Raw genomic sequence first — 217,106 nt, forward strand, 5'->3', positions numbered from 1 at the left:
CGTTGGCGCGGGTCGTCTGGCCCTTTGCCTCGTACAGCACGTGATCCGTCGCGTCGTACAGGTCGGGGGTGAGCGCGCCGGGCTCGCCCTTGATGGTGATCTGGAAGCTGTGGGTCTCGTGGCCAGCCGTGGACAGGTGGGCCACGAACGCGGTGACCAGTTCGCCCTCGCGGCGCAGGACCTTGCGCTGCCCGGCGGGAATGTCCGCGATCGTTTCGGCGGTGCCGTGCTGCTCGGTCTTCTTAGCCTTGGCTCCGCTCTGCTGCGGCAATACGACGGGCGCAGGGGTACCCGCGGCCTGTCCCGGTTCGGTGATCTCCACGTCCGTCTTGAGCGCATCCGGCAGGCGATCTTCCTCAGTCCATGCCGGCGTCGTCCCCGGGGCCGGCCGGAAACGGAACACCAGCACATTCCGCATGACCTTGTCCTTGCCCGGTGCGCGCCGCACCTCGTAGGGCTTGACCAGGTCGACCACCATCTGGCCGACGTAGCGCTGCTGCTTCGCGCCGCTGCCGGGCACCTTGCCGTTCTCGACGAACAGGTGGATCTCACGGTTCTTCTCGGCCGCGGTCAGCAGTGACCCGTTGCGGTCGGACGGCTTCTGATCTCCCTTGGTGCCGGCGCCGGTGTACAGGTACAGCGGCCCGTACTCGTCGTCTTCGGCGCGGCCATCGAAGGTGTAGCCGTACTCCTCACCCGCGGACGGGTCGGAGTACACGAACACCTTGCCCGCATCGTCGGCCGGCTCGATGCCCTGGTACTTCCCACACCCGTAGGCCGCGGCAATGGCCTCACGCGTCGTCACCATGCCCGGCACAAGATCAACGGTCGTCGTCATGCCGCGACCTTAACTACGCCCACTGACAACCTGCCGCCCCATTTACCGGGGCACAGCACAGGGCGGCCCCCACCTTCCGCCAAGAACGCGGGGCCGCCCTTGCCAACCAGAACCCATCAAAGGAACTGGAGATACCCCAGCATGACGCAACCCACGCCCTATCCGCAGCACACGGCGCTGAGTCTCGCGGCGTCCGGCGTGCCGGTGCTGCCCCTGCGCCGGGGAAAGGTCCCGTTCGGCAACTGCACGGCGTGTGCGGACAACGCGTGCGGCGGCCGGCCGAACATGAAGACCCCGGGCCCGTGCCGGTGCCCTGGCGTTTGCCACGCCTGGGCCGCCGCCACCACCGACCCGGCCGTCATCGTCTCGCCTCTGTGGGCGGCGGCGTGGCGGCGGGCGGTGTGCGTCGGCTACCACCCCGGCGGCGCCGGCCTGACCGTGGTCGACCTGGACGACGCGGACGCCATCGCATGGGCCCGTACCGCCCTGCCTCCCACGCGGACCGTGCCGACGACGCGTGGCGAGCACTGGATCTACCGGGGCGCCATGCGCTCCGTGAACGGCGTCCGCCCCGGCGTGGACATCAAGTCGACCATGGCCTACGCCCGCTACCTCGGCCCCGGAACCGGCACCATGGCCGACCTGCTGGACACCGTCCGTGGCCTTGCGTTGAAGGAGCCGCCCACGGTCCGCTCAGCGGCCGTCGGCGTGCCCGCGGGGGCTGAGGGCGGGGAGTGCCCGCACCGTACGCCCGCCTATCTGGGCCGTGGCATCGCCATGGCGGAGCAGCGCATCAGCGAAGCGTCCAGCGAGGTGCACGCGACCGTGTACCGGACGTTCCTGGCCGTGCTGTCCACGCACGGCCGGTGCGGCTGCCTCACCGACACCCACGTCGCCCGCCTGTTCACCGCAGCGCAGGCCAAGGGCGAGACAGCCCGGCACTGCACGGACGCGTGGACCAACGCCCGCACCACGTTGGGACTGTGACCATGGCCGACGACGACAAGAACCCCGCCCGCCAGATCATCACCGACTACGCGCAGGCGAACTTCCGGTACTTCCGCACCGCCGACGGCACCGTGTACGCGCAGAAGAACGGCCACCCCGTGGCCCGTCCGATCCGCTCCCAGGGCACCACGGGCAGCCACCGGCAGGAACTCATGGTCGGACTGTTCAAGGACGGCATCGGCGTGTTCAACGGCACCGCCATGAAGGAGGCACTCGACCTGATCGAAGCGTTGGCGCTGACCGAGGACGTGCAGCCCGTGCACATCCGCGTCGCCCCCGGATACGACGGGGCCACGTGGCTGGACCTGGGACGGGCCGACGGGCAGTCCGTGCGCATCCACCCCACCGGATGGGACATCCGCACCCCCGACCCGCGGGAAGTCTGCTGGCGTCGCACCCAGCTCACGGGGGAGCTGCCATTGCCGGTCAAGGACACCGACGGCAAGGGCATCGACCTGCTGATGCGGCTGTGCAACTTCGCCACAGCTGAAACGGAGTGCCTGGCCATCGCCTGGCTCATCGGCTGCCTGGGTCCGAACGTCCCCGTGCCCGCGCCGTTCCTTACCGGACCGCAGGGCGCGGGCAAGTCCACCGGTGGGCGGATGCTCGTGCGGATCATCGAGGGCATGACCGGGGACCTGCGCCGGGCCCCGAAGGACGAGGAGAACCTGATCACAGCGGTGGCGGCCGGCTGGGTCACCGCCCTGGACAACCTCTCCCACATGACCCCGGAACTGTCCGACGCGATGTGCTGCATCGTCACCGGGGCCGAGAACGTCAAGCGCGCCCTGTTCACCGACGGGGACGTCTTCCGCATCGGCTACCGCCGCCCCCTGCTCCTGACCGGCATCGACGTCGGCATCATCCGGCCCGACCTCGCCGAACGACTCCTGCCGCTCCGCCTCGAACGCCCCCGCGTCCGGCGCACCGAGGCGGAACTGTGGTCCGACTTCGCCCAGGTGCTGCCCGTCATCCTCGGCTCGCTCCTGGACCTGACCGTGCAGGTGCGTGCGGCGCAGGCGGACATCCCGACCGACCTGCGCATGGCCGACTTCGCGCACCTGTGCGCGCAGCTCGACACGGCCACCGGTCTGGGAGCTCTCGCCGCCTACCGGGCCAGCCTGGACGACCTCAACGACGACGTCATCGAGGGCGACCTCTTGGCGCAGACCGTGCTCAAGCACGCCGCCACCGTTGAGCCGGGCATCGAGCAGCGAATGACGTCTGCAGAGTGGCTGCACTGCCTCACCGGCCTCTACGGGGGCGAGGACTTCCGTCCCCTGCCTAAAGGGTGGCCGACCACCGGCAAGGTGCTCTCAGACCGCCTCAAGCGCCTTCAGCCCACCCTCGCGGCCCGAGGCGTCCTCATTGACTGGGGACGCACCAACACATCCCGGTACATCGAGATCGCGCGGCCGGCCACCGCGCCGCCTCCGTCCGAGCAGGAAGCGGCCTTCTGACCGCGCGGCACCACGACCGCCCGCACAAGCAAGAGGAGCACCCGGCCCCGGCGTGCTCCTCTTGCTGTTCGGCGGCGGCGCCGCCCTGCGAAGGTCGCGCCGCGAAGCGGCTCCTTCTTCGCGCTTGAGCCGCGCACCACAACAAACACCACCCCCTCTTTGTCCGAAGTAGAGAGACGCTGCGTCACCTACGTCACCGGCACCCGGAAAACGGCGGCTGACCTGCCGGAAGAGGGGTGACGCAGACCGCCGATTCCTGCGTCACCTCGCGTCACCTGCGTCACCCGATGACGAAGGCCCGCGTCACCGGTGACGCACCCCCACCATGCTGCGTCACCGCAAAGCGGCAGGTCAGCGCCGCGAATGACGCAGATGACGCAGGTGACGCAGAAGTCTGCACCTCGGACAGAGACGAACTCCCGCTACAGACACCGCCGCCCCCGACGGAGAGTCCCAAAGGAGCTTCCCATGAGCGTCGCCACCGTGGGCATCGTCCCGCTCGCCGAGGCCGGCGACCCGGCCCCCGTTCTCCTGACCGTCGAAGAGGCCGCCCGCTGCCTCCGCATCGGCCGAACCACCTGCTATGCCCTCATCCGCACCGGAGAACTCGAGTCCCTGACCATCGGCGGACTCCGACGCGTACCTGCCGACGCCCCGGCCGCCTACCTCGCCCGCCGCCGCGCCGAGCGGCGCGCCGCCTGATCACCGCAAACCGGGACGCCACCCCACTGGGTGGCGTCCCGGCCGTTTCATCCACCCCAACCCGAAGGAGTCCGCCCGTGGCGGAAGACAAGAAGCGCACCCGGCAGCCCAACGGCCGCTCCTCCATCTACCTAGGCAAAGACGGCAAGTGGCACGGCCGCGTCACCGTCGGGATACGCGACGACGGCAAGCCTGACAGGCGCCATGTCGAGCGGAAGACCCGAGCCGAGGTGACGGCCGCCGTCCGTGAGCTGGAGCGGCAGCGCGACGCCAAGACGGTGCGCAAACCCGGCAAGGCGTGGACGGTCAAGGCGTGGCTCACGCACTGGGTCGAGAACGTGGCACCCCTCGTGGTCAACGACAACACGATGGTCGGCTACGGCGTCGCCGTGCGGAAGCACCTCATTCCCGGATTGGGCGCCCACCGGCTCGACAGGCTCAAGCCTGAGCATATAGAGGCGCTGTACGCCAAGATGCAGGCCAACGGCAGTAAGCCCGCGACCGCCCACCAGGTGCACCGCACCTTTCGCGTCGCCCTCAACGAGGCCGTGCGGCGCGGGCATCTCGGAAAGAACCCGGTCCAGTTGGCCAAGGCGCCGAAGACGGGGGAGTACGAGGTGGAGCCCTACACCGTCGAAGAGGTGCAGCGTCTACTCAAGACCGCCAACCAGCACCGCAACTCCGCGCGCTGGGCGGTCGCCCTCGCCCTCGGACTGCGCCAAGGGGAAGTGCTTGCGCTGAAGTGGGAGGACGTTGACCTTGACGGTGGATTCCTCGTGGTCCGTCGTAGCCGTCACCGGCCGCAGTACGCGCACGGATGCACGGCGGCGCGGCCCTGCGGGCGCAGGGCCGCTGGGTATTGCCCGCGGCGACGACGCACCAACCCGGAGATGGCCACGACCAAGTCGCGCGCCGGCCGCCGTGCGGTCGGACTTCCCGAACAACTCGTTGACCTACTTCGCGCCCACGTCAAGGGGCAGGAAACGGAGAAACAGGCGGCCGGGGAGCGCTGGGAAGAGAACGGCTTAGTCTTCCCCGACGAGCACGGGCGTAGCCCGTCCCACCGTCGGGACTGGTTCGAGTGGAAGGCACTCCTGGCAGAGGCGAAGGTGAGGGACGGGCGCCTACACGACGCGCGCCACACCGCCGCGACGGTTCTGCTCATCCTCGGAGTCCCCGAGCGGGCCGTCATGGGCCTCATGGGGTGGTCGACCACTGCCATGGCCGCCCGCTATCAGCACATGGTGGACGCCGTACGGACGGACATCGCGAGGCAGGTGGACGGTCTGATCTGGCAGTCCGACGCGCTTCGGTCGACGGACGACGGCGGTGAGGGCTTGCCCTGACAAGTGAAATCCGCGTCTAGATAGGGGAGTTGCCCGATACTCTGATCCTCAGTCGCCGTCTCCCGCATTCGGGAGCTGACGTGTGTCGCCGTCGCCCCCACTGGGGCGCTGACACAAAAAGTCGCCGTCGCCCCCACTGGGGCGCTGACATAGAAGGAGAAGCCTTGCCCAGCAAGGACTACAGCTACGACATCCCGGACCACCCGATCGAGTACAAGAAGGTGGACCCGAGAACCATCAAGTTCGACCCTCGCGCGCAGCGCAACCTCAACAAGGCCCGTGCTCGGACCATCGCTGAGAAGTTGGTTCCCACCGCTCTTGGGACGCCGATCATTTCGGCGCGTGAGGACGGGCTGTACGCGGTGGACGGGATGCATCGCGTCTATGCCTGCCAGCTCATTTTGGCTGGCGAGGTCTCGGTTGCGAAGCAGGTCCGCGAGGCTGTTCGGACTATCACCTGTGAGGTCCACTCCGACCTCTCGATGGCCAATGAAGCCTCGCTGTTCATCATCAAGAACAAGGAGTCCTCGAAGGTCGGCCCGAACGATGAGTTCAGGATCGGTTTGTTGGCAGGGCACCCGCTCTTCCAGGACACCAACGACGTCTTGGACAAGCACCGGCTCAAGGTTGGCAGCAGCTCTGTCAACGGCGTGCGCGGCATCAAGGGAATCCTCAGCATCGTCGTGGACCACGGTCCCGAGATCCTGGACCAGTCGCTCACCATCGCCGAGGGCGCCTGGGGGCGTACCCCCGACACCTGGCACGCCGTCACCATCGGAGGCATCGCCACGGTGATCTCCAAGCACCCTGAGGTGAAGCGCACGGAGCTGGCGGACAAGCTCAAGCGTCAGGGTGACCCCACCTCCTTCAAGGCCAAGATTCAGACCATCGCCACCAACAACAACACCCGCGCCGATGGCACCAAGGGCCGTCTTAAGGCCGCTCACCTGGCTGTTGCCTCCGCGTGGAACGCTAAACGCCGTGTCAACCGCATCCCGCTCCCGAACATCTTCGAGTAGGGCAACGTGTACTCCTCGCTCGTCTCCGTCAATTGAGACGGGAACTGAGACGGAAGACCAGTAGGGCGGTACCCCATGTGGGGTACCGCCCTTTCGTTGTGCCTGGTCAGGCAGTCAGAGGCCGTGACGGGATTCGAACCCGTGTAACTCGCTTTGCAGGCGAGCCCCTCAACCACTCGGGCACACGGCCATGTCTTCGACTTCGTGACTCGACGGTAGGCGGAGCGGCGGGAGGGGCTCAAGGAATCCGGCGAGGCCGCAACACGACTGCCATACGCCGTTCATGAAGCGGGGGAGGTCGTACGACCAAGGTCCCGGTCCCGGCCCGCCTCTCGACAGGGGCCAAGGCGGGTCGTGGCCCTTACCCTGGCGACCATGACCGTCCCTGAGCCCCGCGACACCGATGTCGCGGCCCCCGCCGAGCCCTCCGTCGCCACCGCCACCGCCACCGCCACCGTCCCCGCCGAGACCGTGCTGAGCCGCGCCTACCGGGCGCTGAGCATCGGCATCGTCTCCGTCATCGTGCTGATCGCCTTCGAGGCGACGGCGGTCGGCACGGCGATGCCGGTGGCGGCGCGGGAGCTGGACGGGGTGTCGCTGTACGCGTTCGCGTTCTCGGGGTACTTCACGACCAGCCTGTTCGGGATGGTGCTCTCCGGTCAGTGGTCGGACCGGCGCGGGCCGCTGGCGCCGTTGACGACCGGCATCGCCGCCTTCGCGGCCGGGCTCGTGCTGTCCGGCACGGCCGGTGCGATGTGGCTGTTCATCCTCGGGCGGGCCGTGCAGGGGCTCGGCGGCGGGCTGGTCATCGTCGCGCTGTACGTCGTCGTGGGGCGGGCCTACCCGGAGCGGCTGCGGCCCGCGATCATGGCGGCGTTCGCGGCGGGCTGGGTGGTCCCCTCCGTCGTCGGCCCGCTGGCCTCCGGCGCGGTGACCGAGCACCTCGGCTGGCGGTGGGTGTTCCTCGGCATCCCGGTCCTGGTCGTCGTCCCGCTCGCCCTCGCGCTGCCGCAGATACGCAGCCGCGCGTCCGGCGCCGTCGGGGGAGGGGAGGCGCCGGCCTCCTTCGACCGCCGCCGGATCCGCCTCGCCCTGGCCATCTCGCTGGGCGCGGGCCTGCTCCAGTACGCCGCCCAGGACCTGCGCCCGCTGTCCCTGCTGCCCGGCGCGGTGGGCGTGGCGCTGCTCGTCCCGGCCGTCCTCGGACTGCTGCCGCGCGGCACCTACCGGGCGGTGCGCGGCCTGCCCTCCGTGGTCCTGCTGCGCGGGGTCGCCGCGGGGTCCTTCATCGCCGCCGAGTCCTTCGTCCCGCTGATGCTGGTCACGCAGCGGGGGCTCAGCCCGACCATGGCCGGACTCTCCCTGGCGGCGGGCGGCGCGACCTGGGCCGCCGGGTCCTGGCTCCAGTCCCGGCCACGCCTGGAGCCGCACCGGGAGCGTCTGATGGCCCTCGGCATGCTCCTGGTCGCGGCGGCCATCAGCACGGCGCCCAGCGTCCTGATCGAGGCCGTTCCCGCCTGGACGGTGGCCGTCGCCTGGGCCTTCGGCTGCTTCGGCATGGGCCTGGTGATCTCCTCCACCAGCGTGCTCCTGCTCAAGCTCTCCGCCCCCGAGGAGGCCGGCAGCAACTCCGCCGCCCTCCAGATCTCCGACGGCCTCTCCAACGTCGTCCTGCTGTCGGTCGGCGGCGCCGCCTTCGCGGCCCTCGGCGGCGGCACGGTCAGCCACGCGGCCACCGAGGCCTCCGGCTCCCACCCGGCGGCCTTCGCGGCGGTGTTCCTGCCCATGGCGGCGGTGGCGCTGGTGGGGGCGTGGGTGGCGACGCGGGTGCGGGAGCGGTGAGTGCCGTGCGGCGGGCGGGGCGGTTGTGACGTCCGTCCCACCCGGGGGTGACCCGCCCCCGGGCGCGCGGGGATCCCGGCGGGCCGCCGGTAGGGTGGCCCGGTTGTCATACGTGGCCGAGCCGCTCTACCCCCTTCGGAGACCGTGACTACCACCGCCAGCTCCAGCACCTCGCACCACCTGTCCCCGGCCTTCCCCGGCCGTGCCCCCTGGGGCACCGCCGGCAAGCTGCGGGCCTGGCAGCAGGGGGCGATGGAGAAGTACCTCCAGGACCAGCCCCGGGACTTCCTGGCCGTCGCCACCCCCGGTGCCGGAAAGACGACCTTCGCGCTGACGCTGGCGTCCTGGCTGCTGCACCACCACGTCGTGCAGCAGGTGACCGTCGTCGCGCCGACCGAGCACCTGAAGAAGCAGTGGGCCGAGGCCGCGGCGCGGATAGGGATCAAGCTGGACCCCGAGTACAGCGCGGGCCCGCTCAGCCGCGAGTACCAGGGCATCGCCATCACCTACGCGGGCGTCGGCGTACGCCCCATGCTGCACCGCAACCGCGTCGAGCAGCGCAAGACCCTCGTCATTCTCGACGAGATCCACCACGCCGGTGACTCCAAGTCCTGGGGCGAGGCCTGCCTGGAGGCCTTCGAGCCGGCCACCCGCCGCCTCGCGCTCACCGGCACGCCCTTCCGCTCGGACACCAACCCGATCCCCTTCGTGGCGTACGAGGAGGGCAACGACGGCATCCGCCGCTCCGCCGCCGACTACACCTACGGCTACGGCTCCGCCCTCGCCGACGGCGTCGTGCGCCCCGTCATCTTCATGAGCTACAGCGGCAACATGCGCTGGCGCACCAAGGCCGGCGACGAGATCGCCGCCCGGCTCGGCGAACCGATGACCAAGGACGCCGTCAGCCAGGCCTGGCGCACCGCGCTCGACCCGCGCGGCGAGTGGATGCCGGCCGTGCTGCGCGCCGCCGACCGGCGGCTCACCGAGGTCAGGAAGGCCATCCCGGACGCCGGGGCGCTCGTCATCGCCGCCGACCAGGACGCCGCCCGCGCCTACGCCAAGCTGATCCGGGAGATCACCGGCGACAAGGCCACCGTCGTGCTGTCCGACGACGCGGGCGCCTCGAAGAACATCGACACCTTCAGCCAGAGCACCGACCGCTGGATGGTCGCCGTCCGCATGGTGTCCGAGGGCGTCGACGTCCCCCGCCTCGCGGTCGGCGTCTACGCCACCACCATCTCCACCCCCCTCTTCTTCGCCCAGGCCGTCGGCCGCTTCGTACGGTCCCGCCGCCGAGGGGAGACCGCCTCCGTCTTCCTCCCCACCGTGCCGGACCTGCTCACCTTCGCCAACGAGATGGAGCGCGAGCGCGACCACGTCCTCGACAAGCCCAAGAAGGAGGGCGAGGAGGACCCCTACGCCGAGTCCGAGAAGGAGATGGACGAGGCGAACCGGGAGCAGGACGAGGACACCGGAGAGCAGGAGCAGTTCGCCTTCGAGGCGCTGGAGTCCGAGGCCACCTTCGACCGGGTCATGTACAACGGCGCCGAGTTCGGCATGCAGGCCCACCCGGGCAGCGAGGAGGAGCAGGACTACCTCGGCATCCCGGGCCTGCTGGAGCCCGACCAGGTGCAGTTGCTGCTCCAGAAGCGGCAGGCCCGGCAGATCGCGCACAGCCGCAAGAAGCCGGACGAGGAGGCCGATCTGCTCGAACTGCCCGCCGAGCGGCGCCCGGTGGTCTCCCACAAGGAGCTGATGGAGCTGCGCAAGCAGCTCAACACCATGGTCGGCGCCTACGTCCACCAGAGCGGCAAACCGCACGGCGTGATCCACACCGAACTGCGCCGCGTCTGCGGCGGCCCGCCCAGCGCCGAGGCGACCGGCGGACAGCTGCGCCAGCGCATCGCCAAGGTGCAGGAGTGGGCGACGCGGATGAAGTAGCGACACGGGGCGATACGGCACCGGAGGCGTGCGCAGTACGTACCGGGACAAACACCGGCAGTCGATAACGGTTGGCGCCCGGATTCTGGACTGAGCCTTCCGCTGAGCGGACCTGGTAGTTACTGTCCCGCTACGCACACGCCCCGTGGCAGCGCCGCCGCGGAGCGCAGCCGTGAAGCGACTGGGCCCGGGACAAGGCCGGGCCGTCAGCCGATCGGCGGCCTCTGAAGCGCGTCACTGACGGGACTCGGTGACGCATACGCCGCGAGGAGGGCCGCCGACCTCACCACTAAGGAGTGGGCGTCGTGACCGCGGAGACCTCTCAGACGCTCGACAGGGGCCTGCGGGTCCTCAAGCTGCTGGCCGATACGGACCACGGGCTGACCGTCACCGAGCTGTCCCACAAACTGGGCGTCAACCGGACCGTCGTGTACCGGTTGCTGGCCACGCTGGAGCAGCACGCACTCGTACGCCGCGACCTGGGCGGCCGCGCCCGCGTCGGCCTCGGCGTCCTGGGCCTCGGCCGCCAGGTGCACCCCCTGGTCCGCGAGGCCGCGATGCCGGCCCTGCGCGCGCTCGCCGAGGACATCGGGGCGACGGCCCACCTGACCCTCGTGGACGGCGCCGAAGCCCTGGCGGTGGCCGTCGTGGAGCCGACCTGGACGGACTACCACGTCGCCTACCGCGCGGGCTTCCGCCACCCCCTGGAACGGGGCGCCGCCGGCAAGGCCATCCTCGCCGCCCGCCGCCCGCCCCAGCCCCCCGGCGAGGACGCGGAGGCCCCCGGCTACACCCTCACCCACGGCGAGCTGGAGGCCGGCGCCTGCGGCGCGGCGGCCCCCCTGCTCGGCGTCACGGGAGTGGAGGGCAGCGTTGGCGTCGTCATGCTCGCCGACGTCGTCCCCGAACGAGTCGGCGAACGCGTGATGCACGCGGCCCGAGAGGTGGCGGAGGCGCTGCGCTGAGACGGGGTCGTGCCCGGGCGTCGGAGCCACGGGAAGCGCGCCACGTTAGATTGACCCCGTGCTCTCTCGTCTCACGCGTCCCCAGTTCCTCGCTGTCTGCGGTCTGCCCGTCGTGGCGCTGCTCGCGACCGCCGCGTTCGCGCCGTTGCCGTTCTCCGTGGCGCAGCCGGGGCTGACGGCCGATGTGCTGGGCGAGAACCAGGGGGCCGAGGTGATCACGATCAGCGGCGCGCCGACGCACGAGACCAGCGGGCAGCTGCGGATGACGACGATCGAGGCGACCGGGCCGGACGCGAGTGTCCGCCTCGGGGACGTGCTCGGCAGCTGGTTCGACACCGACCGGGCCGTGATGCCGCGCGACGCCGTCTACCCGAGCGGCGACGACGTGGGCGAGATCGAGCGGTACAACCAGGAGCAGATGAAGGAGTCGCAGGACTCCGCCACCACGGCCGCGCTCCGGTACCTCCGGCTGGACAAGGACGACGTCGACGTCGAACTCCGGCTGGAGGACGTCGGCGGGCCCAGCGCCGGGCTGCTGTTCTCGCTCGGCATCGTCGACAAGCTCGGCGCCGGCGACCTCACCGGCGGCAAGGTCGTCGCCGGGACGGGGACCATCACCGACGGCGGCGAGGTCGGCGCCGTCGGCGGGGTGCCGCTCAAGACGCAGGCCGCCCGGCGGGACGGGGCCACCGTGTTCCTCGTACCGAAGGCGGAGTGCTCGGACGCGCGGGCCGAGCTGCCGAAGGGGCTCCGGCTGATCCCGGTGACGACCCTCAAGGGCGCGGTCGACTCGCTCAAGGCGCTGGAGAGCGGGAAGGGCAGCGTCCCCGCCTGCTGAACACCGCGCACCGCACTACCCCTCCTTCACGAAGCCCTTCTCCTTCATCCAGTCCAGCGCCACCTGGTGCGGGTCCTCGCCGTCCACGTCGACCTTCGCGTTCAGGGTCCGGGCCACGTCGTTGGTCAGCGCTTCGGTGACCGGGTCCAGGACGGACGCGATCGCCGGCCACTTCTTCAGGGTCGCCGTGCGGACCATGGGGGCCGCGTTGTAGTTCGGGAAGAACTTCTTGTCGTCCTCCATCACCACCAGGTTCATGGACTTGATCCGCCCGTCGGTGGTGTACACCTCGCCGTAGGTGCAGGCGCCCTTCGCGGTCTGGGTGTAGATGATGCCGGTGTCCATCTGGGTGAGGTTCCCGGCGGGCAGCGACATGCCGTACGCCTTCTCCAGGCCCGGCAGGCCGTCCGCCCGGTTGGCGAACTCGCCCTCCACGCACAGCGTCACCGCGCCCGGGTCCGACTTCGACAGGGCGGTGACCTCAGAGAGAGTCCTGGTCTTGTACTTCTTGTAGTTGGCCTGGTTCATCGCCAGCGCGTACGTGTTGTTCAGGCGGGCCGGCTCCAGCCACGTCAGGCCCTTCTTCGCGTCGGCCTCCTTCACCGCCTTCCACTGCTGCTCCGGGTCGGGGATCGGCTTGCTGTTGCCCAGGTACGTGATCCAGGCGGTGCCCGTGTACTCGTACGTGGCGTCGGCGTCGCCGTTCTCGACCGCCGCGCGGGTGCCGACCGAGCCCTGGATACCGGTGCGGTCGAGCACCTGCGCGCCCGCCGCCTCGAAGGCGATGCCCATGATCGCGCCGAGGACCAGTTGCTCGGTGAACTCCTTAGAGGTGACCGTCAGATCGGCGCCCTCCAAGGGCTTCCCCTGCCCGATGGTGCCCGGCTCCACGTCGTCGACCATCGGGGAGCCGCTGGTCAGACCGCACCCGGCGGGCGCCGCCAGAAGGGCCGCGGCCAGCAGCGAGCACGCACGCCGTCTCAGCGGCCTCATGTGCCCACCTCCAGCCCCCGCGGCCGCAGCAGCAGTTCGGCCAGCGAGGCCAGCCAGTCCACCAGCAGGGCCAGGGCGACGGTGAGGACCGAGCCCAGCACCAGCACCGGCATCCGCTGGCTGGTGATGCCCGTGGTGATCAGCACGCCCAGGCCACCGCCGCCGCCGAAGGTCGCCAGCGTCGCCGTACCCACGTTCAGGACCAGGGCCGTGCGCACGCCGGCCAGGATGAGCGGGACGGCCAGGGGGAGTTCCACCCGGGTGAGCACGCCCAGCGGGGACATCCCGATGCCGCGGGCCGCCTCCAGGAGCGTCGGGTCGTTCGCCTTCAGGCCGGCGATGGTGTTGGACAGCACGGGCAGGACGGCGTAGACGATGATGCCGATCAGCGCGGCCCTGCGGCCGATGCCCAGCCAGATCACCAGCAGCGCCAGCAGACCGATCGCCGGGGTCGCCTGGCCCATGTTGGCGAACGCCATCGCGAACGGGGTGGCCTTCCGGAACGCCCCGCGGGTGAGCAGGATGCCCAGCGGGATGGCGATGATCAGCACGAAGAAGGTGGAGATCACCGTCAGCTGGACGTGCTGCCACAGCGCCTTGGTGACCTGGCCGTTGCCGAGGGCGTTCCGGCTGAGCGCGTCCAGGTCGGCCTGCCGGAACCACAGCCAGGTCGCCAGCAGCACGGCGATCAGCACGACGGGCAGGAAGGTCAGCTTGCGCCAGCCGACCCGGGAGCCCGCCGCCACCGGGGAGGGCGGCGGAGCCTGGCCCTCCTCCTCGTCCGCGCCCTCATCGCGGAAGGCGAGCCCCTTGACCTCGTGCTCGCCCGCGGGGCGGCGGCCGGGTGAGGGGCGCGAGGAGCCGCTCACGCGCGGCCTCCGACCTCGCCGAAGCCCTCCTGCTCGCTGTGCGTCTGCGTGGCCCGGGTCTCCTCCAGGTCGTGCTGGTGCTCCAGCGCGTCCAGCCGGTCGGCCTCCAGCAGTTCGTGCACGGAGTTCATCAGCGTCTCCATGTCGACGACGCCCTCGTACGCGCCGTGCCGCCCGGTGACCGCGACCCGCCCCGCGTTGTCCGTGAGCACCGCCTCCAGCGCGTCCCGCAGCGTCGCGTCCCGCGTCACCGTGTCGTGGACCAGCGTCCCGGCCCGCGCCAGCGAGCCCCTGGCCCGCATCAGGTCGCCGCGCCGCAGCCACTTGTAGGGGCGTCCGCGCCGGTCCAGGAGCAGGATCTCGTTGGTGCCCGACTCCCGCAGCCGGTCGAAGATGTCCTGGAGCGGGTCCTCCACGGTCACCGTCGGGTAGTCCGTGATGCCCACGTCCCGCACCCTGGTCAGGTTCAGGCGCTTGAGGGCGGCGCCCGCGCCCACGAAGCCGGAGACGAAGTCGTCCGCCGGGTTGGTGAGGATCGCCTCCGGGGTGTCGAACTGGGCGATGTGGGAGCGTTCGCGCAGCACGGCGATCCGGTCGCCCAGCTTGATCGCCTCGTCGAAGTCGTGGGTGACGAAGACGATCGTCTTGTGCAGTTCGTGCTGGAGGCGGATCAGCTCGTCCTGGAGGTGGTCCCGGGTGATCGGGTCGACGGCGCCGAACGGCTCGTCCATCAGCAGCACGGGCGGATCGGCCGCCAGCGCCCGCGCCACGCCCACCCGCTGCTGCTGGCCGCCGGAGAGCTGGCGGGGATAGCGGCCGTGGAACTCCCCGGCGTCCAGGCCGACCAGGTCCAGCATCTCCTCCACCCGCGAGCGGATGCGGGCCTTGGACCAGCCGATCATCTTCGGTACGAGCGCGATGTTCTGGGCGACGGTCATGTGCGGGAAGAGACCGGAGGACTGGATCGCGTAGCCGACCTTGCGGCGCAGTTTCACCGGGTCGATGTCGGTGACGTCCTCGCCGTTGATGCGGATGCGTCCGCCGCTGGGCTCGATCAGCCGGTTGATCATCTTCAGGGTGGTGGACTTCCCGCAGCCCGAGGGGCCCACGAAGATGACCGTCTCCCCGGCCTTGATCTCCATCGAGACGTTCTCGACGGCGGGCTGCGGGCTGCCCGGGTAGCGCTTGGTGAGGGAGTCCAGCTCGATGGTCGCCCCGGTGGTGCCGGTCGCCGACTCGCTGTGACCGTTCTCAGACACGGATCCCCCTCGGAATGGTCAGCCGTCCCAGCAGCACGTACGCCGCGTCGAACAGCAGGGCCAGGACGATGATCCCGAGCGTGCCGGCGAGGACCTGGTTGAGCGCGTTCTTGCTGCCCAGCGAGGCGATTCCGCGGAAGATCTCGTTGCCGAGGCCCGGCCCCGAGGCGTAGGCGGCGATCGCCGCGATGCCCATCAGCATCTGCGTGGAGACCCGGATGCCGGTCAGGATCGGCGGCCACGCCAGCGGCAGCTCCACCCGCAGCAGCCGCGCCGGTCGCGACATCCCGATGCCCGTGGCGGCGTCCACCAGCGCCGGGTCCACCCCGCGCAGGCCCACGATCGAGTTCCGCACGATCGGCAGCAGCCCGTACAGGGTCAGCGCGGTCACCGTCGGCGGCACGCCGAGGCCGACGATCGGGATGAGCAGACCGATCATGGCCAGCGACGGGATGGTGAGGATGGTCGATGTGGACAGAGTCGCCAGGTTTCCCGCCCAGTCGCTGCGGTAGGTGAGGACGCCGATCAGCACCCCGAGCAGGGTCGCCACGACCATGCACTGGAAGACCGCGCTGGCGTGCTGGTAGGCGTCGGCGAGCAGCTGCTGGTGGCGGCTGCTCAGGAAGTCCCAGAAGTTCACGTCCGCTCACCTCCGGGATCAGGCCCGCCTCAGTCGTGTCCGCCGCTGTCCGCGGCCGCCTGCTCCACCAGCGGGATGATCCGCAGCGGAACGGGGTTCTCCATGACGATCGCCGTGGCGGCCCGGACGATGCCATCAAAACCGACAACCCGGTCGATCACCCGCTGGAGATCGGCGTTCGACCGGGCCACGAGACGGCACAGCATGTCCCCGGTGCCGGTCGTGGTGTGAAGCTCCAGGACCTCCGGCACCGTCGCCAAGTGCGCCCGTACGTCGGCTCCTTGACCCTGCCGGATCTCCAGCGTGGCGAACGCCGTGACCGGGTAGCCGAGGGCCGCCGGGTCCACCTCGGGACCGAATCCGCGGATGACTCCGTTCGACTGAAGCCGGTCGAGCCGCGCCTGCGCGGTGCCGCGCGCCACCCCGAGCCGCCGGGACATCTCCAGCACCCCGATCCGCGGCTCCCGCGCCAGCAGACCGATGATCCGGCCGTCCAGCCGGTCTATTCCCGTACCCGCCATGCCCGCACCCTCCCGGCTGGTCATCCTGTACAGATCGCCTGCCCCGACCGGCGTATCACTGGTCAGGCTGCCCAGTGAAAACGCAAACTATTGCGCACCTTGCGGACACGGGAGAACCTGCGGCTATGACGCAGACCACACACCACACTCCCGACACCGCCCGGCAGGCCGATCCCTTCCCGGTCAAGGGAATGGACGCGGTCGTCTTCGCCGTGGGCAACGCCAAGCAGGCCGCGCACTACTACTCCACCGCCTTCGGCATGAAGCTGGTCGCGTACTCCGGACCGGAGAACGGCAGCCGGGAGACCGCGAGCTACGTCCTGGAGAGCGGCTCCGCCCGCTTCGTGTTCACCTCGGTGATCAAGCCGTCGACCGACTGGGGCACCTTCCTCGCCCAGCACGTCGCCGAGCACGGCGACGGCGTCGTCGACCTCGCCATCGAGGTCCCGGACGCCCGCGCCGCCCACGCCTACGCCGTCGAGCACGGCGCCCGCTCGCTCGCCGAGCCGCACGAGGTCAAGGACGAGCACGGCACCGTGGTCCTCGCCGCCATCGCCACCTACGGCGAGACCCGGCACACCCTCGTCGAGCGCACCGGCTACGACGGCCCCTACCTGCCCGGGTACGTCGCCGCCAAGCCGATGGTCGCCCCGCCCGAGCAGCGCGTCTTCCAGGCCGTGGACCACTGCGTCGGCAATGTCGAACTCGGCCGCATGAACGAGTGGGTCGGCTTCTACAACAAGGTCATGGGCTTCACGAACATGAAGGAGTTCGTGGGCGACGACATCGCCACCGAGTACAGCGCGCTGATGTCGAAGGTCGTGGCCGACGGCACCCTCAAGGTCAAGTTCCCGATCAACGAGCCCGCCGTCGCCAAGAAGAAGTCCCAGATCGACGAGTACCTGGAGTTCTACGGCGGCGCCGGCGTCCAGCACATCGCGCTGAACACCAACGACATCGTGGCGACCGTCCGCGCGATGAAGGCGGCCGGCGTCGAGTTCCTGGACACCCCCGACTCGTACTACGACACGCTCGGCGAGTGGGCCGGCGAGACCCGGGTGCCCGTCGACATCCTGCGCGAGCTGAAGATCCTGGTCGACCGCGACGAGGACGGCTACCTGCTGCAGATCTTCACCAAGCCGGTCCAGGACCGTCCGACCGTCTTCTTCGAGATGATCGAACGCCACGGCTCGATGGGCTTCGGCAAGGGCAACTTCAAGGCCCTCTTCGAGGCGATCGAGCGCGAGCAGGAGAAGCGCGGCAACCTCTGACCCGCGGAAGGCACCAGCCGGGCGGGTGCTAGTCGGGCGGGCCCTCCACCGGGGGCTCGCCCAGCTCCGCCAGCGCCCGCTTCGCCTGCGGCACCCGCAGCGGCGAGAAGTACGGGTTGATCGTCAGCGCCTCCCCGAGGTGCCGGCGCGCCGGCGCGACGTGCCCCAGCTCCTTCTCGATCACACCCCGGTGGAAGACGTACAGCGCGTCGCGCACCCCGCCGCCCTTGTCGCCGTCGGTCGCGATCACCGCGAACTCCAGCGCCTCCTCGTCCGCACCCGTGCGGTGCAGCGCCCAGCCCAGCGCGTCGGCGACCGCGGTCCCCGGCTGCCGTCCCCACTCGGTCCGCAGCCGCTCCACCGCCGCCGCCGGATCCCCGTGGTCGGCGTCGAGCCGCCCCAGCACCAGCTGCTCGTCGGACCCGGCCGCCTCGGCGTCCCGAGCCCGCTCCCGCAGCAGGTCGTACTCCACCCGCGCCGCCTGGCCGAGGCCCAGCGACTCGTACAGCTCGCCCAGCTCCAGCGCGTACTCGGGGCTGGGCCGCTTGGCCAGCGCGGCCTGGTACGCCGACAGCGCCTCCGTCGTCCGGCCCAGCGCCGCCAGCGCCCGGCCCTGTCCGGCCTGCGCGGCCCGCTGGTCGGGGTCGGTGCGCAGCGCCTCCTGGAAGAACCGCAGCGCCTCCTCCCGCTCCCCGCGCTCGAACGCCAGCCGCCCGGCCTGCTCCAGGTACGCCGCCCGCTCCGCCGGTGCCTCCGCGGCCGCCGCGGCGTCCGAGATCCGGGCCGCCGCGTCCTCCCGCCAGCCCCGGTCCCGGTAGACGCCCGCCGCCAGCGCCCCCACCGCCGGAGCGCCGGGGCGCAGCTCCATCACCTTGTCCAGGGCCCGGCCCACGCCCTTGTGGTCGCCGAGCCCGGTGTACGCGCCGATCAGCACCGCGTGCGCCGTCCACCGCTCCGGCGCCGCCCGCACCGCGCTCTCGCCCCACTTCTTCGCCGCCGGGAAGTCCCGGCGCGCCACCGCCAGCGCCGCGAGCCCCTCCAGGGCCTGCGGATTGCGCTCGGGCCCCGTCCTCAGCGAGGTGCGCAGCGCCTTCTCGGCCTTCGGCCAGTTCGCGCCGTCCGCCGTACGGCGCCCCTGCTCCACGTAGGCCGCGCCGAGCACCGCCCACGACGCCCCGTCCAGCGGATGTGCCCGCAGGTGGCTCTCCCGGTCGCCGATCAGCGCCGCCAGGTCCGGCAGCGCGGCCGGCACACCCGTGGTGACCGCCCCGCGTGCCAGCGCCGCGGGCCCCGGTGCGGGCGGGGGAGCGTCCCCGGTCGCCCGGGGGAGCAGCATCAGGACCCCGCCGAGTACGGCGGCCCCGGCTACGGAGGCGATCAGCACCCGTCGCCCGCGGCGCGAACGCCGTCCGGGTGCCGGTGCCTCGCCCTGTTCCCGCCCGGTCCGCCTCTCCATGACCTCCATGGCGCTCACTGTGCGCCCATACGACGATCACACCGGGCAGGTGGCGGGTGCCGCCCGCGGGGTTCACACCGATGGCCGTGGATGCGAGCCTGTGATCATGAGCCGTATCGAAGCGCCTCGCGACGAAGACGACGCAGCCGCGACGGCCGACCGCGCCCCCGGCGGCCGGAGCGCCCTCGTCGACCGGCTGCTGGCCGGTCTTCCCGCCGGGTCCGTCCTCACCGACCCCGACGTCACGGCCTCCTACGCCCACGACATGGCGAGCTTCTGCCCGGCCGGCGCCCCCGCGGTGGTCGTCCTGCCGCGCACCGTGGAGGACGTCCAGCACGTCATGCGCACCGCCACCGAGCTGCGCGTCCCGGTGGTCCCGCAGGGCGCCCGCACCGGCCTGTCCGGCGCGGCCAACGCCACCGACGGCTGCGTGGTCCTCTCCCTGACGAAGATGGACCGCATCCTGGAGATCAACCCGGTCGACCGCGTCGCCGTCGTCGAACCGGGCGTCGTCAACGCCACGCTCTCCCGCGCGGTGAACGAGCACGGCCTCTACTACCCGCCGGACCCCTCCAGCTGGGAGATGTGCACCATCGGCGGCAACATCGGCACCGCCTCCGGCGGCCTGTGCTGCGTCAAGTACGGGGTGACCGCCGAGTACGTCCTCGGTCTCGACGTCGTCCTCGCCGACGGCCGCCTGATGACCACCGGCCGCCGCACCGCCAAGGGCGTCGCCGGGTACGACCTCACCCGGCTCTTCGTCGGCTCCGAGGGCTCCCTCGGCATCGTCGTGAAGGCGGTCCTCGGGCTGCGCCCCAAGCCGCCCGAGCAGCTGGTGCTGGCCGCCGAGTTCGCCTCCGCGTCCGCCGCGTGCGACGCGATCTGCCGGATCATGGAGGGCGGACACGTGCCGTCCCTCCTCGAACTGATGGACCGTACGACCGTCAAGGCGGTCAACGACCTCGCCCACATGGGTCTGCCGGAGACCACCGAGGCGCTCCTGCTCGCCGCCTTCGACACCACCGACCCGGACGCCGACCTCACCGCGGTCGGCGCGCTGTGCCAGGCCGCGGGCGCCACGCAGGTGGTCCCGGCCGAGGACGCGGCCGAGTCCGAACTCCTCCTCCAGGCCAGGCGCCTGGCCCTCACCGCCCTCGAAGCCGTCAAGGGCACCACGATGATCGACGACGTCTGCGTGCCGCGCTCCCGGCTCGGCGACATGCTGGCGGGCATCGAGCGCGTCGCCGCCGAGTACGGCCTCACCATCGGGGTCTGCGCCCACGCGGGCGACGGCAACACCCACCCCACCGTCTGCTTCGACGCGTCCGACCCCGACGAGTCACGGCGGGCCCGCGAGTCCTTCGACGAGATCATGGCGCTCGGCCTGGAACTCGGCGGCACCATCACCGGCGAGCACGGTGTGGGCGTGCTGAAGAAGGAGTGGCTGGCGCGGGAGATCGGCCCGGTGGGCCTGGAGATGCAGCGGGCCGTCAAACAGGTCTTCGACCCGCTGGGCCTCCTCAACCCCGGCAAGCTCTTCTGATCCCGGCCGCGCCTCACCGGGCGAGCAGCTCGGCCAGCCCGTCGTCGATCCCCAGCTGCGCGCCCTCGGTCCCCGGCGGCACCGCGCGCAGGGTCCGCTCCAGCCAGGCCGACACCTGGGGCGTGGGCGCCTCCAGGAGGGCGTCGCCGTCCGGGCTGCTGAGCGCGATCAGCACGACGCTGCGGCCCTCCGCCTTCGAAGGCCACACCCGTACGTCCCCGTGCCCGGACGGCCGGAAGACGCCCTCCACCAGGAGATCGCGGGCGAACGTCCAGTGCACCGGGTGGCCGGAGTCGATGTGGAAGGTGATGTGGACGGCGTAGGGATCGTCGCTGTGGTAGCCGAGCCTGGCCGGCACCGGGATGCTGTGCTCGGGCGACAGGACGAGCCTCAGCTCCAGCTCGCGTTCCACGACGGTGGGGCCGGTGGGGTTGGGGTGCATGGCGGGTTCCTCTCCCGGGTCTCGTGCGGTCCTTGCCCGGGGAGACCGGCCGGGGGCCGGAGCATTACGCGAGTCCGGGGAACTTTTTTCCGCACCCCGGACCGGGGACCGGTCCGGATGTGAAGGTCCCGGCACGAGGTTGCCCGGAAAGGGGCGGGTACGGCGGGACCGGCGGTGCGGATTGCGCCCGTCTGATAGATGTTGAGGCCCCCCTATCAACCCCCGAGCAGATACGGGACGACGGACATGAGCGCCCCAACCCCGGCCCCCGGCGATGACAGGCCCCGCGAAGGGTATTACCCGGACCCGTCCATTCCCGGATACGTCCGCTACTGGAACGGCGCCTCCTGGGTGGCGGGCACGAGCCGCCCCGCCCCCAAGGACGGCGAGCCGCTCGCGCCGCCGCCCGGCGTGCGGCCCTCCGTCGAGGAGACCGGGCCGCACTTCTTCGACGAGGACCCGGTCGAGGACCCGCCGCCCGCCGCCGCGTCCCAGCACGGCAGCCGTCCGGAGTCCGCCACCGCCTGGGGCGCCGACCGTTCCGGCCCGTCCGGCGGGCCCGCCGAGGCCCCGGAACCGCGCGTCGCCTGGCCGGGCACGGCGCGGGGCGCCGACCCGAGGGTCCCGCACGCCCGCCAGTCGGCACCGCCCGCCGACGGCGGCGCCGACGCCGGTCAGCACGGCGGTGCCGCCTCCGCCCCCGCCGCGGCCGCCGCCTCTTCCCCCGCCCCTGCCCCCGCCCCCGCTTCCGGTGAGGCGGAGGCCTCGGCCACCGAGGAGGAGCAGGCCGGCAACACCTTCGTCTTCCGGCGCCCGGCGGCGGGCCGGCAGAGTGCCCCCGCCGCGGAGGACGAGGGCACCATGACCTTCCGCGCGGTCACCCCGCGCACGGGCCCGCAGCCCGGCGGCCCCGGCTCCGCTCCCGTTCCCGGTCCCGTTCCCGGCTCCGGACCCGGCTTCGGTGCGGGCAAGGCGGCCGCCGACCGGGCCGCCGCCGCGCAGGCACCCCCGACGCCCGCCGCCCCCGTTGTGCCCCACCAGGCACCCCCGCACCAGCACCCCGCCGCCCCCGCGCCGGTCGCCGCCGGCGGTCCGGGCGGCGGCCAGACCTCCTGGGCGCAGCAGGTGCACCGGCTGGCCGGGGCGGGCGGGGACGAGCAGCCCGTCGCACCGTGGAAGCCACCGGTCGAGGACGTGTTCCAGGCCGCCGCCCGGCGCCAGGCATCGGCCCGGCCCGCCGGGCTCGGCAAGCGGCTGGCGGCCCGGCTGATCGACACGGTCGTCCTCGCGGGCGTCACCGCCGTGGCCGCCGTGCCGCTGGGCGCCAAGGCGGTCGACCACGTCAACGACAAGATCGACGAGGCCAAGCTGTCCGGTGAGACCGTCACGGTCTGGCTGCTGGACGGCACCACGTCCACGTACCTGGGCATCGTGCTCGCCGTCCTGCTGCTCTTCGGCGTCGTCTACGAGGCGCTGCCCACCGCCAAGTGGGGCCGCACCCTGGGCAAGAAGCTGCTCGGCCTGGAGGTGCGGGACATCGAGGCCCACGAGCCGCCGTCCTTCGGCGGTGCCCTGCGCCGCTGGCTGGTCTACAGCGTCCCGGGCCTCCTGGCCGTCGGCGTGGTCGGCATCGCGTGGTGCCTGTTCGACCGCCCGTGGCACCAGTGCTGGCACGACAAGGCCGCCGGCACGTTTGTCGCGGGCTAGCTTGGCGGGTCGGGGGAGCGCGGATCTCGTCGGGTGCGGGTGCGTCGTGGTTGCCCGCGCGGTTCCCCGTGCTCCTTGAGGGACGTGCACTGGACGCCCCTGAAAGGGGCGCGGGGAACTGCGCGACCAGCCCCCACGCACCCGCGGCCGCAGGCGAACCCCCCGCCCGCCCCCTCATGGCGTCGGACCACGCACCCGCACTACTCCGGACTACTCCGGACGGCCGCTCGCCGGATGCGAGGAGAGAGAGTCCGAGTTCGACTCGGGACATGAGCAGCGAACCGCCCCCCGGCCCCGGCGGGCAGCAGCCGCCGGACGACGACCCGCTGAGGAAGAACCCCTACGGCGACCCGCCCCCGCCCCCCGGCGGAGGGGGCCCTTACGGCGGACCTCCGCCCCCCGGCGGCGGAGGTCCCTACGGTGGGCCCCCTCCCGGCGGCGGCCCCTACGGCGGTGCCCCGTACGGCGGTGGCGGTTACCCCACCGATCCGCTGGCCGGGATGCCCCCGCTCGCCGACAGCGGGCGGCGCACGCTCGCGCGGATCGTCGACATGATCCTCGTCGGCATCGTGGTCTGGCTGCTCAGCTGGGCCTTCAACGTCCAGGAGTACACGGTGGACGGCGACGACGTCTCCGTCGGCAAGTCCTTCGGGCAGTCAGTGATCGCCGCCGTGCTCTACATCGCGTACGACACCTACATGACCACGAGGACGGGGCAGACCCTCGGCAAGAAGTGGCTCGGGATGCGGGTGGCCAACCTGGACGACGGGGCGACGCCCTCCGTACAGACGTCGCTGATCCGCGCCCTGGTGCTGTGGATCCCGTTCGCCTTCTGCTGCGCCTGCGTGTGGACGATCATCGCGGGCGGCTGGAGCTTCTTCGACAAGCCCTACAAGCAGGGCCTGCACGACAAGGCGGCCAAGACGGTCGTGGTCAGCACCCGTTGACGGACTCGGACGCTCAGGCGGCCCGCCCGCGCGACGCCTCGCCCGCGCCCGCGGAGACCCGGGCCCCCGCGGGCACCTGCACCCGCTCCCGGTCCGCGGTGAACCGGTGGGCCGGCACGGCGGCCACCGCGCGCGTCCTGGGCTGGGGGACCGTCATGGCGACCAGCAGCCCGAGGGCGAGGGCCGCGACGGCGATGAGGGCGACTCCGGGACCCGAACTCGTCTGCGACAGCAGCAGCATGGCGAGCGTCGAGAAGATCACGGTGCACGAACCGTAGGCGAACTGGGCGGCAGTCGGACGGGGCATGGCCATCGTGTCCTCGGAAGACAATCATGGGTGAGAAGGGCTGCGGGCCTGGCTTTCCGCCGGCTTCCTGGCGTTCCGCCAAGCGACTCTAACCCGCTGTGTGCCCTGGTGGCACCAGCGGTAAGCACGACCTAACCGGCACGGCCGATGCACGGGGGGCGCACGGATTCATGACGTCCGGGAAGTGGACGGTCCCGCGCGCCCGTCGGACCCGGGCCTGGGTCCGCGGGACCGGGCGAAGGTCACGATCCGGTGTCCGCAAAGCGAACGGCGACTCCGCATAGTGCACTTGTTCTGCTCAAGTCAAGGTCTGTCTTTTCCGCCGAACCTCTAGTCAAATGTCGTCACTTGACTACACGCGTTGATCACGTGTGCGCGGGCTTCGCTCTGTCCTTGTCCCCCATCCGCGCGCGTGGACGCGGGGGAGGAACTCAAGTGACCAGCAGATCCTGGACGTTCAGAACGGCGGCGACCACCGTCGCACTCGCCGCCGCCACCGCCACGCTCTCGGCGGCCGGCGTGGCGCAGGCGGACTCGCCGTCCCGGCCGGAGGCCGTGAACCGCCACGACCCCGGCCCGGACAAGACCACCCGCTCCCACGACCTCAAGGGCCCCCTGAGCGACACTCAGGCCGCCCAGCGCGAGGAAGCCCTCAAGCAGGTCATATCCGGCGACGCCTCGGTGAAGAAGAAGGACGGCTCCAACGTCGTCCAGCTGAAGAGCAAGAAGGGCGACGCCAAGTACGTCGAGCTGGGCCGGGAGAAGACCGACAAGATCTTCACCATCCTGGTCGAGTTCGGCGACAAGGTCGACAGCCGCTACGGCGGCACCCCCGGCCCGCTGCACAACCAGATAGCCAAGCCGAACCGCAAGACGGACAACTCCACGGCCTGGCAGGAGGACTACGACCAGGAGCACTTCCAGGACCTGTACTTCGGTTCCGGCAAGGGCGTCAACTCGGTCAAGACCTACTACGAGAAGCAGTCCTCCGGCCGCTACTCGGTCGACGGCGAGGTCTCCGACTGGGTCAAGGTCCCGTACAACGAGGCCCGCTACGGCTCCAACAAGTGCGACCCCGACAACTGCGCCTGGTACGCGGTGCAGGACGGCGTCACCGCCTGGGTCGCGGACCAGAAGGCGGCCGGCCGCACCGACGCCCAGATCAAGTCCCAGCTGGCCCAGTACGACCAGTGGGACCGCTACGACTTCGACGGCGACGGCGACTTCAACGAGCCCGACGGCTACATCGACCACTTCCAGATCGTGCACGCCGGCGAGGACGAGTCCGCGGGCGGCGGCGCGCAGGGCGAGGACGCGATCTGGGCCCACCGCTGGTACGCCTTCGGCACCGACGCCGGCGCCACCGGCCCCGCCGACAACAAGCTCGGCGGCACCCAGATCGGCGACACCGGCGTCTGGGTCGGCGACTACACCATCCAGCCGGAGAACGGCGGACTCGGCGTCTACGCGCACGAGTACGGCCACGACCTCGGCCTGCCGGACCACTACGACACCGCCGGCGGCGACAACTCCACCGGCTTCTGGACGCTGATGTCGTCCGGCTCGTGGCTGGGCACCGGCCGCAACGAGATCGGCGACCTGCCCGGCGACATGAACGCCTGGGACAAGCTCCAGCTGGGCTGGCTGAACTACGACACCGCCAAGGCGGGCGTCAACTCCTGGCACAAGCTGGGCCTGGCCGAGTACAACACCAAGCACAAGCAGGGCCTGGTCGTCGAGCTGCCGAAGGAGGAGGTCACCACCGAGATCGTGCCTCCGGCCGAGGGCAAGACCCAGTGGTGGAGCGGCAGCGGCAACGACCTCAAGAACACCCTGAGCCGCAGCGTCGACCTCACCGGCAAGTCGTCCGCCTCCCTCACCCTGGACGGCTGGTACGACATCGAGGCCGACTACGACTTCCTCTACACCGAGGTGTCCACCGACGGCGGCGCCAACTGGACCGCGGTCGACGGCACCTTCGACGGCCGGCCGATCCCGCGCGACGGCAGCGACAAGCCCGCCCTGAGCGGCACCGTCGACGCCCACGGCAAGCTGGTCTACCCGCTGGACGCCTACGCGGGCAAGAAGATCGACCTGCGCTTCCGCTACCAGACCGACGGCGGCCTGGCGATGAAGGGCTTCACCGCCGACGAGATCACGGTGACGGCCGACGGAGCGACGCTCTTCTCCGACAACGCGGAGACCGAGGACGCCGCGTGGACGGCGAACGGCTTCACCCGCAAGGGCGCCTCCTTCACCCAGGAGTACGCGCAGTACTACATCGCCGAGAACCGGCAGTACGTGTCGTACGACAAGACGCTGCAGACCGGCCCGTACAACTTCGGCTTCTCGGAGCGCCCGAACTGGGTCGAGCACTACGCGTACCAGAACGGCCTGCTGATCTGGAAGTGGGACACCTCCCAGGCGGACAACAACACCAGCCAGCACCCGGGCAAGGGCCTGGTCCTGCCGGTCGACTCGCACCCGACCGCGCTGAAGTGGAAGGACGGGACGCTCATGCGCAACCGCTTCCAGGCGTACGACTCGCCGTTCAGCCTCTACCGCACGGACGGCATGACGCTGCACAAGGCGGACGTCGCGAAGTACGTCCCGGGCTCGAAGGGCGTCTCGGTCTTCAACGACCGCAAGAACGACTACTACGACCCGGCGAACCCGACCGGCGGTGTCAAGATCACTGACACCAACACGAAGATCAAGATCCTGAAGGAGGCCAAGAACGGCTCGACGATCGAGCTGGAGGTTGGCCCCGCGGGCAGGTAAATAGCATCTGCCCAGGTCAGAGCATGATCGGCGGTGACCCCCTGGCGGGTCGCCGCCGATCCGTGTTTAGGTGCGTCCTGTGGTTCTCTTATTGACACCGGGCCGGGAGCCCGGACCGACCCAGGCTGACTCGGGGGTATGACCGCATGGCCGCAGGAGGCTTCTGCAAGCTGCCGAACGGCACGGTGGTGGTGGCACTGAACCTGCCCAGCCCCGCCCCGGCGAGCGCCGGCAGCGTGCGTTTTCTCGTCCACGCCCAGAACCGGGCGCGCGCCCTGACCAGGCTGCGCAACCTGGGGCTGCGCAGCGTCTACCTGCGGGGCAACGCGGCCCCGCCGACCCCGGACGAGGTCACCGCGGTACTGCACCACCCGGACGGCCTGATATGGCGCACGGCACCGGTGGCGGGGGCCGTGGGCGGCCCGGACCTGGTCCAGGAGCTGTGGCACCCGATCCGCGCCCTGCTCAGACGCCCGGCCGCCCAGGCCTGAGGCGGGCCCCGGGGGCGCTACTGCACGACCGGCTTGCCGGACAGCTCCACGCCCGCCTCCCGCAGCTCCTCCAGTGCCCGCTCGGTGGTCTCCGCGGCCACCCCGGCGGTCAGGTCGAGTAGCACCTGCGTACGGAAGCCCTCGCGGGCGGCGTCCAGGGCGGTGGCCCGGACGCAGTGGTCGGTGGCGATGCCCACGACGTCCACTTCGTCGATCTCGCGGGAGCGCAGCCACTCGGCGAGGCCGGTGCCGTTCTCGTCGGCGCCCTCGAAGCCGCTGTAGGCGGCGGCGTAGGCCCCCTTGTCGAAGACGGCGTCTATCGCGCCGGAGGCGACGGCGGGGGCGAAGTTCGGGTGGAAGCCGACCCCCTCGGTGCCGGCGACGCAGTGCGCGGGCCAGGAGTGGACGTAGTCCGGGTTGTCGGCGAAGTGGCCTCCCGGGGCGACGTGGTGGTCGCGGGTGGCCACCACGTGGCGGTAGCCGGCGGGCGCCTGCCCGATCAGCTCGGTGATGGCGGCGGCCACGTCCGCACCGCCGGACACGGCGAGACTGCCCCCCTCGCAGAAGTCGTTCTGCACGTCTACGACGATCAAGGCGCGGCGCATGGTCGGTGTCCTTCGACTGGGTCGACTGTGGGTCGGGAGCGGGGAGCGGGGAGCGGGGGCCAGAGGAACGGGGCTGATACGGGCCTTGCGGGGCCGCACCAGCTTTAGCTACCCGAGCCCCCGTGCGCGTACTCCGTCGGAATGACGGGTTCCCCTCGGGAGAGCTGGGTGGCGGACAGCGGGAGGTTGGCGCGGGCGGCTGCGTGCCGGTCCCGGGCGGCGTCCAGCGGCTCGCGGGCGACGACCTCGCCGCCCTTGACCAGCTCGACCAGGAGCTGCCGGTCGGCCAGCGCGTCCGGCACCGGCCCGGTGCCGACCACCTCGGCCTCGGCGTACCCGTCCGCGTCCAGGCGCCGCGCGGCCCACTTGCGGCCGCCGATCGACGTCTTGCCGCCGCTGGACTTCTTGGCCACCGGCACCAGCGGCGCCCCCTCCTCGCCGGACTCGGCGCGGGCGACCAGCTTGTAGACCATCGAGGCCGTCGGGTGCCCGGAGCCGGTCACCAGCTGGGTGCCGACGCCGTACGCGTCCACGGGCGCCGCCGCCAGCGAGGCGATGGCGTACTCGTCCAGGTCCGAGGTGACCACGATCTTCGTCTCGGTGGCCCCCAGCTCGTCGAGCTGCTGGCGCACCCGGTGGGCGACCAGCAGCAGGTCGCCGGAGTCGATGCGCACCGCGCCCAGCTCGGGCCCGGCGACCTCGACGGCCGTACGGACGGCCTCGGCGACGTCGTAGGTGTCGACCAGCAGCGTGGTGTCCCGGCCCAGGGCGTCCACCTGGGCGCGGAAGGCGTCGCGCTCGTGGTCGTGCAGCAGGGTGAAGGCGTGGGCGGAGGTGCCGACGGTGGGGATGTTGTAGCGGAAGCCGGCGGCCAGGTCGGAGGTGGTCGCGAAGCCGCCCACGTAGGCCGAGCGGGCGGCGGCGACGGCGGCCAGCTCGTGGGTGCGGCGGGCGCCCATCTCGATCAGCGGCCGGTCGCCGGCGGCCGAGGACATGCGGGAGGCGGCGGCCGCGATCGCCGAGTCGTGGTTGAGGATGGACAGGATCACCGTCTCCAGCAGCACGCACTCGCCGAAGGTGCCCTCCACCCGCATGATCGGCGAGCCCGGGAAGTACACCTCGCCCTCGGGATAGCCCCAGATGTCCCCGCGGAAGCGGTACTCGGCGAGCCAGTCCAGGGTCTCCTCGTCGACGATGCCCCGTTCGCGCAGGAAGCGCAGGACGCCCGCGTCGAAGCGGAAGTTCTCCACCGCGTCCAGCACCCGGCCGGTGCCCGCCACGACGCCGTACCGGCGGCCGTCGGGCAGGCGCCGGGTGAAGACCTCGAACACGCTCCGCCGCCCGGCCGTACCGGCCTTCAGCGCGGCTCGGAGCATGGTCAGCTCGTACTGGTCCGTGAAGAGCGCCGTCGAGGGGACGTCCACCGGCAGCCCAAGGTCCGCTGTGTTCATACGACGGATCGTACCCCCATTTCGTCAGTCTGACGATTTCGATGCCCGTCCGGTTCGCGTGGCGCCCGCCACAGGCCCGTTTGTGCGGGTGCCCCCCTGTGGTGGCAGCATGGGCAGTGTGACGGCAGCCGCACCCATGGAGATCGAGAAGACCGAGTCGGCGGAGGAGGTCTTCGCCGTACCCGAGCCCGACGTGCCCTGGGTGACGATCGTCCACAACGATCCCGTCAACCTCATGAGCTACGTGACGTACGTCTTCCAGACGTACTTCGGCTACTCCAAGGACAAGGCCACCAAGCTCATGATGGACGTCCATCACAAGGGCCGGGCGGTCGTGTCCAGCGGCAGCCGGGAGGAGATGGAACGGGACGTACAGGCCATGCACGGCTACGGTCTGTGGGCCACCCTCCAGCAGGACCGGAAATGACCCACGCCCGCCCGCAGGACGGAAGCAGCTGAATCGCCTTCATGCCCGGACAATTCGAACCGCTCCCCGGCGGCGGCGCGGCCGTCGCGCTCGACGACGTCGAGATCTCCATCATCCGCTCCCTGGCCGTGCAGCTCCTGGAGCTGATCGGCCCGGGACCCGCCGAGGACGCCTCCGACGACCCGCTCGCCGAGCTGTTCGCCGAGGGCCCGAGCGAGCCGCCCTCCGACCCGGTGCTGCGCCGGCTGTTCCCGGACGCGTACGGTGACCCCGAGGGCGCCCCGCAGGCGCGGGAGGCCGAGGAGCAGCGGGCGCACTCCGCGGAGTTCCGCCGTTACACCGAGAACGACCTGCGGGCCGGCAAGCGGGACAACGCGCTGGCGGTGGTCCGCACCCTGGACGCCCTCTCCTCGGCGTCGGCGGGCGAGGAGGGCGCGGTGCTGAAACTGTCGCCCGAGGAGTCCCAACAGTGGCTGCGCGCCCTGAACGACCTGCGCCTGGCGATCGGCTCCCGCCTGGAGATCGCCGACGAGGACGACACCGACCTGCTCTACCGGCTGCCCGACGAGGACCCGCGCAAGCCGATGGTGATGGCCTACCTGTGGCTCGGGGGGCTCCAGGAGTCGCTGGTCGCCACCCTTATGCCCTGAACAAGACGGTTTCGTCACTCTCCGTGTCCGCTCAGCGGAGTCTCAAATCCGGATAACGATCCCGTCAAAGCCGCGCCTCTTTTGACCCGCGGATGCGGCTTTTGTCCGCCTCTCCCCGTGGGACACGTCACAGTCGGCCCCTGTGATCAGCGCCGCCGTCGTGGTAAATCTTCACGACCGCCCGGCGAACACCACCCGAATGTTCGGCCGGGTGCGCCACCGAGCCGGCAGACCGCCGGCCAGGCACCGAGCGGGATGTGAGGCCCGCTCAGCTCCATCATCCGGGGGGATCGAGACCCGATCCGAGGCCGACGAAGGTCCGGATCGGCATGGAGAAAGGCGCACCACACATGACCTCTGCGCAGGTCGACACGGACAAGGCCCCCGAAGAGGGCTACGAGCGCGGTCTCAACAGCCGCCAGGTCCAGATGATCGCGATCGGCGGCGCCATCGGCGTCGGCCTCTTCCTGGGCGCCGGGGCCAACATCGCCAAGGCCGGCCCCAGCATCATCCTCATGTACGCCCTCGCGGGTGTGATCATCTTCTTCATCATGCGGGCGCTCGGCGAGCTGCTCCTCTACCGACCCGTCTCCGGCTCCTTCGCCGAGTACTCGCGCGAGTTCCTCGGTCCCTTCTTCGGTTACTTCACCGGCTGGACGTACTGGCTGATGTGGGTGGTCACCGGCATGGCGGAACTCACCGCCGCCGCCATCTACATCCACTACTGGTTCCCGGACATCCCGCAATGGGTCTCGGCCCTGGTCTTCCTGGTCCTGCTGTTCGTGGCCAACCTGATCTCGGTGAAGCTGTTCGGCGAGATCGAGTTCTGGTTCTCGATGGTCAAGGTCACCGCCATCATCGGCATGATCGTGATCGGCATCGGCGTCCTCACCTTCGGCTTCAGCCAGGCCGGCGACACCGCCGCCGTCTCCAACCTGTGGGAGTTCGACGGCTTCTTCCCCAAGGGCATCGGCTCGTCCCTGATGACCCTCCAGGGCGTCATGTTCGCCTACCTCGCCGTCGAGCTGGTCGGCGTCACCGCGGGTGAGTCCGAGAACCCGGAGAAGACCCTCCCCAAGGCGATCAACACCCTGCCCTGGCGCATCGCCCTCTTCTACGTCGGCGCCCTCACCGTCATCCTGGCGGTGGTCAAGTGGACCGAGTTCGCCGAGGGCGTCAGCCCCTTCGTGGAGGCCTTCGCGGTCATCGGCATCCCGGCCGGCGCCGGCATCGTCAACTTCGTCGTGCTCACCGCCGCCCTGTCGTCCTGCAACTCCGGCATGTACTCCACGGGCCGCATGCTGCGCACCCTCGCGGACAACGGCGAGGCCCCCAGGGTCTTCAACAAGCTGTCCTCGACGAAGACCCCGGCCATCGGCATCGCCGTCTCGGTGGTCTTCATGGCCATCGGCGTGGTCCTGAACTACCTCGTCCCGGAGAAGGCCTTCGGCTACGTCACCTCCGTCGCCACCGCCGCCGGCATCTGGACCTGGCTGATGATCCTGATCAGCCACGTGCTCTACCGCCGCAAGGTCGTCGCGGGCCGGCTGCCCGCCTCGTCCTTCCCGGCGCCCGGCGGCTCGGTGTGCTCCTACATCGCCATCGCCTTCCTGCTCTTCGTCACCTGCCTCATCGCCTACGACGCCGACGCCCGCGTCTGCCTGTACGTGATGGCCGGCTGGGCGGTCGCCCTCTGCATCGGCTGGGCGGTGCTCAAGAGCCGCAACCCGCAGATCACCGAGCGGCCCGGCGAGCCGGAGTTCGAGAAGATCGGCTGACGGACCCACCGAAACGCCGCTGACCTGCGCCTTCGCGCGCACCCCAGGACGTCCGGCCACCGGGAACGCTCGTGGCGTCCCCACGGCCACCGCTCAGGATGTCCGGTATACGGGCTCCTCCGTACCACCCACCGGTACGGGGGAGCCCGTCTGCTTATCCTGGCCGCATGCTGACCATCACCCAGGCCCTGTACGACCAGATCGTCGCCCACGCGCGCGAGGACCACCCCGACGAGGCGTGCGGCGTGGTGGCCGGTCCCGTCGGCGAGGGCCGCCCCGAGCGGTTCATCCCGATGCTCAACGCCGCCCGCTCGCCCACCTTCTACGAGTTCGACTCGCAGGACCTCCTCAAGCTCTACCGCGAGATGGACGACCGCGACGAGGAGCCGGTGGTCATCTACCACTCCCACACCGCCACCGAGGCCCACCCCTCCCGCACCGACATCTCCTACGCCAACGAGCCCGGCGCCCACTACGTCCTCGTCTCCACCGCGGACACCGACGGTGCCGGTGAATTCCAGTTCCGCTCGTTCCGCATCGTGGAGGGCGAGGTCACGGAGGAGGAGGTCAAGGTCGTGGAGGCGTACTGATCTCGCACTTCGGACGAAAAGAGTCCGTCAGGTGAGATCACACTCCGGATGCCGGACCGGGAATCGATACGATGAGCCCATGGTTCTTCTCGACGTGAGCGAAAAGGCGCCGGGCACGCTGCTCGTGGCGCGGCTGCACGTCGACCTGTGCAGGCTGAAAAGCGCCATCTGTTGATCTTCGTTGCCGCCGTACGGCCGTGAGCCGCGGCGTGCTGACGTGTGCCGCCGCGCGCCCTACGAACCCACGACAAACTTCCGACAGGAGCACTCAGCCATGGCCATCGAGGTCCGCATCCCGACCATCCTCCGCCAGTACACCGACGGCCAGAAGGCGGTGGAGGGCACCGGGGACACGCTCGCCGAGCTCTTCGCCGACCTCGAGACCCGGCACACGGGCATCCAGGCCCGCATCGTCGAGGGTGAGCAGCTCCGCCGCTTCGTCAACGTCTACCTGAACGACGAGGACGTCCGCTTCCTCGACGGCATCAACACCAAGCTCGGCGACGGCGACAGCATCACGATCCTGCCGGCGGTGGCCGGCGGCATGGCCTGATCGGCGATGCGCTACGACTCCCCGCTGGCCGCGGTGGGCAACACCCCCCTGGTGCGCCTGCCGCGGCTCTCGCCGTCCCACGACGTCCGGATCTGGGCCAAGCTGGAGGACCGCAACCCGACCGGCTCGATCAAGGACCGCCCCGCGCTCCACATGATCGAGCAGGCGGAGAAGGACGGCCGCCTCACCAAGGGCTGCACGATCCTGGAGCCGACCAGCGGCAACACCGGCATCTCCCTGGCCATGGCCGCCAGACTCAAGGGCTACCGCATCGTCTGCGTGATGCCCGAGAACACCTCCCAGGAACGCCGGGACCTGCTCACCATGTGGGGCGCGGAGATCATCTCCTCCCCGGCCGCGGGCGGCTCCAACACCGCCGTACGGGTCGCCAAGGAACTCTCCGCCGAGCACCCGGACTGGGTGATGCTCTACCAGTACGGCAACCCGGACAACGCCGGCGCCCACTACGCCGGCACCGGCCCGGAGATCCTCGCCGACCTGCCCTCCGTGACGCACTTCGTCGCGGGCCTGGGGACGACCGGGACGCTCATGGGCGTCGGCCGCTACCTGCGTGAACACAAGCCGGACGTGAAGATCGTCGCCGCCGAACCGCGCTACGACGACCTGGTCTACGGCCTGCGCAACCTCGACGAGGGCTTCGTACCCGAGCTGTACGACGCCTCCGTGCTCACCACTCGCTTCTCGGTGGGCTCCGCCGACGCGGTCACCCGCACCCGTGAGCTGCTCCAGCAGGAGGGCATCTTCGCGGGCGTCTCCACCGGCGCCGCCCTGCACGCCGCGATCGGCGTCGGGAAGAAGGCGGTGAAGGCCGGCGAGAGCGCCGACATCGTGTTCGTCGTCGCCGACGGCGGCTGGAAGTACCTCTCCACCGGCGTCTACACCGCGGCCACCACCGAAGAGGCCATCGAGACCCTCCAGGGACAGCTCTGGGCCTGAGGCGGCCCTACTCGGCGAGGTGACGGACCCGGTCCCACAGGGCCGGGTCCACCACCCGCACCCGGCGCCGGAAGTCACCCACCGGCACCTCGCGCAGCTCGCCGGTCTCCAGGTAGCTCGTCCGCCCCCGCGCGTCGCCGACCGAGCCCGGCGGCAGCGTGATCACCCCGGCCGGCCCGTCCCGGTGACGCGTGGTGATCTTCGCGACCAGCACCCGCCGCCCGCGCACCGAGAGCACCAGACACGGCCGGTCCTTCGCGCCGCCGGAGTCCTCGTACGGCACGTTCGCCCACCAGATCTCCGCGGGCCGCGGCCGGACCGTCCGCCCTCCCGGCTCCCGGGGACGCCCCGGCGGCCGCCGTACGCCGCCTTGCCGGGGAGGCCGCCGGCCGCGGCCCCAGCCGTCGACGACCGTGGCGACGAGCGCGAGCAGCACCACCGCCGCGAAGACGAGCCACCAGGACGTGTGCATAACGACGACGGTACCGGCGCGCGCCACAACCGCGCGCCCCTTCCAGGGCCCCGCACTCCCCGCTTCCAGCCGAACCGGTGATCCCGCAGGTGAGTTCGCCCACAACGGCCCCTGGCGGAGGAGCGACCGCAGGTTTTGCGCCTTACGCTCGACGGACCGCACGACCCCCGTCTCTCCACACGCGCCAGCGGAGGTTTCTGCTTCATGAAGCTCACCGTCGTCGGCTGCTCGGGGTCGTTCCCGTCCGCGGAATCGGCCTGCTCGAGCTACCTCGTCGAGGCCGACGGCTTCCGGCTGCTCCTCGACATGGGCAATGGTGCCCTCGGCGAGTTGCAGCGCCACTGCGGTCTCTACGACCTCGACGCGATCTTCCTCAGCCATCTGCACGCCGACCACTGCATCGACATGTGCGCCTACTTCGTGGCGCGCTACTACCGGCACGACGGCGGCCGCTGCGCCCCGCTCCCGGTCTACGGACCCGAGGGCACCGAGCACCGGCTGACCACCGCCTACGCCGACACCCCCTCGGCGTCCTCCATGAGCGAGGTGTTCGACTTCCACACGGTCAAGCCCTCCACCTTCGAGGTCGGCCCGTTCACCGTGCACACCGAGCGCGTCGCCCACCCCGTGGAGGCCTACGCGGTCCGCGTCGAGCACGGCGGCCGTTCACTGACGTACTCCGGCGACACGGGTGTCACCCCCGTGCTGGACGAACTCGCCCGCGACACCGACCTGTTCCTGTGCGAGGCCGCCTTCACGCACGGCAAGGAGAACATCCCCGACCTGCACCTCAACGGACGCGAGGCCGGCGAGAGCGCCGCCCGGGCCGGTGCCCGGCGCCTGGTGCTCACCCACATCCCCCCGTGGACCGACCCCGCGGTCAACCTGGCCGACGCGCGCGAGGCGTACGCCGGGGCGGTGGAGGTCGCCACCACGGGCGCGGTCTACGAGATCTGAGCCCGCGACAGCCGCGACACGGCAGGAAGGCCCCGGAACCTCCGCGGTTCCGGGGCCTTCGTCACGCCGTACGGCCGGGGCTCACGCCTTGGTGAGGTCCTCGATCTCCTCCTCGGGCTCGCGGCCCGGGGTCTTCAGGTTGAACTTGACGATCGCGAAGCGGAACGTCACGTAGTAGATCGCCGCGAACACCAGACCGATCGGGATGATCAGCCATGGCTTGGTGGCGAGGTGCCAGTTCAGGGCGTAGTCGATGGCACCGGCCGAGAAGTTGAAGCCGGCGTGCACACCCAGACCCCACGTCACCGCCATCGACACGGCGGTCAGCACCGCGTGCAGCACGTACAGGACCGGCGCGATGAACATGAACGAGAACTCGATCGGCTCGGTCACACCGGTGACGAACGAGGTCGCGGCCAGCGAGAGCATCATGCCGAGGACGGCCTTGCGGCGTTCCGGGCGGGCGGTGTGCGCCATGGCCAGGGCGGCGGCGGGCAGACCGAACATCATGATCGGGAAGAAGCCCGACTGGAAGATGCCGGCGGAGGGGTCACCGGCCAGGAAGCGGGTGATGTCACCGTGCACCACGTCACCGGCGGAGTTGGTGAAGTCGCCGAGCTGGAACCAGGCCACGGTGTTCACGAACTGGTGCATGCCGACCGGGATCAGCGCACGGTTCACGCCACCGAACAGAGCCGCGCCGCCGGAGCCGAGGCCGGTCATCCACTCGCCGAAGTTCGAGATGCCGTCGCCGATGGGCTCCCAGACCAGACCGAAGAAGACACCCACGACTATGCCGACGAAGGCCATGATGATCGGCACCAGCCGGCGCCCGTTGAAGAAGCCGAGCCAGTCCACCAGCTTCTTGCGGTGGTACCGCTGCCACAGCACGGCGGCGAGCAGACCCATGATGATGCCGCCGAGCACACCCGGGTCGTTGTAGGTCGCGGCGACGTCCGGGCCGTCCTTGACCACCGCCTCGGTGACCGGGAAGGCCTCGAGCACCTTGCTGTAGACGAGGAAGCCGACCACCGCGGCCAGCGCGGTCGAGCCATCGGCCTTCTTCGCGAAGCCGATGGCCACACCTATGCAGAACAGGATCGGCAGCGAACCGGTGAGGGCACCGCCCGCGTTGTTGAAGACGGCGGCGACCTTGTCCCAGCCGAGGCCGTCCGCGCCGAAGATGTCCGGCTGGCCGAGGCGGACCATGATGCCCGCCGCCGGCAGCACGGCGATCGGGAGCTGGAGGCTGCGTCCTACCTTCTGCAGCCCCTGGAAAAGACCGGATCCCCGCTTCTTTGCGGGGGCCGCCGTGTCGGTGGCGGTGCTCATGCTTCCTCCATCGGGTGGTGGTCTACACCACTCAGTGGTGTAGACCTGTTGTAGCACGATGAAGGCGGCATAAGGAACCCACGATTCCGCGACCGGACCGCTACGCGCAGTACCCGGTCAAGTCCCCTGCTCGCAAGCGTGCGAGGGCGCGTCGAAGGCCCCCGGACCGAGGGTCCGGGGGCCTTCGCGAGACCACCCTCAAAGGGTACGTGAGGACAGAACTGGTCTACACCTTGGTGACGTCCTCCACCTCGTCCTCGGGCTCCCGCCCCGGCGTCTTCAGGTCGAACTTCGTGATCGCGAACCGGAAGACCACGTAGTACACCACCGCGAAACCCAGCCCGATCGGGATGATCAGCCACGGCTTGGTCGCCAGGTTCCAGTTGATGACGTAGTCGATCAGCCCCGCCGAGAAGCTGAACCCGTCCTTCACCCCCAGCGCCCACGTCACCGCCATCGACACACCCGTCAGCACCGCGTGCGCCGCGTACAGCAGCGGGGCGATGAACAGGAACGAGTACTCCAGCGGCTCCGTGATCCCGGTCACGAACGACGTCAGCCCCACCGACAGCATCAGGCCGCCGACCTCCTTGCGCCGGTGCGGCTTCGCGCAGTGCGTGATCGCCAGCGCCGCCGCCGGCAGCGCGAACATCATGATCGGGAAGAAGCCCGTCGTGAACTGACCCGCGTTCGGATCGCCGGCCAGGAACATGTTGATGTCACCGTGCACCACCGTGCCGTCCGGCTTCGTGTACGAACCGAACTGGAACCACATCGGCACGTTCAGGAACTGGTGCAGACCGATCACCAGCAACGCCCGGTTCGCCAGACCGAACACGCCCGAGCCCCACGCGCCGATCCCGTTCAGCCAGTCACTGAAACTCTCCAGCGCGTCACCGATCGGCGGCCACACCCACAGACACAGCGCCGCGAACACGATCGCCACGAACGCCATGATGATCGGCACCAGCCGGCGCCCGTTGAAGAAGCCCAGCCAGTCCACCAGCTTCGTCCGGTGGAAGCGCTGCCAGAAGTACGCCGTCAGCAGCCCCATCACGATGCCGCCGAACACCCCCGGATTCTGGAAGACGAACGAGGTCACCTCGCCCGAACCGTCGGTCACCTGGCAGCCGATCTGCGGGACCGTCTTCGACCCCTCGGGGCAGTCCTCCGGGAACTGCCGCAGCACGTTGAAGTAGACGAGGAACCCCGCCACCGCCGCCAGCGCCGTCGAACCGTCCGCCTTCTTCGCCATCCCGATGGCCACGCCCACGCAGAACAGCAGCGGCAGCCCCAGCGACCCGTCGAGCAGCGCACCGCCCGCGCCCGTCATCACCTTCGAGACGTTCGTCCAGCCCAGACCGTCGTCCCCGAACACGTCCGGCTGCCCCAGCCGGTTGAGGATGCCGGCGGCGGGCAGGACCGCGATGGGCAACTGAAGGGAGCGACCCATCTTCTGCAACCCTTGGAACGCCCTGTTCCAGTGGGCGCGAGCGGGACTGACCGCGCTGTCGGCACTCATCCGGTCTCCCTCCGGTCGCCGGTACACTGGTGTAGACCAGTTGACAGACGGCACCGCCGTCGTGACGCCATCATTCGGTACGCACCGGACGACCGCTCGCGAAGATGGGCCAACTGTGGGTTACTGCGACAAAGCGGCTCGGATCAGGGAGAAGGAACATGGCCAGCAAGGCTGAGAAGATCGTCGCCGGCCTCGGCGGCATCGACAACATCGACGAGATCGAAGGCTGCATCACCCGACTCCGCACCGAGGTCAACGACCCCGCGCTGGTCAACGAAGCCGCCCTCAAGGCCGCCGGCGCCCACGGCGTCGTCAAGATGGGCACCGCCATCCAGGTCGTCATCGGCACCGACGCCGACCCGATCGCGGCGGAGATCGAAGACATGATGTGAGCCACCGGCTCACCGCAGCACCGCTCAACGCTGCACCGGCAAGGGGCCTCCTCCACCGCGGGGAAGGCCCCTTCCCCATGGGCCGCTAGGCTCACCCGCATGTCACGAATCGACGGCCGCACCCCCCAGCAGCTCCGCCCCGTCACCATCGAACGCGGCTGGAGCAAGCACGCCGAAGGCTCCGTCCTCGTCTCCTTCGGCGACACCAAGGTCCTCTGCAACGCCTCGGTCACCGAAGGCGTCCCGCGCTGGCGCAAGGGCAGCGGCGAAGGCTGGGTCACCGCCGAATACGCCATGCTCCCGCGCGCCACCAACACCCGCGGCGACCGGGAGTCCGTCAAGGGCCGCATCGGCGGCCGCACCCACGAGATCAGCCGCCTCATCGGCCGGTCCCTGCGCGCCGTCATCGACTACAAGGCACTCGGCGAGAACACCGTCGTCCTGGACTGCGACGTCCTCCAGGCCGACGGCGGCACCCGCACCGCCGCCATCACCGGCGCCTACGTCGCCCTCGCCGACGCCATCGGCTGGGCCCAGGGCAGGAAACTGATCAAGGCCAACCGCAAGCCGCTCACCGGCACCGTCTCCGCCGTCTCCGTCGGCATCGTCGACGGCACCCCGCTCCTCGACCTCCGCTACGAGGAAGACGTCCGCGCCGACACCGACATGAACGTCGTCTGCACCGGCGACGGCCGCTTCGTCGAGGTCCAGGGCACCGCCGAGGCCGAGCCCTTCGCCCGCGACGAACTCAACGCCCTGCTCGACCTCGCCGCCGCGGGCTGCACGGAACTGGCCGAACTCCAGCGCACGGCACTCGAAGCGGTCCTCGAACGCTGAAGACCCGCGTGAGGTAAAGAGAACACCAAAGACGCCTCAAGGAAAGGCGGCCGCCCACGCAACTCGGCCGCCCACCGGCGCGTCCCTAGCAGTACAGCACCACGGGCGTACGGCAGACCTTGCCGTACGCCCGACGCCGCACCGCACACGGGCCGCCCGGCCCTGTTCCAGGGGAGGACCGAGACCCATGGCCGCGAGCCGCCACCGCAGCCTTCGCCGCACCGCCACCGCCGTCGCCACCGCGGCGGCCATCGCCCTGACGGCCGGCCTCACTACCGGATGCGACGCCGTCGACAAGGCACTCGACTGCGTGCGCACGGCCGACGCGATAGCCGACAGCGTCACCGAACTCCAGCAGGCGGTGGAGAACACGGACGACCCCACGCAGTGGGAGGAATCCCTGAACTCCATCGACAAGAACCTCGACAAGATCGGCGACCAGACCGACAACACGGACGTCAACAAGGCCGTCGACGACCTCGGCAAGGCCGTGGACAACGTCCGCACCTCGGTGAAGAACGGCGACGAGACCCCCGACCTCAGCCCCGTCACCGACGCGGCGGGCGAACTGACGAAGGTCTGCACGCCGTAGGGAGGCGCGCCCGGGCCGGGCGGGGGGTCCGGAATACTGGACCCCATGACCCGCCTGATCCTCGCCACCCGCAACGCCGGAAAGATCACCGAACTGAGGGCCATCCTCGCCGACGCGGGCCTGCCCCACGACCTCGTCGGCGCGGACGCCTACCCGCACATCCCCGACGTCAAGGAAACCGGCGTCACCTTCGCCGAGAACGCCCTGCTCAAGGCCCACGCCCTCGCCCGGGCCACCGGCCTGCCCGCCGTCGCCGACGACTCCGGCCTCTGCGTCGACGTCCTGAACGGCGCCCCGGGCATCTTCTCCGCCCGCTGGGCCGGCCGCCACGGCGACGACAAGGCCAACCTCGACCTGCTCCTCGCCCAGATCGGCGACATCGCCGACGAGCACCGAGGCGCGTACTTCGCCTGCGCGGCGGCCCTGGCACTGCCCGACGGCACGGAGCGGGTGGTCGAGGGCCAACTCCACGGCACCCTCCGCCACGAGCCCGCCGGCACGGGCGGCTTCGGCTACGACCCGATCCTCCAGCCGGAGGGCGAGACCCGCACCTGCGCGGAACTGACGGCGGCCGAGAAGAACGCGATCAGCCACCGCGGCAAGGCGTTCCGGGCGCTGGTACCGGTGGTGCGGGAGCTGCTCGGATGAATGACCTCGGAGGGGCCACTCGTTGAGCGGCCCCTCCGGACACGTGTGCGGCCGGTGGGACTCGAACCCACACGGGTGTGAACCCACTGGGACCTAAACCCAGCATGACTGCCAAATTCCATCACGGCCGCTCAAAAACGGTCATCATGCTCGACCAGCGGCATTCAGTGTACGGGGAGAACGGGTCACCCTGCGAGGGCCGCTCTGCCTTTCCGTCGGCACCAGGTCTCCGTCAGGGCGTGGCAGTTGGGGCAGAGGTACCGCAGGTTCTCCCGACGGTTGTCCCGCCAGTTCCCATTGACGTGGTCGATCTGAAGGGTGATGGGCCGGCCGAGCCATTCGCCGGCGTTGCCGCAGGTCTCGCAGGAGTACGGCATGCCGATCTCGCCCAGAGCTCTGTGCAGTTGGGCCCTGTTGGTTCGACCGGCGTGAGATGGGAGAACGATCAGCACTCGGTCAGCGACAGGATCTGGGGCCGGCGGCTCTGCCCGCCCCCAGGACCTGCGCTCGAAATGACTGGTGTCGATGCGGAGACGCCCGACCGCGCGTCTGACTCGGCGATGATTGACGTCACTGGCCTCCAGACCGAGGCTGCGCATGACGTCGGCGTAGCTCGTGCAGCGAGGAACAAGATCCCGGAGCTGATCTTCGGGAATGTGCAGTCGCCGGTGAGAGAAGTGACTCGTGTCGATGCCCTGGGCGCTCATCATGCGACGCAGTGCGGCGCGCGAGCGACTGTCGTCCGGTACGCCCAGCTCACGTGCGACGGCCCGCACGCTGGTCACCGCTGCCGCTGCGGTACGGAGTTCTTCGGTAGTGAAGGGCAGGTCCACATCTTCCTGATTGAGGCCGGGGAAGTGGTCTACGTCGATTCCTGCCGCGCTGATACGGCGCCGGATGTGGGACAGGGTGCCGGTGGCCGGGGTCGCACCGAGCTTCAGCGCCACCTCCCGTAGAGAGGAGGACGAGGCGGCGGCCTCAGCGATGGCCGCGTCGGGATATGTGCACCAAGGGCTGCGTTTGACGAAGTGGCTCGTGTCCAGACCGTAACCGTTGACCCTTTCCTGGAGCACCCTTCGTTGACCGCCGCTCACCTTGAGGTCGAGTCGCCGCACCAGATCTGTCCAGTTTCGAGCTGCGGCAACGGCCTCCGCCAGCCGCTCCCGGCTGTACGCGCTCGCCCCCATCACACCCCTCCGCTCCCGGCCACGCGTTCGTGGCCTCGTACGGAGTAACGAACCGGTTATCGGACAGTCACGCACGGCATGCGGAAGGGCCCGTACCGGAAAGCTTCGGTACGGGCCCCGCCGAAAGGGGACTCAGATGCCCAGGTCCTTGATGATCTTGGCCACGTGGCCCGTCGCGCGGACGTTGTACAGGGCGCGTTCGACCTTGCCCTCCTCGTCGACGACGATCGTGGAGCGGATGACGCCCATGTAGGTGCGGCCGTAGTTCTTCTTCTCGCCGAAGGCACCGTAGGCGTCGAGGACCTTCTTGTCCGGGTCGGCGAGGAGGGTGACCTTCAGGGACTCCGCCTCGCGGAACTTGGCCAGCTTCTCCGGCTTGTCGGGGGAGATGCCGAGCACGTCGTACCCGGCGCCGGCCAGCAGCTCCAGGTTGTCGGTGAAGTCGCAGGCCTGCTTCGTGCAGCCGGGGGTAAGCGCGGCGGGGTAGAAGTAGACGATGACCTTGCGGCCCTTGTGGTCGGACAGGGACACCTCGTTGCCGTCGGCGTCCGGGAGGGTGAAGGCGGGGGCCGTGTCCCCGGGCTGGAGTCGCTCGCTCATCGATCCAGCGTAACGGGGGGTCCTGACAGTGCGGAGAGGCGCGGAGCTGACAGACTGTCCGGGACAGTGTCGGAAGACTTCGGAGGCGTACGGTGGCGGACACGTCGGACATCAGAACCCCGGCGCAGATCGAGGCGGACATCAAGCGCCGCCGCGAGGTGCTGGCCGAGACGCTCGACGAGCTCGGGATGCGGGTGCACCCGAAGACGATCGTCGACGATGCGAAGGCCAAGGTCGCCTCCAGTGTCGATCACACGCTGGGCCGGGCCTACGTCCAGGTCAATCGCGTGGTGAGCGATGTGAAGGCGCAGTTCGTGGACGAGGAGGGCGCCCCGCGGATGGAGCGGGTCGTGCCCGTCGCGCTGGTGGTGGTCGGGGTCGTGGGGCTGCTCGCCCTGGGCGGCACCCGGCGGCGCCGGCGCTGAGCGGAGGCAGGTAGGTTCAGGGCGTGAGCGCCAAGAGAAACGAGCACGGTCCCCAGGACGACAAGCTGCCCATCCGGATGCTGCACGACCGCGTGCTCGTGCGGCAGGACACCGGAGAGGGCGAGCGGCGTTCCGGGGGCGGCATCCTGATCCCCGCGACGGCGGCCGTCGGCAAGCGGCTGGCCTGGGCCGAGGTGGTCGCGGTCGGGCAGAACGTACGGACCGTGGAGCCGGGCGACCGGGTGCTGTACGACCCGGAGGACCGTGCCGAGGTCGAGGTGCGGGGCGTGGGCTACGTGCTCATGCGTGAGCGTGATCTGCACGCCGTGGCCGCGGACCGGTTCGAGGGGTCGGAGGACTCCACCGGGCTGTATCTGTAGGGCAGTAAGCAGTAAGGCAGTAGAGCGGCAGGGGCTGGTGACCAGTGTCACCGGCCCCTTTCTGCTGTCTTTGCTACCTTGGAAGCACCCCGACGAGACGCGCCGTACCGGGCTGAAGGAAAAGACGACGCACCACCGTTCAGTTCGCTTCACGGAGGTGCCTGTCATGGCGTGGGTCTTGTTGTTCGTCGCCGGTCTGCTCGAGGTCGGCTGGTCGATCGGGATGAAGTACACCGACGGTTTCACCCGGCTGTGGCCGAGTGTGTTCACCGGTGCCGGGATCGTCGCGAGCATGATGCTGCTGTCGTACGCGGCCCGGACGCTGCCCATCGGTACCGCCTACGGCGTGTGGGTGGGCATCGGCGCGGCCGGGGCGGCGGTGCTCGGCATGGTGGTGCTGGGGGAGCCGGCGACCGCCGCCCGGATCTTCTTCATCTGTCTGCTGCTGGTCGCCGTGGTGGGTCTGAAGGCGACCTCCGGTCACTGACGCCGGGGTGTGACGGGGATGCCGGCGACCGCGCCGGCGTTGGTGCCCGCGCCGTCGCCGTCCCCGCCGCCCGCGCCGTCGGTGTCCCCGCCGCCGGGCCCTGTGCCGCCGTTCGAGGAGTCGTCGCCGCCCCCTCCGTCGCCGCCGCCCGTGGGGCCCGGCTCGGTGCTGGGGCCCCCCGTGGTGGGGGTGCCGCCGCCGGTCGACGGGGGGTCGCTCTCGGTGCCGCCGGAGTCGCCGGGCGGGGTGCTGCTGCCGGAGTCGCCCGGGGTCTCGGTGCCGGAGCCGTCCTGGTCGCCGGTGGAGTTCTCGTCGCTCTCGTCGCCGGGGCTCTCCTCGCCGTCGCCCGGTTCGTCCGAGGCGTCGCCGGACGGGGGCGCGGTGACGTCGGCGCCGTCCTGGAGCTGGAGGTCGAAGTCGGCGACCGGTTCGCCCTTGAGGGCGTTGCGGGTGTACTGGCCCCAGATCTCGGCGGGGGCGCCGCCGCCGTTGATCCGCTCCAGGCCCATGGCACCGTACAAGGGCTTGTGGGCGGCGGTCTTGGGGTCCTGGCCCATGACGGCGACGACGGTGGCGAGGTCGGGGGTGTAGCCGGCGAACCAGGCGGCCGTGTCCTCCTCGGCGGTGCCGGTCTTGCCCGCGGCGGGGCGGCCGGCGGCCTGGGCGGCGACGGCGGTGCCGTTCTGGACGACGCTGCGCAGCACTGACGTGGTGGTGTCGGCGGACTCGCGGCTGACGGCCTGGTGCTCGCGCCGCTCGGGCAGCTCGACCTCCTGCTTGCCGTCCTTCGTGACCTTCTCGACCAGCGTGTACGTGCCGTGCCTGCCGTGGTTGGCGAGGGTGGCGTAGGCCTCGGCCATGTCGAGGGGACTGGCGGTGGCGACGCCGAGGGCGATCGAGGGGGAGGGGGTCAGTTCGGGGGTGTCCGGGGAGAGTCCTAGGTCGATCGCGGTCTGCTTGACCTTGTCGGAGCCGACGTCGACGGCCATCTGGGCGTACACGGCGTTGATGGACTTGTCGGTGGCCTCGCGGACGGTGACGTGGCCGTAGTCGCGGTGGTCCTCGTTCTCGGGGGCGTAGCGGCCGCCGCTCCAGCCCTGGACGGGGCGTTCGCTGGTGCCGTCGTAGCGGGTGTTGGGGTTGATCGTCTGGCCGCTCTGCGTCTCGGAGTGGTTCTCGACGGCGGAGGTGAACACGAAGGGCTTGAAGGTGGAGCCGACCTGGAAGTCGCGGCGGACGGCGTTGGGTGTGTACTGCTTGACGTAGTCGATGCCGTTGTACATCGCGACGACCTTGCCGGTCTTCGGGTCGACGGAGGCGCCGCCGGCCCGGACGTAGGTGTCGACCTTGCGTTCCTTCTTGTCCAGCTGGGACATCAGCTTGTCGTCGACGGCCTTGACGAAGGCGTCCTGCTTGTCCTTCTGGAGGGTGGTGGTGATGCGGTAGCCGCCGCGGCCGAGTTCCTCCTCGTCGACGATGTCGTTCTCGATCAGGTACTTCTTGACGATGTTGACGACGTAGCCGCGCTGTCCGGACATGCCGGTGGAGATGGTGGACTGCTTGGGCTTGGGGAACTTCGCGGCGGCGCGGTCGGCGGGGGTGAGCCAGCCCTTGTCGACCATGCCGTTCATGACGTAGTCCCAGCGGGCCTCGGCGGCGGGCCTGTTCTCCGGGTGGGCGACGACGTCGTACTGGCTGGGGGCGTTGAGCAGGGAGGCGAGGTAGGCGCCCTGGGCGGCGGTGAGGTCCTTGGCGTCGACGCCGAAGTAGGCCTGGGCGGCGGCCTGGATGCCGTAGGCGCCGCGGCCGAAGAAGCTGGTGTTGAGGTAGCCCTCGAGGATCTCGCTCTTGCTCTTCTCCCGGTCGAGCTTGATCGAGATGAAGAACTCCTTCACCTTGCGGGTGACGGTCTGCTCCTGGCCCAGGTAGTAGTTCTTGACGTACTGCTGGGTGATCGTGGAGCCGGACTGCTTGCCCTTGCCGGTGGCGGTGTTCCAGCCGGCCCGGACCATCGCCCCGGGATCGATGGCGGACTCGGTGTAGAAGTCGCGGTCCTCGGCGGCGAGGACGGCGTGCTGGGCGTCCTTGGAGATGCGGGCGAGGCCGACGCTCTCGCGGTTGACCTCGCCGTCGCGGGCGAGGACGCTGCCGTCGGCGTAGAGGTAGACGTTGGACTGCTTGGTGGCGAGCGCGTTGGCGGCGGGGATCTGGACGAGGTGGTAGCCGAGGAAGAAGCCGCCGACGATCAGCAGGAGTCCGACGACGACGGTGCTCAGTGCGATGCGCCAGGTCGGGATCAGGCGGCGCCATCCGGTGCGCTTGGGCCGCCTGGGCTTCTTCGCCTTCGCGGACGCGCCCGGCGTTCCCGCTGCTCCCGGTGTGCCCGGCTCCCCCGTCTGCCCCTTGCCGGCCGCCTGGGGATCTCTCGGGGCCCAGCCCGGCTGCTGCGGCTGCGGCTCGTCGCTCATCTCGTGCACGGACTCCTGTTTCGCTTCTGCTTCGCTTCGTACGGTTTTCGCATCGTACGGTTTTCGGGTCGTACAGTCTGGTCGGTCTGGTCTCGTACGGCCTTGTGCGTCTGTGCGCCCTCTGGCGCGTTCCCACGTCTTTGACGCCTCTGAAGAAGACTCTCGCACCGGGCGTTCCGTTCCCACTCGACGGCACACCCGTGAAATTCCGTGGCCGGGGGCCCCGCCGTCGCACTAGGCTCCTGCGCTTTGGTGCCGATCGGAGGGGGAGGGCAGTGGGCGCGGGCTCGGGGCGGTTGTACGCGGCCGTCGCGGCGGGCGGATTCCGACGGTACGCGACGTACCGGGCGGCCACCGCGGCCGGAGTGTTCACCAACACCGTCTTCGGGCTGATCCTGGTGTACACCTATCTGGCTCTGTGGGACGAGAAACCGCAGCTCGGCGGGTACGACCAGGCGCAGGCCGTGACCTTCGTGTGGCTGGGGCAGGCGCTGCTGGCGGCGCTGGCGATCGGGGGCGGCGGGTTCGAGGACGAGTTGATGGAGCGCATCCGTACGGGTGATGTCGCCGTCGATCTGTACCGTCCGGTGGACCTCCAGCTGTGGTGGCTGGCGGCGGACGTGGGGCGGGCGCTGTTCCAGTTGCTGGGCCGCGGTGTGGTGCCGTTCGTGTTCGGGTCGCTGTTCTTCCCGGTGGCGCTGCCGCGGGAGGTGTCCGTGTGGGCGGCGTTCCTGGTGACGCTGCTGCTGGCGATGCTGGTGGGTTTCGCGCTGCGCTATCTGGTGGCGCTCTCGGCGTTCTGGCTGCTCGACGGCACCGGGGTGACCCAGATGGCGTGGCTGGCGGGGCTGTTCTGCTCGGGGATGCTGCTGCCGCTGAACGTGTTCCCGGGGGTGCTCGGCGAGGTGGTGCGGGCGCTGCCCTGGTCGTCGCTGCTCCAGGCGCCGGCGGACGTGCTGCTGGGGGAGGCGGATCCGCTGCGGACGTATCTCTTCCAGGCGTCCTGGGCGGTGGCGCTGCTGGCGCTGGGCCGGCTGGTGCAATCGGCGGCGACGCGACGGGTGGTGGTCCAGGGTGGCTGAGGCGGTCGAGGCGGTCGAGGCGGTCGAGTCGGTCGAGTCGGTCGAGGCGGCCGGGACGGGGGTGCCGCGCGGGCGGGTCGTCGAGGGGGTGCGCGCGTACGGGCTGATCGCGGGGATGTGGATCAGGTCGACGATGGCGTACCGGACGTCCTTCGCGCTGACCACGCTCGGGAACTTCGCGATGACCGCGCTGGACTTCGTGGCGATCCTGCTGATGTTCTCCCGGGTCGACGCGCTGGGCGGCTACACGCTGGCCGAGGTGGCGTTCCTGTACGGGCTGTCCGGGGTCTCCTTCGGTCTCGCCGACCTCTCGATCGGCTCCATGGAGCGGCTGGGGCGCCGGGTGCGCGACGGCACGCTGGACACCTTGCTGGTGCGTCCGGCGCCGGTGCTGGCGCAGGTGGCGGCGGACCGGTTCGCGCTGCGCCGTCTCGGCCGGGTGACGCAGGGGCTGCTGGTGCTGGGGTACGCGCTGGTGGTCGTCGACATCGACTGGACGGCGGGGAAGCTGCTGCTGATGCCGGTGATGCTGCTCAGCGGGGCGGCGATCTTCGGCGCGGTGTTCGTGGCGGCGGCGGCGTTCCAGTTCGTGGCGCAGGACGCCTCGGAGGTGTCCAACGCCTTCACCTACGGCGGTACGACGATGTTGCAGTACCCGCCGACCGTGTTCGCGCTCGACCTGGTGCGCGGGGCGACCTTCGTGGTGCCGCTTGCGTTCGTGAACTGGCTGCCGGCGAGCTATGTGCTGGGGCGGCCCTATCCGCTGGACCTGCCCGGGTGGGTGGCGTTCACGCCGCCGCTGGTGGCCGTGGCCTGCTGTGCAGCGGCGGGGCTGGCCTGGCGGGCGGGACTGCGTGCGTACCGGAGTACGGGGAGCTGACGGAGATGGCGGAGAGGACGGAGACGGCGGGCATGGCGGACACGGCGGGGTCCGGGACGGAGACGGCGGGCATGGCGGACACGGCGGGGTCCGGGACGGAGACGGCGGGCATGGCGGACACGGCGGAGTCCGGGACGGAGACGGAGCGGGCGGCGGAGGCGGAGCGGGCGGCGGAGTCCTCGGCGGCGGTGGGCGCGGCGGCGCCGCACGCGGCGGCCTTCATCGAGCTGGACGGCGTCGAGAAGGTCTTCGACGTGCGCAAGAAGACCGGCTTCCTGAAGCGGGAGCGGCGGCAGGTGCGGGCCGTGGACGGGCTGTCGTTCACGGTGTCGCGCGGCGAGATGGTCGGCTACATCGGCCCGAACGGCGCCGGGAAGTCGACGACGATCAAGATGCTCACCGGCATCCTGACGCCCAGCGGCGGGCGGCTGCGGGTGGCCGGCATCGACCCGTCCCGGGAGCGGACCCGGCTGGCGCACCGCATGGGGGTGGTCTTCGGGCAGCGGACGACGCTGTGGTGGGACCTGCCGCTGATCGACTCCTACCGGCTGACGCACCGCATGTACCGCATCCCGGACGCCCGTTACCGGGAGAACTTGGACCGCTGCGTCGAACTCCTCCAGCTCGGTGAGCTGCTGGACGTGCCGGTGCGCCAACTGTCGCTGGGCCAGCGGATGCGCGGCGACATCGCGGCGGCGCTGCTGCACGATCCGGAGGTGCTGTACCTGGACGAGCCGACGATCGGCCTGGACGTGGTCTCCAAGGCCAAGGTGCGGGGGTTCCTGCGGGACTTGAACGCCGAGCGCGGCACGACCGTGCTGCTGACCACGCACGACCTCCAGGACATCGAGCAGCTCTGCTCGCGCGTGATGGTCATCGACCACGGGCGGCTGATGTACGACGGCCCCCTGGACGGCCTGCACGAGGCGGGGGAGAGTGAACGCACCCTGGTGGTGGACCTGGAGCGGGAGCTGCCGCCGATCGAGGCGCCGGAGCCCGCGCGGGTGGTGCGGGTGGAGGGGCCCCGGCAGTGGCTGGCGTTCCCGGCGTCGGCGTCGGCGGCCGGGCTGGTGGCGGCGGTCGCGGCCCGGTATCCGCTGGTGGACCTGTCGGTGCGGGAGCCGGACATCGAGTCGGTCATCGCGAAGATGTACGCGGAACGCGCGGGCGCGTAGTGCCGGGCGCGGTGACCTCGTAGGCTGCTGTACATGACCGACGACGCCCCGGAACTCCGCGCCTCCGACGCCGACCGTGAACGAGTCGCCGAGGTCCTGCGCGACGCCCTCGCCGAGGGGCGCCTGGACATGACCGAGTTCGAGGAGCGGCTGGACGCCACGTACAAGGCGCGTACGTACGGGGAACTGGCGCCGATCACCCGCGACCTGCCGGTCGGCGCGGTGGCCGAGGCGCCGCGGGTCTCGATGACGAAGGAGCCCGAGCGGGCCGGCGGCTGGTCGGGCCGGATCACCGGCGGCGAGGCTTCGTCGACCTGGGCGGTCGCCGTGATGTCCGGTTTCCAGCGCAAGGGGCGCTGGACGGCGCCGAGGCGGTTCAACTGCTTCGCGTTCTGGGGCGGCGGGGAGATCGACCTGCGCGAGGCGGACTTCGCGGCCGGCGAGATCGTGATCAACTGCGTGGCGATCATGGGCGGGATGAACGTGGTCGTGCCGCCGGGCGTCGAGGTGGTCGTGCGCGGCCTCGGCATCATGGGCGGCTTCGACCACAGCGAGGAGGGCGTCCCGGGCGACCCGGGCGCCCCGCGCGTGATCGTGACGGGCTTCGCCTTCTGGGGCGGCGTCGGCGTCGAGCGCAAGGTGACGCGGGCGCAGCGGCAGCGGCTGAAGGAGGAGCGCCGGCAGGAGAAGCTGGAGCGCAAGGCCGCGCTGCGGGAGCTGCACGACTCCGTCCGGGAGAGCGTGGAGGGGCCCCACCGCAGGATGCTGGAGGGCCACCGGGACATGCTGCGCGAGCAGCGTGACGAACGCCGCGAGCAGCGCGAGCTGCGCCGCGAGGACCGCGACCGCCGCCGGCGGGGCGAGAACTGAGCGGGACGGGGGCCGCGCCCCCTGGCACCCCGGGTGGGTCCCGCTACGCCGCGACCGGCGTCGCACCCTTGAGCGCGTCGAGGTCGAGGATCCGGCCCATGCGCGCGTACCCCTTGTCGCTGGGGTGCAGGTGGTCGCCGCTGTCGTAGTCGGAGCGCAGGCTGCGCGGGTCGTAGGGGTCGCGCAGCGCCTTGTCGAAGTCGACGACCGCGTCGAAGACCCGGCCGGCGCGGATCTCCTCGTTGATCTCCTGCCGCATCGTCTCGCGGGCCTTCGTGTACCCGCGGTGGCCGCCGAACGGCATGATCGTCGCGCCCACCACCCGCAGCCCCCGGGCGTGCGCCTGGTCGACGAGGGTGCGCAGGCCGGTGAGGATGCCGTCGCGGTCGGCCAGCTCCGGGCTGTTCAGGATGTCGTTGACGCCGAGGGCGATGACGACGGCCTTGGCGTTGGTGCGCTCCAGTACGTCGCGTTCGAAGCGGCTCAGCCCGCTCGGGTTGTCGGCCGGGCGGCCGGCCCTGCTGGTCAGGATCCGGTTGCCGCTGATGCCCTCGTTCACGACGCTGTAGCGGGGCGTGTTCCGGCCGGTGGCGGCCGCCTCGTGCAGGCGCGCGGCGAGGATGTCGGTCCAGCGGTGGTTGGCGTCGGCCTCGGCGCCGAGGCCGTCGGTGATCGAGTCGCCGAACGCCACCAGCGTGCCGTCGGCCTCGTGGCTCAGCACGTCCAGCGCGGTCAGGTAGCGCCAGTACGGCGTGGGGGTGGTGTACGCGACGGCGGTGACGTCGGCCGTGCGGTCGCCCTCGGCGAGGTAACTGGTCTGCCGGGCCTGCGGATGGTAGGTCACCGGCCCGGACGGGATCGGGGAGTACGTGCTGACCAGGACGTCCGTGCCGTAGGGGATCGCGATGCGGGCGATGTCGCTCATCACCTGGCCGCCCGCCGGGATGATCACCCGGGTGCTGCCTCCGAAGGTCAGCACGCGCAGGGTGCCGGTGGCCGCGGCGGGCGTGCCGGGCCCCGCGGCCAGGGCGATCGAGGCGTGTGTGACGGTCAGCGGCGACTGGCCGTACAGGTTGGACAGGGTGATCCGCGCGCTGGTGCCGCCGACCGAGGTGTGCACGAGGTTGCGCACGGAGCGGCCCGCCATGCCGGTCGTCTCGGTGCCCGGCTCGGCCGCGGCCGGTGCGGTGGCCCAGGCGCCCACCCAGGCGCCCGTGGAGGCGGGGGCGGCGTCACCCCGCGGGAGACGGCCTCCGGCCTGCAATGCGTGGTCCCTGGTGCCGTCGTCCGCGGACGCTCCGGCGTATATGGCCGCGGAGATCGCCACTATCAGGGTGACGATCGCCGCGAGCAGGGCACGGTGCTTGGTGGGAGGCGCCCCCGCACCCCCGTCACGACCCCGGGTCATGCTGTTCTGTTCTCCTCGGGCGAGGGGAGCCCCGAGGCTCCGGTCCGATGAACCCATGATGCGTCACGGGCGGAGGAAAGGCCGCAGGAGCCCCGGGCGTTCCCCCTCCCGGGACAGACGCCGGGAACTTGTGTTCCGTTCCAGGAGTCGGTCAGGAAGGGACAATGTGTGAGGTACGTATCAGCGAACGGTGGAGCGGATGGAACGCACGAGGGCGGAACTTCCTGAGGGCGCGGGAGGTACAGGTGGTTCCGGGGGTGCCGGGGAGGGCGGTGCGGGGGCGGACCTCGGCGGTGCGGGCGCCGGTGCGGTCCGCGACCGCGCGATGACGTCCTTCAGCCCGGCGGACGAGGAGAAGCGCCGCGGGGTGCGCCGGATGAAGCTCACCGCCACCGGCCTGCTGCTCTTCGTCGCCGTGGTCTACGTCCTGGCCGAGTGGGCCTCCCACCGGGGCGCGGGCGCCTGGGCGGGCTACGTGTCGGCCGCCGCCGAGGCCGGCATGGTCGGCGCGCTCGCCGACTGGTTCGCGGTCACCGCGCTCTTCCGCCACCCCCTGGGCATCCCCATCCCGCACACCGCGATCATCCCGAAGAAGAAGGACCAGCTCGGCGTCTCGCTGGGCGAGTTCGTCGGGGAGAACTTCCTCTCCGAGGCCGTCGTGCGCCAGCGGCTGCGCGCCGTCGGCATCGGCAGCCGCCTCGGTGCCTGGCTCGCCGTGCCCGAACACGCCGACCGGGTGACGGCCGAGCTGTCCGCCGCCCTGCGCGGCGCCCTCACCGTGCTGCGCGACTCCGACGTCCAGGCGGTGGTCGGCGAGGCGATCACGCGCCGTGCCGACGCCCAGGAGATCGCCCCCGGCATCGGCAAGATGCTGGACCGGGTCGTCTCCGACGGCGGTCACAAGCGCGCCGTCGACCTGATCGTCTCCCGCGCCCACGACTGGCTGATCCTGCACGGCGACTCGGTGATGGACGCCGTACAGGGCGGGGCACCCGGATGGACCCCCCGGTTCGTCGACCGGAAGATCGGCGACCGGGTCTACAAGGAGCTGCTGCGCTTCGTCACCGAGATGCGCGACATGCCCGCCCACCCCGCGCGCGGCGCCCTCGACCGCTTCCTCACCGACTTCGCCGCCGACCTCCAGTCCGACACGGAGACCCGCGCGCGCGTGGAGCGGCTGAAGACCGAGGTACTGGGCCGCGGCGAGGTCCAGGACCTGATCGCGTCCGCCTGGACGGCCGTACGATCCATGATCGTCTCGGCGGCGGAGGACGAGCGCAGCGAGCTGCGGCTGCGGGTGCGCGCCTCCCTGCTGTCCCTGGGCTCCCGGATGGCCTCCGACCCCAAGGTGCAGGGCAAGGTCGACCGCTGGGTGGAGAGCGCCGCGGTGTACGTCGTCACCACCTACCGCAAGGAGATCACCTCCCTGATCACCGACACGGTGGCCGGCTGGGACGCCGAGCACACCACGAAGAAGATCGAGGCGAACATCGGCCGCGACCTCCAGTTCATCCGCATCAACGGCACCGTGGTCGGCTCCCTGGCCGGGCTGCTGATCTACACGGTCTCCCGCATCCTGGGGGCGTAGCTCCCGGCGCGGCGGGCGTGTTCCCTCCCGCGTTGGGCACACGTGAGGCGTTCGCTCGACGGAGAGGGAGCCATGACAGCACAAGCGTCGTCGTCGGGTCCGGTGCCCGCCTCCACCGGGACGGTCACCACGGCCGTCCCCGCCCGCCTGGACCGGCTGCCCTGGTCGCGCTGGCACTGGATGATCGTGATCGGTCTGGGCACCGTCTGGATCCTGGACGGCCTGGAAGTCACGATCGTCGGCAACGTCGCCGGACGCATCGCCGAGGACGGCAGCGGCCTGGACATCAGCTCCGCGCAGATCACCGGCCTCGCCGCCGCCCTGTACGTGGCGGGTGCGTGCTCGGGCGCCCTGTTCTTCGGCTGGCTGACCGACCGGCACGGCCGCAAGAAGCTGTTCATGATTACGCTGGTGGTCTACCTGGCGGCCACCGCGCTGACCGCGGTCTCCTTCGAGTCCTGGTGGTTCTTCCTCTTCCGCTTCCTCACCGGTTTCGGTATCGGCGGCGAGTACGCGGCGATCAACTCCGCGATCGACGAGCTGATCCCGTCCCACTACCGGGGCCGGGTCGACCTCATCATCAACGGCAGCTACTGGCTGGGCGCGATCGGCGGCGCCCTGCTGTCGATCGTGATGCTGGACACCGACATCTTCGCCAAGGACCTCGGCTGGCGGCTCAGCTTCGCCCTCGGCGTGATCCTGGGCCTGGTGGTGCTGCTGGTGCGGCGGCACGTCCCGGAGAGCCCACGCTGGCAGTTCATCCACGGCCAGGGCGAGAAGGCGGACGCCCTCGTCTCCTCCGTCGAACGGGAGATCGAGGAGGAGAAAGGCAAGGAACTGCCGCCGCCGGCCGGTGAGATCACCATCCACCAGCGCAAGTCCATCGGCTTCGGCCTGATCGCCAAGACCGTCTTCGGCCGCTACCCGCGCCGCGCGATCCTCGGCCTGTCCCTCTTCATCGGCCAGGCCTTCCTCTACAACGCGATCACCTTCGGCTTCGGCACCATCCTCATCACCTTCTTCGACGTGCCGACCGGCAGCACCGGCTACTACTTCGCCGTCATCGCCGCCGGCAACTTCTGCGGTCCGCTGGTGCTCGGCCCGCTCTTCGACACCGTCGGCCGCCGGATCATGATCTCCGGCACCTATCTGCTCTCCGGCATCCTGCTCTTCGGCACGGCCTGGCTCTTCGACCGGGGCTCGCTCACGGCGACGACCATGACGGCCTGCTGGTGCGTGGTGCTGTTCTTCGCCTCGGCGGGCGCCTCCAGCGCGTACCTGACCGTCTCCGAGATCTTCCCGATGGAGACCCGCGCCATGGCCATCGCCTTCTTCTACGCCCTCGGCACCGCCGCCGGCGGTATCAGCGGCCCGCTGCTCTTCGCCGACCTGACCGAGTCCGGCGTGGTCGGCGACACGGTCATGGCCTTCCAGATCGGCGCCGGCCTGATGTGCGCGGCCGGTCTGGTCGCGGCGTTCCTCGCGGTCAAGGCGGAACGCCGCTCGCTGGAGGACATCGCCGAACCGCTGTCGACGGCGGCTCCGGACTCGCCCGGAACGGCCGGCTCCGCGGCGAGGACCGCGTAGCGTCCCAGACGCCGACCCGACCCGGCACAGACGTCGAGGAGCCTCCGATGACCATCCGCAGGATCGTCCCCAACATCCACGTCGAGACCGAGGGGCAGTGGAACACGAGCCGCGAGTTCTACGGCCTGCTCGGCTTCGAGGAGGTCATGGACATGGGCTGGGTGACGACCCTGGCCTCCCCGTCCAACCCCACGGCCCAGATCAGCCTCTTCACCGAGGAGCGCACGGCGCCCGTCGTCCCCGACCTGAGCGTCGAGGTCGAGGACGTCGACGCGGTCTACGCCCAGGTGACCGCGTCGGGCGCCGAGATCGTACGGGAGCCGCGGGACGAGGAGTGGGGCGTGCGGCGCTTCTTCGTACGGGATCCCAACGGCCGGGTGATCAACGTGCTCACCCACCGCCCCTGACCGGCGCCGCGGGCGTTCAGGCGCGCCGGTCGGCGACCGCCCACGAGGCCAGGGCCACGGCGCCCGCCGCACCGAACACGGCGGGCCAGGCGCCCACCTTCTTGGCCAGCGGGTGCGAGGCGGCGAAGCCGGCGACGTACGCGGCCGTCAGCGCGCCCGCGGCCCTCCCGCCGGCCCGCGCCCGCCACTGCTGCGCGGCGGCGGCCCCGGCGACGGCGAGCACGGCCCCGCCGAGCTGCCGCTTCCTGGTCCAGCGGGCCACGCCGTACCCGCCGACGAGACCGCCCGCGGCCACCACCGCGCTGGGAACCTTCGCCATCTGTGCCTCCTGCTCCGACGCCGGCCGGACCCGCTCCGGCCGTACCGACTTGTCGGGACCGAGGCTAATCCCCGCCCCTTTCGGCCGAACACCGAGCCCTGATCGTGACACTTGCGGGTATCCGCTCCGTTGGGGGAGATGAGCACCCTAAGGAGACCGATGACCACGCAGCGTCCCGGCACGTACGATCCGCCCCGCCCCCGGACGATCACGCTGGACGGCGCCCGCGTCGCCTGCTGGGAGTCGGGACCGCCGGACGCCGAGCCCGTACTGCTCCTGCACGGCTACCCCGCCGACCACCGGAGCTGGCGCCACCAGGTCCCGGCCCTGTCCGCCCGCCACCGGGTCATCACGCCGGACCTCCTCGGCTGGGGCGCCTCCGAGCGCCCCCTGCACCTGCCCTTCGACTACGGCACGGAGGTCGCCCGGCTCGGCCCGCTCCTCGACGCGCTGGAGCTGGACTCGGTGAACCTGGTCGGCCACGACTACGGCGGCTTCCTCGCCCTCGGCTTCACCGAGGACCACCCCGGCCGGGTGCGCAGGCTGGCGCTCCTCAACAGCCGCGCGCACGCCACCTTCACCCGCCGCTGGTACGCCGTGTTCAGCCTGCTGGGCCTCCTCGGACGCAGCCCCGTGCTCCGCCGCCCGGCGCGGCACCTGCCGTACGCCGCCCTGCACCGCCGCTCCTTCGCGCCGCTCGTGCGCGCCGGCCACCTCGACGCCCGCGTCCTGGACGGCTACGTCGGCTGGATGGCCACGCCCGAGGGCCGCCGCTGGCTGCTCCACTACTTCGCCGAGTACCGCACCCCGGTCCGCCCCGAACTGCGCCGGCGGCTGCGCGGCATCACCTGCCCGACGGCGGTCGTCTGGGGCCGCGCGGACCCGTACCTGAGCCCGGCGATCGCCACCGAGCTGGCCGGGTCCGTGCCCCGCGCCGAGCTGACCATGCTGGAGGACGCCGGTCACTGGGTGATGGACGAGCGCCCGGCCGTCGTGACCGACGCGCTGAGCCGACTGCTGGAACGTACGATCCCCAACGGGTGAGACGCAGGTCACAGGCGGGTCGCGCCGCCACCTGTCACATCGCGCCGCCGGCATCCGTCGTAGCTGTGTACGGCCCGGAAGCCGGACACCAGACATGCGACGACGGAGGAATCCACCATGGAAGCGCGCCTCAACCTGTTCGCCAACCCGCTCGCCGGCAAGCTGCTGCGGCACATCAACTCCGCGGGCAAGGCCGTGAGCGACTCGACGCTGCCGGCCGCGACCCAGGAACTGGTCAAGATCCGCGCCAGCCAGATCAACGGCTGCGGTTTCTGCCTCGACATGCACACCAAGGACGCGGCGAAGGCGGGGGAGACCTCGCTGCGCCTCAACCTGATCGCCGCCTGGCGGGAGGCCAAGGTGTTCACCGACGCGGAGCGCGCCGCCCTGGAGCTGACCGAGCAGGGCACCCGCATCGCGGACGCCTCCGGCGGCGTCACCGACGAGGCCTGGGCGGAAGCGGCGAAGCACTACGACGAGGAGCAGCTCACCGCCCTCGTCGGACTGATCGCCGTCATCAACACCTACAACCGGCTGAACGTCATCACCCAGCAGCCGGCCGGCGACTACGAGCCGGGGATGTTCGGCTGAACCCCCCGGCTCCGGCCGTCGACCCCCGGCTTCCCGACCCCTGGTCCCGCGGCGTGCCGCTCAGCCGGCGTGCAGCAGGACCGGGAGCCGCTGGTGGCCGTTGCTGATCAGCGAGGGCACCGGCGGCAGCTCCTCGGCCGGATCGGCGAGGCGGATGTCCGGGAAGCGGCCGAAGAGGCTCTCCAGCGCGAGGGTCACCTCCATGCGGGCCAGCGGCGCGCCCAGGCAGAAGTGGACGCCGTGGCCGAAGGCGAGGTGCTCCTTGAGGGTGCGGGTGGCGTCGAAGGTGTCGGCGTCCTCGTGCCAGTCCGGGTGTCGGTTGGCGGCGGCGTAGGAGGCGAGGATCGCCTCCCCGCGGGCGATGGTCCGCCCGTCCGGCAGCGGGATGTCCGTGACCGCGTACCGCAGCGGCAGGTGCTTGACCGCCGGTTCGTGGCGCAGCGTCTCCTCCACCACGTCCCCCCAGGTGACCTCGCCCTTGCGGACCAGTTCGAGCTGGTCGGGGCGGGTCAGCAGGGAGTACACGGCCTGGTCGATGACGTTGACGGTGGTCTCGTAACCGGCGCTGATCATCAGCAGCAGGGTGTCGCGCAGCTCCTCGGGGGAGAGGCGGTCGCCGTCGCCCTCGTCGTCCCGCGCGGCGATGAGCAGGGACGTCATGTCGTCGCCCGGGGTGGCGCGCTTGGCCGCGATGAGCTGGTCAAGGACCTCGTACAGGCGCGCGGTGTTGGCCTGCGCCTCGGCCTGGTCCAGGGTGGTGTCGAAGACGCCGTCCACGAGGGCGCGGAAGCCGTCGCGCCGGTCCTCGGGCACGCCCATGAGGTGACCGATCACCGCGATGGGCAGCGGGTAGGCCAGCTCCTGCCGCAGGTCCACCGGCTCACCGGCGGGAAGCTCCGCGAGCCGGTCGACGAGCCCGGTCACCATCGACTCGACGGCCGGCCGCATCGCGTCGACGCGACGGGAGCTGAAGGCGGGCGCCACCAGACGGCGCAGCTTGCGGTGGCCCGGCCCGTAGGCGGTGAACATGTTCTCCACCGCCACCCACAGGGCGAGCGGCCAGGTGCCGACCACCTCGCCGAAGGCGGGCCAGTGCGCCCGGGCGTCCTTGGAGACGTCGGGGCTGGTCAGCAGCTTTTTGAGGAGGACGGGGTCGCTGACCGACCAGGCCTGGACCCCGAGGACGTCCACCCGGGTGGCCGGGCCCCCCTCCCGCAGGGTGCGGTGCTCGGCGTGGTGACCGGCGCCGGTGGGGTCGAGGACGAGGACGGGCTGCTGGGTCGCCATGGCCTGGCTCCTTAGTGTGCGGCGGATTGCGCGGCGGGGAAGGTGACGGGCAGGGATTCGAGGGCGCGGTGGAACGGGCCGGGGCGCCACGTCAGTTCGGCGGCGGGACGGGCGAGGTCCGTCTCGGGCAGCGCGTCCAGGAGGTGGGTGACCGCGGTCTCGGCGATGAGGTAGGCGTGCGAGCGGGCCGGGCAGGTGTGCGGGCCGGTGCTCCACGCCAGGTGGGCGCGGTTGCCGCCGTGCTGTCCCGCGGGCACGCCCTCGGTGAGGGCCGGGTCGTTGTTCGCGGCCGCCATCGAGATCACCACCGGCTGGTCGGCCGGCAGCAGCACGCCCTCGACGTCGACGGGGTACGGGGGATAGGAGATGCAGTAGTTCGCCATCGGCGGGTCGGTGTAGAGGACGGCGTCGAGCGCGTCGCGCACCGTGGACAGCCCGGCGTGCAGGTCCGCGGAGAACTCCTCGTCGGTGAGGATCTTCAGGATCGTGTTGCTGATCAGGTTGGTCATGGGTTCGATCCCGGCGCCGTAGAGCGTGACGAGCTGATGGCTCATCTCCTCGTCGCTCAGCCCGACGGGATGGAGGGTCAGCCGGGAGGTGATGTCGTCGCCCGGGTGGGTCCGGCGCAGGGTCACGAGGTCGGACACGGCCTGCGCGAGGATCACGTTGCCCTGGTCGGCGTTGGTGGTGTCGAAGATCTTCGCCATGCCGTCGGCGATGCGCTGCCCGATCTCGTCCGGGCAGCCGAGCAGCGCGCTGAGCACGCGGAAGGCGATGGGAAAGGAGTACTGGGTGAGCAGGTCCGCCGAACCGGCGGCGCGGAACGCGTCGATGGCGCCGTCGGCGACCTGCTCGACGAGGGCGCGCAGCCCGTGCTGGTCGACCTGGTCGATGGCGTGGGTGTTGGCCGCCCGGTAGCGGGCGTGCTCGGCGCCGCCCGAGCGCAGCGCGTTGGGCCGCCACTCCATCATCGGCCGCACCGGGCAGGTCGCCGGGATCAGCTTCTCCCAGGCGCGGGGGTCGGCCGGGAAGTGCAGCGGGTCGTTCAGGATGCGGCGGGCCTGGTAGTAGCCGATCACCAGGGTCGCGGGGACGCCGGGCGCCAGGTCCACCGGGACGAGCGGACCGTGGGTGCGGCGCATGCGCCGGTAGGCGGCGTGCGGGTCGGCGGCGAACTCCGGGGCGTACAGGGCGAACCGGCCCGGCTCACTCGTCGGCGCGGTCTCGGTGGAGGGCAACGTCATCGGCGGGACTCCAGGAGGGCGGCTGAACGGTGCTCGGAGAGGTACTCCGTGAGCGTGATCAGGGCGTGCAGGGAGGAGGTGCGGTCGCGGGCGTCGCAGTACGTCAGCGGCGTGGCCGGTTCCAGGGCCAGCGCCTCGCGAAGCTCGGCCTCGGGGTAAGCCGGCGCGCCGGGGAAGGTGTTGATGGCGACGGCGTACGGGATGCCCGCGCCGTCCAGCAGCCCGAGGGCGTCGTGGGAGGCGTCGAGGTCGCGGGTGTCGGCCAGGACCAGGCAGCCGAGGGCGCCCTCGGCCAGGTCCTCCCACAGCGGCTGGAAGCGGGACTGGCCCGGCAGCCCGAACAGGTACAGCGCGATCCGGCCGCCGGCCATGTGGATGCGGCCGAAGTCCATCGCCACGGTGGTCGTCGTCTTGTGCGGGGTGCCGCGCAGGTCGTCCACACCGGCGCTGGCCTGCGTGATCGGCTCCTCCATCCGCAGCGGACGTACCTCCGAGACGCTGCCGATCAGCGTCGTCTTGCCGACGCCGAAGCCGCCCGCGACCACGATCTTGGCCGACCGGGTCACCGTGGCGGGGACGTAGGTGACGGACCGGTCGGTGCCTTCGGCCCCGGTGGACTCGTCGGTCCGGCCGGTCCGGCCGGTCCGGTCGGCCCGGTCAGACAAGGGAGCGAAGTCCACGGAGTACCTCCTGCAGCAGGTCGAAGTCGGGCTGGTCGTCGATCGCGGCGACCGGGCTGGAGAGGTGGCCGGAGTCCATCAGCGAGGAGACGAGGATGCGCACCGTGGAGGGCGGCAGCTCCAGCGCGGCCGCGATGTCGGCGACGGCCAGGCCGCCGTCCGCACCCGCGAAGAGCCGCATCACCCGGCGGGCGTCCGGGCCGAGGGTGTCCGTGGGACCGGTCGCGGCGATGACCACGCTCTCCAGGCGCACGTCCTCGCGCGCGCGGATCCGGCCCCCGGTGCGGACGTAGGGCCGGACCATGTCGGGATCGCGCCGCGGCCCGCTCATACCGGTGAGCCGCCGTCCGCGACCGGTACGCGCTCCTCCGTGGCCAGCTCGTGTCCCACCCGGGTGGCCAGCCGCACCATGTGGTGCGAGATCAGCCCGACGTCGGCGTCGGGGCCGGTCGTGCACACCGACAGCATGGTGTTCCTCGCGGCGGTCGTCGTCAGGCCGATGCAGCCGACCGACTCGATCAGCAGCTGCCGCATCCCCGCCCCGCCGGTGAACTCGTCCCAGGCCTTGCCCGCCGCGCGCAGCGCCGCCGTCAGCGCGGCGAACTTCTCCCCGTCGTCCTGGCCGATCGTCCGGGTGCGGGCCTTCAGCAGCCCGTCGCTGCTCATCAGCACGGCGTACCGGACGCCCTCGACGCTGCCGAGTTCCTGGTCCAGCAGCCAGCCCAGGCTGTTGGTGTGTGTGTCTTGCACGATCAGAGTCCTTCGTCGTCAGCGGCGTCGTGGGGGGTGGTGCGGGCGGCGGTGGGGGTGACGGTGCGGGTGGTGTCGGCGGAGGCCGGGGAAGGCTGCTCCCCCTCCCGGCCGCGGCGGGTGCCGGCCGCCCAGGCGGCGGCGACGGCGGGACGACCGGGCCCGGTGTCGTCGGGGGCGGTGGTGCGGCGCGCCGGGGTGGGCGCGGTGGAGCGCCGGCGGACGGTCAGGCCGCTGGCGGTGGTGCTCGCGGGGGCGGGGGCCGAGGGGGCGGCGGGGCCGGCCTGGGACGCGGCCGGTTCGGCGATCGGCACCGGCTCGGGGGCGGCGGGCGTGACGGAAGGCGCGGTCGCGGTGTGCTCCGCGGCCTGCTCCCCGGTCTGGTCCGTGGTGTGGTCCCCGGCCGGATCCGCCGCCCGCGCGACGGCCTTCGGCGGCGCCGTGCGGGACGCCGCGTGCGGCACCGGCTGGGCCGCCCCCGGGTCGACGATCAGGTTCTTCGGCAGGACGACCATGGCCCGGGTCCCCTGGTAGATGTTGGGCGCGGTCAGCTCGACGCGGAAGCCGTAGTTCTCCGCCAGCAGGGACGCGACACGCAGCCCGGTCTGGGGGTGGGCGCCCAGGCGCGTGATGTCGTCGCGCTGTTCGCCGGACATCACGTCGCTGGCCCACAGCAGCCGCTCGTCGTCCATGCGCAGTCCGGCGTCGTCCACGATCAGGAAGCAGGCGTGGTGCCCCTGCTCCAGCGAGACGTGGACACTGGCGGCGGGCGGCGAGTAGCGCAGCGCGTTGTCCAGCAGTACGGCCAGCGCGTGCACGACCGCCTCCACGGCGCGGCCCTCGACCACCACGGACCCCATCTCGGGGTGCTTGATCCGCTCGTACCCCTCGATCCGGCCCATGGCCGCGCGCACGATGTCGGTCAACGTGGTGGCGGGCCAGCGCCGGGACAGCTTGTCCCCGGCGAGCACGGAGTACCCCGACGCCGTGAGCAGCATCTGCTGCGCGAGGTGGTCGATCTCCACGAGCGTCGCGTACGCCTCGTCCGAGATGTGCCGCCGTACGCCCTGGCTGACGGCCCGGCCCAGCCGCGCCGAGCGGGCCACGATGTTGTTGGCGAAGCCGCGCACCGCGGCCCGGGCCACGCCGACGGACTCGCGCCGCACCTGTGCGATCTGCCGCTCGGCGTCCTGCCGCACCTGGTCGGCGGCGTGGGCCGCGGTCCGTTCGGCGGCCGCCCGCTCCCGCGCCCGTACGTCCGCCACCGCCGAGGCCACCGCGCCGGGTACGGCACGCAGCCGCTCGGCGAGCGGTGTCCCGTCGAGCTGCGCCGGTACGAGCAGCCCGCCCGCAGGGCCCGAGTCGCCCTGGCCGCCCTTCGCCGCCGCCGGGATCACGGTGGCCGCGAGCTGCCCCACGCACTGCTCGGCGGCGACGAGTTGCAGGGTGAGCAGGTCGGCGTGCTCGCGCAGCTGCTCGGCCCGGCGCCGGGCCTGCTCGCCCTTGCGCCGGAAGTACCACGCGGCCCCGACTCCGGCCACCGCCAGCACGGCGGTGGCGGTCACTATCAGTTCAGTCATCAGGTCCTCACGGATCGGAAGCCGTCGGTCGGGCTCTCAGCGGGCCGGAGCGGACCGTTGTCTCCCGCGGCCGCTCCGGGCCGCGGAGCCAGCAGCGATGCGGAGGACGGCGAAGGCGCACGACATGGATCTCCCGGGAACACGCGAGGGCCGGTACGAAGCAGGGGATGCCGATGACGCGGACTCGAGACGGACCGGGACCGCGCGTCCCGAGGCGCCTCGAACTCCCGTATCCGCGACCGGTGTTCGGCGTACGGGAAGGGACCATACCGTTTGTGCTCACGTCGTGCTCACTGGTCGTGTCGGTCTCGTGACCACGACCCGGAACCGTCGGTGGTTTGACGCGAAAAATGCCCCCATGACGGCCGAACCCCTTTGGCTGAAAAGGGAGTTGGACCTGAAAGCGGCTCGCTGGTAAAGGCTCAGTCGCCGTCGGCGAGACGCTTCAGCCACTCGGTCAGCAGCCGCTGCTCCGCCTCGCTGAGCACCGTCTGCTCGGGGAGGGTGGCGCGCAGCGCGCGGGCGGCGCCCGCGGGACCGGCGTCCCGCACGGCCGGACGCTCGTGGGTGACGGCGGCGACCATGGACTCGCGCAGGGTGGTGAACAGGGCCGGGTCGCGCCGCTCCTCGGGCAGGGACAGCCAGGTGAGCACCGCGCCGCGCGCCGTGGCGTGGATGATCTGGGCCGCCAGTTCCTCGTCCACGCGGAGCCATCCGCCGGCGGCGAGCCGCCGCATCCGGCCCATCAGGATCTCCATGCCGGCCTTGAAGGCGGCCGATCCCGTCCGCGCGGGTTCGGTGTACATCAGCGTGTACAGCGCGGGATTGGCCAGACCGAACTCGATCGCGAGGTCCCAGCCGGCCCGCAGGTCCTCGATGGGGTCCCGCGGGTCGGGGTCGACGTGCTTGGTGGCGAGGAAGCTCGCGAAGCCGTGCTCGGCGACCGCGTCGAGCAGTCCGTCCTTGTCGCCGAACAGCCGGTAGATGGCCGGCGGTTGCAGCCCCGCCGCCTCGGCGACCGCGCGGGTGGTGACGGCGTCGCGGCCGCCGCGCGTCAGCAGGCCGATCGCGGCCTCGATGACCCGCTGCCGGGTCTGGTCTGAACGGGAGGACATGGCTTGACGATACCGCGGATATCGGAAGTGTGTTGCCATCGTGAATATCGCTGTTACTGTTGAGATGGTTCCATTGGAAACATTCCCTTGGGAACCCACTGCCCGTGACCACAGGAGCGCAACATGATCATCGTGACCGGAGCCACCGGACAGCTGGGGCATCGGATCGTCGAGCACCTGCTCGCCCGCGTCCCGCCGGAGCAGGTCGGCATCAGCGTCCGCGACCCGGGCAGTCCGCCGGCGCGGGCCTTCGCCGACCGGGGGGTGCGGGTGCGCAGGGGCGACTTCACGGACGCAGGTAGCCTCGCCCACGCCTTCGAGGACGCCTCCCAGGTCCTCGTCGTCTCCGTGGACAAAATGGGCGAGGAGTGCGTCGAGCAGCACCGCACCGCGATCGGGGCGGCCGTCGCGGCGGGTGCCCGCCGCGTCCTCTACACCAGCCAGATGGGCGCCGGCGCGGCGTCCTGCTTCCAGGCCTGCCGCGACCACGCCGCCACCGAGGAGATCCTGCGCGACTGCGGCGCCCCCTTCACCTCACTGCGCAACGGCTTCTACGCCGCCAGCGCGACGCGCTTCCTCGACCACGCCCTGGAGACCGGTGAGATACGGCTCCCCGAGGACGGCCCGGTCGCCTGGACCACGCACGGCGACCTCGCCGAGGCGACCGCCGCCGTACTCGCCGACGAGGGCCGCTTCGAGGGTCCCACCCCGCCCCTCACCGCCTCGCGGGCGCTGACCTTCGACGACATCGCGGCCCTCGCGTCCGAGGTGACGGGCCGGGAGTTCAGGAGGAGCACCGCACCCGAGACCGGTTTTCGCGACCAGCTGGTGGCCCAGGGCGTGCCCGGTCAGTACGCCGACCAGATCCTCGGCATCTTCGCCGCCGCCCGCGCCGGTGAGTTCGCCACGGCCGACCCGACGCTGGCCGCGCTGCTGGGACGGGAACCGGTCGGCATGCGGGAGGTGCTGGGAGAGGCGCTGCGGGAGGCGCCGGGCGAGCATCCGGCCGACGGCTGAGCGGGCCGACCTGGCGGTCCGGGCCGACCGAGCAGGGCGGGAGCTGGGGGCCGGTACCGCCTGCTTCCCCCTGCTCCCGCCCCGCCGCGTCATCAACTGGAGGCGAGCTGGTCTGTGATCTCCTTGATCCAGTCGCCCTTCTTCGCCGGTTGCTTGAGGCTCGCCTCCCACTCGTCCCGATCCAGCTTGTGGTCCGTGGGACCGGCCTTGATCAGGATCAGCAATTGCAGGGCGGAGGCGCGCAGGGCGGGATCGGTGTCCTCACGCGCGACCATGTTGTAGATCTTGTGTGCCGCCAGCTGGCGCTTGTACCTCGTGATCTTCTTCCAGAACTTCATGGCGTGCAGCAGCGAATCCCCGGAGCCCTTGGCCGTCGGTATCGGCTCGCCCTCCGGCGTGTAGAGCTCGGGATGGTGGGCCTCCTGGAATCGTCCGTAGGCCGCGCTGCCTCCCTTGTAGGCGGCGGTGGTGAGGACGAGGCCCGCCCCTACCGCGGCAGTGATCCAGCCCGCCGGGTTGGACGCCAGAGCCCCGGTGGCGACGATGGCCACGGTGGCGATGCCGCCCCCTCCCTTGAGGCCCTCGCCCACGACGCCGCCTCCCATTTCCTTGACCGCCTGGCTGACCTTCCTGCTCTTCGCGAGATTCGTGGCGAAGTTCAGGTCCTCCAGGTCCCGCGCGTTACTGAGGAAGTCGGCCTTGGCCCGGGCCTCGATCAGCGCCACCTGCTCGTATGCGGCCCCGGCGGCCCTGACGCCCGCCGCCCACTCCTCCTCCGTACGGCCTTCGCGGTCGTTCCTCGCCCGCTCCACGGCTTCGCGGGCGAAACGGGCGTTGAGCTCGGCGGTGTTGGCCTCGGCCTCCAGTCGGAGCAGCCGTTTGGAGTGGGCGGCGTTGTCCTTCTGGAGCCGCCTCAGACCGTGGATCTTCTCGATCGCGCCCTTGGACTTGAAGGCGGCCCGGACGCTCTTGGCCACACCGGCGACGCCGCTGAGCACACCGCTCGCCTCGGTGGCGGCCACGGTGCTTGCCACACCCTGGAGCTTGACCGCCTCCTTGGCGATGGTGCCGGCGTTGGCACCCGTACTGGCGACGCTGACGCCCGCGTCGGTCGCCTTGGTCTTGCCCTTTTTGTGAGCGTTGTGGTAGCCGGCCCCGCTCCCCTTTTCCAGGGCCGTCCTCAGGTTCCTGAACGAGTCCGCGACGCTGGCCCCGAAGGAGAGGAGTTCCGTGACGGCGCTCAGCGATGCGCCGGAGACCCCGGTCGCGGAGGCGTCGTGCTTCAGGGCGGAAGCGTTCGCGGCGGCGGCGGTGTCGTTCTCCGGGGCGGCGGCCGCCGCTTCGGTGGCCTCCTGGCCGAGACCTGCGGCGGTGGGAGCCTGGACACCCTTGCCCAGGGCGTCCCCGGGCTCCAGGAGCTTCTTCCCCTGGTCCGCGTTCTCGGCGACCGCCTTCAGGCGATCACTCCTGGCCTCCGCCCTGGCATCGGCGGCGGCACGTGTGTCGTCCGTGGCCGTGTCGGTGTGTTCCGAGGGAGCGGCGCCGACGTCCGTGTACCGGACGCCGGAGTCGGAGCCGCGCCGGGTGAGGTCGGCGGGGTCGGGCCAGTAGTCGAGGTCCGAGCCGCGTCGCGTGCGGCCCGACGGGGCGAAGCGGGCCGCGAGTTCGGCGAGGCGTGCGTCTCTGGCCGCGCGTTCCTCGGGCGTGAGCGTGACGTCCTCGACGGCGGTGCGTGCCTCTTCCTCCTCTTCGACCGGGGCGCGTACCGCTGCTTCCCCTTCCTCTTCGACGGCGGTGTGTGTTTCCTCCACGACGGCCGGACGTGTTTCCTCCACGACGGCCGGACGTGCTTCCTCCACGACGGCCGGCCGTGTTTCCTCTTCGCGGCGGCGGCTCCGATCCGCTTCGGCGGCTGCTTCCGCCTCGCGGCGCAGCCGGTCCTCTTCCGCTGCCGCCGCTTCGGCTGCCGCGATGCGCTCCCGCGCCTTGGCCGCCGCCGCTTCCGCCCCCGCGCGACGCCGTCGCTGTATTTCCGCCGCTTCCGCTGCGGCTGCTTCCGCCTCCGCAAGGAGACGTGCTCCCTTCGCCGCCGCTTCGCCTGCCGCCTTCTTCGCCGTGTTGCGGTTCCGTGCCGTGCCCGCGGTCGCTTCCGCCCCCGCGCGCACGCGGCGTCGCGTTTCCGCCGCTTCCTCGGCCGCCGCCTTCTCCTCGGCGGCGCGCCTCGCGGCGGCGGCCTGCTCCCGGAGGGCGGGGTCGGCCTCCATGCCGTGGGTGCCGGACTCGGAGCCGCGTCGGGGGAGACCGGCGGGACCGGGCCGGGTGTCGGTGTCGGAGCCGCGCCGGGTGCGGCCCGAAGGGGGGAATCCGGCCGCGAGGGCCGCGCGCCTCGCGGCGGTGGCCTGTTCCCGGAGGGCGGGGTCGACTTCCATGCCCTGGGTGCCGGAGTCGGAGGCGCGTCGGGTGGGACCGCCGGGGGCGCGCCGGGCGCCGGGCGCCGAGCCGGGGCGGTCGGCGTCGGTCCCCGGGGCCCGTTCCAGCGTCCTGCCCCTGGCGCGCTGCACCGTGGCGGCCGCCGCCTGGTTCCCGATGCTGGACTGGAGCCCGAGCAACGCCTGCTCCGCCGAGGTCCCGGTCCCGGACGGACGCCCGGTCCGTCCTTCCTCACGACGCTGCCGGGCCGCTGCCAGGGCGGCTGCGGAAGGCCGTTCGGAGGTGCGGTGGACAGGGGCGCTCATGGACATACCTCTCCTGCTGCCGGACCGGGCCACGCGAAAGTAGCCGGGCACGGCGAACAGAAGGGGTGTGACGGGGAAACACTTCAGGGACGCGCGCGGAACGCGTAGCGGCCCGGGCCTTCGGCGGAGCGCTCACACCGGCCCACCGCAGGCTCCGCAGCACCGGCGGCCCGGGCGGGCCTCCGCTACGCGCCGGTCCTGCTGTCGTACTCCCGCCGGCAGTCGTGGATCTCCTCGCTGTGCTCGACGGTCCAGTCGTAGAGATGCCCGAAGGGCTCGCGCAGGGACTCGCCCAGCGCCGTGAGCGAGTACTCGACACCGACCGGTGAGGTCGGCAGTACCTTGCGCCGGATCATTCCGTTCCGCTCCAGGCGGCGCAGTGTCTGGGTGAGGACGCGCTGCGTCACACCTTCCAGGCGGCGCTTCAGCTCGTTGAACCGCATCGGCCGCTCCAGCAGCGCCATCACCATCATCGACCACTTGTCCGCGATCTGGTCGAGGATAGGCCGGCTGGGGCAGTCCGCCCGGAAGACGACGGATGTGCCCGTGCCGACGCCGTACGGATCGGTATCCCTCATGATCCCTGGTTCCTCCGAAGTGCGTTCTTGACGGTCCCGAAGGTGTCATCGACGGTAGGTATGCATCGCAAACCTACACATCTTCCGGTAACCGATGGAGACGCTCTTGAACACCTCTGGCTGTACGACCCTGCGCCTGGACGTCGAAGGCGGCGTCGCCCGGATCGTCCTCGACAACCCGCCGGTCAACGTGCTCGACGCGACGATGATGCGCGAACTGCGCACGGTGCTCGACGCCTTGAGAGGTGACGCGTCGGTCCGGGTCATCGTCTTCTCCAGCGCCGACCCGGAGTTCTTCCTCGCCCACGTGGACATGGGCATCGCGGAGGACATGGACGTCTTGGAAGAGCTCGCCGCGTCGGCGCCGCCGGGCGTCAACGTCTTCCAGGCGCTGGGCGAGCTCCTGCGCCACCAGCCCCAGGTGACCATCGTCAAGCTCGCCGGGAAGGCCCGGGGAGGCGGGGCGGAGTTCGTGGCCGCGGCGGACATGGCGTTCGCCGCCGTCGAGACCGCCGGCCTCGGCCAGATCGAGGCGCTCATGGGCATCGTCCCCGGCGGCGGGGGGACGCAGTACCTCCGTGAGCGCGTGGGCCGCAACCGTGCGCTGGAGGCGGTACTCACCGCGGACCTCTTCGACGCCGAGACCGCGGCGTCCTACGGCTGGATCAACCGGGCGCTGCAGGCCGACCGGCTCGACGCGTACGTCGACCGCGTCGCCCGCGACATCGCCGCCCTGCCCGCGGGCGTCGTCGAAGCGGCCAAGCGAGCGCTGCCCGCCGAACCCCTCACGGACGGACTCTCCCGCGAGAACGAGGCGTGGGCCGCCCAGATCGCGCTGCCCGCCGTGCGGCAACTGATCGGCCGGGGTCTGCGCGACGGGGCGCAGACCCCCGACGGTGAACGGGACCTGGAGAGGCTCATGCGCAGAGCGGCACTGCGCGGGTGACGAGGCCGCCGCGGGAAGGGGGCGCGAGGCCCACTCAGCGGGCCGAGGTCGGGGCCGGGTCCGGGGCCGAGGCCGAGCCCGGTACGGCCGTGGGCCGCCACTCCCGCCTGAGCAACCCGTACACCCAGGAGTCGGACACCTCGCCGTCGACGACGCAGTCCTCCCGCAGCGTCCCCTCGCGCACGAACCCGAGCTTCTCCAGCACCCGGGCGGACGCCGCGTTGCGCGTGTCCGCCTCGGCCTGGACCCGGTTCAGGTCCAGCGTGCCGAACGCCCACTTCAGCAGCGCGTGCGCGGCCTCCGTCGCGTAACCGTGGCCCCACGTCGCCTCGTCGAGGCAGTAGCCCAGCGACGCGCTGCGGTAGACCGGGTTCCACTCGACCAGGCAGCACCACCCGACGAGGGCCCCGTCGGAGGCGCGTTCGACGGCCACCCGCACTCCGGTGCCCTCGTCCGCCATCGTCCGGCACATCGCGAGGAAGCGTTCGGCGCGAGCCCGTCCGGTCCACGGCGGGGAGTCCCAGTAGCGCATCACGTGGGCGTTGCTGTGCAGGGCGTAGAGGAAGTCCGCGTCCGCCTCGGCGAAGGGCCGCAGTCGCAGCCGAGCGGTGTGCAGGGCGGGGGTGGCCAGAGTCATGGTCGTCATCCTGCGCCCTCGTGGGGTCGGCGGGACAGCGAATATCCGTCCCCGGCCCGGTCCTGCAACGGCCTGCGCAACGGCCTGCGCAACGGCCTGCGACAGGGGTGCGGAACAGGCCCTTCCGTGGTCATTCGTGGCGAGTTCGGGTCTCACGCCACCACCCTGGTTGGCCGTTACATTCACCCCGACCGGACACATACGCACAGGGGGGAACAGGAAACGATGCGTTCCACAGGACCCGTCGGCCGCGTCGCCAGATCGCTCGTGGCAGTGACGGCCGCGGCGGCCGCGTGGGCGGTCACCGCCACGAGCCTTGCCGCCTCACCGGCCGCCGCGGCACCCACCGACACCGCGGCACCCACCGACACCGCGGCACCCACCGACAGCACGGCGCCCACCGACACCGCGGCGCCCCGGCCCGGCGACAGCTGTACGGCGGCCGACCTCGGCACCCGCCACCCGTACATCAAGACCACCGAAGTGTCGCCGACGATCACTCACTTCAAGGGCTGGTACGTCACCGAGGGCACCACCGGTCAGCAGACCGTCAGCACCGACACCACGACGGTCATCGCGGTCTCCGTCGGCCTCAACGACACGATCGAGACCAGTTTCGCGGTCGAGGCGCTCAGCAACGTCAAGGCGACCGTCGGTCTGGACGTGAAGCTCGAGTACACCTCCACCAGCAAGGAGTCGAACTCGGTCACCTGGAACCTGACCCAGCCGGGCTACTACGGCTTCTACAAGGGCACCAAGAAGGTCACCGGCACCTACGGAAGCCTCAACTGCAACCGCGCCCAACAGGACGACGGAAGCTGGTCGCTGGAGTGGACCGAAGGGCCCGGCAGCGGCAGCTTCACCACCTTCACCACCCTTGAGGAAGGCGCCGTGCGCTGCCAGGACAGCGTGCCCGCCGACAGCATCATGGCCAAGGCGCAAGCCCTCCTGGACTGCGGCTCCGCGACCGCGGCAGCGGACCACCCGGCGGATGCCGTGGCACCGGCGGCGCGGCAGGAGCAGGAGCGCCCCGCTCCGGGCGCGGCTCCCACAGGCGGCACCTCCGTCGCCGTACAGCCCAGGGCCACCGGGCCCGGTGCGCGCGCCGCCCTCGACTGCTCGGCCGAGGCCTACAAGATCGCCGTACCCGGCAAGCCCCTGTCCTGGGGCGCGCCACTCCTGGCGGACGACGGTGTCCGGCTGCGGCCCTCGACGATCTTCAGCGCCCACCTGGACAACTGGCGCCTGTGCGACGTGACAGAGCAGGACGGGGTCCTCGAAGCGTCCCTGTGGAACTGGGGCAACGGCGGATGCGCGACCATCGCCCCGGAGAACGCGGCCACCGACCGAGCGGTCCTGATGACGGCCTCCTGCGCGGAGGACGACCTCCAGCGGTTCTACATCTACCGCGACGTACCCGGCAGCTCGAAGATCGGTGTGCAGAACAAGTACACCGGTTCCATGATGGGCTACGACCGGTACGCCGACGGTGAGTTCATACGCCAGTACTCCACCGGCAGACAGGACGGCACGGGCACGTTCGCCCTGACCGGCGTCTGACGGCCCACGTCCTGCGGGCGGCCCTCATGAGCACGGGTAAGGCGTCCGCGCTCTGGCTGACCGGCTGTACAACTGGTCGACGACGCCTAGGCTATCGGCCGGTCAATCAGGCCACCCCTTGTGGTGTCACAGCTATGGCGCGGTGTATGACCCGGACCGATGCAGTGACGACTCCGCCGTGTTACGGCAGCTACGGATTCAACCGCTGCGCCTGAGCTGGAGGGCGACGTCGAATTCGGGGTCCTGACGCAGGCGGATCCGTCCTCGGTAATCCACGATCACCGAGGTTACGGCCTTGAGGTCGGCCTCCGAGATACTCTCTAGTGCGCGCTGGAGATCTGCTTCGAAGTCATCCAGATCGCCAGGGAACCCGCGACCGGCGCGCAGTGCGGCTCGCAGTTCACCGACGGTTGCAAGGACGCGATCGGTCTACCCATCGTGGCCTATCGCGTCGATGAATCGGCGCCAGGCCGTCTGTTGCACATGGAGGACGGGCCCGTCGATGGTCTTGGAGTCGCGTATCAACACGCCGTGTGAGACGTGCGCGCACTCCACGCATTCCGTGCCGCTACCGCCGCTGTAGGAGGACTTGAACCAGTGGGGCGCCGGGTTGACTGCTATCAAGGCTCACTCCTTGCTGACCCTGTCGATGAACTCGATCGAGGACTCGAGGTCGAGCGCCTGTGCGCTGAGGTAGTCGAAGGCCAACCTATATCGCTCCAGTTCCTCCGGCTTCTCCATGAACAGCCCACCACCGAGGAGATCCACGTACACGACGTCCAACTCACGGGCTTGGCCACGAAGTGTGACGAAGCTCCCGACCGCGGCCGCGTGCGCGCCGAGGGAGAACGGGAGGACTTGGACGGTGATATGGGGTCGCTCTGCGCAGGTCAACAGGTGCGCGAGTTGCTCTCGCATAACCTCGCGGCCTCCGACCTGACGCCGGATCGCGGCTTCGTCGATCACGCACCAGACGCGCGGGGGCTCGTTGCGCTCCAGCAATTCCTGGCGCTTCATGCGGATGTCGACCATGTGCTGGACTTCGCGCTCGTCGCAGTGCACCTCTGAAGCGCGATGGACCGCCTCCGCGTAGGCGCGGGTCTGGAGGAGCCCGGGGATGTACATACACGCGTAGTGATCCTCGCGTACGACCTCGTCTTCCAAGGTGAGCATCAGATTCATGGAGTCGGGGATGGGGTCGGCGAGCGACCGCCACCATCCCTGGATCTTGGCCCCCTTCGCCAACTCGACCAGGGCCGAACGCTCTTCGTCGGTCGCGGAGTACTCGCGACACAGGGCGTCTACGGCAGGCCACTTGACCGTGCCTTCTTTCGTCTCGTAGCGGCTGAGTGTCGCCTTCGAGATGCCGACCCGGGATCCTGCCTCTTCGAGGGTCAGCCCCTTGCGCTCCCGGAGCCGTCGCAGGTCGGCGCCCAGTTGACGCCTGCGGGTGGTGGGTCCGACTGCCATGTCCTCTGTCCTCACTTAGGTCAGTAGATCGTCGTGCTCCGCTGGCGCTGGCGGCAAGACGATGTGCGCCGGGGGCGCGTGCTGCGGGTGCATGCTCCCGGCGAGTCAGGGTGAGAGTTCCATTTCGAGAGTTTCAATGCAACTCTGAGTTGCGACACCATCACGGTGAGGCATCGAGAGTGAAGGCGAGTAAGACATGGATGACCCCCTATGGAGGCCGACGCGGCCCTGGCGACTGCCCTTTGTGGCCGAGGCCCATCAGGTCCGGGCCCTCAGGCGCGCTCTGCGAATCCATCTGGAGTACTGGGGGCTGCACGAGCTGACGGACGCCGCCGAGATCTGTGCCAGCGAACTCGTGGGCAACGTCATCAAGCACATCGGGCCGGAGACGCCGTCCACCCTCGTCGTTTCACTTGGCAGCTCCCACCTGCGCATCGAGGTGCACGATCCTGACGTTCGTGCCCTACCGACGCTCACCTGCGCGAACCTGGACGCGGAGGCGGGCCGAGGGCTGACGCTGATCGACGCCATGAGCGATCGCTGGGGCGTGGAACTTGCGGGGGATCACAAGGTGACCTGGTGCGAGTTCCGTATGGATGTCGCCCGAGCCGAGCGGCAGCACATGCCGACGCCGCGACTGGCCCGGGCAGCGGACGTGTTGAGCCTGTACACCGGTACGGGCGCGGTGCAGCGGCCGCTGTGCCGGGGCCGATTGTCGACGGCATTGGCGGAGGAGGCCGCGATTAACGTCATCGCCGACCTCCTTTACTGGTTCCGCGCGCACGGATGGGACGCTGACGACGCGCTCGACCAGGCGCAGTCGCGCTTCGAGGTGGAGTGCGAAGCGCGATTGCCCTGAGTGGTTCGACGACGGCCGAGGTGCGTGGATCAGCTCGCCTGGATCGCTGCCGAGTAGGTCCACACGTCGGCCGGGAGTGCGTGGTCGAGGTGCCAGGTGATCGCCATCGGCTTGCTGCCGGTGTGCTCCACGTAGGTTGCCGGGCCCAGGAGCATCCACGGCTGAGACTTTCCCGTGTCCGTGGTCGCGTACCGGCGCATGAACAGCAGGACGTGGGAGCCGCGATCGGCGTGCTGCTGGTAGCGCTTGCCCGTGGCGGAGTCGGGGGAAGTCGCGTTCTGGGACTCCCAGTGGAAGAGGTTCGGGCTGATCGCGTAGTCCTTGTACCGGACGGTGGGTGAGAAGTCCTTCTCGTCCTTCTCAAGCGTGATCAGCAATGCGTCTGTCTGGAAATCTTCCGCCCACTGCACGCCCTGGGCAAAGGATCTCGGCATCTGTCCACCGAACCGGGCTATGCCGAGGGCGGCCAGTATCTCCGACCGGTTGTACGAGCTGTGGACCTTCAGCGGCACGGTGCCGAGGCCATCGGACAGCGGGATCGGGACATGGTCGGCTCGGTCCATGACGTACGACAGCACCTGCCGGAGTTCCTCCCTCAGTGCATGCTGCGGACGTAGCGCCGCAAGGCCTTCCGTGTAGCTGGTGAAACCGCCCGCGTTGTCCCACAGGTTGAAGAACAGCATGCGGGCGTAGGCCTGGCCGGTCTGGTCGAGTTCCTCGTACGGAGGGGCGTCCTCGGCCAGAAGGTCCAGGTACGCCTGCGCGCGCTCCGGGTCGTCCACGTGGAGGAAGGCGTGGACCCGCTTGAGCAGGGTCTCCTCGCCCGGGGGAGCCGGTTCGGCGATCAGGCCGGCACGCCGCAGCACGAGGGTCCAGGAGTTGCCGTTCTTGTACAGCTCCTTGATCTCTCGGCGGCTCTCCCGGAGGTAGTCGGCGAGGAGGGGGGTGCTGTACTCCTTGACCTCCTTCACCAGGGTCTTCACCGTGGCGGCCAATTGCGTCCTGATGTTGTCGAGGACCAGTTTTTTGGCCTTGCCCTCCAGGATGATCTGGCAGCCGGACGGCAACTGCGGAAAGCCGCGCTCGATGTGCTCGACCAGCCGATTGCGTGACAGATTGGTCATGGCCCGGAACTGTTCCTCGAAGCGGAACTCCGCGCGGTGCTGTCCGATGAAGTCCAGGACCGTGAGCACCGGCTTCTTGTCGGTACGCCGTAGTCCCCGCCCCAGCTGCTGGAGGAATACCGTGGCGCTGTTGGTGGGCCGCAGCAACAGCAACGTGTCGACGTCCGGGATGTCGAGCCCCTCGTTGAACAAGTCCACCGAGAAGATGACCTGGAGCTTGCCGTCCTGGAGGTCCTGCAGCGCTTGAGCGCGTACCTCGGATGACGAGTCGCTGTCGAGGTCTGCAGCCTGGAGTCCGGCCTTGCGGAAGTAGTCGGCCATGAAATGGGCGTGCGCCTTGGTGACGCAGAAGCCGAGTGCACGCATGGAGCCGGGGTCGGAGATCTTGTCCCGGACCTGCTTGACGATGATGCGCGCTCGCGCGTCGTTGCCCGTCAGGAGGTTGCCGAGCTCCTGATCGGTGTACGAACCCTTCTGCCAGGTGAGGTTCGTGAGGTCGGTTCCGTCGGGGATGCCGAAGTAGTGGAAGGGAGACAGCAGGTCGTTCTCCAGGGCTTCCCAAAGCCTCATCTCGGCGGCGATGCGGCCGTCGAAGAATTCGTCCTGGACATTGAGCCCGTCCATCCGCTCCGGGGTTGCGGTGAGTCCCAGCAGCTCCTTCGGCGTGAAGTGTTCGATCACCCGGCGGTACGTACTGGCCGTGGCGTGGTGGAACTCGTCGATGACGATGACGTCGAAGTGGTCTGGAGCCAGCTGCTCCAGCCTTTGGACGTTGAGTGACTGGACGCTGGCGAAGACATGGGTCCAATCCTGTGGATCGGCCCCGCCGTACAGCAACTCGCCGAACGAGGCGTCGGCCAGCACTTCGCGATACGTACGCAAAGACTGCTTGAGGATCTCCTTGCGATGCGCCACGAAGAGCAGCCGCGGTCGACCGGAAGTCGTGTGCTTCTCCAGATCGCGGTAGTCGAGGGCGGCCATCACGGTTTTCCCGGTGCCGGTCGCGGCGACCAGCAGATTGCGGTGCCGTCCGCGAATCTCGCGTTCGGCGCTCAGGCGCTCCAGCATGTCCCGCTGGTGCGGGAAGGGACGCACCTCAAGGCCGGAGAGGTTGATCTTGAGCTCGGTGGTCGACGCCGTCCCACCCGCCTGGGCCAGCGCATCGTCGAGGCGCTGGCCATCCCGATCCGGGACGTAGGTCTCGAACGCCACGTCGTTCCAGTACGCATCGAAGGTGGCCTCGAACTTGTCCATCACCGCCGGTGTGGCCACCGACGACAGTCGTACGTTCCACTCCAGGCCGTCGAGCAGCGCCGCACGGGAGAGGTTCGAACTCCCGACGTACGCCGTGTCGAACCCGGTCCCGCGCCGGAACAGCCACGCCTTGGCGTGCAGCCGGGTCGAGCGGGTCTCGTAACTCACCTTCACGGTGGCGCCGAATTCGCGCACGAGCCGGTCGAGCGCACGCCGGTCCGTGGCGCCCATGTAGGTCGTGGTGATGATCCGGATCGGGACGCCCCGCTCCTTGGCCGCGAGGAGTGAGTCCTCCAGCACACGGATGCCGTACCACTTCACGAAGGCACAGAGCAGGTCGATCCGATCCGCGGTGGCCAACTCGGCTCGCAACTCCGAGCCCAGGTTGAGGTCCTCGGGGGAGTTGGTGAGAAGCGACGTCTCGGAGAGAGGCGTGAGCGGACGGATCGCATAGGCACCCGGCGCCTCCTGCTCCGCCAGAGCCAGCAACTGCCTGGGGCCCTCGACGATGGCGCTGACGGGCTCAGAACCGCCTTGTTCACCGACCCCTGCTGCCAGGGACTCAAGGATGCGGTTGGCAAAGGGAACTCGGTGTTCGGGCCGGAGTTGGCTGAGGTGGCGGGCCACCATGTCACCGATGTGCCGGGCCAGCACGTGGGATGACGATTCTGCACCGACCTCTGCGTGGATGGCCTTCCAGCCTGCGGCCTCAAGCCGCTCCAGTTCACCGCGCACGCGGTCTGTGACCAGCTGTTCGTACACCCCCGCGACCGGCTGCTCCGGACTTCCCGCCTGCTGCACCCCGTCCCCCTTCACCACCGTGTTGACGTGGAGGCAGTTGTACCAGGCGTCACTGACATTCCCCGTCCGGCGGTGAACGGCACCCTTGCCCCGCCTGGTATCTTGCTATGCATGGAACCCGGCGAACCGACCAAGCGGGCCCGCGCAGCCGCTCAGCTGCGCAAGGGTGTGCTGGAGTACTGCGTGCTCGCCCTGATGCGGGACCGTCCCCGTTACGGCGTGGAACTCCTGCACGCTCTGGAGGAGTCCGGGGCGCTGGCCACCAGTCAGGGGACGGTCTATCCGTTGCTTTCCCGGCTTCGCCGGGAGGATCTGGTCACCACCACCTGGCAGGAGTCCGCCTCCGGCCCGCCCCGTCGCTACTACGCGCTCACCGCCGGCGGGCGGGCCGCGCTGGACGAGTTCACGCACGTCTGGCCCGGCTTCCGCGATGCCGTCGACGCGTTCCTGACCACCCCGCACCCCTCCGCCGGAGACCCCGTATGAAGACCCCCACGTCCCCCGCCGACCTCGTGCGCGACTACCTCCGCGCCGTCGAGCGCGAGGCCGCCGCACTCCCCGCCGACCGGCGTCAGGAGCTCCTCGCCGACCTCGCCGAGCACATCGACGTGACGCGCGCCGAACGGCCCGACGCGGCGCCCGGCGAGATCCTGGCGGAGCTGGGGGACCCCCGTACGATCGCGGCGACGGCGCTGGCCGAGTCGGGGACCGGTGGGGCGGTCCCGCCCGTGCGGCGTGGCAAGGTGCACCCGCTGGTGCCGCTGCTGATGCTGACCCTTCCGTACCTCGTCACGACGTTCCTCCCCGACGTGCCCGGTCTGGCGCTGTGCAGCGGTCTGATCCGCATCGCCGGCGGGGTGCTGCTGTGCACCTCGGTGCACTGGGCCCCGGTCCGGAAGGCCGTCGGCGTGCTGCTGAGCCTCGTCGCGCCGACGGTCGCCGGGATCGTCTGGCGGGAGACCACCGTCGCCCCGGCGGGCGACACCCCGGCCCTCGTGGCCAACCTGGTGGCGCTCGCCGTCATCGCCGGTACCTCGGCATGGCTCTGGCGGGCTCGCCGGGTCTGAACGCGACCGCCGCAGCCGTGCGGGCGCGGCCGGGGAGGGAGGGTCAGGCCTTCGCCCCGCCCGCCAGGAACCCCGTCAAGCTGTCCAGCAGCATCGTGCTCCCCTGCTCCGCGCCGTCCCGTTCCTCCGTCGTGGCGCAGGTCTGGCGGAGGGTGATCACGGTGTTGCGGGGGCCCTGTTCCGTGAGTTCGACGGTCATCGTCGCGGGGTCCGGGCGGCCCGGGACGTCCATGCCGATGGTCAGGGCCCGGTGCTCGGCGACCTCGATGTAGGAGCCGGTCAACGGGAACTCCGCCCCCTCCGGCGTACGCATCGTGGCCTTCCAGGTGCCGCCGGGGCGGACGTCCATCTCCACGGAGCCGGGGACGGCGTAGGCCCACCGGGCGTACTGGTCAGGGGTGGTCCAGGCCCGCCAGACCTCGGACGCGGGGGCGTCGAGGGTTCGGGTCAGGGTGTAGGAGAAGCCGTTCTCCGCCGCGGTGGGCGTCTGCTCGGTGCTCATGTCGTCGTGTCTCCTCGGGTGGGATCGGATCGACTCCACTGACGCGTCGCGTGCCGCGCCAGGCTCTCGCACCGGTAGACGCCCGGGGGCGCCCGATCTCATCGGTTCCCGGCGACGTCCTGCCCGTGGCACTCCCCGTACGTCCGCCCCGACCCGCACCAGCACGCCGCCCCGCGCTGCGGCGGCCAGGCCACCGCGAGGCCCCGGGCCGCCAGGGTCGTCGCGTACTGCGGGAGCAGGGTCGGGTCGGCCGGGGACGCGCCCTCCGACGCGGCGAAGGCCTCGTAGGAGGGGACCGTGCCCGGGACCACGCCCAGGTTCGCGGTGCCCGACGAGGCCAGTTCGCGCAGGGCCGCCTCTATCGACGCCAGGTGCTCCTCGTAGGAGGGGTACTCGGCGGCGAGCGGAGGGTACGCCTCGACCAGTTCCCCCAGTTCGCCGGCCGGCCAGTGGAGCATGGCGACCGGGAAAGGGCGGGACAGGGCCTCACGGTAGGCGCCCAACTCGGCGCGCAGGCGGGAGATCTCCGCCTCCAGGTCCGCCGGGTCGTCCGAGCCCAGGGACCAGACGCGCTTCGGGTCGTGCAGCTCGTCCAGGGAGACCGGCATCGAGTGCAGGGTGTCGGCCAGGGTGTCCCACTCGTCGTGGTCCAGGCCCAGCATCCTGCGGACGCGGTGGCGGCCGTAGAGGAGGGGATGCGTGGGGTACGGGGGCTCCGGCACGTCCGTCAGGAGCAGGCGGGCGCCCTCCGTGAACGTCTCGTGCGCCGCCTCCAGTTCGTCGTGGGACTCCAGGGCCTCGGCCACGATCACCCAGGGAGCCGGGTCCCGCGGCGACGCCGCGCGCACTCCGTCGATGATCGCCCTGGCCTCCGCCTCGTGGTCGTACTCCCAGAGGTTCGACGCCTTCAGGGCGCGGACCAGGGAGGGGTTGTCCAGGGGCGCGGACGTCTCGGAGGACAGCAGTCGGTCGTAGAGCCCGGTCGCGGCCGGGCGGTCGCCGGACAGCTCCAGGTGGGCCGCGGCGCGCAGGAGCAGGGCCTCGGCGTCCTCCGGGTAGAGGCCGGCGGTCCGTTCCAGGCGGGCCGCCTCGGCGGCGTGGTCGACGTTTTCGGCGGGCGTGTCGGGGCGCATGGGGGACACCGTACTGCCGTGAGGTGACGAGGGTCAGCCTCCCCGGGGGGCGACTGCCCGGCCGGAGGCCGGGCAGCGGTGCCGATGCGGGCCGGGGCGGGACCGGACCGCTCAGCGCCGTTCCCGCAGCGTTCCCACCAGCACCGCCGCCACCACGGCCAGTCCCGCCGACACCCACAGCGCCACGTCCGTGCCCGCCCCCGGGGTCCCCGCCGAGGTAGCGATCGCGACCGTCAGGGCGACCCCGGCGCACGAACCGATGTAGCGGAACGTCTGCTGGGCGCCCGAGCCCATCGCCGCGCGGGCCGCCGGTACCGACTCCACCGCGAGCAGCGGCAGCGCGGCGTTCAGCAGGCCGCTGCCGACGCCCGCCAGTGCCAGGCCGGGCAGCAGCCGGGCCCAGGAGCCCGCGCCGACCGCGCCGAGCATGGTCAGGACGCCGACCGCGTGCAGGGCGAAACCGACGGTCAACTGGTGGCGTGCGGAGACGCGGTGGGCGATGCGGCGGGCCTGGAGGGCGACCGCGAAGGCGAGACCGGCCCAGAGCAGGGAGAGCAGCGCCGTGTCCATCGGGGACAGGCCGAGCGCCCGCTGCAGCACCGTGGGCAGGAAGCTGAAGAGGCCGATCACCGACAGGCCCGTGAACAGCCCGCCCGCGGAGGACGCCAGGAAGAGCGGGCGGCGCAGCAGCGACAGGTCGATCATCGGGGCGGACGCGCGGCGCTCCCGTACGACGAACAGGGCGCCGAGGAGTACGGCGGCCGCCAGCAACAGGCCCACCGGCGCCCGCAGCCACCCGTCCCGGCCCAGCGTCAGCGCCGCCACGAGCGCGACCAGCGCCGGTCCGAACGTCAGCGCCCCGGCGAGGTCCGGCCGGCCGGGCCGCGGTGAGCGCGACTCCGACAGGGCCCGCGCGCCGAGTCCCGCCACCACCAGCGCGGCGGCGCCGAGGATGCCGTGCGCCACCCGCCAGTCGGGAATCGCCCCGACGAGGACGGGGCCCACGGCTATCCCGCCGCTGACGAAGGCGCCCCACACGCCGGTCGCGCGCAGCCGTCCGGCCGGGGTCGGGAAGGCGTGGACGAGCAGGCCGAGGCTGCTGGCCAGCAGCGCCGCGCTCGCCGCGCCCTGCGCGATGCGGGCCAGCGTGAACAGCCAGGTCGTCGACGCGAAGGCACCGAGGACGGTGGTGACGCCGAGGGTCAGCGTGCCGGAGACGAAGAGCCGGCGGCGCCCGTAGTCGTCGGCCAGGCTGCCGGCCACCAGGAGCAGGGCGGCCAGCCCGAGCGGGGTGCCGTTCAGCAGCCAGGCCTGGGCGGACAGCGGGGTGTGCAGGTCGGCGGCGGTCTGGGGGAGCGTGACGCTCGGCGCGGCGAACGCCATCAGGGCCACGGCGGTCGCGGCGCTGGTCAGCGCGAGGGTGCGGCCGGGGTGCGGGGGCGGCGAGGCCCGTTCCGCGGGCGGCGCGGCCGCCGCGGGTGCCGGGGTGGTGGGGGAGTCCGTGCCGGTGTCGGTCATGAGTCGCGGTCCGCTCTCGTTGGCTCGACGGAGGGTGGGTCCACCGTGCGGGTTCGGTCAATGAACTGACATCAGGCGGACCAACCTAGCACCGTCGGTTCGATGACTGAACCTGATGGCGGAAAGTGGCTACAGTGGAGGCATGGCACTGGGCAAGGACTACGCGACGCAGGAGTGCTCGATCGCCCGCGCGCTGGAGGTCGTCGGCGAGCGCTGGACGCTGCTGGTGATCCGCGACGCGCTCTACGGCGTCCGGCGGTACAACGACTTCCTCGTCCACCTCGGCATCCCGCGCGCCGTCCTGGCCAACCGCCTCCAGGCGCTCACCGCCGAGGGGATCCTGGAGAAGCGGAGGTACCAGGAGTCGCCGCCCCGGGACGAGTACGTCGTCACCGACCGCGGCACCGCCCTGTGGCCCGCCCTGCGGGCACTCGGCATCTGGGGGCGCGACCAGCTCGGCGGCGAGCCGATGCGCACCTACTGGCACGCCGACTGCGGCACCGAACTCAGCCCCTACGGTGCCTGCCCCACCTGCGGGGCCCTCGTCGCCGTCCCCGACATCGAGGTGCGGCCCGGCCCGGGGCTCGACCCCGACCCCGCGGACCCGGTCAGCCGGGCGCTCCTCGGCCCCCGTCGGCTGCTCCAGCCGATCGAGACCGAGCCGTCTCCCGCACAACGCCGTCCTGTATAACTGGGACAAACACGCGCGCGGGAGAGAGGAGTTGCCGATGCCGCCGACGAACCGGGACCGCCGTGCCGTCGCCCCGGTGCTCCGCCCCCTCCTCCTGCTGCTGGTCCTCCTGCCCGTCGCGCTCGTCGACGTCGGCAGCCTCTCCGCCACCGTCGCGCTCGCCGCGACCGCCGCGGTCGGTTCCGCGCTCGCCGTGTGCGCCGTCATCGCCGCACGCTGCGCGCCCGCCGTGCCCCCCACACGGGTGCGTACGGCCATCAGGGACCGGGACCTGCGTACGGCCTTCCTGCCCCAACGCGATCCCGACGCGCCCGGCCGCCGCCGGCCCCGAGCGCCCGGACACGCCCTCCCGGCGACCGCCGCGTAGGGCACCCCTTCCACCAGGGCACATCCCCGCGCGGGCCGTGTCGTCATGCCGCCCTGCGCCGGCCTCACCGGCGCCACCGTCACCGGCACGACGAGACCCCCGGAGGGCTCACCCACCCATGTCCGTTTTCGCCAGCCTGGTCGAGCACCTCGCCGACCTGCTCCAGCCCCTGTTCGGCGCCTCGGCCGCGGCCGCCGCCATCGTCCTGTTCACCGCCCTCGTACGGCTCCTGGTCCACCCGCTCTCCCGGGCCGCCGCCCGCGGGCAGAAGGCGCGCACCCGACTCCAGCCGCGGATCGCCGAACTGCGCCTGAAGCACGCGAAGAACCCCGAGAAACTCCAGCGGGCCGTGCTCGAACTGCACGCCGAGGAGAAGGTGTCCCCGCTGTCGGGCTGCCTGCCCAGCCTGTGCCAGATCCCCGCGTTCTTCCTGCTCTACCACCTCTTCTCCAGTTCGACGATCGGCGGCGAGGCCAACGCACTCCTCTCCCACCGGCTCCTGGCCGCCCCGCTCGGCGGACGGTGGGCCGACGCGTTCGGGGACGGCGGGCTCACCGGCGGAGCCGGGCTCGTGTACGTGGCGCTGTTCGCGGTCGTCGCCGGGGTCGCCACCTTCAGCTACCGGCTCACCAGGCGGACGACGGCCGACCGGCCGGTGCTGCCCGCCGGTGACGCGGAGGCCGTGCCGGGCGTCGGCGCGATCACCAGGGTCATGCCGTTCATGTCCTTCTTCACCCTCGTCACCGTGGCCGTGGTGCCGCTGGCCGCCGCGCTGTACGTCGTCACCAGCACGACGTGGAGCGCGGTCGAGCGGGCCGTGCTCTACCGCTGAGCGCGGGCCGGCCGGGCGCCTGGCTACGGTCCAGTACGTGAACGGGGTATTGCGGAGTGGAACCCGGCCTTGGAGGATCGACCAGTCCTCCGATGGCTGTCGCGTCGCTGCCGCACCCAGGTCGCGCATCGTCGGGCGGGCTGCCCGCGATCGAGGAGTTGGGGATCATGAAGCTGTTGCGAGTCGGTACGGCGGGGTCGGAGCGGCCCGCGCTGCTCGACGCCGACGGAACCCTGCGAGACCTGTCGGGCGTCGTGACGGACATCGACGGCGACCTGCTCGCCGACCAGGGCGCGCTCGACCGGATACGGTCGGCCGCCGCGGCCGGTGAGCTGGCCGCCCTGGACGGCACCGGCCTGCGCGTCGGACCGCCGGTGGGACGCATCGGCAAGATCGTGTGCATCGGGCTGAACTACCACGACCACGCCCGCGAGACCGGGGCCGAGCCGCCCGCCGAGCCGGTCGTCTTCTTCAAGGCGCCGGACACGGTGGTCGGGCCGCACGACACGGTGCTCGTGCCGCGCGGTTCCACCAAGACCGACTGGGAGGTGGAGCTGGCGGTCGTCGTCGGGCGCACCGCGCGCTATCTGGAGTCGGCGGAGGAGGGGCTCGCCTGTGTCGCGGGGTACGCGGTCGCGCACGACGTGTCCGAGCGGGAGTTCCAGATCGAGCGCGGCGGGACCTGGGACAAGGGCAAGAACTGCGAGACGTTCAACCCGCTGGGCCCGTGGCTGGTCACCGCCGACGAGGTGCCCGACCCGCAGCGGCTGTCACTGCGGCTGTGGGTGAACGGCGAGCTGAAGCAGGACGGGACCACCGCGGAGCAGATCTTCCCGGTGGGGGAGGTCGTGCGGTACGTCAGCCACTTCATGGTGCTGCGTCCCGGTGATGTCATCAACACCGGGACGCCGGCGGGGGTGGCGATGGGGCGGCCCGAGCCGAAGCCGTACCTGCGGGCCGGGGACGTGGTCGAGCTGGAGGTCGAGGGACTGGGGCGGCAGCGGCAGGAGCTGAAGAACGCGTAGTCGCTCCGCTGGGGCGGGGGAGGGGCGCCGGGGAGTGCGGTTCGTTGTCGGCCGCGGGCTGACTGCGGCTGGTCGCGCCCACGCGGCGGAGCCGCTCATGTCACGGCCCCGCGCCCCTTCGGGGCGCGTTCTCTCACGTCAGCAGTGAAGCGAGCGTGCGCCAGCCCTCCCTCGGGAGGCGGGTCATGTCGTCCTCCACCAGCTGGAGGGCGACGTGATCGGCGCCCGCGTCGTGGAAGGCGTCGATGCGGGCGCGGATCGTGGCCTCGTCGCCCCAGGCGAAGACGGCGTCGATGAGGCGGTCGCTGCCGCCGCCGCTGACGTCGGCGTCGGTGAAGCCGAGGCTGAGGAAGTTCTTCGTGTAGTTCGGCAGCTTCAGGTACATGGCCAGATAGGCGCGGGCCGTCGCACGGGCGCGGGACGGGTCGGAGTCGAGGACGACCTTGAACTCCGGGGCCAGCAGCGCGCCCTCGCCGAGCCGCTCGCGAGCCTGCGCGGTGTGCTCGGGCGTGACCAGGTACGGGATGGCACCCGCCGCCCGGTCCCGGGACAGGTCCAGCATCTTCGGGCCGAGCGCGGCCAGCACCCGGTGGCCGGAGGGCATCCCGGCCCGGTCCAGCTCGTCCAGGTAGCCGACCATCGTCGAGTACGGACGGCGGTACCCCTCCACGCGCGGGCCGTGGCTCACACCGAGGCCGAGCACGAAGCGGCCCGGGTGGGACACCTCCAGCTCGGCGAAGCTCGCCGCCGCCTCGGACGCCTTGTGCTCCCAGATGCTCTGGATGCTGGTGCCGACCACGATCCGCGAGGACGCTCCGATCAGCGGGGCGGCGTGCCGGGCGGCGCTGTTGCCGCCGAGCCACAGGGCGCCGTAGCCGAGCCGCTCCAGTTCGGCGGCGGTCTCGGCGCGTTCCGCCGCGCCCTTTGGGTCCTCGGAGCGCAGCTGTGCACTCCAGACGCCGTACCGTCCGACCGATTCCTTCAGGGAAGCCGTCGCCTCGTTCATCGCTTGCGATCCCTCCGGTGGGCACCGTGATCATCCTGCGGGTCTGCCTGACCAACCACGGGTACCCACCGGGGATTCCCCGACCACGCGCCCGGGGCCGGTCGGGTCACTCGCCCAGGAACCGCTCCAGCGCCTCGACGACCAGCCGGTGGTCCTCCACCTGCGGCAGCCCGGAGACCGTCACCGCGCCGACGACGCCGACACCGTCGACCGTGAGGGGGAAGGAGCCGCCGTGCGCCGCGTACGTGCCGGGGTCGAGCCGCGAGGACTCCTCGAAGGTCGTGCCCTTGGCCCGGAAACGCGAGCCGACCAGGTACGACGCCGAGCCGTACCGCCCCACGACCCGGCGCTTGCGGGCGATCCAGGCGTCGTTGTCGGCGGTCGAGCCGGGCAGCGCGGCGTGGAACAGCTGCTGTCCGGCGCGGTGGATGTCGATGGCGACCGGGGCCTCGCGCTCCCTGGCCAGCTCGACGAGCAGGGAGCCCAGCGCCCACGCGTCGTCGTTGGTGAACCGGCGGAAGACCAGGCGGCGCTCCTGCTCCTCCAGCTCCGCCACGGTGGGTGCCGTCGGTGCGGTGCTCACAGGGACACCACCACTCCGTCGCGGGCGGACCGGCGGGCCGCCTCCAGGACGTCCAGGGCGGCGGCCGCCTCCAGCGCGTCCACCGGGTTCGGGCCGCCCTCGCGCAGGGCCCTCGTCACGGCGGCGTAGTACGCGGGGTAGTCGCCCGCGACCGTCGCCGTCACCTGCCCGCCGCCGGTCAGCGGGGAGTCCCCGGCACCGACGCGGCCCCACAGCGACTCGTCCTCCTCGCCCCAGCCGGGGCCCGGCCGCTTGCCCTCGCGCAGCGCCGCCTCCTGCGGGTCGAGGCCGTGCTTGACGTAGCCCGCCTGCGAGCCGAGCACCCGGAAACGGGGGCCGAGCTGGGCGGCGGTGGAGGAGACGTAGAGGTGGGAGCGGACGCCGTTCGCGTGCGTGAGCGCGAGGAACGTGTCGTCGTCCGCCTCCGCGCCCGCCCGCCGGACCACGGACTCGGCGTACACCTGCGTGGCCGGGCCGAACAGGACGAGGGCCTGGTCGACGACGTGGCTGCCGAGGTCGTACAGGAGGCCGCCGATCTCCGCCGGGTCGCCGGACTCGCGCCAGCCGCCCTTCGGCTTGGGCCGCCAGCGCTCGAAGCGGGACTCGAAGCGCCACACCTCGCCCAGCGCGTCCTCGGCGAGCAGCTTGCGCAGGGTGAGGAAGTCGTTGTCCCAGCGGCGGTTCTGGAAGACGGAGAGCAGTAGGCCGCGCTCCTCGGCCAGTGCCGCCAGCGCACGCGCCTCGGCCGCCGTGCCCGCCACCGGCTTGTCCACCACGACCGGCAGACCGGCCTCCAGGGCCCGCGTCGCGAGCGGTACGTGCGTCTTGTTCGGGGACGCGACGACGACCAGGTCCAGCTCGCCGGCCCGGTCGAACAGCTCGTCCGGGCCCGCGACGGTGCGTACGTCCGGGAACTCGGCGCGGGCCTGCCGCTGCCGCTCCGGGTTCGAGGTGACGACCGTGTCCAGGGTCAGGCCCTCGGTGGCGGCGATCAGCGGGGCATGGAAGACGGAGCCCGCGAGGCCGTAGCCGACGAGGCCGACGCGCAGGGGATTGCCGGGAGGAGTACCAGTCATGCGTCCTACTTTCGCAACGGTGTTGCCAAAGTGCAAGCGCCGGGGACAATGGGGGTGTGAACAGGAGCAACGGCGGGGGCGCGGGGACCGGCGGCGGTATGCGGGGCGCGGCGGGCGGCGCCAACCTGCTCGCCCTGCGCAGCCACAACACCGCCTTGGTGCTCGACCTGCTCCGCACCGCCGGCGGCGAGGGCATCAGCCGGCTCGAACTCGCCGAGCGCACCGGGCTCACCCCGCAGGCGGTCAGCAAGATCACCGCCAGGCTCCGGGGCGAGGGCCTGGCCGCCGAGGCCGGACGCCGCGCGTCCACCGGCGGCAAGCCGCGCACGGTACTGCGCCTGGTGCCGGGCGCGGGCCACGCCCTCGGCGTCCACCTGGACCGCGACGAGCTGCGCGCGGTCCTCGTCGACCTCGACGGCACCGTGGTGGCGGAGCGGCGCGCCCCGCTGGACCTGGGCGCGGGGGCGGAGACCGTACTGGAGGAGGTGGCCCGGGCGGCTGAGGAACTCACGGCGGAGGGACTGGGAGTGCCTGACGCGGAGGGCCTGCGGGTGTCCGGGGCGGATGGTCTGGGGGCGCCTGACGCGGATGGTCTGCGGGTGCCCGGCACGGGTGGCCCGCGGGGTCCCGTCGAGAAGGGGCTGACGCCGGCCGCCGAGGAGGGCGTGAGGCGGCCCGGCCGGGGCGGCCCGGGGGCGGCTGCGGCGGGCGGCGCACGGGCGGCTGCCGTGGACGGTCTCGGCTCGCCCACCGGGGGCGGTTCGCCCACCGGGGGTGGTTCGCCCGTCGGGTGTGGTTCGCCCACCGGGGGTGGTTCGCCCGTCGGGTGTGGTTCGCCCACCGGGAACGGTTCGCCCGCCGGGGGTGGTTCGCCCACCGGGAACGGCTCGCCCACCCGGGGTGGTTCGCCCGCCGGGGGTGGTTCGCGGACTTCCGCGGCGCCGGGGCTGGAGCCGCCGGTACCGGGAGAGCGTGCCCCGGAGGGGCCGGGGCACGCCGCAGGGGAGGACGCGCGGCCGTCGGGGCGTGTGCTCGCCGACGCTCCCACCCTCCTCGGACTCGGCGTCGCGCTTCCGGGGCCGCTGGACCACGTCCGCGGGGTGCTGCACCGGGTCACGGGCTTCCCGGAGTGGGACGGCTACCCGCTGCGGGACGCGCTGGAGCGGCGGCTGGGCGTGCCGGTCGTCGTCGACAAGGACACCAACGCGGCGGCGCTCGGCCTGGCGGTCGGCGGCGCGGGGGAGGAGGCGGGTCGGACGGGCGGCGGCGGTGGCTCCTTCGCCTACCTGCATCTTGGTACCGGACTCGGCGCGGGGCTAGTCTTCGGCGGCGGTGTGCACCGGGGTGCCCGGACCGGCGCCGGGGAGTTCGGGCACCAGGTCGTCCAGCTCGACGGGCCGCCCTGCACCTGCGGGGCCCGGGGCTGCATAGAGGCACTGTGTCTCGCCGCCGTCGCCCGCGGCGACCTCGCGGAGGCGGCGAGAGTGCTCGGCACGGGCGCCGCGAACCTCGCCGGGCTGCTGGACATCGACCTGGTGCTGCTGGGCGGCCGTACCGTCGCCGCCGCGCCCGAGGCCTTCGTCCACGGCGTCGGCGCGGTCCTCGACGCCCGCGCCCGGCGCGAGGGCGGTCACGACGGAGCCGTACCGGTACGGCTCGCGCCTGGCGGCACGCGCGGGGTCGCGGAGGGCGCCGCCCAACTACTGCTGGCCCCCCTGTTCGGCCGGGGCGACGGCGGCTGAGCACCGAGCTACAGCACCCACCGTCTCCGGCGGGCCCCACGGCCCCGTCCTCTGCCGGGCCTCGACGGCACCGCCCCCGCCGGAGTGCGGACAGTCCCGTCCTCCCGGCCCTCGCCGGGCCGCGACGGCGCCGCCTCCGTCGGGCGGCGGGCAGTCCCCCCTCCGGGGCCGCGACGGCGCCGCCTTCGTCGGGCGGCCGGACAGCCCGTCTTCCCGGCCTTCGCCGGGCTGCGACGGTGCTGCCCCGCCGGAGCGTGGGCACCCGTCTTCCGGGCCCTCGCCGGGCCGCGACGGCGCCGCCTCCGTCGGGCGGCGGGCAGTCCCCCCTCCGGGGCCGCGACGGCGCCGCCTTCGTCGGGCTGCGACGGCGCTGCCCCGCCGCCCCGCGGACAGCCCCGCTCTCCCGGGCCTCGACGGCACCGCCCCTCCTTCCCCCGGCGGGCCACGTCGGACCCGGCGCCGACGAGGCCCGCTCCCCGGGGCCCCGACGGCACCGTCGATTTCGGCAGCCCGTCCCCGCCAGGGCTCGACGGCACCGCCCCCGGCGGGCCATGCCGGACCCGGTCCCGCCGAGTTCCGCTCCCGGGCCCCCACGGCGCCGCCGATTTGCGGCAGGGCCGGGTCCCGGCGGTCCCGTCGCCCGCGTCTGCGACCATCCCTGCGTGGACTATCCGAACGACCAGGCCCCGGGTGCCCCCGTCCGCTCCGGGATTCCCGAGCACGGGCGGGTGCCGAAGTACTACGCCGTCAAGGCGCGGATCGACCGGCTCGTCGGCGAGCTGGGGGAGGGCAGCGCCATCCCCACCGAGCGGGACCTGTCCGAGCGTTACGGCGTCGCCCGCGAGACCGTGCGGCAGGCCCTGCGCGAACTCGTGCTCGAGGGCAAGCTCCGCCGACAGGGGCGCGGCACCGTGGTCGCCGGTCCCAAGCTGGCCCAGCCGCTGTCCCTGGCCAGCTACACCGAGGGCGTCCGGCGCCAGGGGCGCACCCCCGGGCGTGCGCTCGTCACCCTGGACCGCTTCCCCTGCCCCGACGCGCTCGCCGCCGAGACCGGCCTCACGCGCGGGGAGCCGGTCTGGCACCTGGAGCGCGTGCTGCTCGCCGACGACGAGCGGGTCGGCCTGGAGAGCACCTACGTCGCCGTGGCCCGCATCCCCGACCTGGACACCGCCTTCGACCCGGACTCGTCCTTCTACGCCCACCTCGCCGCCCAGGGCATCGCCTTCGGGGACGCCGACGAACGCATCGAGACCGTGCTCGCCACCCCGCGCGAGGCCCTGCTCATCGGCACCCCGCCGGCCCTCCCGATGCTGCTCATCCACCGTGTCTCCCGCGACACCGGAGGCCGCCCGCTGGAACGGGTGCGCACGCTCTACCGGGGCGACCGGTTCTCGTTCACGGCCCACCTGAGCGGCTGAAAAACGACTGAAAACGCCCACATCGACCACCCGGGAAAGTAACGAAGAGATAACGGGTCTAGCCCAAACGTGATGCCCAGTTCACGCTCTCGTTGTCAGCCGGATCCCTCCGGTTCCCCGATGCCAAGGAGCGTGGCGGTCGTGAGAGTGACAGTTGTCGGAGCCGGCGTGGTGGGCACCATGCACGCGTGGCACGCAGTGAACCGCGGCCACGAGGTCGTACAGATCGAGCGCGAGACCGAGGCCCGCGGCGCCTCACTGCGCAATTTCGGCCAGATCTGGGTCAGCGGCCGGGCGGGCGGCGAGGAGCTGGAGACCGCGCTGCGGGCCCGTGAGCTGTGGGAGGAGATCGGCGGCCGGATCCCGGCGCTGGGCTTCCGCCCGAACGGCTCCCTGACCCCGCTCCGCGGCGACCTGGAGCGCGCCGTCGCCGAGGCGGCCGTCGCCCGCCCGGACGCCGCCGCCCGCGGCCACAAGCTGCTCACCCCCGATGAGGCCCGCGCCCTGAACCCGGCCCTGCGCGGCGAGTTCGACGCCGCCCTGTACTGCGAGCGCGACGCCGCCGTGGAACCACGCACCGCCCAGCTCGCCCTGCGCGCCGAACTGCTGAAGTCCCCGCGCTACACCTTCCTGCCCGGCCGCGAGGTCCGCGACGTCGTCGGCGAGGCAGCCGTACGCGACGACCACGGCGACGTGCACACCGGCGACGTCGTCGTCCTCGCCACCGGCGCCTGGCTCGGCGGCCTCGTGCGCGAACTGGCCGGCCCCGGCCTGCCGGTGCGCCGGGTGCGGCTCCAGATGATGCAGACCGACCCCCTCGGCGAACCGCTCACCACCTCGGTCGGCGACGCCGACAGCTTCCGCTACTACCCGGCGTACGGCTCGCCCGCCCTGGACGAGCTGAACGCCCGGCAGCCGCAGCCGGCCACGGCGGCCGAGCACCGGATGCAGCTGCTGATGGTCCAGCGCGCCGACGGCGGCCTGACCATCGGCGACACCCACGAGTACGAGCACCCCTTCGCCTTCGACACCGTCGAGGACCCCTACGAGCACCTCACCGGCGTCGTCGAGTCCCTGCTCGGCCGCCCGCTGCCGAGGATCCGCCGCCGCTGGGCCGGGGTGTACGCGCAGTGCACGGACACCAGCCGTGTCGTGCACCGGCAGCAGGTGCGCGAAGGCGTCTGGCTGGTCACCGGGCCCGGCGGGCGCGGCATGACCTGCTCACCCGCGATAGCCGAGACCACCGCGAACGAACTGGGCTGGTGAACCCCTGATGACCACGACCTCCCCCGACACCCGCGTCCGCCTCGTCGTCCTCGACATGGCCGGCACCACCGTCGCCGACGGCGGCCTCGTCGAGCGCGCCTTCGACACGGCCGCCCGCGAACTCGGCGTCGAGCCCGGCACCCCGGACCACGCCGAGAAGCTCGACTACGTCCGCGCCACCATGGGCGAGTCCAAGATCTCCGTCTTCCGGCACCTGTTCGGCGACGAGGACCGCGCCCGGCGCGCCAACACCGCCTTCGAGAAGGCGTACGGCGCCCTCGTCGACGACGGCCTGATCGCCCCCGTCCCCGGCGCCCGCGAGGCCGTCGGGGAACTGGCCGCCGACGGCCGCACCGTCGTCCTCACCACCGGCTTCGCCCGCGTCACCCAGGACGCCATCCTCGACGCGCTCGGCTGGCGCGACCTGGTGCCGCTCACCCTGTGCCCCGCCGACGCGGGCGGCCGCGGACGGCCGTACCCGGACATGGTGCTGGAGGCGTTCCTGCGCACCGGGGCCGCCGACGACGTCCGCCAGGTCGCCGTCGTCGGCGACACGTCCTACGACGTGCTCAGCGGTGTCCGGGCCGGCGCCGGACTGGTCGCCGGGGTGCGCACCGGGGCCCACGGCGACGACGCCTTCCGCGCGGCGGGCGCGACCCACGTGCTGGACTCCGTCGCCTCCCTGCCTGCCCTCCTGCGGGGAGCAGCCGGCTGATGAGCACCACCAGCAGCGGCGTCAGCAGCGGCATCCGCTTCGACTCGGTCACCGTCGCCTACGACGGCAACGTCGTCCTGGACGCCCTCGACCTCACCGTCGGACCGGGCGAGGTCATGGCGCTGCTCGGGCCGTCCGGATCCGGCAAGACCACCGCGCTGCGGGCGGTCGCCGGGTTCGTACGGCCCGCCTCCGGGCGGGTGTTCCTCGGCGACCGCGACGTCACCGGCCTGCCCCCGCACCGGCGCGGCATCGGCATGGTCGTCCAGCAGTACGCCCTGTTCCCGCACATGCGGGTGGCGGACAACGTCGCCTTCGGACTGAAGGCCCGCAAGGTCGCCAAGGCCGAGATCCGCACACGCGTGGCCGAGGCGCTGGAGATGACCGGCATGGGCGCCTACGCCCGCCGCCACCCGCGCGAACTGTCCGGCGGCCAGCAGCAGCGCGTCGCCATCGCCCGCGCACTCGCCATCCGCCCGGGCGTCCTCCTCCTCGACGAACCCCTGTCCGCCCTCGACGCCCAGCTGCGCTCCGGCATGCTCGCCGAACTGGCCCGGCTGCACCGCGAACTGCCCGACGTGTCGATCCTCTACGTCACCCACGACCAGGTCGAGGCGCTCACCCTCGCCGACCGGATCGCCGTGATGGACAAGGCCCGCCTCCAGGCCTGCGGCACCCCGCGCGAGCTGTACCGGGCGCCGGCCGACGCGTTCACCGCGTCCTTCGTGGGCGGCGCGAACCTGCTGCCGGTGACCGTCGGAACCGGGGGAGTGTCCTTGGGGGACGTGGAGATCAAGGTCGACACGGGGGGTGTCGCCCCCGGGGCGACGGCGACCTTGTGCGTACGGCCGCATCTGGTGGGGCTCGGTGACGGGCCCAACCGGCTCACCGGCACGGTGGGGGAGATCCAGTGGCGGGGGGCCACCCACCGGCTCTTCGTCGACGTGGGCGGACACCGGGTGATGGCGGATCTGCGGGAGCTGAAGGCTCCGCCGGTGCACGGGGAGCCGGTGAGTCTGCATTTCTCGCCCGAGGACGCGGTGCTGCTGCCCGCGGGGGTGGACCATGGCTGATGTCGTCCGTGAGCCGCGGGCCGCGGCCGGCCGGTCGCGCCCGCCCGGCGGCGGCCGGAAACCGGGCACAGCCCCGCGCGCCTTCGGGGCGCTTGTGTGGGCACTGCCCCCGGCGGCCCTGCTCGCCCTCTTCTTCCTCTACCCCCTCGCCCTCGTCGTCCAGCAGTCCTTCCAGCCGGACACCGGCGGCACCTCGATCCAGCCGTACGCCGACGTCTTCGCGTCGTCGGCGTTCCGCGAGGCGCTGTGGACCACCGTCTGGCTGGCGGTGGCGGCCACCGCGGGCTGCCTGGTGCTCGGGTTCGTCCTCGCGCTGGTCATCGCCTTCGTGCCGTTCCCCGGGGCGAAGGCGGTGGCCCGCTTCATCGACGTCTTCCTGTCCTTCCCGTCCTTCCTGATCACGCTCGCCCTGCTGTTCGTCTACGGCACGGTCGGCATGGCCAACGGGGCGTGGACCGACGTGACCGGGGCGGCCCAGGGGCCGTTCCGGTTCCTCACCACGCCCTGGGGCGTGCTCCTCGCGGAGATCACGTACTTCACGCCCTTCGTGATGCGCCCCCTGCTCGCCGCCTTCTCGCAGCTCGACACCGGGCAACTGGAGGCCGCCGGTTCGCTGGGCGCCCGCGCGCCGCGCATCGTCCGGCGGATCATCCTGCCCGAGGCACTGCCCGCCCTCGCGGCCGGCGGCAGCCTGGTCCTCGTCCTGTGCCTGAACGAGTTCGGCATCGTCCTGTTCACCGGCGCCAAGGGCGTCACGACCCTGCCGACGCTCGTCTACGGCAAGGCGATCCTGGAGTCCGACTACCCGGGCGCCTGCGTGGTCGCCGTCGTCAACGTCCTGATCTCCGTGGGCCTCTACGGCCTCTACCGGGTGGTGAGCCGCCGTGCTGGTGCATAGCCGCCGAGCGAGGTGGGCCGTGTGGACGGTCTTCCTCGTCCTCTTCCTGCCCCTGTTCGCCCTCCCGCTCCTCGTGGTCCTCGGCGCCTCCTTCGCCACCCACTGGTCCAGCGTCCTGCCCTCCGGCCTCACCACCGGCCACTACGAGGCCGCCACCCGCGGCGAGGCCCTCCAGGCGCTCACCACCAGCCTGGTCACCGCCGTCACCGCCAGCCTGCTCGCCCTCGCGACCGGCACCTGGGCCGCCCTCGCCGCGGCGGCGCTGAAGCAGCGGTACCGCAAGGTGCTCGACGCCCTGTTCGTGCTGCCCCTCGCGGTGCCCTCCGTCGTCGTGGGCCTCGCCACCCTCGTCGCCTTCTCCCAGCCGCCGATGCTGCTCAACGGCACTCGCTGGATCGTGATCATCGCCCACACCGTGCTGGTCACCGCCTTCGCCCACCAGTCCGTGTCCGCCGCCCTCACCCGCCTCGACCCGGCCTACGAGCAGGCCGCCGCCTCCCTCGGCGCCTCACCGGCGTACGTCCTGTGGCGGGTGAGGCTGCCCCTGCTGCTGCCGTCCCTGACCGCCGCCGCCGGACTCTGCTTCGCCCTGTCCATGGGCGAGCTGAGCGCCACGATGATGCTCTATCCGCCCGACTGGACCCCGCTGCCCGTCCTGGTCTACGCGGCCACCGACCGCGGCGCCCTGTTCACCGGCTCCGCCGTCGCCGTGGTCCTCATGACGGCCACCCTGCTGGTGCTGCTCGCCGTCTCCCGGATCCGCACCACAGCCTCCTACCGCTGAACCAGCCCCGCCCCGACCCGCAAGGAGTTCGCCTCGCCATGCCCAAGAACGCCCTCAGGCCGCTCGCCGCCCTCGCCGTCCTCGCCCTCGCCGTCCCGCTGACCGCCTGCTCCGGCACCTCCGCCGCCTCCGACGAGAACGTCGTCACCGTCTACAGCGCCGACGGCCTCAAGGGCGAGAACGGCGACGGCTGGTACGACCGGGTCTTCGCCGACTTCGAGAAGGAGACCGGCATCAAGGTCGAGTACGTCGAGGGCGGTTCCGGCGAGATGGTGCAGCGCGCCGTCCGCGAGAAGCGCAACCCGCAGGCCGACGTCCTCGTCACCCTCCCGCCCTTCATCCAGCAGGCCGACACCAAGGGCCTGCTCCAGGAGTACGCCCCGAAGGGCGCCGACCGGGTCGGCGGCGCCGACAAGTCCGCGACGGGCACCTGGACCGCCGTCGTCAACAACTACGTCGGCTTCGTCCACAACACCAAGGAGCTGAAGCAGGCCCCCACCACCTGGGAGGACCTGCTCGACGGCAGGTACGAGAACAAGCTCCAGTACTCCACCCCCGGCGTCGCCGGCGACGGCACCGCCGTGCTCATCAAGGCCATGCACGACTTCGAAGGCGAGCAGCCCGCCATGGAGTACCTGAAGAAGCTTCAGGCCAACAACGTCGGCCCGTCCGCCTCCACCGGCAAGCTCGCCCCCAAGGTCGACAAGGGAGAACTGCTCGTCGCCAACGGGGACGTGCAGATGAACCACGCCCAGTCCAAGTCCATGCCGAACCTCGGCATCTGGTTCCCGGCCCGCGAGGGCGGCAAGCCCACCACCTTCGCCCTGCCCTACGCGGCCGGTCTGGTCACCGGCGCCCCGCACACCGAGAACGGCAGGAAGCTCCTCGACCACCTCCTGGGCCAGAAGGCGCAGCGGCAGGTCAGCGAGATCGGCGGCGGCTTCGCGGCCCGCCAGGACGTCAAGGCCACGGACGCCAACGCCATCGCCCTGACCAGGCTGATGGACGGCGTGGAGGTATTCGAACCCGACTGGAACGACATCGAGGAGAACCTCACCTCCTACATCGACGCCTGGAAGGAGGCGACCGGGAACTGACCCGGCCGCGGACCGGATCAGCCGTAAACGCATCGGCGATCCGACGGACAAACCGTCAGAGGCCTTCTACGACCTGGTGTTCTCGGGTATCGCGGAGGACCTGAACACACCTCGTGGCGACTTCTTCGTCGCCGCCGTGGGCGACTCCTACCGGTCCGACATCCAGACCCCGCTCGCGCTGGTCGAATCGGCCGTCGGCATCCTGTGCCGGCGGAAGCAGTCCGCGGCCCGGGTGGAGAGCGACCGGGCCCTTTCCGTAGGGGATCTGGACATGGTCACGCAATGCCTGGACGGGACGGAGAGGGGGCACAGCGGATGAAGGTGGCCGTCATCGTGGACGACCTGGACCCCGCCAGACGCAGAAGGTGCTTCTGGGAGGAGCGGCTCTCGGCCATGGACGGCGTCGAGTACAGACTCGTCAGCCTGCTGGCGAACATGGAGAGCCGTCGCTTCTTCAACGTGTACGAGTTCGACGTCGTCATATTCAACTGGTGCGTCCTCGACGGGGCGGTGATGTACGCGTCCGACCGCGCCCGGGACATCCTCGCGTTCTACGACGACCATTTCTTCCAGTACGTCCGCCCGGGCGGCGTGGTCATCATGGAGAACCAGCCCAAGCGCTGGCGTCCCGCCCAGCAGGCCTACGACGTCCTCTTCCCGGGCCAGCTCGTCGTCACCCAGGGCGAGACGTACGTCTACAGCTCCACCGTCCAGACCAATGCCGCCCTGCGGGGCCATCCGCTCCTCCAGGGCATTCCCGGCACCGTCAACTCCGCCTACTCCCACCCCCTCGACACGTCCTGGTTCCCTCCGGGGTCGACGAGTCCGCGGTCGATCGAGGAACTGCAACCGACCAAGATGTACACGGGCGCCTTCCGGAGCTGGTCGAGGGGCTGGCTTCCGCTGCTCCACACGGAAGACCGCCACAATCCCGTCCTGTTGGTGAAGACCGAAGGACTCGGTCTGTGGATCGTCTCGACCATGTTCATCGCCTCGTCCAACGTCGCCGACCTGATGGAGTCGCTGGTCGTGGGAGCGCGCAGTCACTCCAACGCCATCCACCACTTCCACGACGCCCAGGAACGCAAGAGGCGCGTGCGGACCGTCGTCAGCGTCGCCGGTGTCCTCGCGCTCGGCGCCTGTCTCTTCCTGCTGCTCCAGTCGGGGGCGCTCACGTCCACCATCCCGTACGGCGAGCGACGCCGGTGTGGCCGTTGAGGGCGGCCCCCATCGAGATGCTGACCCGCGGAGAACGACCGGAGTCCGGGGGCGCCAGGCGCCGCGTCTCCGTGAGGACGTACTCCACGAGACCTTGCCGCAACTCCGGTGGGGACAGGCGCGGGTGATTCAGGTAGTTCACGGCCGGCTGCCTGGCCACCTGCTCCAGGACTCCGTCCGGCCGCCTCACACCGCGGCGGAACCACGTGCCTCCGAGGTCGAAGACGAGATGCGGGCGTTCCGCTGGGGTTGCGTGGATCAAGGCGGCCGGGTCGACCGGAGGGGCCACTAGTACTCCGCCAGTGAGTCGAACCGGCCGATGTCGACCCCCGTTTCCGAGACGGCGGCCCTGACTTCCGCGTCGATGAGCTTGAGCACGGTGCCGTCGTGGTCGAACGCCTCCGCGATGATCACCAGGTTGGGCGAGTTGGACGAGGCCCTGATCAGAAGCCAGCTGCGGTCTTCCAGTTCGAGACGGATTCCATTGATCCGCCTGATGTTCGTGACGCGCTTGCCGGCGAGGCTCTCCCGCTGCTCGAAGTACGCGGCCAGCTTGTCCACCGCGGCGTACTTCGTCTCGTCCGACGCGTAGGGCTGGCGGTTGGGGGACGAGAAGGACCTCGGGAGCGCCGCCAGCTTGTGCGACAGGCTCCACTCCTCGCCGGTGGCCTTCGCGCTGCACAGCATCCAGAGCAGCGCGAGGGCGGCTACGCAGGCGTCGTCGTAGCCGTGGCCGAGGGGTTCGCTGAAGAAGAAGTGTCCGCTCCTTTCGAACCCCGCCACCGCCCCGGCCTCGGCGACCTTGGCCTTGACGTAGGAGTGGCCCGTCTTCGCCCAGACCACGTCGCTGTTCAGCTCGGACTCGTAGAGAGAGGTCGACTTGACGTCGATGACGAAGGGGCCGGACGAGCCCTGCCGCTCTTCGAGGAACTTCGCGATGACGAGCCCTACCCGGTCCGCGAAGACGAGGTTCCCCCGGTCGTCGATGACGCCCAGCCGGTCACCGTCCCCGTCGAAGCAGAGCCCGACGTCGGCTCCGCTCCCGGCGACGAGGGACTCCACCGAACGAAGGAAGGGAACGCTCTCGGGATTCGGGTTGAAGTGGGGGAACGTCCAGTCCGGCTCCACATTCCCCGGCACGATCTCGAAGCCCAGCTTCTCGAGGACCTGCGGGGCGAAGAGGCCGGCCGTTCCGTTCCCGGTCTCCACCGCGACCTTGATGCGCGGCAGTCCCCGGAACCGCTCGGTCCAGGACTCGACCAGGCTGTCGATGTAGTTGTCGCGGGCGTCCGCGTCGAACGTGTAGGAGCCGGCCCGGGAGCCCTTCGTGTCCTCGGCCCGGCCCTCCAGCGTGAAGGACGCGAAGTCACGCATTTCCGCGGGGCCGAACGTGGACGCCTTCCGGTGCCCGATCTTGACCCCGGTCCAGCCGTTCTCGTTGTGGCTGGCCGTCACCATGGCCACGCAGGGGACATCCCGTGCGAACTGCGCGTGGTAGGCGCCGGGAGTGGTGGTGAGGCCGATGTCCACGACGTCCATTCCGGACTGGAGCAGCCCGACCACCAGCGCGTTCTTCACGTTCTCGGAGTAGCTCCGGAAGTCGTGGCCCACCACGATGCGCCGGCCGGCGTCGAGCCGGTCGGCGAGGAACCTGCCGAGGTGGAGTCCGAGGGTGCGGACCCCCACGTAGTTCAGACCGACGGGCGTACCGTCACCGGTCGGTTCGATGACCCAGCGTGCGTCGTACTCGCGGAATCCGGTGGCCGCCATGAGCGCTTCCCGGAAGTACCTGTCCGAGTTGTAGGTGTCGTTCATCTATGCATCGCCTTGGGGGGTCGCCGCGCTGAGTGCCCGGAGGTGTTCGAGTGGGAAATCAAGGATTAAGCGTCTGGGCATGAATCCGCTTCTGGACAGGTCGAACGAGAACGTCTCCCCGTCGCGTTCCAGGGTGAGGTGATCGTGTTCCGACTCGATGGAGTGCGGTCCGGAACGCTCGATCACCAAGGCGGCGAGACCGGTCAGGTCCTCCTGCCGGAAGCGGCCGGTGATGTCCACCCATTCATCGGTCTGGAGGTCGAACGGCCAGTGCGCTCTGATCACGACGTCCTTCTCGTCGGCGAGGATGTCCACACCCCCTCGACCGGATGAGGGATGCGGAGGATTGTGTTCATGCTGCTCCCGCTTCTTCGGAGCTCGAGGCTCACCCCGCAGCCCGGACAGTGACCTCGCCGTCACTCAGAGTAACGAGGTCGTGTTGGCCACTATACTGTCTGGGCCGCTCGCGGCCAGCAAGGTTCCTGGTCGGCGCCGAGCGCGCAATCCCCCTTTCCCTGCTGCGTGTTGGGGCATGCGCGTCTCGGATGCCGCCCGCGGTGGCCGCGGCGTGACGTGCCTTGTCTAGGCTGGGCCGCACGCAGGACCGCGCAGGCAGGAGACCCGCACATGGCAGACCGCAAGCCCATCGAGTCATGGCTCACCGACATGGACGGGGTCCTCATCCACGAAGGCGTGCCGATCCCCGGCGCCGACGCCTTCATCAAGAGGCTCCGCGAATCCGGCAAGCCCTTCCTGGTGCTCACCAACAACTCGATCTACACCCCGCGGGACCTGCACGCCCGGCTGCGGCGCATGGGCCTGGAGGTGCCGATCGAGTCCATCTGGACCTCGGCGCTGGCCACCGCCAAGTTCCTGGACGACCAGCGGCCCGGCGGCTCGGCGTACGTCATCGGCGAGGCCGGCCTGACCACCGCCCTGCACGACATCGGCTACATCCTCACCGACCACGAACCCGACTACGTGGTTCTCGGCGAGACCCGCACCTACTCCTTCGAGGCCATGACGAAGGCGGTACGCCTGATCAACGCGGGCGCCCGCTTCATCTGCACCAATCCCGACGAGACGGGCCCCTCCACCGAGGGACCGCTCCCGGCGACCGGCGCGGTGGCCGCCCTGATCACCAAGGCGACCGGCAAGCAGCCGTACTTCGCGGGCAAGCCCAACCCGCTGATGATGCGCACCGGGCTGAACGCGATCGGCGCCCACTCCGAGACCAGCGCGATGATCGGCGACCGCATGGACACCGACGTGCTGGCGGGCATCGAGGCCGGCATGCAGACGTACCTGGTGCTCACCGGCCTCACCCGGCCCGAGCAGGTCGAGAACTTCCCGTACCGCCCGTCCCAGGTGGTCGACTCCATCGCGGACCTCGTCGAACGGGTCTGAGCCGAGCGCGCCCGAGCCGCCCGGCGCCAAAACGTGTCGGTCCCCCGCATGACCCGATCGGAGTAACCCGGCCCCCGTGCGGGATGCGGGGGCCGGGTCCTCGGGGGAGCCTCCAGGTAACTGGAGGTACACGATGGGCTCACTGAAAGTCACACTCTGTGCCGGGGCGGCGCTGGCCACCGCGCTGTGCGCACCGGCGGCCCACGCCTACGCGGCGGACGGCGGCGGTGTCTCCGTGACACCGGCCTCGCCCGCCCCCGGCACCGACGTCACGCTCCGCGTACCCGACTGCACCGAGAAGACGGCCGTCGCCGTGTCCGCGGCCTTCGAGTCGGACGTACGGCTCAGCCTGGCCGCGGGCGACGGGGTCCTCGTCGGCTCCAGCCGGGTGCGCACCACCGTGCGGGCAGGTGCCTACGCCGTGCAGGTCAAGTGCGGCGACCGCGCCCGCAAGGGCACGATCACCGTCGAGGAGAACCGGCGCCCGGACACCAGGCCGTCCGCACCCGCCTCGCCCGTCGCCCCCGTCGACGCGGGCGGCGGCGGCACCGCGCGGCTGGCCGCCGCCGACAGCGCGGAGCAGGCCCGCTCCGAGCCTCCCGGCACCGCGCACACCGTGACCGGCCTGGTGCTCGCGGGCATCGCCGCCGTCGCCGTGGCGCTGCGCGGCGTCCGCAGCCGGAGCCGCAGGACGGACTGACCATGTCCGAACAGGACGCGCGGGCCACCGCACCCGACACCGCACCGACCACCGCACCGTCCGTCGCCCCCGGCGGCCGCCTGGTGACCGGCATCGCCTGGGCGGTGCTGCTCCTCGGGCTGTGGCTGTGGGGCCGCGAGGCCACCGACGTGCGCGAGGGCATATCCCGGCCGGCCACCGGCGACATGGCGGCGGCCGGCCGGCCCCCCGACGTCCCCCTGCCGCCGGCCCACGCACCGCTCGGCGACGCCCGGCCGCAGCGGCTGGACGTCCCCGGACTCGGCATCGACGCCCCCGTCGTGGCCCGCGGCCTCGACGGCAAGGGCGCCATCGAGCCCCCGCCCTTCGACCAGCCCGGCGCCGTCGGCTGGTACGCGGCCGGCGTCACCCCCGGAGCGGTCGGCACCGCCCTGATGGTCGGCCACGTCGACACCGAGACCCGGCCCGCCGTCTTCTACGAGCTGAGCACCCTGGAACCCGGCGAGACGATCCGGGTGGTCCGCGACGACGCCGAGGTCGCCGAGTTCACCGTCGACGACGTCCAGGTCCTCACCCGCGACGGCTTCGACGCCCAGCAGGCCTACGGGCCGCGCGACTCCGAACGCGCCGAACTCCGCCTCATCACCTGCGGCGGCACCTTCGACCGCGCCACCGCCGGCTACACGGCCAACGTCGTCGTCTCCGCCTACCTGACCGGAACCGCCTCCTAGCACAACCCCACCGCCCCCGCCCGGGAACCGCGTGGGGGCAGTGGGCGTATGTCAGGATTGAGCCTCGGAACAGTGCACCAGGGGGGTTGGATGTACGGCAGCAAGCCGGCCGGAAACGTGTCCAGGAGGCGAGCTGCGGCGACTGCGGCGCTGGGGGCGGCGGCCCTGCTGCTCGCGGGCTGCTCCTCGTCCGGCGACGGGGACGACGACAAGGGCGCGGGCGCCGGGATCACGCAACAGCCCAAGGAGACCGACCCGTTCTGGGTCAACCCCGACGGCACCGCGGCCCGGCAGGTCGCCTCCCTGACCGAGGCGGGCAAGAAGGACCAGGCCGAACAGATCCGCAAGATCGCCCAGCAGCCGACCGGCGAGTGGATCAGCCCGGAGAACCCCGAGGAGCAGGCCCGCGGCTTCACCGAGGCCGCCGACGAGGCCGGCCGCACCGCGCTGCTCGTCCTCTACAACATCCCGCACCGCGACTGCGGCCAGTACTCGGGCGGCGGCGCCGCCGACGGCGACGCCTACCGCTCCTTCGTCGACGGCGTGGCCAAGGGCATCGGCGACCGTGCCGCCACCGTCGTCCTGGAACCGGACGCGGTGCTCCACCTCGTCGACGGCTGCACCCCGCAGGAGTTCCACGAGGAGCGCTACGACCTGCTCAAGGGCGCGGTCGACAAGCTCGGCGCCCTGAAGAACACCAAGGTGTACCTGGACGCGGGCAACGCCGGCTGGGGCCACCCCGACCAGATCTTCGACCCCCTGAAGCGGGCCGGCATCGACCAGGCCGACGGCTTCGCGGTCAACGTGTCGAACTTCTACCGCACCGAGGACTCCATCGCCTACGGCAAGCAGCTCTCCGCCAAGGTGGGCGGCAAGCACTTCGTCATCGACACCAGCCGCAACGGCAACGGCCCCTACACCGAGGGCGCCTCCGACGAACGCTGGTGCAACCCCCCGGGCCGGGCCCTCGGCGAAACCCCGACGACGAAGACCGCCGACCCCCTCGTGGACGCCTACCTGTGGGTCAAGCGCCCGGGAGAGTCCGACGGCGAATGCAAGGGCGGCCCGAAGGCGGGGGAGTGGTACCCCGAGTACGCCCTGAAACTGGCGCAAGGATAAACGCCCTACGGGCGCGGGGCCGTGACATGTGCGGCTACCGCCGCGTGGGCGCGGTCAGCCACGACGCCACCCGCGCCCGACAGCGCACCCGGGAGCGCTACGGCACCCGCACCCACTCCGCCTTGCTGGGCGTCCCCTCCCCGTCGGTCACGAACATCATGTACCACCCCGACTGCACCAGGTTCCTGCCCTCCGGCACCGTCACCGTCAGCTTGTCCCCGTCCGCCGTGAAGTCCAGCGCGATGGACCGCTGATCCACGTCCGTGACGTGAGTCGACGCGCTCGGCCGGATCAGCCGCACCTTCTTGACCGTCGACGCCGCCCGCGACGTGAACGTCCCCGACTCACCGCGCGCGATGGTCTGCGGCCCGCCGGACAGGTCCGGCCGCGAGTCCCGGTACAGGTACGGCGGCGTGTATATCTCGATCCGCTGCTCGAACTTGCCCGGCTTGGTGTTGGCCTTGTCGGCGTAGAGCGAGTCCGAGCCGAAGAACATCAGGCGCCCGTCGGGCAGCAGGATCGAACCGGAGTGGTAGTTGCGTCCCACCAGCGGATCGGCGACCCGCTCGAACGCGTTGGTGTCCGGGTGGTACAACCGCGCCTGGAGGATGTTGGAGTCACCGCGGCCGCGGTAGTCCTCCGAGCCGCCGGAGACCAGCACGCTGTCGTCGGGCAGGACCGAGGCCTGCGGATAGCGCGTGCCCTTCTCCAGTGACGGCCCGTCCACGAACTTCGGGTCGTCCGCCTTGAGGTCGGCGATCCGGGTCTTCTCGCTGGACAGCTCGGACTCGCCGACCCCGCCGCCGCCGATCACCATGTACTTCTCGTCCTGCGCGGGCGGCAGCAGCACCGTGTTCGCCGTCTCCAGCATGTTCGCGTCGCTCATGCCGGGGACCTTGGTGAACTTGTTGGTCTCCACGTCCCAGATGCCCGGGGTGCGGCCCACGTCGTCGGGGCCGTAGCCGGCGTTCGCACCCGAGTAGAAGACCTTGCCGTTCTGCATCAGGAACAGCGCCGGGTACGTCGGGAACTGGCGGACCTTGTCGGTGTAGGTCCACTGCTTGGTCTCCGGGTCGTAGACCTCGTTCTTGCCCGGGACCAGCTGGCCGATGTCGTCGAGGCCGGAGACGCTGAGGATCTTGCCGTCGCCCAGCGTGGTGAGCGTCGGGTACCAGCGGGCCTCGTGCATCGGGTCGACCTTGATGTACTTCTCGGCGACCGGGTCGAACTCGAAGGCGTCCCGGATGCCCTGGAAGTCCTTCTTGTCGAGGGCGAGCTTCTGCGCGATGCCGTAGGTGTTGCGGGCGTCGGCACCCGACAGGCCCTGGACGCGGTAGTTGTCCTCCGTGCCCGTCTCGTACTTGCTGCCGCTTCGCTGCGCCTCGACGTAGATCCGGCCGAGCCCCGGGTCGTTGCGCAGGAACTCGCCGGTCGCCGGGTCGAAGACCTTCGTCGCGCGAGGCACCAGGACCGGGTCCTTGGAGACGAAGGTCTTGCTGTTCTCCTTGCCGGTGAACCTGGTGCCGGCCGGCAGGGTGATCGGCTTGTCCGGGTTCTCGTTGTGGACGACCATCAGGCCGCCGGCCTTGGTGACGTCGCCCTTGAGCTTCTCGTACCGCTTGGTGCCGCCCGCGATCAGCAGGTTGCCGTTGGCGAGCTGGGTGTGGCCGGTGCAGAACAGGTCGGTGGGCGTCGGCACCTTCTTGACGGTGCCCTTGACGGGGTCCCAGATCCGGGTGTCGTACTGCTTGTCGTCGGAGTTGTCCTGGTTGTTGCCGGACCCGGCGACCATCAGCACCTTGCCGGTGCGCAGCAGCGCCGCGTGGATGGTGTTCTGCCGGTACTTCTCGGGAAACTCGATGATCTCCCACTTGCCGTTGGCGGCCTTGTACTCCGGCTGGTTGATCTTGTACTGGTGGTATTTCTCGGTCCCGAAGCGGTAGAGCCACGGCCCGTTCATCCCGGCCAGCGCTAGTACCACCGCCGTACCTATCGCGAAGCGACGGGCGCGGCGGCGGCCGGCACGGTCTTTCATTCCTTACGTCCCCCAAGTCCACCAAGGGCGATCTGCATGGTCTGGTCGTCGCCCCCGTCGGCGGAGGCGGCCCAGCTGGGCTTCTGCTGCGGCGCGTGCTGCCCGTACGGCGCCTGCTGCTGCGGCGGGACCGGCGGCGCGGGCTCCGCCGCCGCGACCGGCGGCCGCTTCTTCGCCTTCCTCAGCTCGTGGCGCCAGGCGAACATCGGCGACGCGGTGATCAGCAGCGCGAAGGTCGCCCAGATGATCATCGCGGGGTGCGAGTGGCCGAGGACGATGCCGGCGGCGATCGAACCGGCGAAGATCACGATGAAGTACCAGTGGTACCGGAAGGTCCCGAACAGGGTGTCCGGGCTGGCCGAGTCGCCCTTCGGGGTCACCACGAACTTGCTCTTGCGGCGCAGCACGGAGTCGATGAGCGCCTTGGCGTACAGCGGCGCCGACAGCGCGGACATGATCATGCCGGCCACACCGCCGGAGCCCTCCGGCTCGTGCGGCGAGACGTTGTGGCGGCGGTTCCAGACGTACAGGCCGATCTGGAGCGCGGAGGCGTTGCCGTACAGCATCAGCCACACCGCCGGGTCGATGTTGACGCCGGAGGCGCCCAGGCCCAGGAACAGGCAGCAGCTCAGCGCCGCCAGGATCCAGTTGAGGGCCGACATCGGGTAGAAGATGATCATCATCGTGTAGTTGAAGAGCTTGCTCGGCGGCAGCGAGTACCAGCCCTTCCAGTACTGCTTGAGGATCGTCTCGTACGTCCCTCGCGACCAGCGCATCTGCTGGGTGAAGAAGTCCGTCCAGGCGTTCGGGCCCTCGCCGACCGCGAGCACGTCCGGTGTGTACACCGAGCGCCACTTGCGGCCCGTGGCCGGGTTCTTGTGGCGGTGCATCTCGAAGCCGGTCGCCATGTCCTCGGTGATCGAGTCGTACAGGCCGCCGATCTGCTTGAGCGCCCTGATGCGCACCGCGTTGGAGGTGCCCACGAACATCGGCCCGCCGTAGCGGTTGCCGGCGCGCTGGATCAGCGCGTGGAAGAGGAACTGCTGCGACTCGGCGGCCTTGGTGATCGGGTTGTCGTAGTTGCCGTAGACCTGCGGGCCGATGACGAAGCCGACGTCCGGGTCGCGGAAGAAGCCGAGCATCCGCTCCAGGTAGTTGGGCAGCGGCACGTGGTCGGTGTCGACGGAGGCGAAGAAGTCGTAGTCGTCGCCGTGCGCCTCCAGCCAGGCGTTGTAGTTGCCGTGCTTGGTCTTGGCGCGGTGCGGGCCCTTCTTCCGGTTCCACTTCGCGACGCCCTTGCGGGAGAAGTGGTGCACGCCCAGGCGCGCGCACACCTCCTTCACCTCCGGGTCGTCGCCCTCGTCGAGGAGCCAGACGTGCATCAGACCGCGGTGGCGGATCTTCACGGCCGCCTCCAGGGTCTTCGTCACCATCTCCAGCGGCTCCTTGCCGGGCACGAAGGAGGTGAGGAAGGCGACCCGGGTGCCGGTCTCGGGCACCACCGGGACCGGGTCGCGGGCGACCAGGGTGGCGTGTGCGTTCGACAGCACGTTCAGACAGCGGAACAGCTCGATCAGGCCGATCGCCACGAGCATCACGATGTCGAGCGCGGGCAGCCAGTCGAAGGCCACGTAGTCGCGCTCGGTCCAGTGCTCCGGCTGGAGCAGCCAGACCAGCAGCACCACCGACAGCAGCGGGGCGGCGGCCAGCATCAGGGCGACCCGGATGCGGTGCGGCTCCTGCGAGATCAGCGAGCGGTACTGCACCCGGTACGGCTTGTTCGGGTCGGGCTGGGTGAGGGGGCCCGCGAGGCGGCTGTAGTGCTCGTAGTCGTACTTCGGGAGCGTCTTCTTTATCCGGCGGAACGAACCGGTGTTCCAGTTCCGGTGCCCGGGCACCCGGAGCTGGGTGGTCTGGGACGGGTCGTGGTCCGGCCCGGCGCCCGTCGGCGTCGACGTCATGAGTCATTCCCCCCACACGCGGGTCATGCGTGTTTCGTCGCTTCCTTCGCCTGCTCCGGTCCCCCTCGACCGTCACGGACGTCACAGTGGCGGGTCACTGTCACCACGGCATCCACACCTTATATAGACATGGAATGGCAGCCCCCGGTTGCATGATGCCCCCCTCGGCACCCGGCCCCCCAACCGGACCAGGGTTCTACGGCGTTCGTCATGATCGCAAGACGTCCCGGCGCGGGATACACCGAAGGCCCCCCGTGTGATACGGAGGGCCTTCGACTGTCGGTGCGCCGCCAGGGACTCGAACCCCGGACCCGCTGATTAAGAGTCAGCTGCTCTAACCAACTGAGCTAGCGGCGCCTGCTGACCTGCACGACTCTACCCGATGCCGACCGGTGCTCCGGACCACCGCCCGCGGCCCCGCCCGCCGTCCGCGTCCGCCTGCGTCCGCCGGGTACATCATTCGGACCGTCAACATGCGCGTACGGAAGACAGTTGCGAAACTGGCCGACATGTACCGAAGTGCACCGCCGCGGACCTGCCCGTCGGGAGTGTGAGGGGAATCGCAATGGAGACTCCCGTATTCGAGGAGATCGAGCCCGCGAGCGACTGCGACTGCGCCGGCTGCCGTCACTGGCGGCGCGTTCTGCCGCACGCCCCCGCAGGGCGCGCGCTCGCCCATCCGGCGGCGTACCGCGCGCTGGTCGTGGCCACCGCCGCCGCTTCCGCCACCGCCGTGTCCGCCCTCGGCGCCGGGCAGGCGGCGGCGCTCCCCGCGGCCGCGCACGCCCCCCAGCGGCCGGGCGCTCCCGCCGGTGACGAGCCCGGCACCCCCCAGGGACCCCGGGGTCCGCTGCACGGCACGACCGGCCGGCCCGCGGCGCCCCCGGCCGGTGCGGAGCTGGCCGGCGTCACCCGTGCGGAGATCATCGAACGGGCCGGCACCTGGGTGGCCGCGAAGGTGCCGTACAGCATGACCGCCTACTGGTCCGACGGTTACCGGCAGGACTGCTCGGGCTTCGTGTCGATGGCCTGGAAGCTGCCCGCCAACGAATGGACCGGCAGCCTCGCCACCGTCGCCGACCGCATCACCAAGGAGGAGCTCCAGCCCGGCGACATCCTGCTGTACCACAACGCGTCCGACCCCCAGGAGGGCTCCCACGTGGTGATCTTCGGCGGCTGGACGGACGGCACGCACACCGCCTACACGGCGTACGAGCAGACCCCGCCGCACACCCGCAAGCTCGACACGCCCTACGCCTACTGGAGCAACTCCGCCAAGTACCTGCCCTACCGCTACAAGGGGGTCACGGAGGGCAAGACGGGCACGGCGGGTGCCGAGGACGCGCCGCGCGGGGCGGCGGGCCCGGCCTCCCACGGGGTGGCCGGATATCCCGGCCGGGCGATGTTCGGTCCGGGCGCGGACAACCCGTACGTCACCCGGCTCGGCAGGCAGCTGGTGAAGAAGGGGTTCGGCACGCACTACACGAAGGGACCGGGTCCGCGCTGGGGCGAGGCGGACCGGCGGGGTGTCCAGGCCTTCCAGCGCGCCCAGGGGTGGCGCGGCGGAGCGGCCGACGGCCACCCGGGCCCGGAGACCTGGCGGCGGCTCTTCTCCTGACCGCACCGGGGTGATCACCCGTTCATGACGCGTCTGGCGCGGAGGCTGGAGCACGCATGAGTACGACATCGTCGACGAATCCGGAGACCACGGCGACGGCACCGGAGGAGCCCGCGGCGGCCACCGGTCAGCGGTCCGTCCGGCTCATCCACAACGAGGCCACCACCGAGATCCCGGTCCACCTGCTGTTCCGTGACGACCCCGACCCGGCGCCGGTGCCGCTGCCGACCGCGGTCGTCGCCAGGCGGCAGGGGACCGGGGAGCGGCCGGGCGAGCGGCGGAGCACCCGGCGCCCCGTCGCCGCCCGGCCGCGCCCCGCGCCCCGGGTCGACCCGGAACTGACGGAACGTCCGGCCCGGGTGCTGCCCGGCGCCGCGGGCGTGGCCGCCGGTCTGTGCGGGGCGGCCGGGTGCGCGGCCACCTCCTGGTGGGCCGGTCTGGTGCCGCCGCTCACGGCCCAGGCGCTGGGGCTGCCGGTGTACGCGGGCGCCGGGCTCGGCCCCGCGCAGTGGGCGGCGTACGCGGCGGCGGGGGCGCTGGGGATGTTCGGTTTCGGCGGACTCGCCCGGGGCCGGACCGGACGGGCCTGGGTGCTCGGTCTGTTCGGCCGCTACCGGGGGACGGTCCGGCGCACCGGCCTGATGTGGGTGAACCCGCTGCTGCTGCGCCGCCGGGTGGACGTGCGGCTGCGGCACTGGCGCAGCGAGCCGATGCCCGCGGCGGACGGCAACGGGGTCGCGCTCAGGGCGGTGACGCTGGTGGTGTGGCGGGTGCGGGACACCGCGAAGGCCACGCTGGGCGTCGAGGACCACGAGACGTATCTGCGCGAGTGCGTCGAGGCGGCGCTGGCCCGGGTCCCGGTGGAGCCGCTCGGCACGGTCCGCAGCTCGGCGGACGTGGCCGGCGACACGCTGACCCGGCTGGTGGCGGCGGACGCGGCGCCGGTCGGCCTGGAGGTGTTCTCGGTGCGGCCGGTCCGGGTGGAGTACGCCCCGGAGGTCGCCGCCGCGATGCACCGGCGCCGGATCGCCGCGCTGGACGCGGCGCAGCGGGCGAGCGTGCTCACCTCGGTCGTGGACTCGGTGGAGGACACGGTGACCCGGCTGACCATGCGCGGGCTGGTCGAACTGGACGACTACGAGCGCAAGGTGCTCGTGAAGGACCTGACGGTGGCGTTCTGCGCGGGACGCCGGGACACGGGGGCCTGACCTGCCCGGTGCGGCCGGGCAGCCCGTTCCACCTTTGGTATGGACATGTTCAACTCACGGCAATAATCTGAACTTGGTCTAGACCTGCACGGCTCACTGAACTTCCCCACACGTCACAGGGAGCAGCAGTATGCGCACAAGGACCAAGTTGTACGCGGCCGCGCTGGGCATGGCGACCACCGGAGCCCTCGTCCTCTCGTCCGGCGGCGCCAGCGGTCACGGCTACACCGACCTGCCCGTCAGCCGGCAGAAGGTGTGCCAGAACGGCACGGTCGGCGGGTGCGGCGCCATCCAGTGGGAGCCGCAGAGCGTCGAGGGACCCAAGGGCTTCCCGGCCTCCGGGCCGGCCGACGGGCAGATCTGTTCTGCGGGCCACGGGTCGTTCGCCGCGCTCGACAGCCCCAAGCAGCCGAACGGCCAGGCGTGGCCGACCACCAAGGTGAACGGCGGGCAGAGCTACACCTTCCGCTGGCAGTTCACCGCCCGGCACGCCACGACCGACTTCAAGTACTACGTCACCAAGCCGGGCTGGAACCAGAACCACAACCTGTCCCGGTCCGACCTCAACCTCACCCCGTTCTTCACGGTGCCCTACGGCGGCAAGCAGCCCCCGGCCACCCTCTCCCACAGCGGCACGCTGCCGTCCGGGCTGAGCGGGCACCACGTGATCCTCGCGGTGTGGACCGTCCACGACACGGGCAACGCGTTCTACGCGTGCTCGGACGTCACCTTCTGAACGGGTGCCCTGAACGGGCGAAGGGCCCCCTCGTCGAAACGAGGGGGCCCTTCCGCTGTGCGCCGCCAGGGACTCGAACCCCGGACCCGCTGATTAAGAGTCAGCTGCTCTAACCAACTGAGCTAGCGGCGCATGACTCCCGCCGTCCGCTTCCCGCAGTCGGCGACGACGAAAATACTACCCGGTCCCGAGCAGTGCTCGTGACCAGTCCCGGACCGGTCGCGGCACAGGCCCTAGATCGCCAGGGACAGCAGCACCGGGGCCGCGCTCCGGTTCAGCTCGTCCGCGGCCCGGCGCAGCCGGTGGGCGTGCTCGACCGGGAGCGACAGCGCCAGACAGCCCACGGCGGAACCGGCGGTGATCGGGACGGCCGCGCAGACCGTGCCCACCGCGTACTCCTGGAGGTCGAGGACGGGAACGGTGGCCGGCTGGGACTCCAGCCGGGACAGCAGCAGCTTGTCGCTGGTGATCGTCCGCGAGGTCAGGCGGGCCATCCGGTGCCGGGACAGGTGGTCGCGGCGGCCCGCGTGGTCCAGCTGGGTCAGCAGGGACTTGCCCACCGCGGTGGCGTGCGCGGAGACGCGGAAGTCCACCCACTCGTTCACCCTGGGCGTGGCCGGGCTGTCGGCGTACTGGGTGACGCTGACCTCTCCGTCCATGTACCGGCTGATGTAGACGGCGGCGCCCACCGAGTCGCGCAGCCGGTCCAGGGTGCGCTGGAGCTTCTCGCGCAGGGCCTGCTCGCGGCCGTGGGCCGAGCCGAGGCGGGCCAGCGCCTCCCCGGTGACGTACGCGCCGTCGGCGGTCTGCTCGACGTAGCCCTCGCGGCGGAGCATGCGCAGGAGCGGGGTCAGCCGCTCCCGGTCGAGGCCGCTCCCGCGGCCGATCTCGGTATCGGTGACACCGGAGGTGTGCCGCGCCACCGTCTCCAGCACGCGCAGGGCGTCCTGGGCCGAGTGGTGCGGCGCGGTCGGCTGGTGCTGCAGCGCCACGGTGGTCTCCCCCTGCGCTCGCTGGTGCGTCCGTGCGTTCACGATAGCCGCCAAGCGGCCACTCGGGAGGGGGTGTTGACCGGATTTCGGGGCCCTCATCTGCGGCGCAGGCCCACTGGCATATGCCTCCGGCCTGCCCCAACGTCGCGACCTCGGGCGTTGGGGCAGGCGCGGTGCGCAATTACAGGACCGCGCTGAGAAACTCCCGCGTCCGGTCGTGCTCCGGCTCGCTGAAGATCTTCTCCGGCGGACCGGCCTCGATGACCCGGCCCGAGTCGAACATCAGGACCTGGTCCGAGATGTCCCGGGCGAAGTTCATCTCGTGGGTCACGCAGAGCATGGTGATGTCGGTGCTGCGGGCGATGTCCCGCAGCAGGTCCAGGACGCCCGCGACCAGCTCCGGGTCGAGCGCCGAGGTGACCTCGTCGAGCAGCAGCACCTTCGGGCGCATCGCCAGCGCCCGGGCGATCGCCACCCGCTGCTGCTGGCCGCCGGAGAGCTGGGCCGGCCGGGCGTCGCACTTGTCGGCCAGGCCCACCATGTCGAGCAGGCCCTTGGCCCGCTCCACCGCCTCGTCCTTGGACATCCCGAGCACCGTGACCGGCGCCTCGGTGATGTTGCGCAGGACGCTCATGTTCGGGAACAGGTTGAACTGCTGGAACACCATCCCGATCTGCTTGCGGACCTCGCGCCGCTCCTTCTCGGTTGCCGGGAAGAGCTTCTGCCCGTCCACGGTGATCGTGCCCTCGTCGGGCTTGAGGAGCGTCATCAGCAGCCGCAGGATCGTCGTCTTGCCCGAACCGGACGGGCCGATCAGGGTGACGTGCTTGCCGGCGTCGACGGAGAAGTCCAGGTGGTCGAGGACGGTGTTGTCCCCGAACCGCTTGGTGACCTGCTCCAGGCGTATCAGCTCGCCGGAGCTGCGCTCGGGGCTTTTCTCGGGGTTGGGAAGAGTGTCAGTGGGCAAGGCGTCGCTCCAGGGCTCGCAGGGCAAGGGAGGCCAGGTAGGAGATGATGATGAAGGCCACGCCGATCACCGTCAGGGGCTCGGTGAACTGGAAGTTCTGCTGCGAGAACAGCCGTGCCTCGCCGAGCATCTCCAGCACCGTGATCGCCATCAGCAGCGGCGTGTCCTTGAGCATGGAGATCACGTAGTTGCCGAGGGCGGGCACCACGCGGCGGATCGCCTGCGGCAGGATGACCGCCGTCCAGGTGCGCCTCAGCGGCAGGTTCAGCGCCGTCGCGGCCTCCCACTGGCCGACCGGCACGCCCTCGATGCCGGCCCGGTAGACCTGCATCGTGTACGTCGAGTAGTGCAGGCCGATGGCGACCACACCGGTGGTGAGCGCCGAGAAGGTGATGTTCCACTCGGGCAGCACGTAGAACAGGAAGAACAGCTGCACCAGCAGCGGGGTGTTCCGGACGAACTCGGTGACCACACCGACCGGCCAGGTCACCCAGCGGCTCGGCACCCGCATCAGCAGCGCCCACACCAGGCCGAGACCGAAGGAGACCAGCGAGCCGAGGACCAGGATCTGCAGGGTGACCAGCAGACCGTCCCAGAAGTGCGGCATGAAGTCGGAGACCGCGCTCCAGTCCCATTTCACGACACACCACTTCCCTCAGGCACGCGCACGGCCGCCGTCTTCTTCGCCGGAGCCTTTCCGACGCCCGCCTTCAGCTTCTTCTCCAGGCCGCGCATCACCCGCGTGAGCAGGAACGCGATCACGAAGTAGATCAGCAGGACGTACGTGTAGATCTCCGCGCTCTCCTGGAGCGCCAGGCGCACCAGGTTGGCGCTGAAGGCCAGGTCGCCCATGCCCATGATTGAGACCAGGGCGGTGCCCTTGAGCAGTTCGATCAGCAGGTTGGAGAAGGGCGGGATCATCTCCGGCACCGCCTGCGGCAGCAGGATCAGCTTCATCCGCTGCCAGGGCGTGAAGCTGAGCGCGATGCCGCCCTCCTTCTGCGCCGGGTCGACCGCGGCCAGCGCGCCGCGCACGATCTCGGAGCCGTAGGCCCCGTAGGTCAGACCGAGCGCCAGCGTGCCCGCCCACATCGGCACCAGCTGCCAGCCGAAGGCGGGGGGCAGCACGAAGAAGACCCAGAAGATCATCACCAGCGCGGAGGTCCCGCGGAACACCTCGGTGTAGAAGCCCGCGAGGAAGCGGACGATCCACAGCCGGTGGGTGCGCGCGATGCCGACCACGAAGGAGACGGCCGCCGCCAGCAACGAGCTGAAGAACAGCAGCTGGACGGTGACCCAGACGCCCTGGAGTACGAGTTCCCACAGTCCCGAGGTCATCCGCCGCAGAGCTCCTTCGCGGTCAGATCGGTCATCTCGTTCTGGGTGAAACCGAAGGGCTTGAGGATGCGCAGCAGTTCGCCGCTCTTCTTGAGCTTCTGCAGCTCGACGTTGAAGGCGTCCCGCAGGTTGGTCTCGTCCGGACGGAAGGCGAAGGCGCCGCCGTCGACGTGCGGTTTGCCGTCGACCAGCGGTGCGAAGGCCTTGGTCGCCTCGGCCTTGCTGGACTTCTTCACCACGTCCCGGACGGTCAGCGCGGTCCCCGCGAAGACGTCCACGCGCCCGGACTCGACGGCGTTGAGTCCGGCCACCTGGTCGGGGACGATCAGGATGTCGTCCTCCTTGTACCCGTGCTCCACCGCGTAGGCGATCTCGGCGTAGCCGGTGCCGGTCGCGAACTTGGCCTTCTTCTTGACGACGTCCCGGTAGTTGTGCAGCCCGAGCGGATTGCCCTTGCGCACGATGTACGCGTCGAGCATCTGGTAGTCGGGGTCGGAGAAGATGACCTGCTCACAGCGCTCGGCGTTGATGTACATCCCGGCCGCCACGACGTCGAACTGCTGGGACGCCAGGCCCGGGATGAGGGAGCCGAACTCCGTCGGCACGGGCTGCACCCGGTCCACTCCGAGCCGCTTGAAGATGACCTTCGCCAGCTCCGGGGCCTCGCCGGTCAGCTCGCCGTTCTTGTCGATGTACCCGAAGGGGACCTCGCCCGCGATGCCGAGCCGGGCCACGCCCTGGGCCCGCAGCCGGTCGAGCAGGTCGCCTCCCTTCACGTCGGAGGCGGTGGCCACCCGCGAGCAGCCGGCCGCCCCCAGCGCGCCGAGCGCCGCGACCCCCGCGAGCAGCGACCGGCGAGTGGGCCCGGCTGTCCTGGGCCTTTGGTCGGATATACCCCATGGAGGGGTTCTGTGTGGTGGAGCCATGGGCGCGCAGCTACCCGAAGGCGGGCAGGTTATGCCGATCTTTTTCAGTCCGATACATCGGCCCGGCGCCCTTGACCGCGGGGCCGCGGGGCACTGCCATGGAGGGCATGGCTGATCGCTTCATCGAAGTCTCGCTGGTCAAGCGCAAGATCACCTGCACGGCCCAACTGCTCGACGAACGGGCCCCGGTCACCTGCGCGGCCGTCTGGGACGCGCTCCCCCTCGGCGGCGACGTGTACCACGCCAAATACGCCCGCAACGAGATCTACGCCCTTTTTTCGCCCTTCGCGACATCCGAACCTCCGCTGGAGAATCCGACGGTCACCCCCATTCCGGGCGACTTGTGCTATTTCGCCTTCGCGGGTGCCGAGTTGGGCACGAAGGCCTACGGCTACGACCGCGAGGTCCGCCCCGGCACCACCCTCGTCGACCTCGCCCTGTTCTACGAACGCAACAACCTGCTTCTCAACGGCGACGTGGGCTGGGTCCCCGGCACCGTCTGGGGCCGCATCACCGAGGGCCTCGACACCATGGCCGAGGCCTGCAACGACCTGTGGCGCACGGGGGCGGCGGGGGAGACGCTCAGCTTCCGCCGGGCACCGTAGCTGCGGGCAGTCGTGCCGCCGGGGCGGCACGGGCGGGCGCTGGGGGTACCTCCCAGGCCGTTCAGGCACTGGGGGAGGCGCCCGGCCGGCGCCGGTCGGCGCCCCCTGCACCCACACCCACGCCGGTCACTACTGGACCGGCGTACCCGCTGCCCCCGCCCCGTACAGCGCGTGCGCGGCCCGCAGCACCAGGTCGTCCCGGTGCCGCGCCGCGACGATCTGCATCCCCACAGGCAGCCCGTCCCCGTCCACCCCCACCGGCACGGTGCAGGCCGGCTGCTGCGTGAGATTGAACGGATACGTGAACGGCGTCCACCCCGTCCACCTCCGATGCCGCGATCCCTTAGGCACCTCCACCCCCGCCTCGAACGCCGTGATCGGCAGCGTCGGCGTCACCAGCACGTCGTACTCCTGGTGGAAGGCGCCCATCCGCCGCCCCAGCTCCATCCGGACGTCCACCGCCGCCAGATAGTCCAGCGCCGAGTACCGAGTCCCCGCCCCGACGATCTCCCGCAGCCCCGGGTCCAGCAGCTCCCGCTGCCCGGCCCGCAGATGCTGCACCACCCGTGCCGCCCCGCTGAACCACAGGGTGTGGAAGGCGCCCACCGGGTCGGAGAAGTCGGGGTCGGCCTCCGTCACGTACGCGCCGAGACCCGCCAGCCGCTCCACCGCCCGCCGTACCGCCCCGGCCACCGCCGGACGCACCGCCACCTGCCCGCCGAGCGAGGGCGAGTACGCCACCCGCAGCCCCCGCACCACGCCCGACAGGGCCTCGGTGTACGACCCGGGGGCCGGGCCCAGCGCCGACCAGTCCCGGGCGTCCGGGGTGCCGATGACGTCCAGCAGCAGCGCCGCGTCCGCCGCGTCCCGGGTCATCGGGCCGACGTGCGCGAGCGTGCCGAACGCACTCGCCGGGTACAGCGGCACCCGGCCGTACGTCGGTTTCAGGCCGAAGACGCCGCAGAAGGACGCCGGGATGCGCACGCTGCCGCCGCCGTCCGTGCCCAGCGCCAGCGGCCCCGCCCCGAGCGCCAGCGCCGCCGCCGCGCCCCCGCTGGAACCGCCCGCGGTACGGGACGGGTCGTGCGGGTTGCGGGTGACGCCGGACAGGGGCGAGTCCGTCACGCCCTTCCAGCCGTACTCCGGGGTCGTGGTCTTGCCGACGAACACCGCGCCGTGCTCGCGCAGCCGCGCCACGGACGGCGCGTCCTCGTCCCAGGGACCGTCCGCGGAGACGGCCCGGGAACCGCGCAGGGTCGGCTGACCGCGCGTCAGCAGGATGTCCTTCACCGTCACCGGCACCCCGTCGAGAAGACCGCACGGCTCCCCGCGGCGCCACCGCTCCTCGGCCCGCCGGGCCTGGTCCAGCGCCTCCTCACCGGTCAGCCGGACGAAGGCGTTCACCTCCGGCTGGATCCGCCCGGCCCGCTCCAGGACCGCCCGGGCCGCCTCGACGGGGCTGAACTCGCCCTTGCGGTAGCCGTCGACGAGCTGTACGGCGGTCAGCTCGGTGAGGTCGGTCATGTGGCACCCTCCGCGGGTCGGAGACGTCGGCGACGTCAGTGTCCGGGCACGTATCCACGCTCTTTGTCGACCACGTTGGCCAGCGGTCCGCCCGCCGCCCAGCTTTCGAACAACTCCACGAACTGCGCGCCCAGTTCGTCCCGCCAGCCGATCGTGTCCCCGCTCATGTGCGGCGAGACGATCAGCTCCGGCACCTCCCACAGGGCGCTGTCCGGAGCCAGGGGTTCGTGGCTCAGCACATCCAGGGCGGCGCCCGCGATCCGGCGCGCGGTCAGCGCCTCGACCAGGTCCTCCTCGACGACCAGCCCGCCGCGCCCCACGTTCACGAACCGGGCGGAGGGCCGCATCAGAGCGAACCGCCGGGCGTCGAACATGCCGCGCGTGTCCTCGGTGAGCGGCGCCGCCGCCACCACCCAGTCGGCCCCGGCCAGCAGCCGGTCCAGGTCCTCGGGGCCGTGCACACCGGGGCGCGCGGCGCGGCCGACCAGCGCGGTGGTGACGCCGAGTGCCTCCAGCGTGCTCGCGATCGCCCGGCCGATCGGGCCGGAGCCCACCACGCAGGCGCGTGTTCCGGCCACCCGCGTCGACTCGCGGTGCCGCCAGGTCCGCTCGCCCTGGAGGCGCAGCGTCGTGGGCAGGTCCTTGGCCATCGCCAGGACGAGCGCGGCGACGTACTCGGCGATCGGCCGGTCGAAGACGCCGCGCGCGTTGGTCACCACCGTGTCCGACGCGGCCAGCTCGGGGCACATCAGATGGTCCACGCCGGCGCTCGCCGTGTGCACCCAGCGCGGGCGCGGGCCGCCGCCGGGCCAGGCCTCGCGCACCGCGTGCGAGGTGAAGTCCCACACCAGCAGGACGTCGGCGTGCGGCAGCCGCTCGGCCAGCGTCGCCGCGTCGGCGTGCTCGATCCGGGCCCGGCCGGTCAGCCGACCCAGCCGGGGCGGCGGCTCGGCGTCCAGGACGAGGAGGGTCGGCAGGGGGGCCGGCGCGGGCGCGGACGGGGACGTGGTCATCGGCGGCCTGTCTCCGGTCGGTGGAAGCGGGGCGGTTCGGTGGTGACGCGGAAGTTAACCGGCTGTTGACCTGGGAGTGACGCGGGCGGATTGACCACGCTCGCACCGGAACCTACCTTCGTCAACACGGCCGTGCGTAACGGTGCGTTGCCCTCTCCTTCCTCAGTGTGAGGCCGGTGCGTGCCATGGACATCTCCTTTCTCGGCGGACCAGCTCCGCAACGCGGGGTCGGCGTGGTCGCCCCGTTCGACTTCGCACTCGATCGCGAGCTGTGGCGATGGGTGCCCGACGACGTGTCACTGCACATGACACGGACTCCCTTCGTGCCCGTCGAGGTCAGTCTGGACCTCGCCCGGATGGTCAGCGAGCACGAGACCCTCGGCGAGGCGGTGCGCACCCTCAACGCCATCGCGCCCGAGGTCGTCGCCTACGCCTGCACCTCCGGCAGCTTCGTCGGCGGCATCGCCGGGGAACGCGCCATGTGCGAGGCGATGACCTGGGCGGGCGCGGTCCCCTCCGTCACCACCTCGGGCGCGCTGCTCGACGCGCTGACCGAGCTGGGCGTACGCCGGGTCGCGCTGGTGACGCCGTACACCGTGTCCGTGACCCGGGCGCTGGAGGCGTACGTCGCCGAGGCCGGCGTCACCGTCACCGGCTGCGCCTTCATGGGACTGACCCGGCACATCTGGCAGGTCCCCTACCGCGAGGTGGCCGACATGGCTCGTCGGGCCGTGCCCGCGCCGGGAGCGGCGGACGCCCTGTTCATCTCCTGCACCAACCTCCCCACCTACGACGTCATCCCGCAGCTGGAGGCCGAGCTGCGCATACCGGTGATCTCGGCCAACCAAGTGACGATGTGGGCGGCACTGCGCCGACTGGGTACCCCTGCGGTGGGGCCGTACCAGGCGCTGACCGATCCGGCCGCGCGCCTCGGCCCCGCGGTGACGGGTGCGGCCGGTCCCGCGGTGGTGGGACCCGCGGGTCCCGTCGACCCCGCGGTGGCGGGCCCGGTCGGACCCGCGGCGGCGGACATGCCGGGCGTCGGTGACGGCCCGGACACGGAACAGCAGCAGGAAGGGTGGACATGACAGCACTGGGATTCCTGTACCCGGGCCACTCCGGCGAGGACGACTACCCACGCATCGAGCAGCTCCTGGGCAGCGACATCCGGGTGGACCTGGTGCACACGGACATCGGCGAGGACGCCCACCGGGTGGACGCGCTCCTCGAGATGGGCTCGCCGCAGCGCCTGGAGGCGGGCGTGGCCGAACTGCGGCTCGCCGGCGCCGACGCCGTGGTGTGGGCCTGCACCAGCGGCAGCTTCGTGCACGGCTGGGACGGCGCCCACGCACAGGTGCGCGCCCTGGCCCGGGCGGCGGGCCTGCCGGCCTCCTCCACCTCCTTCGCCTTCGTGCACGCGGCGAAGGAGATCGGGGCGCGGCGGGTGTCGATCGGCGCGACCTACCCGGACGACGTGGCGCGGCTCTTCGCGGACTTCCTCGGCGCCGCCGGCCTCGAGGTGACCGACGTCGTCGGCTCGGGCGTCATCACGGCGGCGGAGGTCGGCACGTGGACCGAGGAGGAGGTGCTGGCGCTGGCCCGCGCCGCCGACCGCCCGGAGGCCCAGGCGGTGCTCCTGCCGGACACGGCCCTGCACACGGCGGCTCACATCCCGGCCCTGGAGAAGGACCTGGGCAAACCGGTCCTCACCGCGAACCAGGTGACCGTCTGGGAGGGCCTGCGCCTGGCCGACCGCCGGGTCAACGCACCGGAGCTGGGCGCGCTGTTCACGCGGGAGCCGGTGGTGCAGGCCTGAGAGGGCGTGACACGGAAGAACCCCGGTCCGCGAGTGCGGAACCGGGGTTCTCGTCGAGCGCTGGGCAGGCCTTGCACCTGCATTTCCCCACGGGAAGTGGGGCGTCTTTCCTTGGACCACCAACGCAGTGCCCGCTGTGGGGAGTTGGTCCCCGTGATCAGGCAAGATGATCGTACCGCAGCTCCGGCCGGGGTGCACATCGGCCACTTCCCGTTCAGGTGGATGGACACCGATTGTGAACCTGAACAGTCGAGGGTGTGTCTGAACTCTTGTCAGCTCTCGAACGCCCCCCTATTCTCACGCCGAGAAAGCGCTTTCCGCCATCGTGTGATTGACATGATCACGCCATGGCGTCCGTTCCGGCATGTGAAGGCGAATGGGGAGACCGAGGATGAGACGACCAGTCGCGCTGCGACTCCAAGCGGCACTGGGCACGCTGGCCCTCGCGGCCGCGGCCGGTGTGGTGCTGACGATGCCCGAGGCGGCGGCAGCGGCCGGCGGCGCCACCGGCTACGCGACCCAGAACGGCGGCACGACCGGCGGCGCGGGCGGCCAGACCGTGCGGGCCACCACCGGCACCGCGATCCACCAGGCCCTGTGCGGCCGGGCCAGCAGCAGCACCCCGATCACCATCGAGGTCGAGGGCACCATCAACCACGGCAACACCAGCAAGGTGTCGGGCGACAGCTGCAACACCGCGGCCGACAGGATCGAACTCAAGCAGGTCAGCAACATCACGATCGTCGGGGTCGGCAGCGGTGCCGTCTTCGACCAGCTGGGCATCCACATCCGGGAGGCCAGCAACATCGTCATCCAGAACGTGACCGTACGGAACGTCAAGAAGTCCGGCTCGCCCACCTCCAACGGCGGCGACGCCATCGGCATGGAGAGCGACGTCCGCAACGTCTGGGTCGACCACTCCACCCTGGAGGCCTCCGGCGGGGAGTCGGAGGGCTACGACGGCCTGTTCGACATGAAGGACAACACCCAGTACGTGACCCTGTCCTACAGCGTCCTGCGCAACTCCGGCCGCGGCGGGCTGATCGGGTCCAGCGAGAGCGACCGCTCCAACGGCTACGTCACCTTCCACCACAACCTGTACGAGAACATCGACTCCCGCGCCCCCCTCCTGCGCGGCGGGATCGCCCACATGTACAACAACCACTACAAGAGCCTGAACGAGTCCGGCATCAACTCCCGGGCCGGCGCCAAGGCCAAGGTGGACAACAACTACTTCGAGGACTCCAAGGACGTCCTCGGCACCTTCTACACCGACCAGGCCGGCACCTGGCAGGTCAGCGGCAACATCTACGACAACGTCACCTGGTCCGAGCCCGGCGAGGACAACAACCCGGCCGGTCCCGACCCGAAGTCCAACACCACGGTGTCCATCCCGTACTCCTACACCCTCGACGACGCCTCCTGCGTGCCGTCCGTCGTGAGCGGTACGGCGGGCGCGAACAAGGGCCTGAAGGTCTCGGACGGCAGTTGCACGCCGCAGAGCCCGGACCCGACCGGCCCCACCGACCCGGACCCGACGGACCCGGGCCCCACCGACCCGACGGACCCGGACCCGACCGATCCGCCGAGCGGGACCAACCTGAGCGTCGGGGCCGGCTCGGACGGCTCCTCCAAGGCGAGCGGCACCAGCTTCGGCAACGTGCGCGACGGTGACCTCGGCACGTACTGGTCCCCGGCCGGCACGACCGGTTCCATCTCCGTCAAGTGGTCCTCCGCCACCACCGTCTCCAAGATCAACATCCGGGAGGCGGCCGGCTCCGAGGGCACCATCGGCGCCTACCGCGTCGTCAACCGCGACACCGGCGCCGTCCTGGCCTCCGGCACCGGCGCGGGCGTGATCGGCTTCTCCCCGGTCTCGCTGGAGAAGATCACCTTCGAGATCACCAGCGCCTCGGGCACCCCGAAGATCGCCGAGTTCGAGACGTACGCGGGCTGACGCGGCCCGACGGGCGGGGTGTGACCGGATCGCGGCTCCGGGCACGCCCCGCCCTCTTGCGCGGGCGCGGGACAATGGACGGTGGCCCACTCCACCGGAGTGCCCCCGCACCCGGGGACGGGCCGTCGTTCCGTACGAGGAGGAGAAGACATGGCGGAGCCCACGCCGCGTCGGCACGAACCGCGGCTACGCCCCGCGCCCCTGCTCTTCGAGCCGGCGGAGGCGGCCGCCGATCCCGAGCACTTCTTCGACCTCGAGTCGATCGACGACCCCCGGGCCCTGCTGGAGCGGGCCACCGAGCTGACCCAGGCGTTCCGCGCGGCGGCGGACCGGGCCATGGAGTTCCAGGCACTCGCCGCGGCCCAGTTGGCCGATCCGAGGCGGTTCGACCGGCTGACGACCGCCGACATCGCCGAGCGCGCCGAGTGGACCGAGGACTACGCCAAGAAGATGGTCGAGTTCGGGCGGGACCTGATGCGCGGCGAACCGGCCGAGTGAACCGTTGGCCGGTCGGCCGGGCGCCGGTCGGCCGGTCGGCAGAGCAGCCGGGGCGCATATGCCAGGAGGGTGGGCAAGATACTCCCCTCGCGGCCGTCGTGTCCCGGTTTCCGGTAACCCACCGGAGTGGACCCCGCACGCCCGGTAGACATGGGCGGCATGAGCAGCACACGCAACGCCACGCCCCACGTCTCGCACGTCACCTCGGACGGCGCCGCCTGGCTGGCCTCGGCGGGCGCGTACCCGCGCAGCACGCTCTCGCTCTGGGAGGAGCGGCCCGACGCCCCGGTCGTCCTGCCCTGCGGTTCCGCCTTCGACGTGGTGAGCGCTCCCGCGATCTTCGGCCGCCGGATGCTGGACCGGCTGTGGGACGACGGCCCGGGATCGGGCCCGGTGGCGGAGTTCCGCGGCCGGATGCTGCTGTTCGCCGCGCCGGGCACCGCGCAGCGGCTGCCGTCGCTGCTCGACTGGGAGGAGTGGAGCGCCCGCGGCCGGGAGAGCGGCCGTACCGGCGAGGTGCCGCCGCTGCTGTGCCACGGCGCGGGGGACGCGGTGACCGTACCGGCCCCCGCGGGGGCGCCTCCGCGCTCCGGGTCCCGCTGGCTGGTGGCCCCGGACACCCGCCAGCCGTGGCTGCCCGGCCCCGAGATCCTGCTCTGGGCGGCCGTGCGGGCGGCCCGCGCGGCGGTGCGGATTTCGATTTTTCCTCCCGCCGACCAGGGTGCTAAGGTCTACGACGTCAGCAGGCGCCGCTAGCTCAGTTGGTTAGAGCAGCTGACTCTTAATCAGCGGGTCCGGGGTTCGAGTCCCTGGCGGCGCACGATGGCGATGGCGAGGCGTGTTCGCGGAAAGCGCGAACCTCCTCGCCATCGTTGTTTTTGCGCGGCTTCGCCGCGCGTTGTGGGGGCTTCGCCACCCACACCCCCCCGGCGCGCGGTGGCTGGGGTGCGTGGTTCGTCTCAGGGTTTGCGTGGGCCGGGGGTGCTGGGCTCGCGCGGGTGTCTGCGTGGGCCGGGGCGTGGGGCTCGGCCGCGTGGGCCGGGGGTGCTGGGCTCGCCTGGGTTTTGGTGTGGGACTGGGGTGCGTGGTTCGCCCGGGGTTTGCGTGGCCCCGGTGGGTGGCCCGGGCGGGTGTTGTCGTGGGCCGGGGTGGGTGGGTGCCGGGGCCGCGGGGTGCGGGGGTCAGGGTGGGGTGATCTGTACGGTCCAGGTGCCCGATTCTGTGCGGTCCTCGACCTTCACCCGTACGCCGTCGCCCGGGACGGTGAAGCTCTCGCCGAGGGCCACCGGGGCGTCGGCGAGCGGGGGGTAGACCGAGTCGGGCCAGCAGGCCTCGGTGTGCGGGTGTGCGTCGACCACCTCGATCGGCCCGCCCCCCGACTCCGCGCCGGTGCGCACCCGGTACACCAGCACCCCCGCCCGGCAGGCGGACGTGTCGTTGCCGACCGGCGTACGCACCTCGAAGGCGAGTGCGCTGCCCGCGCCGGTGCGCACCACCGCCAGCTTCGTGCCCCGCCCGAGGCCGAAGGCCGGCGCGCCGGCGGCGCCGGTCACCACCACCCCGGGGCCCGCCCCCAGCGGCTCCAGCGTCAGCCGGGTCGGCTCACCACCCCGCACGCAGGCCACCTGCCGGGGCTGCAGCCAGCCCAGCTTCCACTTGTGCCAGGCGAACAGATCGGGGGAGAGGCCGAACTGGCTGCCCATCAGATCCCAGTCACCGACGTGCGTGTCCCAGTCCCCCTCGCCGTCCACCGGCCGGTGGTACAGGTCGGGCAGGTCGAAGACGTGCCCCGTCTCGTGGGCCAGGACCAGCCGGTCCGGCGGATGGTTCTCGAAGACCGTGACGACCCGCCGGATGTCGGTGCCGTCGGCCCGCATCGGGGTGTCCAGGTTGACGACCTTCGTGGCGTCGGAGTCCACCCCGGGCGCGTCCGGGTCCGCGGCGAAGTAGACGACGTCGTACCGGGAGAAGTCGACGTACCGGTCCGCCGCGGCCAGCGCGTCGCGCAGGTAGGCGGCACGGTGCTCCGGGCTCCAGTCACGCCGTATGGCGTACGACGTCGACGGGCTCGGCATCCGGACCCAGTCCCGCAGCGGGTGCGGGCGGAGCGTGAAGGCTCCGTAGGAGGCGCGCCGGAAGAAGTCGCCGGTGGCGGGGAAGTGGTCGGCGGCGAGTTCCGCCGGTGCCGTGAGCGGCTGGGAGTCGGGGAAGGACAGGAACACCATCACCGCGTCCAGGGTGCGGGCGGGCCGCGGATAGGCGGCGTTCCAGGTGTCCAGGCCCTCGGAGTGGTGCACATCGGTGCGCTGGAGCGCACAGGGCTCCGGGGAGAAGGGCTCGGCGACCGAGGGAGCGGTGATCAGTGAGGTGGCGGCGAGCGCCGACATCGTGGTGCACACCGCGGCGGTGCTGCGCAGCCTGGTCCGGGCCGCCCGCGCCGTGCCCGCCTCCCGGGGAAGTCGCCTCAGGGGGAGCTGGCGCGGCACATGGACCTCCGGACGCGGTTGACGGGACACCGCGTCCAGCTTGTGCATGATTGTCGTATTGCGCCCTGTTCGCCTGCACCGGATGGGTGAGTCGGCCGGGATTTCGCCGGAGTCCTCCCGGACGACACCTCGAAGGCACTCACGCAACGTCACAACTGGTCGGAGGCGTGACGGACCCGTCCAGGTGTGAGCAGAAACGATCTGCCGGAGGGGGCGCTCGGTCCGTAACGCGGGACGGCGGCTGGAAGGGGCCGGTGTCAGCCTCTATGATCGGCACACTTTCCTGCACGAACAGAGCACGAACAGAGATCGAGGCACTGCGGGAGCGAGCGGTGAACGGAACCTCCGAAGGGCCGGCGCCGGCGGCAGACCTCGGCCCGGTGGTCACAGAGAGTAACGGCGGCCTGGCTCCTCGTACCGGACGAACGGGCCCGCCGACCTACCGGTCGGTGTTCACCGCGGCCCCGCTCGCCATGGCCGTCGTCGACGCCGAGGGCCTGGTCGTGAGCGCCAACGACACCCTGGGCACCCTGCTCGGCACCGACCCGGCCGCGCTGGCCGGCTGTGTGGCCGCCGACCTCGTCGACCTCGCCTCCGACGCCGGCACCTGGCACGCCTACCGCGAGGTGCTGCGCGGCCACCGGCCCCGGCTGCGCTGCACCCGACGGCTGAAGCGGGGCGACGGACACTCCCTGTGGGCGCAGGTGACGGTCGAGCCACTGTCCGATTCCGGGGAGTCCGGGGACGGGGACACCCCGGGCCTGTTGCTCTCCGTCGCCGACGTCAGCGCCCGGCGCGAACTGCAGGCCCGGCTGCGCCACCTCCAGATGCACGACCCGGTGACCCGGCTGCCCAACCGCGCCCTGTTCTTCGAACGCCTGACGGCCGCGCTGGAGGCGGAGTCGTACGAGCACGGCGGCACCGGCCGGATCGGCGTGTGCTACCTGGACCTGGACGGCTTCAAGGCCGTCAACGACACCCACGGCCACCGCGTCGGCGACCGGCTGCTCGCCGCTGTGGCCGAACGGCTGACCAGGTGCGCGCAGGAGGCCGCCCACGCCCGGTCCGGCGCCCCACTGGTGGCCCGGCTCGGCGGCGACGAGTTCGCCCTCCTGGTGGAGGACTCCACCGGCACCGACCAGCTCGCCGACCTGGCCGGGGCCGTCCTGGCGGCCCTCCAGCCGCCCTTCGAGCTCGCCGACCGCCGGCTGTCGGTCACCGCCTCGGTCGGCGTCGTCGAACGCCACACCGCCGGCACCACCCCGACCGCCCTGATGCAGGCCGCCGACACCACCCTGTACTGGGCCAAGGCGGACGGCCGGGCCCGCTGGACCCTCTTCGACCCCGAGCGCAACGCCAACCGCATGACCCGCCAGGCGCTGGCGGCCACGCTCCGTCCCGCCATCGAACGCGGCGAGTTCGCCCTCGAATACCAGCCACTGGTCGGCATGGAGGACGGCCGCGTGCGGGGCGTCGAGGCGCTCATCCGCTGGAATCATCCTCAGTTCGGCGTACTGGCGCCGAATCGGTTCATCGCACTGGCGGAGGAGGATGGCTCGATCGTTCCCCTCGGCCGCTGGATCCTGCGCACCGCCTGCCACCAGGCCCGCCGCTGGCAGCTGGCCCACCCGGACGAGCCGCCGATCTTCGTCAGCGTCAACGTGGCGGTCCGCCAGGTCTGGGACTCCGACCTGGTCGCGGACGTCGCCCGCACCCTGGAGGAGACGGGCCTCGCCCCCCACCTGCTCCAGCTGGAGCTGACGGAGTCGGCCGTGATGGGCTCGGCGGGGCGCCCGCTCCAGGTCCTCAAGGCGCTCAGCGAGATGGGCGTGCACATCGCCATCGACGACTTCGGCACCGGCTACTCGAACCTGGCCTACCTCAGCCGGCTGCCGGTCTCGGTGCTGAAGCTGGACGGCGCGTTCGTCCGGGGCTTCCAGTACGACGCCGCCGCCTCCGACGCGGCCTCCGCGGCGGCCGGGGTCGCCAACCCGGCCGACGAGGTCATCGTCGAGGCGATGGTCCAGCTCGCCCACCGCCTCGGCCTGACCGTCACCGCGGAGTGCGTGGAGACCTCGGACCAGGCGACCCGGCTGCGCCGCATCGGCTGCGACACCGGCCAGGGCTGGCTCTACTCCCGGCCGGTGGCACCGGACCGCATCTCCGCGCTGCTGGGCCACGCGGGACCCGGCGGCCCCGCCGGGGTTCAGGCCGGCGTCGGCAACCCGTAGGCGTCGGCGATCAGCTCGTAGGAGCGCAGGCGCACGTCACCGCCGTGGGCGTTGGCGGTGAGCATCAGCTCGTCGGCACCGGTGCGCTTCTGCAGGTCGTCGAGGCCGGCCCGGACCTCGTCGGCGGTGCCGTGGATGACGTTGGCGTTCCAGGACTGCACGAACTCCTGCTCCATCGGGCTGAAGTCGTACGCCTCTGCCTCCTCGGGCGTCGGCACCAGCCCCGGGCGCCCGGTGCGCAGCCGGACCATGTTCAGCGCGGCCGCCAGCACCTGCCTGCGGGCCTCCTTCTCGTCGTCGGTGGCGAGCGCGGAGACGCCGATGAGGGCGTACGGCGCGTCCAGGACGGCCGAGGGGCGGAAGGACTCGCGGTACAGGTCGAGCGCCGGGATGGTGTTCTGCGCCGAGAAGTGGTGCGCGAAGGCGAACGGCAGCCCGAGGGTGCCGGCCAGCCGCGCGCTGAACCCGGAGGAACCGAGCAGCCACACCGGCGGCCGGTGCGCCGACTGCACGCCCCCGGGCGAGGTGGCCTGTACGGGGCCCGGTACGGCGTGGATACGGGCGTACGGGTGGCCGTCCGGGAAGTCGTCGTCCAGGAACCGGATCAGCTCGGCGAGCTGCTGCGGGAAGTCGTCGGCGCCCTCGTTCAGCCGGTCGGTGCGGCGCAGGGCGGCGGCGGTGGCCCCGTCCGTGCCGGGCGCCCGGCCCAGACCGAGGTCCACGCGCCCCGGCGCCATGGCCTCCAGCGTCCCGAACTGCTCCGCGATCACGAGCGGCGCGTGGTTGGGCAGCATGACGCCGCCGGAGCCGAGCCGGATGCGGTCGGTGTGGGCCGCCAGGTGGGCCAGGATCACCGCGGGGGAGGACGAGGCGACGCCGGGCATGGAGTGGTGCTCGGCAACCCAGTACCGCTCGAATCCGCGGGCCTCGGCGAGCCGCGCGATGTCCACGCCGGTCCGCAGCGCGTCGGTGGCGGTCCGACCGGCACCGACGGTCACCAGGTCCAGTACGGAGAGGGGGACGGGAGCGGTGCCGTGGGCGGTGCCCCGGATCTCCGCTGCGGCGTCTGCGGGCATGGTCGGGTGCCTCCTGTGCTTGACGTGTTCGTACGCGGGTCGCTTCGCGTCGTAACAGGAGGGAGTCTCCGGTTATTCCCGGGCGGGTCGGCCGGTCAGTGGAGCACGCGGTGGCGGAGGCGGACGACGTTCGACGCGTAGGTGTGCGCCTCCACGAGTTCGAGCTTCACCCGGCGCTCTTCCCGGGGGAAGTACGGGGTGCCGCCGCCGAGCAGGACCGGGTGGACCGTGGTCCGGTACTCGTCGATCAGGTCGGACGCGGCGGCCCCGGCGGCGAGGTCCGCGCCGCCGAGGGCGATGTCGCCCTCGCCCGGCTCGGCCCGCCAGCGCTCGATCTCCTGTGCCAGGGTGCCGGACGCCAGGCGGGTGTTGGTGCCCTGGACCGCCGACAGCGTCCTGGAGAACACCACCTTCGGCAGCGCCTTCCACAGCGCGGCCCACTCCAGCTCCGCGGCGCCGAGCGACTCGTCCTGCTCGGCCGTCTCCCAGTACAGCATCGTCTCGTACAGCCGCCGCCCCAGCAGGTGGACGCCGGACTGCCGCAGCTCGTCGGTGAAGTGCCCGAAGACCTCTTCGTCCGGGTCGCTCCAGTCGATGCCGCCGTCGGGGTCGACGATGTAGCCGTCGAGGGACAGGTTCATCGAATAGGTCACCCTGCGCATCGGAAAGGCCTCCTCGGTAGCGGGTCGGGTCCGACAGTACGGCCGCCGGGCGGGTGCCGCACCGGACATCTCCCGGGCGGGATCAGATCAGGGTCTGGGTGAGTTCGCTCCGCGTCGGTGTGTGGAGCAGGCGGCCGTGTGCGCCGTTGACGATCGGCAGGTAGGGCGGGACGTGGCCGCACTCCACGTCGGCGACGATCGGCACCCCCAACGGGCCGAGCGCGTCCAGCACCGCCTGGTGCTGGGAGAGCGACGGAACGCCCGGGGCCGAGGTCCGGCCGACCAGCACCGCGTTCGCGGCGTCGAAGAAGCCGGCCAGCCGCATGCCGTGCAGGTTGCGGCAGATGGCCAGGGCGTCGTCGCCGCAGGCCTCCACGTACACCAGCATCCCTTCCGGTGCCTCGGCCTCGGCGAAGGCGGACACGTCCAGGCAGCCGGACCCCGTGAGGTTGCAGAGCGTCTCGATGCAGCCGCCGATCAGACGGCCCTCGACTTCGAGGTCTCCGCTCCCGTCCAGCCGGGTCCATCCGCCGGGGGTGTCGAGCGTGTACTCCCGTACGCCGGGGTGGAGCGCGTAGTCGTCCCAGCCGGTGGTCCGGTGGCGGCCCGGCGGGGTCTGGGTGAACCGGTGCCCCTGGGGCGCGCCGACGATGTCGAGCCAGGAGACCAGCCCGTCCGGGGTCCGGTACGGGGTGTCCATGAGGTTGTTGCCGTGGACGGTCGCCGTGCCGGTGAGCAGCGTCAGCGGGGTGATGAGGGTCGACATGTCCGAATAGCCCACGACCCAGGTCGGTTCGGCCTCGCGCAGCCGGTCCCAGTCGAGCAGCGGCACGAGGTCGACCGCCAACTCCCCGCCCCACGGCGGCACCACCGCCCTGATGTCCGGGTCGGTCAGCATCCGCATCAGTTCGGCGGCGCGCGCGGGAGCGGGAGCGCTGACGTGCCCCGAGCCGTCCATGCACTCGCCGACGACCACCTCGTACCCGCGTGCCTCCACGTCGCGGATCGCCACGTTCAGGCGTTCGCGGAGCTTCTCGGGAACTCCGCTGGACGGCGAGGTGACGGCGACACGGTCTCCTGGGCGCAAGGGGCGCGGGTATCGAACTGGCATACGGCGGATTCTGGCACGGCGGTCGGAGGGGCGGGCGGGGATTTCTCCGCTCGCCGGCCCGCCCCGCCGGAGGCACCGGGGCCTACCCGTGCCGCCAGGCCACCCGGTGCTCCGCGAGGTGGGCCAGCACCGCGTGGTTGGCCTCCCAGCCGTCCGGGAACTTCACCAGCGTTCCCAGCTGGACCGGCTCCGTGGACGGATAGTCGTCCAGCAGGTCGTCCACCCCCTCGCGGCAGACCACGATGCAGGCGTGCCGGTGCCGGGAGGCCAGGACGCACAGGCGGCCGGTCTCCAGGTGGAAGGCGGTGGCGTCCGGGCGGCCGGAGAGCGGGTGCAGGACGACCGTGACGTCGTACTCGCGGCCCTGCAGCCGGTTCGCCGTGTCGACGGTCACCTCGCCCACCCCGAGGTCGGCCAGCGCCGAGCGGACCGCCGCCGCCTGGTCCCGGTGCGCGGTGCCGACGGCGATGCGGGCCGCGGTCAGCGGAGCGGGGTCCGGCGAGCGCTCGGAGGTCGCCCGGCCCTCCCGGTCGAGGAGCCGCCGGACCACCGCCGCCACCGCCCGCACCGCCTCCGGGTCGGTGCGCGGGGTGTGCCGGGCGGGCAGCTCCAGCAGGCCCCAGCCCGAGGCGGCGGCCTCGTCGATCACCCGGTCGGGACCCGAGCCGTCCGACGGCACCGCGAAGGCCAGGCTCCGGTCGCCGCGGTCCGTGCCGCTGCGGAAGGGCGTGTACGGGTAGAAGGCGTCGGAGACCAGGCGGGCCGCCGACGCCGGGAGCCGCCAGGAGACCGGCAGGCGGTGCTGGGGCAGGTCCGGGTTGTGCGCGAGGAGGGTCGTCACGGCCGAGGACGACGGGTCGTAGGCCAGGCCCGCCCACTGCTCGCTGCCCACCGTCGCGAACGGGTCCAGCTGGCCCGGGTCGCCCACGAACAGCGCCCGCTCGAAGAGCCCGGCGACCGCGAGCAGGGAGTCCGAGCGCATCTGGTACGCCTCGTCGACGATCGCGTGCCGCCAGGGCTCGTCCACCTTGACGTGCGCCCACTTCGCCGCCGTCGACAACACCACGGCCCGGTCGGCGAGGTCGGCGGCCTTGGCCGACTTGCGGACGTTCCCCAGCGCGTCGAGCGCCTTGTCGTACGGGTCGGCGTCGCTGCTGTGCAGGCGGCCCACCGGGAGGTCCGGATTCTTCTCGGCCAGGCGCAGCACCAGGTCGTCGACCTGGGCGTTGGTCTGCGCCACCACCATCAGCGGGCGGCCCGCCTCGGCCAGCTCCAGCGCCGCCCGCACCACGAGCGTGGACTTCCCGGCGCCGGGCGGGGAGTCGACGACGACACCGCGCTCCGTGCCGTGCAGGGTGTCGCGCAGGATCGCGGCGGTGGCGCGGGCGGCCTCGGCGCCCGGGTCGAAGGCCGCTCCGGCGGACGTGGCGAGGGCCTCGGCGGTCACAGCACGTCCTCCTCGGTCTGGGCGTCGGCGGCCTCCGGCACGGTGGCCGCCTCACCGGGCGGGCCGCCGTGCGTCCAGGGCGTCTGCTCCGGGTCGGGGAGCTTCGCGCCGCCCCGCTGCTCGTGCTCGAAGAGGGTGAAGCAGACCAGGTCGCCCTTCTCCGGCACCGACCCCGCCTCGGGCTCCTTGCCGCGGCCCATCTTGTCCATGATCCGCAGGACCAGCGTGCCGTCGTCAGCGCCGGTCCCGTCGTCGGTGTCGTCGGGGGCCGCAGGCCCGACGTACTCGGCGGTCTGCGGCTTGCCGCCCAGCGAGCGGTAGACCTTCACCCGCTCGCCCAGGTGCGGGCGGTCGTCCGTGCGGACCGTGACCAGCGGGCGCGGACTGGGCCGCTTGCTCTCGCTGTACGCCATCACCACGTCGACGACCTCGCCCGCGAAGGCCTCCCCGGACTGCCGCCGCCCGGCCATCACCAGCGGATCGTCCAACGCCTCCTGCGCCTCCAGACGGGCCTGTTCGCGCTCGCGCGTGGCCAGCTTGTTCGCCGCCGTCACCGCGTCGTCGCGGCGCGGCTGCGGAGGCTCGCCGGCCAGGATGCGGTCGCGGTGGGAGGTGAACGACCAGCGGTCGCGCGTCCAGCGCTCCTCGGCGTGCGCCCCTTCGGGCAGCTCCCGCAGCAGGTCCAGGCCCCGCCACACCGCGTCCCAGGTGGGCCGGGTACGGCTGTCGACCAGGGCGCGGATCTCGCGCTCGGCGGCCGTGAGCGCGCCGAGCCGCTCGTCGGCCTCCAGGCCGTCCTCGGCGGCGGCCAGCGCGGTACGGGCGCGGTCGTGGCGCTCGATGGCAGGGGCCAGCAGCTTGTTGTCGAAGGCCGGGTCGGTCGCCGGGCCCGCGGGCGGGCACAGCAGCTGGCCGTCGGCGTCGCGGGCCAGCTCGGCGCGGCGGGCGGCCTCCGCGCCGGTCAGGCCGGGCTCCCGCGAGTCCTCCGGCGCGATCCACGCGAGCAGGGCCCCCAGGTGCTGGTCCTCCAGCGTGGACTGCCCGGTCGCCCAGTGCCGGCCCAGCAGGTCGGTCATGGCGAGCAGGAGGGCGGAACCGGGCACCCGGGCCCGCTCGCCGTAGTGGGTCAGCCACCGGCCGAGCAGCGGCACCCGCGGCGGCGCGGGGTGCGGGGTCTCCGGGTCCTGTTCCGCCGTACGTCGAAAGCGCATGGACCGGCCCAGCAGCCGTACGAAGTCGATGCCCGCGCGGCTCGGCACGACGAGCTGTGCGGCGTCCGCGCACAGGTCGACCTCGACCTTGACCCGCTTGCCCGTCTCCGGGGCGGTCTCGGTGCGCTCGGCGGCCTCGACGCGCTCCGCGTACGCCTCGATGTGCGGCAGCACGATGTCGGCCAGGTCGGCCAGGAACGCGAAGCGCAGGTCGCGGTCGCGGGGCTGCGGCACGACCAGCAGGTGCGGCGCGTCCCGGGCGGTGCCGACCAGCGCGCCGAGCGGGGCCCCTGCCTCACCGGCGGTGGTCAGCGGCACGAAGACCAGCGGGCGCTCGGACAGGTGCCGGTGCCGGACGGTGGCGGCGGGCTGGGCGCGGCCGGTGCGCACGGCCTCCAGCCGGGCCAGCGTGGTGATCAGCGACACGCGGACACCCCGCCGCCCCCGGTGCCGCTGCCGCCACCCGCTGCCGCGCCGGTCCCCGCGCCCGCCGTCGCGAGGGCCTCCGCCCGCAGCCGGGCCGCCCTGCGCAGCGCGGCCACCGCCGGGTCGTCCGGATCGCCGGCCTCCCCGCGGGCCGCGGCCAGCACGTCCTCGACCGTGGAAAGACCGCCCAGCTCGGCCCGCACCGGGCGGCCCAGGCAGGTGACCGCACCGGCCTCGCGGGACCGGGCCCGGCAGTGGAAGGCCAGCTCGCACGTGGACAGGCACTCGGGCGCGTACGCCGCCGGGACCGCCTCGACCGCCGCCGCCAGCTCCTCGGCAGGCAGCTCCGGGGAGAAGCAGACGCCCTCCGGCAGCGCGTCGGCGATGTCCTCGATGCGGGTCAGCCGGGCCAGCTGGCGGTCGGTGACGGCGCGCTGCTTGCGCACGTCGACCGCGGACGCGGTGGGCAGGTTGGAGAAGTCCTTGGGGCCGACGAGCAGCACCCGGTGGCGCACGCGCGGAGCCGGGTCGAGCCGGGCGGCGACCCGCTCCAGGGCCAGCACGTACACCGCGGCCTGCCGTGCGGCGGCGCCGACCTTCGCCGGGTCGGCGGAGCCGTCCAGCATGGGGAAGGACTTGATCTCGACGACCGTCCAGCTGCCGTCCGGATGCACCACCACCGCGTCCGGCTCCAGGAAGGCGGGCGAACCGGCGACGTCCAGGGCGAGCATCGGATGGTCGAGCAGCGTCCATACGCCGGGTGCGCCGGTGGCCTCGCGCAGGGCCAGCGCCGTGCGCGCCGTGCGCCCCTCGGGTCCGGTCGCGGACAGGTCGGGCACCTGGGCCCGGGCCTCGGCGGGCGGCTCGGCGGCCCGGTCCAGCTTCTCGTGCACGAGGCGCAGCAGCTCGGCGCCGCCGTCCGCCTTGACCTTCGCCTCGAAGGCGTTGCCCCGCGTCAGGGCGAACTGCGACTGCCCGAAGGCCGACGGCGAGCCCAGCGCACCGGCCAGCAAGGCCTTGTCCACGCCCGCGCCGTCCAGGATCGCGCGCCGGCGGCACCCCGGGTTGGCGGCGAGGGCGGCCAGGGCCCGGGCGTCCAGCGCCTTGGCCGGTACGTCGGGACCGCGCAGCTCAGCGAGCCGGTGCCGGAGTCTCGTCCCCCGCGTCCGAGGGGGCGGGGTCCGGCTCGGCCCCTGGTCCGAACCGCTGCTCGCGCTGCCGTGGAAATCGCTCACCCGCGGAAGTCTGGCATCCACCACTGACAATCGCGGAACCCGCGCCGTCCCGGACGGAGTCGGGGGCGGACGCCGGGGCGCTCGAGGAGCCGGCCGCGGCCGGTGCGAAACGGGCCGTGAGCCGGGTACGCGCCCGCTCCGCGGTCCGCAGCACGAACGGCGTCAGCAGCAGCCCCGCGCCCATCACGGCCGCACCGGCGACCGCGTCCAGGAAGTAGTGGTTCGCGGTGCCCATCACCACGATCGTGGTCACCAGCGGGTAGACGACCCCCGCCACCTTCGCCGCGCGGGTGCCGCCGTGGCGCCACAGCATCACCCCGCACCACAGCGCCCAGCCCACGTGCAGGCTCGGCATCGCCGCGTACTGGTTGGTCATCCCGCCCAGGCCGCGCGGGGCGCTCGCCTCGCCGCCCCACCAGCCGTACGAGCTGTACTGGGCCATCGTGTCGACGAAGCCGTGACCGGCGTCCAGCAGCCGGGGCGGGCAGGTCGGCAGGAGGGTGAAGCCGATGAGACCGATGAACGTGGACGTCATCAGCCACGTGCGGGCGGCCCGGTAGCGCACCGCGCGGGAGCGGAAGAGCCAGATCAGGATCGCCGGGGTGACCACGTAGTGCAGCGACGCGTACCAGAAGTCCGCCGGTACGCCGATCCACGGCTCGCGCGTGAAGAGGCGGTTGAGGGGGTGCTCCGCGTTGAGGTGGAGCGCCTTCTCGATGTCCAGGATGGCCAGGCCGTGGTCCACGGCGTCGGAGACGTCGCCGCGCACCAGCAGGCGACCGGCGCTGTAACAGGCGTACACGAGGACGATGAGCGGCAGCTCGGTCCACCAGCGCAGCCGAGGGTGCGGGGCCGCCTCGGTGCCCGGTGTCTCGGTGTGCCGCAATCCGATCGCCCTCCCCCTTCTCACGCTTCTCACTTCTCGCTCACTCGCGCACCCGTACGGACACGGGCGAGCCACTCTACGGCCTCGCCGCGGCCGCTCCGCGAAGCGCCCTCGGACCGGATAGACGCGGGTACCGCCCCTCGGGTTGCCCGCACGGACAGTACGGGATGATGGAGGGGTCCCCTCAGACATTTCTCCCGGAAAGGCCCCTTCATGGCACCGCGCATTCTGCTGGCCCGGCACGGACAGACGGAGTGGTCGCTGTCCGGCAGACACACCGGCAGGACCGACGTGCCGCTCCTGGAGGAGGGCCGGCGCGGCGCGAAGCTGCTCGGCGAGCGGCTGCACCGGGCGCCGCTGGACGGGCTGCCGGGCGTGGAGGTGCGGACCAGTCCGCTGATGCGCGCGAGCGAGACCTGCGAGCTGGCCGGTTTCGGCGAGCGCGCACGCGCGTGGGACACGCTCCTGGAGTGGGACTACGGGGCGTACGAGGGCATGACCCCGGAGCAGATCCAGGCCGTGCGGCCCGGGTGGCTGATCTGGCGGGACGGGGTCCCGGAGGGCGAGAGTGTGGCGGACGTCACCGCGCGCGCGGACGAGGTGGTGGCGTGGGCGCGGGAGGCGGAGCGGGACGTGCTCGTCTTCGCCCACGGGCACGTTCTGCGGGCGATCGGGGCGCGGTGGCTGGGGCTGCCGGTGTCCTTCGGCGCGCGGATACGGCTGAACCCGACGTCGCTGTCCGTGCTGGGGTGGGCGTACGGGGAGCCGGCGGTGGAGAGCTGGAACGACCTGGGGCACCTGGTCGGCTGACGGTTGGTGCCGGTGCCGGTGCCGGTGCCGGTGTTTGTGGCGGTTCCCGGTATCGGGGCTGGTCCAGGGTGGGGACGCAGCCCGGCGTGGCGGGGTGCCGCTGCGCCCACCCGTGCCGCCCCGGCGGCACGACTGCCCGCAGCTCGGTCACGCCGGTCGCGGCAGCGCCCCGTGGCGGTCCAGGAAGGTGGAGACGCCCGCTCCCCGGCGGTGGGGGAGGAGGACCCGGGCCGTGCCCGCCAGCATCGTGTGGATGCGGGAGGACTGGACCTCGTCCAGCAGGTCGAGGACCCGCATGCCCGCCCCCGCCGCCTCGTCGGGGCGGCCCCCGCGGGCCAGGTCGTCCGCCAGCTCCGCCGAGTACAGCGCGAGGTTCCGGGTGAAGTGCGGGTCCTGGAGATCCCCCGCCCGCCGCGCGTGCCGGGCGGCCCGCGGCCAGTCGCCCAGGGTGGACCAGCACTGCGCCTCGAGCCCCTCCAGCTCGGCCTCGCCGTAGAAGCTCATCCACTCGGGGTCGGCGTCCGAGGGGCCCCGTTCGAAGAAGGTCTGCGCGCGGACCAGCGCCTGCTCGCAGCCGACGCGGTCCGCCAGCCCCGCCCAGCCGCCCGCCTCGCGCAGCGCGAGCAGGGACATCAGCCGGGCCGAGCCCAGCGGGCGGGCGGCGCGCTGCGCGGCCTGGGCCGCCCGGACCGCCTCGCGCGGGCGGCCGGCGTCGCGGGCCAGGAACGCCATGTTGCAGAAGGCGTGCGCCTCCAGGCCGGCGTCGCCGTTCATCCGGGCGGTGGCCAGGGCCTCGGCGTAGTGGGAGCGGGCGTCGTCGAAGCGCCCCGAGTCGTGCGCCAGCCAGCCGACGGAGATCGCCAGTTCACCGGCGCCCGTGTAGAGCCGGTCCGCGGTGGCCTGCCGGGACGCGCCGGCGTCCAGGAGCGCGTACGCGGTGCGCAGCGGGGCCGCCGCGCGCCGGTAGAGGCCGTCCGCGCCGTGCCGGTCGTCGAGCACCCGGATCCGGCGGACGGCTTCTTCGAGGGCACCGGCCTCGCCCGTCCCGGCCCGGCGCGTGGGACGCCCGGCCGCCGCGGCGTCGAAGGCGAGTGTCAGGGGGCCGAGCGAGGCGGCGGCCACCGTGGCACCGCTCGTCATGAATGCGCGACGCAGCACGTCGCTCTCCTCGTTGTCGTCGTGCGTTTCGTACAGGTCCTGCGTGTCGTGCGTGTCTCGCGTGTCATGGGTCTCATACGGCTCACCCGCCCCCTGCGGCTCACTCGTGGTGCGCGCTTGGCGCCCGCGTACCGACGAGCGGGGCGCGAACCCCAGGTCGGTGAGCGTGCGGCCGGGGAACATGTGCAGGAACACCCGCTCGTACGCGTAGTTGGGGCAGCGGATCTCGCCCGCCTCGACCCGGCCGACGTAGCGCGCGTCGCAGCTGACCCGCTCGCCGATCTCGCGCGCGGCGCGACGGACCGCCGCCGCGAACTCCGCCGGGGAGCGCTTGCCGCGCAACCGCCTGAAGGCGAGGTTCGGCCGGGGTGGCCGTTCGGGCTGGGCGGAGGTCACCGTTGACGACGCCATGGCCGGGTCCTCTCGTGCGAACCGTCGAACCATGCCGGGAAAGGGCGAGTGAGGCTGGAGGCGCCCTGTTTCCGGCGAGCAAGAACGTACCGGCTGTGACGGAGCGGCCACGCGCGGTTTGGCTACAAACCGGATATCTCCTCCACGATCTGCCATGAAGTGCCATCCTTTGCGGCGGGCCCCGCCCGTAGCCGTTGACGGTCCGCCGCGTTGAACCGGGTGGACCGGGAGGCCCCCGACTCCCGAGCCGCTCGTCCGAGGAGGAGTTCCGTGGTGGAGGCCGGGATGGACACCAGCGTCAGCGTTTCCCCCTGCGAGGCCTGTGACGTCGTCACCGTGCCGACCCGGCAGGGTCTGGAGGCGGTCGACATCCTCAGGCGGGGAGCCGGTGAGGGGGTGGGCTCGGTGATCCACGACGACGGCTGCGACACCCTCGGATTCCTGGTGCCGCCGGGCACCGCCGCCGCCTGGGACGTGCCGGGCAGCACCTGCACGGAGACGGACGGCCGTGGACTGAGCATCGTCCCGGCGCCCGAGCCGCCCGTGGAGGGCTCCGACTGGCTGCTGCCGCCCGGCGAGGCGGACCTGGCGACCGACCCCGCCGTACTGCGGGCCGCGCTGGGCGAGGCGGCCCGGCTGATCAGGGCCGCGGACAGCTGCCGTTGAGCACCGCCGGGCAGGGCCGTCCGGGGCGGGGACCCGCCGTCGACCGATAATGGGACGATGGGAAAGTCCAGGAACGCCCGCCGCGGGCGCGCAGCCGCCGAGTCCGTCGTCGAGGACGTGGACGGGGGGCGTGCCGAGCTGGTGCCGGACCGGGACCGGCCCCGGGCCTGGACGCTGCTGATCGACGGCGCCCCGCAGTCGCACGTCGACCTCGACGACCCGGCGTACCTGTCCTTCGAGTACCAGCGCCGCATCGGCCACGTCATCGACCTGGCCACCCCGCCGGGCAGACCGGTCCGGGCCGTCCACCTCGGCGGCGGCGCCCTCACCCTCGCCCGCTACGTCGCCGCCACCCGCCCCCGCTCCACCCAGCAGGTCGTCGAGCGGGACGCCGCCCTCGTCCAGCTGGTCCGCCGGGAGCTGCCCCTCGACCCCGGCGCCCGGATACGGGTGCGCTCCACCGACGCCCGCGCCGGGCTGGCCAAGGTGCCCGACGGCTGGGCGGACCTCGTCGTCGCGGACGTCTTCGGCGGGGCGCGCACCCCGGCCCACCTGACCTCCACCGAGTTCCTCGACGAGGTGCGGCGCGCGCTCGCGCCAGGCGGGGTCCACGTCGCCAACCTCGCCGACGGCCCGCCGCTCGCCCACCTGCGCGGCCAGATCGCCACCGCCGCCGCCCGGTTCGCCGAACTCGCCCTCGTCGCCGACCCGGCCGTACTGCGCGGCAAGCGCTTCGGCAACGCGATCCTGGTCGCCGCCGACCATCCGCTGCCGATCGCCGAACTCACCCGCCGGGCCGCCTCCGACCCGCACCCCGCGCGCGTGGAACACGGCCGCGCGCTCACCGACTTCACCGGCGGCGCCCAGCCCGTGACGGACGCGGCGGCGGTGGACTCGCCCGCGCCGCCGGAGTCCGTCTTCGGATGAGCCTCTTCGGACCGGCCTCTTGGGACCGGCCTCTTCGAGTGAGCCTTCGCGAGTGAGCCTCGGACCGAACGCGTCGGCTCAGTAGCTGCCGATCTCCACCCGCGGCGGCCCGTCGTGCCAGGTGCAGAAGACCGACACCCGGTCCGCGCCCGAGGTGAACTCCACCCGGATCCACGACTGTGTCTTCCACACCTGCATCGACCAGCCAGGGCCCGGAGTGGCCGACACCAGTGAGGCCGACGACGTGCCGAGGTCGAAGACCGCGCGGCCCCCGTCGGTGTCGTAACTCTTCACCTCGCCGGACGTGTCGGGGGCGGGACGCGTCGGGTCCGCGGACGGCGTGGCGGACGGCGCGGTGCGGGTCGGCGCGGGACCGGGCTCGTGGGCCGTCCCGCTCGGTGTCGGCGACGCGCTGCCCGGCGACGGCGACGGCGACGCTGAGGGCCGGCTGGTGGACGACGCCAGGGACTCCCCGTCGTCGCTGCCCTCCCCGTCCCGCACGCTCGCGTCGGCCGCCGTGATCGGCAGCGCCCGGGGGGCGTCGTAGGCCGTGCCCGCCATCACCGTGTGCACGCCCCACCACGACAGCGTGACCGCCGCGCCGGTGGCGAGCAGCCAGGCGATCACGTGGACGAGTCCTCTGCGCATCGCGGCCATACTGCCTCACCCGCCCCACGCGTGTCGCCCGAAAGCGGTGTGACGCGGGCCGGAGGGGAGTTGTCCACAGGCTCGGACCGGGTCGGTCCGCATGGCGTACGGTGCCGCCCATGGCAAGTGTGCTCGTCGTCGAGGACGACCAGTTCGTACGCTCGGCGCTCATCCGGCAGCTGACCGACGCCTCGCACACCGTGCGCAGCGTGGGCACGGCGCTGGAGGCGCTGCGCGAGGTCGCCCATTTCCGGTTCGACGTGGTGATCCTGGACCTCGGACTGCCCGACCTGGACGGCTCCGAGGCGCTGAAGATGCTGCGCGGCATCACCGACGTACCGGTGATCGTCGCCACCGCCCGGGACGACGAGACGGAGATCGTACGGCTGTTGAACGCGGGCGCGGACGACTACCTCACCAAGCCGTTCTCCGTGGAGCACCTGTCGGCCCGGATGGCGGCCGTGCTGCGCCGCGCCCGCGGCGGCCCCGCGGAGGCGGCGGCGCCCGCGGTCCTGCGGGTCGGCGGCCTCACCGTCGACCCGCTGCGCCGCCAGGCCGAACTGGACGGTGCGGCCCTCGACCTGACCCGCCGCGAGTTCGACCTGCTCGCCTTCCTGGCAGGCCGCCCCGGGGTCGTCGTCCCCCGCAAGGAGCTGCTCGCCGAGGTCTGGCAGCAGTCCTACGGCGACGACCAGACCATCGACGTCCACCTGTCCTGGCTGCGGCGCAAACTGGGCGAGACCGCGGCCCGGCCGCGCTATCTGCACACCCTGCGCGGCGTCGGCGTGAAGCTGGAGCCACCGCGATGAGATGGGCCCTGGTCAAGGTCTCGCTGGCGGTCACCGCGATGGTCGTGGTCGCCTTCGCCGTGCCGCTGGGACTCGTCATCCGGGAGATGGCCCGCGACCGCGCCTTCTCCAACGCCGAGCGGGAGGCCGCCGCCGTCGCCCCGGCCCTGTCCATCACCACCGACCGGGAGCAGTTGGAACGCGTCGTCGCCTCCGCCGGTTCGGACGCCGGGATGGCCGTGCACATACCGGCGCCCGCAGCCGGGTCCCGGTCGGAGTCCGGCGCCGGGGCCGCGGAGGCCGGCGGCGCCACCGACATCGGCCGGCAGCGCGCCACCGACGAGGACATCGCCGCCGTACGGGAGATGGGGCGGGCCTCCACCACCGAGGTGGGCGGCGGTTCCACCCTGCTCCAGCCGGTCGCGCTCAGCTCCGGCCAGATCGCCGTCGTCGAGGTGTACGTCCCCGAGTCCGAGGTGACCAACGGCGTCGGCACGGCCTGGGCGGTGCTGGCCGCGGTCGGCGCCGCCCTGATCGTCGGCTCGGTCGCGGTCGCCGACCGGCTGGGCGTACGGATGGTGCAGCCCGCGCGGCGTCTGGTCGAGGGCGCGCACGAGCTGGGGGAGGGCAAGCTGGGCGCGCGGGTGCCCGTGGAGGGGCCGGACGAACTGCGGCGCGCGGCGGTCGCGTTCAACTCCATGGCCGACCAGGTCGTCCAGCTCCTCGCCAACGAGCGGGAGCTGGCCGCCGATCTGTCCCACCGGCTGCGCACCCCGCTGACCGTGCTGCGCCTCAACGCCGCCTCGCTGGGCGAAGGCCCGGCCGCCGAGCAGACCCGGGCCGCCGTCGAGCAGTTGGAGCGCGAGGTCGACACCATCATCCGCACGGCCCGGGACGCCAAGCCGCAGACGGCCGCCGCCGGCCCCGGCGCCGGGTGCGACGCGGCCGAGGTGGTCCGGGAGCGGATGGGGTTCTGGTCGGCGCTCGCCGAGGACGAGGGCCGCAAGTGGCGGGTGGCCGGCGCCGACCGGCCGGTGCGCATACCCGTGGCCCGCACCGACCTGGCCGCCTCCCTCGACGCCCTGCTCGGCAACGTCTTCCGGCACACCCCCGAGGGCACCGCCTTCGCCGTCGACCTGCACAACGGCGAGGACGCGGTGATCGTGCTCGTCTCCGACGCGGGCACCGGCATAGCCGACCCCGAGGCGGCGATGGCCCGCGGCCGGGGTTCGGGCACCGACGGGTCGACCGGGCTCGGCCTGGACATCGTGCGCAGGATGGCCGAGTCGACCGGCGGCGACGTCCGCATCGGCTCCTCCGTGCTGGGCGGCACCGAGGTGCGGATCTGGATCCAGCTGGACCAACGGACGGCGCCGGTGCGGCGCGGGCACCGGGGAGCCGTACGCCGGCGCAGGCAGGGCCGTACGCCGACGCCGGCACCGGCGGGCCGGGCCGCCCGCGACCATTAATCGGTCCCGATCCCTTCCTTAAGCCCACCCTAAGATCGCCAATCCCCGTCCGGATCAGGCTCTTTGCCCGTTTCCGGGTCGCTAGCGTGCTGCCGCACCCCCACCCGCCCCCGCCGGCCTCCCGCCGGGGGCACCGTGAACAGCGAAGGCAGGCACGTGATGCGCACGCACCGACGCAAGGTCAGTGGCAGGAACAAGGCGATCGGCGCCCTCGTCGCGGCGGCCGTGGCCGGTGGCGGGGCGCTGCTGTTCACCAGCACCGCCCAGGCCGCCCCGGTCGGGGCCGCGTACACGAAGACCAGCGAGTGGTCGACGGGCTACACCGCCCAGTACGTCGTCACCAACACCAGCGGCCGGGCGAAGGCGGACTGGACCCTGGAGTTCGACCTGTCCGACGGCGCGAAGCTCGGCTCGCTGTGGAACGCCGAGTCGAAGGTGAGCGGGCAGCACGTCACCGTGACCCCGCCCGAGTGGGACACGGACGGGCTGAAGGCCGGCGAGTCCGTCACGGTCGGCTTCGTCGTCAACGGCACCGCCGAACCCACCGGTTGCCTGGTCGACGGCGCCGCGTGCTCGGCCGACGACGGCGTCACCCCCGAGCCCAGCGGCCGCCCCACCGAGCCCCCCGCCCCGACACCCACGCCGACCCCCACCGCCACGGCGACCGGCACCGCCGAGCCGACCCCGACCGGCACCCCCACCACCCCGGCGCCCACCGGCACGCCCGGCAACGGCACCGCGGCGGGCGCCGGCTTCGCGCCGTACGTCGACACCTCGCTCTACCCGGCCTTCGACCTGCTCGCGCACGCCGGGGCGACCGGCGTGAAGGAGTACAACCTCGCCTTCGTCACCGACGGCGGCGGCTGCACCCCGAAGTGGGGCGGCGTCACCGACCTCGGCGGTGACGCCGTCGCGAACCAGATAGGCGCCCTGCGCGCCCAGGGCGGCGACGTCCGGGTCTCCTTCGGCGGCGCCTCCGGCTCCGAACTGGGCACGACCTGCACGTCGGCCGACGCGCTGGCGGCGGCGTACGGCAAGGTCGTCGACGCCTACCGGCTCACCAAGGTCGACTTCGACGTCGAGGGCGGCGCGCTGCCCGACACGGCCGCCAACACCCGCCGTGCCCAGGCCATCGCCGCGCTCCAGGAGGAGCACCCCGGCCTGGACGTCTCCTTCACCCTCCCGGTGATGCCCGAGGGCCTCACCCAGGCCGGCGTCGACCTCCTCGCCGACGCGAAGAAGAACGGCGTGGACATCGACGCCGTCAACATCATGGCGATGGACTACGGCCCCGCGTACAGCGCCGACATGGGCACCTACGCCGAGCAGGCCGCCACCGCCACCCAGGCCCAGGTCAAGGGCGTCCTCGGCCGGTCCGACGCGGACGCCTGGAAGACGGTCGCCGTCACCCCGATGATCGGGGTCAACGACGTCGCCTCCGAGGTCTTCACCGTCGACGACGCCGCCCAGCTGGTGGAGTTCGCCCGGTCCAAGGGCCTGGGCGGCCTGTCCATGTGGTCCGCGACCCGCGACAAGGCCTGCCCCGGCGGCCCGAAGCCCTCGGCCGACGCCACGTGCAGCTCCGTGGACCAGGAGCCGAACGCCTTCGCCAAGGCCCTTGCCGCCTACAAGTAGGGCCGGGCCCCTTCCCGTGCGGCCGGGCCCCACACCGGTCACACGAGCGGGGCGCGGCATCCCCCCGTGGAATGCCGCGCCCCGCATCAACCCGGCCGGGCAGGGGTTACCCGACCGCGTCCAGCGGCGGCAGCGTCCCCGTGCGGGCCGCGCGGCCGTACCACAGGGCGCTCGACTTCGGGGTGCGCTGCTGGGAGGCGTAGTCGACGTACACCGCGCCGAAGCGCTTCTCGTAGCCGTAGGCCCACTCGAAGTTGTCCAGCAGGGACCACAGGTAGTAGCCGCGGACGTCGGCGCCGTCGGCGATGGCCTGCCGGACCGCGGTGAGGTGGCCGTTCAGGTAGGCGACCCGGTCGGGGTCGTGCACCGAGCCGTCCGCGCCGGGCTTGTCGTCGTAGGCCGCGCCGTTCTCGCTGATGTACAGCGGCATGCCGGGGGCCTCCCGGTTGTACCGCATGATCAGCTCGTGCAGGCCGCTCGGGTCGACGGTCCAGCCCATCTCGGTGCGCTCGCCGGGCGGCTGGTGGAACGCCACGTCGTCCGCGGCGGGCCAGGGCGAGTGGTCGCTCGCGCCGTGGCCGTCGGCGCGCGGCGCACGCGAGTCGGCGTCGGCCGCCGACACCACCGTCGGCGTGTAGTAGTTGAGGCAGATCGCGTCGATCGGCTGGCGGATCTGCCCCAGGTCGCCGTCCTGGACGAACGACCAGTCCGTCACCGGCGCGGTGGCCTCCAGGAGCGACTGCGGGTAGGCGCCGTGCAGGATCGGGCCGTGGAAGATCCCGCCGGACAGGTCGTCGATCTTCCGGGCCGCCGCCAGGTCCGCCGGGCTCTGCGACAGCGGCCGCACCACGGACGTGTTGAGGCTGATCGCCACCGAGTTGCGGGCCGGCATCACCGAACGCAGCGCGACCGTGCCCAGGCCGTGCGCCAGGTTCAGGTGGTGCGCGGCGCGCAGCGCGGCCGCCGGGTCGGTGCGGCCGGGGGCGTGCACACCGGAGGCGTAGCCCAGGAAAGCGGCGCACCACGGCTCGTTCAGCGTGATCCACTGTTCCACCCGGTCGCCGAGCGCCTCGCCGACGATCTGCGCGTACTCGGCGAACCGGTACGCCGTGTCCCGCTCCGGCCAGCCGCCCGCGTCCTCCAGCTCCTGCGGCAGGTCCCAGTGGTAGAGGGTGACGGCCGGCTTGATCCCGGCGGCCAGCAGCTCGTCCACCAGGCGGCGGTAGAAGTCCAGGCCGCGCTGGACGGCGGGGCCGCGGCCGGTCGGCTGCACCCGGGTCCAGGAGACCGAGAAGCGGTAGGCGCCCAGGCCCAGGTCCTTCATCAGGGCCACGTCGTCGCGGTAGCGGTGGTAGTGGTCGACAGCGACGTCCCCGGTGTCCCCGCCGGCCGTCTTCCCGGGCGTGTGGCTGAAGGTGTCCCAGATCGAGGGGGTACGGCCGTCCTCCCGCACCGCGCCCTCGATCTGGTACGCCGAGGTGGCGGCGCCCCAGAGGAAGGCGGGGGGGAAGGTCACCGGGGTCACCGGCGTTGCGGACTCAGGCATGGAAGCGCTCCCATTGCGGGTCATGGCGGGTCGGGTCACGGAAGACCGACACGTGGAAGTACGAGGGGGGAAGGCGGGGCCGGGACGGCGGTGGCCCGGCCCCCGGGGAGGGTTGTCATCCCTTGACGGCGCCCTGCATGATGCCGCCCACGATCTGCTTGCCGAAGATCGCGAACACCAGGAGCAGTGGCAGCGTGCCGAGCAGCGCGCCGGCCATGATCAGGGACTGGTCGGGGGTGTAGCCGCGGCCCAGGCCGGCGAGGGCGACCTGCACGGTCGGACTGCCGTTCTGCGTCAGCACCAGGAACGGCCACAGGAAGTCGTTCCAGGACTGCACGAACATCAGCATGCCGAGCACGGCCATCGCGGGCCGCGCCGCCGGGAACACCACGTGCCACATCACCCGCCAGCTGCTGGCGCCGTCCACGCGCGCGGCCTCGATGATCTCGTCCGGCAGCGCCTGGAGCAGGTACTGCCGCATGAAGAACACGCCGAACGCGTTCACCAGGGACGGCAGGATCACTGCCTGGAGCTGGTCGGACCAGTCCAGCTTGGCGACCATCATGTACAGCGGGATGATGCTCAGCTGCGGCGGCACCATCATCGTGCCGATGACGATCAGCATCAGCGCGTTGCGGCCGCGGAAGCGCAGCTTGGCGAAGGCGAACCCGGCGATCGTCGACAGGAAGACGATGGTGCACGCCGAGATCCCGGCCACGATGGTGGTGTTGAGGAACGCCTCGCCGAGGTTGGCGTCGTTCCAGGCGATCTCCAGCTTGTCGAAGAGGTTGCCGCCGAACCAGAAGGGCGGCGGCGTCTGGGCGAGCCGCTGGTTGTCGCGCGAGGCGGCGATCGCCGTCCACACCAGCGGGAACAGCGAGCCGATGGTGAACAGGGCGAGGATGATGTAGGCGATCGGCCCGGCGTGCAGCGTGCCGCCCGCCCGGGCCGCCTTGGAACGTCGTCGGCCCCGCCGGGGCGGCTCGGATGCCGCGTCGGCCGGGGGTTTCGTCATGGTCGTCGTCACGGCCGGTTCTCCTTAACTACTGGCGCGCAGCCGGCGCGAGATGACGGCGTTGAGGACCCCGATCACGATGAGGATCAGGAACATCGCCCAGGCGATCGCGGAGGCGCGGCCCAGGTGCTGGTTGACCCAGCCCTGCTCGTACAGGTACAGGCCGAGCGTCTGGAACTGGTGCTGGGAGCCGCCCGAGGCGCCCTTGTTCGCGTCGAACAGCAGCGGCTCGCCGAAGACCTGCGAGGCACCGATGGTCGACACGACGACCGTGAACAGGATCGTCGGGCGCAGCGAGGGCAGCGTGACGTGGATGAACTGCCGCCAGCGGCTGGCGCCGTCCAGCGCCGCCGACTCGTACAGGTCCTGCGGGATCGCCTGCATCGCGGCCAGGTAGATCAGGGCGTTGTAACCGGTCCAGCGCCAGATGACGATCGAGGACACGGCGAACTTCGACGCCCACGAGTCGTTCTGCCAGTCGATCTTGTCCAGGCCCACCATGTCGAGGGCCCAGTTGATCATGCCGTAGTCGCGGCCGAAGAGCAGCACGAAGACCAGGGAGGCCGCGGCGATCGACGTCGCGTACGGCGCCAGCATCACGACCCGGTAGAAGGTCGAGGCACGCAGCTTGTAGTTGAGGATGTGCGCGAGGCCCATCGCCATCAGCAGCTGCGGCACCGTGGAGATGATGCCGATCCACAGCGTGTTCTTGGCGGCGTTCCAGAAGAACTCGTCGTCGAAGATCCGGGTGTAGTTGTCCAGACCCGTCCACTTCATGTCGGTGGGCGCGGTCAGCTCCACCGTGTGCAGCGAGGCCCAGCCGGTGTAGATCAGCGGGAACAGGCCGAAGGCGAGGAAGAGCAGGAAGAACGGCGAGACGAACGCGTAGGGGCTCCAGCGCATGTCCCGCTGCCAGCGGCGGGAGAGTTTGGCCCGCCTCTTGCGGTCCGCCTCGGCGGACGCCCTGCCGCCGGGCGGGCGGCCCGGGGCCGCGCCCCCCTTGACGGGGGACGCGGCGGTGTCGTGCCGGGTGGTCATTCCGGTCACTTCTCCAGGTTGTTGTCGATGGTCTTCACGGCGTTCTCCCAGGCGTCCTTGGCGGACTTGCCCTGGGTGACGAGGATGACGCCGTTGTCCGTCAGGCCCTGCTGGACGATCTGGTCCTTCGGGCCGATCACCTGGGTCGGGATCTGCTCGGCGGCCTTGGCGAACAGCTCGCCGATCGGCGCGTCACCGGTCATGTCGTTCTTGCCGCCGGTCACCTGGGGGAGCTTGTACGCGGCGGGCGCGCTCGGGAAGCTGCCCATCTTGGAGAAGAGCTTGGCCTGCTGCTCGGGCGCGGTCAGCCAGGTGACCAGCTTCTGCGCCTCCTTCACGTGCTTGCCGCTCTTGGGCACGCCCAGGAAGGTGCCGCCCCAGTTGCCGGCCTTCGGGGCCTGGGCGACGTCCCACTTGCCGGCGGAGTCCGGCTGGGACTTGGCCTTGATGGTGCCGAGCATCCACGGCGGGCAGGCGACGGTGGCGAACAGGCTGTTGGAGATGGTCTGGTCCCAGGCCGGCTGGAACTGGGTCTGCGACTGCACCAGTCCCTTCTCGGCCGCCTCGGCGGTCAGGTCGAAGGCGTCCTTGACGGCCGGGTTGGTCTTGTAGATGACCTTGCCGGAGGCGTCGTAGAACTTCTCGTCCTCACTGCTGAGGATGGCGTTGATCAGACCGCCGGGGGAGTCCATGAAGTAGGTGTCCTTGCCGGCACCCTTCTTGTACTGCTCGCCGGCCGCGATGAACTTCTTCCAGTCCCCGGCCCACAGCTTGGAGACCTCTTCGCGGTCGGTCGGCAGGCCGGCCTTCTCGAACAGGTCCTTGCGGTAGCAGATGGCCATCGGGCCGATGTCGGTGCCCAGGCCGACGGTGGCGCCGTCCTTGGTGGTGGCCTGCTGCCACTTCCAGTCCAGCCAGTTGCTCTTCTGGACGCCCGCGGCCTTGGACATGTCCTCGAACTTGTCCGCCTGGGTGGCGACGACCTCGGCGATGTTGCCGACCTCGATCGCCTGCACGTCCTGGAGTCCGCTGTTGGTGGTGAGGTGGTTCACCAGGGCGGGGTAGTAGTTCTCGTTCCGCTCGGTGACGTTCTCCTCGATGTTGATGTCCGGGTTGAGCTTCTCGTACTCCTCGTAGAGGCCTGCCTCCTTGAAGCCCATCGTCCCGAACAGGCCAAGGGTGATCGTGGTCTTGCCGCTGCTGTCGCCCGACGACGAGCTGTCCTCGTCGTTCCCGTCGTCGGCACAGCCGGCCAGCAGCCCGGCGCCCAGCGACGCGATGGCCGCCATGACCACCACCTTGCGGGCCGATCCTCTGCGTGCTGCTCGCATTGCGTCCTCCTGTTGCCCTGACGTGCCGACCCCCCGGCCAACTACATGGTTGGACCCGCTGCTTCATGTGTTTCGTTCGTCGCTGCGGCTCGGGCGGGGAACGTGCGGGATGTGTATGTGCCAGGTAGTGTGGGAGCGCTCCCACAAGTGATGTGTTGAAGAGTCGTCGGTCGGGGCGGGGGTGTCAAGGGAGCGGACGCGACGAATTGCGTTCAGTTATCGGCCTGTTAACTGGACGTTGCGAGCGGCACCGGGACACCCCTCGTACGGCGGGGAGGGACCGGAGTCGGTCATTACACCCGACCGGCCTGTTAAATTCCAGGCCAGCCGCAGAGTGCGGGGGTGACGACGGGAGGCGGAGCCGATGGCAAGCCACGGAGTGCGTGGTCGGAGCGGTGGCCGGCCCACCCTCGAAGAGGTGGCGGCACGCGCGGGCGTCGGCCGCGGCACGGTCTCCCGCGTGATCAACGGCTCGCCGCGGGTCAGCGACGCGACCCGGGCGGCCGTCGAGGCGGCGGTCGCGGAGCTGGGTTACGTCCCGAACACGGCGGCCCGCGCGCTGGCGGCCAACCGCACGGACGCGATCGCCCTGGTGGTGCCGGAGCCGGAGACCCGGTTCTTCGCGGAGCCGTACTTCTCGGACATGCTGAAGGGTGTCGGCTCGGAGCTGTCCGACACCGAGATGCAGCTGCTGCTGATCTTCGCGGGCAGTGACCGGGAGCGGGAGCGGCTCGCCCAGTACCTCGCGGCGCACCGGGTGGACGGCGTCCTGCTGGTCTCGGTGCACGCCGACGATCCGCTGCCCGACCTGCTGACCCAGCTGGAGATCCCCGCGGTGATCAGCGGCCCGCGCTCGGCCGCGGAACCGCTGGCGTCCGTGGACTCCGACAACTACGGCGGCGCCCGCTCGGCCGTCGAGCACCTGCTGTCCCGGGGCCGCGGCCGCATAGCCCACATCACCGGTCACCTCGCCGTCTACGGCGCCCAGCGCCGCGTCGACGGCTACCGCGAGGCCCTGCGGGAGGCGGGCCACGAGGTGGACGAGGGGCTGATCGAACCGGGCGACTTCACCGAGGAGGGCGGGCGCCGCGCGATGGCGGAGCTGCTGCGCCGCCACCCCGACGTGGACGCGGTCTTCGCCGCCTCGGACGTGACCGCGGCGGGCGCGAGCCAGGTCCTGCGCGAGGCGGGCCGGCGCATCCCGGACGACGTGGCGCTGGTCGGCTACGACGACTCGGCCATCGCCCGCCACATGGAGCCGCCGCTGACCAGTGTGCGCCAGCCCATCGAGGAGATGGGCCGCGCGATGATCGACCTGCTGCTGACCGAGATCGCCGACCGCCGCCCGGCCGTCTCGCGGGGCCTGGAACGGCACCAGGTGGTGCTGGCGACGGAGCTGGTGGAGCGCAGGTCGTCGTAAAGGCTTGAAGCCGGGGCCCGCTCGGCAGGCCCCGGCGGTGGGGGAGCGGGCCGTAACGAGATCAAGGGCCGACCCGTTTTCACAGGTCAGCCCTTGATCGTTCAGGGTGAGTGACGGGACTTGAACCAGATTTTGTTACACACTTGACCTGCGAAGATGCGGGGATACCGGACAAAGCACCCCCGTTCGATGACGTTCAATGCCGCCTAATGCCGCCGAATGAGGGTCCGTGTTCCCGCGGGAACAGCCCTGCCGAGGAGTGGGCCGGACCTAGTCAGGTGAGTGCAGAGCGTCCTTACCGCGTACCAAACAGCAGCGGCACCCCCGATCTGAGCGGGGGTGCCGCGCGGCCCTGCGCCGACCAGCCTGGGAAGCAGGGTCAGCGAAGGCCGATCTGAGGGGCGCGTCGCCGCGCCCGCCTTATTCAAACATTCGTTCTATTTGAACGGGGAGGACGGGTCCTGTAGGGATCTTCGGCGGGATCGGTGACCGCGCCGGAGGGCGTGGTTCCGCCCGCGGCAGCAGTGTGCACCGGCCCGAATCAAGATCGCAAAAAGCGTACTGCAATACGCAGACGCCAGACCTTGATCACTTCACCGTGTGACGGGTGCGAGACCTGCCCGACGATGACGAGTGGACCCCCGACCGCCTCCGAGCCATCGGGGACCGGGTGCGTGCCGAACGCCGGCGGCAGGGCCTCACACAGGACCAGGTCTGGCAGGCCGCCCGCCTCGACCGGCGCACCGTGCAGAACATCGAGGCCGGCCGCGAGATGAAAGTCGGCACACTGCTCCGGATCGCCTGGGTCCTCGAGATGTCGGGCGCGGATCTCTGGGACTAAGGCGGCCCGCCCCCGACGGGGGTGGCGAGGACGGACCGCGGTCGAGGGGCGCCTCAGGCTCGCGCCTGGACGATGAGGGTGCCGATCGTCCGGTTGCCGGGCGGCGCGGCGAGCACGTCGGCGCTCACGTCGGTGAAGCCGTGCTCCTTCAGTCGCCGCTCCCAGGCGTCGGGCTCGTAGTCCCATCGCTTCACGACGAGCGGGTCCTCGTCGGCGCCGCGCGGGATGTACGAGGCCTGGCAGCCGTAGCAGCCCTGCACCGGCGGTCGCTGGGAGAAGACGAGCCTGCCGCCCGGGCGCAGCCGCTCACGGATCGCGGGCAGCAGCACCGCGGGGTCGGTGAACCAGACGGCGCCGTACACCGAGTACACGGCGTCGAACCCGAGCCGGTCTTCCTCCAGAAACCGAACGGCTTCCACCCGGTGCAGCTCCAGCCCCGGCGCCTGGCCCCACCGATCGCGGGCCGCGACCAGCTGCTGGGGCGAGACGTCCACACCGACGGCGCGCAGGCCGAGCGTGGCGAGGTGCGCGGCGTTGCCGCCCTTCCCGCAGCCAAGGTCCAGGACCCGGCCGCCCGCCGGGGCATCGAGGAGTTCCGCGCCCGGCCCGTGGTCGGGGTACTGGGTCCAGTTGAACCACGTCGTCTCGCCGCGGCTGTTCGTCGGCCGGCGCTCGGGGCGCTGCCGCGAGTAGGTGTCCCAGGCGATCGCCGTGTCTGTCACGTGATGCTCCGCTCCTCGGGCCAGCCGCCCGGCAGCAACGCCGGACGGCTGGAGTCTTGCACGACGGGCGTGTCTGCTACTTCCCCTTGCCGCTGTTCGGGCTGTCGGTGCACCCGGCGTGGCACTGGCTGCAGTCGGCCATGGCCGGCCACAGCTCCTCGTCCACGGTGTACCCGGCGGCCGTGATCGCGGCGAGGGTCCGCGCGCGGGTGGCCTGCGCGCCGCCCGGCATCTCGTCGCCCTCGTCGGTGGGGACGTGGTGGACGAAGCCGCCGGCGACCCGCTCGCGGAACGCGGCGTAGTCGACGGTGTGCAGGATGAACGCGTGCCAGCCGTAGTCGACCAGCTCGCTGGGGGCGAGGGACTGGCCGGGCTGCTGGCCGGAGGCGGCGATGAATGCGGCGGCCTGGCCGACGATGCGGCGCGCGGTCGGCTCGCTGATCTCCGGGTGGTCGATGGTGATGCGGCGGGTGAGCCGGTCGGTCACCTCGGGGTCGACGAGGGTGGCCGGGTCGGTGGTGCCCACGGGACGCTCTAACGCGATGGTCACAATGTCCTCCTGTGGTGGACGTCGCCTCCGGGTGGAGGCGTCTGGCCCGCCCGTTGGTGGGGGGCGGGAGTCTGTCGGCGGCGTGACGGGCCGCAGCCCGACGTGGGCGGGCAGGCGTACACCTCGACGCTGAGATCGTGGGCACCGGAGTGTCCCTCGGCGCGGCCGGCGGACACGCCGCCCCGCAGCGCGAGGGAGTCGCCGCAGAAGACGCAGGCCCATCCGGAGTAGACCGCGCGGGACAGGGAGGCCGCGTCGGGCAAGACCGGGCTCACTGGTCCTGGTCCTCGTAGGGGGTGAGCTTCCAGATCCGGATGCAGTGCACGCAGGCGTAGTGCACCTTGCCGCCGCTGCCTGCCTCGCTGAGCTGGATGCGCTGCACGTTGTCGACAATGTGGTTGTGCCACGAGCAGTAGCCGCCCTTGGTGGGGGTGTCCGCGGTGGCCATCAGAGCGGCCGGTCGGCGAACGGGACCAGGCTGTGGGTGTCGATGCACGGAGGGCAGGCTCGGCGTACGCCGCCGGATCCGGAGCCCTGCTCGTCGACCTGTATGACGCGGACGCCCTCGGCGATGTCCTTGTGCCAGGCGCACCAGCCGATGACCCGCGGTGCACTGTCGCTGTCCTGCGGGGGGTGCGTAGTCTCTGGCATGTCGACTCCATCCAGTCGTCCACACCCGGGAGGCCGCCACGCCTCGCCGGGGTTTCTCTTGGCCCGACGCTAGGAGTGTGATGTGCAGCACTGCCAGCGATGTGCAGTTCTGTGCACGGATTCACGCATCCGGGGCCGATGGCCTGATGGCGCTCTTGACCCGGCGATCCAGGCGGGTGACCGTTGCGCACAGTCCTGCACACAGCGAGCGTCGGAGGCGACCATGTCGTTAACGTTCATCGGCATCGACCCGAACACCGGGGACGAGGAAAGCCCCACAGTCTGGATCGACGAGAAGCGGCAGGAACTCGTGCTGCAGGGATGGCTACCCGACGAGGAGACCATGGCCGAGGCCGCTGCGTTCACGGTGCCCGGTCACGCCGTCGGCATCCCCGACAGCGAGGGTGTCGTCCGGATCCCCGCCAGGATGGTGACGATGATCAGGGAGGCGTGCGATGCGCTCGAACGTGCCGGCGTCGTTCGCTGACCTCCTGGCCGGTGCCACCCGCACCGCCGTTCATCTGGAGATGCGCGACAGCTACGCGGTCGACTACGAGGCCGGCCCCTTCGCGGACTGGCGCGGCGGGTTCCGCCACGACCCGGCCGACCGCACCTCCTGGTGGCGGCCCTGGCTCGACCTGGTCCAGGAGACGGTAGCCCGCGGCGTCACCATCCGCCGGGCGCGCATCGTGTCCGAGCCGGTCACCGAGTACACCCGCTACCTGTACGACACGACCTTCACGAACGTCGCCGCGGGCGAGCTGGTGCGCTGGCTGCCCCGACGGCAGGCGAGCGACATCGCCCTGCCGGGCAACGACTTCTGGCTCTTCGACGACCAGGTGGTGAGGTGGAACCACTTCGACGGCGAAGGCCACAGCCTCGGCCCTGAAGTCACCGACGACCCGGCCGCCGCCAAGCTGTGCGCCACCGCGTTCGAGGAAGTCTGGGCCCGGGCCACCCCGCACGACCAGTACACGATCACCTGACAGCACGCACCGGACAGGCCAGCCCATGCCCATCTCCCCGTCGTCCTCGGCGCAGGCCGCGCGCGAGGTCGTGGCCCAGCGACTGCGAGACATGCGCCGGACCGCAGGGCTGACCATCACTGGGCTGGCCGACCGGTGCGGCTGGCACCACGCCAAGACCTCGAGGATCGAGAACGCCCGTACCGCGCCCACCTCCACGGACATCCGCCTGTGGTGCCGCGCATGCGACGCCCTGGACCAGGTCGACGACCTGATCGCCCAGTCCCTGCACGCCGAGTCCATGTACACCGAATGGCGCACCCAGGTACGCGAAGGCCTCGCAGCCCTACAGGGGCGCGAGCCCCGCCTGTTCCAGGACACCCGGCACTTCCGGGTCTACTCCGGATCCCTCGTCCCCGGCCTCCTGCAGACCGAGGGCTACGCCGCCGGCATCCTCGGCATCAGCGCCCGCTTCCGGGACGTCCCCGTCGACGACAGCGCCGCAGCCGCCCGGGCCAGGGTCGACCGCTCGCAGATCATCCACCAGCCAGGGCGCACCTTCGTCTTCGCCGTCGAGGAAGCAGCGCTCCGATACCAGGTGTGCGACTCGGACGCGATGGCCGCCCAGCTCGGTCACCTCCTCACCGCCGGCGCCCTGCCGCAGGTCTCCCTCGGCATCATCCCCATGGCCACCACCGAGCGGAGGCAGTGGCCGCGCGAGACCTTCCACATGTACGACGACCGGCTCGTCTCCGTCGAGCTGGTCTCCGCCCGCGTGCGGATCACTCAGCCCACCGAGATCAGCCTGTACGCCCGCGCGTTCGAGGAGCTGCGCGGCATGGCCGTGTACGGAGCCGACGCCCGCGCCCTGGTCCTCCGCGCGATCGAAGCCCTGCACTGACCACATGACGAAGCGGCCCCTCCCGCCGAAGCGGGAGGGGCCGAAGCGTTCACGGGTACTGCCGGCGGGACGGGTCCAGGGCCCCGGCGAGCGGGCTCGCCGGTGGCGAGCTCGGCTCCTGGTCCTCGTCGCCTGGTGCACCGTCGCGCATGCAGACGAGGGCGTCCTCGTCCCACTCCGGCGCCTGCAGGCTGTACCCCGTCGGGCACGACGGCCCGGCCGGGCCCCGCTCCCCGGCGGCGCCTTCCGGACCGGCCGGGCCGGGCTCACCCTGCGGACCCGCCGGACCAGCAGGCCCCGCGGGACCAGCCACACCTGCCGGGCCCGGCGAACCCTCGGCGCCCGACTCGCCGTCCACGCCAGCCGCCCCCGTCTCACCGGCCGCCCCGTCCTGCCCGTCGTCTCCGTCGGCGCCGGCCTTGCCCGGCGTACCCGACCGGCCCGGCGGGCCGGACGGCCCGGACTCCCCACGTGGCCCGGGCGGCCCGGTCACCGACGTGCCCGGCTCCCCCTTGTCACCGCGCGGTCCCGCCACCGGCGTACCGCCGAGGTCCTCCACCTGCCGGGCCAGCGCGTCCCGCTCGCCCTGCGCCGACCGCAAGTCGTGCGTGAGAGCCACGACCTGCACGGCCAGCCACGCCAGGAACGCGGCGGACAGCAGGCCGGTGACGGCGATCAGCCACTCGGCCCGCGGCACCGGCCACCGTCGGCGCCTCTTCGTCCTGGTGCTCACCCTGCCACCACCGCCCACACCGCGATCGCCGCCGACAGCAGCGCCATCAGTACCGGGATCACCGCTTGGTACAGGCGCCGCTGCCGCTCGGCCTCGCGTCGGTCCCGCTCCGCCAGCTGGTACTGCTCGAACGCGTCCTCGAGGGAGTCCCGATCCGATCGCACCTGCTGCACATCTGCCTGCAGCTGGGCCAGGCGCTGCTCGAAGTACGTGTTCTGGATCGTGTACACGTCCAAGGACACGACCTTGTCGAGTCGCGAATGTAGCTCCCCGAGGCGGGCCTCGAGCAGCGCCTGCAGCGCGCCGATCTGCCGCCCCAGTTCGCCGTTGGACGGCTCGTCGGCCATCGGTCCTCCGCTCAGCTACCTGCCGGGCCGGCCTTCACCGGACTGGACTTCTCCACCTGCAGCTGAGGGACCGGTGCGGTCACCTCCTTGCGCAGGACCAGGGCGACGGCGCCCTCGACGGCCAGCATCCACAGCGCCTGCAGCTGCGCGTCCAGGTGCAGACCGAACGCCAGGAACAGGGCGAGGACACCCTGCGCCAAGTTGACGATCGAGGCCGCGGCCGCGCCGGTCTTCAGGACGAACGCCGTGACGACAGCGACGATGAGCGAGAGCACCGCCATGACGGCGCCCTGCTGCTCGTCGGTGACGTCCAGCCCGTACGCCGAGGACAGCTTGAGGACGATCGAGATGAACGCCAGTACGTAGACGGGTTCCCTACCGAAGATCTTCATCGGTGGCCTACTTCCAGTAGAGGCCGCGCACGTACGCGGTCGTGATCGTGATCGGCTTCTTGTCCCCGGCCTTGGCCGGGTAGTAGATGACCTCGAGGCGCAGCTTCTCGTTGGCGACGATGCTGCCCTTGTTGTGGAAGTCCGCGAAGGTGGCGCCGTCGGTGGCGGGCCGCTCGCAGATCGGGCCGGTCCAGCGGGAGCCGTCCGGCCGGACGTGGAGGAACCGGCCCTGCAGCGTGGCGCCCGGCGGAAGGTCCGCCTGCACCTGGGCCATCGCGTCGTAGCGGACCGCCCCGGTCAGGAGGTCGGTCTTCTCGACGGACAGCGTCGTCCACTTGCCCGGCTGCAGCTGCCGGTCCTTCGTGTCGTACCAGCCGATGGGGTGCGGCATCTCTTCCTCCTGCTCGGGTGCGTCGGCGCTCCAGCCGGCGGGGTGGGTAAGGCGGGTCTGCACCCGGGCGCGCATCGACGCCATCGTGAAGCCGCGCGGGTCGACCTTCCCGGGCTGCCACTCGAGGTGGCCGATCACCGAGCGCTCGTCCCAGCCGTGGTGCCGGCACACCGCGGCGGCTGCCCGCTCGATCGCCTCGAGCTGGACCTCCGGCCAGGGGTCTTCGCCGTCGCCGAGGTTCTCGCACTCGAAGCCGTAGAAGTGCCGGTTGCCGTCGGTGTTCGCCTCGTTGTCCGGCGGCAGCGCGTGCTCGGCGACCACCGCCTGGAAGACGTCGCCGTCGCCGAGGCCGGCGTGGTTGGCGCGGCCGTACCCGACCAGGTGGACCTTGCCGTCCTTGGTGATGACCCCGTGGCACAACGGCCCCGGCAGGTCGGCGTGGCCCTTGCGACAGAGCTCCACCGTGTGGGTGGAGCCCCGAGTCACGGTGTGGTGGATCATCACCCCGTTGACCGGACCCCAGGGGCCCTTGTGGTTGCGGTTGTGGTCGCGCCAGTCGCCGACCTCGACGACGACCAGGCCCTCGTGACGCAGCGCCTGCAGGAAGCTGCCGGCGCCCATCGGGGTGGCCATCAGACCCGCGCCGGCCAGGTCCAGCGGTACAGGCTGGTCGTGTCCTCCGGGTCGTAGCCGAGCTCGTCGACGTACGTGAGGGAGGTGCGCCACTCCTGTGGGCTGGCGGTGGAGTCCGCGAAGATCCGGACGTTGCTCGTCTCCTCGTCGAATACACGGGTGATGACGGCGGCCGCCGTGTCGCTCCCGTTGTTGGCCGCCGGCGGCATCGGTACGTGGACGATCCGGCCGACGCTGGGCTTCTGGCTGCTGGACATGGGTGTCTCCAGACATGAGGTAAGCCCCGGCCTGGTGGCGCGGGGCGTGCGGGTGATGCGGTGGGCGGGGGTCAGAACAGGGCGAAGAACGCGGCCCTCTTCGCGTTGCCGGCGGGCGGGGTGACGGGCACGGTGTTGAGGTTGTCGAACTCGGCGAAGTCCGTCGTGCCGTTGTTGCGGTGGGTCTCCAGCCGCAGCTCGACGGTCGTCGACGCGGTCACCCAGGCCGGGGTGGCCAGCGTCCTCCTGGTCGTCCACGTCGACCCGTCCGGGCTCGTCGACCAGGTGAGGGTCCCGCCCGCCTCGCTGATCCTCACGTAGGCGTGAGCGACCGGGTCGTAGGTGACCTCCACCGCGGCCCCGTCGTAGTAGTCCACGTTCGACTGGCACCGCAACTTGCCGGTGAACCTGTCGATCTTTGCGCCGATCTCCGTGCCCTCCACGGAGTGGAGCAGGGACATCTGCGCGTACGCCGTGGTGGTGGCACCGCCGAGGACGGGCGGGTAGATCCGCACGTACGCCGAGGACCCGGCCAGCGTGTACGCGGCAGCCGAGACGTACGCCCCGTAATCGGCGTCGCACTGCACCCGGGCCCGGCCACCCGTCTCGGAGTACACGCCGTAGTTCCCGGGCCAGCGCTCGCCGTCCACCACGTTGTCGTCGAAGTCGTCGACCAGCGTCGCGAGGGCCGGCATCAGTACCCCTTGGTGTAGGCGATGACCCGCCAGGCGTTGGCGGCCGCGCTGTAGACGGCGCCGATGAAGTCGGTCTTCGCGGACACGGTGGCGGACAGGGCGGTGATGTCCGACCCGAACACGAACCCGCCCGCCCCGCCGGCGAGGGTGAGGGTGCGGGCGGCACCGGAGGCGACGACCTCCCACATCACCCGCTGGCCGTCGACCGGGTTCGTCGGCGCGCTGAGGGTTCGGTTCCCGGCGATGGTGACCTTGAAGTGGCGGCCGCGGCTGGCGTCGGTGGCGATGGTCGCCCCGTCGGTGAGGGTGATCACCTGGGACGGGGCGTCGATGCCCGGCGGGTGCAGCACGGAGATCGTGCCTGTGCCGGAGCCGACGATGCCCCGGCGGATCGTCGTCCCTGCCGGGTTGGCCGTGCCGCTGACGACGGCGGTGCCGTCCGCGTAGATCCGGGTCCGCTCGATGCTGTTGGGCTGGGACGGAAGCGAGGTGTTGCCGTCGGCGAACAGGACCGTGTTGACGCTGGCGAACAGGAGTCCGCAGCTGAGAATCGCGTTGTTGTAGGTGTTCGCGCCGAAGGTGAATGCGGTCAGTGCCGCGATGCCGGTGCGCAGCTCGACGTAGCTGAGGTTGAAGGAGTTGCCGCCGCCGCGCTGGACGTTGACGAGCTTGTCGAACTGCTCGAGATTGACGTCTTCCCAGTGCGTGTGGTGGACGGGGCCGACACCGCCACCCAGTTCGATGCCGGTGCAGCCGGTGCCGTTGGCGATGGCCTCGACCATGTCGAACTTGATCTGGTTCATCACGCCGTCGGCGGTGGTGGACTCGATCTTGTAGGCGATGCCGTTGTCGCCGACGAGCTCGACGAAGACCCGCTCGATCGTCGAGTCGCCTGGGTTGAAGTCGGCGTGCTCGCTGTAGAACCGGATGCCGTTGCCGACTCCGCCGATCTCGATGTTCTCGAACACGCTGCGGAACGGGCTGCCCATGTTGATGGCCCAGCCGGTGTGCGAACCGTCCCACGGTCCGGTGATCTGCAGGTTCTTGAAGCTGCTGTTCCAGAAGCTGCGGTGTCCGGACGCCGGGCCGTTCGTGGTGGACGAGGTGATGCCGTCCGTCGCCCCGTCCACCGTGATCCCGAAGCTCTCGAACTGGACACGGACGACCTTGGTCAGGTGGATCGCCGCGGCGACCCCAGCCCCGGCCACCAGCTGTGTGGCGCGAGCGCCCTGGCCACGGACGATGATCCCGATCTCCACGTCGACATCATCCGTGCCCTCCACGGACAGCGGGGCGGTGAGGTTGTAGTCGCCGACGGTCAGCTGGATCTCGCCGCCGCCAGCGTCGCGTGCGTCGTCGAGAGCCTGCTGGATCTGGACCTGGTCGGCGATGCCGTCACACACGTACGTCGCTGCCGCCCGCACGTCGGCCGGCGCCGTCGCCGACGCGACGATCCGGGAGATCGACGTGTAACCGCCGCCCCCACCACCGCCGCCGGACCCCGTACCGCGGGCCTCGATCCACACCCGCGTCGACTCCCCGACAGCCGCCCACATCCCCGTCACCGCGTCCGGCCCGGAGAACTCCGGGACGAACCCATTGGAGTCTGCGGTGATCTCCGTGACGGGGGTGCCGGTCGCGTCGAGGAGGTCGGTGTACTGGACGCCGCCGTCGGCCGCATCCCAGAGCGTGATCGCTGCCCCGGGTGCGACACCCCACAAGCCATCGACCGGCTGCACCACGTAGTCGGCCATGCCCGCACCGAACAGGAAGCGCGCCATGTCACACCGCCCAGGAGGTCGTGGTGGAGACGATGAACTCTCCCGGGTCCATCGTCGGGTGCTCCGTCACAGCGATCTGCCCGCCCTTGGGGTCACCCCGGTTGTAGATCGTGAGACGTCCTGCGTCCGCACCGGAGATGTACACCGTGGGGTACTGCCAGCGGCTGTGAGGCTGGCACGCCGACGGGATGACCAGGGGCAGACGGCTCTCCGTCCCCGCCAGCAAGACGCTGTTCCTCCTGAAGGCGCCGAACCTGGCGAGCGCGATGCCGTTACGGATCTCGATGACCGACTCGCCCTGCACGGACCAGCCCGGGGTGGCCAGGACCTGCAGGACGAACTCACCGCTGTCGTAGTAGATGACCCGCCATCCGGAGCCGTCCCACATGATGACCCGGCCCGTGTCGGTCTCCACCCCGAACTCCCCGACCGTCGGCATGGGGTTGCGGGTGGAGGCGGTGCACGGCCGGATCCGCGTCCCGATGAACAGCTCCTCACGCGTCACGCTGACAGCCGCGGCCCCGGCCAGCACCGTGACCCGCGAGACCGGCACCTCGTACACGCCGGTCTCGCCGAGCGTCTGCGAAAGGGCCGGCGCACCAGCACCGGGAGTGCCCGCCTTAACGGCCGCGCGGACGGTCCAGGTGGCGCGGTCCAGGCGCAGCACGACCCGGTCGATGCGGGTGGCGCCGGACGCGTTCGCCCCGACGGGCAGGTTGACCGTGGTGGACCCCGAGTACCAGGCCCTCCCTCGGACGTTGCCGTACACGCCGGCGCGGACGTTGACGGACAGCCCGGCCCCGGCGGTGACGACGGCCGGGTCGGAGGGCCGGCCGTCGATGCCGTCGTCGGAGAAGCGTGCGGCCATCTGCTCGTACTCGGAGTCCGTGACGGCCCGCGCGTTGTAGTCCGGGCTGGGCCAGCTGTTCTGGGCCACAGGCTCTACCTCGTTTCCAGTCGGCCCAGCCGGCGGCCGAGCGTGCGGATCAGCCGCACGACGTGCGGGTCGGTGGTGGCGTCCTGCGAGCCGATGACCGAGGCGACCTCTTCGCCCTCGTCCGGGCTCGCGTGGAGGGTGATGGCGCGGACGACGTCGGTCACCTGCAGGCCGTGCGGCAGGGCGACGGCGACCCGGTCGCCGAGGTCGTAGTCGACGCCGGCCCGCAGGTCTGGGGTGTCGACGGTGACGGTGGCGAGGGAGACCGGGGCCGCGCCGTCGGCGATCTCGCTGGTGCCCGACGCGGTGAGCTCGCCCTTGCTGTCGTCGTCGGCGCCGCCGTCGACGTACTTCTCCACCCGCCACCAGGCGGCGGCCGCCGCGGTGTCGGCGACCTGGACGAAGGTGCGGATGCTGCTGCCCTCGGTCTCGCGTCCGGCGACCAGGGCGTGCGTGGCCTCGGGCGCGGACTGCGAGTACGCGATCCCCCGCAGGTTGCCGAGCCCAGTGGAGAACCGCGCTACCGCAGTGAGGTCGGCGGGGGCGTAGCAGCTGAACTGGATCTGGCTGCCGACCTGCTGGGTGCGGAACCCGATCCCCCCGCCGGTGGTCGCCGCGAGGCGGCATGGGTCCAGGATCGGCTCGAACCGCGTGCGCACCGACGTCGTCGTGCCCACGCCTGCGGCCGCCGTCAGGACGAGGTTCGGGATGCGACGCTCGACCTGTGCGCCGGGCCCGGCGTTCTCGTTGACCAGCGTTCTGATGACCGTCTCGGAGTTGATCGTGTCGAACGACCGCCATGTGTCCCCGTGCTGGCCCGCCCAGGTCAGCGCGGGCTCGGGCCAGGCGATGTGCCCGGCGATCGTGGCCAGGTCGTCGGAGAAGTTGACCGTCACCCGTCCGACGCCGGGTTCCCCGTCGACGGACCACTCGTAATCAGTGGGCCGCTCCATCGGCCCGGCCGTCCAGATGGACCCGTCCCGGATGACCACGAGCCTGTTGCCGGGCTGCAGCTGCGCCATGACCTCCGGGTAGGCCGGCAACACGACCGACCCGGCGGCGGGTTCGTTGAACTTCCGCGTGACGTCGAGGCCAGTCCAGCCGGTGAGTGGGTCGCCCTGGACCGCCAGGTTCTTGTCGGTGATGAGGAGGGTGATGGCCAACGCCCACCCCCTATGCGGTCTCGTAGCGGGGGTTGAACGTCAGGTCGACCGCCGAGCCGGGGCCGCTGCCGGTGAGCACGAACGACACCTGGTTGTCGCCGGGGGCCAGGCCCCAGAGCGCGGCCGTCGGCCAGTCGAGCGCACCGATCCACTGGGCACCGTCGAGGGAGCCGTCCTGGTAGCGGACCTGCGGCGGCTGGGTGCGGATCACGACCTGCTCACCGGCCAACAGATTCCCGTGCCCGACCGCCGTCGGGTCCAGGGTGAAGGCCTCGGTCACCGTCTGCCCGGTGCGCAGCTGGCGGGTGACGGTGAAGGTGATCTCGCTGGCGGGGCCGGTGACTACCCAGGTCGGCCACACCACCGTGTCGCTGGGGTTGGTGATGGTGGTGTCGCCGAGGACCTGCGACGAGGACACCGTGGGGTACGGGTCCTGGAAGTCGGCGGGCTCGCCGGTCTCGCGGTGGACGGTGACGGGGACGGGGTCGATCCAGTACGGGTCCTCGCACAGCAGCTGCAGCACCGACGCGTCGGCGTCCCGCCCCCAGCCCTGCTTGTTCTCTCCCTCGAACCCGTCGACGTAGACCACTTGGATCTGCCGGCGGGTGCCGTCCGGCCGGGCGATCTCGAGGATGCCCGGCCCCTCGTCCTCCCGCAGGGTGCGGGTGAACGCCGTCGCCAGCGCCCGCCACCGCTCCACCAGCTCGAGGTGGTCGCCACCCTGCACGAATAGGGGCCAGACGATCGTCCGGTCCTGCGCCTGGGCGTGCCGGACTCTGGTACCGCCGCGGGGCTGGGCGTCCTTGGTGAGCTCGTACTTCACGGCACCGAGCCCGGACACCCCCTCAGCCAAGGTGAACCAGCCGGCGTCCCAGTCGGTGAGCGGCCACACCTTCCCGGTGGGGTCGGTGTACTGGGCGGTCGCGTAGCCGATCTCCGGGAGCGGGACCGGAGTCCCGCCCGGCGGTCCAGTCTCCGGCGGGGTGACGACGGGGGTCGTGATGATCGGCATCTAGCGTGGCCTCCCCACCCTGGCCCGGGCCTCCTGGACCCGCTGCACGCGCTCGAGGTCGGCCACCGTGAAGTCGGCTGTGCGGGCGTTGATGGTGATGGACCCGGCGCCCTGTGCGGCGGCGACGCCGACGGCGGCCGCGCCCTCGAGGGAGCGCAGCTGCCCCGGGGTGAACACGGCCTCCGGCGTGGTGAGCCCGTTGAAGCCGAGGCCGCCCGGGGGGAGCCAGCCGCCGTCGTCGTACTTGCCGGGCTGGAAGCCGTACCAGTCGGTGAACAGCCGGTCGCGGTAGCCGCGGGCGCCCTTGCCGATGACCACGCCGTCGCCGCCGCGTGACTCCACGTTGACGCCGGCGATCGTGCCGGCTGTGTGGCCGACGCCCGCGTTGGTGATGCCGATGCGGTAGGGGCTGGCACCGTGCAGGACCCACCCGGGCGGGGCGGTCTTCCCGTGGAAGCTGCCCGTCGCCCAGCGGCGGTGTGGCTTCTGGCCGCGGATCACCGACTCGATCGCGCTCACCAGACCCGAGCAGTCCCACGACGGGTTGCCGTTGCCGCCCCACTGGTAGGGCAGGCCGTCCTGTGTCTCCGCCCACTTCAGGCCGGCCTGGATACGCGGCCCGCCGATACCGCCGGCGCCCTTGTCGTCGGCCTCCTTGCTGTAGCCGAATAGCGCGTCCACGATCTTCGTCGGGATGCGGCGTATGGCCTGCCCGAACTTGGTGTCCATGCCGGGGAAGCTCCGCAGCAGGGGGTCGACCACGTGCTTGACGCCCGCCCGCGCGGACCGCTCGAGCGTGTCACCCAGCCAGGAGGCACCCGATTTGACGAGGTTCCAGGCCTTGCTGCCCGCGCCGACCGCGGCTTTCGCGGTGTCCTTGATCCAGCCGAAGACGCCACCGTCCGCGAAGCGGAAGGTGCCGCCGGAGGCGTAGCGCAGGGACCGGTCCGTCGGCGTACGGGGGTTGCCGCCGAGGACGGGCGCCAGGGCCTCCCGTACCTTCGCGGCCCCGCCCGACTTGGCCAGGTAGTTCATGGTCGACACGAAGCCGGAGCCCACGGCGCGCGTGAACTCGGGCCGGAAGATGGACTCTCCGCCGCTCATCTCGAGGGCCATGCCGGACGGCGAGTAGAACTTGTGCGGGTCACGGCCCGGGGTGTAGCCGGGCAGCACGTCGTACACGCCACCGCGAGCGAAGCCCTTGGGGTGGAACTCCTTCAGTTCCGGCGCCCCGAACGCCTTCGCGATCTTGTTCCAGACGCCGACGACCCCGCGGTTGTACACGGTGTTGATCACGAAGCTGATCGGCGCCTTCGCGATCTCCTTCAGCTTGTCCCACGCCGTCTTGATCCCATCGCGGGCGGCCTCGAAGGCATCGACCAGCTTATCCTTCAGCTGGGTTCCCCAGCCGGGGATGGTCTTGGTGAAGAAGTCCCTGATCGGCCAGACGACCCACGACTTCAAGTTCTTCCACGCAGTGTTCGCCCCGTCACGCAGGCCGTTCCAGGCACCGGTGACCTTGCTCTTCAGCTGGCCCGCCCAGCCGGGGATGGTCTTCGTGAAGAAGTCGCGGACGGGGTACAAGACCCAGCTCTTGATCTGGGTCCAGGCTGTGGAGATGGCCTGCTTAATCCCGTTCCAGACCGGGATGATGACCTTGTCCTTCAGGTTCCTGAAGGCCGGGCCCAGCTTGGTGGTGACCCAGGTGATGAGGCCGGCGATCCCGGAGACGAGTCCGGCCACCCAGCCGATCACCGTAGACAGCGCCCCGGCCAGAGCTCCGATCAGGAACCCCGCGAACTGCAGCAGCGGCGGCAGCAGCCACGACAGGACCTTGACCGCGAGCTCGACGACCAGGCCGACAAGCTGCACGAGCGGCGGCACCAGCGGCAGCAGCGCGATCGTGAGGTCGATGCCGGCCTGGACCAGGTCGAGGATCGCGGGCAGCAGCTGCATGATGACGCCGGCGCCCATCTCCAGGACCATCCCGACGAGCTGACCGAACAGCGGAATGATCGGGACGACCGCCTGCACGAGGATGAGCAGCGCATCGGTGAGCGGCGGCAACGCCTCAGCGAGCAGCCCCACGAACATCCCGACGAGCTCGCCGAGGAGCGGGGCGATGTCGGCGATGATCGGGGCGAGCTGCGCAGCCAGCGACCCGACCAGCTCGGCGATCGGCTGCACCAGGGCGACGACCGCTTCCGTGATCCCGACGAAAGCATCCGCCAGCACGGGCAGGACGGGGACCAGCGCGTTGAGGACCTCGGTGACCAGCTGCACGCCGACCGGGATGAGCGGCGTCAGCCCCTCCACCAGAGAGCCCGCGGCCTCGGCGATCCCGACGAACGCCGGCAGCATCTGCAGCAGCGCCCCGCCGAGCGTCTCGAGGGCATCCCGGATCACGGGCAGCAGCGGCTGCAGCGCGGCGAAGACTGCCTCGACGAGCTGCATGCCCGTGTCGATGAGCGGCTCCAGCACCGGCATCAGCTGGGACACCGCCGTGGTCAGGACACCGGCGAGGAGCTCGGCGACCTGCCCGATCAGCTGGACCAGCGGGGCCAGCATCGGCTCCAGCGCCTGGAAGACCTGAGTGACCGCCTGCCCGATCACCTGCAGGACCGGCGTCAGGGCCGTCACAACCTGGGTCAGCGGCCCGATCAGCACGTTGACCAGGTCCGTGATCACAGTGACGATCGGCGTGAGCGCCGGCGCCAGGGCGCTGATCACTCCGGCGATCAGGTCAGCGATCGGCTGCAGCAGCGGCGTCACCGCCTGGACCAGCTGCACGATCGCCGCACCGACCGTGACGAGGACCGGGCCGAGCGACTGGATCACCGGCAGCAGCGCGGCGCCCAGCGCCTGGGTGACCTGGATCAGGACAGGGCCGAGGACCTGGGCGAGCTGGGCGACCGGTGCGGCGATCGCATCGAGCAGGGGCACGGCGGCCTGCACGACCGCCCCGATGACCGGGACGATCGCGGAGACAATCTGCGAGACCGACGTGAACAGGCTCCGGAGCTGGGCCTGCATCTCGTCGGTGGCGAGGACCTTGCGGAGCTCGCCGAACACGGCGCCGAGCGCGCCGACGATCTCACCGCCCGCATCCGAGGCGGCCTTGAAGATCTGGCTCACCGTCCCCAGCACGTTACCGAGGAGAGTGCCGAACTGAGAGATGATCTCGAACGCGCTGGATATCGCCTGCTCGAGGCCGCCCGACGCGAAGCTCTTCGCGATCCCGTCCGAGAAGCTGGTGAGGGCGCCGGCCATCTGCTGCGACAGCGCGTTGAACGCCGGCTGCGCCGCCACCGACAGCTGGCCCAGCGCGGTGACGATCTGCCCCGGGGCCTTGGCGAAAGCGGCCAGGTTGTCCCTGGCCCCGGCCAGGATCTGGTCGAGCAGCCCGGTCTTGGCCATCTCCGTGATGGCGCCAGCGGCGTTCTTCGCCATCTGGTTCCACACGCCGGCGATGTCGACGAGGCCGCGCTTCAGCACTGGGATCGTGGCCCGGCCGAGCGTGGTCACCGTCTGGTCCAGGCCCTCGAACAGGCGGTTCTGGACGGCGAGTTTCATGTCCCGCCAGGCAGGAGCCAGCCCCTGCACCGCCCGCACAAAGCTCTGCGCGTTCGGCGCAAGCTTCGCCATCGCCTGGTCGAAGGCGGAGGCCTGACCGGCCGCCGCCTGCTGCGCATCCGCGACCGCCGCCGCGGCGTCCGCCACCGCCCGCTGCGCATCCGCGATCTGCTGCGCACCATCACGGCGCGCCTCGTCCACCCCACGCTGCGCCTCGCCGAGCGCCCGCTGCGCGTCCGCGATGTCCTGCGCCGCGTCGACCTCCGTACGGCGCTGTTCCTCGCGGGCCTGGGCCAGGGCCCGGGTCCGGTCCTCCACCTCGCGCTGCGCGTCGGCGATCCGCTCCTGCGCCTTCTGGACCTTGTCGGATCCCTCGACGCCCGCCTTGTTGGCCTTTGCCGCGTCCTCGCCGAGCTGCTTCGTCTCCAGGCGCTGGTTCTCGACGGCCTGCGCTGCCTGGTCGTAGGCGAGCTGCAGCTTGGCGATGTCCTCGGGCCGGTTGCCCGGCTTGGCCTGCGCCGCACGGAGAGCCTTCTCGGCGTCGGCCATCGCGATGACGGCCTCGCGCTCTTCCAGGCGGGAGTTGGCGAGCTTGTTGTTGAGGTCCTCGATCTCCCGCGCCGCGTCCTTACGCGCCTCGGTCAGATCTGCCTGGACCTTCCGCGCGTCCTCCTGCGACTCGGCCAGCTCTCGGACCGCGTCGGTGACCTTCCGCTTCGCGTCCTCCTGCTGCCGCGCCGCGTCGGCGACCGTGCGGGTGAGGTTCCGCTCGGCGTCTTCCACCTGCCGCAGCGCGTCCTGGATTCGCTCCGCCGCCTGCACGCGGGCATCTGCCAGCGACCGCTGGGCGTTGGCCAGCCCGCGCTGCGCCGCCTCCACCGCGCGGGTGGACGAGGCGGCAGAGGACGCCTGCGCGGAGGTGTCGGCGAACCCGGCCTTGAAGGCGTCGCCGACCCCGGACAGGCCGAGCTTGAGGGCGCCGGCCGCGGCCCCGGCCGTGGTGAGGGCCGGGGCCAGCAGCGCCGCGCCGGCCGCCGCGGCGTTCAGGTTCGCGGCGACGGCGACACCGGCGAGCGCGCCGATGCCCTTGAGGCCGACGCCGAACGCCTTGGAGAAGGCACCCGCGCCAGCCTTGCCCGCGCTGCTGGCACGGGAGTTGACCGACCGGTTCCAGTCGCCCTGGAACTCCGGCCGGATGGCCACGTAGCCGCGTCCGACGAGGACACCACCGGGACCCGCCACCACCCACCTCCGATCAGGGGGTTGTGGCGCGGCCTCCGAAGACCTGTGCCAGTTGCTCGGCGCCGCTGCCGTGGCGGCCACCGAAACGGATCACCTTGCTGCGCCGGCGCTTCTCGACGCCCGGCCGGGGGATTGGCTCAGGCGGCCGCAGCCTGCGGGTCTTCTTCGGGTCGCCGTGGAGCTTGACCGTGACGTACGTGAGCTCGCGGACGGCGTCGATGAGCGCGGCGTCCAGCTGCCGGTCCGGCGTCCAGTAGTCCTCTTCGGCCGTCGTCCTCCGTACGGCCCTCGAGGTCGCGGAGTCCCACGGCAGGTGGTCCAGGAAGACGCGGAGCTCGCGCCAGCTGAGGGTGCCGCGCCAGAGCTCCAGCAGGGACCGGCCCGGCCAGTACCGGGCCATGTCCCACTCGACGGCCTCCCCGTGCTCCGCTAGGAAGCGGAGGAGGCCGCGGATTCCCCCGGCTCCACACCGGAGCGCTTCATCCACTCGTTGGCGACGACTTCGAGTTCGACGAGGGTGTACCCGGCGTCGATCATCTCCTGGACCTTCTCGTCGCTGAGGGCGGCCCTCAGGATGGAGAGGTAGTCCTCCGGGCCGTGCATCCGCTCCTGCAGGTTCATCGGCAGGGAGTTGAACGGCTGCAGGGTGAAGGTGACGCCGCGCAGTTCGAAGGTGCACGCCTCGGGGAGCGCGTCGCGCTTCTGCTGGGCGAGGGAGTCGAGGGAGACGACCTCGGACCCCTTCGCGTTCTTGGCCTTGCTGCTGGTGCTCACGTGCTGCTCCTGGTCCTGCGGGTGGGTGCGGGTTGTGCCCCCGGCAGGCGCGACCCGCATCGCACGCCTGCCGGGGAGTCAGGGAAGGGATCAGGCGGCGAGGGCCCAGGCGGGGTCGTTGCTCAGCCAGGTCGCGATCTCCGGCGCCGACGAGGCGTACGCGGAGACGGTCATCTCGAGGCCGACCGCCGCGGACCGGCCCAGCGAGATGGCGCCGCGGTCGGTGATCTCGCCGCGCGGGATCACGAGGCGGTTGGTGATGTCGCCGTCGCGCCACTCCAGGCCGATCGCCCACTCGGCGGGGCCGGGCGCCGCCGGGATGTCGAGCCGGTACACGGTTCCCTCGGACACCTCGGTGATCGTGGAGTCCGGGAAGTACGCCGTGATCGTGCTGGCCTTCAGCTCGATCGCGGTGAACCCGAGCGTCATGTTGACGCTGGTCAGGATGCGCCGCACCGGGGACAGGCTCTGCCAGGCGTTGATGTCCTCGACGTCCGTCGAGTACTCCATGCTGACCCCGTCGTCGGACATGAAGCCCAGGTCGACCCAGGCCGCGCCCCATGGCGTGGTCAGGTCGGCGGGTGCGGTGGTCCCCTTGGGGGCCAGGTAGATGGAGCCGTCGAGCGCGGCCCTTACGTTGTCGGCGTCATTCGCCACGGATGCCTCCAGGCATGCGAGAGACCCGTGCGGCCGACGACCGACGGGCAAGGGGTGGGTGGGGCAGGGCTGCGGATTAGGTGGCTGGCCGGCCGCGCAGACGCATCTGCATCACAAGCACGTACCGGGGGATCGGGGCGGTCTCGGCATCCGGCTCGTACGGCAGCCAGATCAGCGACACATCGGCGACGCCGTAGATCTGCGCGCCGTCGACCGTGGTGCCCTGCGCCGCCTGCATGCGGGCACGGACCAGCTGCGCCAGGTCGTGCGCCTGGCCCTTGTCGACGGCGAGGACGTCGATGTCGAGGGTCACGTCCTCGAGGACGTAGCGCTGTACGACGGCGCCGCCGCCGCGGGTGACGGACACGACGCCACCCTTGACCGCCTGCAGGAGGTCGTCGGGCCACTCGGTACCGACCGTGGTGGCCGCGTCGAGGGCGGCCCTCAGGATGATGACGGCGACGAGCTCGGCGTCCGGGAAGACGACGACCGGCTGTGTCATCGCCGTCGGCGGCTGCTCTTCGCCGGCGCCTCAGCCTCAGCCTCCGCTTCGGCGGCCGCGGGCTCGGGCGTCGGCTCCTCGGCCGGGGCGGCCGCATGCTCTGCCACGGCCTCCGGCTCGGGCGCCGGCTTGTCGGGCAGGACCTCGGCGACACGGCCGTCACGCTTCAGCAGCGCCAGGTCCTCGGCGGAGACGTCGACCACGCTGCCCGGCGGATTGCCGCCGTGCCAGTGGGCGAGTCGGATCGTGTGCATCAGGCAGTCCCCCTTAGGGAGTCGAGTGAGCGGCCGAGCGGCCTGGCCTTCGGGCTGTAGCCGCCCTGAGGCCGGCCCCGCACGGACCGGTACCGGCCCTGGGCATCGCGCCGCCGGGTCATATCGGCGCCCGTACCGAACTCCACCTGCAGCGCCCACGCGGCGTTCGCCCCGTACTCGGCACGCCAGCCGTTCGGATTCAGGTGGACGCCGCTGTAGATCGAGTCCTTGTACTCCCCGTGCCTGCTGACACCCGGCTTCCATGTCGGGCCGGAGTACGTAGGGGCGAAGCCGCGGGCGAAGTTGGCGCCTTGCTGGGCCTTGTCCAGGAGGAGGTCGCGCATCTCCGGGGCCCGGGCCAGCTCGGCGAACATCCTCGGATTCGGCACGTACCGGAAAGCTGCAGGCATCAGTCGACCTCCTTCAGCTGGGCCTCGATGTGCCGGATCCCGGAGGGGACGGGCCAGCGGCCGACCTTGCCGGTGACCTCGCAGACCAGACCGTCGAACTCCACCCGGTCGGTGTCCCGGAGGTCGGGCAGGGTTCCCGGCGCGGAGATCAGCAGCCAGCCGGTCACGGTGACCTGCCGATCCTCCGTGTCCTCCTTGCTGCCGCCGGACGGCTGGATGTTCAGCTGACCTACCGGGGTCCGGGTCGCGTCGGGCCCGTAGTCGTACTTCTTGTTGCCGTACCGGTCCGTCGTGACGGCCGGACGGACGACGACGGCGGACTGCTCGTACAGGACGCTCACGACAGCCTCACCGACAGCGTCGACCGCTTGAAGTCCCGCAGGATCGCGCGGTGGTCGGAGGTGAGGGAGCCGGTACCGAAGGTCTCCACCGTGTACGTGACCGACACGGCGCCGGAGGCCTCCGACCGCAGCCGCCTCGGGTTGGACATGGAGGCGGCCGCGAGGTCCAGCGCGATCCCTACGATCTCGTCCGGGATCTCCTCGTAGCCGTGCGAGTAGGTGACCTTGACCCGGTCGGCCCAGATCCCTGCCGGATGGCGGCGAGGAAAGCCCATGAGCCGGGAGGTGGGCCAGGCCTGGCCGCGGTGAAGCTCGGACCCGTACCGCAGGAAGTCCCGCTCCTCGATGGCCGGGATCTCCAGCCCGCTGGCGTCGACGAGCTCGACGACGGTGAGCGGGTTGTCTGCGTCGACCACGACGGGCCGCTGCGGCAGCTTCAGTACCCGCTCCCCGCCCATCGTGGTGATGGTCTCCCCGGAGACGAAGCTGATCGTCTGCCGGGAGAACCGGCGGATCGCCGCGGACGCGAGACGGAGTGCCAGCTGCGCCGGGCCCGGCGCCAGCGGCACGGTCTGCTGCAGGTAGTCCTGCAGCTCTTCGACGGAGGCGAGCAGGGGGAGAGCCATGGTGCGCTCCCTCCGCTACGCGTCCGCGATCTTCTGGAGCTGCTTGACCAGCGTCGACCGCGGGCTGTCCTTGGCCTCTTCGGCTTCGAGGACCTCGCGGGCGCGGTCCGGGTCTTCGCCGACCCAGGCCAGGAGGTCCTTGACCGGAGCGTCGAGGGGCGGCGCCGGCGGGGTGGACGGGTCGGGGTGTGCCGGGCCGCCGTCCGGGTCGCCGCCGGGGGCCGGCGGCTGGTGCGGCGGATCGGGCTCCTGCTGCTCTCCGTCGTCCTGCTCCTGGACGTCGTCCTCGTAGCCGCGCAGCTGCGCGGCGAGGTCGTGGGCGGCGTCGTCGTCGGGGTCGACGGCTGCGCCGGAGCGCAGCAGGCGGACGGCGGTGTCGCCCTTGATCTTCTGCCCGGCGGTGAAGTCCTCGGGCTGCATGTTGATGTAGGCCCGGAAGGCCTCCCGTACGACCACGCGCATCGTCCGGCTCCTCTCTGGGGGTGGGCCGCGGGCCCACCCGGTTCGGGGTGGGCCCTCGCGTGATCAGGCGTGCTCGAGGACGACGGCCCGCTTGAAGAGGGCGGCGTCGCCGGTGGTCGCGTCGGAGGGGACACCGAAGTCGCCGACCCAGGACCAGGTGTGGGCGAGGACCTGCTGCAGGCGGTCCTGCGGCGGCCGGACGATGTAGGCGACCTGGACGCCGTTGGCCGGGCCGATCATCTGGATCGACGGGACGTCGGAGACGTCGGACTCGGCGAGGAGGTTGCCCATCCCGTCGAACGGCGCGGACAGGAGTGCCTCGCCGCCGAAGACGATCGGCCGGTGGACGGTCACGTCGCCGCTGGATCCGCCGGTGACGGTGGGCAGCTCGTTGTTGCGGACCCAGTCGATGCCGCCGAACCGGCCGATGGACAGGCCCTCGTAGATCGGGGAGTCGACGCGTCCCTGCAGGGCCTGCTTGAAGTCGGCGTCGTCGAAGAGCTGGGTCTCGGTGTCCGGGTCGATGTGCGCGGTGTAGTAGCCGTTCATCGTCGGGACGTTCATCTTCCGCAGCCGCGCGACGGCGGCCCGGAACATCTTGAAGGTGGCCACGTTGCTGGTGCCGATGTCGTACGGCGTGTCGAGGGTGTTCGACGGCCGCACGGTGAACGGCGCGTTCGCCGCGACGATCGCCTCACCCACCGCGTCAGCACGGGCCGTGCCCAGCGTCAGCGTCTTGGTGCCGGCGTTCACACCCGTCACCGTGTTCGGGGTGCCGTCGATGGACACCGTCAGCGGGTTCGCTCCGGAGACCGGGGTGGGCTTGCCGTTGACGAGGACGTACTCGAAGCCCTTCACGGACGACACGACGACGCTGGTGTCCGAGGAGCCGGCCGTGGTCACCCAGGTGCGGCCGCCGGAGTACGCCGCGTACAGCTTGTCCCGGGCCAGCCGGTTGAGGGACTGCCCGGCGGAGATCGCGAGCTTCTGCGCGTCCTCGATGAACTTGGACGCCAGCGACATGCGGGACTGCAGCATGTTGGTGTCCATGGTGATGCCGTACTGGTCCATCGTGACCGAGTACTGCTCGACGCTGTACGTCTGCGGCGACGGGTCCGACCCGCCCAGCGGGGTAGTGGTCGGGGTGAGCAGGCCGGTCCGCGTGAACGTGCCGGTGTCACCGATGTTCTGCGACCACGGCCGGGGGCTGGCGATCGCCGGGAACAGGAACTCCGGCAGCAGGGCCTCCTCGAAGGCCCTGTACAGGAGACCGTTCTGCATGATCTCCCGGATCGCCGCCGGGAGGGTGGAACGGATGTCGTGCCGGGCCAGGTTGAACCAGGCCCCGCGCGTGGGGAGCGTCGCAAGCGACATGGCTACTCCTCTTGGATGTCGATGGACACGAGGTCCGGATGCATACGCGCGACCTGCTCGAGGCCGAGCAGCGCGGTTTGAGTGATGGCACTGACTGCCGCGCAGACCCGCCCGCCCTCGAGGTGGCCCTCGTGGCCCTCGACTTCGAGGCGCGTGACGCCGTCGGAGAGCCGAGCCGTGATACGGATCAACGGCGGGTGGTGACGCCGAGCTTGGCCATGGCCGCCTCGTAGTCGTCCTTCGAGGCGGTGCGGAAGTCGGCCGGCGGAACGGACGGGCGGGCACCCTGGCCGGGGTCCGGCCGGGGACCCTTGGGCTTCTCCGGCTCCGCCGGCTGGCGGCGAAGGTGGGGCTTGCGCTCGAGCAGCGAGGCGAGGTCCGTGCGGATCTGCTCGGTGTCGATGTCGCCGGAGTCGTCGGCGTACGACGCCACGTCCAGGAACGCGATCGCGTCGTCGGCGTCGGCGAAGTCGGAGGCCGCGGCGCGGACCTCCGCGGTGACGGCCCGCTTCGTGGCGGCCTCGGCCCGGGCTGCCGCCTTGGTCGCGGCGTCCTGGGCCTTCTCCAGTTCGGACTTGTCGCGGTCCTCGAACTCGGCGACCTTGGCCGCCAGGGCGTCGGCCCGCTTCTTCTCCGCGGCCGCCGTCCTCTTGGCCTCGGCCCGCTCGGCCTTCATGGCGTCGAGGGCCTTCTTCCCGGCGTCGCCGAGCTGGTCGGCGCCCTCCGGGTCGGCAGGGTCCGGGTCCGCCGGCGGATCGGCAGGCGGCTGGGCCGGGTCGGCCGGAGGGTCCGCGGGCGGGTCGGCCGGCGGCGTCGGCTCGGGGTCGTCGTGACGGGTCAGCCGGAACCAGTCGCCTTGCGCGGCGGGCAGCCAGCTCCTACGGGTGTTCTGCATGGTGGGGTTCTCCCGTTGCGGGATCGGAGACGCCGGCGTTGCGCCGGGCCTGGCGGGTTGGCGGGTAGGGGCGGCTACACGATGTAGCCGTAGCGGCGTAGCAGCCGCAGTTCCTCGTCGCGGTTCCCTTCCGCGAGTCGGAAGATCTGGCCCGGCATCAGCCGGGGTGACCGGTCCGAGCGGTAGTAGCGCATCGACGTGGCCTGGCCGAACCGCTGCCCGGCGAACCGGCGGGTCGGGTCACCGGCCCGGGCCCGGCTGCGGCCGTAGACGCTGCGCCGGGTCGCGCCCTCGTGGGTGACCTGCAGGGTGCGCCGGTAGATGTGCACGGTGTCCATGCCGCGGCGGGCGTTGACGACCTGGCCGAGGTCGGCGCCGGCCCGGATCGCCTTGGCCCCGTCCACGGTGAACACCCTCGACTGCTGCTTCCGGTCGAGCCGGGCAAACAGCTGCTCCGGTGTAGGGACACCGGGCCAGTCCTTCTCCGCCAGCGGCAGGGTCTGGCAGTCGCAGCGCGGATGCCGCAGAAACCCCTCGCTGTGGGGGTAGATCTGCCCGGCCAGCACGATGCACCTCGAGCACGCCGGCAGCTGCACCACCCTCACGTACGCCACGCACGACCTGGTCGTGGCCATCGCCACCTGGTCCGCGCTGCGCGCCGCGTCGGCGATCGCGGTGGCCGTGTACATCGTCATGTCGACGAGGCCGCCGATCATCGCCTCGTCCGGCGGCATCCCGGCGACGATCCGGCGCCGTACGCCGATGGCCGGCAGGTACAGCAGCGTTTCCAGCGGTCCGCCGTCCGGGGCGATCCCGGCGAAGGCGCGGGCGATCAGCGCGGCTTCGGGCACCGGGCTGGCGTCCTGCGCTTCCATCTGCGCGGCGATGTAGGCGGAGGCGGCCTCGGCGACGCTGAGCTGCCCGGCCACGGCGGCCGCGGCGATCAGCGCCCCGGCCTCCCCGGACATGCCCTCCTCGACCGTCTGGGCCGTCAGTGTCCGCCACACCGCCTGGATCTGCTCGATGATCGCCCTGATCGTCGCGGTGACCAGGTCGTACCGGCCGCGGGCGAGTTCAGGCGGCGTTTCCACGCTGCGCCTCCGGCGGCTCCTCGCCCTCCGGGTCCTCCGGCGGATCGCCGGGCTTCGGCCCGAACAGCGGCGTGACGTCACCGTCCGCGATCCGCTGCATCAGCTGCTGCGCCGCCTCCTCGTCCTGCTCTTCCATGCGGGCGATCTCCGCCTGGGAGAACTGCAGGCGTTCACGCGTCGTACGCAGCGGCACGATCTTCGCCGTGTACAGCTTCACCGCGGCATCGGCCTGCTGCGCCACCGTCGGCGTGGACGCGTCCCGCCAGATCGTCTCCAGCGAGCGTGCCTCGTCGGTCCACTCGCCATCCCGTACACGCAGCACGAGGCGCATGACTCGCTCCCACGTCCCGCCCCAGGCCCGCTGCTTCCGCTCGGCACGCTTCACCAGCCGCGCCTCGCTCGAGCGGATGGCGTCGGCGGATGCAGGGTTGGCGGTGCTCTGGCCGAGGAAGTGCGGCGGCATACCGGTGAGGGAGGCGACCAGCTGCGCGAGCTGGCTGAGCGTGGAGTGGAAGTTCTTCAGGTCTGCCTCGGGGAACTGCTTGACGTCCGCGCCTTCCTGGCTGCTCTTGGACGTCGCCCACATCCGGCCGATGATCCGGGAGAACGCGGACAGCTTGTTGCCGTGCTCGTCGACGAAGTCCTCCTCGCCGAACCCGAAGGCGACGCGCCGCGGGGTGGCGTGGTACTCCGCGCTGACCATCATGTCGGTGGCGATCTTGCATGCGGCATCGGACAGCGGGATCACGTCCGCCAGTTCGCTGATGCCGTTGCGGTACTTCAGCCGCGGCCGGTTCGCGAGGACCTCCACCGGCACCTCGCCCATGTCGTGCTCATCCCGGGGAAAGTCTGGGTCCTCCACCCAGATGCCGTCCTGCTGCAGCCACCAGATCGTTACGTCCGGCAGGTACAGCGTGGCGTGGTTGACCTCGTCCTTGCCCTCGCCCTCGCACCACCGCTTCACGGCGGCCGCGATGCGCCGGGTGCGCGGGTCGTGCTCGGCGAACATGTCGAGCGCCGACTCCACCGACACCAGCGGCGTGGTGTCGTCGGCCTCGTTCGACCCCACAACCACGTACGCCCGCTTCATGGTGAGGGCGTCGAGGTGGCCCTGCTGGGACTGCTCGTCGAGGTCGTTGGCCTGCCAGATCCGCCACAGCTCCTCGTCGGCCTCGGCGTGCCCCGGGAACCGGAAGCCTTCGACGTCCAACCTCTCTTCGATGGCGTCGACCACCAGGCGCGGCCAGTTGATGACGACCTGCCGCACCGTCTCCTCGAGCTCGCGCTGCAGCTCCGGCGCCATGTACGACAGGGGCTGCGTGCCCTCGTAGTAGGAGTCCAGCCGCTTGAGGTCGGCCTTCTCCTTGTCGTGGCACGCGATCAGATGCTCCAGCCATTGCAGCTCGGTGCGCTCCACAGCTCACCTCACCCTCTATCGCCGCATGACGATCATCCGGCCGCTCTTCTTCGGCTTGTTCATGCCGGCCGCGATGGCGTCGCGGTATGCCTCCCACGACAGGCAGCCGGCCATCGCCCCGTCCATGGACAGCGGCGACTGGTGCCGTTCCTTCTCGATCACCCACAGCGGCTTGCCCTGCTCGTCGAGCATCTTCAGCTTCTTCTTGCGGGCGTTGGCGACGTGCTGGGCGTACACCTCGTGCCCGGAGTGCGTCAGCGCCCCGGACTTCATCGCCCCGTCGTAGGCACGCAGCGAGTACGCCATGGCCTTGAGACGGTTGGTCCACCACTTCGTGATCCGCTTCTCGCCCCACCGGCCCTGCCACGTGGTGACCAGGCCCTCCCAGTACGGCGGGTCGACGTAGGAACGCACCACATCCCACGTCTCGAAGGCCTCCACCATCACGGCGTCGACCTCATCGGCCGGCGCCTCCCACTGCTGATCCGGGTCGTCGCCCTCGTTGGCCCCGGGTGGTGCCTCCCAGATCCCGAGCGGCCACTGGAACCCCGTAGCCAGGTGGGTTGCGACGAGGGCCGTGGCGTCGCGGAACTGCGCGCCGTCGAAGCCGATCGTGATCCGCTCGCCCTTCTCCGGCAGCGGCTGGTCCGGCCGGGCCAGATCCGTCCACCGCTCCACCGAGAACGCCTGTCGGCCGGCCTGCACACGACGGTTCAGCCACACCCGCTCCCAGTACGCCCGGTCCGTGTCCGGCGCGTTGTACAGGGAGACGACCGCGTCGACCTGGCCCTCGAAGTCCGGCCACGCGGCGATGCTCGGCCCGGAGGCCTCCCGCACCGCCGCGCGGATCTGGTCGTCGTCGGAGAGGTCCTCGTCCGGCCGCGGCGCTGCCTCCCGGTGGAAGAAGAACAGGGTGCGGTCCTTCGACTTCCCCGACGCGACCAGCTCGGCGAACTCGTGCGTGCCTTGCGCGACGCTGCCCTCGCCGGGCGTGTACGTCGTGGTCGTCTCCAGCGTCCACGGATCGAACAGCATGATCTTCGGGATGTTCCCCAGCATCGTCTGATGCGTCGACCGGTGACGCGGCAGCGTGAACCGGTGGGTCTCGTCGAAGTGCTGGAACGTCGTACGGGCTCCGTCACGAGCGTCCGGCGACGACGCGAGCGGCACCGCCCGGCCCAGCCCGTCCCACCGCATGATGCGGTCCAGGCCCGGGTCGAACAGGTCCGCATCCGGACCCTCCGAGACGATCGCCAGCAGCGCCGCGTACGCGAGTTCCTCGGTCTGCTCCTCGGTGTACGCCACCATCGGGATGTACGGGTCGGACACCGGCACGCCGACCGGCTCGCCGTTCGCGTCGAACCCATCGCACCGCACTGGCCCCTCGGGGTGCAGCTCGGCATACGCGACCGCCGCGGCCAGCTCGGTTTTGGCCGTGCCCTTGCGGACCGACAGCCCGGCGCGCTTGAAGCGACGCTTGCCCGCCCGAGGGTGCCCCTGCGGGTACACCTCGTACCAGCTGTAGATCAGCGCCCGCTTCTCCGCGTCCAGCCGGTACGGCCGACCGCGCAGTGCGCCCGGTCCGTGGATGGCCCGCTCCTCGAGCAGGTCGCACACCTGAGGTCCCAGCGTCGGCCACAGCTCGCCGTCCGGCTTGGGCACCATCAGGACGCCCACGGCCTACTCCACCACGTGCAAGGTGGCTCGCGGATCGTCCGGCCTCTGCCGCCGGGCGGTCGTCGCTGGGCGCCGCTTGCGAGGCGCCGCCTTCACGTCCTCGGCCTCGGCGATCTTCCACCGCAGACGGAGCATCGCGAGCGGCGTCAGCCCCAGTCGGTCACCCAGCTGCCGCGCCTCCTTGGCCGCGTCCAGGTCGCCGGCCTCCGCACGGGACTTCCACCGTACGTACTGCGCCACCTCGCGCGACCACTTCAGCTGCTCCCACATCACGGCCTGCGGCGTCCGCCACAGCTCGCGCCACAGCTCGCCCTCGAGCTGCTGCTGCGCCTCGAGTTGCTTGGTCAGGATGAGTGCGGCCTCGCGTGCGGTGTCCGCCTTCTTCTCGGCGGCCGCCTTGGCCCGGCCCTTGAGGTCCGGTTCGAGGAGAGCCAGCTCGAGCTCGTCGGCCTTGCGCAGCGCCTGGTCGCGGCGGGCGGTGAGGACGACGTCGTCGAGGAGAGGCCACTTCGGTGTGCGACCCTTCCGCCCTTCGGGGGGCAGCGGTGTCATGGCGACGGTGGCGTTGCGCCGGCGTCGCGCTCCTTCCGGCTTGGGGGCCGGTCCCATTCCACCCATGAGGTGTCCTTCCGGAGCCGTTGCGGCGGGAAGAGGCCACGGCGTTGCGCCGGGGCCGGCGGTGCTCGGTGGGGCTCGACGCGTCGAGCGGGGGTCCCCAGACCCGTACAGGCAGAAGTTGCCCTCCCCCGCGGTCTCCTACGGGCGCCCGCTCGCGGGTGCGCCCCCACGTGCGCGTGCGCGCATCCGCGAGGCGAAATGATCTTGATTTTTGGCGTTGCGCTTTGATCTTGATCAGCGATGATCGCGACGGCCGGCGAGCTCGGCTCGGAGTGCTGTTGGCGAGCGAGTTGATCAGCTCGTCGGGCTGCGAGGCTCGGCTGAGGCCTGAGCTGGCCTGTGGTCGGCCGCCCTGTGCCCTGTGCCCTGTGCCCTGCCACCAGAGGGGCTGGCAGGGGGAGGGGAGGGGGTGAGGGGGTCAGGCGTGGTCGGCGGCCCAGCCGCCGGGCTGATGCCGCGCTGTCTCACTGTTGTGGCAGGGACCGCACAGCCCTCGGCCATGGCGTGGGTCGTCTGGGTCCTCGCCGGCGGCGGCCAGCTCCCGCCTGCTGCGGGGATGGTGGTCGGCGTGGAGGGACGGCTCGCCGCATGGGTCGCCGTGTCCGTGGCCGGTCTCGGTACACGCACAGGACGGGTCGCGTGCCAGGACGGCAGTACGGAAGCGGCGGCGGTGGCGGGTGCCGTACCCGCGCTGGGCTGCCGTACCGCGGCGCTGCTCTGCCTCGGCGCGGCAGCCTGGGCAGCGGCCGCCCTGGGTGTACTCGGGGCAGCCTGGTGTGGTGCAGATGGACATCGCACGTCTGGCCACGGTGACCACCTCCTGCGGGATACGGTGCCGGGCACGGGGCAGGGGGCCCCGGTGATGAGGGGGTGTTGTCGTGGCCGGAGGGTGCCGTGACTGCCAGACGTGCACGATGTCGTGGATCGCTCGGATGGGGCGTCACACGCTGTATCTGTTCACGTTGTCCTGGTTGGTGAAGCCAGTGTTCCTGCGGACGTGTCCGCAGTGCAGGCACATGATGGGTCGGCACCAGCGGCGGCGGGACGGATCGTTCCAGGACTGACCGGGTCTTACGGCGGGGGCGTGCCGTCGGTGTCGGCGCGGTACTTGGCGAGGGCGGCCTTCACGGCGTCCTCGCCTCCATCGTTGGAGTCCAGGCGTTCGACGGCGCGCCACAGTTCGGAGAGGCGTCCGATGCGTACCTCGGCTCGGGTCTCCCACTGTCGGAAGAGGAGCAGGAGTTCCTCGGTCTCGCGTGCGGCGTCCTGGGCGTAGCCGAGGCGGGCGAGTCGGCCGGCCATGTCTTCGAGGTCGTGGCGGTGTGCTTGGAGGTCCTCGAGGTCGACCGCGGCGTACAGGTAGTTGTAGCTACCGCCACTCACCTGGGTGATCCGACCCTGGCGTTGGCCTGCTCGATGCCGCGCCGTATCTGGTCGGCGACGGCTGCAGTGTCCATGTCGGTGAGGCTGTCGACGTGGATGTTCACGGTCGGGGTGGCGTAGGCGGAGACGTCGTTGGCGGGGATCTCGACGGTGTCCTCGAAGCACAGGATGGCCTGGGCGCCGAGGTCGGCCTTGAGCGTCTCGCGGAGCGGGCGGTGGCCGTTGTCGCTGTCGTAGGCAACGCCGTAGGCGAGGGTCTGGTACGTCGCCTCGTTGGCCTGGTCGATGACGAGGGCGAACGGGGGGCGTTCGTCGGAGGCGCCTTCGGGGAGGGGGAGGATCTGGATGCGCGGCATGCGGGTTGCCTGCTCTCAGGTGGTGTCGGTGTCGGGGTGTGCTGTGGCGTGGTGCTGGTCGACGATGCGGCGGTCGGCCTTCAGCACGATCTCGCCGGGCGCCGGCTTGGCGTCCTCGTCCAGGACGAAGCTCAGCTCGAGGGGTTCGTCGCAGCCGGGGCAGCGGACAGTGACCTTTGCCAGGGCGGCCATCAGATGGCGAGGGCGGTGAGCTTCAGCTCGGCGTTGTCGACGTCGACCTCGAGCTGGGCGCCGTAGGCCTCGGTGGGGAACGGGCCGATGTAGCGGCTGGCCTCGCTGGGGATGCTTACGGTGCGCGGCGTGACGGACTGGCCGTCGATGAGGCCGCGTACGCGGAGGGTGAGGGTGCGGGCGACGGTGGTCCCGGAGTTTCTCACCAGGAGGATCACGCGGCCGTTGTTCGAGACGGTGTGGTTGTTGACGGCGTCGCCGTTGGTCTCGGTGGGCGGGGCGATGCCGGCGCGTGTGACGGCGGTGAGGGGGATGGCGGTGCGGGGCATGGCGGCCTCCGTGGTCAGGCCGCGACGCGGCGGCGGGTGGCGGGGTTGTAGCGGCGGGCGGTGCGGTGGGCGGTGGCGATCTGTTGCTGGCTGTAGATGCGCCGGCCTCGCTCGTCGCGCTTCGGGTTGGTGAGGTGGCCGCGGCGTTCCCAGGAGTAGATCGTCTGAGGGCTGCCGCCGATGAAGGCGGCGGCTTCGGAGATGGTGAACCAGATCCCGCCGTCGGCGTCTTCGCGGCCCTGGGCGGCGGTGCGGTCGTCAGGGTGGGGCATGTGGTCACCCCCTGGAACGGCGAAACCCCCGCTCAGGGCGGGGGTTGTGTGGTGCGTGGGCACAAGTGTGCTGTTGGCACCGGATTATGCAGTGCTGATCGACTACGTGTCCAGCGCCGTGTCCTCAGCGAGTTGGGGCGCCCGCCGGTGTTGCGTCATCGACCTTGTCATTGAGGCCGCGAGCGAGGCGGTACCGGGCTACGTGGCTCTTCTTCTTCAGGCCTCCGGAGGCGCCCGTGCCGCGGCACTTCAGGCCTGGTGCAGACCCGCAGGTCGGGCACTCGACCTTCCTGGTGACCTCTTCCTCCGCCTCAAGGTCCTCCTCTTCTTGACGACGGCGGGCCAGGGTCGCCTCCTCATGTTCCTTCTGGCGGGCGGTGATGCCCAGGTAGACGTCCAGAGCTCGCGCCACGGCGGTGGTCGGCTCGGTGCCGGCTGTCAGCTCGTTGATCACCGCAAGGAACCCGGCGGCGGGCGCGGACTGGTGCTCGATGGGGAGGTACTCGTGGGAGGTGTGCTCGAGGTCGGCCCGGACGCGCGACAAGTCTGCAGCGAAGCGGAGGGCGTTGAAGGGCTCGTCGGTCATGGCGTGATTCTCCTACGGGTGGGCCCCGCCGTGACGGGGTGGCACGGCGGGGCCCGGTCCAGTGTGGCAGTGCTACTGCTGCTGGGTCTGCTGGTCTGCCTGCTCGCGCGTCGCCCGGTTGGCCGCCGCGGTGTAGGTGGCGCGCTGCTCGGGGGTCCAGTCGGCAACTTGACGGGGGAGGCTGTCGACGACCTTGTCCAGGGCCTTGGATGCGGGCTGCTGGTTGTTGCGGCTGAGGATGCCCATGATGGTGTTCCTGTCTCTTCGTTGGGATGGGACCGGGGCGGCCGGTTTGCTGGCAGGCGGGCGGCCGCCCCGGGGCTTCAGTGGCCGACGGTTCCGCGTCGGCGGTGGCGTTCGGCGAGGTCGTAGATGACCAGCCCGCCATCGGTGTGTCGTACAGCGATCCCCTCTCGGGGGTCGTCTCGGCCGCTGTCGTCGTCGTTGTCGTCGGCGGGCTGACCTGCACCGACGACACCCGTAGAGGGGTCGTCCGGGGCAGGAGAGGGGCACTCGTCCCAGCGCAGCCCCGCCGACGAGGAGCGGCCCTCCATCCGCACGTCCTTCACGGGCCACCCGATCCCGGCCGCCGCCGCGCGCACCGCGTCGGTGGTCGTGGAGAGGTGTTCGGCGAGGGGCTTCAGCTGGGCGTGCGGGGTGCCGATATCGCGGACTGCGGCGATGAGCGCGACGGGGGAGACGGGACGGGGACTGTCTGGTGCGGGGGACTCGGCGGCCTCCTCCTGGTCGTCGGCCTCCGGCTGCTCCTCGCCCGTGGACGGCTTGGCGGCTGGCTGCTTGGGCTTCCACCCGTCGGGGCCGCACCGGTACGAGGCCACCACCCACAGGCCGGCCGCGCTCCACATCAGCCATGGCGCCGCCCCTGCCTCGACCCGGGCGTACACCCCGGCCGCGGCGGCTGTGGCGACCTTGCGGAGGAGCGCCGCGGCGGCCAGGAGGAGGGCCAGGCGCAGCAGCCAGCCGAGGCCGGACGCCTCCCCCAGCCAGCCCGCGGAGCGCTGCCAGATCCGGCGGGCGAGGTGCAGGGCTCGGCTCGCCAGGTGGGTGGCGAGGCGCCCGGATCCGGTGGCGATCCGCTGTCCGGCCTGCCGGATCCACTGCATCGTGGACGGGGCGCGGCTCATACGATCGTGCCCTTCGCGATGCCGCCGATGGCCCAGGCGCCGATGCCGTTGGCGCCCTCGACGACCTGCTGCGCGATGAGGGCTGCGGTGCCGGTGGACACGCACAGCAGGCAGCCGATGAGGACGCCCTTCCACCACTTGCCGCGGACGGCCTTGCCGATGGACTTCCGCAGGACCCACAGGCTGACGACGACGGCGGTCACGACGATCGCGCCGTACCCGTCGATGCGCGGTGTGGCGGCGGTGCCGAGGGTCTGGGAGGGGGTGCCGGTCAGCCACTTCATGGCCAGGTCGCCCACCGAGTTGCCGCCCCAGCGGAGGAATCCGGCGAGGGTGCCGAGGAGCCCGGCCGGGCAGGCGATCATGAGGATGCCGCAGACGAGGCCGAAGCTCAGCGGGATCAGGGCCTTGGGGTCGCGCGCTGCGCCGCCTGAGTCGTCGCCCTTGCCCTTGCCGCCGCCTCCCTTCCCGCCCTTGTGCCAGCGCCACAGCTCGGCGCCGAGGAGGGCCAGGCCGAGGGCGAAGCCAGCGGTCGAGATGGTGGTGGTCGTGTACTGGCCGGCGGCCACGGTCACGGTGTTCATGCGGGCTTCACTCCGGTGAGGGCGTAGACGAGCGTGGTGAGCGGGAGGGTGAGGACGGTGCCGAGGACCGCGGCCCACAGCAGGAAGCGCACGAGGGCGGCGCGCCACTTCGGCGCCCACAGGTCCGGGTTGGCGCCGGCAGCCTCGGCGCGGCGCGCGTTGTCGAGGAACGCCAGGACGACGAGGGGCACGAGGGCCATGACCCAGGCGCCGGCCAAGCTCTCGTCGTCGCGGACGGTGGCGAGGAGCGCACCCCACGGCCCGGCCAGCGACAGGGACAGCAGGGCGAGGGCGAGGTTGTAGCCCCAGCGGATCCGCTGCCACCAGCGCGGGCCCGGGTCCGGCTCGGGCACGGCGAGCCATCCGCCGTGGTCGACGGTCACGGTGACGTGGACGTCGACCGGTACGGGCGGCGGTCCGGCGGGTGGCAGCCCCGCACGCCACCAGTCCGGGGGGCGCGGTGGTGCCGGCGGAGCGGGCGGCGGTGGGGGGGAGGCCGGTGCGGGCAGAGGGAGCGGCTGACCGGCCGGTATGACCCGGGTGGGCGTGATCGGCTTCTTGTCGGTCACAGGGACACCGCCGCGCAGGTGAGGGCGAGGACCGCGGCGGCCGTCCAGGCGCTGCCGGTGAAGACGCGTCCCTCGTCGTAGGCGTGGAGGGCTGCGGCGACGGAGAGCAGCGCGGCCGCGAGGCCGAGCGGCGGGAACAGGACCATGACGGCCAGGAGGAGGCCGGGCAGGCTGATGGTCACGGCTGCCCCGGCGAGGCCGGCGAGGAGCCAGCCGTGGTGGCGCAGTAGCCAGACGGTGGAGGCTCCGGGCAGCAGCGCGGCCACGAGGAGGAGGAAGAGGATCATCGGTCGGCCTTTCGGCTGGCGTCGTCGAGGGCGGCGCGGATCTGGGTCGCCTTGGTCTGGCCGACGTGCAGCTGCTGCTTGAGGGTCTTGATGGAGGCGGGCCGGCCGTGGGTACGGCGGTGGTCGGTGTCGACCTGGCGGGCGCGGGCGAGGAGGCCGGACGGGTCCGCGGGTACGTCGGGGTCCGCCGTACCCGACGGGTGGGGTACGGGGTCCGGGTCGGGTACAGGTACGGACTCAGGTACGGGTACGGGGCGGACCTCGCGCCGGGTACGGGCCGGGTCCGGTACGGCCGTGTGCTCCTCGTTGGCGAGCCAGCGGACGAAGTCGTCCTCGTCGGGGACGACGGTCTGGGCGTCGGGTACGCGGGCATGGACCTCGGTACGGGTACGGCGGGTACGGGTGGTCTCGGCGGGTACGGCAGCCGCGAACTCGGGCCGTACCTCGGGTTCGGTGCTGACGTCGAGGTGCAGGCCAGCGGCCGGGTACGGGGTGGCGGCAAGCTCTGGTGCGCGCTGCTCGTCGGGGTCGGGTACGGCGGCGAGCTGGGGGCGGTCGGCCGGTTCGGGCAGCGGCGCGGTCGGCTCCCCCGGGGCGGCGAGTATGGGCGTACCCGACGGCTTGGGTACGGCGTGGAGGGCGACGGTGACCATGGCCTCGGTGACGGGTACGCCGTACTCGGTGGTGAGCGAGGCGAGTTCGGCCGGAGTCCGGTCGGGGTGCGCGGCGCGTACGGCGAGGACGGCGTCGACGGGGTCCATGCGGCGCAGGGCGGCGCCGGTCACGCCGAGCGGGGTCGTCGGGTACGGGTCGGGTACGGGCTCGGTGACCCACGGGGAGACGACGGGTACGTCGCGCAGGGCGCTCGCGTTGCGGCGGGCGGCGAGGAGCTGCAGCAGCTGGTGGCGCTGCTCGCCGTCGACGGCTGCGCCGGATCGTGCGACGGCTGCCTTGAGCGCGGCGCGGCCCCAGTAGCCGAGGTGGGTGCGGGAGGCGAGGCGGACGGCACGGTTGGTGGCGCGGTCGCGGGTGACCTGTGCGGCGGTGCGGCCGCGGACGGCGAGGCCGAGGTGGGACAGGAGGCGCTCGCGGAGTTCGTGGCCGATCTGGGCGGGCAGGCCGGTGGAGAGTGCCTCGGGCCGGGACACGCGGATCTCGAGACCCATGGCGAGGTGCCAGAGCAGGGCGGCCATGACCGGTCCGAGGACGGCGCGGACCAGGCCGGCCCAGAACCCGGACTCGGCGAACGCGGGGATGACCTGGATGCCGGTGATGCACCAGACGAGGACGCCGGGCACGCCCGGGGTGCCGGCCTCCGTGGCGGTGGCCGTGGCCTTCTTGTTGGCGCGGGCCATGACGGCGCAGGCGAGGAGGGCGACCTCCCCGGCCGCGAACATGACGAGGCGCTCGTCGACGCTGGCCATGCCGAGGTGGTCGCGCGCGAAGTTCCAGGAGGTGTCGCCGGAGTACGCGGTGCAGACGAGGGCGCCGACGCCGGCGGTGAGGACGGCGCCGCTCGTGCGGCGGACGATGACCGTGCAGACGACGAGGAGGACGCCCGCGAGCAGGGCGGCGTGCCACGGGTGGGCGGCCGTCCAGGCGATGGGCTGGTCCAGAGACACGGTGTACTCCCACGGGAGTCGAAGGGGGGCGGGGCCTGCTCGAGGGCGGTGCAGGCCCCGCGGCTGGTAGGTCAGCGGCGGCAGCGCCACGCGTACAGAGCGAGGACGGCCGTGACGAGGAACGGGCCGGGCTGCGCCGTGAGCAGGGCGACGACGGCGCAGACGGTGAAGCCGTAGCGGGCGAGCGGGCTGGCGAAGTGGCGCCTCATCGGGCGGGCCAGGCGAGCTCGAGGGTGTTCTCGGTGTCCGGGTCCAGGAGCTTGACGAGGGGGATCTCCACCGTGTCGCTGCCCGACCGCGGGGCGGGCAGCGCGAGGGGGACGGCCGCGGCCTCGAGCGCCGGCGTGGTGAGGGAGACCTCGGCGCCGTTCTGGCGGGTGCCCCACCCGGTGCGGGCGCAGGTGGCGACGCCCCACCAGCGCATGACGCGGAGCACTGTCCAGGAGCCGACGACCGCCAGCGGCATGAGGAGCCAGGTGATCGCGCGCTGTCGCATGCGTTCGTCGGTGCGGATGACGCCGAGGTAGCGCAGGGCCTGTGCCCAGCCGATGAGGAACGGCACGACCAGGAAGCTGGCGGGCGGGGTGTTGCCGTAGCGGAGGGGCTCGACGACCAGGAGCCAGGCGAGGACGACGGTGGACAGGGCGACCTGGAACCAGCGCAGGAGGTGGGCCCAGTAGGCGTAGCCGGTGACGGGGAGGTAGCGCATGCGCCACACGGAGCGGATGGTGGAGCCGCGCATCCACCGCATATACATGCGGGCGAAGTGGCTCGCCTTCTCCGGGAGGGCGGTGAACACCACGGCGGACGGCTGCTGGACGGTGCGGCCGCGCAGCAGGGCGTACAGGGTCAGCAGGGAGTCGTCGGAGAAGCGGACGGGCCGGCCGAGGAAGGTCTCGCCCAGGTAGCTGTCGAGGTTGTCGCGGACGACGGGCGCCCGGTACGCGGCGAGAGGGCCGGAGTTGACGAGGACGGCGCCCATGGCGGACAGGGCGCTGCGGTCGGTGAGCTGCCCGGTGGTGAACCACAGGTCCGTGATCCGGGTGAGCAAGTTCGACCGGTGGTTGGTGGCGAGGACGATGCCGGCGACGGACTGCACGCGGGCCCGGGCGAAGGGGACGAGGATCTCGTCGATCGCGTTCGGGGCGAGGCAGGAGTCCGAGTCGACTGTGATGTAGATGTCCGCGTGCGGGCTCGCCTGGACGCCGGTGGCCTGGGCGTGGCGCTTGCCCTGGTTGGGGGTGCGGTGCCAGGTGGTGGTGATGCCGGCGTCGGCCGCGGCCGCCATCCACCAGGCGCGGACGGCGGCGTAGTCGCTGCTGGTGGATCCGTCGTCGACGACGTGGACGCTGTCGGGGCGGCGGGTCTGGGCGAGGAACGACTCGAGGGCCAGGCGGAGGTAGCCGGGGTCCTCGTTGTAGACGGGCAGCAGGACCGCGACGTTGAGGGCGTCGAGCTGGCGGTGGGCGCGTGGGCTGACCCGGCGAGCGCGTTCGAAGTGGTACATCAGGGTCTGGGAGAGCAGCAGCAGGAAGGTGACGGCCCAGACTGCGGCGAGCCTGCTGCCGGTCTCGTCGCCGTAGGAGGCGGCGGTGATGCCGTGGTGTCCGGCCCAGAGGGCGGCGGCGACGAGGGTGATCGCGGCGGCGAGGACGGTGCCGGAGCGGTGGACCCGCGCGGCCAGCGGACGGCTGGTGCTGGTGGTGGTCACTGCTGCCCCGCGTTCTTGCCGCGGCGGAAGCCGAAGCGGATCGTGAGGGCGCCGATGGCGACGATGCCGGCGGCCGCGGCGAGGAGCCACCAGCCGGTGATGACGGCGCCGCCGATGGCGAACGCGCCGAGAGCTCCGGTGCTGGCGAGACGAGCGTGGTCAGACACGAGATACGTCCTTGTTCTGGATCTTGGATGGGTGGGTGGCCGGGCCGCGGGGGGAGGTTCGCGGCCCGGCCGGACTGGGTGGGTCAGCGGCAGCGGGCCGTGCGGGTGGTGCCGTCGTCGTACGAGGCCTTGCACCTGCGGCATCGCCACTGGCGGCCGGAGCGGCGCATCGGCCGGCCGCAGCAGACCGGGGCCCCGCTCACGCGGCGGCTCCCGCGAGCTGACGCAGGCGGGCCGCGTACTCGGCGACCGTCCCAGCGGGCGGCGGCAGCATCGCGCGGACCGCGGTGCGGGCGTCCTCGCGAACGGTGTGGCCGGAGACCGGGCCGACGACGGTGTCGAAGGCGGCGCGCACGACCAGGTCCTGCAGGCCCGCGGTCATGCACCGGGCGGTCGGCGGCGTGCCGGTGACCGGGTACATGGACAGCGGGAGGGTGTCGAGGCGGTCGGCGGCGAGCGCCAGGACCCGGGCGGCCAGGCGCTGCGCCTCGCCGGTGCCACCGCGCGCGAGGGTCTCGGCGGTGGTACGGAGGCGGGCGGCGTACTGGCGGCGGGTCAGGGCGACGTCGATCTCCGGTGCCACCTTGCGCAGGGCGCGGAGGACGGGCGGGTCCATGGTGGTCGCCTGCAGCAGCGCGTGCCGTCCGATGGTGGTGATCGTCGCGCCCGGGCGGTGGGTCTCGAGGCGGCCGGCCATCTCGCCGAGCAGCTGCCGCACGAGCGCCAGGGTCTGGCCGGTCGGCCGGCCCGACTGTCCGGCGCTCATCACAGGGCCTCGGCAGCGCTGCGCAGGCGGGTGGCGTACTCGTAGCCGGTGCCGTCGTACGGGTACGGGAGGTGGGTGCGGGCGCCGGTGGAGGCGATGTGCTGGACGGCCTCGGGGAGGGTGTCGAGGATGACGGCCTCCGCGGTCAGCAGGTCCTCGTGCAGGGACCAGGGGCTGACCGGGGTGGTGCCGCGCCGCTCGGTGAGGCGGGCGGTGACGGTGAGGACCTGCGCGGCGTAGGACGGCTGTTCGACCAGCGTCCGCAGGGCTTCGTCCCTGTCGGGGGGCTGGGTAAGGTCTGCCACGGGCCTGCTCCTTCGATCGCTTCGGGGTGGGTCCACCCCGGCCCACATGGAGCGGCAACTCCGGGCCGGGGCTTTGTTGTTGGACACGAGACCGAGGAGCGGCCTCGCCAGCACAAGCTAAACCCTAGGGTTGATGAACGCAACCCTAGGGTTTAGCTTGGTGGCGATGTCGCGCTCTCACCGCAGGAAGGAGCGCGGGTGGCAGACGAGCTGGAGGAGGTGCAGCGCCTGGTGGAAACCATCGAGGCGTTCGAGGCCATCGAGGACGACGAGGCGTGCGCCGTGGCCGTGTCGCAGGCGCTGGCTCAGTGGCCGGACCACCACTCACGTCTGCGTGAGCTGCGGCAGCGCCGCGTCCAGGCGCTCAAGGAACAGGGCAGGACATGGGCCGAGATCGGCCAGCTCCTCGGCGGGGTGACCCCGGCCCGGGCGCAGCAGATCGGCGCCGGCCTCAGCGGCGCGTCACGGAAGAAGCGACAGCAGACCGGGGAGTAGCCCAACGTGCGATGGCCCCAGCGTCGGGTGACGCTGGGGCCATGACGTCTGCCACGCCCGTGATCGTGTACCCGCCGAGTGAGACGGGCGGCCGGCGTGTCCGCGTGGATGGGCAGATCCTCGGCACCGCGTACTCGCTGCACGACCTGACGGTGTTCCTCCAGCACGCCGGGCTGGAGGGCTGGGACGACTTGGACGTGGCCGGGACCGACCTGATCGAGTGGCGCGGCGGTGGCCCTGAGGTGTGGACGCACTGAGCGTGAGCGAGCCGCCCGCCTTGCATCCCCCGTGGCGGGCGGCTCGAGCTGGTGGTCCAGAGATCGAGGTCGGCGGCGGTACAGAGTCCGGTCCAAGGAAGTAACCGCAGCCTGCGCACCTGGACACGGGCCACGGTAGCGGGCACGGCCGGTGGCGGCATCCGAGTATCAGCCGAGGCCGGACCGACGCTTCGAGCGCAGCGCGTCGAGCCGTACGGTCTCGAAGGCGCCGCTGCCGTGGCGCATGATCGTCACGGAGTCGGACGGGGACCGAGACCGAGGTGGGCACGATGGTCACGATGTCCTGGTCGAGGAGGACCTGCGTTCCGGGTGACGGCCGGTCGTGGATGCGGGCGGCCTCGTCCGCTGCGCGCACCGCCTTGTTGAGGAGCTCCTCGGCCTGCTCCTTGGTGATGGGTTCGCCGTCGAGGTAGTAGCTGCCGAGGCCGCCTATCCACTTTGGGGTGTGGTCGACGTAGGTGCCGGGGGTGATCTTCTCGTGGCACAGGCGGCACTCGTACCAGGAGTCCGTGTGTTCGTCGCGGCAGTCCTCGCACCAGTAGGGCTCGCCGGTGACGGTGACCAGGGTGGGGTAGCGGTCGGGGCCGTCGGCGTAGGCGTGTTCGTGGCCACGGCTGTCGGTCGTTCTCCAGGAGGGGTCGGGCTGCGGGAGGTTACTGGTGATCCACTGGCCGTCGTTCTCGAAGACCAGTACGCCCTCGGGCAGGTAGGTGGACATGGTGTTCAACGCTGGGCTCCTTCTCCGGCGTGGGGCTGGCAGTAGTGGACGCGGCGGACGAGCAGGCCGGACCAGGTGCGGATCTCCTCGGTGTCGCCATCGCAGTTCTTCGTCAGGCACACGGTGAAGTTCGAGCGCATCGGGCGTTCTTCGACCAGGCCGAGCTCCCGCTCGAGGCGGTGGATGCGTGCGTAGTCCGGGCGTGGCGTCGGTGCCGGGCGGCTCCGGGAGGGGATGAGCAGGGCCCAGAGGGATGGCCGGCGGTTCACGGCTGTGCTCCCTCGAGGACGGCGGGTGCGCAGTAGTGGACGCGGTGGGTGTGGCGGCCGGCGGGGATCTCGTGGGTCTGGCCGGTGCAGTTCTTGGTGAGGCAGATGGCGCCGTGCTGGGCGACGTCGAGGCGTGCGGCGAGGGCGAGTTCCTCGCGGGTGTACATGGCCTTGCACTGGTCGTCGGTGCACTCGATGTACAGCTGGTGGTCGGTGGCGACGAGGGTGAGATCGTCGCAGCGGGGGCAGGGCTGGGGGACGGGCCGGCGCTGGGGGCGGAGGCGGGTGGTGGCGCGGATGGTGCGCATGAGGTGGTGGAGTTCGTCGCGCATGTCGCCGGCCCAGGGCTGGCGGGCGGTCCAGTCGAGCACGTGGGGGTGGGCGAGCCAGGCGGCGAGGGCGGCCGGGGTGAGGGCGGGCGGGTTGAGGCGGCGGGTGTCGCAGATGGTGCGGGCCCAGGGAATGAGGACGCCGAGGATGGGGACGGTGCCGTGCTGGTCGGCGGCAGCCTGGCCGTAGGGGTCTCGGCTGGTGTCGGTCCAGGCCGCGGGGCCCAACAGGTTGAGGACGTCGTCGCGGCCGGGGAGGGGCGCGGTGCGGTGGGCGGTGCGGCCGCCGGTGGAGGAGCCGGTGGTCTCCCGCTGGCGAGACGCCTCGAGGACGATGATCTGCCGGGGGAGTTCGACCTGCAGCCAGACGCCGATGAGGTGGACGCACGGGTCGCAGAGCAGTTGGCCAGTGGTCTGTTCGTGGTCTCGGAGACTGCGGGTGCAGGTGGCGGCGGCGCAGGGCGGGGCCGTGTGGGTGGTCACCGGGTGTCTCCTTGCTGTGCTGGTGGTACGGATCGGAGGCCGGGCCGCTCGCGGTGGTAGAGCGGCCCGGCCCCGGGACGGGGTTACTGCCGGGCCGGCGGTTCGATGGGTGGCCGTACGGGCTGGGGGACGGTGAGGCGGCCGTAGCCGTCGGCGACGCCGGCGACCTCGAGGAGGTACTGCACCGCTTGGAACTGGCGGCGGGCGACGGGCTCCCACAGGCCGAGGTCGTCGGCCAGGCGCAGCAGTCGCTGGTCCAGGTCGGCCGAGTGGGCGGCGGTGAGCGCGTCGAACAGGGCGCTCAGGTCGCCGGTGAGCGAGGCCTCGACGGTGGTGGTGCACTCGGCGGTGTCGCCGTGCTGGCACGGCATCGTGACGACGGGCACCTCGGCCGGGCCGGGCTCCACGTACACGGTGTTGGTGAGGGGGTCGATGTAGCCGGAGGGCTCCCACTCGGTGGCACCGGCGGGCAGGACCCACGCCGTCCGAGCCCCATCGAACAGCGTCACGGACGGGGCGGCTCGGTACGCCTTGTAGTACAGGTCCTTGACGGCCTGGCGGTACGCCTCGTCGGCCCCGCGCGCCCATTCCGGCAGGGCCTCCTCGTGGCCGGTCACTCGTCCACCGCCTGCGGGTTGCTGGCCTGCGACTCCGTGGCGGGGCGGACGACGTCGGGCGTGGTGGTGTCGGAGTCGCCCACCTGGTGGGCGCCCTCGCAGCGGCCGGTGTAGGTGTGGGCCTCGGCGCAGGCCGGCCCGCACCGACGGCGGGCGAGGAGCCGGGTGTGCTGGCGGATGCGCGCGTACTTGTCCTCGGTGCTGTGCCCGTCCCAGTGGGCGCGGGGGTCGTCCGCGGACACGTACTCGACGTCGTCGAACAGGCTGGCGTCGCGGGGGCTGATGTGCCAGCTGGCCTGGCGGCCGCCGATGGTGAGGTAGACGATCTGCCAGCCCGGCTCCGCGACGTCGACGGCGGGGGCGATGACCGCGCCGTCGGTCATCGCGGCCAGGAGCGCGACGAGGTGCGCCCGCTCGCCGTACGCACCGTCCCGCTCCCGCTCCGCCTTGTGCCGCGCCTCGCCGACCGCCTTCAGTTCCCGCTCGCGCTGCTCGGCGATCGCCTGCCAGTCGACAGGCGCGCCCTGCTCGGCGGGCGGGACGATCGCGTTGTGCAGCTCGGCGAGCCGCCTGTCCCACCAGCGGGCGAGGCTCGCGCCGAGCGGCGGAGGCCCGGCCTTCACCCACCGCTCGTGCAGGGTGATGACGCGGGTGACGGTGTCCTCAGCGGCCCGGTGCAGGGCGGAAAGGACGCGGGCGGTGGTCTCCAGCTCGGTCGCTTCGGTCGCTGCCGGGGCGCCGTCCACACGCTCGTACGTCGCGGCGAAGATGTCCGGCTTGCAGGGGTAGAACTCGCCCTGTACTCCGGTGATGATCCAGTCGCCGGGGCAGACGGTGTGCCCGCCCTCAAGCGTGTCGATCCAACCGTGTCGGTGCCAGGTGTAGCCGCACAAACCGTGGGTGCTCTTCCCCGCGTACTCGGGCTCGGGGCGGCGGAAGTACCGCACTATGGCGCCTTCGCTGTGGGCGGGGCCGTCCTGCGGGTGGTCGCCGTTCTGGTGCCACTGCGTGGCTTCGACCTCGACGGGGCGCTTGCGGTAGCGGGTGCTGGTCACTTGGTGTGGTCCTTTCGGTTGAGGTCGGTTTCGTTGGCGGGGGTGCCGTAGCCGGGCGGGATACCGAGGGCGTGGCAGCAGGGGGTGCAGCGGCGGCGGCCGAGGCGGGAGAAGAGGCCGGGCATCCACCAGCGGCGGCGCATCCCGCACGCCGCCCGGGCGAGGGTGAGCCGGGCGGCGTCGATCGCGGCGCGCATCTGGTCGGGGGTGGCGGCCGCGCTGGGGATGGCGTGGAGGCGGCGCTGCTTCCCGGAGACCAGCCACCAGTGGCCGGCGTTCTCGGGGATGGGGTGAGCTGTCATGCGCCGCACCGCTTGCAGGGCTTGTGCTCGAGGTCCTGGCAGACGACGCACGTGGTGGCTTCGTCCTGGTCGAGCCAGTCGTGGCCGGTGGCGTTGGTGCCGCACAGCGCTGTGTCTGGGTCGCAGATGCAGACCACGTGTACGAGGTCGTCTTGCCCCTGGTCGGTGTTGGCCGGGGCGGGGGTGAGAGATGTGGTCATGAGGCGTCCCGGTACTCGGCTTCGATCTGGGCGAGGAACCGGTCGAGGCTGTGGTCGCTGGTGCAGTTGCGGTCGTGGGCCTGGCCGCGCGAGGCGCGCGAGAGGAGACAGCACGGGTGCAGCGGGGCCGGGTGCTCGCCGAGGGCGCGGCGTCTGGCCCACTCGGCCTCAAGACGACGCCGACGGAGGCGGCGGTGTTCGCGGAGGGCGGCCTCGGTGAGGACCAGGACGCCGACCGCGAACCCGATGGCGGGTATGGGGAGGCCGCGGGCGAGGGCTGTCAGGGTGGCGGCGGTGAGGAGGACTGCGCCGGCGGACGCGGCGTACAGGTAGCGGCGAGGACTGGGCACGAGCTGCTCCTGGCGGTGGAGAGGGCGCCCTGCCCGGCCGGGGCCGGGCAGGGCAGCGGAGTGGGCGGGGGCGGTCACGCGGCTTCCTCGTAGTCGTCGCGGGCCGGGCGGCGCCGGCGGATCTGCCGCCACACCAGGGCGCCGGTCCACCAGACGGCGGCGATGACGCCGAGCACGATGAGGGTGAAGAGGGCGGAGAGCACGGCGACCCAGGCGAGGAGCGCCCAGCCGAGGACGAGGATCGTTTCGAGAGCTTCGGCCATCACGACGGCTGCGCCCCGTCCTGCCGCTCGTCGTCCTGGTCGAGCTCGGCGAGGCGGGTGGCCTGCTGCTCGGGGGTGAGTGCGGCCCAGGCAGCGCGGTGGCGTTCACGGAGGCCGGGCCGGTCCGCCCCGTCCTGCCGGGCCCCGGCGGGGGGCTCGGTGAGCGCGGCCTCGACCCGCAGCCCGGTCGTGGCGTAGAGGCCGGGCAGCGCGGCCCGGATCTGGCGGACGGCCGCGAGGTGGCGGTGCGCGCGGTACTCCTCGGGCGTCATGCCGAGCCGGGCGGCCTCGTCGGTGGTGGTCTCGGCGGCTGGTGTCTCGTCGGCCACACGGCGCAGCCAGTCGGCGGTCTGCTGGCGGCCCATCGGTGAGACGAACGGCAGGTCCGCGTCCGGCAGTGCGTCGGCGGCTTCGCGGAGGACGGCGGCCCGGTCGGCGCGCAGCCGCTCCACCTCTGCCTCGGCCTGCTCGACCCGCTCGAAGTGCTTCAGGTGGCGGACGCTGCCGAGGATGTCCTTGCCGGACGCGAGGCCGATGGCGCGGAGGCTGGAGTGCGGAATGTACGTGCCCCGCTCGCTGACCTCCCACTGACCGACGGCCCGCCGGTACGCGGCGAGTTCGGACTCCAGCTGCTGCTTCTCCCGGTTGAGACGCTGGTTCGTGGCCCGCGCGGTCTCCAAGTCGGCGGTCTGGTCGGTGGTCGCGGGCAGCACGGCCAGCACCGCGTCGGCTGCGCGCTTGGCGTTCAGCTCGTCGCCGTCCCAGTCGGTCAGCGGCCACAGCACCTCGGCGATGCGGTCGAGGAGCGGGGTCTGGTCGGCGGGCGGCGCCTCGGACATGAGCGCGGTGAGGATCAGCCCTCGGTACTCCAGGGCGGCGCGCCCGACGACGGCCTCGGTCTCCAGCACGGTGCGGACTCGGTTCAGGGTGGCGCGGGCGGCGAGGTAGGCGCGGAAGCTGTCGACGGCCTGGCGGTCGCCGTCGGTCAGCTGGTGGTGCGGGTTGTTGCCGCAGGCGGGGCCGGTCACGGTGTGAGCTCCTCTTCCTCGAGCGGGAGTTGTCCGTCGGTGGTGGGCACGGGCTGGGCGAGGGCGGCGCGGATGTCGCGCGGGTTGGCGCGGATCGCCGCGCGCTGGGCGGGGGCGAGCTTGCGCCAGCAGCTCGATCCGATCCGTCGCTTCCGCGCGGCCGCGGACCGGATCGGCTTGTGGCACAGCGCGCACTCGGTCTCGGTGTCGGTCACGGCGCGCCGCCGTCCGTCTTCGGGTGGGCCGCCCGCCAGGCGTCGAGGACGCGCTTGGGGAGTTGGCCCACCGCCGGGCAGTCGACGTTGTTCTCGATGGCCCAGGCGCGGACGGTGCGGGTGTCGTAGTCCCGGACGTACGCGCCGGACTTGCGCTTCTTCTTCGGCGGGGCGAGCTCGGCCTCGCGGGCGGCGAGCACGGCGAGTTCTTTCTCCAGCTGCTCACGCTTGCTGGTGATGGCCGTCAGCTCCTGATCGGCGTCGTGCCGACGGCGCAAGCCGCCGAGGAGTACCCGGGCGCGGGCGGCCTGGTCCTGGACCTCGGGGTCGTCGTGGTCGTCGCCCCACTTGAGGAGCTTGCCGACGGGCAGCGGCTGCGATTCGGTGACGGCGATGGTGAGGGCGGGGCCGGCGTGGAGCTCGGGTGCGGTGGCCATGAGGGCTGGTCCTTCCTGGGAGTCGGGGTGAGTGAGGCGCCAGGCGCGGGCTGCTTCCGGGCCGCCTTGCAGGTCGATCTCCTCGAGGAGGTCGAGCAGCGCGCGGATCGTCATCCAGACCGGCCCTGTCCCCACAGCGGCGGCTGGCTGGTCGGCCGGCGCCGCGCGGGCCGGCGCATCGGCACGGCCGGCGGCGACGGACGGGCAGCCGCGTTGCCGGTGCAGGAGGTCCAGTGGGCGACGGCCTTCCACTCGATGTGCTCCGGCTCCGGCCGGTCCGGCGTCAGCTCGCGCACGACCAGGCCGCCGAGCCCAGTGGTGTGGGCGGCCAGCCCACCCACCGGCGACGGCAGGGCGTTAAGCGGCGTGCGCTGCCCGGGCTGCGGCCCGGACGCCCAGCGGATCGGGGCGCCGCACCGGTTGCAGGTGGTGACGCCGCGGCGGGGGTGCGGGGTAGTGGGCATCAGGTGTCCTCTCCGCGAGGGCGGCCGTGCAGGAGCGGCAGCGTCCTGAGGTGGCCGTAGAGGTGGAGCGCGACGGCCTCGCCGTGTGTGGCGACGGCGGCGAGGATCTCCTCGTCCGATGCTGCATCGCGCTGGCGATAGGTCTTCTTCGGCGGCAGCACCGTGGGCCCGGACGGCCGCGCGCTGGCGGGCTGCTGGCGGTCGGCGGCCGCGGCCTGCAGGCGCTCCGTACGGAGCTGGGTCAGGCGGGCCTCGAGGTCGCGGGCGTACCGCCACCAGGCGGCGGTCGCCTCCTGCTGGCGGGCGCAGGTGCGGCAGGCTGCGCCGGCCTCGTGGTCGTCGGGGTCCGCACCCCAGATGACGCCGTCCTCGCAGCGCGGGTCGTCGCAATCGCCGGGGACGATGCCGACGGCGAGGAGCCAGGCGCCCATGTCGCGGATGTCGCCGGGCGAGACGCTCCGGTAGCGGGCCTGGATCCGGGCTGCCATCCGCTCGGGGCTGATGCCGGTGTCGAGTTGGCGGCCGATCTCCCGGGCGACCCTGCGGAGCACGAAGCGCCGGACGTCGTCGAGTTCGTGGCGTACGGGGGCGAGAGCCTCGTGGATGCGCTTCGTCCAGCGCAGCTCCGGGCCCGAGTAGGCGCCGGGGCGGTCGGGGTTGCGGCTGTTGGTGGCCGGGAGCGGGGGGCGGTTGCCGCGCGGAGCGCGAGTCTCGCCCGACCGGAAGGTGTCTGGCACCGGCGGGTTGTCCACAGGGGCGGCGGCCCACTTACGGTCACCTCGCCTACGGCGGGCACCCCCACCCAGCTCCGTCTCTTCAAGGTCGGTCAGTCCAAGGTGATCTTCCTTAGACGCGAGGGATCCGTCATGATCGCTCGGACCGGATCCGTCATGAATGACCGGTGACTCGGCATCCCACAGCGGCAGCTGCTCCGGGCCCTCGTCCTCGACGACCGGGTCGGCGGCGGGCGCCGGACGGAGCGGGGACCGGTTGGTCTCGTAGGCGTGACGGCCCTGCCCGCCCTCGCGGCGGCGGACGGTCAGCCAGCCGGTGCCCTCGAGCTCGTCGACCAGGCGGCGGGCGGACATCTCCGTGAGGTGCTGGCCGGCCTTCGCACCGCTGTGGTGGTGGAGCATCTCGCCGAGCTCCGTCGTGGTGACCGGGATACGGCGAGCGGTGGCGTAGGTGAGGAGCGCGTACGTGCGCAGCAGCCGCGGGCTGAGCGTCTCGGCGGCGCGGACAGGTATCCGCACCCACAGCTCGCCATCGCCGAGCGGGCGGACGGTGCGGTGCGCGGACTCGCCAGTGCCGCCCGACGCCGTACGCCGCGTGGTGGGCACCTCCACGATCCCGTCGACTGGGTCGGGGTTGCGCAGGAGTTTGAGGCCGCGCTCGACCGCGCTCTTCGACACGCCGAGGTAGGTGGCGAGGGTGGTGACGCGGGCGGTGCAGCCCTCCGGGCGGAGGGACAAGGCTGCGATCTTGACGTAGACAGCCAGGGCAGCGTCGCTGTACTGGCTGCCTGCGACCAGGCGCAGAGGGACCTTCACCGTCAGTCCGCCGGCACGCGGCCGCGCACCCTCGACCGCGCGGGGCGGCGGGGTGTGCGGTGCAGCCTCGGCGGCTGCGAGCGCGACGGCGGACATCGGATTCCTTCGGTGTCGGGGTGGGTCAGGCGGTGGCGGGCGGGGTGGTGCTGCCGCAGGTGTGCTCGCGGCCCTGGGTGCGGTAGCCCGCCTCGCAGCAGGCCTCGGCCGCGGCACGTCGCTCGGCCTTGCCGTGGGCGATTTGCTGGGCGGCCAGCTCCCGGGACTTCTGGATGGCGGCCAGGAAGTTGTCGCCCGCCTCGGCGCCCATCGCCTCGTCGATGAAGGCGACGACGGCGCCGAAGAGACTGGGCGCGGCGCACATCGGCATGAGGATCTCGATGTCGTCGCTCCGCCCGTCGCTCTGGCTGAAGAGGTGCAGCGAGACGGCGGGCTGACCGTGCTCGCAGGGGTGGCTGGGGCTGAGGCCAGCGCCGCCACCGGTGACGTTGAAGATGCGGCTGGGTTCGGTGTGCCTGAGGTGCATCAGGATCCTTCGCAGTGGTGGCATGCGCCGGGCGGATACGGGGGTCAGCGGTTGATGCAGGAGGGGTAGGCGGAGCCGCGGCGGCAGTCGTCGTAGACGTCGGCCGGGACCTCGAACTCGTGCTCGTCACCGGCCTTGTCGCGGGTGGTGAGCTCGTACTCCCAGTGGCAGTCGCGGCTGGACTTCTTCTTCGCGCCGGTGCCGGTCGTGACGGTGCGGCACTCCTGGTCCCGCTCCTTGGCGACCACCCGGCCGGCCGGGCCCTGCTCCTGGTCGGACGAGCAGGCAGCGGTCAGCAGCAGCGCCGTGGCGGCGAGGGCCGCGCCGAACGCGGCGAGGGGGCGCCGCATCACAGGACGCCGGCGGCGCGGGCGGCGGGCAGCCACTGGGCGAACTCGCCGGTGATCCCGTCGTACAGGGCGCTGTCGGGGATGCTCTTCGGCAGGGCGCCGGCGTGGAAGTAGGAGGCGTTGTCCACGACCCGGCCGGCGAGCGTGTCGAGGCGCTGCAGGAACGGCACCTCCCGGGGGCCGAAGCCGACGAACGCCCAGAACAGCGGGCGGTGGGCGTAGCGGCTGAGGAGCTGCGCGGCAACGCTGGCGTCCTGCGGTGCGCCGTCGGTCTGGAAGATGACCAGGGCCGGATCGTTGCTGGCGGCGCTGGCGTAGTGCTCGACGACGATCTGCATGGCGGCGGCGTAGTTGGTGCCGCCCATCGTGTGGTCCCCGCCGAACAGTTCGTGCTGCCGCGCCACGACGCCCTGGTACTCGGTCAGGTGGACGTCGACAACGGGGTAGGGGCGGGTGTCGAAGAAGACGAGGGGGACGACGCCGTCGTCGTCCACGTTGACGGACAGGCCGAGGGCCTGGTCGGCGAGGTGCTGCACGCTGCCGTCCGCGTAGTACTCGTGCATCGAGTACGAGCGGTCGACGACGAGGTACACGGCGGCCTGCTGACCGGCGATGCCGTGCTTGGCGAGGCTGACGGCGGCGGACTTGGCGAGGTTGACGAGGGCGGGTGCCTGGGCCTCGACCTTGCTGAGCGAGAGCACTGGTTCTCCTTGATCAGGTTGCGGGTTGGGGTGGGTGCCGGGCGGGCGCGGCGTGGTCAGCGCCCGCCCGGCAGCTCGTGGGGTGATCAGTTGGCGTGGGCCTTGCGGTTGCGGAGCTGGGCGAGGACCAGGGCCGGGATGAGGAGCTGGCCGACGACGCGGCCGGAGCGGGCGCCGCCGCGGGGCTTGCGCCGGTCGAGCCAGCCGCGCTCGGTGAGGACCTGCAGCTGAGCCCTGACCTGGCCGTCGGTGAGGCCGGTGGCGTAGGAGAGCTGGGCCACGGTCGGCTCGTAGGTGAGGCGGCCGTCCTTGTGGTCGGCGTAGCCGAGGAGGGTGAGCGCGAGGAGGCGGGAGTGCGGCTTCATGCGGCTGCTGCGCATGGCCTGCTGGTACAGCTGGCGCAGGACCTCGCCCGGCTTCAGCTTGCCCGGCGCGATGGACTCCGCCACCGTGGTCGGCTCCGGTGCCGGCACCGGCTTGGGCTCCGGCACCGGCGCGGGAGCCGGAGCGGGGGTGGGCTGCTTGGTGGCGGCCGGGCGGGGGAAGACGTCGCCGGGGGTCGGGACGCTGCGGGGCTGGGCCGGTGCGGTCATCGGGTCTCGTCCTGCCTGTGCTCGGTGCTGGTGGGGGCAGCAGCCTCGGGATCGGTGCCGTGTGGGGGACGGCGGTGGGCGGGCCAGCCCTCGCCCGGTGGGGGCTCGGGCCGACCGGCCATGGCGTTCGGGGTGTGCAGCACGCAGCGCCAGCCGCACGGGTAGAGGTGGGATTCGGTGTCGTGCTCGTCGGCACGGACCCCGCACACCCCGGCGACGCCGGGAACGCGTGGTGCGTCGGCGGTCACTCGCGCGCGTCCCACTCGGCGCAGGCGGCCTCGAGCTGGTCGGCGTTCTCCCAGGAGCCGCCGATGATCCCGCCGGTCCAGCCGCGCCACTGACCGACGTTGAAGAAGTCGCCCGGCAGGATCTCGGAGGCGATGACCTTGCGGGTGGCGTCGACGACGGCGGCCGGGTCGGCGTACCCGTACACCGGCAGGTCCGTGGGGTACTCGCAGGAGCCGTCGTCCTTGAGCTCGGCGAACTTCCAGACCGGGCCGCGGTCCGGCTCACCGTCGTCGGCCTCGCGACCGGTGTGCCACTCCCAGATCAGCAGCAGCCCGGGCCGCTCGTCCTGCAGGCCGACGCTCACCATGTCCAGCTCGATGACGGCGTTGAGGTAGCAGTACGTGCCGCGGGTCTCGCAGTCGTCGGTGCGGCCGTCCTTCACCTCGAGGCCGGCCTTGTCGAGGGACTCGGAGACGGCGGTGATGTAGTCGTCGTGGGGCAGGGTGCGCGGCGTCATGACGCTCCGTCCGGTGTCGGTGGTGGGGCGGGCCCAGGCCCGGCCGTACTGGGTCTCGTGGCGGGCGGCGATCGCGCGGGCGGCGTCGGGGCCGCACCAGATCTCGCCCCGTTCGATCTGGCCGAGGACGCGGATCGTGTCGGGGGTCACCGGCTCGCCACCTCCGTGAGCTCCGTGCAGGTGTGGCGCTCCCACTTCGCGGCGAGCACGTCGACCGGCGTGGACTGGGTGACGGTGCCGAGGCGGCGGCCGCACTGGCACGAGCCGTGGAACTCGCAGTCCCCGTACTCGACGACCAGGGCGTGACCGCCCGCCAACGTCTCCCGGAACTCCGTGTCCGCCGGATCGGTGCGGGGCTCGCGGTGCGCGCGGGCCAGGAGCTCGGCGGCGGCCGCCGCGTTGTAGCCGGCCGACTCGAGGACCGCGAGGATCTCCGCGCGAGCAGTGGCGCCGCCCGCCGGCCGCTGGGCGCGGCCTCGGGTGTCCTTCTGCTCGCGCTCCTCGAGCCGGGCGTTGATGGCCTCGGCCAGCTGCGGCACGGTCGCCGTCCAGTCCGTCGTGGTACCGCCGGGCTCGAGGCCCTGGACCAGGCGCTCGCGCAGCTCGTGCGCGACAATCGGCCGGGTCAGGCGCGGGCGGCGCAGCACCGCGGCGATCGTGTCCGTACGGGAGATCACGCGGCCTCACCGCCCGGGCGGTCGATGCCGCGGACCTCGGCGAGGGCCCGGCCGATCGCGGAGCAGCGGCCGGGGCAGTACCAGCGGGCGGGCTCCCCGGTGCCGGGCACCTCGACGCGGGTCATGGCCGGCGCGGGGCGGGGCTGGTCGGCGGTGATCCCGCAGCCGTCGACCGTGCACGGCTCGACCACTGCAGTGTTCGCGGCCGCGCGCGGCCGGCCGACGAGACCCCCGTTGAACTCGAAGCGCGGAGAGCTCTTGCGGGGCTTGTTGGTCTTCGTCATCAGCGGTCACCGTCCTCGGCGACCGCCGCCTGCTCGTTGGCCACCTTGTCCGGGTCCAGCTGCCACTCGCCATCGCGGTAGACCGCGAAGCGCGTGAGGTGGTGCCAGTGGTGGTGGTGCTGCTGGTGGTGGTACATCGCCGGCGGGGTCTGGCTGAGCCAGCGGCGGATGATCTCCCACCCGATCTTCGTGACGAGCTCGCCCGCCATCTCGTCACCGAACGGCGCCGGGTTGAACTGAGCGGCGTGCCACAGCATCGCGAGGCGGTCGTCCGGCACACGGGCGAGGTTGGTGAGGTCGACGTCGATGCTGATCGTCACCTGGGTGGTGGGCTTGTTCGGCATCAGACGGTCACCACCACGGGGCGGTGCGGGAATCGGGCGGTGATGTCGAGGAACTCGGCCGCCTCCTCGACGGACGCGTACGCGTTGGAGGCGTGGCGCCAGCGGAGGGTGGAGATCTGGTGGGCGCCGTCGGGGTCGGGCTCGGCGCCGGCCATCCACACGCGGGCGCCGCTGCTGTCGCGGTAGCCGGTGATGATCCCGTACAGGGTGTCCGGGGTGAGGGCCGAGCCCTGCAGGGTGACGAGGTACTCGTGCGGGTCGGCGCCGGGGGCGGCGGGGCGGCCGGGCCATAGCCACACGCCGCCGCACTGGGTGGGGGCCTGGCCCCAACCCGTGTTCTGGGTGGTGGAGTAGACCTCGGTCAGGCCCTCGCCGCTGATGATGCGCACGGTGCCGCAGCCCCGGCAGACCATCCGCAGCTGCACCCGGCGGAAGCTGTCGGCGTGCTCGCAGTTCGGGTGGGCGCAGGTGTGGTGGTCGGTGCCGGTGGACTGGGGGCGGATGCCCTCGGTGCGCCGGATCTCGACGTCGTCCCAGCTGGGGTCGGTGCAGTCGACGGTGTGGGTGAGGGGTTCCCACCCCAGGTAGGTCTCGGTGATCAGGTCCATGCGGTCCTCTTGCTGAGGGAGACGGATGCGGCGGTGAGGAGGCGGACTTCGTCCAGGGCGGGCGGGCCGGCGTGCCGGGCGGTCGACGGCGGGAACGAGGGGCGAGGCGGGGCGGCCGCCGTGGCCGGGCCCGGGGCGGGCTCGGCCGACGGGCGGACGGCGGGGCCCGGGTCGCTGCGGTCAGCGGCGACCTTGACCAGGACGGCGAGGACCGTCCAGGTGCCGGCCGCCATGCCGCCGGAGCGCAGCCACTCGACGGCGAACGTGGTGCCGCTCATGCCGGGGCCTCGTCGGTCTCGGCGAGCAGGCCCATGAGCCGGGCCGCGCCCTCGTCGACCATGAGGGTCGGCACGCCCTCGCCGCACAGCGCGACGGCGACGTCGCCGACCACGCCCATGGCGAAGACCGCGTCGTCCTGGCGCGTGACCGCGTCGGGGTGGACGCCGAGCTTGTCGATCCACCACCGCCACGCGTTCAGGGACTGCGGCCGCACCGTCAGGCCCAGATACGTGGCGGAGGCGACGTCGGTCGCGATGACGTCGGGCTGCCGCCCGCGGAGCTCGGCAGCGAGTAACGCCGCCGGAGACTCCAGGTCGACCTCGGTACCGATGCGTGCGGTGCACCCGGCATAGGTGGTGGTGTGCACGCCGGCCTGCGCGTCGAGGTCGGTACGGACGACGCCGTAGGCGACGGGCACCGTCTCCGCGTGCGCCTCCATCTCTTCGGCGACGATCGCCTTGACGGCGGGGGCGAGCTCGACGGCCAGGCGCTCGAGCTGCTCGCCGGTCAGCGGCAGGTCCAGCATCTGGGTGGCGAGCTCGAGGCGGAAGCGCAGCCGGTGCTGCACCCCCCGGCTCATGCGCGGGTCTCCGTGACCGGGGCGAAGACCATGGCGGCGAGCTGCTGTGGGGTGGCGCAGGCGCTGCACAGGTCGACCTGCTGCTCGTTGGGGACCCAGTAGCAGCCACTGGCACAGGCCCTGTCCTCGGTGCAGCCGCACTTGACGCAGCGCGCCTCGTCGTCCTGGTCGGCGGCCGGGGTCGGCGCGGCCGCGGTCTTCATGGCGGCGAGCGGAACAACCGGGGTGATGGCCGGGACGACGGCGGCGGCGGGGTCGGCGCTGACGGTGGGCATCGGCTGCGTCACCTCGCCCGGAGCCTCGGCGCTCTCCTCGGCCGACGCCGGGGTGGCGGATGGCAGGAGAGCGTCGGCGTCCTCGGTGTTCGTCAGCGCGCGGGCGAGGACCTCGACACCGTCGACGATGGTCTTCGTCTCGATCCAGACGGTGCCTCCCCACCAGCCGGTCCGCTCGTCCTCACGGAGGACCTCGGAGTTGAGCAGGGTGGCGGCCGCGAGGACACCGCGGCCGGCGTCGAGGCCGGTGCCGAAGTGCAGGCGGACGGCGAAGGCCTCGGCGGTGAGGTAGCGGTGGATGTCGACGGAAGTCGGCAAGACCTGAACCCTGGTGACCAGGCGGTCGGCGAGGGCGCGGGCCCGCTCGTAGGCGGCGCGGCCGGCGTCCTGCTCGGTGGTCTCAGCCGGTGTGGTCGTGGTGGGCTGGGTAGCCTGTTCCACGTGAGCCTCATTTCAGAGTGGTGATGTGAGGCGACGTCTCGAGCGGGGCCGTTCGGACCGGGCAAGGGTCTGGACGGCCCCGTTTGCGTGGGGTCAGGAGACGTTCGCGAGTGCCTTGCCGCGGCGCGGCAGGGGGCGCAGGGAGGCGAGCGGGTGGGGCGTCGCCGTGGTGCTGGGGGTACGCGCTGCCGCCAAGGGGCCGGTGTCCGGCTCGTGGTGGAAGATCGCGTCGATCCGCTCGAGGTCGGCGTCCGTGAAGTACACGACCCGGCCGAGCTTCGAGTGCGGCAGCTGCTTGATGTGCCGGCGCAGCCAGGACTCCTCCACGCCGAGGATCTCGGCGGCGTCCGGGTACCGGAGTCGGCGGGTCATACCGGCGCCTCGGTCTTCTCGTCCGGGACCTTGCGGCCGGTCTCGGCGAACAGGCACCCGACGTCCACGCCGATCACTCGGCATATCTCGCGGGCGACCGAGGCGGGCTGTGTCTTGGTCTTGCCGTTGAGCAGACCCTCGATCGTGCCGTGGGGGATGCCGACCGCGGAGGCCAGCGCACGACCGCTGATCTCGGAACCGTCACCCGTGCGGCTCATGAGGTCGCGCAGGGTGTGCGGCTTGAGCAGGCGATACCTGGGTTCACGCGTCACGTGCATACCTCTTGGGCAGTGCGTCCAGAATAGTTGGGCAGCACCAGAGTGGCACGGGATTGGGCGTGGTGTCCAGAATAATTGGACAGTCGGTCGTGATGGTTTTGGTCAAGGTCTCTGCCGGGGGTGGCGCACAGACCTATGAATCTTGGACACTGTGACCATGCGACGTGGGTGGTTGGTCGCTTGAGCAGTGCATATGCCAGCCACGTCACATGCGCCACATGGGCAACCCCCGGGCCTACGTGACCAGGAGACGAGATGATGACGGCCGACAAGGCTGCTGCCGAGGAGACAGGGCGGACCGACCTGTCGGACCTCCTGCGCGACCGCATGGCCGAGCTCGGCCTGTCCTACCGCAAGGCGGCCGACGCGACCGTCGACCCGCAGGCCCCGGAGGCCGGCCCCCTCTACAGGCGCGGCACCCTCGAGAACCTCCTGAAGAATCGCGTCGCCAGCGCACCCAGCGAGGCGCAGTGCCGCGCCCTCGCGGCGGCATTCCGGCTGCCCCTCGTCGCGATCCAGCGCGCCGTCGGCGCCCAGTACCAGGGCTACATCGCCGAGCACTGGAACCGCTCCGAGAAAGCGCGCGTCTGGATCGCCCGCATCGAGGAGATGGACGACGCCGACCTCGACCGGCTGACGCGCCTCGCCGACGTGGCCCTGGACGACAAGCCCGAGTAAGGCTCTGGCCAGGACTTATGGTTGCCTAACTCAGAGTTAGTAGGACTTTCGACTACTTCCTGTTCAACTCTGGTCACCCCGTAACCCATATGGCACAGTCAGTGATCCGCCTGGGAAGCGCTATCACTCACACAGGTCACTCATGCCCCACGCCATTGACGAGGGGGGCCAGGGCATGAGTGCGCGTTCATGCAAGGGGGCCAGGAGTCATGGCACTGGACAACTCGGGGGAGTCCACCAACCACAGCGCCGACCAGCAACCAGCGGCCGACTTCGACATGGAGTTCGTGCCCGACCTCCCAGACGGCCGAGCAGTCTTCCCGGCCGAGCGCGAAGGCAAGTTCGTGTGGCTCGTCGCCGAGGGAGCCATGACCGAACAGTGCTTCCGCGAGATGCGCACCTACCTGCTCCACATCGTCGGCAGCGGCACGTGGACCCAGAATTGGGGCGGAGGGGAACCGCAGCTCGTGTAGCCGGTGCAGAACCGTTCCGGCACAGCAGAGGGCCGCGCACCGCGCGGCCCTCGCTGCGTTCCTAGACCACCGTCCGCAACGTCCGCGGTGCCGGCGCCCCCATCGCCGCCTCGACCGCGGCCGCGATCTCCCCGTCCAGCGCCCGCACCAGGTGCCCGTACCGGTCCACCGTCGTCGTGATCGACTCGTGCCCGAGCCGCGCCTGGATCGCGGGCAGCGGAATGTTCTTCTCGATCAGCCACGCCACGTGCGTGTGCCGCAGATCATGCAGCCGCGGCCGCTTCGTCAGCCCCCGCTCGATCGCGGCCTTCACCGCCGGCTGCCACTTCCGGTGGAAGAAGTTGCTGTGCCGCCACGCCTTGCCCATCCCGCCCCGGAAGATGAAGTCCTCCGGCTGCCTGCCCCGCAGGTGCCGCCGCAGCATCTCCATCTGCCCCTCGGACAGGGCCAGGGTGCGCCGGCTCTTCCTCGTCTTCGGCGGGCCGAGCTCGAACGTGGAGCCGTCTCCCATGCGCTTCCACGCCCGCTGCACGTTGATCGTCCGTCGGGTCAAGTTCACGTCGCGCGCCTGCAGCGCGGACGCCTCGCCCCACCGCAGTCCGGTGCCGACGAGGAAGTCCGCCAGATCCGCCGCGTTCGGGTCGGCCTCGCGCATGCAGGCGCTGATCCGTGCGTACTCGTCGTGCTCGAGGAAGGTCATGTCCTCCTCGATGCCGTCGTCCCCCCGGGGGAGCTTCGTCTTCGAGCACGGGTTGTCCAGGCGCAGCTGCGGGGATGCCTCCACCGCGGCCTGGAAGACGCAGAACAGCAAGCCGTGCCGGTTCGCGATGCTCTTGCCGCTTGCCTCCTGGCGCAGCCACTTGCCCTCCGTCGTCGGGTCCGGCACGCCGTCCTCCTGCGTGCGGACCCAGGCCCGGATGTCGTCGGCCGTGACGTTGCACACGGTCGCGGGAACAGCGGCGCCCCCACCGGCGGGCATGTGCACGAGGCCGCCGAGGCGGACCTCCGTGCCGTCCTCCCGGCGGTAGAGGACGCCGGCGAAGTGCCGGTCGATGTCCCGCTTGTAGTCGGCCCGGGTCCGCTCCTCGATGCCAGTCAGTCCGTCGGCGTACCGGTGCGCCCAGGTGATCAGGTCGACGTCGTCGGGGTTGGTGTCCGGCTCGACGAAGCCGCGGCCCTTGACCCAGCCGTGCGGCCACCGGTTGCCGTGCGCCTCGACGAGTGCCCGGAACTGGCCGGCCTGTGTCTCGCCCTCGTCGCCGCCGAAGTTCTCGGTCTGCCACGACCCGTCCTGCCGCCACTTCACCTGAAAGGTGGTCTCGCCCGACTTCCTCGGGCGGGGAACGATGCTCGCCATGGAGGGAAGATACGGCCCGAATCGGGCGTCGGGGAGGGGGCGGTGTTCCCGATTGTTCCCAAGGAGGCACAACTAGATCAAGGGCTGACCTGTTTCTCCAGGTCAGCCCTTGATCATTCAGGGTGAGTGACGGGACTTGAACCCGCGGCATCCTGGACCACAACCAGGTGCTCTACCAGCTGAGCTACACCCACCAAGACCGGTGCTCGAAATCCCGCGTGGCGGGGTTTCCCGACCGGCTGAGAAAAAGTGTACAGGGTCCGAAGGGGTGCTCGCGCCCGGCTTTCCGGAGGCCGCCGCCCGGGGGCTCGCGCCCCTAACCGGCGACGACGTGCTTCGCGGCGATCGCCCTGGCCGTGTCGGAGTCGGGGCCGGGCTGCGGGACGAAGACCGCCTCCCGGTAGTAGCGCAGTTCGGCGATGGATTCGCGGATGTCGGCGAGCGCCCGGTGGTTGCCGTTCTTCTCGGGGCTGTTGAAGTACGCACGCGGGTACCAGCGGCGGGCCAGCTCCTTGATCGAGGAGACGTCGACGATCCGGTAGTGGAGGTAGGCCTCCAGCGTCGCCATGTCCCGCAGCAGGAAGCCGCGGTCGGTGCCGACGGAGTTGCCGCACAGGGGGGCCTTGCCCGGCTCCTTCACGTGCTCCCGCACATAGGCCAGCACCTGGGCCTCGGCGTCCGCGAGGGTCGTGCCGCCGTCCAGCTCGGCGAGCAGTCCGGACGCGGTGTGCATCTCGCGCACCACCTCCGGCATCGTCTCCAGGGCCCGCTCCGGCGGACGGATGACGATGTCGACGCCCTCGCCGAGGATGTTCAGCTCGGAGTCGGTGACGAGGGCGGCAACCTCGATGAGCGCGTCGTCGGACAGCGAGAGGCCGGTCATCTCGCAGTCGATCCACACCATGCGATCGTTCATGCGGCCACTGTACGGTGGGCGGCTGTTCATCGGGTCCCCGGCGTCCGTGCTGGGGCTGCTGGGGGCTGCCGCCCCCGGACCCCCGCTTCGGCCTGGACGGCCTCGTCCTCAAACGCCGGACGGGCTGAGTTGGTCTGCCCGGCGTCGGACAGGGCGCCCCGACGCGCGGGGATGGTGGGCCCGGCGTCGGAGGTGAACGCCCCGGCGGGCTGAGACGGTCTCCCTGGTGTCGGAGGTGAACGCCCCGGCGGGCTGAGACGGTCTCCCTGGTGTCGGACGGGAACGCCCCGACGGGCCGGGGCGGTCTGCCCGGTGGCGGGACGGGAACGCCGGACGGGGTGGTCTGCCCGTCCGGCGCTCGGGTGTTGCGTCATGTCACGTCACGGGGCGCTGCGCTGGCCCGGGACGCTTGCCGCGCCCGCCGGCATGGGGGTTGCCGTGCGGCGGGTCTGGAACGGGACCGCGTTCTCCGGGGGGAGGGCGGCCGCGGGGTCGGACGGGGGCTGGGGCCGGGAGGCTCCCGCGGCGGTGTCCGGGTCCGGCTGGCGGTCGGCCTGGGGGCGGCGGGCCCGGTAGGCCGCCCGGTAGGCGGCCGGGGACGAACCCAGCTGGCGGCGGAAGTGGCCGCGCAGCGCCACCGGCGAGCGGAAACCGCACCGGCCGGCGACCTCGTCCACCGAGTAGTCCGACGTCTCCAGGAGGCGCTGCGCCTGGAGGACCCGCTGGGTGATCAGCCACTGGAGCGGTGCGCTGCCCGTCAGTGAGCGGAACCTGCGGTCGAAGGTGCGGCGGCTCATGTAGGCGCGCGCGGCCAGCGTCTCCACGTCGAACTGCTCGTGGAGGTGCTCCAGCGCCCAGGCGACGACCTCGGCGAGCGGGTCGGCGCCGATCTCCTCCGGTAAAGACCTGTCGAGGTAGCGCTCCTGGCCGCCGCTGCGGCGCGGGGGGACCACCAGCCGGCGGGCCAGCGCTCCGGCCGCCTCGTTGCCGTGGTCCGTGCGCACGATGTGCAGGCACAGGTCGATCCCGGCCGCGGTGCCCGCGGACGTCAGCACGTCGCCGTCGTCCACGAACAGTTCACGCGGATCGACGTGCACGGACGGATAGCGCTTGGCCAGCGTCGGCGCGTACATCCAGTGCGTGGTGGCGGGGCGGCCGTCCAGCAGGCCGGCCGCCGCGAGGACGAAGGCACCCGTGCACAGTCCCACTATGCGCGCCCCCTCCTCGTGCGCCCGGCGCAGCGCGTCGAGCGCCTCCTCCGGTGGCGGCGAGGTGATCGACCGCCAGGCCGGTACGACGACCGTGCCCGCGCGCGAGATCGCCTCCAGCCCCTGTGGCGCGGTGAGTTCGAGGCCCCCCGTGGTCCGCAGAGGGCCCTCCTCGCCGGCGCACACCAGCAAGCGGTAGCGAGGCACGCCGGCGTCCTGGCGGTCGATCCCGAACACCGACAGCGGTATGGAACTCTCGAAGATGGGGCCGCCGCTGAACAGCAGCACCGCGACGATCTCCTTGCGGCGTCGCCCGGAAAGCTTCCGGGCCGCGGCTTCCGGCGCGGCAGCGGAGTCGTGGCTCATACTGCTAAGCCCCCCTCGGTGGTCGCGGCGCCCTTCACCCTTCGGGTCTGTCGCTCCAACACGTTTCCCCTCGGTCCTGCACGAGTCCCCCGCCGTAGACGGTCAAGATCGAATCTACTGTGTCCCGCCGCGCCGAGGTGGCTGGTTCGGCACTCGGGACATTGTCGACATGGCAACTTGGCGTGAAGCAGTCGATCACGAAGCGTTGCATTCCGGGGAGCCCCTGGGAAGTGCGCCTTGTGTCAGTGGCCAATCCGCATAGGGTGCGGTGGGGTCCCCAGACCCTTTCCGTGCAGGTGGAACGGGGGTTTGGGGGTGGTGGGGGGTGCGGATGCGCCACCTGCGGAAGTTGGCTGAAAAGAAGCGGAACTGTGCGCGGAAACCGGTCAGTCGACCGGTGTGTTTTCCCCGGCGTGCCGTCCGCCCCTGCGAGCCCGCGGCCGGGCCGCGACCCGCTCGGAACGCCGCAGCAGCAGGCGGCAGACGCCGGTGACGGCGGCCAGGCCGAAGGCCGTGCCGGCGGCGCCCGCGAAGGAGGCGCCGTACCAGAGGAGCGCGACGGGGACGAGAAAGCAACTGAACGCCGCCCAGCGGACGAGATCGGTGACGCCGTCCCGGCCGGGCGGGCCGGACGTCGGTTCGGCGGGACGGTGCGGTCCTGACACGGGTGCTCCCTGGGATGGCGGCATGGAGATCAACGCCCGCGCGGCGCGTCGGTCACGACCGGTCACGGACAGTTGAATGCTGTGCAAACCGCCTGTACAGAGCAGCAACCATTGCGTTACGGGCGCCCTCTCGGGCATGCTCCGGTGAATCCCGCGGGGGACCCTCCGCGGGATCTGGGCGAAGGAGGCGTGCCGCCGTACCCTTGGGGGTATGGGGTTGGGAAGACCATTCCCGGACACACAGCTCCACCGCACACTGTTGTCCCCCATAGAGGATAAAAACGCCGAGACAGCCATGGCCGGTCACGAATTCTTCGAACCCGCGGACCGCAAGCGGCCCGTCGCCGAACCTACGGCGGCCGAGCCCCTGGCGGCCGACGAGCCACGCCAGTCGTGCGATCCAGCCTTCAAGCACGGCGTCGTCGTCGGCTTCGACGGCTCCACCTCCAGCGAGCGCGCCCTCGCCTACGCCATCGGCATGGCCTCCAGGCTGGGTTCCGGCCTGGTCATCGTGCACGTCGCCAACCGGCTGCCCACCACGGTGTGGGCCGGCTGCGAACCCCCGGTCTTCGTCGACGTGCCCGACCACCGCACCGAGGTCCTCGGTCTGGAGCTGGCGTGTGCGGACTACCTCGCCGAGGTGCCCTGGATCCTCGTCGAGCGCGGCGGCGACATCTGCCACGAACTCGAAGAGGTGGGGCGGGAGTACGAGGCGGACGCCATCGTCGTCGGCTCCAGTCACGGCCTGGTCGGCCGCCTCTTCGGCTCCGTCGCCGGCCGGCTCGCCAAGCGGGCGAAGCGGCCCGTGGTGGTCATCCCCTGACAGGGCGGACGGCTCCGGCGCACCGAACGGCCCCCGCGCGTGTCACCACGCGCGGGGGCCGTCGTGATGTCGACGTACGGGGCTACTCCACCGTCACCGACTTGGCGAGGTTGCGGGGCTTGTCGATGTCCCGGCCCAGGGCCAGGGCCGTGTGGTACGCGAGGAGCTGGAGCGGGATGCCCATGAGGATCGGGTCCAGCTCGTCCTCGTTCTTCGGGACGACGATGGTGTGGTCGGCCTTCTCCTGCTCCTGGTGGGCGACGGCGAGGATCTGGCCGCTGCGGGCCTTGATCTCCTCCATGGCCGCGCGGTTCTTCTCCAGCAGGTCGTCGTCCGGCACGATCGCGACCGTCGGCAGGGCCGGCTCGATCAGGGCGAGCGGGCCGTGCTTCAGCTCGGAGGCCGGGTAGGCCTCGGCGTGGATGTAGGAGACCTCCTTGAGCTTCAGGGAGGCCTCGCGGGCGACCGGGTAGCCCCGCACGCGGCCGATGAAGAGCATCGAGCGGGCGTCGGCGTACTGCGCGGCCAGCTTCTTGATGTCCTCCTCCTGCTCCAGCATCTCGGAGATCTGCGCGGGCAGCTTGCGCAGGCCCTCGATGATCCGCTTGCCGTCGCGCACCGACAGGTCGCGGGTGCGGCCCAGGTGCAGGGCGAGCAGCGCGAAGGCGACGCAGGTGTTGGTGAAGCACTTGGTGGACACGACGCAGACCTCGGGTCCGGCGTGCACGTACATGCCGCCGTCGGCCTCGCGGGCGATCGCCGAACCGACCACGTTGACGATGCCGAGCACCCGGGCGCCCTTGCGCTTCAGCTCCTGCACGGCGGCCAGCACGTCGTAGGTCTCACCGGACTGGGAGACGGCGATGTACAGGGTGTCGGGGTCGACGACCGCGTTGCGGTAGCGGAACTCGGAGGCCGGCTCGGCGTCCGCGGGGATGCGGGCCAGCTCCTCGATCATCTGCGCGCCGATCTGGCCCGCGTGGTACGAGGTGCCGCAGCCGAGGATCTTCACGCGGCGCACGGCACGCGCGTCGCGGGCGTCCAGGTTGAGGCCGCCGAGGTGCACGGTGGAGAACCGGTCGTCGATCCGGCCGCGCAGCACGCGGTCCACGGCCTCGGCCTGCTCGTGGATCTCCTTGTGCATGTAGGTGTCGTGGCCGCCCATGTCGTAGGAGGCGGCCTCCCACTCCACGGTGGTGGGCTCGGACGTGGTGCGGGTGCCCTCGGTGGTGTACGTGCGGAAGTCGTCGGCCTTGAGGGTGGCCATCTCGCCGTCGTCGAGCGTGACTATCTGCCGGGTGTGGGCGACCAGCGCGGCGATGTCGGAGGCGACGAACATCTCCTTCTCGCCGATGCCGAGGACGACCGGCGAGCCGTTGCGGGCGACGACGATGCGCTCGGGGAAGTCGGCGTGCATCACGGCGATGCCGTACGTGCCCTCGATGACCCGCAGGGTCTCGCGGACCTTGTCCTCCAGCTTGACGGCCTCGGAGCGGGCGATGAGGTGGACCAGGACCTCGGTGTCGGTCTCGGAGAGGAACTCGACACCGTCCGCCTCCAGCTTGCGGCGCAGGTCGGCGGCGTTGTCGATGATGCCGTTGTGGACGACGGCGACCTTGTTGTCGGCCGACATGTGCGGGTGGGCGTTCAGGTCGGAGGGGGCGCCGTGGGTGGCCCAGCGGGTGTGGGCGATGCCGGTGGTCCCCTTGAAGCGCGCCGGGACCTTGGCCTCCAGGTCGCGCACCCGGCCCTTGGCCTTGACCATCCTGAGGCCGGCCGTCTTCGGGGAGGTCACGACGATGCCCGCCGAGTCGTACCCGCGGTACTCCAGGCGCTGGAGGCCTTCCAGGAGCAGGGGCGCGACGTCACGCTTGCCGATGTATCCGACGATTCCGCACATGTATCCGTAAACCTCGTGTCTCTCTTCGGCCTCTCGGCCGTAGCCGGCCTCTCAGCCGTAGACGATGCGGCGCAGTTGACGGAGCGACAGCTCCGGGGGTGCGACCGCCCGGTATTTCAGTTCCGCCTCGATCCGTTCGAAGATCGTCGCGTTCACCAGGCCCTGGGCCTGGAGCTCGCGGTGGCGGCGACGGACGTACTCCTCGGTCGTCTCGTCGAAGTAGGCGAGCACGTCCTGGACCACGCGCAGTGCCTCGCCCCGGCTCAGGGGGGTGGACCGCGTCAGATGATCAACGAGTTCGTCGTGCACCCGGTAGATCCTGGGGTACGGAAGGTCGCTGCGCAAGAATCCTGCCCGATTCCGGGCAGGTCGCTGTTGAAACTCTCATGAGGGGCTGTTCGTGGCCCGTCCATCTCACGTCCGGAATCTCGTTGCCTGAGCAGACGAGTTTCAGACGCCATGGACATTCCTCGCATGGGCGTTCCCGAGCCGCTGGCCGGCCGTATGAGCATGGCGGAGCAGCACGAGTACCTGCGCTCCAGGTTCTCGCGGCGCACGATGATCAGGGGCGGCGCGGTCACGCTCGGTGCCGTCGCGGGCGGCGTGTTCGTGCCGGGCGCCACCGCGCGGGCCGCCACCCCGAACCGGCGGCCCGGCGGGACCGACACGGTAGACGGCGCCCTGGTCGCCCCCTTCGGCCGCCACCTCGCCTACGGCAACGACCCGCGCACCGAGATGACCGTCTCCTGGCAGGTCCCGGTCGCGGTGGACAAGCCCTTCATCCGCATCGGTGCCCACCCCTGGGACCTCTCCCACAAGATCGACGCCGAGCCGCGCCCGCTGCACACCCCGGCCGGGGTCGGCGCGAGCGGCGACCACACGCAGTACTACCTGCACGCCAGGCTGACCCGCCTCAAGCCCGGCCGCACCTACTACTACGGGGTCGGCCACGCCGGATTCGACCCGGCCGAGCCGCACCTGGCCGGCACCCTCGGCACCTTCACCACCGCGCCCGCGCGCTCCGAGCCGTTCACCTTCACCGCCTTCGGCGACCAGGGCGTCAGCTACCACGGACTCGCCAACGACGCCCTGATCCTCGCCCAGAACCCGGCCTTCCACCTGCACGCCGGCGACATCGCCTACGGCGACCCGGCCGGGCAGGGCAAGACCTCCGACACCGGCTTCGACGCACGGGTGTGGGACCAGTTCCTCCACCAGACCGAATCGGTCGCCAAGCAGGTCCCGTGGATGGTGGCGTACGGCAACCACGACATGGAGGCCTGGTACTCGCCCAACGGCTACGGCGGCGAACGGGCCCGCTGGGAGCTGCCCGACAACGGCCCCGACGCCGACCACCTCCCCGGCGTCTACTCCTTCGTGCACGGCAACACCGCCGTCATCTCCCTGGACGCCAACGACATCTCCTTCGAGATCCCGGCCAACCTGGGCATCTCCGGCGGCACCCAGACCCGCTGGCTGGAACGGCAGCTCAAGAAGTACCGGGCCGACCGGGACATCGACTTCGTCGTCGTCTTCTTCCACCACTGCGCCTACTGCACCTCCACCGCGCACGCCTCCGAGGGCGGCGTCCGCGACGAGTGGGTGCCGCTGTTCGAGAAGTACACCGTCGACCTGGTGATCAACGGGCACAACCACGTCTACGAGCGCACCGACGTCATCAAGGGCGGCGAGGTCGCCAAGGAGCTGCCGATCGGCGGCACCGCCCACCCCGAGACGGACGGCGTCGTCTACGTCACGGCGGGCGCGGCCGGCAAGAGCCTGTACGCGTTCAGCGCCGAGCAGAGCTACGAGGGCCACGAGAAGGACGTCGAGTCGGTGTCGTCCTTCGTGTGCGTCGACGGCGGACGGCAGAGCGAGAGCGTGGCCTGGTCCCGGGTCCGCTACCTCGACTACTCCTTCCTGCGCGTGGACGTGACGCCCGCCTCCCGGGGGCGGCTGGCGACCCTGAAGGTGCGGGGCATCGCGGAGACCGGGGAGACGGTCGACCACTTCACGGTGGCGCGCCGGGCCCGGTAGGACGCGCGGGGCCCGGCGGGGCATCCGGTCACATCCGCTTCAGGACCGCCTGCTTCGCCAGGGTGAACTCCTCGTCCGTCAGCACCCCGGAGCGGTGCAGCTCGCCCAGCTCCCGCAGCCGCCGCAGCAGCGCGTCGTGGTCGTCCTCGGCGGCCTGCTTCGGTGGGGGCGGGGGCGTGGCGGCGTCCTCGCCCGCGCGGGCGTCCTCCAGGGCCGCGCGGGTGGCCGGGTGCGGGAGGCGGGCCTGTACGGCCGCGGCCACCAGGGCCATCAGCGGGTCCTTCTTGAAGCCCCACAGCTCCACGGCGTTGGGGTCGTACTTCGGCGGCACCTTGCCCGGCGCCGCCCGCACGGTGAACCGGAGGTGGCCGTTCTCCAGGCCGACCGTCGGCTGCCACTCCACGGCGACGATGTCGGCGAGCGGGAGGGTGCGCGGTCCGGCGGCCGACTTGGCGTCCTCCGCCTGCCACTTCCACTCCAGCCGCACCCGCTCCCCGTCGAAGCTCGCGACACCGTCCCCGGCCGACACCGACAGCGGCACCGCCGGCCCCGGCAGCAGATAGGCGTCCACCGGGCCGGACGGGACCTGGTCCAGGAGCAGTGCGTTGCGCACCTCGTCCACGAAGTACTCGGCCACCCCGTACCGGTCGGACTCCACCAGGAGCTGGTACGGGTCGTGGGGCTCGGTGAGCCGGCCGCCCGTCGCGTGCAGCAGAGGGTCGGCGCCGTCCCGCAGCCGCAGCCTGAGCCGCCCCGACTTCTTCCCCTGCTCGAACGATATGCCCGCCAACGCCGCGAGCGGCACGAGCAGTTCACCCAGTTCCCTGCGGAGCAGACTGACGTTCTTGTCCCGCCCGGGTGTCAGCCGCAGGGCGTCGCCGTCGAAGACCCACGTTCCGTCCTTCTGGATGATTTCCGCCATGCGGGGATTGTTTCATCGCTTCTGCGGGCGGTGATGGTGCGGGAGAGTGGTCTGCACCCGTCCTCAACCCCCGTCCCCGAAACCCTGATTGCACGCCTCGCGAAGGGAGCGCACGTGAGACCTCATCGACGGCACCACAGAACGACTCCCCGCATCACCCGGCTGCTGGGATCGCTGCTGCTGGTGGCGGCGGTCGGCGCCATGACCGCCGGCGCCGCCCCGGACCGCAGGACGGCCGCCGAACCGACCCCCCTGGACCGGGTCATCCCGGCCCCCGCCTCAGTCGACCCCGGCGGCGCCCCGTACCGCATCACTCCCGGCACCCACATCCGCGTCGACGACTCGCGCGAGGCCCGCCGCGTCGGCGACTACCTCGCGGACCTGCTGCGGCCCTCCACCGGATACCGGCTCCCCGTCACCTCCCACGGCCACGGCGGCATACGACTGCGCCTGGCCGAGGGCCCGTACGGCGACGAGGGCTACCGCCTCGACAGCGGACGCTCGGGCCTCACCATCACCGCCCGCAAGGCCGCCGGTCTCTTCCACGGCGTCCAGACCCTGCGTCAGCTGCTGCCCGCCGCCGTCGAGAAGGACTCCGCGCAGCCCGGCCCCTGGCTGGTCGCGGGCGGCACCATCGAGGACACCCCGCGCTATGCCTGGCGCAGCGCCATGCTCGACGTCTCCCGGCACTTCTTCGGCGTCGACGAGGTCAAGCGCTACATCGACCGCGTGGCCCTCTACAAGTACAACAAGCTCCACCTGCACCTCAGCGACGACCAGGGCTGGCGCATCGCCATCGACTCCTGGCCGCGTCTGGCGACCTACGG

237 protein-coding genes, 6 tRNA genes, 1 pseudogene and 1 riboswitch (2 of these 245 cut by a window edge) are annotated in these 217,106 nt (G+C 71.6%); of the genes and pseudogenes, 93 read left to right on the forward strand and 151 right to left on the reverse strand.

Annotated elements, in window-relative coordinates; translation table 11 throughout:
* Positions 1-838: the 5' portion of an SRA domain-containing endonuclease gene (locus tag ACZ6IM_RS00475; protein ID WP_469553498.1), read on the reverse strand. It extends 179 nt beyond the left edge of the window; only the first 838 of its 1,017 coding nucleotides appear in the window; the start codon lies at positions 836-838; its stop codon lies beyond the left edge, outside the window.
* Positions 839-979: 141 nt separating this feature from the next.
* On the opposite strand from ACZ6IM_RS00475, the gene ACZ6IM_RS00480 reads away from it, so the two are divergent.
* The 5 genes from ACZ6IM_RS00480 to ACZ6IM_RS00500 all read left to right on the forward strand — a co-directional run bounded on the left by ACZ6IM_RS00480 (position 980) and on the right by ACZ6IM_RS00500 (position 6,373).
* Positions 980-1,825, forward strand: a complete 846-nt coding sequence (locus ACZ6IM_RS00480) for a bifunctional DNA primase/polymerase (protein ID WP_469553501.1) — start codon at positions 980-982, stop codon at positions 1,823-1,825.
* A gap of 2 nt (positions 1,826-1,827) precedes the next feature.
* Positions 1,828-3,306, forward strand: coding sequence for an ATP-binding protein (locus ACZ6IM_RS00485; protein WP_469553504.1), 1,479 nt, complete (start codon positions 1,828-1,830; stop codon positions 3,304-3,306).
* Between the two features lie 468 nt (positions 3,307-3,774).
* The gene (locus ACZ6IM_RS00490; RefSeq protein WP_469553505.1) at positions 3,775-4,008 is read left to right on the forward strand and encodes a helix-turn-helix domain-containing protein; all 234 of its coding nucleotides are present in this window, start codon (positions 3,775-3,777) and stop codon (positions 4,006-4,008) included.
* Between the two features lie 77 nt (positions 4,009-4,085).
* Positions 4,086-5,354, forward strand: coding sequence for a tyrosine-type recombinase/integrase (locus ACZ6IM_RS00495; RefSeq protein WP_469553506.1), 1,269 nt, complete (start codon positions 4,086-4,088; stop codon positions 5,352-5,354).
* Between the two features lie 164 nt (positions 5,355-5,518).
* The gene (locus ACZ6IM_RS00500; protein ID WP_469553509.1) at positions 5,519-6,373 is read left to right on the forward strand and encodes a DUF6551 family protein; all 855 of its coding nucleotides are present in this window, start codon (positions 5,519-5,521) and stop codon (positions 6,371-6,373) included.
* A 118-nt stretch (positions 6,374-6,491) separates the two neighbouring features.
* On the opposite strand, the gene ACZ6IM_RS00505 is transcribed toward ACZ6IM_RS00500, so the two are convergent.
* Positions 6,492-6,563, reverse strand: a tRNA-Cys gene (locus ACZ6IM_RS00505).
* Positions 6,564-6,748: 185 nt separating this feature from the next.
* On the opposite strand from ACZ6IM_RS00505, the gene ACZ6IM_RS00510 reads away from it, so the two are divergent.
* The 4 genes from ACZ6IM_RS00510 (at position 6,749) to ACZ6IM_RS00525 (ending at position 11,959) form a co-directional block, all read left to right on the forward strand.
* Positions 6,749-8,215, forward strand: coding sequence for an MFS transporter (locus tag ACZ6IM_RS00510; protein WP_469553511.1), 1,467 nt, complete (start codon positions 6,749-6,751; stop codon positions 8,213-8,215).
* 144 nt (positions 8,216-8,359) lie between these two features.
* Positions 8,360-10,156, forward strand: a complete 1,797-nt coding sequence (locus tag ACZ6IM_RS00515) for a DEAD/DEAH box helicase (RefSeq protein ID WP_052841714.1) — start codon at positions 8,360-8,362, stop codon at positions 10,154-10,156.
* Positions 10,157-10,461: 305 nt separating this feature from the next.
* Entirely contained in the window at positions 10,462-11,121 is a 660-nt protein-coding gene (locus ACZ6IM_RS00520; protein ID WP_052841776.1) for an IclR family transcriptional regulator, read from the forward strand.
* 58 nt (positions 11,122-11,179) lie between these two features.
* Positions 11,180-11,959: a S16 family serine protease gene (locus tag ACZ6IM_RS00525; RefSeq protein WP_052841713.1), complete on the forward strand. Its 780-nt coding sequence runs from the start codon at positions 11,180-11,182 to the stop codon at positions 11,957-11,959.
* A 15-nt stretch (positions 11,960-11,974) separates the two neighbouring features.
* On the opposite strand, the gene ACZ6IM_RS00530 is transcribed toward ACZ6IM_RS00525, so the two are convergent.
* The 5 genes from ACZ6IM_RS00530 to ACZ6IM_RS00550 are packed head-to-tail and all read right to left on the reverse strand — an operon-like array spanning position 11,975 to position 16,241.
* Entirely contained in the window at positions 11,975-12,952 is a 978-nt protein-coding gene (locus ACZ6IM_RS00530) for a glycine betaine ABC transporter substrate-binding protein (protein ID WP_469553514.1), read from the reverse strand.
* The gene (locus tag ACZ6IM_RS00535; RefSeq protein WP_052841712.1) at positions 12,949-13,821 is read right to left on the reverse strand and encodes an ABC transporter permease; all 873 of its coding nucleotides are present in this window, start codon (positions 13,819-13,821) and stop codon (positions 12,949-12,951) included. Before ACZ6IM_RS00535 ends, ACZ6IM_RS00530 begins: the two co-directional genes overlap by 4 nt.
* Complete coding sequence (locus ACZ6IM_RS00540) at positions 13,818-15,080, reverse strand: betaine/proline/choline family ABC transporter ATP-binding protein (RefSeq protein ID WP_052841711.1); 1,263 nt, start codon at positions 15,078-15,080, stop codon at positions 13,818-13,820. Before ACZ6IM_RS00540 ends, ACZ6IM_RS00535 begins: the two co-directional genes overlap by 4 nt.
* A complete protein-coding gene (locus tag ACZ6IM_RS00545; RefSeq protein WP_052841710.1) occupies positions 15,073-15,720 on the reverse strand; it encodes an ABC transporter permease in 648 nt (215 codons plus the stop codon). Before ACZ6IM_RS00545 ends, ACZ6IM_RS00540 begins: the two co-directional genes overlap by 8 nt.
* A gap of 29 nt (positions 15,721-15,749) precedes the next feature.
* Positions 15,750-16,241, reverse strand: coding sequence for an Lrp/AsnC family transcriptional regulator (locus tag ACZ6IM_RS00550; RefSeq protein ID WP_102930146.1), 492 nt, complete (start codon positions 16,239-16,241; stop codon positions 15,750-15,752).
* A 125-nt stretch (positions 16,242-16,366) separates the two neighbouring features.
* On the opposite strand from ACZ6IM_RS00550, the gene hppD reads away from it, so the two are divergent.
* Complete coding sequence (hppD, locus tag ACZ6IM_RS00555; protein WP_052841708.1) at positions 16,367-17,512, forward strand: 4-hydroxyphenylpyruvate dioxygenase; 1,146 nt, start codon at positions 16,367-16,369, stop codon at positions 17,510-17,512.
* Between the two features lie 28 nt (positions 17,513-17,540).
* On the opposite strand, the gene ACZ6IM_RS00560 is transcribed toward hppD, so the two are convergent.
* Positions 17,541-18,977 (reverse strand): tetratricopeptide repeat protein, encoded by a 1,437-nt coding sequence (locus tag ACZ6IM_RS00560; protein WP_052841707.1) that lies wholly within the window; start codon positions 18,975-18,977, stop codon positions 17,541-17,543.
* Positions 18,978-19,068: 91 nt separating this feature from the next.
* Here ACZ6IM_RS00560 and ACZ6IM_RS00565 point away from each other — a divergent pair, with 91 nt between their 5' ends.
* Positions 19,069-20,511, forward strand: coding sequence for an FAD-linked oxidase C-terminal domain-containing protein (locus ACZ6IM_RS00565; RefSeq protein ID WP_052841706.1), 1,443 nt, complete (start codon positions 19,069-19,071; stop codon positions 20,509-20,511).
* A 13-nt stretch (positions 20,512-20,524) separates the two neighbouring features.
* Here ACZ6IM_RS00565 and ACZ6IM_RS00570 read toward each other — a convergent pair whose 3' ends face one another.
* Positions 20,525-20,953 carry an SsgA family sporulation/cell division regulator gene (locus ACZ6IM_RS00570; RefSeq protein ID WP_052841705.1) on the reverse strand — a complete coding sequence of 143 codons (429 nt, stop codon included), beginning with the start codon at positions 20,951-20,953 and terminating at the stop codon, positions 20,525-20,527.
* A gap of 246 nt (positions 20,954-21,199) precedes the next feature.
* Between ACZ6IM_RS00570 and ACZ6IM_RS00575 the strand changes: the two genes are divergently transcribed.
* Together ACZ6IM_RS00575 and ACZ6IM_RS00580 are read left to right on the forward strand one after the other, a co-directional pair.
* On the forward strand, positions 21,200-22,660 hold the full coding sequence (locus ACZ6IM_RS00575; RefSeq protein WP_052841704.1) for an RDD family protein: 1,461 nt from the start codon (positions 21,200-21,202) through the stop codon (positions 22,658-22,660).
* A gap of 269 nt (positions 22,661-22,929) precedes the next feature.
* On the forward strand, positions 22,930-23,607 hold the full coding sequence (locus ACZ6IM_RS00580; RefSeq protein ID WP_469553519.1) for an RDD family protein: 678 nt from the start codon (positions 22,930-22,932) through the stop codon (positions 23,605-23,607).
* A gap of 13 nt (positions 23,608-23,620) precedes the next feature.
* Here ACZ6IM_RS00580 and ACZ6IM_RS00585 read toward each other — a convergent pair whose 3' ends face one another.
* Entirely contained in the window at positions 23,621-23,920 is a 300-nt protein-coding gene (locus tag ACZ6IM_RS00585; protein WP_469553520.1) for a hypothetical protein, read from the reverse strand.
* A 429-nt stretch (positions 23,921-24,349) separates the two neighbouring features.
* Here ACZ6IM_RS00585 and ACZ6IM_RS00590 point away from each other — a divergent pair, with 429 nt between their 5' ends.
* Complete coding sequence (locus tag ACZ6IM_RS00590) at positions 24,350-26,695, forward strand: immune inhibitor A domain-containing protein (RefSeq protein WP_052841702.1); 2,346 nt, start codon at positions 24,350-24,352, stop codon at positions 26,693-26,695.
* 146 nt (positions 26,696-26,841) lie between these two features.
* Positions 26,842-27,186 carry a hypothetical protein gene (locus ACZ6IM_RS00595; protein WP_052841701.1) on the forward strand — a complete coding sequence of 115 codons (345 nt, stop codon included), beginning with the start codon at positions 26,842-26,844 and terminating at the stop codon, positions 27,184-27,186.
* Positions 27,187-27,203: 17 nt separating this feature from the next.
* Here ACZ6IM_RS00595 and ACZ6IM_RS00600 read toward each other — a convergent pair whose 3' ends face one another.
* Both ACZ6IM_RS00600 and ACZ6IM_RS00605 read right to left on the reverse strand, forming a co-directional pair.
* Positions 27,204-27,791, reverse strand: coding sequence for a nicotinamidase (locus tag ACZ6IM_RS00600; RefSeq protein ID WP_003975893.1), 588 nt, complete (start codon positions 27,789-27,791; stop codon positions 27,204-27,206).
* A 104-nt stretch (positions 27,792-27,895) separates the two neighbouring features.
* The gene (locus tag ACZ6IM_RS00605) at positions 27,896-29,242 is read right to left on the reverse strand and encodes a nicotinate phosphoribosyltransferase (RefSeq protein WP_052841700.1); all 1,347 of its coding nucleotides are present in this window, start codon (positions 29,240-29,242) and stop codon (positions 27,896-27,898) included.
* 109 nt (positions 29,243-29,351) lie between these two features.
* Here ACZ6IM_RS00605 and clpS point away from each other — a divergent pair, with 109 nt between their 5' ends.
* From clpS to ACZ6IM_RS00640, 7 genes are all read left to right on the forward strand, one after another.
* Positions 29,352-29,669, forward strand: a complete 318-nt coding sequence (gene clpS / locus ACZ6IM_RS00610; RefSeq protein ID WP_031042763.1) for an ATP-dependent Clp protease adapter ClpS — start codon at positions 29,352-29,354, stop codon at positions 29,667-29,669.
* Between the two features lie 41 nt (positions 29,670-29,710).
* A complete protein-coding gene (locus ACZ6IM_RS00615) occupies positions 29,711-30,319 on the forward strand; it encodes a DUF2017 domain-containing protein (protein ID WP_052841699.1) in 609 nt (202 codons plus the stop codon).
* Between the two features lie 350 nt (positions 30,320-30,669).
* Complete coding sequence (locus ACZ6IM_RS00620; protein WP_469553521.1) at positions 30,670-32,097, forward strand: amino acid permease; 1,428 nt, start codon at positions 30,670-30,672, stop codon at positions 32,095-32,097.
* 167 nt (positions 32,098-32,264) lie between these two features.
* Entirely contained in the window at positions 32,265-32,687 is a 423-nt protein-coding gene (locus ACZ6IM_RS00625; RefSeq protein ID WP_030180146.1) for a M67 family metallopeptidase, read from the forward strand.
* A 79-nt stretch (positions 32,688-32,766) separates the two neighbouring features.
* Entirely contained in the window at positions 32,767-32,862 is a 96-nt protein-coding gene (locus ACZ6IM_RS00630; RefSeq protein WP_309546867.1) for a putative leader peptide, read from the forward strand.
* A 99-nt stretch (positions 32,863-32,961) separates the two neighbouring features.
* Complete coding sequence (locus tag ACZ6IM_RS00635) at positions 32,962-33,240, forward strand: MoaD/ThiS family protein (RefSeq protein ID WP_052841697.1); 279 nt, start codon at positions 32,962-32,964, stop codon at positions 33,238-33,240.
* A gap of 6 nt (positions 33,241-33,246) precedes the next feature.
* Positions 33,247-34,197: a PLP-dependent cysteine synthase family protein gene (locus ACZ6IM_RS00640; RefSeq protein WP_052841696.1), complete on the forward strand. Its 951-nt coding sequence runs from the start codon at positions 33,247-33,249 to the stop codon at positions 34,195-34,197.
* Between the two features lie 7 nt (positions 34,198-34,204).
* Here ACZ6IM_RS00640 and ACZ6IM_RS00645 read toward each other — a convergent pair whose 3' ends face one another.
* On the reverse strand, positions 34,205-34,669 hold the full coding sequence (locus ACZ6IM_RS00645) for a type II toxin-antitoxin system PemK/MazF family toxin (RefSeq protein ID WP_052841695.1): 465 nt from the start codon (positions 34,667-34,669) through the stop codon (positions 34,205-34,207).
* 204 nt (positions 34,670-34,873) lie between these two features.
* Between ACZ6IM_RS00645 and ACZ6IM_RS00650 the strand changes: the two genes are divergently transcribed.
* Positions 34,874-35,626, forward strand: coding sequence for an MBL fold metallo-hydrolase (locus ACZ6IM_RS00650; RefSeq protein WP_052841694.1), 753 nt, complete (start codon positions 34,874-34,876; stop codon positions 35,624-35,626).
* 81 nt (positions 35,627-35,707) lie between these two features.
* Here the strand turns inward: ACZ6IM_RS00650 and ACZ6IM_RS00655 are convergent, their stop codons facing one another.
* A complete protein-coding gene (locus ACZ6IM_RS00655; RefSeq protein ID WP_052841693.1) occupies positions 35,708-36,958 on the reverse strand; it encodes a PTS transporter subunit EIIC in 1,251 nt (416 codons plus the stop codon).
* Between the two features lie 226 nt (positions 36,959-37,184).
* Positions 37,185-38,480: a PTS transporter subunit EIIC gene (locus ACZ6IM_RS00660; protein ID WP_052841692.1), complete on the reverse strand. Its 1,296-nt coding sequence runs from the start codon at positions 38,478-38,480 to the stop codon at positions 37,185-37,187.
* 158 nt (positions 38,481-38,638) lie between these two features.
* On the opposite strand from ACZ6IM_RS00660, the gene ACZ6IM_RS00665 reads away from it, so the two are divergent.
* From ACZ6IM_RS00665 to rdgB, 4 genes are all read left to right on the forward strand, one after another.
* Positions 38,639-38,872, forward strand: a complete 234-nt coding sequence (locus ACZ6IM_RS00665; RefSeq protein ID WP_003975905.1) for a PTS sugar transporter subunit IIB — start codon at positions 38,639-38,641, stop codon at positions 38,870-38,872.
* 99 nt (positions 38,873-38,971) lie between these two features.
* Complete coding sequence (gene rph, locus ACZ6IM_RS00670; protein ID WP_052841691.1) at positions 38,972-39,709, forward strand: ribonuclease PH; 738 nt, start codon at positions 38,972-38,974, stop codon at positions 39,707-39,709.
* Between the two features lie 187 nt (positions 39,710-39,896).
* A complete protein-coding gene (locus ACZ6IM_RS00675) occupies positions 39,897-40,301 on the forward strand; it encodes a hypothetical protein (RefSeq protein WP_052841690.1) in 405 nt (134 codons plus the stop codon).
* A 45-nt stretch (positions 40,302-40,346) separates the two neighbouring features.
* On the forward strand, positions 40,347-40,949 hold the full coding sequence (gene rdgB / locus ACZ6IM_RS00680) for an RdgB/HAM1 family non-canonical purine NTP pyrophosphatase (RefSeq protein WP_052841689.1): 603 nt from the start codon (positions 40,347-40,349) through the stop codon (positions 40,947-40,949).
* A 46-nt stretch (positions 40,950-40,995) separates the two neighbouring features.
* On the opposite strand, the gene ACZ6IM_RS00685 is transcribed toward rdgB, so the two are convergent.
* The 3 genes from ACZ6IM_RS00685 to bcp form a co-directional block, all read right to left on the reverse strand.
* A tRNA-Leu gene (locus ACZ6IM_RS00685) sits at positions 40,996-41,080 on the reverse strand.
* Positions 41,081-41,134: 54 nt separating this feature from the next.
* A complete protein-coding gene (locus ACZ6IM_RS00690) occupies positions 41,135-42,136 on the reverse strand; it encodes an HNH endonuclease (RefSeq protein ID WP_469553525.1) in 1,002 nt (333 codons plus the stop codon).
* Between the two features lie 132 nt (positions 42,137-42,268).
* Positions 42,269-42,736 carry a thioredoxin-dependent thiol peroxidase gene (gene bcp, locus ACZ6IM_RS00695; RefSeq protein ID WP_052841687.1) on the reverse strand — a complete coding sequence of 156 codons (468 nt, stop codon included), beginning with the start codon at positions 42,734-42,736 and terminating at the stop codon, positions 42,269-42,271.
* A 92-nt stretch (positions 42,737-42,828) separates the two neighbouring features.
* Here bcp and ACZ6IM_RS00700 point away from each other — a divergent pair, with 92 nt between their 5' ends.
* The 3 genes from ACZ6IM_RS00700 to ACZ6IM_RS00710 all read left to right on the forward strand — a co-directional run bounded on the left by ACZ6IM_RS00700 (position 42,829) and on the right by ACZ6IM_RS00710 (position 44,028).
* Positions 42,829-43,161 carry a DUF3618 domain-containing protein gene (locus ACZ6IM_RS00700; RefSeq protein WP_052841686.1) on the forward strand — a complete coding sequence of 111 codons (333 nt, stop codon included), beginning with the start codon at positions 42,829-42,831 and terminating at the stop codon, positions 43,159-43,161.
* A gap of 23 nt (positions 43,162-43,184) precedes the next feature.
* Complete coding sequence (locus ACZ6IM_RS00705; RefSeq protein ID WP_003975911.1) at positions 43,185-43,541, forward strand: GroES family chaperonin; 357 nt, start codon at positions 43,185-43,187, stop codon at positions 43,539-43,541.
* A gap of 67 nt (positions 43,542-43,608) precedes the next feature.
* Positions 43,609-43,675, forward strand: a riboswitch (guanidine-III (ykkC-III) riboswitch).
* Between the two features lie 32 nt (positions 43,676-43,707).
* The gene (locus tag ACZ6IM_RS00710; RefSeq protein ID WP_003975912.1) at positions 43,708-44,028 is read left to right on the forward strand and encodes a DMT family transporter; all 321 of its coding nucleotides are present in this window, start codon (positions 43,708-43,710) and stop codon (positions 44,026-44,028) included.
* Here the strand turns inward: ACZ6IM_RS00710 and ACZ6IM_RS00715 are convergent.
* Positions 44,022-46,496: a transglycosylase domain-containing protein gene (locus ACZ6IM_RS00715; RefSeq protein ID WP_469553528.1), complete on the reverse strand. Its 2,475-nt coding sequence runs from the start codon at positions 46,494-46,496 to the stop codon at positions 44,022-44,024. The genes ACZ6IM_RS00710 and ACZ6IM_RS00715 overlap by 7 nt on opposite strands.
* 275 nt (positions 46,497-46,771) lie before the next feature.
* Between ACZ6IM_RS00715 and ACZ6IM_RS00720 the strand changes: the two genes are divergently transcribed.
* The 4 genes from ACZ6IM_RS00720 (at position 46,772) to ACZ6IM_RS00735 (ending at position 50,503) form a co-directional block, all read left to right on the forward strand.
* The gene (locus ACZ6IM_RS00720; RefSeq protein WP_469553530.1) at positions 46,772-47,578 is read left to right on the forward strand and encodes an ABC transporter permease; all 807 of its coding nucleotides are present in this window, start codon (positions 46,772-46,774) and stop codon (positions 47,576-47,578) included.
* Positions 47,571-48,458, forward strand: coding sequence for an ABC transporter permease (locus tag ACZ6IM_RS00725; protein ID WP_469553532.1), 888 nt, complete (start codon positions 47,571-47,573; stop codon positions 48,456-48,458). Before ACZ6IM_RS00720 ends, ACZ6IM_RS00725 begins: the two co-directional genes overlap by 8 nt.
* A 110-nt stretch (positions 48,459-48,568) precedes the next feature.
* Positions 48,569-49,633 carry an ABC transporter ATP-binding protein gene (locus tag ACZ6IM_RS00730; RefSeq protein ID WP_469554234.1) on the forward strand — a complete coding sequence of 355 codons (1,065 nt, stop codon included), beginning with the start codon at positions 48,569-48,571 and terminating at the stop codon, positions 49,631-49,633.
* 33 nt (positions 49,634-49,666) lie between these two features.
* Entirely contained in the window at positions 49,667-50,503 is an 837-nt protein-coding gene (locus ACZ6IM_RS00735; protein ID WP_469553534.1) for a DUF1707 SHOCT-like domain-containing protein, read from the forward strand.
* A gap of 43 nt (positions 50,504-50,546) precedes the next feature.
* Here the strand turns inward: ACZ6IM_RS00735 and ACZ6IM_RS00740 are convergent, their stop codons facing one another.
* Complete coding sequence (locus tag ACZ6IM_RS00740; protein ID WP_469553536.1) at positions 50,547-51,911, reverse strand: SGNH/GDSL hydrolase family protein; 1,365 nt, start codon at positions 51,909-51,911, stop codon at positions 50,547-50,549.
* A gap of 199 nt (positions 51,912-52,110) precedes the next feature.
* Between ACZ6IM_RS00740 and ACZ6IM_RS00745 the strand changes: the two genes are divergently transcribed.
* From ACZ6IM_RS00745 to ACZ6IM_RS00755, 3 genes are all read left to right on the forward strand, one after another.
* On the forward strand, positions 52,111-53,499 hold the full coding sequence (locus ACZ6IM_RS00745; RefSeq protein ID WP_469553538.1) for a DUF445 domain-containing protein: 1,389 nt from the start codon (positions 52,111-52,113) through the stop codon (positions 53,497-53,499).
* A gap of 72 nt (positions 53,500-53,571) precedes the next feature.
* Complete coding sequence (locus ACZ6IM_RS00750; protein ID WP_052841681.1) at positions 53,572-55,086, forward strand: MFS transporter; 1,515 nt, start codon at positions 53,572-53,574, stop codon at positions 55,084-55,086.
* 47 nt (positions 55,087-55,133) lie between these two features.
* A complete protein-coding gene (locus ACZ6IM_RS00755; RefSeq protein WP_052841680.1) occupies positions 55,134-55,493 on the forward strand; it encodes a VOC family protein in 360 nt (119 codons plus the stop codon).
* A gap of 16 nt (positions 55,494-55,509) precedes the next feature.
* Here the strand turns inward: ACZ6IM_RS00755 and ACZ6IM_RS00760 are convergent, their stop codons facing one another.
* Complete coding sequence (locus tag ACZ6IM_RS00760) at positions 55,510-55,812, reverse strand: hypothetical protein (RefSeq protein WP_052841679.1); 303 nt, start codon at positions 55,810-55,812, stop codon at positions 55,510-55,512.
* Between the two features lie 159 nt (positions 55,813-55,971).
* Between ACZ6IM_RS00760 and ACZ6IM_RS00765 the strand changes: the two genes are divergently transcribed.
* On the forward strand, positions 55,972-56,856 hold the full coding sequence (locus ACZ6IM_RS00765) for an alpha/beta fold hydrolase (RefSeq protein ID WP_469553540.1): 885 nt from the start codon (positions 55,972-55,974) through the stop codon (positions 56,854-56,856).
* A 117-nt stretch (positions 56,857-56,973) separates the two neighbouring features.
* The gene (locus tag ACZ6IM_RS00770; protein WP_052841677.1) at positions 56,974-57,447 is read left to right on the forward strand and encodes a carboxymuconolactone decarboxylase family protein; all 474 of its coding nucleotides are present in this window, start codon (positions 56,974-56,976) and stop codon (positions 57,445-57,447) included.
* Positions 57,448-57,507: 60 nt separating this feature from the next.
* On the opposite strand, the gene ACZ6IM_RS00775 is transcribed toward ACZ6IM_RS00770, so the two are convergent.
* The 7 genes from ACZ6IM_RS00775 to ACZ6IM_RS00805 form a co-directional block, all read right to left on the reverse strand.
* Positions 57,508-58,734: a cytochrome P450 family protein gene (locus ACZ6IM_RS00775; protein ID WP_052841676.1), complete on the reverse strand. Its 1,227-nt coding sequence runs from the start codon at positions 58,732-58,734 to the stop codon at positions 57,508-57,510.
* A gap of 11 nt (positions 58,735-58,745) precedes the next feature.
* Entirely contained in the window at positions 58,746-59,978 is a 1,233-nt protein-coding gene (locus tag ACZ6IM_RS00780) for a cytochrome P450 (RefSeq protein WP_052841675.1), read from the reverse strand.
* Positions 59,975-60,658 carry a GTP-binding protein gene (locus ACZ6IM_RS00785; protein WP_469553542.1) on the reverse strand — a complete coding sequence of 228 codons (684 nt, stop codon included), beginning with the start codon at positions 60,656-60,658 and terminating at the stop codon, positions 59,975-59,977. The genes ACZ6IM_RS00780 and ACZ6IM_RS00785 overlap by 4 nt, the downstream gene beginning before the upstream one ends.
* Positions 60,636-60,989 carry a DUF742 domain-containing protein gene (locus ACZ6IM_RS00790; protein ID WP_052841674.1) on the reverse strand — a complete coding sequence of 118 codons (354 nt, stop codon included), beginning with the start codon at positions 60,987-60,989 and terminating at the stop codon, positions 60,636-60,638. The genes ACZ6IM_RS00785 and ACZ6IM_RS00790 overlap by 23 nt, the downstream gene beginning before the upstream one ends.
* Positions 60,986-61,408: a roadblock/LC7 domain-containing protein gene (locus tag ACZ6IM_RS00795; RefSeq protein WP_052841673.1), complete on the reverse strand. Its 423-nt coding sequence runs from the start codon at positions 61,406-61,408 to the stop codon at positions 60,986-60,988. The genes ACZ6IM_RS00790 and ACZ6IM_RS00795 overlap by 4 nt, the downstream gene beginning before the upstream one ends.
* 2 nt (positions 61,409-61,410) lie before the next feature.
* Entirely contained in the window at positions 61,411-62,988 is a 1,578-nt protein-coding gene (locus ACZ6IM_RS00800) for an ATP-binding protein (RefSeq protein ID WP_052841672.1), read from the reverse strand.
* Positions 62,989-63,410: 422 nt separating this feature from the next.
* On the reverse strand, positions 63,411-64,103 hold the full coding sequence (locus ACZ6IM_RS00805) for a TetR/AcrR family transcriptional regulator (RefSeq protein WP_052841671.1): 693 nt from the start codon (positions 64,101-64,103) through the stop codon (positions 63,411-63,413).
* A 123-nt stretch (positions 64,104-64,226) separates the two neighbouring features.
* On the opposite strand from ACZ6IM_RS00805, the gene ACZ6IM_RS00810 reads away from it, so the two are divergent.
* The gene (locus ACZ6IM_RS00810; protein ID WP_052841670.1) at positions 64,227-65,120 is read left to right on the forward strand and encodes an NmrA family NAD(P)-binding protein; all 894 of its coding nucleotides are present in this window, start codon (positions 64,227-64,229) and stop codon (positions 65,118-65,120) included.
* A 92-nt stretch (positions 65,121-65,212) separates the two neighbouring features.
* Here the strand turns inward: ACZ6IM_RS00810 and ACZ6IM_RS00815 are convergent, their stop codons facing one another.
* Both ACZ6IM_RS00815 and ACZ6IM_RS00820 read right to left on the reverse strand, forming a co-directional pair.
* Positions 65,213-67,855, reverse strand: a complete 2,643-nt coding sequence (locus tag ACZ6IM_RS00815; RefSeq protein WP_469553546.1) for a hypothetical protein — start codon at positions 67,853-67,855, stop codon at positions 65,213-65,215.
* 185 nt (positions 67,856-68,040) lie between these two features.
* Positions 68,041-68,433 (reverse strand): winged helix-turn-helix transcriptional regulator, encoded by a 393-nt coding sequence (locus tag ACZ6IM_RS00820; protein ID WP_052841668.1) that lies wholly within the window; start codon positions 68,431-68,433, stop codon positions 68,041-68,043.
* Between the two features lie 106 nt (positions 68,434-68,539).
* On the opposite strand from ACZ6IM_RS00820, the gene ACZ6IM_RS00825 reads away from it, so the two are divergent.
* Entirely contained in the window at positions 68,540-69,379 is an 840-nt protein-coding gene (locus ACZ6IM_RS00825) for an enoyl-CoA hydratase/isomerase family protein (RefSeq protein ID WP_469553548.1), read from the forward strand.
* Positions 69,380-69,413: 34 nt separating this feature from the next.
* Here ACZ6IM_RS00825 and ACZ6IM_RS00830 read toward each other — a convergent pair whose 3' ends face one another.
* Complete coding sequence (locus ACZ6IM_RS00830; RefSeq protein ID WP_052841770.1) at positions 69,414-70,016, reverse strand: GNAT family N-acetyltransferase; 603 nt, start codon at positions 70,014-70,016, stop codon at positions 69,414-69,416.
* A 225-nt stretch (positions 70,017-70,241) separates the two neighbouring features.
* On the opposite strand from ACZ6IM_RS00830, the gene ACZ6IM_RS00835 reads away from it, so the two are divergent.
* Entirely contained in the window at positions 70,242-71,576 is a 1,335-nt protein-coding gene (locus tag ACZ6IM_RS00835; RefSeq protein ID WP_469553550.1) for a hypothetical protein, read from the forward strand.
* A 429-nt stretch (positions 71,577-72,005) separates the two neighbouring features.
* On the opposite strand, the gene ACZ6IM_RS00840 is transcribed toward ACZ6IM_RS00835, so the two are convergent.
* Positions 72,006-72,200, reverse strand: a complete 195-nt coding sequence (locus ACZ6IM_RS00840) for a DUF397 domain-containing protein (RefSeq protein ID WP_469553551.1) — start codon at positions 72,198-72,200, stop codon at positions 72,006-72,008.
* A 3-nt stretch (positions 72,201-72,203) separates the two neighbouring features.
* A complete protein-coding gene (locus ACZ6IM_RS00845; protein WP_469553553.1) occupies positions 72,204-73,046 on the reverse strand; it encodes a helix-turn-helix domain-containing protein in 843 nt (280 codons plus the stop codon).
* A gap of 196 nt (positions 73,047-73,242) precedes the next feature.
* On the opposite strand from ACZ6IM_RS00845, the gene ACZ6IM_RS00850 reads away from it, so the two are divergent.
* Positions 73,243-73,905 (forward strand): ATP-binding protein, encoded by a 663-nt coding sequence (locus tag ACZ6IM_RS00850; protein ID WP_469553555.1) that lies wholly within the window; start codon positions 73,243-73,245, stop codon positions 73,903-73,905.
* 29 nt (positions 73,906-73,934) lie between these two features.
* Here ACZ6IM_RS00850 and ACZ6IM_RS00855 read toward each other — a convergent pair whose 3' ends face one another.
* Entirely contained in the window at positions 73,935-77,084 is a 3,150-nt protein-coding gene (locus ACZ6IM_RS00855; RefSeq protein ID WP_469553557.1) for a DEAD/DEAH box helicase, read from the reverse strand.
* A 111-nt stretch (positions 77,085-77,195) separates the two neighbouring features.
* On the opposite strand from ACZ6IM_RS00855, the gene ACZ6IM_RS00860 reads away from it, so the two are divergent.
* On the forward strand, positions 77,196-77,570 hold the full coding sequence (locus ACZ6IM_RS00860) for a PadR family transcriptional regulator (RefSeq protein ID WP_052841654.1): 375 nt from the start codon (positions 77,196-77,198) through the stop codon (positions 77,568-77,570).
* The gene (locus tag ACZ6IM_RS00865; RefSeq protein ID WP_052841653.1) at positions 77,567-78,151 is read left to right on the forward strand and encodes an HAAS signaling domain-containing protein; all 585 of its coding nucleotides are present in this window, start codon (positions 77,567-77,569) and stop codon (positions 78,149-78,151) included. Before ACZ6IM_RS00860 ends, ACZ6IM_RS00865 begins: the two co-directional genes overlap by 4 nt.
* 43 nt (positions 78,152-78,194) lie before the next feature.
* On the opposite strand, the gene ACZ6IM_RS00870 is transcribed toward ACZ6IM_RS00865, so the two are convergent.
* The 3 genes from ACZ6IM_RS00870 to ACZ6IM_RS00880 all read right to left on the reverse strand — a co-directional run bounded on the left by ACZ6IM_RS00870 (position 78,195) and on the right by ACZ6IM_RS00880 (position 81,304).
* Entirely contained in the window at positions 78,195-78,653 is a 459-nt protein-coding gene (locus ACZ6IM_RS00870; protein WP_469553560.1) for an SRPBCC family protein, read from the reverse strand.
* Between the two features lie 98 nt (positions 78,654-78,751).
* A complete protein-coding gene (locus tag ACZ6IM_RS00875; RefSeq protein WP_052841651.1) occupies positions 78,752-79,786 on the reverse strand; it encodes an SEC-C metal-binding domain-containing protein in 1,035 nt (344 codons plus the stop codon).
* A gap of 111 nt (positions 79,787-79,897) precedes the next feature.
* On the reverse strand, positions 79,898-81,304 hold the full coding sequence (locus tag ACZ6IM_RS00880; protein ID WP_469553562.1) for an MFS transporter: 1,407 nt from the start codon (positions 81,302-81,304) through the stop codon (positions 79,898-79,900).
* Between the two features lie 142 nt (positions 81,305-81,446).
* Here ACZ6IM_RS00880 and ACZ6IM_RS00885 point away from each other — a divergent pair, with 142 nt between their 5' ends.
* From ACZ6IM_RS00885 to ACZ6IM_RS00900, 4 genes are all read left to right on the forward strand, one after another.
* Complete coding sequence (locus ACZ6IM_RS00885; protein WP_469553563.1) at positions 81,447-81,995, forward strand: winged helix-turn-helix transcriptional regulator; 549 nt, start codon at positions 81,447-81,449, stop codon at positions 81,993-81,995.
* A gap of 37 nt (positions 81,996-82,032) precedes the next feature.
* Complete coding sequence (locus tag ACZ6IM_RS00890; RefSeq protein WP_052841648.1) at positions 82,033-82,362, forward strand: DUF6412 domain-containing protein; 330 nt, start codon at positions 82,033-82,035, stop codon at positions 82,360-82,362.
* A gap of 118 nt (positions 82,363-82,480) precedes the next feature.
* Positions 82,481-83,194 carry a YidC/Oxa1 family membrane protein insertase gene (locus tag ACZ6IM_RS00895; protein ID WP_052841647.1) on the forward strand — a complete coding sequence of 238 codons (714 nt, stop codon included), beginning with the start codon at positions 82,481-82,483 and terminating at the stop codon, positions 83,192-83,194.
* 167 nt (positions 83,195-83,361) lie between these two features.
* Complete coding sequence (locus ACZ6IM_RS00900) at positions 83,362-84,219, forward strand: fumarylacetoacetate hydrolase family protein (protein WP_469553566.1); 858 nt, start codon at positions 83,362-83,364, stop codon at positions 84,217-84,219.
* A 133-nt stretch (positions 84,220-84,352) separates the two neighbouring features.
* Here ACZ6IM_RS00900 and ACZ6IM_RS00905 read toward each other — a convergent pair whose 3' ends face one another.
* The 3 genes from ACZ6IM_RS00905 to ACZ6IM_RS00915 form a co-directional block, all read right to left on the reverse strand.
* Complete coding sequence (locus ACZ6IM_RS00905) at positions 84,353-85,225, reverse strand: LLM class F420-dependent oxidoreductase (RefSeq protein WP_052841645.1); 873 nt, start codon at positions 85,223-85,225, stop codon at positions 84,353-84,355.
* 106 nt (positions 85,226-85,331) lie between these two features.
* Positions 85,332-85,808 (reverse strand): heme-degrading domain-containing protein, encoded by a 477-nt coding sequence (locus tag ACZ6IM_RS00910; RefSeq protein WP_052841644.1) that lies wholly within the window; start codon positions 85,806-85,808, stop codon positions 85,332-85,334.
* Positions 85,805-86,884, reverse strand: coding sequence for a Gfo/Idh/MocA family oxidoreductase (locus ACZ6IM_RS00915; RefSeq protein ID WP_469553568.1), 1,080 nt, complete (start codon positions 86,882-86,884; stop codon positions 85,805-85,807). The genes ACZ6IM_RS00910 and ACZ6IM_RS00915 overlap by 4 nt, the downstream gene beginning before the upstream one ends.
* Before the next feature lie 98 nt (positions 86,885-86,982).
* Here ACZ6IM_RS00915 and ACZ6IM_RS00920 point away from each other — a divergent pair.
* The 11 genes and pseudogenes from ACZ6IM_RS00920 to ACZ6IM_RS00970 all read left to right on the forward strand — a co-directional run.
* Positions 86,983-87,403 (forward strand): annotated as a pseudogene (locus ACZ6IM_RS00920) (winged helix-turn-helix transcriptional regulator); the annotation flags it as partial.
* A gap of 80 nt (positions 87,404-87,483) precedes the next feature.
* A complete protein-coding gene (locus tag ACZ6IM_RS00925) occupies positions 87,484-88,626 on the forward strand; it encodes an ROK family protein (RefSeq protein ID WP_469554235.1) in 1,143 nt (380 codons plus the stop codon).
* A gap of 662 nt (positions 88,627-89,288) precedes the next feature.
* Positions 89,289-90,044 (forward strand): GntR family transcriptional regulator, encoded by a 756-nt coding sequence (locus tag ACZ6IM_RS00930; protein ID WP_052841642.1) that lies wholly within the window; start codon positions 89,289-89,291, stop codon positions 90,042-90,044.
* A 120-nt stretch (positions 90,045-90,164) separates the two neighbouring features.
* Complete coding sequence (locus tag ACZ6IM_RS00935) at positions 90,165-91,310, forward strand: TIGR03364 family FAD-dependent oxidoreductase (RefSeq protein ID WP_469553570.1); 1,146 nt, start codon at positions 90,165-90,167, stop codon at positions 91,308-91,310.
* A 7-nt stretch (positions 91,311-91,317) separates the two neighbouring features.
* A complete protein-coding gene (locus tag ACZ6IM_RS00940; RefSeq protein WP_052841641.1) occupies positions 91,318-92,025 on the forward strand; it encodes a phosphonatase-like hydrolase in 708 nt (235 codons plus the stop codon).
* A complete protein-coding gene (locus ACZ6IM_RS00945; RefSeq protein WP_469553572.1) occupies positions 92,025-93,098 on the forward strand; it encodes an ABC transporter ATP-binding protein in 1,074 nt (357 codons plus the stop codon). Before ACZ6IM_RS00940 ends, ACZ6IM_RS00945 begins: the two co-directional genes overlap by 1 nt.
* Positions 93,091-93,996, forward strand: a complete 906-nt coding sequence (locus ACZ6IM_RS00950; RefSeq protein WP_469553573.1) for a 2-aminoethylphosphonate ABC transporter permease subunit — start codon at positions 93,091-93,093, stop codon at positions 93,994-93,996. The genes ACZ6IM_RS00945 and ACZ6IM_RS00950 overlap by 8 nt, the downstream gene beginning before the upstream one ends.
* On the forward strand, positions 93,983-94,780 hold the full coding sequence (locus tag ACZ6IM_RS00955; protein ID WP_469553575.1) for an ABC transporter permease: 798 nt from the start codon (positions 93,983-93,985) through the stop codon (positions 94,778-94,780). The genes ACZ6IM_RS00950 and ACZ6IM_RS00955 overlap by 14 nt, the downstream gene beginning before the upstream one ends.
* Positions 94,781-94,818: 38 nt before the next feature.
* Positions 94,819-95,877 (forward strand): 2-aminoethylphosphonate ABC transporter substrate-binding protein, encoded by a 1,059-nt coding sequence (locus ACZ6IM_RS00960; RefSeq protein WP_052841637.1) that lies wholly within the window; start codon positions 94,819-94,821, stop codon positions 95,875-95,877.
* 76 nt (positions 95,878-95,953) lie between these two features.
* On the forward strand, positions 95,954-96,196 hold the full coding sequence (locus ACZ6IM_RS00965; RefSeq protein ID WP_469553577.1) for a hypothetical protein: 243 nt from the start codon (positions 95,954-95,956) through the stop codon (positions 96,194-96,196).
* Positions 96,193-97,095, forward strand: a complete 903-nt coding sequence (locus tag ACZ6IM_RS00970; RefSeq protein ID WP_469553579.1) for a hypothetical protein — start codon at positions 96,193-96,195, stop codon at positions 97,093-97,095. Before ACZ6IM_RS00965 ends, ACZ6IM_RS00970 begins: the two co-directional genes overlap by 4 nt.
* A 288-nt stretch (positions 97,096-97,383) precedes the next feature.
* On the opposite strand, the gene ACZ6IM_RS00975 is transcribed toward ACZ6IM_RS00970, so the two are convergent.
* Both ACZ6IM_RS00975 and ACZ6IM_RS00980 read right to left on the reverse strand, forming a co-directional pair.
* Complete coding sequence (locus ACZ6IM_RS00975; protein ID WP_052841634.1) at positions 97,384-98,910, reverse strand: phosphohexomutase domain-containing protein; 1,527 nt, start codon at positions 98,908-98,910, stop codon at positions 97,384-97,386.
* The gene (locus ACZ6IM_RS00980; protein ID WP_469553581.1) at positions 98,911-99,225 is read right to left on the reverse strand and encodes a hypothetical protein; all 315 of its coding nucleotides are present in this window, start codon (positions 99,223-99,225) and stop codon (positions 98,911-98,913) included. It abuts the gene before it with no gap.
* A gap of 312 nt (positions 99,226-99,537) precedes the next feature.
* Between ACZ6IM_RS00980 and ACZ6IM_RS00985 the strand changes: the two genes are divergently transcribed.
* The 4 genes from ACZ6IM_RS00985 to ACZ6IM_RS01000 all read left to right on the forward strand — a co-directional run bounded on the left by ACZ6IM_RS00985 (position 99,538) and on the right by ACZ6IM_RS01000 (position 102,846).
* Positions 99,538-100,317: an HAD-IIA family hydrolase gene (locus tag ACZ6IM_RS00985; protein ID WP_052841632.1), complete on the forward strand. Its 780-nt coding sequence runs from the start codon at positions 99,538-99,540 to the stop codon at positions 100,315-100,317.
* A gap of 133 nt (positions 100,318-100,450) precedes the next feature.
* Positions 100,451-101,017, forward strand: a complete 567-nt coding sequence (locus ACZ6IM_RS00990) for a hypothetical protein (RefSeq protein WP_052841631.1) — start codon at positions 100,451-100,453, stop codon at positions 101,015-101,017.
* A gap of 2 nt (positions 101,018-101,019) precedes the next feature.
* Positions 101,020-101,727 carry a class F sortase gene (locus ACZ6IM_RS00995; protein WP_469553584.1) on the forward strand — a complete coding sequence of 236 codons (708 nt, stop codon included), beginning with the start codon at positions 101,020-101,022 and terminating at the stop codon, positions 101,725-101,727.
* A 90-nt stretch (positions 101,728-101,817) separates the two neighbouring features.
* Positions 101,818-102,846, forward strand: coding sequence for a glycoside hydrolase family 6 protein (locus tag ACZ6IM_RS01000; RefSeq protein WP_469553586.1), 1,029 nt, complete (start codon positions 101,818-101,820; stop codon positions 102,844-102,846).
* A gap of 97 nt (positions 102,847-102,943) precedes the next feature.
* Here the strand turns inward: ACZ6IM_RS01000 and glxA are convergent, their stop codons facing one another.
* From glxA to ACZ6IM_RS01015, 3 genes are all read right to left on the reverse strand, one after another.
* Positions 102,944-104,881 (reverse strand): radical copper oxidase GlxA, encoded by a 1,938-nt coding sequence (gene glxA, locus ACZ6IM_RS01005; protein ID WP_469553588.1) that lies wholly within the window; start codon positions 104,879-104,881, stop codon positions 102,944-102,946.
* Positions 104,878-106,842, reverse strand: a complete 1,965-nt coding sequence (locus ACZ6IM_RS01010) for a glycosyltransferase family 2 protein (protein ID WP_469553590.1) — start codon at positions 106,840-106,842, stop codon at positions 104,878-104,880. The genes glxA and ACZ6IM_RS01010 overlap by 4 nt, the downstream gene beginning before the upstream one ends.
* A gap of 283 nt (positions 106,843-107,125) precedes the next feature.
* Positions 107,126-107,199: transfer RNA gene (locus ACZ6IM_RS01015), tRNA-Lys, on the reverse strand.
* 208 nt (positions 107,200-107,407) lie between these two features.
* On the opposite strand from ACZ6IM_RS01015, the gene ACZ6IM_RS01020 reads away from it, so the two are divergent.
* From ACZ6IM_RS01020 to ACZ6IM_RS01030, 3 genes are all read left to right on the forward strand, one after another.
* Entirely contained in the window at positions 107,408-108,460 is a 1,053-nt protein-coding gene (locus ACZ6IM_RS01020) for a peptidoglycan-binding protein (protein ID WP_052841627.1), read from the forward strand.
* A gap of 56 nt (positions 108,461-108,516) precedes the next feature.
* Positions 108,517-109,668, forward strand: coding sequence for an SPFH domain-containing protein (locus ACZ6IM_RS01025; protein ID WP_052841626.1), 1,152 nt, complete (start codon positions 108,517-108,519; stop codon positions 109,666-109,668).
* Between the two features lie 130 nt (positions 109,669-109,798).
* Positions 109,799-110,404: a lytic polysaccharide monooxygenase auxiliary activity family 9 protein gene (locus tag ACZ6IM_RS01030; RefSeq protein ID WP_052841625.1), complete on the forward strand. Its 606-nt coding sequence runs from the start codon at positions 109,799-109,801 to the stop codon at positions 110,402-110,404.
* Positions 110,405-110,462: 58 nt separating this feature from the next.
* Here the strand turns inward: ACZ6IM_RS01030 and ACZ6IM_RS01035 are convergent.
* The 6 genes from ACZ6IM_RS01035 to ehuB all read right to left on the reverse strand — a co-directional run bounded on the left by ACZ6IM_RS01035 (position 110,463) and on the right by ehuB (position 114,627).
* A tRNA-Lys gene (locus ACZ6IM_RS01035) sits at positions 110,463-110,536 on the reverse strand.
* 101 nt (positions 110,537-110,637) lie between these two features.
* Positions 110,638-111,396, reverse strand: coding sequence for an IclR family transcriptional regulator (locus ACZ6IM_RS01040; RefSeq protein ID WP_469553593.1), 759 nt, complete (start codon positions 111,394-111,396; stop codon positions 110,638-110,640).
* Positions 111,397-111,577: 181 nt separating this feature from the next.
* On the reverse strand, positions 111,578-112,363 hold the full coding sequence (gene ehuA / locus ACZ6IM_RS01045) for an ectoine/hydroxyectoine ABC transporter ATP-binding protein EhuA (protein ID WP_052841623.1): 786 nt from the start codon (positions 112,361-112,363) through the stop codon (positions 111,578-111,580).
* Positions 112,353-113,003, reverse strand: coding sequence for an ectoine/hydroxyectoine ABC transporter permease subunit EhuD (gene ehuD, locus ACZ6IM_RS01050; protein ID WP_052841622.1), 651 nt, complete (start codon positions 113,001-113,003; stop codon positions 112,353-112,355). The genes ehuA and ehuD overlap by 11 nt, the downstream gene beginning before the upstream one ends.
* Complete coding sequence (gene ehuC, locus ACZ6IM_RS01055) at positions 113,000-113,701, reverse strand: ectoine/hydroxyectoine ABC transporter permease subunit EhuC (RefSeq protein ID WP_052841621.1); 702 nt, start codon at positions 113,699-113,701, stop codon at positions 113,000-113,002. Before ehuC ends, ehuD begins: the two co-directional genes overlap by 4 nt.
* Complete coding sequence (gene ehuB, locus ACZ6IM_RS01060; RefSeq protein WP_469553597.1) at positions 113,698-114,627, reverse strand: ectoine/hydroxyectoine ABC transporter substrate-binding protein EhuB; 930 nt, start codon at positions 114,625-114,627, stop codon at positions 113,698-113,700. Before ehuB ends, ehuC begins: the two co-directional genes overlap by 4 nt.
* Before the next feature lie 107 nt (positions 114,628-114,734).
* Here ehuB and ACZ6IM_RS01065 point away from each other — a divergent pair, with 107 nt between their 5' ends.
* Positions 114,735-115,232 (forward strand): DUF3830 family protein, encoded by a 498-nt coding sequence (locus ACZ6IM_RS01065; protein ID WP_469553599.1) that lies wholly within the window; start codon positions 114,735-114,737, stop codon positions 115,230-115,232.
* Between the two features lie 129 nt (positions 115,233-115,361).
* On the opposite strand, the gene ACZ6IM_RS01070 is transcribed toward ACZ6IM_RS01065, so the two are convergent.
* Both ACZ6IM_RS01070 and ACZ6IM_RS01075 read right to left on the reverse strand, forming a co-directional pair.
* Positions 115,362-116,756: an amidase gene (locus ACZ6IM_RS01070; protein ID WP_469553601.1), complete on the reverse strand. Its 1,395-nt coding sequence runs from the start codon at positions 116,754-116,756 to the stop codon at positions 115,362-115,364.
* A gap of 35 nt (positions 116,757-116,791) precedes the next feature.
* The gene (locus tag ACZ6IM_RS01075) at positions 116,792-117,769 is read right to left on the reverse strand and encodes a D-2-hydroxyacid dehydrogenase (protein ID WP_469553603.1); all 978 of its coding nucleotides are present in this window, start codon (positions 117,767-117,769) and stop codon (positions 116,792-116,794) included.
* Positions 117,770-117,954: 185 nt separating this feature from the next.
* On the opposite strand from ACZ6IM_RS01075, the gene ACZ6IM_RS01080 reads away from it, so the two are divergent.
* The 6 genes from ACZ6IM_RS01080 to ACZ6IM_RS01105 all read left to right on the forward strand — a co-directional run bounded on the left by ACZ6IM_RS01080 (position 117,955) and on the right by ACZ6IM_RS01105 (position 122,860).
* Complete coding sequence (locus ACZ6IM_RS01080) at positions 117,955-118,857, forward strand: maleate cis-trans isomerase family protein (RefSeq protein WP_469553604.1); 903 nt, start codon at positions 117,955-117,957, stop codon at positions 118,855-118,857.
* Positions 118,854-119,585: a maleate cis-trans isomerase family protein gene (locus tag ACZ6IM_RS01085; protein ID WP_469553606.1), complete on the forward strand. Its 732-nt coding sequence runs from the start codon at positions 118,854-118,856 to the stop codon at positions 119,583-119,585. The genes ACZ6IM_RS01080 and ACZ6IM_RS01085 overlap by 4 nt, the downstream gene beginning before the upstream one ends.
* A 391-nt stretch (positions 119,586-119,976) precedes the next feature.
* Positions 119,977-121,542 carry a pectate lyase family protein gene (locus tag ACZ6IM_RS01090; RefSeq protein ID WP_469553608.1) on the forward strand — a complete coding sequence of 522 codons (1,566 nt, stop codon included), beginning with the start codon at positions 119,977-119,979 and terminating at the stop codon, positions 121,540-121,542.
* A gap of 150 nt (positions 121,543-121,692) precedes the next feature.
* Positions 121,693-122,040: a hypothetical protein gene (locus ACZ6IM_RS01095; protein ID WP_052841614.1), complete on the forward strand. Its 348-nt coding sequence runs from the start codon at positions 121,693-121,695 to the stop codon at positions 122,038-122,040.
* A gap of 159 nt (positions 122,041-122,199) precedes the next feature.
* Positions 122,200-122,796: a bifunctional DNA primase/polymerase gene (locus tag ACZ6IM_RS01100; protein ID WP_469553610.1), complete on the forward strand. Its 597-nt coding sequence runs from the start codon at positions 122,200-122,202 to the stop codon at positions 122,794-122,796.
* A tRNA-Lys gene (locus tag ACZ6IM_RS01105) sits at positions 122,787-122,860 on the forward strand. Before ACZ6IM_RS01100 ends, ACZ6IM_RS01105 begins: the two co-directional genes overlap by 10 nt.
* 361 nt (positions 122,861-123,221) lie before the next feature.
* Here the strand turns inward: ACZ6IM_RS01105 and ACZ6IM_RS01110 are convergent.
* A complete protein-coding gene (locus ACZ6IM_RS01110; RefSeq protein ID WP_469553612.1) occupies positions 123,222-124,574 on the reverse strand; it encodes a M6 family metalloprotease domain-containing protein in 1,353 nt (450 codons plus the stop codon).
* Positions 124,575-124,858: 284 nt separating this feature from the next.
* Between ACZ6IM_RS01110 and ACZ6IM_RS01115 the strand changes: the two genes are divergently transcribed.
* Positions 124,859-126,757, forward strand: coding sequence for a putative bifunctional diguanylate cyclase/phosphodiesterase (locus ACZ6IM_RS01115; RefSeq protein WP_469553614.1), 1,899 nt, complete (start codon positions 124,859-124,861; stop codon positions 126,755-126,757).
* On the opposite strand, the gene ACZ6IM_RS01120 is transcribed toward ACZ6IM_RS01115, so the two are convergent.
* The 7 genes from ACZ6IM_RS01120 to ACZ6IM_RS01150 form a co-directional block, all read right to left on the reverse strand.
* A complete protein-coding gene (locus ACZ6IM_RS01120) occupies positions 126,733-127,833 on the reverse strand; it encodes an LLM class flavin-dependent oxidoreductase (RefSeq protein ID WP_469553616.1) in 1,101 nt (366 codons plus the stop codon). The genes ACZ6IM_RS01115 and ACZ6IM_RS01120 overlap by 25 nt on opposite strands.
* 95 nt (positions 127,834-127,928) lie before the next feature.
* A complete protein-coding gene (locus ACZ6IM_RS01125) occupies positions 127,929-128,495 on the reverse strand; it encodes a dihydrofolate reductase family protein (protein WP_052837996.1) in 567 nt (188 codons plus the stop codon).
* Positions 128,496-128,577: 82 nt separating this feature from the next.
* Complete coding sequence (locus ACZ6IM_RS01130; RefSeq protein ID WP_469553618.1) at positions 128,578-129,606, reverse strand: S66 family peptidase; 1,029 nt, start codon at positions 129,604-129,606, stop codon at positions 128,578-128,580.
* Positions 129,607-129,688: 82 nt separating this feature from the next.
* A complete protein-coding gene (locus ACZ6IM_RS01135; RefSeq protein ID WP_469553620.1) occupies positions 129,689-131,053 on the reverse strand; it encodes an AAA domain-containing protein in 1,365 nt (454 codons plus the stop codon).
* Positions 131,050-132,690, reverse strand: a complete 1,641-nt coding sequence (locus ACZ6IM_RS01140; protein ID WP_469553622.1) for a hypothetical protein — start codon at positions 132,688-132,690, stop codon at positions 131,050-131,052. The genes ACZ6IM_RS01135 and ACZ6IM_RS01140 overlap by 4 nt, the downstream gene beginning before the upstream one ends.
* Entirely contained in the window at positions 132,681-133,925 is a 1,245-nt protein-coding gene (locus ACZ6IM_RS01145; protein ID WP_469553624.1) for a hypothetical protein, read from the reverse strand. Before ACZ6IM_RS01145 ends, ACZ6IM_RS01140 begins: the two co-directional genes overlap by 10 nt.
* Positions 133,822-134,811, reverse strand: a complete 990-nt coding sequence (locus tag ACZ6IM_RS01150) for a phosphatase PAP2 family protein (RefSeq protein WP_052838000.1) — start codon at positions 134,809-134,811, stop codon at positions 133,822-133,824. The genes ACZ6IM_RS01145 and ACZ6IM_RS01150 overlap by 104 nt, the downstream gene beginning before the upstream one ends.
* Positions 134,812-135,024: 213 nt before the next feature.
* On the opposite strand from ACZ6IM_RS01150, the gene ACZ6IM_RS01155 reads away from it, so the two are divergent.
* Positions 135,025-135,621, forward strand: a complete 597-nt coding sequence (locus ACZ6IM_RS01155) for a histidine phosphatase family protein (protein ID WP_052838001.1) — start codon at positions 135,025-135,027, stop codon at positions 135,619-135,621.
* Positions 135,622-135,768: 147 nt separating this feature from the next.
* Here the strand turns inward: ACZ6IM_RS01155 and ACZ6IM_RS01160 are convergent, their stop codons facing one another.
* On the reverse strand, positions 135,769-137,190 hold the full coding sequence (locus ACZ6IM_RS01160; RefSeq protein ID WP_469553626.1) for a hypothetical protein: 1,422 nt from the start codon (positions 137,188-137,190) through the stop codon (positions 135,769-135,771).
* Positions 137,191-137,475: 285 nt separating this feature from the next.
* Here ACZ6IM_RS01160 and ACZ6IM_RS01165 point away from each other — a divergent pair, with 285 nt between their 5' ends.
* Positions 137,476-137,856, forward strand: a complete 381-nt coding sequence (locus tag ACZ6IM_RS01165) for a hypothetical protein (protein ID WP_052838275.1) — start codon at positions 137,476-137,478, stop codon at positions 137,854-137,856.
* A 57-nt stretch (positions 137,857-137,913) separates the two neighbouring features.
* Positions 137,914-138,783, forward strand: coding sequence for a spermidine synthase (locus ACZ6IM_RS01170; protein ID WP_052838003.1), 870 nt, complete (start codon positions 137,914-137,916; stop codon positions 138,781-138,783).
* A 78-nt stretch (positions 138,784-138,861) separates the two neighbouring features.
* On the opposite strand, the gene ACZ6IM_RS01175 is transcribed toward ACZ6IM_RS01170, so the two are convergent.
* Positions 138,862-139,431, reverse strand: coding sequence for a hypothetical protein (locus ACZ6IM_RS01175; RefSeq protein WP_469553629.1), 570 nt, complete (start codon positions 139,429-139,431; stop codon positions 138,862-138,864).
* Positions 139,432-139,550: 119 nt separating this feature from the next.
* On the opposite strand from ACZ6IM_RS01175, the gene ACZ6IM_RS01180 reads away from it, so the two are divergent.
* The 3 genes from ACZ6IM_RS01180 (at position 139,551) to ACZ6IM_RS01190 (ending at position 143,323) form a co-directional block, all read left to right on the forward strand.
* Positions 139,551-140,240, forward strand: a complete 690-nt coding sequence (locus ACZ6IM_RS01180; RefSeq protein WP_469553631.1) for a response regulator transcription factor — start codon at positions 139,551-139,553, stop codon at positions 140,238-140,240.
* A complete protein-coding gene (locus tag ACZ6IM_RS01185; protein WP_052838005.1) occupies positions 140,237-141,688 on the forward strand; it encodes a sensor histidine kinase in 1,452 nt (483 codons plus the stop codon). The genes ACZ6IM_RS01180 and ACZ6IM_RS01185 overlap by 4 nt, the downstream gene beginning before the upstream one ends.
* A 159-nt stretch (positions 141,689-141,847) precedes the next feature.
* A complete protein-coding gene (locus tag ACZ6IM_RS01190; protein WP_469553633.1) occupies positions 141,848-143,323 on the forward strand; it encodes a glycoside hydrolase family 18 protein in 1,476 nt (491 codons plus the stop codon).
* 106 nt (positions 143,324-143,429) lie between these two features.
* On the opposite strand, the gene ACZ6IM_RS01195 is transcribed toward ACZ6IM_RS01190, so the two are convergent.
* The 4 genes from ACZ6IM_RS01195 to ACZ6IM_RS01210 all read right to left on the reverse strand — a co-directional run bounded on the left by ACZ6IM_RS01195 (position 143,430) and on the right by ACZ6IM_RS01210 (position 148,253).
* A complete protein-coding gene (locus ACZ6IM_RS01195) occupies positions 143,430-144,869 on the reverse strand; it encodes a GH1 family beta-glucosidase (protein WP_052838007.1) in 1,440 nt (479 codons plus the stop codon).
* 115 nt (positions 144,870-144,984) lie between these two features.
* A complete protein-coding gene (locus ACZ6IM_RS01200) occupies positions 144,985-145,896 on the reverse strand; it encodes a carbohydrate ABC transporter permease (protein ID WP_052838008.1) in 912 nt (303 codons plus the stop codon).
* A gap of 12 nt (positions 145,897-145,908) precedes the next feature.
* The gene (locus tag ACZ6IM_RS01205; protein WP_052838009.1) at positions 145,909-146,922 is read right to left on the reverse strand and encodes a carbohydrate ABC transporter permease; all 1,014 of its coding nucleotides are present in this window, start codon (positions 146,920-146,922) and stop codon (positions 145,909-145,911) included.
* Between the two features lie 5 nt (positions 146,923-146,927).
* Positions 146,928-148,253: an ABC transporter substrate-binding protein gene (locus ACZ6IM_RS01210; RefSeq protein ID WP_469553636.1), complete on the reverse strand. Its 1,326-nt coding sequence runs from the start codon at positions 148,251-148,253 to the stop codon at positions 146,928-146,930.
* Positions 148,254-148,617: 364 nt separating this feature from the next.
* On the opposite strand from ACZ6IM_RS01210, the gene ACZ6IM_RS01215 reads away from it, so the two are divergent.
* Together ACZ6IM_RS01215 and ACZ6IM_RS01220 are read left to right on the forward strand one after the other, a co-directional pair.
* Positions 148,618-149,673 carry a LacI family DNA-binding transcriptional regulator gene (locus ACZ6IM_RS01215; RefSeq protein WP_052838011.1) on the forward strand — a complete coding sequence of 352 codons (1,056 nt, stop codon included), beginning with the start codon at positions 148,618-148,620 and terminating at the stop codon, positions 149,671-149,673.
* A gap of 607 nt (positions 149,674-150,280) precedes the next feature.
* On the forward strand, positions 150,281-150,514 hold the full coding sequence (locus tag ACZ6IM_RS01220) for a helix-turn-helix transcriptional regulator (RefSeq protein WP_469553638.1): 234 nt from the start codon (positions 150,281-150,283) through the stop codon (positions 150,512-150,514).
* 53 nt (positions 150,515-150,567) lie between these two features.
* Here ACZ6IM_RS01220 and ACZ6IM_RS01225 read toward each other — a convergent pair whose 3' ends face one another.
* The 4 genes from ACZ6IM_RS01225 to ACZ6IM_RS01240 all read right to left on the reverse strand — a co-directional run bounded on the left by ACZ6IM_RS01225 (position 150,568) and on the right by ACZ6IM_RS01240 (position 152,437).
* Complete coding sequence (locus tag ACZ6IM_RS01225) at positions 150,568-151,236, reverse strand: class I SAM-dependent methyltransferase (protein WP_469553640.1); 669 nt, start codon at positions 151,234-151,236, stop codon at positions 150,568-150,570.
* A 76-nt stretch (positions 151,237-151,312) separates the two neighbouring features.
* Complete coding sequence (locus ACZ6IM_RS01230) at positions 151,313-151,786, reverse strand: glycine-rich domain-containing protein (RefSeq protein ID WP_469553642.1); 474 nt, start codon at positions 151,784-151,786, stop codon at positions 151,313-151,315.
* Positions 151,787-152,057: 271 nt separating this feature from the next.
* Entirely contained in the window at positions 152,058-152,234 is a 177-nt protein-coding gene (locus tag ACZ6IM_RS01235) for a hypothetical protein (RefSeq protein ID WP_469553644.1), read from the reverse strand.
* Positions 152,234-152,437 carry a hypothetical protein gene (locus ACZ6IM_RS01240; RefSeq protein WP_469553646.1) on the reverse strand — a complete coding sequence of 68 codons (204 nt, stop codon included), beginning with the start codon at positions 152,435-152,437 and terminating at the stop codon, positions 152,234-152,236. Before ACZ6IM_RS01240 ends, ACZ6IM_RS01235 begins: the two co-directional genes overlap by 1 nt.
* A 223-nt stretch (positions 152,438-152,660) precedes the next feature.
* Here ACZ6IM_RS01240 and ACZ6IM_RS01245 point away from each other — a divergent pair, with 223 nt between their 5' ends.
* Genes ACZ6IM_RS01245 through ACZ6IM_RS01255 form a run of 3 tightly spaced genes read left to right on the forward strand, consistent with a single transcriptional unit; the run spans position 152,661 to position 154,303 of the window.
* Positions 152,661-152,924 (forward strand): hypothetical protein, encoded by a 264-nt coding sequence (locus tag ACZ6IM_RS01245; protein WP_469553648.1) that lies wholly within the window; start codon positions 152,661-152,663, stop codon positions 152,922-152,924.
* The gene (locus tag ACZ6IM_RS01250; protein ID WP_469553650.1) at positions 152,893-153,423 is read left to right on the forward strand and encodes a DUF6879 family protein; all 531 of its coding nucleotides are present in this window, start codon (positions 152,893-152,895) and stop codon (positions 153,421-153,423) included. Before ACZ6IM_RS01245 ends, ACZ6IM_RS01250 begins: the two co-directional genes overlap by 32 nt.
* A 25-nt stretch (positions 153,424-153,448) precedes the next feature.
* The gene (locus ACZ6IM_RS01255) at positions 153,449-154,303 is read left to right on the forward strand and encodes a Scr1 family TA system antitoxin-like transcriptional regulator (RefSeq protein ID WP_469553652.1); all 855 of its coding nucleotides are present in this window, start codon (positions 153,449-153,451) and stop codon (positions 154,301-154,303) included.
* Between the two features lie 49 nt (positions 154,304-154,352).
* Here ACZ6IM_RS01255 and ACZ6IM_RS01260 read toward each other — a convergent pair whose 3' ends face one another.
* The 44 genes from ACZ6IM_RS01260 to ACZ6IM_RS01475 form a co-directional block, all read right to left on the reverse strand.
* Positions 154,353-155,036, reverse strand: coding sequence for a collagen-like protein (locus ACZ6IM_RS01260; RefSeq protein ID WP_469553654.1), 684 nt, complete (start codon positions 155,034-155,036; stop codon positions 154,353-154,355).
* The gene (locus ACZ6IM_RS01265; RefSeq protein ID WP_355161770.1) at positions 155,033-155,383 is read right to left on the reverse strand and encodes a hypothetical protein; all 351 of its coding nucleotides are present in this window, start codon (positions 155,381-155,383) and stop codon (positions 155,033-155,035) included. The genes ACZ6IM_RS01260 and ACZ6IM_RS01265 overlap by 4 nt, the downstream gene beginning before the upstream one ends.
* A gap of 11 nt (positions 155,384-155,394) precedes the next feature.
* On the reverse strand, positions 155,395-155,775 hold the full coding sequence (locus tag ACZ6IM_RS01270; RefSeq protein ID WP_469553656.1) for a hypothetical protein: 381 nt from the start codon (positions 155,773-155,775) through the stop codon (positions 155,395-155,397).
* A 7-nt stretch (positions 155,776-155,782) separates the two neighbouring features.
* The gene (locus tag ACZ6IM_RS01275; RefSeq protein WP_469553658.1) at positions 155,783-156,799 is read right to left on the reverse strand and encodes an N-acetylmuramoyl-L-alanine amidase; all 1,017 of its coding nucleotides are present in this window, start codon (positions 156,797-156,799) and stop codon (positions 155,783-155,785) included.
* Entirely contained in the window at positions 156,799-157,056 is a 258-nt protein-coding gene (locus ACZ6IM_RS01280) for a hypothetical protein (protein ID WP_469553660.1), read from the reverse strand. The genes ACZ6IM_RS01275 and ACZ6IM_RS01280 overlap by 1 nt, the downstream gene beginning before the upstream one ends.
* A 71-nt stretch (positions 157,057-157,127) precedes the next feature.
* Positions 157,128-157,751, reverse strand: a complete 624-nt coding sequence (locus ACZ6IM_RS01285) for a hypothetical protein (RefSeq protein ID WP_469553662.1) — start codon at positions 157,749-157,751, stop codon at positions 157,128-157,130.
* The gene (locus tag ACZ6IM_RS01290) at positions 157,751-159,532 is read right to left on the reverse strand and encodes a hypothetical protein (protein WP_469553663.1); all 1,782 of its coding nucleotides are present in this window, start codon (positions 159,530-159,532) and stop codon (positions 157,751-157,753) included. The genes ACZ6IM_RS01285 and ACZ6IM_RS01290 overlap by 1 nt, the downstream gene beginning before the upstream one ends.
* Position 159,533: 1 nt before the next feature.
* Complete coding sequence (locus ACZ6IM_RS01295) at positions 159,534-160,469, reverse strand: hypothetical protein (protein WP_469553665.1); 936 nt, start codon at positions 160,467-160,469, stop codon at positions 159,534-159,536.
* 5 nt (positions 160,470-160,474) lie between these two features.
* Positions 160,475-161,632: a siphovirus ReqiPepy6 Gp37-like family protein gene (locus tag ACZ6IM_RS01300; protein WP_469553667.1), complete on the reverse strand. Its 1,158-nt coding sequence runs from the start codon at positions 161,630-161,632 to the stop codon at positions 160,475-160,477.
* A 10-nt stretch (positions 161,633-161,642) separates the two neighbouring features.
* Positions 161,643-162,644 (reverse strand): phage tail family protein, encoded by a 1,002-nt coding sequence (locus ACZ6IM_RS01305; protein ID WP_469553669.1) that lies wholly within the window; start codon positions 162,642-162,644, stop codon positions 161,643-161,645.
* Entirely contained in the window at positions 162,645-167,459 is a 4,815-nt protein-coding gene (locus tag ACZ6IM_RS01310) for a hypothetical protein (RefSeq protein WP_469553671.1), read from the reverse strand.
* Positions 167,460-167,472: 13 nt separating this feature from the next.
* Positions 167,473-167,859, reverse strand: a complete 387-nt coding sequence (locus ACZ6IM_RS01315) for a hypothetical protein (protein WP_469553673.1) — start codon at positions 167,857-167,859, stop codon at positions 167,473-167,475.
* A gap of 29 nt (positions 167,860-167,888) precedes the next feature.
* Complete coding sequence (locus tag ACZ6IM_RS01320) at positions 167,889-168,233, reverse strand: hypothetical protein (protein ID WP_469553675.1); 345 nt, start codon at positions 168,231-168,233, stop codon at positions 167,889-167,891.
* A 90-nt stretch (positions 168,234-168,323) separates the two neighbouring features.
* Positions 168,324-168,890: a phage tail tube protein gene (locus ACZ6IM_RS01325; RefSeq protein WP_469553677.1), complete on the reverse strand. Its 567-nt coding sequence runs from the start codon at positions 168,888-168,890 to the stop codon at positions 168,324-168,326.
* Positions 168,891-168,966: 76 nt separating this feature from the next.
* The gene (locus ACZ6IM_RS01330) at positions 168,967-169,392 is read right to left on the reverse strand and encodes a hypothetical protein (protein WP_469553679.1); all 426 of its coding nucleotides are present in this window, start codon (positions 169,390-169,392) and stop codon (positions 168,967-168,969) included.
* Positions 169,389-169,646 carry a hypothetical protein gene (locus ACZ6IM_RS01335; protein WP_469553681.1) on the reverse strand — a complete coding sequence of 86 codons (258 nt, stop codon included), beginning with the start codon at positions 169,644-169,646 and terminating at the stop codon, positions 169,389-169,391. The genes ACZ6IM_RS01330 and ACZ6IM_RS01335 overlap by 4 nt, the downstream gene beginning before the upstream one ends.
* Positions 169,646-170,056, reverse strand: a complete 411-nt coding sequence (locus tag ACZ6IM_RS01340) for a hypothetical protein (RefSeq protein WP_469553683.1) — start codon at positions 170,054-170,056, stop codon at positions 169,646-169,648. Before ACZ6IM_RS01340 ends, ACZ6IM_RS01335 begins: the two co-directional genes overlap by 1 nt.
* Positions 170,056-170,397 (reverse strand): hypothetical protein, encoded by a 342-nt coding sequence (locus ACZ6IM_RS01345; protein WP_469553685.1) that lies wholly within the window; start codon positions 170,395-170,397, stop codon positions 170,056-170,058. The genes ACZ6IM_RS01340 and ACZ6IM_RS01345 overlap by 1 nt, the downstream gene beginning before the upstream one ends.
* On the reverse strand, positions 170,394-171,023 hold the full coding sequence (locus tag ACZ6IM_RS01350; RefSeq protein WP_469553687.1) for a hypothetical protein: 630 nt from the start codon (positions 171,021-171,023) through the stop codon (positions 170,394-170,396). The genes ACZ6IM_RS01345 and ACZ6IM_RS01350 overlap by 4 nt, the downstream gene beginning before the upstream one ends.
* 15 nt (positions 171,024-171,038) lie before the next feature.
* Entirely contained in the window at positions 171,039-171,485 is a 447-nt protein-coding gene (locus ACZ6IM_RS01355; RefSeq protein WP_469553689.1) for a hypothetical protein, read from the reverse strand.
* 63 nt (positions 171,486-171,548) lie between these two features.
* Positions 171,549-172,859: a hypothetical protein gene (locus ACZ6IM_RS01360; protein WP_469553691.1), complete on the reverse strand. Its 1,311-nt coding sequence runs from the start codon at positions 172,857-172,859 to the stop codon at positions 171,549-171,551.
* A 2-nt stretch (positions 172,860-172,861) separates the two neighbouring features.
* Positions 172,862-173,050 carry a ribosomal-processing cysteine protease Prp gene (locus tag ACZ6IM_RS01365; protein WP_360554102.1) on the reverse strand — a complete coding sequence of 63 codons (189 nt, stop codon included), beginning with the start codon at positions 173,048-173,050 and terminating at the stop codon, positions 172,862-172,864.
* Positions 173,047-173,754 (reverse strand): hypothetical protein, encoded by a 708-nt coding sequence (locus ACZ6IM_RS01370; protein ID WP_469553693.1) that lies wholly within the window; start codon positions 173,752-173,754, stop codon positions 173,047-173,049. The genes ACZ6IM_RS01365 and ACZ6IM_RS01370 overlap by 4 nt, the downstream gene beginning before the upstream one ends.
* Positions 173,755-173,828: 74 nt before the next feature.
* A complete protein-coding gene (locus ACZ6IM_RS01375; RefSeq protein WP_469553695.1) occupies positions 173,829-174,845 on the reverse strand; it encodes a hypothetical protein in 1,017 nt (338 codons plus the stop codon).
* Positions 174,829-176,262, reverse strand: coding sequence for a phage portal protein (locus tag ACZ6IM_RS01380; protein ID WP_469553697.1), 1,434 nt, complete (start codon positions 176,260-176,262; stop codon positions 174,829-174,831). The genes ACZ6IM_RS01375 and ACZ6IM_RS01380 overlap by 17 nt, the downstream gene beginning before the upstream one ends.
* A gap of 15 nt (positions 176,263-176,277) precedes the next feature.
* Positions 176,278-177,939, reverse strand: a complete 1,662-nt coding sequence (locus ACZ6IM_RS01385) for a terminase (protein ID WP_469553699.1) — start codon at positions 177,937-177,939, stop codon at positions 176,278-176,280.
* A 3-nt stretch (positions 177,940-177,942) separates the two neighbouring features.
* A complete protein-coding gene (locus ACZ6IM_RS01390) occupies positions 177,943-178,557 on the reverse strand; it encodes a hypothetical protein (protein ID WP_469553701.1) in 615 nt (204 codons plus the stop codon).
* A 1,071-nt stretch (positions 178,558-179,628) separates the two neighbouring features.
* A complete protein-coding gene (locus ACZ6IM_RS01395; protein ID WP_469553703.1) occupies positions 179,629-179,940 on the reverse strand; it encodes a hypothetical protein in 312 nt (103 codons plus the stop codon).
* Positions 179,937-180,296, reverse strand: a complete 360-nt coding sequence (locus tag ACZ6IM_RS01400; protein WP_469553705.1) for a hypothetical protein — start codon at positions 180,294-180,296, stop codon at positions 179,937-179,939. The genes ACZ6IM_RS01395 and ACZ6IM_RS01400 overlap by 4 nt, the downstream gene beginning before the upstream one ends.
* A gap of 15 nt (positions 180,297-180,311) precedes the next feature.
* Positions 180,312-180,488 carry a hypothetical protein gene (locus tag ACZ6IM_RS01405; protein WP_469553707.1) on the reverse strand — a complete coding sequence of 59 codons (177 nt, stop codon included), beginning with the start codon at positions 180,486-180,488 and terminating at the stop codon, positions 180,312-180,314.
* A complete protein-coding gene (locus ACZ6IM_RS01410; protein ID WP_469553709.1) occupies positions 180,488-180,817 on the reverse strand; it encodes a hypothetical protein in 330 nt (109 codons plus the stop codon). The genes ACZ6IM_RS01405 and ACZ6IM_RS01410 overlap by 1 nt, the downstream gene beginning before the upstream one ends.
* 14 nt (positions 180,818-180,831) lie before the next feature.
* Positions 180,832-181,089 carry a MerR family DNA-binding transcriptional regulator gene (locus ACZ6IM_RS01415; protein ID WP_469553711.1) on the reverse strand — a complete coding sequence of 86 codons (258 nt, stop codon included), beginning with the start codon at positions 181,087-181,089 and terminating at the stop codon, positions 180,832-180,834.
* Positions 181,090-181,213: 124 nt separating this feature from the next.
* Positions 181,214-181,675: a zinc finger domain-containing protein gene (locus tag ACZ6IM_RS01420; protein WP_469553713.1), complete on the reverse strand. Its 462-nt coding sequence runs from the start codon at positions 181,673-181,675 to the stop codon at positions 181,214-181,216.
* Between the two features lie 72 nt (positions 181,676-181,747).
* Positions 181,748-181,921, reverse strand: coding sequence for a hypothetical protein (locus ACZ6IM_RS01425; protein WP_469553715.1), 174 nt, complete (start codon positions 181,919-181,921; stop codon positions 181,748-181,750).
* A 77-nt stretch (positions 181,922-181,998) separates the two neighbouring features.
* The gene (locus ACZ6IM_RS01430; RefSeq protein WP_469553716.1) at positions 181,999-182,820 is read right to left on the reverse strand and encodes a hypothetical protein; all 822 of its coding nucleotides are present in this window, start codon (positions 182,818-182,820) and stop codon (positions 181,999-182,001) included.
* Positions 182,817-183,404, reverse strand: coding sequence for a hypothetical protein (locus ACZ6IM_RS01435; protein WP_469553718.1), 588 nt, complete (start codon positions 183,402-183,404; stop codon positions 182,817-182,819). Before ACZ6IM_RS01435 ends, ACZ6IM_RS01430 begins: the two co-directional genes overlap by 4 nt.
* The gene (locus ACZ6IM_RS01440) at positions 183,401-183,973 is read right to left on the reverse strand and encodes a hypothetical protein (RefSeq protein ID WP_469553720.1); all 573 of its coding nucleotides are present in this window, start codon (positions 183,971-183,973) and stop codon (positions 183,401-183,403) included. Before ACZ6IM_RS01440 ends, ACZ6IM_RS01435 begins: the two co-directional genes overlap by 4 nt.
* Positions 183,970-184,260, reverse strand: a complete 291-nt coding sequence (locus tag ACZ6IM_RS01445) for a hypothetical protein (RefSeq protein WP_469553721.1) — start codon at positions 184,258-184,260, stop codon at positions 183,970-183,972. The genes ACZ6IM_RS01440 and ACZ6IM_RS01445 overlap by 4 nt, the downstream gene beginning before the upstream one ends.
* The gene (locus ACZ6IM_RS01450; protein ID WP_469553723.1) at positions 184,257-185,882 is read right to left on the reverse strand and encodes a hypothetical protein; all 1,626 of its coding nucleotides are present in this window, start codon (positions 185,880-185,882) and stop codon (positions 184,257-184,259) included. Before ACZ6IM_RS01450 ends, ACZ6IM_RS01445 begins: the two co-directional genes overlap by 4 nt.
* 71 nt (positions 185,883-185,953) lie before the next feature.
* Positions 185,954-186,091, reverse strand: a complete 138-nt coding sequence (locus ACZ6IM_RS01455; protein ID WP_469553724.1) for a hypothetical protein — start codon at positions 186,089-186,091, stop codon at positions 185,954-185,956.
* Positions 186,088-187,593, reverse strand: coding sequence for a glycosyltransferase family 2 protein (locus ACZ6IM_RS01460; protein ID WP_469553726.1), 1,506 nt, complete (start codon positions 187,591-187,593; stop codon positions 186,088-186,090). The genes ACZ6IM_RS01455 and ACZ6IM_RS01460 overlap by 4 nt, the downstream gene beginning before the upstream one ends.
* A complete protein-coding gene (locus ACZ6IM_RS01465; protein WP_469553728.1) occupies positions 187,590-187,760 on the reverse strand; it encodes a hypothetical protein in 171 nt (56 codons plus the stop codon). The genes ACZ6IM_RS01460 and ACZ6IM_RS01465 overlap by 4 nt, the downstream gene beginning before the upstream one ends.
* A gap of 199 nt (positions 187,761-187,959) precedes the next feature.
* Entirely contained in the window at positions 187,960-188,526 is a 567-nt protein-coding gene (locus ACZ6IM_RS01470) for a hypothetical protein (protein ID WP_469553730.1), read from the reverse strand.
* Entirely contained in the window at positions 188,526-188,831 is a 306-nt protein-coding gene (locus ACZ6IM_RS01475; protein ID WP_469553732.1) for a hypothetical protein, read from the reverse strand. Before ACZ6IM_RS01475 ends, ACZ6IM_RS01470 begins: the two co-directional genes overlap by 1 nt.
* Positions 188,832-189,029: 198 nt before the next feature.
* On the opposite strand from ACZ6IM_RS01475, the gene ACZ6IM_RS01480 reads away from it, so the two are divergent.
* Both ACZ6IM_RS01480 and ACZ6IM_RS01485 read left to right on the forward strand, forming a co-directional pair.
* Entirely contained in the window at positions 189,030-189,326 is a 297-nt protein-coding gene (locus tag ACZ6IM_RS01480; protein ID WP_469553733.1) for a hypothetical protein, read from the forward strand.
* A 41-nt stretch (positions 189,327-189,367) separates the two neighbouring features.
* A complete protein-coding gene (locus ACZ6IM_RS01485) occupies positions 189,368-189,583 on the forward strand; it encodes a hypothetical protein (RefSeq protein ID WP_469553735.1) in 216 nt (71 codons plus the stop codon).
* 744 nt (positions 189,584-190,327) lie between these two features.
* Here the strand turns inward: ACZ6IM_RS01485 and ACZ6IM_RS01490 are convergent.
* The 28 genes from ACZ6IM_RS01490 to ACZ6IM_RS01625 all read right to left on the reverse strand — a co-directional run bounded on the left by ACZ6IM_RS01490 (position 190,328) and on the right by ACZ6IM_RS01625 (position 204,928).
* Positions 190,328-190,591 carry a hypothetical protein gene (locus ACZ6IM_RS01490; protein ID WP_469553736.1) on the reverse strand — a complete coding sequence of 88 codons (264 nt, stop codon included), beginning with the start codon at positions 190,589-190,591 and terminating at the stop codon, positions 190,328-190,330.
* On the reverse strand, positions 190,588-191,403 hold the full coding sequence (locus ACZ6IM_RS01495; protein WP_469553738.1) for a hypothetical protein: 816 nt from the start codon (positions 191,401-191,403) through the stop codon (positions 190,588-190,590). Before ACZ6IM_RS01495 ends, ACZ6IM_RS01490 begins: the two co-directional genes overlap by 4 nt.
* Positions 191,404-191,486: 83 nt before the next feature.
* Positions 191,487-192,020, reverse strand: a complete 534-nt coding sequence (locus ACZ6IM_RS01500) for a hypothetical protein (RefSeq protein WP_469553740.1) — start codon at positions 192,018-192,020, stop codon at positions 191,487-191,489.
* Complete coding sequence (locus ACZ6IM_RS01505) at positions 192,017-193,075, reverse strand: hypothetical protein (protein ID WP_469553742.1); 1,059 nt, start codon at positions 193,073-193,075, stop codon at positions 192,017-192,019. Before ACZ6IM_RS01505 ends, ACZ6IM_RS01500 begins: the two co-directional genes overlap by 4 nt.
* Positions 193,072-193,377 carry a hypothetical protein gene (locus tag ACZ6IM_RS01510; RefSeq protein WP_469553743.1) on the reverse strand — a complete coding sequence of 102 codons (306 nt, stop codon included), beginning with the start codon at positions 193,375-193,377 and terminating at the stop codon, positions 193,072-193,074. Before ACZ6IM_RS01510 ends, ACZ6IM_RS01505 begins: the two co-directional genes overlap by 4 nt.
* Positions 193,374-193,577, reverse strand: coding sequence for a hypothetical protein (locus tag ACZ6IM_RS01515; protein WP_469553745.1), 204 nt, complete (start codon positions 193,575-193,577; stop codon positions 193,374-193,376). The genes ACZ6IM_RS01510 and ACZ6IM_RS01515 overlap by 4 nt, the downstream gene beginning before the upstream one ends.
* The gene (locus ACZ6IM_RS01520) at positions 193,574-194,005 is read right to left on the reverse strand and encodes a hypothetical protein (protein WP_469553747.1); all 432 of its coding nucleotides are present in this window, start codon (positions 194,003-194,005) and stop codon (positions 193,574-193,576) included. The genes ACZ6IM_RS01515 and ACZ6IM_RS01520 overlap by 4 nt, the downstream gene beginning before the upstream one ends.
* Complete coding sequence (locus ACZ6IM_RS01525; RefSeq protein WP_469553748.1) at positions 194,002-194,190, reverse strand: hypothetical protein; 189 nt, start codon at positions 194,188-194,190, stop codon at positions 194,002-194,004. The genes ACZ6IM_RS01520 and ACZ6IM_RS01525 overlap by 4 nt, the downstream gene beginning before the upstream one ends.
* The gene (locus tag ACZ6IM_RS01530; protein WP_469553749.1) at positions 194,190-195,218 is read right to left on the reverse strand and encodes a hypothetical protein; all 1,029 of its coding nucleotides are present in this window, start codon (positions 195,216-195,218) and stop codon (positions 194,190-194,192) included. Before ACZ6IM_RS01530 ends, ACZ6IM_RS01525 begins: the two co-directional genes overlap by 1 nt.
* On the reverse strand, positions 195,215-195,433 hold the full coding sequence (locus tag ACZ6IM_RS01535; RefSeq protein ID WP_469553751.1) for a hypothetical protein: 219 nt from the start codon (positions 195,431-195,433) through the stop codon (positions 195,215-195,217). Before ACZ6IM_RS01535 ends, ACZ6IM_RS01530 begins: the two co-directional genes overlap by 4 nt.
* On the reverse strand, positions 195,430-195,984 hold the full coding sequence (locus tag ACZ6IM_RS01540; RefSeq protein WP_469553753.1) for an Lsr2 family DNA-binding protein: 555 nt from the start codon (positions 195,982-195,984) through the stop codon (positions 195,430-195,432). Before ACZ6IM_RS01540 ends, ACZ6IM_RS01535 begins: the two co-directional genes overlap by 4 nt.
* Positions 195,981-196,334, reverse strand: a complete 354-nt coding sequence (locus ACZ6IM_RS01545) for a hypothetical protein (protein WP_469553754.1) — start codon at positions 196,332-196,334, stop codon at positions 195,981-195,983. Before ACZ6IM_RS01545 ends, ACZ6IM_RS01540 begins: the two co-directional genes overlap by 4 nt.
* On the reverse strand, positions 196,334-197,980 hold the full coding sequence (locus ACZ6IM_RS01550) for a hypothetical protein (protein WP_469553756.1): 1,647 nt from the start codon (positions 197,978-197,980) through the stop codon (positions 196,334-196,336). Before ACZ6IM_RS01550 ends, ACZ6IM_RS01545 begins: the two co-directional genes overlap by 1 nt.
* Positions 197,981-198,005: 25 nt before the next feature.
* On the reverse strand, positions 198,006-198,407 hold the full coding sequence (locus ACZ6IM_RS01555) for a hypothetical protein (RefSeq protein WP_469553758.1): 402 nt from the start codon (positions 198,405-198,407) through the stop codon (positions 198,006-198,008).
* 44 nt (positions 198,408-198,451) lie between these two features.
* A complete protein-coding gene (locus ACZ6IM_RS01560; RefSeq protein ID WP_469553760.1) occupies positions 198,452-198,757 on the reverse strand; it encodes a hypothetical protein in 306 nt (101 codons plus the stop codon).
* Positions 198,757-199,458, reverse strand: a complete 702-nt coding sequence (locus tag ACZ6IM_RS01565; RefSeq protein WP_469553761.1) for a VWA domain-containing protein — start codon at positions 199,456-199,458, stop codon at positions 198,757-198,759. The genes ACZ6IM_RS01560 and ACZ6IM_RS01565 overlap by 1 nt, the downstream gene beginning before the upstream one ends.
* A gap of 86 nt (positions 199,459-199,544) precedes the next feature.
* A complete protein-coding gene (locus ACZ6IM_RS01570) occupies positions 199,545-200,051 on the reverse strand; it encodes a hypothetical protein (protein WP_469553763.1) in 507 nt (168 codons plus the stop codon).
* Complete coding sequence (locus tag ACZ6IM_RS01575; RefSeq protein WP_469553765.1) at positions 200,048-200,299, reverse strand: hypothetical protein; 252 nt, start codon at positions 200,297-200,299, stop codon at positions 200,048-200,050. Before ACZ6IM_RS01575 ends, ACZ6IM_RS01570 begins: the two co-directional genes overlap by 4 nt.
* Positions 200,296-200,946 carry a hypothetical protein gene (locus tag ACZ6IM_RS01580; RefSeq protein ID WP_469553766.1) on the reverse strand — a complete coding sequence of 217 codons (651 nt, stop codon included), beginning with the start codon at positions 200,944-200,946 and terminating at the stop codon, positions 200,296-200,298. Before ACZ6IM_RS01580 ends, ACZ6IM_RS01575 begins: the two co-directional genes overlap by 4 nt.
* Positions 200,943-201,473: a hypothetical protein gene (locus ACZ6IM_RS01585; protein WP_469553767.1), complete on the reverse strand. Its 531-nt coding sequence runs from the start codon at positions 201,471-201,473 to the stop codon at positions 200,943-200,945. Before ACZ6IM_RS01585 ends, ACZ6IM_RS01580 begins: the two co-directional genes overlap by 4 nt.
* Entirely contained in the window at positions 201,470-201,757 is a 288-nt protein-coding gene (locus tag ACZ6IM_RS01590; RefSeq protein ID WP_469553769.1) for a hypothetical protein, read from the reverse strand. The genes ACZ6IM_RS01585 and ACZ6IM_RS01590 overlap by 4 nt, the downstream gene beginning before the upstream one ends.
* Entirely contained in the window at positions 201,757-202,101 is a 345-nt protein-coding gene (locus ACZ6IM_RS01595; RefSeq protein WP_469553771.1) for a hypothetical protein, read from the reverse strand. Before ACZ6IM_RS01595 ends, ACZ6IM_RS01590 begins: the two co-directional genes overlap by 1 nt.
* Positions 202,101-202,709, reverse strand: coding sequence for a hypothetical protein (locus ACZ6IM_RS01600; protein ID WP_469553773.1), 609 nt, complete (start codon positions 202,707-202,709; stop codon positions 202,101-202,103). The genes ACZ6IM_RS01595 and ACZ6IM_RS01600 overlap by 1 nt, the downstream gene beginning before the upstream one ends.
* Complete coding sequence (locus ACZ6IM_RS01605; protein WP_469553774.1) at positions 202,700-202,987, reverse strand: hypothetical protein; 288 nt, start codon at positions 202,985-202,987, stop codon at positions 202,700-202,702. Before ACZ6IM_RS01605 ends, ACZ6IM_RS01600 begins: the two co-directional genes overlap by 10 nt.
* Positions 202,984-203,568, reverse strand: a complete 585-nt coding sequence (locus ACZ6IM_RS01610) for a hypothetical protein (protein WP_469553776.1) — start codon at positions 203,566-203,568, stop codon at positions 202,984-202,986. Before ACZ6IM_RS01610 ends, ACZ6IM_RS01605 begins: the two co-directional genes overlap by 4 nt.
* Entirely contained in the window at positions 203,565-204,284 is a 720-nt protein-coding gene (locus tag ACZ6IM_RS01615) for a hypothetical protein (protein WP_469553778.1), read from the reverse strand. Before ACZ6IM_RS01615 ends, ACZ6IM_RS01610 begins: the two co-directional genes overlap by 4 nt.
* Before the next feature lie 93 nt (positions 204,285-204,377).
* Positions 204,378-204,656, reverse strand: coding sequence for a helix-turn-helix domain-containing protein (locus ACZ6IM_RS01620; protein ID WP_469553780.1), 279 nt, complete (start codon positions 204,654-204,656; stop codon positions 204,378-204,380).
* The gene (locus ACZ6IM_RS01625) at positions 204,653-204,928 is read right to left on the reverse strand and encodes a helix-turn-helix domain-containing protein (protein ID WP_469553782.1); all 276 of its coding nucleotides are present in this window, start codon (positions 204,926-204,928) and stop codon (positions 204,653-204,655) included. Before ACZ6IM_RS01625 ends, ACZ6IM_RS01620 begins: the two co-directional genes overlap by 4 nt.
* 261 nt (positions 204,929-205,189) lie before the next feature.
* Here ACZ6IM_RS01625 and ACZ6IM_RS01630 point away from each other — a divergent pair, with 261 nt between their 5' ends.
* Together ACZ6IM_RS01630 and ACZ6IM_RS01635 are read left to right on the forward strand one after the other, a co-directional pair.
* The gene (locus tag ACZ6IM_RS01630) at positions 205,190-205,612 is read left to right on the forward strand and encodes a hypothetical protein (protein ID WP_469553783.1); all 423 of its coding nucleotides are present in this window, start codon (positions 205,190-205,192) and stop codon (positions 205,610-205,612) included.
* Between the two features lie 209 nt (positions 205,613-205,821).
* Positions 205,822-206,085, forward strand: coding sequence for a hypothetical protein (locus tag ACZ6IM_RS01635; protein WP_469553785.1), 264 nt, complete (start codon positions 205,822-205,824; stop codon positions 206,083-206,085).
* 61 nt (positions 206,086-206,146) lie between these two features.
* Here the strand turns inward: ACZ6IM_RS01635 and ACZ6IM_RS01640 are convergent, their stop codons facing one another.
* The 5 genes from ACZ6IM_RS01640 to ACZ6IM_RS01660 form a co-directional block, all read right to left on the reverse strand.
* On the reverse strand, positions 206,147-207,442 hold the full coding sequence (locus ACZ6IM_RS01640; RefSeq protein ID WP_469553787.1) for a tyrosine-type recombinase/integrase: 1,296 nt from the start codon (positions 207,440-207,442) through the stop codon (positions 206,147-206,149).
* A gap of 121 nt (positions 207,443-207,563) precedes the next feature.
* Positions 207,564-207,636 (reverse strand) — tRNA-His (locus tag ACZ6IM_RS01645).
* A gap of 122 nt (positions 207,637-207,758) precedes the next feature.
* Entirely contained in the window at positions 207,759-208,358 is a 600-nt protein-coding gene (gene orn, locus ACZ6IM_RS01650; protein WP_052838012.1) for an oligoribonuclease, read from the reverse strand.
* A gap of 380 nt (positions 208,359-208,738) precedes the next feature.
* Positions 208,739-209,932, reverse strand: a complete 1,194-nt coding sequence (locus ACZ6IM_RS01655; RefSeq protein ID WP_052838013.1) for a helix-turn-helix domain-containing protein — start codon at positions 209,930-209,932, stop codon at positions 208,739-208,741.
* A 386-nt stretch (positions 209,933-210,318) separates the two neighbouring features.
* Positions 210,319-210,597: a hypothetical protein gene (locus ACZ6IM_RS01660; RefSeq protein WP_469553789.1), complete on the reverse strand. Its 279-nt coding sequence runs from the start codon at positions 210,595-210,597 to the stop codon at positions 210,319-210,321.
* Positions 210,598-210,892: 295 nt separating this feature from the next.
* Here ACZ6IM_RS01660 and ACZ6IM_RS01665 point away from each other — a divergent pair, with 295 nt between their 5' ends.
* Complete coding sequence (locus ACZ6IM_RS01665; RefSeq protein ID WP_052838015.1) at positions 210,893-211,420, forward strand: universal stress protein; 528 nt, start codon at positions 210,893-210,895, stop codon at positions 211,418-211,420.
* An 82-nt stretch (positions 211,421-211,502) separates the two neighbouring features.
* Here the strand turns inward: ACZ6IM_RS01665 and glmS are convergent, their stop codons facing one another.
* Positions 211,503-213,320 carry a glutamine--fructose-6-phosphate transaminase (isomerizing) gene (glmS, locus tag ACZ6IM_RS01670; protein ID WP_052838016.1) on the reverse strand — a complete coding sequence of 606 codons (1,818 nt, stop codon included), beginning with the start codon at positions 213,318-213,320 and terminating at the stop codon, positions 211,503-211,505.
* A gap of 51 nt (positions 213,321-213,371) precedes the next feature.
* Entirely contained in the window at positions 213,372-213,629 is a 258-nt protein-coding gene (locus ACZ6IM_RS01675; RefSeq protein WP_003976012.1) for a hypothetical protein, read from the reverse strand.
* A gap of 165 nt (positions 213,630-213,794) precedes the next feature.
* Between ACZ6IM_RS01675 and ACZ6IM_RS01680 the strand changes: the two genes are divergently transcribed.
* The gene (locus ACZ6IM_RS01680; RefSeq protein WP_469553791.1) at positions 213,795-215,357 is read left to right on the forward strand and encodes a purple acid phosphatase family protein; all 1,563 of its coding nucleotides are present in this window, start codon (positions 213,795-213,797) and stop codon (positions 215,355-215,357) included.
* 28 nt (positions 215,358-215,385) lie between these two features.
* Here the strand turns inward: ACZ6IM_RS01680 and ACZ6IM_RS01685 are convergent, their stop codons facing one another.
* Positions 215,386-216,279, reverse strand: coding sequence for a DUF4429 domain-containing protein (locus tag ACZ6IM_RS01685; RefSeq protein WP_052838018.1), 894 nt, complete (start codon positions 216,277-216,279; stop codon positions 215,386-215,388).
* A gap of 114 nt (positions 216,280-216,393) precedes the next feature.
* Here ACZ6IM_RS01685 and ACZ6IM_RS01690 point away from each other — a divergent pair, with 114 nt between their 5' ends.
* Positions 216,394-217,106 carry the 5' end (the start) of a beta-N-acetylhexosaminidase gene (locus ACZ6IM_RS01690; protein ID WP_469553794.1) on the forward strand. Its footprint extends 895 nt past the window's final position, so only the first 713 of its 1,608 coding nucleotides appear in the window; its start codon is at positions 216,394-216,396; its stop codon lies off the right edge, out of view.

This window comes from Streptomyces sp. NPDC042336, from assembly GCF_055581985.1.

Coding starts and splice junctions, on each gene's coding strand:
- ACZ6IM_RS00480 (WP_469553501.1), top strand. CDS start 980: ATGACGCAACCCACGCCCTATCCGCAGCACACGGCGCTGAGTCTCGCG.
- ACZ6IM_RS00485 (WP_469553504.1), top strand. CDS start 1,828: ATGGCCGACGACGACAAGAACCCCGCCCGCCAGATCATCACCGACTAC.
- ACZ6IM_RS00490 (WP_469553505.1), top strand. CDS start 3,775: ATGAGCGTCGCCACCGTGGGCATCGTCCCGCTCGCCGAGGCCGGCGAC.
- ACZ6IM_RS00510 (WP_469553511.1), top strand. CDS start 6,749: ATGACCGTCCCTGAGCCCCGCGACACCGATGTCGCGGCCCCCGCCGAG.
- ACZ6IM_RS00530 (WP_469553514.1), bottom strand. CDS start 12,952: ATGAGGCCGCTGAGACGGCGTGCGTGCTCGCTGCTGGCCGCGGCCCTT.
- ACZ6IM_RS00550 (WP_102930146.1), bottom strand. CDS start 16,241: ATGGCGGGTACGGGAATAGACCGGCTGGACGGCCGGATCATCGGTCTG.
- hppD (WP_052841708.1), top strand. CDS start 16,367: ATGACGCAGACCACACACCACACTCCCGACACCGCCCGGCAGGCCGAT.
- ACZ6IM_RS00560 (WP_052841707.1), bottom strand. CDS start 18,977: ATGGAGGTCATGGAGAGGCGGACCGGGCGGGAACAGGGCGAGGCACCG.
- ACZ6IM_RS00570 (WP_052841705.1), bottom strand. CDS start 20,953: ATGCACCCCAACCCCACCGGCCCCACCGTCGTGGAACGCGAGCTGGAG.
- ACZ6IM_RS00575 (WP_052841704.1), top strand. CDS start 21,200: ATGAGCGCCCCAACCCCGGCCCCCGGCGATGACAGGCCCCGCGAAGGG.
- ACZ6IM_RS00580 (WP_469553519.1), top strand. CDS start 22,930: ATGAGCAGCGAACCGCCCCCCGGCCCCGGCGGGCAGCAGCCGCCGGAC.
- ACZ6IM_RS00585 (WP_469553520.1), bottom strand. CDS start 23,920: ATGGCCATGCCCCGTCCGACTGCCGCCCAGTTCGCCTACGGTTCGTGC.
- ACZ6IM_RS00595 (WP_052841701.1), top strand. CDS start 26,842: ATGGCCGCAGGAGGCTTCTGCAAGCTGCCGAACGGCACGGTGGTGGTG.
- ACZ6IM_RS00600 (WP_003975893.1), bottom strand. CDS start 27,791: ATGCGCCGCGCCTTGATCGTCGTAGACGTGCAGAACGACTTCTGCGAG.
- ACZ6IM_RS00605 (WP_052841700.1), bottom strand. CDS start 29,242: ATGAACACAGCGGACCTTGGGCTGCCGGTGGACGTCCCCTCGACGGCG.
- clpS (WP_031042763.1), top strand. CDS start 29,352: ATGGGCAGTGTGACGGCAGCCGCACCCATGGAGATCGAGAAGACCGAG.
- ACZ6IM_RS00615 (WP_052841699.1), top strand. CDS start 29,711: ATGCCCGGACAATTCGAACCGCTCCCCGGCGGCGGCGCGGCCGTCGCG.
- ACZ6IM_RS00620 (WP_469553521.1), top strand. CDS start 30,670: ATGACCTCTGCGCAGGTCGACACGGACAAGGCCCCCGAAGAGGGCTAC.
- ACZ6IM_RS00625 (WP_030180146.1), top strand. CDS start 32,265: ATGCTGACCATCACCCAGGCCCTGTACGACCAGATCGTCGCCCACGCG.
- ACZ6IM_RS00630 (WP_309546867.1), top strand. CDS start 32,767: ATGGTTCTTCTCGACGTGAGCGAAAAGGCGCCGGGCACGCTGCTCGTG.
- ACZ6IM_RS00635 (WP_052841697.1), top strand. CDS start 32,962: ATGGCCATCGAGGTCCGCATCCCGACCATCCTCCGCCAGTACACCGAC.
- ACZ6IM_RS00640 (WP_052841696.1), top strand. CDS start 33,247: ATGCGCTACGACTCCCCGCTGGCCGCGGTGGGCAACACCCCCCTGGTG.
- ACZ6IM_RS00645 (WP_052841695.1), bottom strand. CDS start 34,669: ATGCACACGTCCTGGTGGCTCGTCTTCGCGGCGGTGGTGCTGCTCGCG.
- ACZ6IM_RS00650 (WP_052841694.1), top strand. CDS start 34,874: ATGAAGCTCACCGTCGTCGGCTGCTCGGGGTCGTTCCCGTCCGCGGAA.
- ACZ6IM_RS00655 (WP_052841693.1), bottom strand. CDS start 36,958: ATGAGCACCGCCACCGACACGGCGGCCCCCGCAAAGAAGCGGGGATCC.
- ACZ6IM_RS00660 (WP_052841692.1), bottom strand. CDS start 38,480: ATGAGTGCCGACAGCGCGGTCAGTCCCGCTCGCGCCCACTGGAACAGG.
- ACZ6IM_RS00665 (WP_003975905.1), top strand. CDS start 38,639: ATGGCCAGCAAGGCTGAGAAGATCGTCGCCGGCCTCGGCGGCATCGAC.
- rph (WP_052841691.1), top strand. CDS start 38,972: ATGTCACGAATCGACGGCCGCACCCCCCAGCAGCTCCGCCCCGTCACC.
- ACZ6IM_RS00675 (WP_052841690.1), top strand. CDS start 39,897: ATGGCCGCGAGCCGCCACCGCAGCCTTCGCCGCACCGCCACCGCCGTC.
- rdgB (WP_052841689.1), top strand. CDS start 40,347: ATGACCCGCCTGATCCTCGCCACCCGCAACGCCGGAAAGATCACCGAA.
- ACZ6IM_RS00690 (WP_469553525.1), bottom strand. CDS start 42,136: ATGGGGGCGAGCGCGTACAGCCGGGAGCGGCTGGCGGAGGCCGTTGCC.
- bcp (WP_052841687.1), bottom strand. CDS start 42,736: ATGAGCGAGCGACTCCAGCCCGGGGACACGGCCCCCGCCTTCACCCTC.
- ACZ6IM_RS00710 (WP_003975912.1), top strand. CDS start 43,708: ATGGCGTGGGTCTTGTTGTTCGTCGCCGGTCTGCTCGAGGTCGGCTGG.
- ACZ6IM_RS00715 (WP_469553528.1), bottom strand. CDS start 46,496: ATGAGCGACGAGCCGCAGCCGCAGCAGCCGGGCTGGGCCCCGAGAGAT.
- ACZ6IM_RS00730 (WP_469554234.1), top strand. CDS start 48,569: ATGGCGGACACGGCGGAGTCCGGGACGGAGACGGAGCGGGCGGCGGAG.
- ACZ6IM_RS00735 (WP_469553534.1), top strand. CDS start 49,667: ATGACCGACGACGCCCCGGAACTCCGCGCCTCCGACGCCGACCGTGAA.
- ACZ6IM_RS00740 (WP_469553536.1), bottom strand. CDS start 51,911: ATGACCCGGGGTCGTGACGGGGGTGCGGGGGCGCCTCCCACCAAGCAC.
- ACZ6IM_RS00745 (WP_469553538.1), top strand. CDS start 52,111: ATGGAACGCACGAGGGCGGAACTTCCTGAGGGCGCGGGAGGTACAGGT.
- ACZ6IM_RS00750 (WP_052841681.1), top strand. CDS start 53,572: ATGACAGCACAAGCGTCGTCGTCGGGTCCGGTGCCCGCCTCCACCGGG.
- ACZ6IM_RS00755 (WP_052841680.1), top strand. CDS start 55,134: ATGACCATCCGCAGGATCGTCCCCAACATCCACGTCGAGACCGAGGGG.
- ACZ6IM_RS00760 (WP_052841679.1), bottom strand. CDS start 55,812: ATGGCGAAGGTTCCCAGCGCGGTGGTGGCCGCGGGCGGTCTCGTCGGC.
- ACZ6IM_RS00765 (WP_469553540.1), top strand. CDS start 55,972: ATGACCACGCAGCGTCCCGGCACGTACGATCCGCCCCGCCCCCGGACG.
- ACZ6IM_RS00770 (WP_052841677.1), top strand. CDS start 56,974: ATGGAAGCGCGCCTCAACCTGTTCGCCAACCCGCTCGCCGGCAAGCTG.
- ACZ6IM_RS00775 (WP_052841676.1), bottom strand. CDS start 58,734: ATGGCGACCCAGCAGCCCGTCCTCGTCCTCGACCCCACCGGCGCCGGT.
- ACZ6IM_RS00780 (WP_052841675.1), bottom strand. CDS start 59,978: ATGACGTTGCCCTCCACCGAGACCGCGCCGACGAGTGAGCCGGGCCGG.
- ACZ6IM_RS00790 (WP_052841674.1), bottom strand. CDS start 60,989: ATGAGCGGGCCGCGGCGCGATCCCGACATGGTCCGGCCCTACGTCCGC.
- ACZ6IM_RS00800 (WP_052841672.1), bottom strand. CDS start 62,988: ATGACTGAACTGATAGTGACCGCCACCGCCGTGCTGGCGGTGGCCGGA.
- ACZ6IM_RS00805 (WP_052841671.1), bottom strand. CDS start 64,103: ATGTCCTCCCGTTCAGACCAGACCCGGCAGCGGGTCATCGAGGCCGCG.
- ACZ6IM_RS00810 (WP_052841670.1), top strand. CDS start 64,227: ATGATCATCGTGACCGGAGCCACCGGACAGCTGGGGCATCGGATCGTC.
- ACZ6IM_RS00815 (WP_469553546.1), bottom strand. CDS start 67,855: ATGAGCGCCCCTGTCCACCGCACCTCCGAACGGCCTTCCGCAGCCGCC.
- ACZ6IM_RS00820 (WP_052841668.1), bottom strand. CDS start 68,433: ATGAGGGATACCGATCCGTACGGCGTCGGCACGGGCACATCCGTCGTC.
- ACZ6IM_RS00830 (WP_052841770.1), bottom strand. CDS start 70,016: ATGACTCTGGCCACCCCCGCCCTGCACACCGCTCGGCTGCGACTGCGG.
- ACZ6IM_RS00835 (WP_469553550.1), top strand. CDS start 70,242: ATGCGTTCCACAGGACCCGTCGGCCGCGTCGCCAGATCGCTCGTGGCA.
- ACZ6IM_RS00845 (WP_469553553.1), bottom strand. CDS start 73,046: ATGGCAGTCGGACCCACCACCCGCAGGCGTCAACTGGGCGCCGACCTG.
- ACZ6IM_RS00850 (WP_469553555.1), top strand. CDS start 73,243: ATGGATGACCCCCTATGGAGGCCGACGCGGCCCTGGCGACTGCCCTTT.
- ACZ6IM_RS00860 (WP_052841654.1), top strand. CDS start 77,196: ATGGAACCCGGCGAACCGACCAAGCGGGCCCGCGCAGCCGCTCAGCTG.
- ACZ6IM_RS00865 (WP_052841653.1), top strand. CDS start 77,567: ATGAAGACCCCCACGTCCCCCGCCGACCTCGTGCGCGACTACCTCCGC.
- ACZ6IM_RS00870 (WP_469553560.1), bottom strand. CDS start 78,653: ATGAGCACCGAGCAGACGCCCACCGCGGCGGAGAACGGCTTCTCCTAC.
- ACZ6IM_RS00875 (WP_052841651.1), bottom strand. CDS start 79,786: ATGCGCCCCGACACGCCCGCCGAAAACGTCGACCACGCCGCCGAGGCG.
- ACZ6IM_RS00880 (WP_469553562.1), bottom strand. CDS start 81,304: ATGACCGACACCGGCACGGACTCCCCCACCACCCCGGCACCCGCGGCG.
- ACZ6IM_RS00885 (WP_469553563.1), top strand. CDS start 81,447: ATGGCACTGGGCAAGGACTACGCGACGCAGGAGTGCTCGATCGCCCGC.
- ACZ6IM_RS00890 (WP_052841648.1), top strand. CDS start 82,033: ATGCCGCCGACGAACCGGGACCGCCGTGCCGTCGCCCCGGTGCTCCGC.
- ACZ6IM_RS00895 (WP_052841647.1), top strand. CDS start 82,481: ATGTCCGTTTTCGCCAGCCTGGTCGAGCACCTCGCCGACCTGCTCCAG.
- ACZ6IM_RS00900 (WP_469553566.1), top strand. CDS start 83,362: ATGAAGCTGTTGCGAGTCGGTACGGCGGGGTCGGAGCGGCCCGCGCTG.
- ACZ6IM_RS00905 (WP_052841645.1), bottom strand. CDS start 85,225: ATGAACGAGGCGACGGCTTCCCTGAAGGAATCGGTCGGACGGTACGGC.
- ACZ6IM_RS00915 (WP_469553568.1), bottom strand. CDS start 86,884: ATGACTGGTACTCCTCCCGGCAATCCCCTGCGCGTCGGCCTCGTCGGC.
- ACZ6IM_RS00935 (WP_469553570.1), top strand. CDS start 90,165: ATGCCAAGGAGCGTGGCGGTCGTGAGAGTGACAGTTGTCGGAGCCGGC.
- ACZ6IM_RS00940 (WP_052841641.1), top strand. CDS start 91,318: ATGACCACGACCTCCCCCGACACCCGCGTCCGCCTCGTCGTCCTCGAC.
- ACZ6IM_RS00945 (WP_469553572.1), top strand. CDS start 92,025: ATGAGCACCACCAGCAGCGGCGTCAGCAGCGGCATCCGCTTCGACTCG.
- ACZ6IM_RS00950 (WP_469553573.1), top strand. CDS start 93,091: ATGGCTGATGTCGTCCGTGAGCCGCGGGCCGCGGCCGGCCGGTCGCGC.
- ACZ6IM_RS00960 (WP_052841637.1), top strand. CDS start 94,819: ATGCCCAAGAACGCCCTCAGGCCGCTCGCCGCCCTCGCCGTCCTCGCC.
- ACZ6IM_RS00970 (WP_469553579.1), top strand. CDS start 96,193: ATGAAGGTGGCCGTCATCGTGGACGACCTGGACCCCGCCAGACGCAGA.
- ACZ6IM_RS00975 (WP_052841634.1), bottom strand. CDS start 98,910: ATGAACGACACCTACAACTCGGACAGGTACTTCCGGGAAGCGCTCATG.
- ACZ6IM_RS00985 (WP_052841632.1), top strand. CDS start 99,538: ATGGCAGACCGCAAGCCCATCGAGTCATGGCTCACCGACATGGACGGG.
- ACZ6IM_RS00990 (WP_052841631.1), top strand. CDS start 100,451: ATGGGCTCACTGAAAGTCACACTCTGTGCCGGGGCGGCGCTGGCCACC.
- ACZ6IM_RS00995 (WP_469553584.1), top strand. CDS start 101,020: ATGTCCGAACAGGACGCGCGGGCCACCGCACCCGACACCGCACCGACC.
- ACZ6IM_RS01000 (WP_469553586.1), top strand. CDS start 101,818: ATGTACGGCAGCAAGCCGGCCGGAAACGTGTCCAGGAGGCGAGCTGCG.
- glxA (WP_469553588.1), bottom strand. CDS start 104,881: ATGAAAGACCGTGCCGGCCGCCGCCGCGCCCGTCGCTTCGCGATAGGT.
- ACZ6IM_RS01010 (WP_469553590.1), bottom strand. CDS start 106,842: ATGACGTCGACGCCGACGGGCGCCGGGCCGGACCACGACCCGTCCCAG.
- ACZ6IM_RS01020 (WP_052841627.1), top strand. CDS start 107,408: ATGGAGACTCCCGTATTCGAGGAGATCGAGCCCGCGAGCGACTGCGAC.
- ACZ6IM_RS01025 (WP_052841626.1), top strand. CDS start 108,517: ATGAGTACGACATCGTCGACGAATCCGGAGACCACGGCGACGGCACCG.
- ACZ6IM_RS01030 (WP_052841625.1), top strand. CDS start 109,799: ATGCGCACAAGGACCAAGTTGTACGCGGCCGCGCTGGGCATGGCGACC.
- ehuC (WP_052841621.1), bottom strand. CDS start 113,701: ATGACCTCGGGACTGTGGGAACTCGTACTCCAGGGCGTCTGGGTCACC.
- ehuB (WP_469553597.1), bottom strand. CDS start 114,627: ATGGCTCCACCACACAGAACCCCTCCATGGGGTATATCCGACCAAAGG.
- ACZ6IM_RS01065 (WP_469553599.1), top strand. CDS start 114,735: ATGGCTGATCGCTTCATCGAAGTCTCGCTGGTCAAGCGCAAGATCACC.
- ACZ6IM_RS01070 (WP_469553601.1), bottom strand. CDS start 116,756: ATGACCGACCTCACCGAGCTGACCGCCGTACAGCTCGTCGACGGCTAC.
- ACZ6IM_RS01075 (WP_469553603.1), bottom strand. CDS start 117,769: ATGACCACGTCCCCGTCCGCGCCCGCGCCGGCCCCCCTGCCGACCCTC.
- ACZ6IM_RS01080 (WP_469553604.1), top strand. CDS start 117,955: ATGGACATCTCCTTTCTCGGCGGACCAGCTCCGCAACGCGGGGTCGGC.
- ACZ6IM_RS01085 (WP_469553606.1), top strand. CDS start 118,854: ATGACAGCACTGGGATTCCTGTACCCGGGCCACTCCGGCGAGGACGAC.
- ACZ6IM_RS01090 (WP_469553608.1), top strand. CDS start 119,977: ATGAGACGACCAGTCGCGCTGCGACTCCAAGCGGCACTGGGCACGCTG.
- ACZ6IM_RS01095 (WP_052841614.1), top strand. CDS start 121,693: ATGGCGGAGCCCACGCCGCGTCGGCACGAACCGCGGCTACGCCCCGCG.
- ACZ6IM_RS01100 (WP_469553610.1), top strand. CDS start 122,200: ATGAGCAGCACACGCAACGCCACGCCCCACGTCTCGCACGTCACCTCG.
- ACZ6IM_RS01110 (WP_469553612.1), bottom strand. CDS start 124,574: ATGCACAAGCTGGACGCGGTGTCCCGTCAACCGCGTCCGGAGGTCCAT.
- ACZ6IM_RS01120 (WP_469553616.1), bottom strand. CDS start 127,833: ATGCCCGCAGACGCCGCAGCGGAGATCCGGGGCACCGCCCACGGCACC.
- ACZ6IM_RS01125 (WP_052837996.1), bottom strand. CDS start 128,495: ATGCGCAGGGTGACCTATTCGATGAACCTGTCCCTCGACGGCTACATC.
- ACZ6IM_RS01130 (WP_469553618.1), bottom strand. CDS start 129,606: ATGCCAGTTCGATACCCGCGCCCCTTGCGCCCAGGAGACCGTGTCGCC.
- ACZ6IM_RS01155 (WP_052838001.1), top strand. CDS start 135,025: ATGGCACCGCGCATTCTGCTGGCCCGGCACGGACAGACGGAGTGGTCG.
- ACZ6IM_RS01160 (WP_469553626.1), bottom strand. CDS start 137,190: ATGGCGTCGTCAACGGTGACCTCCGCCCAGCCCGAACGGCCACCCCGG.
- ACZ6IM_RS01165 (WP_052838275.1), top strand. CDS start 137,476: ATGGACACCAGCGTCAGCGTTTCCCCCTGCGAGGCCTGTGACGTCGTC.
- ACZ6IM_RS01170 (WP_052838003.1), top strand. CDS start 137,914: ATGGGAAAGTCCAGGAACGCCCGCCGCGGGCGCGCAGCCGCCGAGTCC.
- ACZ6IM_RS01175 (WP_469553629.1), bottom strand. CDS start 139,431: ATGCGCAGAGGACTCGTCCACGTGATCGCCTGGCTGCTCGCCACCGGC.
- ACZ6IM_RS01180 (WP_469553631.1), top strand. CDS start 139,551: ATGGCAAGTGTGCTCGTCGTCGAGGACGACCAGTTCGTACGCTCGGCG.
- ACZ6IM_RS01185 (WP_052838005.1), top strand. CDS start 140,237: ATGAGATGGGCCCTGGTCAAGGTCTCGCTGGCGGTCACCGCGATGGTC.
- ACZ6IM_RS01190 (WP_469553633.1), top strand. CDS start 141,848: ATGCGCACGCACCGACGCAAGGTCAGTGGCAGGAACAAGGCGATCGGC.
- ACZ6IM_RS01195 (WP_052838007.1), bottom strand. CDS start 144,869: ATGCCTGAGTCCGCAACGCCGGTGACCCCGGTGACCTTCCCCCCCGCC.
- ACZ6IM_RS01205 (WP_052838009.1), bottom strand. CDS start 146,922: ATGACCACCCGGCACGACACCGCCGCGTCCCCCGTCAAGGGGGGCGCG.
- ACZ6IM_RS01210 (WP_469553636.1), bottom strand. CDS start 148,253: ATGCGAGCAGCACGCAGAGGATCGGCCCGCAAGGTGGTGGTCATGGCG.
- ACZ6IM_RS01215 (WP_052838011.1), top strand. CDS start 148,618: ATGGCAAGCCACGGAGTGCGTGGTCGGAGCGGTGGCCGGCCCACCCTC.
- ACZ6IM_RS01235 (WP_469553644.1), bottom strand. CDS start 152,234: ATGGCCACCGCGGACACCCCCACCAAGGGCGGCTACTGCTCGTGGCAC.
- ACZ6IM_RS01240 (WP_469553646.1), bottom strand. CDS start 152,437: ATGCCAGAGACTACGCACCCCCCGCAGGACAGCGACAGTGCACCGCGG.
- ACZ6IM_RS01245 (WP_469553648.1), top strand. CDS start 152,661: ATGTCGTTAACGTTCATCGGCATCGACCCGAACACCGGGGACGAGGAA.
- ACZ6IM_RS01250 (WP_469553650.1), top strand. CDS start 152,893: ATGCGCTCGAACGTGCCGGCGTCGTTCGCTGACCTCCTGGCCGGTGCC.
- ACZ6IM_RS01255 (WP_469553652.1), top strand. CDS start 153,449: ATGCCCATCTCCCCGTCGTCCTCGGCGCAGGCCGCGCGCGAGGTCGTG.
- ACZ6IM_RS01265 (WP_355161770.1), bottom strand. CDS start 155,383: ATGGCCGACGAGCCGTCCAACGGCGAACTGGGGCGGCAGATCGGCGCG.
- ACZ6IM_RS01270 (WP_469553656.1), bottom strand. CDS start 155,775: ATGAAGATCTTCGGTAGGGAACCCGTCTACGTACTGGCGTTCATCTCG.
- ACZ6IM_RS01275 (WP_469553658.1), bottom strand. CDS start 156,799: ATGGCCACCCCGATGGGCGCCGGCAGCTTCCTGCAGGCGCTGCGTCAC.
- ACZ6IM_RS01280 (WP_469553660.1), bottom strand. CDS start 157,056: ATGTCCAGCAGCCAGAAGCCCAGCGTCGGCCGGATCGTCCACGTACCG.
- ACZ6IM_RS01285 (WP_469553662.1), bottom strand. CDS start 157,751: ATGCCGGCCCTCGCGACGCTGGTCGACGACTTCGACGACAACGTGGTG.
- ACZ6IM_RS01290 (WP_469553663.1), bottom strand. CDS start 159,532: ATGGCGCGCTTCCTGTTCGGTGCGGGCATGGCCGACTACGTGGTGCAG.
- ACZ6IM_RS01305 (WP_469553669.1), bottom strand. CDS start 162,644: ATGCCGATCATCACGACCCCCGTCGTCACCCCGCCGGAGACTGGACCG.
- ACZ6IM_RS01315 (WP_469553673.1), bottom strand. CDS start 167,859: ATGGCCCGGTACTGGCCGGGCCGGTCCCTGCTGGAGCTCTGGCGCGGC.
- ACZ6IM_RS01330 (WP_469553679.1), bottom strand. CDS start 169,392: ATGACACAGCCGGTCGTCGTCTTCCCGGACGCCGAGCTCGTCGCCGTC.
- ACZ6IM_RS01335 (WP_469553681.1), bottom strand. CDS start 169,646: ATGCACACGATCCGACTCGCCCACTGGCACGGCGGCAATCCGCCGGGC.
- ACZ6IM_RS01340 (WP_469553683.1), bottom strand. CDS start 170,056: ATGCCTGCAGCTTTCCGGTACGTGCCGAATCCGAGGATGTTCGCCGAG.
- ACZ6IM_RS01350 (WP_469553687.1), bottom strand. CDS start 171,023: ATGGCTCTCCCCCTGCTCGCCTCCGTCGAAGAGCTGCAGGACTACCTG.
- ACZ6IM_RS01355 (WP_469553689.1), bottom strand. CDS start 171,485: ATGCGCGTGGTCGTACGGGAGGCCTTCCGGGCCTACATCAACATGCAG.
- ACZ6IM_RS01360 (WP_469553691.1), bottom strand. CDS start 172,859: ATGTCGCTTGCGACGCTCCCCACGCGCGGGGCCTGGTTCAACCTGGCC.
- ACZ6IM_RS01370 (WP_469553693.1), bottom strand. CDS start 173,754: ATGCAGAACACCCGTAGGAGCTGGCTGCCCGCCGCGCAAGGCGACTGG.
- ACZ6IM_RS01390 (WP_469553701.1), bottom strand. CDS start 178,557: ATGGGTGGAATGGGACCGGCCCCCAAGCCGGAAGGAGCGCGACGCCGG.
- ACZ6IM_RS01400 (WP_469553705.1), bottom strand. CDS start 180,296: ATGCCGCGCATCCAGATCCTCCCCCTCCCCGAAGGCGCCTCCGACGAA.
- ACZ6IM_RS01405 (WP_469553707.1), bottom strand. CDS start 180,488: ATGGCCGCCCTGGCAAAGGTCACTGTCCGCTGCCCCGGCTGCGACGAA.
- ACZ6IM_RS01410 (WP_469553709.1), bottom strand. CDS start 180,817: ATGCCCCGCACCGCCATCCCCCTCACCGCCGTCACACGCGCCGGCATC.
- ACZ6IM_RS01415 (WP_469553711.1), bottom strand. CDS start 181,089: ATGCCCCACCCTGACGACCGCACCGCCGCCCAGGGCCGCGAAGACGCC.
- ACZ6IM_RS01420 (WP_469553713.1), bottom strand. CDS start 181,675: ATGACCGACGAGCCCTTCAACGCCCTCCGCTTCGCTGCAGACTTGTCG.
- ACZ6IM_RS01425 (WP_469553715.1), bottom strand. CDS start 181,921: ATGGGCATCCTCAGCCGCAACAACCAGCAGCCCGCATCCAAGGCCCTG.
- ACZ6IM_RS01430 (WP_469553716.1), bottom strand. CDS start 182,820: ATGAGCCGCGCCCCGTCCACGATGCAGTGGATCCGGCAGGCCGGACAG.
- ACZ6IM_RS01435 (WP_469553718.1), bottom strand. CDS start 183,404: ATGAACACCGTGACCGTGGCCGCCGGCCAGTACACGACCACCACCATC.
- ACZ6IM_RS01445 (WP_469553721.1), bottom strand. CDS start 184,260: ATGATCCTCTTCCTCCTCCTCGTGGCCGCGCTGCTGCCCGGAGCCTCC.
- ACZ6IM_RS01455 (WP_469553724.1), bottom strand. CDS start 186,091: ATGAGGCGCCACTTCGCCAGCCCGCTCGCCCGCTACGGCTTCACCGTC.
- ACZ6IM_RS01470 (WP_469553730.1), bottom strand. CDS start 188,526: ATGAGCGCCGGACAGTCGGGCCGGCCGACCGGCCAGACCCTGGCGCTC.
- ACZ6IM_RS01485 (WP_469553735.1), top strand. CDS start 189,368: ATGACGTCTGCCACGCCCGTGATCGTGTACCCGCCGAGTGAGACGGGC.
- ACZ6IM_RS01510 (WP_469553743.1), bottom strand. CDS start 193,377: ATGACAGCTCACCCCATCCCCGAGAACGCCGGCCACTGGTGGCTGGTC.
- ACZ6IM_RS01515 (WP_469553745.1), bottom strand. CDS start 193,577: ATGACCACATCTCTCACCCCCGCCCCGGCCAACACCGACCAGGGGCAA.
- ACZ6IM_RS01525 (WP_469553748.1), bottom strand. CDS start 194,190: ATGGCCGAAGCTCTCGAAACGATCCTCGTCCTCGGCTGGGCGCTCCTC.
- ACZ6IM_RS01540 (WP_469553753.1), bottom strand. CDS start 195,984: ATGACGATCCGCGCGCTGCTCGACCTCCTCGAGGAGATCGACCTGCAA.
- ACZ6IM_RS01545 (WP_469553754.1), bottom strand. CDS start 196,334: ATGCCCACTACCCCGCACCCCCGCCGCGGCGTCACCACCTGCAACCGG.
- ACZ6IM_RS01550 (WP_469553756.1), bottom strand. CDS start 197,980: ATGTCCGCCGTCGCGCTCGCAGCCGCCGAGGCTGCACCGCACACCCCG.
- ACZ6IM_RS01555 (WP_469553758.1), bottom strand. CDS start 198,407: ATGCACCTCAGGCACACCGAACCCAGCCGCATCTTCAACGTCACCGGT.
- ACZ6IM_RS01560 (WP_469553760.1), bottom strand. CDS start 198,757: ATGCGGCGCCCCCTCGCCGCGTTCGGCGCGGCCCTCGCCGCCACGGCG.
- ACZ6IM_RS01570 (WP_469553763.1), bottom strand. CDS start 200,051: ATGACCGCACCGGCCCAGCCCCGCAGCGTCCCGACCCCCGGCGACGTC.
- ACZ6IM_RS01590 (WP_469553769.1), bottom strand. CDS start 201,757: ATGACGAAGACCAACAAGCCCCGCAAGAGCTCTCCGCGCTTCGAGTTC.
- ACZ6IM_RS01595 (WP_469553771.1), bottom strand. CDS start 202,101: ATGCCGAACAAGCCCACCACCCAGGTGACGATCAGCATCGACGTCGAC.
- ACZ6IM_RS01600 (WP_469553773.1), bottom strand. CDS start 202,709: ATGGACCTGATCACCGAGACCTACCTGGGGTGGGAACCCCTCACCCAC.
- ACZ6IM_RS01605 (WP_469553774.1), bottom strand. CDS start 202,987: ATGAGCGGCACCACGTTCGCCGTCGAGTGGCTGCGCTCCGGCGGCATG.
- ACZ6IM_RS01610 (WP_469553776.1), bottom strand. CDS start 203,568: ATGAGCCGGGGGGTGCAGCACCGGCTGCGCTTCCGCCTCGAGCTCGCC.
- ACZ6IM_RS01620 (WP_469553780.1), bottom strand. CDS start 204,656: ATGACCCGCCGACTCCGGTACCCGGACGCCGCCGAGATCCTCGGCGTG.
- ACZ6IM_RS01630 (WP_469553783.1), top strand. CDS start 205,190: ATGATGACGGCCGACAAGGCTGCTGCCGAGGAGACAGGGCGGACCGAC.
- ACZ6IM_RS01635 (WP_469553785.1), top strand. CDS start 205,822: ATGGCACTGGACAACTCGGGGGAGTCCACCAACCACAGCGCCGACCAG.
- ACZ6IM_RS01640 (WP_469553787.1), bottom strand. CDS start 207,442: ATGGCGAGCATCGTTCCCCGCCCGAGGAAGTCGGGCGAGACCACCTTT.
- orn (WP_052838012.1), bottom strand. CDS start 208,358: ATGAACGATCGCATGGTGTGGATCGACTGCGAGATGACCGGCCTCTCG.
- ACZ6IM_RS01655 (WP_052838013.1), bottom strand. CDS start 209,932: ATGAGCCACGACTCCGCTGCCGCGCCGGAAGCCGCGGCCCGGAAGCTT.
- ACZ6IM_RS01665 (WP_052838015.1), top strand. CDS start 210,893: ATGGCCGGTCACGAATTCTTCGAACCCGCGGACCGCAAGCGGCCCGTC.
- glmS (WP_052838016.1), bottom strand. CDS start 213,320: ATGTGCGGAATCGTCGGATACATCGGCAAGCGTGACGTCGCGCCCCTG.
- ACZ6IM_RS01680 (WP_469553791.1), top strand. CDS start 213,795: ATGGGCGTTCCCGAGCCGCTGGCCGGCCGTATGAGCATGGCGGAGCAG.
- ACZ6IM_RS01685 (WP_052838018.1), bottom strand. CDS start 216,279: ATGGCGGAAATCATCCAGAAGGACGGAACGTGGGTCTTCGACGGCGAC.